This window comes from Rhodoferax sp. PAMC 29310 (assembly GCF_017948265.1).
GTDB lineage: Bacteria > Pseudomonadota > Gammaproteobacteria > Burkholderiales > Burkholderiaceae_C > Rhodoferax.
In genome coordinates this window covers 1,090,282-1,320,967 of the sequence record NZ_CP072852.1, presented here as the reverse complement: position 1 = coordinate 1,320,967, position 230,686 = coordinate 1,090,282, and the positions used below count along the sequence as shown (strand labels likewise).

The window sequence follows — 230,686 nt, the reverse complement described above, 5'->3', positions numbered from 1 at the left end:
TCATTCACCAGAAACAGGGGCTAGCGCTTGCAAAAGCGCTAGCCCCTTTTCCATTGACAAAAGAATTTATGAACGAGTTGAACACCGTTGTTGACAGCGCCAAGGTCGCCTTTTCCCAGGCCGTGACACCGGCCGATTTGGAAAATGCAAAGGCCTTGTTTCTTGGCAAGACCGGCCGTATCACTGAGCTAATGAAGGGGATGGCAGCCCTGCCGGTTGACGAGAAAAAATCGCGCGGAGCTGCCATCAACATCGCCAAGCAGGCTATCGAAGCTGCTTTGACTCAGCGGCGCCAAGCTCTGGCAGAGGCGGAGTTGCAAGCGCAGCTTCAGGCTGAGGCATTGGATGTTTCTCTGCCTGGCCGTCAACGTGGGTCGGGTGGCCTCCATCCCGTTTCGCTTACTTTGGAGCGCATTGAGGCGATCTTTGGTTCAATGGGATTCGATGTCGCTCAAGGGCCAGAGATTGAGTCTGACTGGTTCAACTTCACTGCGTTAAATACGCCTGAGGACCACCCCGCTCGATCCATGCACGATACGTTTTACGTTGAAGGCGGATCAGCTGCCGCCCCAAATCTGCTGCGCACGCACACCAGTCCAATGCAGATTCGTCACGCTGTTCAGCACGTCAAACATTACCGCTCACTCGCTGGTGAGACGGGCGGTTCAGACGAATTGTTTTCTGGCGCTATGCCAGAGATTCGGGTTATCGCACCTGGTCGCACCTACCGAGTCGACAGCGACGCCACGCATTCCCCCATGTTTCACCAGTGTGAGGGTCTATGGGTTGGCGAAAATGTCAGCTTCAAAGACTTGAAGTTTGTGTTCACGGATTTTTGCCGAACCTTCTTTGAGTCAGATGACTTGGTTTTGCGTTTTCGCCCCAGTTTCTTCCCCTTTACTGAGCCGAGCGCGGAGATCGATATTCAGTTTCCTAGCGGTCCATTGGCCGGTCGGTGGTTGGAGGTTGCTGGCTCAGGGCAAGTACACCCTAATGTCATTCGGAACATGGGCTTGGATCCTGAGCGATATATTGGCTTTGCGTTTGGAATGGGGCCAGATCGATTGACCATGTTGCGCTACGGAGTGAATGACCTGCGCTTATTTTTCGACGGCGACGTTCGATTTTTGTCGCAATTTCAGTAATTTGATTCTTGAGGCCCGCCATCCGGGGCCTCAACCTTTTAGAAGGCTATGCATAGCAGTCCCTGTTGCTGTGTGGCCAATTTTCCGAATTGATAGAAGAATATGCAATTTCCTGAATCCTGGCTCCGTGAATTCTGCAACCCGCTACTTTCAACCCAGCAGTTGGCTGATACCCTGACTATGGCAGGGTTAGAGGTCGAGGAGCTCAAGCCTGTCGCACCTCCTTTTTCGAACATCGTAGTTGGAGAAATCAAGGAGACAATTCAGCACCCAAATGCCGATAGATTGCGCGTGTGCAAAGTCGACGTAGGTCAAGCTGAGTTGCTTGACATCGTTTGCGGTGCGCCCAACGCCCGCGTTGGCATCAAGGTTCCCTGTGCAATGGTTGGCGCAGAGCTACCGCCGGGGGATGATGGAAAACCGTTCCTGATCAAGCTTGGCAACCTGCGCGGCGTTGAAAGTCAGGGCATGCTGTGCTCGGCGCGGGAATTGAAGCTTTCTGATGATCAAGGTGGCTTGCTAGAGCTAGACGTCAGCGCGCCTCCAGGGCTGGACATTCGAGTTCACTTGAACCTTGACGACACGCTGTTCACACTAAAACTCACACCAAATTTGGCCCACTGTCTGAGCGTATTTGGCGTTGCTCGTGAAGTGGCTGCGTTGACTGGGGCACCACTGAACAGCCCAAGTTTTCCAGCTGTCGCCGCCAATCTCGATGAGTCGCTGGCAGTCAAAATTACCGCGCCAGACCTGTGCGGACGATTCTCCGGGCGTATTGTGCGTAAAGTGAATCCAAAGGCATCCACTCCGCAGTGGATGGTCGATAAATTGGCGCGATGCGGCCAACGCAGTGTGACTGCATTGGTTGATATTTCAAATTACGTCATGTTCGAGTTGGGTCGACCCTCCCATATTTTTGATCTGGACAAAATACATGGTGGGTTGGATATTCGTTGGGGACGGGACGGTGAGCAACTGAAGCTCCTGAACGGAACCACCGTCATCGTTGACAACAAAGTTGGCGTCATTGCTGACGAGATTCAAGTGGAATCCCTCGCAGGCATCATGGGTGGCGATGCGACCTCCGTAACTGACGACACACAAAACGTCTATGTTGAGGCTGCATTTTGGTGGCCGAAGGCGATTGCCGGACGCTCGCGTCGATTTAACTTCTCGACTGATGCAGGACATCGATTTGAGCGAGGCGTGGACCCTAGCAATACTGTTGAGCATATTGAGCGACTGACACAGTTGATCATTGATATTTGTGGTACCCCGGATATCGCGTGCGGGCCAATTGATGACGTACAGATCGAAATGCTCCCCGCTAAGGCGGTCACACTTCGGGTTGCGCGCGCCAGCAAGATCATTGGTATGCCACTGACTCAAACTCAGTGCACTGATGCGCTCGAACGTCTTGGCCTGCCTGTAACTCAGGGAGAAGGTGTGTTGACCGTTGAGCCACCTCCCTATCGTTTTGATCTCCAAATTGAAGAAGACTTGATCGAGGAGGTGGTGCGTATGGTGGGCTACAACAGCTTGCCCAATACGCCCCCGTTGGCCCCAATTACTGCCAAGATTCGTCCCGAATCTGAGCGTAGTTCCTTCGCATTGCGCCGAGAATTGGCGTCATTGGGCTACCAAGAGACCATCAACTTTAGCTTTGTCGAAGAACGATGGGAGCATGAGCTGGCGGGAAATCAAAAACCCATCAAGCTTCTCAATCCCATTGCCAGTCAGATGAGCGTGATGCGTTCGTCTTTGATCGGATCATTGCTTCATGTTTTGAAGTTCAATCTTGATCGCAAGGCGCAACGGGTGCGTGTATTTGAATTGGGTAGAGTATTTTTACGCGATGCAGCCGTGAAGAATTCCGATACTACTGTTGAGGGGTTTGACCAACCAATGCGAGTCGCTGGAATGGTGTGTGGAAAGGCAGAGACCTTGCAGTGGGGCCTTAAAGAGCGTGCAGTAGATTTTTTTGATGTCAAGGGTGACATTGAGGCCATGTTGTCACCTGCAAAAGCGACATTTGAGGCGGCGGAGCATCCAGCCATGCACCCAGGTAGATGTGCCCGTGTGCTGCTTGATGGCGCCGCTGTCGGGTTCGTTGGCGAGATTCACCCTCGTTGGCGCCTAGCCTACGATTTGTCTGTGGCGCCGGTTATGTTTGAGCTCGATTTGGAGCCAATATTGCAGCGAGCGGTCCCTGTATTCAAGCCAGTGGCGCGCCATCAGGCGGTTGAACGTGACATTTCCATTCTCGTTGCTGAAGGTGTAACCCACTCCGACGTGATGGCCGCAATTTGGTCTGCACCCACTGCCGGGTTGTTGCGCGACGCTAATTTGTTTGACATTTATCGGCCAAAGCCAGCACAGGAAGCTGCGGAGTCAGCACCGAGGAGCACGGAAAAGAGTCTGGCGGTACGACTCACACTCAATAGTGGGGACGCTACACTCGCCGAGGGGCAAATTGAAGGCGCTGTTGATGCAGTGGTAAGTTTCTTGGTTGCCAAAGCGGCTGCACGCCAGCGCGTGTAGTAGTTCGCAAGGTCTCTTTAGAAAGGTGAGGAACTGATGGATATGTCCGTAGAAAGTCTGGAGACACCTGCATTGACGAAGGCGCAATTGTCGGACCTTTTGTTTGAGCAGATTGGTTTGAACAAGCGAGAGTCAAAGGACATGATTGATGCTTTTTTTGATTTGATCTCGGGCAGTCTGGTGGATGGCAATGACGTCAAAATTTCCGGCTTTGGAAATTTTCAAATTCGCACAAAGGCACCACGTCCAGGGCGAAACCCCAGAACTGGGGAGGCCATCCCGATTAAAGCCCGACGCGTGGTGACGTTTCACGCCAGTCACAAGCTGAAAGAGCAAATACAGGAAGAGTGTAGACCTCTGTCGATCCTCCAGCCTCCAACTTCGTCTTTTTGAAACTAGGTCTTTCCAATGTCTTTACAGGCAGCAGCGATCTAGAGTAACCTGTAAAATTCCAGCGTACGCCATTGATTTAAATGGAGAAATCCCTCCCCCCAATCCCCGTTAAGCGCTATTTCACTATAGGTGAAGTTGGTGATCTTTGTGGCGTCAAACCTCATGTCCTGCGGTATTGGGAGCAGGAATTTACGCAACTACGCCCCATGAAACGACGGGGAAATCGTCGTTACTATCAACACCATGAAGTACTGATGATCCGCCGGATTCGAGATTTGCTCTACGATCAAGGGTTTACGATCAGCGGCGCTCGCAATAAAATGCAGGAGATCCTTCAGTCTGAGCGAAATCACAAGCCTGCCTTTCCAAATTTGCTTGAAGGCGTTGAGGTTACAGAGGGGTCCGATTCAGATTTCCTGTCACTGGAGGCGGGTGACGCCAAAGCGCCCCTTGATGGACTTGATGATCGATGGCAGATGATAGAGCGTGAGCTTTTTGAAATTCGCAATCTCCTCTTGCATCCGTCATGAAAACGAGCTCCTGCCGGGTTATAATTATTGAGTGTTTCGGTGTGTGGCGCAGCCTGGTAGCGCACTTGCATGGGGTGCAAGGGGTCGAAGGTTCGAATCCTTTCACACCGACCATATGAATCAAGGACTTAGAGTAGAAATGCTCTAAGTCCTTTCTTCTTTCTGGGCTCTAGCGGTACGGTCCGCGGTACGGTTTGGCATACCTTACCGTACCGCCACGTTAAGTCACATGGTGGTGACCCTCACTTCCTCCCGCGTCTTGCCCCGGTATTTGTCCAGCTCGATACCCTTGAGCTCTGGCACTTTGGCATAGCTGACGCTGCCTTGCTTCCAGAACCGCGTCACCGACACACCACCTCCCGATTCCTTGGGGTGTTGCGCAAGCGCCACCAATGCCTCACGGGCCTTGGCCACCACGTCATCAGCCAGATCAGCGGCCAGCTTGGCGGCAGAGAAGGCGGTTGCAGCCGCAACCCAGTCCGCATCCTCCCGCTGCACCGTGTCTGCATCCGTCAATGGCGGCGGTGTATCCGTATCTAGATAAATCTGAAACTGATCCCAGCCATCCCGAATACGCTGCACCGCATGGTCAATGGGGGCGACTGGCCTGAGCAGGCCTTGTGTGCCATCAAACACATAGAGATGTGCCAGTGTTGCGCCGGACACCATCATTTGATGTTGTATCTGCGCCGCGTAATGGTCAGGCACGTAGCCGGCCTTGACTTCACGCCACAGCGCGGAGTCTTGTCCCCGGTACGGACACTTGATCTCGACGATCAGGTCTCCCTCCAGGGTCATGCCATCCAGGCTAGCCGAATACAGACCATCCTGTAGCACCAGCGGCTGCATGATGTTGCCCGTCTCGGCCTCATAGGCCAATCGAGCCGCAGGCTCCAGGTCGGTGCCACGCTGCATGGCGACATTGGTCGAGTTTTGAGCCCGGCCTGTCTTGAGTAGCCAAAGTTGGTACGGAGTGCACCATGGGCTGACGCCCAAAACGGCAGCGGTTTCGCTGGCATTGCGCATGGTGCGCCGGTAATCCAGCCAGGCTTGGCTGCCTTGGGTCAGTTGAATGATCTTCATGCGACTCTCCTTTTTTCCAATGAACGAACGACGCGGCTGAACTCAGCGCTGGGCAAGTCCTTGAGCGCTGCAACGCCAAAGTGCTCCAGCAGGCGATTCAGGTCCGTGCCAGTCTCGATCACGAGTTTGTGAATGTTGGCCTGTTGGGGGCCTGAGATAGTCGCCCCTGCGCGCTTGACATCCGCGCGGATGACCGGTGCCGGATCATTGGCTGCATCGGCTACTGGTTGCGGCAGGTCTTCGCCGGCATAGATGTACAAGCCCAGGCCATGCAGTGCGATGGCCTTGACCAGGCAGCGCTGCAGGCTGGAATTGATCTCGAACGAATTGGGTGCCAGCAAGGGCCGGTTGCGCCCATCCAGGCAGGGGTGAATTTGGCTCAGCGTGACGCCTTGCACCGTCACGGCCACTTCAACGAACACGCCAGCGTCTGTCACCAGATAGGGCAGCCCGTCAAAGCGACGCACTTCCCAGGTGGCCGTGGGATCGGCCAGGCGCAGCTGTGCCACGGCAAATGGCCAGCTGAGGTAACTGAAGCCACCTTTCTTCTCGACATGTGCCGAGACGTTGATGGCATTGAGAGTGGCAAAGTAATTGCCCGTGTTGGTGCTCATGATGATCTCCAGTCAGATAAGGGGAAACAAAGAGCGCCAGCCAGGAATTCATGGCTGGCGCAGGGTGGGGCCAGATAAGGCATGCCCGCTGTGCCTGCGACGTTGTCAGTTTTTTGCCCACACAATGTCGCCAACTAGGCTTGTTCTTAGGTAAACGCAGCGCCCCGCATGGCCATGCGGCGTGCTGATTCGGGTTAAGCCAAGGCAGTTACCGCCTTGGCTTGTGGGTTGGGCTCGGTGGATTGAGTCGGCAGCAGAAAGTCAGCTGCCTTTTGTGCCAGTGAGGCCGCCGTAAAGATCAAACGCTTGTCACTGCGCAGGGCAGTGAGCCAGCTGGCGATGTAACTCGCATGCTGTAACTCACCCGGTAGCCCGCAATGGCTGCTCAGGAACGCAGAACCCATCTCGGCCACCAGCTCCTCAAAGGCATAGGCTTCGATGTGCTGACGCCCAGATAGAAGGCGATTGCAACGAGTCGGGTGACCCGTCCAATGGCTGAGCTCATGCAAGGCCGTCGCGTAATAGCTGCTGGCCTGTGAGAACTGAGTGGGGAGTGGCAACTGAATCACGTCGTCGCCCGGACGGTAAAACGCGCGGTCACCCCCGTGGCGGATGACTGCCCCTGATTGCGCCATTAGCGTTTCAGCGGCGTCAATGGGGCTCCCGTCCTCTGGTGGTGCCGGTGTGGCAGTCAGTGCCTCAGGCAGACCATCGACCTGAGCGGCGTTGAATACGGTGAAGCTGCGCAGCAGCGGGATCACCTTGCGGGCAGGGGTGTCGTTGGCAGCGCGTGGGGTGCCATCGCACTCCAGCATCTTGAAGAACACGATAGGACTGCCCGTCTCGCCACGGCGGACACAGGCACCGAGAGCGCGGGCTTGTTGAAAGGTCAGCCAGCGATTCAGGGCATAGCCCTGAGTCATGGCCTGCACATTGAGTAGCAGCGTGTTGATGCCACGGTACTGGCGCCCGGTGCTCAGATTGGCAGGCAGCAGGCTCCCCTGCACCCGGTTCCAGGGGCAAACCCACGGTGGTGTGCCCGCTTCGAGGGCCGCAATGATGGCGTCCGTGACGGACTGATAAAGGTCGATAGTCGATTTCATGACAAAGCTCCAGACGTAAAAAAGCCCCTGATGGACAAGCCAGGCAGGGGCGGTGAGTTGAATGACGAAGAATTGAAGGGGCAGGGTGGTTAAACCACTGAGGCAGAAACCCAGCCCCAGCCCCGGTCAACTGAGGGTTGACGGGTCAAATCGGACGGGTGTGTGCCTTTGCGCTTGAAGACCAAGCCAGAACCCTGGACAGGGTGGCACGGCCGTAGCGGGCCAGCCCCAGGGCCACTTGCTCGCCAGAGATGCCAATGGCGTCCGCCAACGTCGAGGCGGCCTGAACGGCCACATCGAGTTTTTGGTTGGACAGAAACAGCGTTACCGCAGGGTGGATGACATGCTGACTGAGCGCCAGCGCCACGATGAGGGCCAGCAGCCACAGCAGAAAGGACAGAAACAGTCCCAGGGCGGCATATTCAATCAGCCAGACGCAGGCAGCAGCCACGGCAAAGCCGGCGGCGAAGTCACCGCTGAGAGCGGCGATGGTGCGAATGAGGGTGTTGCGACGTGATGTGGACATGGGGAACTCCAATAGATGGGGGGAGTGAGACAAGGGCTGCCAAGCAGCTAATCGGTGCGCACAGGGCAGGTGCTCATACCCTGAGCCTGATGAGGCCTGGGTAGTACAGATCGCCCTTAATGTGCCCAAAAGCACGCTTCGCCAGGCTGGTGCCCACGGAAGTGAGCAGGCCTGCAAAGGTGGCGGCCATGACGCCAGAGAAGGTGCCGAAGTGAACAACCAGCACGATCAGGGTGACGGCCACGTCGAGAACGACGTCGTAGTTCAGCCAGCGCAGCATGGTGCGCCGAGGCAGCTTGATGAAGATGAAGACAAGACCGAGGAAGATGGCAAAGCCGGTGATAAACATGAGGGAGCTCCTGAGTGACGGATCAAGGTGAATCCACAAAGCTCAAGCAGGACGACGACCTCGGTCGTCGTGGCTGTTGGGCTTCACGGGTTGGTGTCTTCAAGAACTGAAGACGAACACGGTGACCGACGCAGGCGCTGTACTCAGCGGCTGCCTGGAGTTGGAAGTCTAGGGTCCCCTATTGGTGAATGGGAGAGCCGAAACCCAAGCGGGGGTGGCTTTATTTGACCCGGGGACAGGGGACCCACGGGACCGTGTGGGGTGGGTATTGCGGGAAAGTGAAATTTTTTGCAGCAGAAAAATCGGGGCGGACTTTGTTGCGCGCCGCCGTGGTCAAGGCCAAAAGGGACAAATTACAAATAAAGACTCTATTTGAAAAATGTCCCCTCTGGCTCACGTCAAGGTGGAGGCAGGGCTGGCCGTGCGGCCCGATATGGCGTGTCTGGGGCTGCCTGAGTGCCTGCTATGCATCGTAACCGGACATACAGGGCAAGACTGCGTATGGCTCTTGACGACCAGAAGCAGGTGCGCCCAGGTGGCAGCTTTCGGGCGGTAGAAAAATTTTCACCGTCGAGGTTCCATAAAGCTGTCGCTCATTCGGCGGCATCCCATCCGTATTGCTGACGCTGGCCACGGAAAAGTTTGAGACAGGTCTGCAGCGTTACCGGTCATAGCGCTCAAGTCTGCGAATGACTCTTGATGTTAAGGGTTGTAGGATGCCCGCCCGCAGTGGCGCGCCAATAGCGTGACGAGTCCACTGAAGGGTGGGCGTCGTACAAGCCTCGAGGGAGGAAACCGCGGGCCTGTGCGACAGGCCCCTATTTGATAACGCGGCTATGGCGATTTGACTGGGTGTGCGTGCTAGGCAAGTGCCCGGGGGTATGACGGGCAGGCCTGTAGCACACCAGCATTCATGCAAAGCCCGTACAAACACCGCTCTTTTGGGCGGTGCCGCAGTGCGCAAGCGCCGCCCAAACCAGACCTACCCAAACCGATCCCACCCGACCTACTGCGAAGCAAAGTCAGTTCAAGGCTGCGCCAGCAAGTAGTGCGCAACTTCATGCAACACCTCGCACCAACGGTGGGGCACGAATGGACTGCCCCCGCACAATGACTTCAATGAGGGTCATCTGCCCCTGACAGTGTTTGCAAACGAAGTTCGCTCGGATCAGATCCGCCGGTATGTCCGCAACATTAGCGTTGGCTTCTGCTGCCACCATCACCGCGGTCGCGGGCGCGGCATTCAACAACTCACGCGCAAGCGCAATCTTCTCTTTGCGAGCGTTGTTGGCCAGAATTCCGAAGTGACGGATGCGGTGAAACCCGCCGGGCAGCACGTGCAGCAAGAAGCGGCGTATGAACTCTTCAACGCTCAGTGTCATCGTCTTGTGACGTGGCTTGTCTTGGTCGCCCTTGTCCCGATAGTCTTTCCAGCGAAAGCTCACGCCACGCTCATCCAGGCAGACCAGGCGAGAATTGGCGATGGCCACCCGGTGCGTATAGCGAGACAGATACGCCAACACCGCCTGCGGGCCAGCAAACGGCCGCTTGGCATAGACCACCCACTTACATTTGCCCATTGGTGCCAGCCACTTGGCAAAGGCCTTGGGGTCGGCCAGTGCGCAGCTCTCTGCAAAGAACTGCAGCTTGCCCGCACGGTAGGCCTCTTGCAGCGCCTCCAGGAAGCGCCGACGAAACAGGCTTGAGAGAACCCGCACCGGCAGGAAGAACCCCGGCTTGCAGGCAACCCAACGCTTGCCGTCTGGCGAGAGCCCGCCGCCGGGAACAATGCCATGCACATGAGGATGGTGCGTGAGCGCCGACCCCCAGGTGTGCAACACCAGCGTCACGCCCACCTGTGCGCCAAGGTGCTTGGGGTCCGCTGCAATCGTTGTGAGGACTTCAGCGGCAATCTCAAACAGCAGGCCATAAATCACAGCCTTGTTGTAATAGGCGATGTCGCTGATGGGTGCAGGCAAAGTAAATACAACGTGGTAGTAGTCCACCGGCAGGAGATCAGCCTCTCTAGCCTCCAACCAGCGTTTGGCTGCGCTGGCCTGGCACTTGGGGCAATGCCGATTTCTGCAGGAGTTGTAGGCCACCTCAATGTGCCCGCAGTCGGAACAGCCAAGCACGTGCCCTCCCAGCGCCGCGGTGCGGCACTGCTCGATGGCGGACATGACCTTGAGCTGACCCAGGCTCAGGTGAGAGGCTTGGGCTACGCGAAAGGCCGGCCCGTGCAGGCGAAAGATGTCCGCAACCTCCAGGGCGCTGTGACCCATGGTAGGGGCCTTACGAGGGTCGCAGGGTTTCCAATGGACTGATCACTTCGCGCAGGATTTCGGTGGCCACCTGCGTATACAGTGCCGTGGTGTCCAGGCGCTTGTGTCCCAGCAGCACCTGAATCACCCGGATGTCCTCCTTTTGTTCCAGCAGATGCGTCGCAAAGGCGTGGCGAAGGCTGTGCATGGAGACGCGCTTGTCAATTTTGGCGACAGCGGCGGCTTCGTGCACGGCACGGTTGAGCTGGCGGGTGCTCAGCGCTTCAAGCGGGTCCAGGCCCGGAAACAGCCAGCCACCATCGAGCATCTTGCCTTGGGCGTGTGCCACACGCCACCAAACGCGCAGGCGCTCCAGCAGTATTGGGGAAAGCATGGCATAGCGGTCTTTGCGACCTTTGCCCTGCTGCACGCGCAGCGTCATGCGTTGGCTGTCAATGTCGCCGACCTTGAGTGCTACCACTTCACCGACACGCAGACCCGTACCGTAGGCCACTGAGAGTGCCGTCTGGTGCTTGATGTGGCCCACCGCCGCAATCAACCTGGCCACCTCTTCTTTGCTCAAAACCACCGGCAGCTTGTGGGGAATGCGTACGGACTGCATCTTGGCCATCGCGTCCTTGCGATCGAGCGTGACGTCGAAGAGGAACGTCAATCCGGTGATTGTTGCGTTGAGCGTGATGGGCGAGGTTCCAGCGTCCACCATGGGCAGTTGAAAGCGGCGCAGGTCTTCAATGCTGGCGGTGTGAGGGGACTTCCCCAGGAATTCGCCGAACCGACTGACCGCACGGATATAGGCCGATTGGGTCTTGGGCGCGAGTTGACGCATGCGCATGTCCTCAAGCATGCGTTGGCGCAATGGGGAGACGGTTTGATTCAATGAATCCATGGCGATGCTCCTGTTGTGAACGAGGCCAATTGCCTCAATTCATAACATAGGCGCATCCACCACGCCCCGCCAACTACAACGCTACATCGAAGGGTACCGCGCGAGCGGTTTCGTCCTGCGACCAGAAGCGGTCGGTGGGCAAGCGGTAAAGCTGTCATTCAACGACCCAATTCAGCCGCCGCCGTAGGCGGTCGGCTGGAATGATGGGTTAGGCGTCACCCCGCCCATGGCAGCCTTTAGATGGTAGGGCCACGGGCATCTTGTCTACTTTGATGCACCAGCCGCTGTGGCCGGTTATTGAATGGGCGCACGCCGCTCTTTGCCTTGATTACGAAGTCTAATAGGTCAAGTTTTCTCATCCAAAAAAGCCCGCACAAGGCAGACTTTGGGATTCGGTTTATAACCGATCAACGCTGCACATTGCGGCGAACGGAGCCGGTATACAGCTGGCGGGGGCGGCCGATTTTGTACTCGGGGTCGCTGATCATTTCGTTCAGCTGGGCGATCCAGCCGACTGTGCGGGCCAAGGTGAAGATACCCGTGAACATGTTCACCGGAATACCGATGGCGCTCAGCACAACGCCGGAATAGAAGTCCACGTTGGGGTAAAGCTTGCGGCTGACGAAGTATTCGTCTTCCAGCGCGATTCTTTCGAGCTCTTTGGCCAGCTTAAACAGCGGGTCGTTTTCTAGTCCGAGTTCCTTCAGGACTTCATCGCAAGTTTTTTGCATGAGCTTGGCGCGCGGGTCGTAGTTCTTGTACACGCGGTGACCAAAGCCCATGAGCTTGACGCCACTGTTCTTGTCCTTGACCTTCTCCATGAACTCGCCGACTTTGGCCACTCCACCGCTGTCTTGAATTTCTCCGAGCATTTTCAGGCAAGCTTCGTTGGCCCCGCCGTGGGCAGGGCCCCACAGGCAGGCCACGCCCGCAGCAATGGCCGCGAAGGGGTTGGTGCCGGACGAGCCGCACAGGCGCACAGTCGATGTCGAGGCGTTTTGCTCGTGGTCTGCATGCAGTGTGAAGATGCGGTCCATGGCGCGCTCGAGCACGGGGTTGACCACATATTCTTCGCACGGGGTGCCAAACATCATGCGCAGGAAATTACCCGCATAGCTCAAGTTGTTCTGTGGGTACATGTAGGGCTGGCCAAGGCCGTACTTGTAAGCCATAGCCACCAGGGTGGGCATCTTGGCGATCAGGCGGATCGCGGCGATGTGGCGATGCTCTGGGTTGTTGATGTCGGTGCTGTCGTGGTAGAAGGCCGAGAGTGCGCCGACAAGACCTGTCAACACGGCCATGGGGTGCGCGTCCCGGCGAAAGCCCCGCAGGAAGAACTGCATTTGCTCATTGACCATGGTGTGCTGGTTGATCAGCTTGTGGAAGTCCTTGCTTTGCTGGCCTACGGGCAATTCGCCGTTAAGCAGCAAATAGCAGGTGTCCAGGAAGTCGGCCTTGTCGGCCAGTTGTTCGATGGGGTAGCCGCGGTAAAGCAATTCGCCCTTGTCGCCGTCGATGAAGGTGATACCCGATTGACAAGAGGCGGTAGACAGGTAACCCGGGTCGTAGGTGAACATGCCGCTGTCCGCGTACAGCTTGCGGACGTCGATGACGTCCGGGCCGATGTTTCCCGAGTAGACGGGCATGTCGATGCTCGGGCTGCCGTTGGAGAATGACAGGGTGGCTTTGTTATCGGCGAGTTTCATGGGTTTCCTTAAAATTACAGGGTTGTGATCCAACGCTGCTCGTGCGCTCAACGTGTCTGGGACTTCTCGCCCCTCATCGGTGCTGATCTCGGGCTACAACTCCTTGCGGAGCGAAAGCAAGTCCATGAGATCCTTTTTTGATAGGTCTATCAGCACGTAATTGCCCGAGGACTGGCCAACCGTCAAGCTTTCTGCATGACGGTTGAAAAAGCTCTCACCAAAATTTTTTTCGAGTGGCCCGCGTCTGCTGCGCAGCGTTCGATCAACGGGGAGAGTCGGACTGCACCGGCCAGCGGCGCGTCTTCAAGGGTCGCGGTGCATATCAGGAACTGATTGTGAACTCTCCCCCAATGGTCAACGGCAATGAAGAGCCCTTCTTTTTTTGCACCAGCGCAACCCCGTTTTTCACCGCGACGATCTCCGCTGCGATCGACACGGCGATCTCGGTCGGTGTATTTCCGCCAAGGTCTAGCCCCACCGGGCCGTGCAGGCGCCCGATCTCTGCCGGCGACAGGTCGAACATCGCCAGCCGCTGCTTACGCGCCGCCGTGTTGCCGCGCGAACCGAGCGCGCCGATGTAGAAGGCCGGCGACTTGAGCGCCTCCAAGAGCACCATGTCGTCCAACTTGGGGTCGTGCGTCAACGCGACCACCGCACTGTGCGGGTCCAGCGCCAGCTGCAACACAAGGTCGTCTGGCATCTCCTTGCTGAAGGTGGTGCCACTAACGTCCCAAGTGAGGTGATATTCCTCGCGAGGGTCGCAGCAGATCACCTCGAAGTCCAGCGCCAATGCCATTTGTGCCAGCACCTGCGACAGCTGACCGGCACCAACGATCAGCAACCGCCAGCGCGGGCCGAACAGTGCGCGCAGCCGGGTACCGTCGAACTCGAACTTCTCACCTCGCGCAGCGGTTTCCACCTTCACCTCGCCGGTGTCGAGATCCAGCGTGCGCGCCACCAAACAATGCCTCGCTGTGAGGCTCAGAATGTCATCGATCCAGTTGGCAGAGAGCAGGGGCTCCTGTACCAAGCGTAAGTTGCCGCCGCAGGGAAGACCGAAGCGTGAGGCCTCTTCCTTGGAGACGCCGTAGGTGATCAGCGACGGCCTTGTGACCCGCTCGCCGGTGCGAACACGTTCAATCAGGTCGTCCTCGACGCAGCCACCCGAAACTGAACCTACCACCTGGCCGTCGCTGCGCAGACACAGCAGGGCTCCGGGTGGACGCGGCGCAGAGCCCCAGGTTTCGATAACGGTGACAAGCCACACGCGGTGACCGTCGCGAAACCAATCGCGTGCTTTGTACAGCACCTGCAAATCCAAACTATCCATTGCTCTTCCTTTTTAATGGAGCCGATACTGGGCAGGCTCGAGTTTCGGTCTATGAGTTGCGCTTCCTGACAAAGCCGAGCCCTTCGGTTCGAGCCGGTCGCCCAACCCGTTCGCCGGTGACGGTGCTGCTGACCAGTTTCTTGGAGTTGTCGACAGGCAGAGAGCGCTGACGAGAGGGGCAGGAAAAACAAACCCTCAGGCTGTCGCAACCTCTGGGCTCTTCTTGCGCGACGACCACATCTGCCCGCCGATCATCAGGAGCGTTAGCGCGAAGAAGCTGAGTGCCACCTTGCTGTCGAGGAAGCCTTGGTAGCTGCCTTCGTTAAGTATCAGGTCCGTACGGAACGAGTTTTCCAAAGTGCTGCCTAGCACCAGGCCCAGCACCACCGGCGCCACCGGGATGCTCAGTCGCTTCAGCACGTAGCCGATCAGGCCCATGACTGCCATCAGGTAGACGTCGAACATCGAATTGCGGATGGCGTAAGAACCCAGCACACACATCACGATGATGACCACCGCCATCAGGTGCGTTGGCACGCTCATTACCTTTACGAACCACCGGATACCCCAAATCTGCACTACGAGCGTGACGATATAAGAGATGGCGATAGCAATGTAGATGGCATAGATCGCCGGCAGGTCTGTCTGGAACAGTGCCGGACCTGGGGCGAGCCCATGCAAAATCATGCCACCCAAGATGACGGCTGTGGCCGGATCACCGGGAATGCCCAGGCTCAGCAGCGGTATCATTGTCCCGCCAGTGACGGCATTGTTGGCGCTCTCGGGCGCCAACACACCAGACAGCTCACCCTTACCGTATCCCTCAGGCTTGGGGTCAAAGCGGCGTGCGTGGTCGTAGGCCAGAAAAGCCGCGATCGGCCCACCGGTACCGGGGATCGCGCCGATTGCAGTGCCAATGGCACTGCAACGCAGCATCAGGCCGAAGCGCGACTTCAGCTGCCGCCAAGAGGGCAAGCTGGCACGCACGTCCGTTCCAACAGACTTTGCTTCTAACCGGCCATAGTCGAGGAACGTGGAAATCACCTGTGGCACGGCGAACAGACCGATCATTCCCACCAGCAGGTTCACTCCCTGTTGCAGGTCCACTATGCCGAAGGTCAGGCGTGCGACGCCGTCAATCGGGTCAAGTCCGATGATCACCAGCATCAGCCCGAGTACGCCCCCGACCAGGCCTCGCGCCATTGATCGTTCTCCCAATCCACAAATTGTCGACAATCCAAACAGAACCAACGCGAAGATCTCAGCCGGCCCGAACTTGATGGCCATGCCGGCCACCTTCTCCAGCAGTAGCATCATCACCAACAGGCTGAAAATGCCGCCAAAGACCGACGCGATAACTGCACCGCCCAGCGCGACGCTGGCCTCGCCCTTCAGCGCCATAGGATAGCCATCAAAGACGGTGGCTGCAGCCGAAGGTGTGCCCGGAATGCCGAGCAGGATGGCCGAAACCGACCCGCCGGTCATTCCACCGATGTAGACGCCCATTAGCAGTGCAATCGCCGGTGTGGCAGCCATGCCGAAGGTGAAAGGCAATAGCAGAGCCAGGGCCATCGAGAAGGTCAGTCCCGGGATGGCACCAAAAATCACACCAACTACGCTGCCGACAGCCACAGCCAGGAGCGCGTGCCAGGTCAGCGCCATCTGTAATCCACTTAACATTGCGTCCATTTACGGTCCCCTATTTAAATCAACCACCACAATGAACCACGCGGCAACGGAACGCGCAGAACTACGACGAAAACGAGCCAGCACACCAGCGTCGTGCCGCCGCTCATCAGCGCAATGAAGGTCCATCGACGAATGCGCAGCAGCCCTGCCAAGGTCAGCGCCAGCACGATGGGTGTCGACACCAGGAACCCGGTTTTTTCCATGAGGAAGGCATATAACATCAGCAAACCGAAGGTGCCCAGCACGATGCGTAGTTCACGTTTCAGCGGCGATGCTTTGGTAGCTGCTTCAGCTTTGGGGGGGGCGACCTCGCGGCGGCGACCGAAACCCGACACCGTGATCGCCAGCCCTAGAAGCAGGAGCGCATAGCCGAGCACGATGGGAAAGGCCCGGGGGCCGGGCTCTCCCGGGGTATTTGAGGCAGGGATGTAAAAGTAAGCAAGCCACAGCCAGCCCAGTGAGAGCGCGCTCAGCAGCGGCCCCAGAAAACGATCTGAACGCATGACCGCTCCTGCTATTTTTTCAGACCGAGCTGGGTCATCAACGTAGCGATCTCTGCGTCATCGCTGGCAATCACTTTGCCAAATTCAGTAGCCGAAAGATAGCCGGGTTCGAACCCGAACTTGGCACTCTGTGTCTTGAAGTCCGCGCTGACGACGACGGCCTCTATCGCACTCTGCAGACGTGCAATGACGTCCTTTGGCGTGCCAGCAGGCACGCTGATGCCACGCCACATTACCACGTTGACATCATAGCCCTGCTCCTTCGCAGTCGGCACATTGGGTACCAATGGCACGCGCGAGTTCGAGGTCACAGCAACGATATGAATCTTGTCGGCCATCGCCGTGAACTGAGATGGCCATTGCAGCGCTGCGTCGACGCGCCCGCCTAACAATTCCACAGGCGCACTGCCCGTACCGTAGGGGACGTAGATCACTTCGATGCCCATCTTCTGGAACAGCGCGGCGGATGCCAGGTGAGTGAAAGAACCACGGCCAGAAATTCCAACCTTGAGCTTCTGCTTCTTGCCTGCAGCGGCAACGTCGGCAAGCGTCTTCCAACCCGAATCACCGCGCACAGCAAGAGCCGGTACCTCCATGCCGACCTGCGCCACCGGATCGAAGCTGCGATAGTCAAACGGTATGTTGCCCGTATGGAACGCGGTATTGATTGAGTTCGAGTTCCAGACAATGTTGTAGCCGCTGGGTGGCGTGGCTTTGACGAAAGAGTATCCTGCGGCTCCACCGCCACCAGTGCGACTGACCGCTGCAACAGGTACATTCAACTGCTTGGACATACCATCCGCCAAGACCTGCGCAATGGTCGCGCTTGAACCACCGAAGAGTACCGTCATCTCCACCGCTTGTTTCGGAAAGTCAGTCGCCGATATTGCACTGTAAGGCGCAAGAGAAAGTGCTGCGATGGCAGCGAGATGCAAGCTACGAACGTGCAGCCTGGACATAATTTTTTCGATCATACTGTCTCCTGTTTGTTTTAATGAATATCGGCGCGAAGCGTCTGGTAGCTGACAAAAGCATCTTACATTTGCGCCGAAAGATATTTAAACAGTTACCAGTCTGCTAGCACAATCAAAGTCGCTCCGAACCTTTGTGGTGTGCAAGTACTTAGCGGGATTGTCCAATTCGGCAAGGAGCCCGGACCGTCGATTGCCGGCGCTCAGGATATGCGCACCACCCCGTTTTGGATGCGCTTAGCCTGCTTCGCGCACCGAGCGGCGGTAGGCCGTCGGTGCAACGCCAAAGCGTTGATTGAAGCGTCGAGTGAAGTAGGCCTCATCGGCGAAGCCGACACGGTGTGCAATGGCGCTGACGCGCTCAGCCGTGTGCGCTAACAGTTCCCGAGCGCGCTCCATGCGGCGCCCCGTAAGCCAGTCGACAAATGCCAGCCCAGTATGTTTTTTGAGCAACTGAGATAAATAGTTCGGCGAAAGGTAAGCAGCCTCAGCGACCTCAGTCAGATCTATATGTCGGTGCAGGTTCTCATCGATAAACTTGAGAACGCGGCGTAGCGCATCAGTGTGACCCTGCAAATAAACGCGTTGTTCGGCCAACGACTTCAGCTGTGGCGCGAACTTCTCTGTGGTCATGCCAATTAGCTCAAGCAGCGTGCCTCGCGCACGCTCCAAAGTGCCCAGCGTTCGGTGGCCGTGCGCGTTTTTCAGCCGTTCCAGCAAAGCTTCTACGTACGCGAACTCAGCGGCATCAAAAACGAAGTCAAACCAGCCCTGGTAAATAAAGGGTGTGAGCTCTGGGTAAATGCTTATTGACGCCTCCTCCATCTCAAGTGGTGACAACGCAAAATCGGACCTCAGGAATTTACTGGAGAAATTGATCAACTGATAGCGGGTACCGGGCTCAACCATTGCTACGTGGACTCGATAGGGCAATACAAAGATCAACGAGCGCGGCAGCGATTCGCAGCGCCTCCCACCCAATAGGTGGGGAGCTGCCCCAGCTTGGTTGGCGAAGATTTGGAAGTACTCATGCCGATGCGGCTTGGTAACGGGTGCGCGCACCGACTGGTCACGAATTTCGAAGTCCAAACGGTCTGATCGTTCGACCATGGAATAAGTGTGGATCGCTACTGGCGCGTGCGTGTCGACCTCTGTGGGTGGCTGTCCTTGGTCAGGGATGGCGGCAGGTCTAGTTCTCATGGGTTGTTGAGTGTAAATAGAGTTTGCGCGGGCAACAATTTTTTTCCATTATGCGCTTCACAAAGCTGGTTATTTGCCGTGCAAAAGCATGCAATTGGACGATTCAAAGATTAACTTGCATTTGTCCAAGAACCGCTGCCCCTTCGCTTGCGAAAACAAGTAAGTACGCGTTCAATGCAGCCTATCGAGTTCGCATACTAGGACCACACGGTGCAGGAAGTCCTCGATCACAACCCAATCATCAAACTCTGGAGACACGATGAACACAACCACAGACGCAGCCTTCTTGGGTCAGCGAAGCTACAACATTCCCGAAACGATGAAAGCTTGGGTGCTCGGCGACCCAAACCAGCTCACCTTTGTTGACAAGCCGGTGCCAATGCCCGGTGCAGCCGAGGTCTTGGTGCGTATCGATGCTATCGCCGTTTGTGCGACCGACCTTGAGATCATCCGTCATGGCCCACCGGCACAGATCCAGGGCGGCCTGCCCTTCAACAAGAACTTCACCCCCGGGCACGAATACATGGGCACTGTGGTGAAGCTTGGTCAAGGCGTCGACGAGTACAAAGTGGGTGATCGCGTCACCGTCGAAGTGCACGCCGGCTGCGGTCGCTGCGAGCGCTGCAGAGAGGGTATGTACACCTCTTGCCTGAACTACGGCAAGAACTACGGTGATGTCAATAAGGGCCACCGCGCCAATGGCTTCACAACCGATGGCGGCTTCACGCAGTACGCCATCAACAACATCAACACACTGGCTCACGTGCCAGATGATATGAGTGATGAAGAGGCAACACTGATCGTGACCGCTGGCACTGCCATGTATGGGCTAGACTCGATTGGCGGGCTGGTTGCAGGGCAGTCGGTGGTGGTCATGGGCCCCGGCCCGATCGGCCTGATGGGCGTAGGCGTTGCGAAGGCGCTAGGTGCCAGCGAAGTGATCCTGACCGGCACACGCGACAACCGTCTGGAGATGGGACGTAAGCTCGGTGCCGACTTCACAATCAACGTGACGAAGGAAGACTCCGTCGCCAAGGTACGCGAATACACCAATGGCGGCGCGCACTACGTGCTCGAGTGCTCAGGCGCACCGAACGCCGTCAACGATGCGGCCAACATGTTGCGGCGCGGTGGACGCATCTGCCTGGCCGCCTTCCCTGGCGAGCCAGTGCCGATTGATGTAGCCGCGCTGGTGAGAAACAATATCTCCCTGTTCGGCATCCGCGGCGAAGGCAAGAGCGCCACACACCGCGCCGCTGCACTTATGGCACAGAAGCGTTTCCCAGCCAAGCTGATCCATACCCATACCTTCCCACTGGAAGAGGTGCCTGAGGCTTTGCGCCATGCACGCGAGCGTATCGGCGACGCGATCAAGGTGGTGGTGAAAATCGGCCACCCCGAAGGCTGCTAAGGAGAAGTCGACCGTGCTGACATTCGACCACTACCTCACACCGAAGTCTCTTGACGAGGCCTTCGACGTGCTTCAGCGCATGCCGGCCGCGCGATTGCTGGCTGGCGCTACCGATCTGCTGCCCTGGGCCCGCGAGGGCCGGGCTGGAGACGTGCACTTGCCAGCGGTGGTCGACCTCAGCCGCATTGCTGCGCTGGGCGGCATTTCGCAGGAAGGCGCACGCATTCGTATCGGCGCGACCACGCCGATTTCAGCGCTGCAACGTCATCCGCTGCTGATGCAACAAGCGCCGGTGCTTGGCGCTTGCGCGCTCTGGTTCGCCGATGATCAAATTCGTGAACAAGCCACCGTTGGCGGCAACCTTGTGAACGCATCGCCGGCGGGTGACACCCAGCCGGCGCTGCTCGCACTCAACACCCACGTTACTTTGGTGCGTCGGGAGGGTGACCGTTTAATCGAGCGCTCCGTACCGCTATCCGAGTTCATTCTCGGACCAAGCCGCACCATGTTGCAGCCTGGAGAAATATTGCTACGGTTGGAATTCGATGCATTACCCAACCATGGTGTTGCTTTTGAGAAAGTGGGCCATCGTCGCTCACTGGCCATCTCCACCGTCTGCCTTGCCACGTTGGTCCACCTTGATGCAAGCAAACGCATTGACGATCTGCGCATTGCTATTGGTGCGGTGGGACCTGTACCCGAACGATTAACCGATATTGAAGACCTTTTAACAGGGGTTACACCCACCTCGGCAGCACTGCGGGAAGCATCTGTCCGCGTGGCCGATCGAGTCCGCTCGCGGAGCCGTCAGAGTTACAGGCGCGAAGTGCTGAGCAATTTCGTCGAACGTTCGCTCGCTGCTGCCATTGCACACGCCGGGCTTGACTTGCCCCGTATACCTAAGGAGAGCCAAAATGTCTGATACCTTGCTTGATGGCGGCACCCTGGCAGAAGGCTGCCACCCGACCACAGAGATCAACGCGACCGTCAACGGGCGTAAAGTGCAGCGCAGGGTACCCAACCACTACCGGGTCATTGACTTTGTGCGCGAGGAGCTCAAGCTCACCGGCAACAAGGAAGGTTGTGGCGCGGGAGAATGCGGGACGTGCTCCATGTTTGTCGACGGAAAGCTGATCAAAAGCTGCCTCGCTCCGGTCCAGAAGATCAACGGCTGCTCTGTTGAGACCATTGATGACCTGGATCGAGACGCCGGCATGTCGTTGCTACAGCAGGCCTTCCACAAGTGCGGCGCAAGTCAGTGCGGGTACTGCATTCCGGGCATGGTGATGGCCGCAACCTCCACCTTGCGCCGCAACCCGGGAGCTAGCCGGGACGAGATCAAAGAGGGTCTGGGTGGCAATATTTGCCGCTGTACTGGCTACCAAAAAATCCTTGATGCGGTTGAGCTGGCACGCGACATACAAAGCGGTGCGGTTCCGGCCAGCGCGCTAGAGGAAGACGCCGAGGCCCACAGCTTCATCGGCCAGCGCACACGGCGCCTGGACGCACCGGCCAAGGTCACCGGCGCGATCAAGTACGCCGCTGATATGTTCATGCCCAACATGCTGCACATGCAGGTTGTGCGAAGTCCGCATCCCCATGCACGCATCGTGCGCATCGACGCCGAAACCGCACGTGCGATTCCGGGCGTCGAGTGCATATTGACCTGCGACGATGTTCCCGGCGTTGACAACTTCGGCGTCTTTATTGAGGACCAGCCGACACTGGCGCGTGGCGTAGTGCGCTACGTTGGCGAGGCGGTAGTGGCGGTTGCGGCTGAGACGCTGGACATCGCGCGTGCTGCTGTGGCCGCGATCCACGTGGAATACGAGAAACTGCCCAGTTTGTTCGACCCGCACACGGCAATGCATGACGGCGCTGTGCAGTTACATGGGTTTGCGCAGAACAATATCTGCAAGCACACGCGCATCCGCAAGGGCGATGTGGACGCCGCTCTGGCGAGTGCCGATGTGATCGTCGAGCAGACTTATGACACCCAGTCAGTAGAGCATGCCTATCTAGAGCCCGAGGCCGGACTGGCATACGTAGAGGCTGATGGTTGCGTGACGGTGCAGTCGCCCAGCCAAAATATCACCCACCATCGCCACATGCTGGCGCGCATTCTGGGCAGACCCATCAATAAGGTGCGCATGATCATGAGCACCGTGGGCGGGGGATTCGGTGGAAAGGAGGACATGATTTACCAAGGCATGTTGGCGTTGGCTGCTATCAAAACAAGGCGTCCGGTGCGGTATGTGTTTACCCGCGAGGAAAGCATCAAGGTCAGTGCCAAGCGGCACCCGTTCAATATCAGGTACACCATGGGTCTGAAGCGCGACGGCCGAATTGTCGCCACGAAGATGGTCATGGTCGCTGATGGTGGCGCCTATGCACTTTCGACGCCCGGCGTAATGAACAAGTCGGCGATCCTTGGCCCCGGCCCCTACGACATTGCCAATGTTTGGGTCGACTCGATTGGCGTATATACCAACAACACGCCGAGTGGCGCATTCCGGGCCTTCGGCGCTTTCCAGTCAGAGTTTGCCACCGAGTGCCACCTTGACCTTTGCGCGCAGCGTCTGGGCATGGATCCGGTGGCGCTGCGCCGCATCAACTTGATGCGTGATGGCGCCACGACCCATACGCGCCAGCAGCTGGATCGTGTACTCGCTGTCGAATGCCTCGAGGCAGCGATTAAGGCTGCAGGCTGGGATGCTGGCGTGCCCTACCGCCAAGGCCAGGGTAAGCCTCAGCGCAACGACTTTAACTACGAAGGCTCTCGCCAGTCATACCTGATCGGTGGCCAAACCCAGCCACTCGTACCAAGAGCCTCGTCAAAGTCAGACGTGCACCCGGTAAAGATAAGCATCAATTAAGGAAATATGACATGAAACATAGAGGAAGAGGCGTGGCTTGCGGTTGGTACGGTATCGCGCGCACTGCTGCAATGGATCGGGCAGCGGTGTGGGTCGAACTCGACGACGGTGGGACAGTCAAAATCGCAACGGGCGTGACTGAGATCGGCGAAGGCGTGCTCACGGGCCTGTGCCAAATTGCAGCGCAGGAAATGGGCGTGCGGCCTGAGGACATCGTCCTCGGGGATAACGACACCGCCCGCGTTCCCGAGGCTGCACATGCAGGCGCCACACGCATGACCTACATGATCGGCAATGCGGTGGCATTGGGCTGCCGGGAGGCTTTTGGGCGATTCCGCACAGCCATGGGTGCGTACTGGGGTGTCAGCGCTGAAAGCGTGCGCGCCTTCGCTGGTCAGGTCTGGGCAGAGGGCTCAGCCAGCAAGCGAATGAGCATGGAGCACGCGGTGCACGTGTTGAAGAAAGAACGCGGTATTGTGATTGTTGGCAGCGGCCTGTTTACCTCCGCCCATACGGCACTGAATCCAGAAAACGGCGAGGCGACACCTTGGCAAAGCTACGTCTTTGGTGCGCAAGTGGCCGAGGTAGAGGTCGATGACGACACAGGCGAGGTACAGGTGCTTGGCGTCTGGGCCGCACACGATGTGGGCCGAGTGGTCAACCCGCAGCAGGTCGAGGGTCAAATCGAAGGCTCAGTAGTAATGGCCGTCGGCCATGCGCTGATGGAGGAGTACGTTCAACACAACGGCACCACCACCACCCCCGGTTTCGCCAAATACATCCTACCCACTGCGTTGGATATTCCCCACGTTACATCAGTGCTGCTGACGGAGCCTGACCCAAAGACGCCGCTGGGCGTCAAAGGAATCGGTGAGCCAGCGATTACGCCGACTGCGGCCGCGATCATCAACGCCATATACGACGCCGTCGGTGTGCGTATGACCCGGCTGCCGGCTACTCCTGAACGCGTTATGGAAGCGCTGGTTGATCGGCGATCAGCTAAGCAGCCCGATGAGGTGCCAGTGGCTGAAGCCATCAGCTGAATACGAGTCGGCCTTAATTTGAAATGAAAGATCAACAACAATGAGTCAAAGTATCGATCACCGCACTACGATGTTGCGCGGTCCAGACGGGCAAAAAGCGCGTGCCGATGCCATCGCACATGCTGGCAGTCTGCAGCAAGCGCTGACCGCTGGCGTGCTGCCGCAGCTACTCAACCTCACTTTGTCCGAGGCGTTGGTTCTGGGTTTACTCAAGCAGGGCATCAGCAAGTACCTGGCGATCTTTGGCCACGGTTCGACAGACCTCGGCGAGGTGCTTCGTGTTTACACCGAAGCCGGCGTGACACAGGTATACAACTTCCGCAACGAGGTCGAGATGGCACATGCTGGAACCGCGTTGTCCTGGGCTTGGGGAGAACCTTGTGCAGTGGTTACGTCGATTGGACCAGGTGCTCTGCAGGCCATGGCCGGATCGCTTGCTGCAGCGTGCAATGGCGTAGGTCTTTATCATATCTATGGTGACGAGACGACCTGGGGCGAAGGCTACAACATGCAGCAGATTCCCAAACAGCAGCAGCAGTTGTATGGCCAAATGACTGCGCTGATGGGACAGTCCTACGTACTGCACACGCCGGAGGCTCTGCGCGATGCCCTGAGACGTGGCACGCAGTGCGTACACCACCCTGTAAAGCCAGGGCCGTTTTATTTGCTGTTGCCCATCAACACCCAGCCGCAAGTCATCCACGACCTGCACCTGGATGCGTTGCCTGAGGCGCTTCAAGCCCCGCGTACAGCGGTCGCCGATGCGGGCACGCTACAGCAGGCTGCGCAGGCACTGCGCCGCCATGCGCGCGTTGTCATCAAGGTCGGCGGAGGTGGTCGCGCCTTCGCAGGGCCACTGCGTGAACTAGCCGAGCGCTGCGGCGCCGCCGTGGTGGTCTCACCCGGCTCGACGGGTGTTTTGCCAGACGCTCACCCGCACTACATGCACGTCGGGGGCAGCAAAGGTTCGATCAGTGGCAACCATGCGATGACAAATGCCACGCTGCTTTTGGCAGTTGGCACGCGTGCGGTATGCCAAAGCGACTGCTCGGGTGTTGGCTATCCGCTGGTCGAACAGGTTATCAACATCAACGCGGATCTTTCCGATCTAACGCATTACAACCGCACGCTTGCGCTACAAGGGGACATCGGCGCGGTCGTCGCGCAACTGCTGTCCGCATTGGACGCGGTACCGGACGAACAGGCGCAGGCACGCGCGGTATGGTTGGATGGCTGTAGCGCCAGCAAGGCTGCGTGGAAGGGCTTCCTGCGCGAGCGCCAGGCCGTGTCGCCGATGTTCGACCAGGTCTGGCAGCGTCCTGTGCTGACACAGCCTGCCGCAATCAAGCTCGTGTGTGACTTCGCCAAGGAGGTCGGTGCCATCAAGTTCTTCGATGCCGGCGACGTGCAGGCCAATGGATTCCAGACCGTTGAGGACGACGCGCCCGGCCAGACCTACACCGAGTCGGGTGCCTCGTACATGGGCTTCGCGACTTGTGCGGTGACCGCCGCGGGCATGGCGGACACGAAGCAGTACCCGATTGCATTCACCGGCGACGGCTCCTTCATGATGAACCCACAGGCGCTGATCAGCGCTGTAGAGCACGGAGCGCGCGGCACCATCGTGGTCTTCGACAACCGGCGCATGGCGGCTATATCAAGCCTGCAGCACGCGCAGTATGGCCACGATTTCAGGACCAATGACGGCATCGCCGTAGATTATGTGCAACTGGCATCCAGTGTGGCGGGGGTGTTGGCCCTGTGGGGCGGCGAAGACACTGCCAGCCTGCGCGACGCGCTGGCGCGTGCCCATGCGCATGACGGACTGGCGCTGGTTCATGTGCCGGTTTATGCTGGCGAGCGCCCCGAGGGCGGCTTGGGAGCTTACGGCTCGTGGAACGTCGGCAACTGGTGCGGCGACGTGCAACAACGCTACCTTTCTTCTCTTATCTGAAGAACTAAATCGAACGGAATTTCTATGAAGCGCAACGATTTTGGCTTGTACAGCGGCTACGGCCTTTTCATCAATGGCCAGTGGCGAGGTGCCAGTGGTGGCGAGGTACGCGAGGTCATCGACCCGACCAACGAGGAGATCATTGGTTACATACCGGTTGCTACACGCACCGACCTTGATGCGGCGGTGGATGCCGCCGACGCTGCCTTCCGCGTTTGGCGCCACACCTCACCCTGGGAGCGTTCGAAACTGTTGCACCGCACTGCATCGCTGATGCGTGAGCGCGCTGAAGACAATGCGCGTCTGATGTCGTCCGAGACAGGCAAGCCGCTGGCACAGGCACGCGGCGAAATCAACGACGCCGCCGACCAGTTCGATTGGTACGCAGGCGAGACTCAGCGCATTTACGGGCAGACCTTTCAAGCGCGCATGTCCGAGGTTCGCATGCAGGTTCGATTTGAGCCAGTGGGCGTAGTGGCAGCCTTCTCAGCTTGGAATTTTCCGGCTTTGCTGCCATCCCGAAAAATCGCTGCGGCTCTGGGCGCTGGCTGCACTGTAGTTGTCAAGCCTGCGAGCGAGGCCGCTGGCAGCTGCATGGCAGTGGTGCAGGCTTTGCACGACGCTGGCTTGCCACCGGGCACCGTCAACCTCGTCACCGGCGACTCAGGCTTCATCTCTGAGGTATTAGTCGGCTCGCCGAAGGTAGCAAAAATCACGTTGACTGGCTCCACCTCCGTGGGTCGTAAGATGCTGCATCTAGCCGCTGAAGGCATCAAGCGCGTGTCGATGGAACTTGGGGGTCACGCGCCAGTGCTGGTGTTTGAAGATGCCGACGTTGAGGAAGCGGCTGAGCAATGTGCGCGCTTCAAGTACCGAAATTGCGGTCAGGTCTGTGCGTCGCCGTCGCGATTTTTCGTGCACGAGAGCGTGTATGCGAGCTTCGTTGAACGCTTTGGCGCAGTTGCTCGTTCGCTCAAGGTGGGGCCGGGCCTGGCGGCGGATACAGACGTGGGACCCTTGGCCAACCGCCGTGGCCTGGTGCACGCACAGTCGTTGATTGCCGACGCGCTCGACCATGGCGCACGCTTGGTGGCTGGCGGCGCCCGCCCTGAAGGACTTGGAAATAAGGGCTACTACCTCGCACCCACAGCGCTGGCAGACGTGCCGCAGACAGCGCGCATCATGCAGGACGAGCCCTTCGGGCCAGTGGCACCGATTGCGAAATTCGCCAACTTTGACGAGGCCATCGCACTTGCTAACGCGACACCTTATGGGTTGGCGTCGTACCTGTTCACGCGTTCGCTGAAGACCGCTACGCTCGCCAGCGAGGCCATCGAAGCCGGCATGGTTGGTATCAACGAACTGGCCATCGCCAGTGCAGAGATGCCTTTCGGTGGTGTGAAGGACAGCGGCATGGGTCGAGAAGGTGGTGCACTTGGGGTGCGCGACTATCTGGAGGCCAAATACATAAAGACACGGCTGTAGGTTCGCAGGCGCGTTATTCAGTTCAACATCGGCAATCGACTCTATACACAACTCGGTTGCTCCAGTAGTTTCAATTAGGAGTCCTTATGGTAGATATTCCCGCCCACGGCATTGCACGCGGTCTCACCAACTACGGCGATCGCGCTTTTGCACTCTACCTGCGGCGCAGCTTCATCAAGTCGATGGGATATTCGACTGAACTTCTCGAACGCCCGGTGGTTGGCATCGCCTCCAGCGGTTCAGGATTCAACAACTGCCACCGCGCCATGCCCGAGCTGGTCGAGGCGGTCAAACGTGGCGTGCTTGCCGCCGGAGGGCTGCCGATCGAGTTTCCGACCATATCTTTGGGCGAGGTCTTCCTCAGCCCGACCAGTATGATGTTCCGTAACCTGATGAGTATGGACGTCGAAGAGATGGTCCGTGCGCAGCCGATGGACGCGGTGGTGCTAATCGGGGGTTGCGATAAGACCGTACCGGCGCAACTGATGGGAGCTGCCGCCGCTAACGTGCCGGCAATCCAACTCGTCACCGGGCCGATGATGACCGGCCGCCACGAGGGCGAACGCTTGGGCGCGTGCACCGACTGTCGGCGTTTTTGGGGAAGCTATCGTGCAGGCAAGATAGAACGCAAGACGATTGACGTCGTCGAAGGCCGGTTAGCCACCACGGCAGGGACGTGCGCGGTGATGGGTACCGCGAGTACCATGGCCTGCATCGCTGAGACTTTGGGAATGTCCCTGCCAGGCACGGCCGCCATCCCAGCGGTTCACGCGGATCGTCTGCGCGCGGCCGAGGCCAGCGGCGCGCAAGCGGTGCGGTTGATCCACAACCCAATTCGGCCGAGCCAAATCATTACGCCGAAATCGGTGCACAACGCACTGCGCGTGTTGTTGGCGCTGGGCGGCAGTACCAACGCGCTCATTCACCTGACGGCAGTGGCTGGACGGCTGGGCATTCCAGTCTCGCTTCATGATTTGAACGAACTGAGTGACACCACGCCGGTGCTAGTCGACTTAAAGCCGACCGGCGACAACTACATGGAAGACTTTTATGCCGCCGGCGGCATGAGCGCGTTGCTGCGGGAGTTGAAGCCGCTGCTGCACTTGGACACGATTTCGGTCACCGGGGAAACTTTGGGAGATCGTCTCGCCGCGGAGGAAGGCGCCTGGGCCGACCACCGCGTGGTGCGTAAGTTTTCGGAGCCTATCGAACCGGTGGGCGGCTTGGTGGCACTTTTTGGCTCGCTTGCACCAGGTGGCGCGATCCTCAAACGGTCGGCGGCCGACAAGACCTTGTTCGAGAAAGAGGCACGCGCAGTTGTCTTCAGCTCGCTACAAGATCTATCTGAGCGCGTCGACGATCCGGATCTTGACATCCAGGCAGACGACATCATGGTGTTGCAAAACGCTGGTCCGACTAGCGGCAGCGGCATGCCTGAGGCGGGCTACCTGCCGATTCCAAAGAAGCTGGCAGTGGCCGGTGTCAAGGACATGGTGCGCATTTCCGATGCGCGGATGAGCGGCACGGCGTTTGGCACGATCGTTTTGCACGTGACCCCTGAGGCCGCGGTAGGTGGTCCGTTGGCGCTGGTGCGTACTGGCGACCGTATCCGCTTGTCTGTGAAGGAGCGCCGCGTCGACCTTTTGGTCGATAAAGCCGAACTGGCGCGTCGGCGTGCCGATTTGCCTGCTCGGCCCGCACTGGCGCAGCGCGGCTACGCCAAGCTTTACCAGGACCATGTGATGCAGGCCGATGCTGGATGTGACTTTGATTTCCTGCGGGCAGCAGAGCAACCCTAGTGCCTGAACTGTAGGACTTTTACAGCTTTTCGCCTCGCTTGGTAGTGTTGGCAGGCCGCGCGACCCCTCGCGTATATCTAAGGTGGCTACCGAGAGCCACGAGAGGAAATCAAGATGAGAGTAAGTGACATCCTTCGATCGAAAGACCGGATCCCTTTGACCGTACATCCTGGCACCTTGCTCTCGCAATGTGTGATCACCATGGCTGACGAGGACCTGGGGTCATTGGTCGTGATGGATGGCCGCACGGTGGTTGGTCTGCTTACCTTCCGCGAGGTGATCTTCGTGCTGGCGCAGCGTCAAAAGGAGTTGCGCAGCGGGCCGACGCCACCTGTCGCCGAGCTCAAGGTGCGGGAGGTAATGAACTCGACGCCGATCTGCACCGCGCCCGAAGTCGAACTGCACAATCTCCGTGCGCTGATGATCAGTAAACACCAACGCTACATGCCCGTGCTTGACAGAGGCGAGCTGATCGGTGTGCTGTCATTTCACGATGTCGCTCGTGCCGTATTTGCAGAGCAGGATCAAGAGAATCGCATGTTGAAAAGCTACATCGGCGATTGGCCTCTCTTTCACACCCAACCTTAGCTTATTAGTTAATAACTGCAACGATGATTTCGAAAGCTTCAGGTGTGAATCAGAATCTGGTAAATGTTTAAGTCGTTGCAAGTCTTGGTTGATGCGCACTGTTCCTGCTATGGATTTCGCACTTAAGGCCAATCATTGATTTTTAGCGACCTATTTCTGATTCCCATACATTTTTGAAACATTTTTCCCTTCTTCATACTGTTTCAAACTCCTGCCTTGAGGTTTTTTTCATGATTTCTGTCCAACCGATCGACAATGCTACCAAAGGCGTTTCGGCCCCAATACCTCAACGTATTGGCGTGCCTAAAGAAATATTTCCAGGCGAAAAGCGCGTTGCCACGGTCCCTGATGCAGTGACCAAGCTGGTCAAACTCGGCTTTGCCGTAGTCGTGGAACAAGGCGCGGGCGACCTTGCTGACCTGTCGGACGACGCCTATGTGCAAGCCGGTGCAACGATTGTGCCCAACGCTGCGGCGCTGTGGAACGACAGCGACATCATCTTCAAGGTGCGCGCACCCACGCCAGACGAAGTGGCGCTGATGCACGAAGGCCAGACCCTGATTGGCTTTTTGTGGCCTGCCCAAAACCCCGATTTGATGCAGAAGTTTGCGGCCAAAAAGGTCACGGCGCTATCCATTGACGCACTGCCACGCACGCTCAGCCGCGCCCAGAAGATGGATGCACTGACCTCTATGGCCGGTGTCAGCGGTTACCGCGCCGTGGTCGAGGCGGCCAACGCTTTTGGCCGCTTCTTCAACGGCCAGATCACGGCCGCGGGCAAAGTGCCCCCCGCCAAGGTCTTCATCGCCGGCGCCGGCGTAGCCGGTTTGGCCGCGATTGGCGCTGCCGCCAGCTTGGGCGCCATCGTGCGCGCCAACGACACCCGCGCTGAAGTGGCCGACCAAGTCGTTTCGTTGGGCGGTGAATTCGTCAAAGTGGACTATGAAGAAGAAGGCTCGGGCGGCGGCGGCTACGCGAAGGTAATGAGCGAGGGCTTTCAGAGAGCCCAGCGCGAGATGTACGCCAAGCAGGCCCGTGAGGTGGACATCATCATCACCACCGCGCTCATCCCCGGCAAACCCGCGCCCAAGCTGATCACCGCCGAGATGGTTCGAAGCATGAAGCCCGGCAGCGTGATCGTAGACATGGCCGCCGAGCAGGGCGGCAACTGCGAATTGACCGAGCCCGGCAAGTCCGTGGTCACGCACGGTGTGACCATCGTCGGCTTCACGGACTTAGCCTCGCGCATGGCATGCCAGTCGTCCACGCTCTACGGCACCAATCTGTTCCGCCTGACGGAAGAGCTTTGCAAGACCAAGGATGGCGTCATTAACGTCAACATGGAAGACGACGCTATTCGAGGCCTCACTGTGGTTAAAAATGGTGAGATCACTTGGCCCGCGCCGCCGCTGGTCGCCGCGCCCAAACTGGCCGTAAAGCCGGCCACTGTGGTCAATGCAAAGAAAGGCCACAGTCACGGCGAATCCTCAGAGCCGATGCCCACTGGCAAGTTGGCCATTGTGGCTGGGACCACAGCCGTGTTGTTCGCGATGATTGGTGCTTACGCGCCAGCGGCGTTCTTGTCGCACTTTACGGTGTTTATATTGGCCTGCTTCGTGGGCTACATGGTGGTCTGGAACGTCAAGCCCGCGCTGCATACGCCACTCATGAGCGTGACCAATGCGATCAGCTCCATCATCGCAATCGGCGCATTGGTACAAATCTCGCCCATCGCCAATGCTGCCCAACGGCCCGACACGTTGATTATCGCGCTGGCCGCGGTGGCGCTCGTGCTGACTGCCATCAATATGTTTGGCGGCTTTGCCGTCACCCAGCGCATGCTGGCGATGTTCCGCAAATAAGAAGGAGACACTTTCATGTCCGCAAGCCTTTCAACGGTCTCCTACATCGGAGCTACCATTCTTTTTATCCTCAGCCTGGGCGGCCTGTCCAATCAGGAATCAGCCCGGCGTGGCAACTTGTTTGGCATGCTTGGCATGGCGCTCGCTGTCGCCGCCACCGTGTTTGGCCCACAAGTTACTGCCGCTGGCGTCCCTTGGATCGTCGGTGCCATGCTGCTGGGCGGTGCCATTGGCCTGTATGCCGCGCGCACTGTGCAAATGACGCAAATGCCCGAGCTCGTGGCGCTGATGCACAGCATGGTCGGTATGGCTGCCGTGTTGGTGGGCTACGCCACCTATGTGGATCCTGAAGCTTCCAAAAGCCTCGAGGGCGCGGAGCACGCGATCCATGCGATTGAAATTTACATAGGCATCTTTATTGGTGCGGTCACGTTCTCGGGCTCTGTGGCTGCTTTTGGCAAGCTGTCGGGCCGTATCGGTGGTAGCCCACTCTTGCTGCCCGGCCGTCACTGGCTGAATCTGGTTGGCCTTCTTGCAGTGATTTATTTTGGCAGGATGTTCTTGCAGGCGCCCACAATTGATGAAGGCATGCTCCCGTTATTCATCATGAGCGCCATCGCGCTGCTCTTCGGCATTCATATGGTGATGGCCATTGGCGGCGCAGACATGCCGGTGGTGGTGTCCATGCTCAACAGCTATTCGGGTTGGGCCGCGGCAGCCACCGGGTTCATGCTGGGCAACGACTTGCTGATCGTAACCGGCGCGCTGGTGGGATCCAGTGGCGCAATCCTGTCTTACATTATGTGCAACGCCATGAACCGCAGCTTCATCAGTGTGATTGCCGGAGGCTTTGGCACCGTAGCCGCTGCCCCCAAAGCGTCGGACGGTGCGTCAACCGAGCCTGCCGGCGAGGTCAACCCCATCCTTGCCACGGAGACAGCCGAGCTGCTGCGCGAGGCCAAGAACGTGATCATCGTACCCGGCTACGGTATGGCAGTGGCGCAAGCGCAGCACACAGTGTTCGAGATCACCAAGCACCTGCGCGAGAAAGGAGTGAATGTGCGTTTTGGCATTCATCCTGTGGCCGGGCGAATGCCTGGTCACATGAATGTACTGCTGGCCGAGGCACGGGTGCCTTATGACATCGTGTTTGAGATGGACGAACTCAACGACGACTTCGCCGGCACCGATGTGGCCATGATCATCGGTGCGAACGACATCGTGAACCCGGCAGCGCAGGATGACCCTACCAGTCCGATCGCCGGTATGCCGGTGCTTGAGGTCTGGAAGGCGCGGACCTCCATCGTGATGAAGCGCAGCATGGCTTCGGGCTACGCTGGTGTCGATAACCCGCTGTTCTACAAAGATAACAACCGCATGCTCTTCGGCGACGCCAAGAAGATGCTTGATGAAGTATTGGTCGCATTGCGCGGCTGAAGCGACGATCCTGCCGAGTTCGCGCAGCCAGGAATTGAGGCAAATAGCGCCTCGATTTTTACAGCATCCAAAATTTAATTACTCAACTGGAGAAAATCTGATGTCATTTACACCTATCAACGTTGGCTGCCTCGGCATGGGCTGGTGGTCCGATGTTCTGGCCGATGCTATGAAGCGCTCGGACAAATTTGTCATTCGATCGTGCTACACGCGTTCGGAAGACAAACGCGCGGCGTTTGCCACGAAGTACGGCTGCGCTGAAGCGAGCACCTACGAAGAGATGCTGGCTGACAAATCGATTGACGCCATCATCAACACCACGCCTAACAACGTGCACCTGGAAACCACACGTCAGGCCGCTGAAGCCGGCAAGCATGTATTTCTTGACAAGCCGATTGCCAATACCCTGGCAGAAGGACGCGCTATCACCGAGGCCTGTCGCAAGGCCGGCGTCGTTCTAGCCCTGGGCTACCAGCGCCGGCGAGAGAGCCAGTTCCGCTGGATCAAGCAGCAAATCGACGCCGGGGTGTTTGGCAAACTGGTCAACGCAGAAGCCAACATCAGCCGTGACCGTTTGGGTAAGATCGACCTGACTTCTTGGCGCTATCAAGCTGAAGGCATGCCGGGCGGCGTGATGCTGCAAATTGGCGTCCACTATGTCGATGTGCTCGAATACCTGATGGGTCCGATCGTGGCAGTCAGTGGACAGGCGGCACAACTGGTGCTACCGGGTGACAACCCCGATGTGGCGTCGCTGTTGCTGCAGCATGAGAGCGGGGCGCTCTCGACCGTCAATGCAAGTTATGCTTCTGCAACCGAAAATTATGTGATGAACATATATGGCAAGGAAGCCAGCGCCTATTTCGACCTGCATAGCGGCCTGCGTTTCATTAAACGCGGCACAGAAAAAGTAGAGGCAATCCCCTTCACTAAAAACGATACCTTCGTAGACGAACTCGATGAGTTCGCAGCGGCTGTCCGAGGGCAAGGAACTCCTGAAACAGGGGGCGAATATGCCACCCGTTCCCTCGGTGTGATTCGCGCAGGCATTATTTCAGCCCGGGAAGGTCGTCGGGTGCAACTCGCGGAAGTGCTCGCCGACCCCAACGCTTAGTTTTCCACTCCGCGCCTCGTGTTTGAAATAGATGAGTTCAACGATGACTTTCCCGATACGGATGTGAATATCGTGATCGGTGCCAATGACATCGTAAACTCGGCGGCGCAGGATGACCCTACCTGCCCGATCGCCGGCATGCCAGTGCTGGAAGTTTGGAAGGCACGAACATCCATTGTGATGAAGCGCAGCATGGCTTCGGGCTACGCTGGTGTCGATAATCCGATGCTCTACAAAGATAACAACCGCATGCTCTTCGGCGATGCCAATAAGATGCTTGATGAGGTGTTGGTCGCGTTGAAGACATAGAAATCTAAGGAGAATTGATGTACTACATGATTTACGTTAGCCAAGCAAAAAAGCCGATGAATACAGCGGAGCTCGATCAGTTGCTGTCACAGAGCCGAAAATGGAATACCGCGATGGGCCTTACAGGCCTATTGATCTACAGATACTCAACCGACAGCGACACCGGGCACTTCATCCAGATGCTTGAAGGTGACGAAAGCGAAGTGCGCTCACTGTTTGACAAAATTAAGCGCGACAAGCGCCATCACACCGTCCTGACCTTTGGCTCTGGCGAAATAGAAAGCCGAATGTTCAGCGAGTGGTCAATGGGCTTCAAGAATGTCGATGACGCGCTTTTTTCCGAGTTACCCGGGTACGCACGCATCGGTGAAGCATCCTTCGACCCGGCAGCATTTCAGCAATCAAACACAGCTGCTCTGGATCTGTTGAAGTTCTTCCACGACGCGCACTGAACCGTGCGCAGCATAGTTCGATCGGCCGTCACGATGAGACACACTGTTGATGCGATAGAAGAGTGCCATCAAGAGGGCGCGGTGGGTTCAGGCACCAGGAAGCAAAGCTACATTTTCTTGAATAACCGGTGCACATCTGACCGCCATATGCTGTGTATGAGCACATGACCGCTTCCGTCACAGCATCACCTCCGCCGGCCGCTACCCTGTTGGCCGCAGGACTGGGGTTGCGCTTAGGCGGCATGCCCAAGTCCGCTTTACTGATTGACGGACAGAGCCTGTTCGAACGGCTCGCGCAGGCCCTACGGCAGGCCGGCATCGACAACATCAGTGTCGTGATCGGCCCGTATGCAGAAACCCTGGTGCCGCTAGCCCGTCGCAGCGGAGTGCGGGTGGTGCACCGCCGTGTGCCCGATGCCCAGCTCGTGCAGTCGCAGCGGCTGGCAGTGCAAGACCACATACAGCACCAGTTCGGTCGCGACCTGATGCTGCTTGTGGCCGACCTGCCCCTGCTGACGGGCGAACATGTTGTGCACTTGCTCGAGGCATGGCGGGAGCGTCCCGCCCGGATACACGCACAGGTGCCGATGGTCCATGGTGTGCGAGGTCATCCAGTCTGCCTATCCTGGCCAGCTGTCCAGGCGGTGGCCCAGCCGTTTTTGGGTGGCGTGCGAGAGTGGCTTATCGGAGCTGGTGAGGCAACGCAGGTGTTAGACACAGTGCATGAGGCGTACATTACGGACCTGGACACAGCCGCCGATCTTGACTCGGTACGCCATCGCTTGCATCCACTGCCAGTGACGTGGCCGTCAGAACTGCGCCAGACAGCCGCGCCTGCTCAGCCTCTGGCCTGAAGCGCTGACACCATGGCCTTCTTATGAATAAGCGGCTTGAATTACCGCCTTCGCATCAAGAAGCGCCCGTACAAGTTGCGGAGGCTTGATGGACTTCACCCGCTTTCGTAGACAAATTTCAGCTTCCAGTTCGAAGCTGCTCGAATGCCAGCGGGCTCAGTTGGTCTAGGTGACTGTGCCTGCGGACTCGATTGTAAAAACCCTCTATGTAATCAAACACGTCGGACTTGGCTTCCTGTCGGGAAGCATAGATACGCCACTTGATTCGTTCCTTCTTCAAGCTGCTGAAGAAGGACTCTGCAACTGCATTGTCCCAACAGTTTCCCCGGCGACTCATGCTGGGCACCAACTGGTTGTCTTTGCACCAGCGGTTGAAATCATCACTACCAAACTGGCTGCCCTGGTCCGAATGAATCATCACCGGGGTCTTCGGGCGCCTGCGCCACACGGCCATCATCAGCGCGTCCAGCACCAGCTCGGTGGCCATGGTGGAATTCATGGACCAGCCCACGACGGAGCGTGAGTACAGGTCAATCACAACGGTCAAATACAGCCAGCCCTCGTGGGTGCGTATATAAGTGATGTCAGTGACCCAAACCTGGTCGAGCTGGGCGACTGTGAATTCCCGTTGCAACCGATTGGGTGCGGTGGTGGCTGGCATCCCAATCCTGTAGCGTGGACGCTTATAGCCACGCACAGAGCGCAGTTGAGCTTGACGCATCAGGCGTGCCACACGTTTCTCGCCACATGCAATACCGGCCTCACGCAGGTCACAGTGAACGCGTGGGCTGCCGTAGATACCCAGACTGTCCTCAAAGGACTGTTTGATGTTTAGCAATAGGGATTCATCGGCCAGGCTGCGCGATGACTTTGGCCTAGTCTGCCGGGCGTAGTAGCCGCTGCGCTGAATCCGAAGCATCCGGCACATGCTGCTCACGCGAAACTGGCTTTGATGCGCTGCCATGAATGCGTACTTCACCCGGACAGTTTGGCAAAGTACGTTGCGGCCTTTTTTAGGATGTCACGCTCCTCGTTGGCCTTTTTGAGTTCAGCCTTGAGGCGGGACACCTCTGCCTTGAGCGAAGCGTTTTCACCACTACCAACGCCTTGCTGCTGTTGAGCAAGGCGCACCCAAAGGTAGAGGCTTTTGTCCGACATGTCAAGGCGCTTGGCCACATCCACTACCCCGCGACCGCGCTGGGTCACTTGCTTGACTGCCTCAGCTTTGAATTCCGCTGGGTATCTGACTCTCTTCATGACTAACTCTCCAGTTCAATTTCGACCTTAACAGGTGTCTATTAAAGCGGGTGAAGTCCAAAGACCTGCCTCGACGCAAGCAGATTCCCATTGACGCGGGTGAAGTCCAGCTCTTGGCTTCTACATAGGAAAATAGGTCATGTCTTCCTATTCCATTCTCTTCGTTTGCATGGGCAATATCTGTCGCAGTCCAACCGCTCACGGCGTCTTTCGTCAGATGGTGACGGATCAAGGTCTCGCCCAGTGGGTAAATATCGATTCAGCCGGCACCCACAACTACCACCCCGGCAGCCCAGCTGATGCTCGGTCTCAGCACCATGCCCTCAAGCGTGGGTATGACCTGTCAGACCTGAGGGCTCGCCAAATCACCGACAGTGACTTCGAGACCTACGACTTGATATTGGCGATGGACTGGGACAACCTGGCGCTGATTCAGGCTGCCTGCCCCGATGCCCACCAGGGCAAGGTCAGACGTCTGACCGAGTTTTGCCAGCGTCAAGACAGCCCGGTCGTTCCGGACCCTTACTACTGTGGAGATCAAGGCTTTGAGCAGGTTCTGGACTTGGTGGAGGACGCCTGTGAAGGACTGATCAAGCACGTCAAAGGGCACGCCAAGTGACAGGGGTGATCCGAAACGTCACACTGGCCCTGACAGCTTTTATTGCGTTTTCTCAGCCGAGTCCTGTCCTGGCCTGGGGCGTTCAAGGGCACAAGGTGGTCGCCAATCTGGCGCAAGCCCAGTTGAGTGCCCCGGCCCGACGCGAAGTTGATCGCTTGTTGGCGCTGGAACCGGGCGAAACACTGGCGTCGATCTCGACCTGGGCCGATGAGCACCGTAACCCAACCACCGCAGGCTGGCATTACATCAACTTCCCCCGGGACACCTGTACCTTCGACAAAGAACGGGATTGCCCAGGTGGTCAGTGCGTTGTCGGCGCGATTGAGAAGCAGGTGGCTGTGTTGCGCTCCAATGCGCCAGATGAGCGCCGACTGGCCGCCCTGAAGTACCTGGTGCATCTGGTGGCCGATGTTCACCAACCGCTTCATGGTGGCTACCGCGATGACAAGGGCGGCAACACCTATCAGGTTCAAGCATTCGGACGAGGGTCAAACCTGCACGCTTTATGGGACAGTGGGTTGATCAAAAGCATGGATGAGGACGTTGACACCCTGGCTGCTCGGCTGCAGCGAACGCCTGCCTCCAAGAGCGTAAGCGACCTGAACCTGGTCCACGCCGCAGAAGAGTCTTGCCGGATTGTTGGTGAGCCAGGTTTCTACCCGGAACGCAAGGTGCCCGCGGTCTACGTGGACCGCTACCTGCCAACCCTGGATCAACGCTTGAAAACGGCGGGGTCTAGATTAGCCGGTTTGCTCAATCAGGCACTGGATTAGCGGCAGAATACAGGGCGTGGGATGGGGTTGAAATAGATCGTTACTCTGCGTCAAAAGTCACGCTTTGACCCGGCCCTGCGTGCTAATCTGCTCTCGGCATCTCAACCAACCCATCTCTACCGAGAACACTTCTATGATCAAGTCTGTTTCACTCGCCCTTGGTACCGTACTTGCCATCAGCGCGATGTTTTCTCAGGTCGCTGCCGCAGCAACGCCGGCCGCATCAGAGTGTTCGGCTAAAGCCGTCAGCAAGGCGGGTAAACCGCTTGCCGGTGCCGCCAAGAACGCATTCATGAAAAAGTGTGAAGCTGACAGCGGTGGCGCGGCAGCTCCATCGGGTTGCGCCGACAAGGCCATCAGCAAGGCCGGGAAGCCTTTGGCTGGCGCTGCCAAGACCGGATTCCTGAAGAAGTGCGAAGCAGATGTGCTGGCGGGAAAGTAGCTTGGAACTCATAGTCAAGTTGCTCAGAGACGCTAATTCCGAGTCTTCACTCGACTCAATATGACCGTGATCTTTAGTTCTGGGACAGCCGCAGGCTGAACTTGGAGTCGGCACTGCTGGTCAGTATCAACTGTGAGGTGGCACGGGTACTGGCAACGTAAAAGAGTTGAGCCTCTGTCTGCTCATCCTCGCCCTCGGTGGGCAGCTGGCCAATGCCGGGCAGGGCGACGTTGGGAAACTCTAGGCCCTTGCTCAGGTGCATCGTCAAGACCTTGATCCAGTCCGCTGCCGGGTTGAAACTGCCCGATTTTCGGCGCACCTGGTGGGGCAGCCGCTTTCGCTCAAGCGCGTCCTGTGGACCGTACCCCTCCCTTGTCCATTCATAGTCACTCTCAGGGTCCTTGATCAATGCCCACTCATACCCATCAGGCTCACTCACACTGAGCATGTAGTTTTTTTCGAAGATCGGACCTACACGATCTGGCAAGGTCTCAAGTGTCCAAGCCTGGGCAGCTTGGTTGCCGCAATATGCAACTTGCCCTGTTTGATCGATCTCATTCGCCAAAAATTCTTCGCCAACACAGTGGTAGCAGATCCACTTTTCATCATCATGATATTCAGACATCAATTGCTTCCAGATTTTTAGCTCAATGTGTTTTCATCTTGGAAAGTTGGGCGTTGGCAGCCCTCACCTGGCACGTTCTCGGGGTACTGCGGTACATCACCACAGCTGCCAGCTGTCACCGTCACTGACCATGCCGGGATTGGAGCAATTCAACGAAGTTCCCTAGCTCCCTGCCGCACGGTCTTTTATGGGCAAGTCGTGTCGAGTTCTTGACCGTCGCAAGTCAAGTTTCATCTTCAGTGACCTGTCGGCCGTAAGTCATCCAGAAACTCCGAAGCCGGTTCGGTCGCAGTCACCAGCAACTGATCGCGTGCTCGGGTACAGGCGACGTACAGCAGGTGCCTTTCTGTGTCGTACACTTCTTGCAAGTCGGCATCGTCACCGACGGTCTCAATGCGCTCCTGTAGAGGGATGACCTCATCGTCACAAGCCATCACGACAACCGCACGAAATTCCAGCCCTTTGGCCAGGTGCATGGTGATGATGGATACGTGACCGCTGACGGATTCGACGTACTCATCAAGCACCTTGAACGGAAGGCCAGAGGCTGAAACTGCAGCTTGCGCCCGAGGGAACAGGGCTTCTGAGCGAACAAACACGCCGAATTCTTCCGGCAGGATGCCGGCATTGGATTGTGCTGTCAGCCATGCGCCTACAACTTCAATCTCGTCACTTTCGGTCTTTCCGACCTGAATCCTCGGAGGAGCGCCATTGAAGACTGACACCGTGTCACTGCGAGTCTCGATGTTGCCATCCACATCCACAGCCTGATCCCCCAACAATCGGTCAGCCTGCTGCCTGATTTGGTGGGATGTCCGGTAGTTGATGCGCAACGTGCGCGACCTGCCGCGAATGTCGACACCCAAGGACTTCCAGGAAAACGGTTGCTGAAAAATGCGTTGACCCAGGTCCCCGGCAAAAAACAACGCGTCGGGGCGGGACGCGCCTAGCGCAGCCAAAAACCGAAGGTGTGCTACGCTGAGATCCTGTGCCTCGTCCACGACGGCAAAGTCGAAGGGAGGGTGTTTGCTGTTCGAAACCACTGCGGCTAGGCAGGTGAACATGCCCGCGTGCGTGATCAACTTCTGCATAGCCAAGGCGCTGCGCACTTGCTCGAAAATGGACCATAAAACCGCCCGCTGGGGTTCCGGTAACCGGGTTTTTCTGCCCAAGCGTGTGACATCGCGGTATTCATCCCAGCTCGTCAACTGCCAGGCGTCCACAATATGTTCCCATTCAGTCATCAGAAAATGCAGGCTGAATTTGTGGTCGCCAACAGTGCTGGATGCGGCGCTAAGCATCATTCGGACGGCGTCTCGGCTTGCGAGCGTGATCGGGCCAAACTGGGCTTTGTACAGACGCAGAGCTATGGATTTGAGGGACGCTACATCGATGCGCTCTGCTAGGCGAGGCTCGCTGCCGAGCAGTCGCTTCAGCTTGGTGTGCAGGGCGCTGGCCAACGTGTCCGAAAAAGTGGTGAGCAACACCCTTGCGTCCGGGTTGCTGCGTGCCAGGTGTGCAGCGCGGTGCAGCGCGACAATGGTTTTTCCAGTGCCAGCTGAGCCCGACACACGGGCCGGACCCGTGTAATCCCGCTCCACCCATTGGCGCTGCTCTGGGTGCAAAAAGACCGTCCACTTGTCCCAAGGAAAGCTCAGAGCGGTCTCTAACTCGGCCACGTTGCTCATTACACGGAAACGGCGTTGCGCATCAGGATGGTCGAACGGATTGACTGTCGCCACGGCCGTTGCAGGCACACGCGGTTTGCCGCCGGTAGCCAGCTCCAAAAGTGCCTCTGCTGCCTCAGCCGGTAGGTGGTCGGCTAGAGCAAGTAATGTGTCCTCAGTGGCTGCTTTGACGTCGTCTAGCCATTCCGGGGGGACGCCGTAACCCAACAATTCTGGGTCCGCTCTATTGGCAAACAGCAGTTTGGGAGGGGGGCGCGGCCTGGGTGCTAGGGGCAATTCTGACTGCACGTAAACCGGAACGACCACGTGTTGCACCGTCTCCCGCACTTCGACCAACTGCGCAGCGCCAGTGATAGGGTGGGTTTCCAGCTTACGCCGGGCTGCCCAGTCGTAAGCTCGATCGTGGTGATCCACATAACACAGCAACAAACTGACTTGCGTTTTGTGAAGAACGATGCGGATGTCGCTACCCGCGCGCGCTGACCAGAAGTGCTTGTCTTTTGACTGCTCGATCCGGTGCAAGCTCATACTAGGGTGAGCGGGGTTCAGTTGCAGGTCAAACGCGGTGGTTTTGACCGCTTTTTGTTCGTCGCCGGTCAGGCGTGCCAGGCTGTCGGTGAAGGTATCGGCGATGCGAAATTCCATCATTTATTTCTCACAGTTTGGACCAAGGTGCGTATACCGCCAACCACCCCAGACCGGGCCTTCATAGTGAAAAGATCAAAATCATTTTTGATCCTTAAGCTGTCATATATGAAGTCAGTCGGAATATTGACTTTAGATACGATCCGATCCGGCGAGATGGGTGCTCTAGCCTTGATTCCCATGGCCGAGTCGTAGGTCATCGCGAGCAAGTCAGATTCATGGAGCTTGAGTGCAAAAACAATTCCACCTTGTTGGCTGTCTAAGGCCAATGCGGCTTTTTTCTGGACTGGTTGTAGTTCGGAAAGTCTTTTAGACAGCCAGCAGAGATCAACGGTTTTCGGTCGGGATCGTTCGATTTGGTCAGGGTGGCTGTTCATTGACCGCAGGTAGTTGAATTCAACCTGCATCTGCGACATGTGTTCACCGCGAATTGAATCGTCTGTGACGTATCGGCTTAGGTCGACCAGGGCACGTCTAACACTGCGGAGTTTTTCTCCCCCTGCGAATTCACGCGTCGCATATAGCAATGCTCGAGTACTGATCTCCGTCAGGAAGGTTGGGCTTGACTCTGAATCTGCGAAGTCGCTTTCCGAAAATGACGCCAGGACAGCAAAGCCTCCTGTATCACCTCCGCTCCAATTCATGACGTTGAATACATCCACAATCGATCTCAGGTCTTCTTTGGTGAAATTGTTCCGGTCGTAGCTCAGCCCTTGGCGTTCAATGGCATTTCCGTTTTCGCATGATGTCCCATGAAAGACAATCCATGGGTCTTCTTCAAACTTGTCAGAAAAAAGGCGGCCTAGCGCGACGCGATTGAGATCGAACTCCTCAGTGGTGACCGGCCTTCCAGTCATACCTTGAATACCTTCATCACCTCATCCCCCAAGTGATTGATGACCTTCACCGCAATCCGCCCCGACTTCGGTTTGTCGAAGGGTCGCGAGGTGTCGCTGTTCAGTGTGTCCCAAGCTTCCTTGTCGATTTCGGTTTTGAGCGTGGTCTTGAGGGCGCTATAGGGGTCGTTGGCACCCAAAAAGTAGGCGTGGCGCACGAAGAAGCTCTCTTCGTTGTAGTCGGTGTCGATGAACCAGCAGGCGATGCCGTCAGCGCCGTGGCTGATGACCTCGCCGGTTTGGGGTTTGAACACGTCCACGCCGTTGACTTTGATCATCAATTTGGCACCCGCTGCGACGGTGTAGGTCTCTTTGCCGGCCGTCACCACTTTGAGGCTCTTGCCGTCCAGGCTGAGGATGTCGATGTCTGGCTCACCAAAGATGACGAACAGGTTGCCTTTGCCGGTGTTCTTGAGGTCTTCGGCCATGTGCAGGTCGGCATTCATGCGGGCCTTGAGCACGGGGATTCTGCCCAGCTTTGAAAATTCGGTGGCATGGGCTTCGTAGTTGAAGGCGCAGGCAATCAGCACGTCAAAGTCTGCATCGCCACACTCGCGAGCAGCCTCGACTAGGTCACTTCGCTGTACCGTGCCGAACTCTGGGCCGATGAAAATTCCTGCGCGCTTTTCGATGTCACCTTCCATGTAGCGGCCCTCGGCACAAACTGCGCCTTCGCCTGGCCAAGGGGTGATCGAGATGAAGGTGATGCGGTCTGCCTTGTGGGCCTGCTGCACGCCAGCGGTTTTAAGGTTGTCCAGAATCAACTGCGGAAAAGACTGACGAGCGTGGTTTTCGGCTTTTGGCTCGTTAAGGGTGTCAATCAGCTCGTCGTTCTCATCCACGCCCAACATTCGGTGCGGGCTGAGCGATTCCACCGTGAAGGGGCCTGCCACGCGTACGGCCTTGTTGTTGCCATACGGTTTGTCGTACAGGTACTCATACTCGGCTTTGGCGGCGATCGATGCATCAATCTCCTTTTGCCGGGCAATCCGGGCCTGCCACCAATCGGCGTGCAGTTTGACTTGGTCTTCAGGCCAGGCGTCAACCGGACGCTCTGGCAGTGTCGTCAGCGTGTATGCCCGCTTTAAGTTGTGATTGATTGCATGAAGGTTATCTGCAATCTTGCCTGGATTTGCATCTCGCTTGAGACCCTGTTCGGCTTTGAGCGCATGGAAAATAGTCTGCGTGCTTTTGTCCCAAGCCTCTTCCGAGGCACGGGGGATCTCCCACTCCTGCCAAGCAACCTTGCGGGCGGCGTTGAGCTTGTCGCGCAGAGGCTCAAGGGTGGCTTGCCAGTTGTCCCAGATGACGTCGATCTCGGCGTTGTTCGCGATGGATTTCAGTGTGATGTGCGGTACGCGCTCATAGACAAAGCCGTGGCGGATGTTGCCCTGCACCGGCTGCGTGCTGGGTGCGGTGCGGGTAACCTCTGCTTCCTTGGTTTTCCCCTCTCGCGAGTCAGCCAGCAGGTAAAACGGATAGCGGGCGCCCATGATGCGAGCGCGAGCCAACGCCAACGCTACCCGCGAGGTATCGACTGTGATCCAGCGACGACCCCATTGTTCGGCGACGGTGGCGGTTGTCCCACTCCCGCAGGTTGGATCGAGTACGAGGTCGCCGGGATCAGTGGCCATCAGGATGCAGCGCTGTACCAATTTTTGCGCAGACTGTACAACGTAGGTTTTGTTTTCAGTAAAGCTTCCTGTTGCCATGTCATCCCAAACGTTTCCAATAGGAAAGACTGGGAAATCAACTAGCCGCCGGACGTAACGAAGCGCCTTTCCACCTTGGGTAACGCGTGCCGCGAGAATTAGGCGATTCATTCCTTCCGTGTTGGTTTTCCAACCACCATTGCCTGGTAAATACGATTTATTTCTGAACGTGATCGCTTCGCGTGTGGTCGTTCCACCGGACTGTGATGTCAAATTGTCTGAGGTCACCAAGTGCCAACCCTGATCAGAATAGTCACGCGCGAAGTCTTCGTCATTGGTTAGTGGCCTTACTTCAGCACCGTCGATAGACTGGATGCGGTTATAAAGCGCCGCGCCTGTTTTTCCCGCTTCCTTTTCCATAAGCGGTTGACGGTACTTTAATGAATCCGAGTTCTTGGCAAACCACAATAAGAAGTCGCAAGTGCCGGCTAGATGTTGAGACGTGGCACTAGTCGTTTTAACGACGGTAATCTGTGAAACAAGGTTTGCTTCGCCAAACACCTCATCCAGTACCGCCCGCACTCGGTGTACGTTTTCATCACCAATTTGCACAAAAATAGATCCTGATTCCGTCAACAAGTCCCGTGCCACTGTCAGCCGATCGCGCAGATAAGTCAGGTACGAGTGGATGCCATCGCGCCAAGTGTCTCGAAACGCTTTGACCTGCTCGGGCTCGCGGGTGATGTGGTCTGCCTTGCCATCTTTCACATCACGACTGGTGGTACTCCACTGAAAATTGCTATTAAATTTGATGCCGTAGGGCGGGTCAAAGTAGATGCACTGCACCTTGCCACGCAGGCCCTCGCGCTCGGCCAGGCTGGCCATGACCTGCAAGCTGTCGCCCAGGATCATGCGGTTGGTCCAGTTCTGGTCGTGCTGGTAGAACTCAGTCTTGTCTGCACCTTTCGGGATGCCGTTGAAGTCTGAAAACAGGTCTGCCGTGGTCTGCCCGGCGTCGTTCTCGCGTTCTTTGGTGGTGCGCAGCAGGTCGTCAATCAGCACCTTGGGATGAACTTTTTCCTGGATATAGAGAGGCGGCGCATTGACCACCAGGTCGCTCCAGTCTTGCTCGTCCTTGCCTCGCCAGACCAATTGCGGGTCGAGGTCGGTGTTGCGCGGATAACGAATCTGTTTGGGTGCGGTTTGCTCACGTGATGCAATGGATTGTTGTTCGACAGACGGGATATTTTTGCGCTTGGCGTCGTCGTGGGTGAGGGTTTCGACCGACTTGGTGATGGTTTTGGTGGCCATGTTTACGTGTTCCCTGCGGCTGCCTTGCTGGCGGCCGTCTCAATGAATTGGTTGAATTGCGCGTCGATCTTGGCTTTGAAATCGGCCTCGATCTGAAAGACCTCAGTGAATTCGGCAAAGGCCCAGCGGCCATAGCTGCCCAAGTGGTTGACGCCAGGCACCCAGTAGGTGTCCATGGTGGACTTCTTCTCTATCGCGTCTTCGCCCCGGTAGCCTTTGATCTCTACGATCAGGTGCAATGGGTCCGCAGCACCATGGCCGTCATCGATCTGCACGATGAAGTCGGGCAGGTACTTGCGCAGAGTTGACCCAAAACGGTAGGGTACTTCCAGGCCCAAGTTGTGATTTTTGACGTAGGCCAGCACCTGGGAGTGAGATTCCGCGACACGGCAGAATTCGGCCTCCCAGTCGCTGTCCAAGATCACCCAATTCAGGTGGCAGTGCTTAGAGCTCGCCTCCCAGCGGTCGGTCTTGGAGGTGTTAAACCGCACATTGCTCGTGGAGCCTGTGGGGTTATAGGCATCTAGCAAGGCTTTGATAGGGCGATCGCCTAAGAACTGCCTTGTGATCGCTGCAGTGATTTTGTTGCAAGCCATGTCAGCCAGTTCCTGGTACATCAACAACGCGGGGTAGGTGTCGCCTTTGCAGACCAGATATTTCGGGTTGCCGTCATCATCGACTGCGTCCAGCCATTCTTTGACGATGCGTTTGAGTTGACCAAACAGGTGCAACTTGGGTGCTTCGCCGGGATCACGCCACTTGGTGTAAAGCAGCCGTTGGGTGAGCTGAAACAGCAGTGTGCTTGGGCGCATGTCACCCAAGAACTTGAGGCTCATGTCGGCACCTTCGCCAATGATCCCGAAGTTGCTGGTAATGGACGGGCCAACCAGTGCGGGACTGAGGGTGAGTATGGACTCGTCGTTGAAGCTGGCCTGAAGCCGTTCTTCAGGCAACTCAACACGGTAGCCCTCGATACGAGGGAATTGAATCTCCAAGGCGTCACGGTCTGGACGCATGGCCTTGACCTGCACCGTCTCACGTGGGGGCTGGGGTGGGCTAATGACTGGTTTGGCGGTGAAGTTGAAAGGAATGCCAAACACATCGGCGTATTCAACGTTGAACAAGCCTTGTTCATTGAGTTCATAGGATTGGCGCCGAAGAGCGCGGCCAATAACCTGTTCGCACAATAACTGGGTGCCAAAAGCGCGTATGCCCAGCACATGGGTAACGGTATTGGCATCCCAGCCCTCGGTGAGCATTGAAACTGACACAACGCAGCGGATGCCTCCACCTAACTGACCCGCCTTGCCGACGGTGTTCATTACTTCTCGCAGCAGTTCTTGGTCGGTGATGTTGTCGCCAGAACGGGCATCGCCACTGCGCTCGACAATCTCGCGGCGGAACCGCTCGATCTCGTCCGCTGCCATGTTGCGAAAGCTGTCGTCGAGGGCGTCCCCGGCTTCCAATTGTTCGCTGTCAATCAATAGAGTGTTGGGGCGAGGCAGCGGGTTGCCGGTAGAGTCGTCAAAGTTGCGGAACAGCGTTAGCCGGCCGTTCTCCAACGTGGTGGTGTCGTCGTCGTTTTTGCGGTGGAAGCCGGAGACAAAGTCGTACACCAGCTTGGAGATGGCAGTGTTCTGACAGACAACGATGAAGCAGGGCGGCACCTTGATGCCGGAGTCATCCCAGAGTTTGTATGTTTGCTCATAGTGGCCATACAAGGCAAGCAGAGCAGTTTGCAGGCGCAGGGGGAGCTTGAGTGGGTCGAGCTCGCCACCCGTGCCTCGGCCCTTCTTGGGCATGTCCTTGCGAATGTGCTCCCACAGATTGCGAAACACCGGCAATTCTTCGCCGGGGATGTTCTCGGCCACTGGTACGCGGGGTAGCTTGACGATGCCGCATTCGATGGCATCCATCAGAGAGAAATCGCTCATGGTCCAGGGGAACAGCGTGCCTTCGGCGTAGCCAGAGCCGCTCAAAAAGAACGGGGTTGCAGACAAATCCATGACACGGGTCACACCCAGCTTGCGGTTGACGGCTTCCAGGCCCGAAATCCACAGACGGGCAGCTTCGTTGTTCTTGTCGGCTTCCTTCTTTTCGTCGCCCTTAAGGGTTTCGTCATCTTCGGGCGTGGGCTTTTCTCGATAGCAGTGGTGGGCCTCGTCGTTGATGACCATGATGTTTTTGAGGCCCATTAGGTCGGGCATGACCCGTTGGAGCATCTGGCCTTCTGTTTCCTGTGTCAGAGGCGCGTCACCCGTGCGGCCCTGAAGCAACTGACGGCCACCCTTGGACAACTCAATGCGCTCTCGCATCTTGAAGGCGTGGTAGTTCGTTATGACGATCTTGGCGCGGCTCATGTCGTCCAGCATGTCGCTGGGCAGCAGCTCGCGGTCTTTGTAGTAGCTGTTGGGGTCGTTGGGCTGCAGGACGCGCAGGCGGTCTTTGATGGTGAGGCCTGGTGCGCAGATCAGGAAGCCACGGGTGAAATTCTTGCTGGTGGGACGGCGCACCGCGTTGATGGTTTGCCAGGCGATCAGCATAGCCATTACAGTGGTCTTTCCCGCACCAGTGGCCAATTTGAGTGCTAGACGCATCAATTCGGGGTTGGCGTCTTTGTTGGCGCTGGCCAAGTGGTCCAGCAGCAACTTGCCTGCCTTGGATTGTGGGGCGACCTCAGTCAACCAAATGGCGGTTTCGGCCGCCTCAACTTGGCAAAAAAATGGGCGTACACCACTGAAATCGTGGTGTCGCCAGTGTTGCAACAGGCGTGCAGTTTCGGGCGTCACCTGCCACTGGCTGGTGTTGGGCAGGCTGCGCCAGGTGTCTACTGCTTGACGTACTTGGTTGATGATGGAGGTGATGTCGTACTGCTGAGCCCCAGTGGACAAGCTCTTGCCCTCATCAAACACCATCTCGTCTTGTTGGGCCGCCTTTTTGCGCTTTTTGGGCTTGGGGATTGGGGTGATGAACTCGGCACGTCTGCGGGTCTGCAGAACTTGCTGGGTGGGCTGCCCGTCAGTGTCTAACTCCCAGTGCCGCTGCGGGCAATCGTAGGGGGAGTTGAGGATGGGGTGGTCGAAAAATGGGTTGGACATGTTGGTCTGACAGCGTTTAAGGGGCTGCCATTGCAGTTAACTGTCCATGGTGCACATGGGCGTCGGGCACGGCTGTCTGCGCGTGCAACGGCTTAAGTTGCAGCTCTGGTGCTATCTCTTGCATCGTCTCTCCCTGAGTCGCATTTACGGTTGTTTTGAGATGATTCTATGGTGCTGCTGAACAGCGCCGTTTGCAGGGCAATTTGGGATAGATTCTCGTAAAATCGGGGGTATGCCAAACGCACCGATTTCACAGTCATTGACTGCCAAACAAAGTCGTTTTGTTGACGAATACATGGTCGACATGAACGGCGCGGCGGCCGCTGAGCGGGCAGGCTACTCCAAGAAGACAAGCCGGGCCATTGCCTGCGAATTATTGACAAAACCTGACATTCAAGCCGAATTGCAGGCCCGAGGCGCTGCATTGGCGCAAGAACTGGGTGTTCAACGAGCTGACGTGGTGCGGGGATTGTTGGATGCTTTTGAAATCGCTCGGACTGACCGGCAGCCTGGCGCCATGGTGTCGTCCATGGCCGCGATTGCGAAGCTGCTGGGCTTGTATGCGGTGGAGACCAAACGGATTGAGCTGACAGGAGGACAGGTTGCTGCGCAGGTGAACTTTTCGAAAATGAGTGATGCGGAGCTGCTGGCCCTGATTGCGCAGGGCGCAGCAGCTTCGTAGGCCGGAGTGAGGCAGAGTTGGTGTTGGCGGTCGATAGCGCTCACTGAACTCCCCAAATAGTTGATGAGCGCCAGCCTTCAGAAGGCGCTGCAGGCGTGCCAAGCTGCTGACGCTGCCAGGCTATCCATTCAGAGGACGACGTCTTGAATGGCCTTGTGGAGGCGGTGGACCAGGCGCGAAAGCAGGGTAACTCCATGGCCATGATCCGGGGGGGGGCGAGGTGGCGAAGTTGATGGGGTTTTATGCGCCCGGGCAGGTCAGGGTCGACTTGAACGTCCAGGAGCATGTGGAAATGGGACGCCTGGAGCGGCTCTCTGATGCAGAACTATTGCGGTCATTGATGCTGGGAGGGCAGAGGCCCGGTGACACGGACTGGGAAGCCTAGAATGCCGCTCAGCGCCCCGGATACAGCAACTGGGTCGGACACCCTGCTTAAGCAGGAACTCGCCCGGCGCTGACCCGATGCCCGGTATTCGAACGTAAAAGGGGACATTTTTCTAATAGAAAATCTATTTGTAATTTGTCCCTTTTGAACCAACCTTTGCACGTCCTTCTTGGCGGCGGCCGGCGTGGACCATAGGTCGTTGTGGTTGGCTGAAAGCCAACCTGGCACCAACGGCATGACCAAACCAGCACCCCGCCACGCCTGCTCCAAGCGGTTTCCGTATATCAACTCGTCCCAGGTGAGCAGGGCATCCACCTCAAGATCGAGCGGGATGTTAGAAAGAAGTACAACCAGTTTGGGCTCAATGCAGTGAATCAGACGCAGGCGGTCGATGGCCTGTAGGCTTTCTGCTTCCCGTATTTGCATCAAAATGGCTTGCACGCGTTGATCAATATGGCAGTCGACGTCTACCCCTTCCGGGTTGGATTTGAGTTGGTAGGCCTTTGGTTGGGATATCCAATAGTCAGAGAGCTTCAGTGGTACTGCAGCATCGTAGAACATGGCTCTGGCCAAGTCCTGCACCGCTTGCGTAGGTGGCTCATTTCTACCGATGACAAGCACCGAATCAAAGTGTTTATACATGTCAACACCGCGTAGAGCACCGAAGTGCGCAAGGGCGGAGTGTGGCGGTGCTGTCACCAATGACGGCGTGTTTCTACTGGGGTTTCCAGTCACGGCCGCAGGACCCACAACCAACAAACTTTGATGATTGGCGCTGAGTTCATCAATCAATTTCTGAATTTCACTCAGCCTCAGCGTTGCGTCCGCTTGGCTCTGGGGGGTAGTGTGATTGGCGGGGGTGATCGAACGTTTAGAGCATTTGGACGATCGGCATTGAATGACATATGCCTTGCGCTTGGCCCGAAATTCCTTAAACCTTGCACCGGGGAAAAACACCTCTGTGATTTCACGTGAAGCGGTTGCATCCAGCAGATAAATATGCTGCGATTGTTGATTGCTTGAGTTCGATTTAAATCGGGTGATGTCGTTGCGATGATGCACCGTGATCACGCCTGTGGCCGCATCAAAAGCAATAGACTGAAGCACGAGCTTGGCGGCGCATGCCTGTTTCAGGTGTTCAAAGAATTTTGCTATGGGTTCAAAGTTTGGCGCAGATTGAAGGATCTCCAGCACTTGATGGTCAGATTGGGTTGGTTGCGGTCGTGGTGCTGACGTGCGAAGTGCTGCGACTGCAGCGAGCAAGCCGCCATTGCGTTTGCTAGTTGTGGTGATCAGTGGGTGCAGTGGGTGGTTCCCCTGTAAAACACGGGCAACTTCGGCACAGAGATTGCGGGCCTCTTCTGGCAACGACGGATGTCGCAGCAAGGAGATGTTGAACTCGATTTTCTGCAGGCAAACCATGGCAAATGCCTCGTCGATCACGACCAAATCTGGCACACGGGCATCCAGCATGCCGCGGTCCAATGGCAGGTACGCGTGGGTGTAAATGAACACGCGTCCGAATTCAAACTGTTTGATATAGGGGCAGCTGGCGTAGGCGCTGCAACGTGCACCATCGCTGTTCGAGCAGAGCCGTGTGTAAACCGACCGGCCTCCCTTGCTAATTTGAGCTGCAACCTCGTGGCGGCTGCAGAGCGGATTGCCGTCGGGTGCCACATGGTTTCGGCCTCCAATGACCCGCACGGTTCGTTTTGGGGCGGCCTTCAGAATTAAGTCCTTCCACTCCAGGGCTAATGCGTGGGTGGGGACATAAATCTCAATGCGCCAGTCTTTTTGGGTATGGGCAATTCGTTGAGCGAATTGAGAGGTTTTCCCCATGCCTGAGGGGGAGCGAATTACAGTGACCTCCATGGTCAAAACACCTCATCTAGGATCGCATCAATGCTGGCTTGGATCATGGCGATTTCCTGATAACCTTCATGAGCGTCGGGCGTGAGACCGACTAACCTGCGTGATTTACGGCGCTGACCCACAGCATCACCATACTTGTTTAGGGCGGTGTTGATGGCAGACATGATGTGATCTCGGCTGCTTCTGGCCTCTACATCGCCTCTGCTATGGTTGGATGAGTCAGCTTTGATTACACGCAGCTGAATAGACAAGAACAGGGCTTCTGCGTCAGTGTCCTGTGTGCCATGTGCTGCCACGTAACTGGCCGCAGCTCGAACAATAGGATCGTGGAAGCCGTCACCGCCAGGGTGATCGCCGATTTGACTCAGGTAATACTCAAAACCACCGTCGCCACTGCGGTTGAATGAGTCGCTGTTTACTGTACTTCCAGTTTGTGACACAGCCACAGGTGGCGGCAGTTTCAGGTCAACGCTGCCGAGTGATTTGCTTATCAACCCTGAGCGGGTTGGAAACGGGTCGGACATGCCAGTGAAAATTGGTGCCGCAATATAGTGCGGTTGCACGTGTTGGAACAGCGCAGGATCAATCAGCTTGATGTTGGCCGCATGGTTGACGTGCTTCGCCCATGACTTTAAGTCAGCGTCTGGTACAGGTCTTTTCAACCAAAACCAGAAGTGTGCCGACACCTTGGTCCTGTCGAAAACACCTGAACTGGATGACAGCTGCCAGTGGTAGCTGGCGTCGTGGAATTCCGCCGGGAGCAGTTGGATGACGTACTCGCATATTTTTCCGATGCTGGCATGGTCAAGCGTCCAGCCGGTAGGAAGTTGCAATTTGTCAACATCAATTTCAACGTAATGCCTGCCTTGAATTGGGGTCATGAAATTGCCTTTGAAGGCTGACCCGTCGCCGCTGCCAGTTCGAGTGACGTCGGTGCCAATCAAGCTTTCTGACACTGGCGCACCACGAACGATCAATGCCTGTGGCCACTTTTCAGCAGTGGTGAGAACCAACGACAAGTCTTCGATGCAGCTAACCCCAATTGGCCTTAGCACAGCGTAGAAATATCCTGCGTCAAACTGTTTTGATGTCACCTCCGCGTCGGGCGATGCTTTGTTGAACTGCTTGGTGGCCAGTTTGCCTGGCCCGACCCAAAGTAGGGTGACCGTGTCTACAGCCTCAGGAGCGGCTGGTGCGATTTTTGACTGCTTGGTCCTCATTTGGTGCCGCCTTTTAGAGGGGTATTGGTGGCCCAGCGACATTGGCTGTACGCAGCGATAACTTTTTCACTGCTTGGCATGTTGCAGCCCGGCTCGCAGAACATGAGCGCAAACTGGCCGGAGAGCCAACGAACGCTGACAAGGTGTAGTCCCTGCTGTTGACCAGAGGCGATTTGAGCCCGCACGGCCGGTGAGAGCTGCTCGATTTGCATTATTTCTGGTCGATCTGAGACCAGGGCATTCGCCAGGATGTCAGCGTACGTGGAGTAGTGGATGGCGTTGGGCTTGGTGTTAGGCTTGGTCATGTCAGGCCTTCATTGGCAAGCTGACCGTGACGGCCTCACGGGTGTCAACCCATGCTTCAATTTCTGACTGCAACCAGCCCACCGAGTTGGCTGACAGCTGGCGGCGACGGGGAAACCGTTCGTCTCGCTCCATGCGCCAGACTGTGACCCGACTCAGCCCCGAAACGAGATGAACTGTGGGCCAGCGGAGATAGATGTTTTGCATAGCGGTGTTCCTTGTTGAATAACTGACACCGCTATAGTCCCAAAAAGGGGTGATTTACATGAGGAAAACTCCCGAAATTTCAGGTGCGAGTTTTCCTTTTTTGGTTGGCCAGATAACGCCTTCTGACTGTGCTGGAGTCGAATCCATTAGGCGGGTCCAATAGCGTCGCGATGACGCTGTTGACGATGGCGAAATTGGGTTGTGCCGGGGTCTTTGTCGAAAGCGCGATTGACGCTTGAGCTAATGCATCCATTGCAAAATGGAGTCCGGCCTGGGAGCCGCTTTTTTGGCGGTGACCCTCTATCGAAATACTGAGGAGTGCGGCCTCTTCTTCAATGTCACTGGCAAAACACCGCAATAGTTCAGTCAGGCGGCGAGTGGGCTGCTGAGGTAGGGCGCTCTGCCATGAATTTTTGCGTTTAAAAATGTATCCAATCGGGTTGCCTGCCTGCAGTCTCTCTTCTAGGTAGGTGCAGGAGTCGGGTCCGATGGCCGAGGGTGAATGATCTTGGATTTGTTGGGCCAGTTTGAGCGCTGCCTTGTTGAGGGCGAGCATTGACTTTTTGGCGTCACCTGGATCAGCTGCGCCCATGTTTTTTGTTTTTTTTTGGGCGGCATTCAGTCTGGGTTGGCATAGCCAGCAGGCGTCCATAAGGAATTGGCGGATTGTCTCTTGGGCTTGGGGGCCTCCGACCTTGTCGTGTATCGGCCCATACGCCTTTGTCAATTTCCCGGTGAAGTCTTTGTCCGCTAGTAGGGCGATTAGACGTGGTAGATTGCCTCTCACGACAATGTCTTGGTGGTCAATGTCAGTCAGGTCGGTGTCCTCTGTGATCTCCAGATTTTGAATGAACTGGCGCCAGGTGGAAAGCCACAAAAGAAGCGACTCATCGTTGTTCTTTGTTCTCTTTGTCATTGCGTGTTTTTGTTGTGGCGGATTGTTGATGGTGTTCACCTTTCGACACTACTTGTAAGTTGCTCCAATTTTTGCCCCCACAACTCAAATGCCGCCTTGCGCTCTACAAGGTATTCCTGCCGTTGGTAGACCGCCACGATTCCTTGTTGTATGTGATTGAGGCAGCGCTCGATGACGTGCGGGGCGACTCCCAGGTCGCCCATGCGCGACGCCATGGTGCGCCGTAAATCGTGAGGTGACCATTCACCGCCGGACAGCATCAGAACACCGGTACTCTGTGTGCGGCCCCTGAGTGGTACGTTGCGAATTCGGTCATGGACCGCCTTGCTGATGGTTTTCCCCGACATGGGCGCATCAGGCCTTTCTCCTGCGGGGGTGAGTCTCACTCTCGTTGCTGCCAACAGATATGAGTTTGACCTGTACTCGCTCAGTGATGTGAGTTGCTCAATGGCAAAGGCTGACAGTTGGATCAGGTGGGCTCGGCCATTTTTTGAGTGCTCGGCAGGGATGTGCCAGACTTTTTTGGTCAAATCAATGTCCGCCCATCGGGCTTGAGTAATCTCGCCGACCCGAGCTCCCGTGGCCAATATAAGGCGCAGTGCCGCGAGCATCTTGGGATGAAGTCCAGACCGATTGAGCTTGCCGTTGAGTTCTTGGATTTCGGAGTCGTTTAGGTTTCGCTCTACCGGCGTTTCTTTTCCGCCTGCTTGCTTTTTGGAAATCCCCAATGTCGGATCGGTATCGACGATGCCACGCCCCAGCCCATGACGGAACATTTGCCTCAGCAGTGAGAGCACCATGTTGGCCTTGCGCCGGACACCACGGTCCAGAAGACCGTCAATCACCCGGATGATGTGGGGTAGTCGGACATCACGGGCACGCATGGTGCCGATGGTTTGCTTGACATCGAGCACATAGGCCGCGCGAGCAAAATCGCCTCCGTCCTTGTGATGGGCGCTGAGGTACACGCGCGCCCAATCCTCAAAGAGGCCGTCAACGGTCTTTTCTAACCGCTGTGCCGCCAGTGCGGCTTCAGTGGCTGCCTTGGCCTCAGTAGCTTGATCAACGGGGTCTATGCCTTTTCCAACCAACTCTCGGGCGGTGTTGCGATTGCGGCGGGCATCGGCTAGCGATGTCTCGGGGTAGCTGCCGCAGTTGTAGCGACGTTCTTTGCCATCTATTTGAAATCGATAATAGAAATTGACAGTGCCCCCCTTGGCCGAAGGCAGGATTCGAACCCATAACCCCCCACCATCTCCAACCAGCTGCTCCCGGTCGGATGGCTTGAAAGCGCGTAGCGTCTTGTCGGTGAGCTTGTTTTCGGCCATGTCTATATCCAATTAATGCATTCATTGGCGGTACGGTTTGCGGTACGGTCTGACGGCTACAAGCCCGGAATTTCAATGAAATTTGGTGAAACACAAAAATGGCATATTATTTATTAATAACAACGGCTTATGGTATTTTCTCGAAAATTAGTGAATTGGTCTGAATAGCTTGATTCCTTGCATGGGGTGCAAGGGGTAGAAGGTTCGAATCCTTTCACACCGACCATATGAATCAAGGACTTAGAGTAGAAATGCTCTAAGTCCTTTCTTCTTTGTGCCTTCGAAATTGCCCATTGTCCCAACCGTTGTCCCAACTGCGTGAAAAGCTGGGAACCGGGGTAGTGGTTGCTGAATAACCCGCTGCCCAACCATTTTGGCCGGCTGACCCGGTGGGCGAGCAGGGCGTTTCGGTGACATTGACGCGTACTGACTTGTTCAACAGTCGGAAGGGCAGCAGACAACGCGCATTTTGCGAAACAGATTTACCTATCCAGCAACTTGTGCCGCAAACGCTGCTGGAGGCCAATACAGCGACCTAACCGATTAATAGAGCGCAAATTTGGCGAAGTTTTATGCTGGCGAACGGGCAAAAGCGAAGGGGCCGACAGGCCCCTTTGCTTTTGCCTAAGAACGTGTTTGCGATCTCCTGAGTATCAGCGCCAGAAAGGCCAAATGCACAAACTGCAAGCTGGTGTTGATGTGTCGCCCACAGTTCTTCCACAGCCGTCGGTTCTTCTCCAGCCAAGCAAAGCTTCGTTCCACCACCCAGCGCTTGGGAATGACTGCGAATGTTTGCAGTTCGCTGCGTTTGGCAACTTGCACCGTCACATGCTCACCCAGTGCTTCTCGCACGCCTTGCGCAAACGGCTTGCCCGTGTAGCCGCTGTCAGTCAACACACTCTGAACCCGACCCAGGCCCGCCTTGCACCGCCCTATCGCCTGTAGTGCCCTCTTGCGATCCGTCACTTCGGCCGTGGTGACCTGCACTGCGTGCGGCAAGCCCTGCGTATCCACTGCAATGTGGCGCTTGATGCCAGTGGCACAGAAGACCGCCCGCGCATCAGCATGCAAAAGAAAACGTTGGCAGACCTGCGCCAGATGTTTGGCTGGGCGCTGGAGCGTGACTACCTGCTGGCCGAGCCATGCGAAAAGCCTCTTCTGTCGTTCAGGGTCAATTCCAAACCGCGTAAATGTCGCAGCAGCAATGGTCTGTGCATCTTGGCGCGCACGAATGGGCCAAATACACATACGGGCACCCGCTAGAGAATCCGCTTCAGTTTTTGGGCAGCGCCCGCCGTGGTGCGCAAAGCGGTGCTCTGGCCAAACTCGGTGTTGAATTTGTCTTGGTGGTGGGCAACTATTTGACGCCACGGAGTCATTCGGACAGCAACACTGGCAGCAGCCAGGCGCTAGGACCAGTGCTGACCGCATTCTCTCTTTTAAACATTTTTAACAAAATCAATCTAGGCCGTGTTCGGAAAGTTTGATGTGCTGATGTTGGGCCACTTCAGGGAAAAGCGTCGCATGACCGTGCACGCTTTTTGAGCGCTGTGTCAGTGATGTAATCAGCCGTTTTGGCCAGCCCAATGACTCAAGAATGGCATAGTTTCACCGATGCGCAGTGGGAGCGAATTGCTCTGCGGCTACCGCCTTGCAAGGGTCGCCCCGGCGGGGTACATAGGACGTTTTTCAATGCCCTGCTGTGGATGGCCCGTACGGGCGCCGCCTGGCGTGACCTTCCCGAGCGGCTAGGCAAATGGAATGTGGTTTACCAGCGTTACGCCTACTGGTGCGACAAGGGGCATTTCGAACGCCTTCTCCAAGAGGTGCAGCAACCCGGCCTGGAGGAGATGATGGTGGACTCGACTTGCTGCAAGGCGCATCAGGCCTCGGCAGGTGCTCGAAAAACAAGCGGCCCTCAGGCTATTGGCATCACGCGCGGCGGGCTCAACAACAAAATCCACGCCGTCTGCGACGCCCTGGGCAACCCGCTGCGCTTTGTACTGACCCCGGGCCAGCGCTATGATTCCAAGTCGGTGCCCGAATTGCTCGATGGGTTGGCGGCCAAGGCTCTTCTGGCTGACAAGGCCTACGACTCGGACAAAATTGTCCAGATCGCCCAGGCGCAAGGCATGCAGGTCATCATCCCTTCCAAGGCCAACCGCAAAAATCCGCGTGTCCTGGACAAGCACCGCTACAAGGCGCGCTACTTGGTTGAAAACCTATTCCAGCGCATGAAGATCTTTCGCCGTGTGGCCACGCGCTTTGACAAGCTCGACATCCGATTTCTGGGCTTTGTACACATCGCCGGCGTCATGAAGTGGCTCCACTGACTTTCCGAACACCGCCTAGAAATTTATATTAAAAATTTTCATAGGCTGTAAATTGAATACAATGATTATGTTGAAAAAGGTGATTTTTAAGCTTAAAGCATAAGAAGTAAGCGTTTCGTAAGCGTGATTTCAAGCATGCGTGGATAGTCGGAAACACTGGAGAAATCCTGGATTGAATCCCGAAATCGGGAAAGGCTCGCTGAGTATTGGTCTGGCCGTCAACCACTGAAGACGTCCACACCGCTACCAACTTTGGGGCGGATCTTTAGGAGTTAATCATGAGCATGAAAATTACAAAGCTGGTTTTGGTGATTGGCGCGATGGCGATGGCGGGGGGGGCGATGGCTGCCGGATCCGATTCGATGGGCACTGCAGCAGTAAACGCTACAGTTCTTGCGCCTATTGTTATTACAAAAAATGTCGATCTGAACTTCGGAACATTTGCGCCGGACAAAGAAACTGCTGGCACCGTCGTCATTGCAGCCACTAACGGAGCTCGCTCAGTTAGTGGTGGTGTGTTCGTACCCAGTACCGCAACTGCAGCGGCAGGGGCGGCTGCTTCATTTGGTATCGCAGGTGATGCAGGCGCAACGTTTTCGATTGCCTTGCCTACCAGCGATATCACTCTGACGAACTTAACTGGCGCAGGCGGTGAAACAATGTCCGTTGCTGCCACTTCACTAACAGCTGCTGTTGGTGGTGCTTCAGTGGCGATAACATCTGGTGCTGGTACGAGTGCATTGATTTCTGGTGCCGCAACACTTACAGTGGGTGGAACTTTGACGGTAGGGTTAAATCAAGTACCTGGCGTTTACACAAATGCTGCTGGTTTACCTGTAACGGTTGCCTACAACTAGTCAATATGTATGTCGCATCGCTTGTTGGCTATCGCTTTCACTGTACTGATTGAGGTTCTATTCACTCCATCGGTAGTGGCAGCTAGCTCTACAGCCGGTATAAATGCGATAGTCATCGCTCCAGTTCAAGTCTCCGCCGACACCAGCACACAACTGCTTGTCAGTTCGACCACCGGGGTGCTCATACTGAGCATCCCGGGTGGTGGCGGGTCAGCGGCATCGACGATGACGCTGACCGCCAGCGGTGCGGTCGCCTCGGGCAGCCCTACGACATTTACCGCGAGTGACATCGCTGGTCTGGCCGCTCTGATCACCCAGATGACCACCTCGGGCGGCACGCTGACTACCAGCGGCACCTTGAGTGGCACCGGGGTGCAGATTGTGGTGATCCAGGCAGCCACAGGCAGCAGTGACGGCGGCACCGTGACGGCCACCGTGACTTACAACTGAGGCATCATGTTTCACAAGTTTCATCCCGCAAAAATAGTTGTCGTCTTGGCTTCTGTTTGGACTGCGCTGGCCTTGCCTGCGCTGGCAGCCGTGACGGTGACTAAAACGGCAGATTTATCCTTTGGCAAGCTGGTGCCAGGCGCTACCAGTGGAACGGTCACCATCAGCCCGATCGGTGTGCGCACAGCCAGCAGCAGCGTGACGCTGTTTAATCAAGCCTCCACACAACAAGCTGCCGTTTTTGCAGTTTCCGGAGGTCCGCTAAATACAACTTGCGAACTGACCGTACCGACCTCTTTCACGTCACTGACTGCTAGCAGCGCTCCGATGGAGCTCTCTAGTTTTTCTGCCAGCAATGTGAGTAATACCGCGATTTCGCTGACGAATTCTGTCGGTTCCATCACGCTGGATGGCTTGGGCGCCTACACCGTCAAAGTGGGCGCAACCCTGACCGTGGGCGCCAGCGAGCCTGCCGGTGCTTACACCGGCAATATTTCGGTCACGGTGACCTGCCCCTAATAGGCCAACCATCTCTCTTACCAGTCGCACTTTGATGAAAAAACTTCTTTCAAGCACCACCTTGGCACTCGTGCTGCTGCTGGGCGGCCAGGCCGCCTGGGCCGACCTGATGCTCTACCCGACCCGCGTCGAGCTGGAAAACAAGCAGCGCGCCGCACAGGTGGAACTGATCAATCGTGGCAGCAAGCCCGAGACTTACCGCATCAGCATCGTGAACCGGCGCATGACCGAGACCGGCGAGATTGTCGAGGCCAAGGAGGTGTTGCCCGGCGAGCAGTTTGCAGACAAGTTGCTGACCTACTCCCCGCGCCAGGTCACGCTGCAGCCCGGCCTGGGCCAGACCGTGCGCATTTCGGCGCGCAAACCGGCCGAACTGGCCACGGGGGAATACCGCTCACACCTGCAGTTTGACCGCGTGGCCGACACCGATGGCCAGAGCAGTCTGGAAGCCGTGGCCAAGCCCGAAGAAGGCCAGATTGCCATCGTGCTGCAGGCGCTGGTGGGGGCCAGTATTCCGGTCATCGTGCGCCACGGCGACACGGCAGCCACCGCCACGCTGGATGGCCTGAAGATCGAACCCGGCACCGACAAGAACAAGACACCGATGCTGGTGTTTGCCATTCACCGCGACGGCAACCGTTCGGTGTATGGCGACTTGGTGGCCGAGTTTGCGGTGGCCGGTGCCAAGCCGGTGGAGGTGGCACGTGTAGCCGGTGTGGCGGTGTATGTGCCCAACCTGCTGCGCCAGGCGCGCATGCCCTTGATGCTGCCCGAAGGCACGGTCTTGAAGGACGGCACCCTGACGCTGCGCTTCAGCACCCGGCCCGATGCGGGCAGCAAACTGCTTGCGCAGGCCACGCTGGCGCTGCCTTGAACGGGGCGATTTCTTTGTCATGGCGAACAAAGTCAAGTAACCCATGACTTCCAACTGCATGGATTGCCGCGCTGCGCTCGCAATGACAAGCAAATTCAATGACTTGATAGAAGCCGCGCGATGAAAATATGGGTAGCTCTGCTGGCGGCGTTCTCCTTGTGCGGGGCGGCCCTGGCGGCCACGCCGCAAGAGCCGCCAACCAAGGCTGCGGCCAGCGCTGCTCCAACCTTCTCCAACGCCAATGTGCTGCTGCTTGAGCTGTACCTGGACCAGTCCACGCTGGCCGATAGTTTTTATGCCTACGAGCGCGGCAACGATGTGCTGCTGCCGCTGGGCGAGCTGACGCGCCTGCTGACGCTGGGCATCACCGTGGACGCCAGCAGCCGCGTTGCCAGTGGCTTTATCTTGACGGAAGACCGTGGTTTTCGGCTCGACCTAGGCGCAGGCACCATCACCCTCAAAGATGGCACCGTGCCCTTTAATGCGCAGCAGGTGCAGTGGATTGACGAGGACCTGTATGTGTCCAGCAAGCTGCTGGCGCGCTGGTTGCCGCTGGACTTCAAACTGAGTCTGCCCACGTTGACGCTTGAAGTTCTGCCGCGCGAAAAGCTGCCTTTGCAGGCCCGCCTGGAGCGCGAGCGCTTGGCCAAGGGCCTGGGCAAACGTGGTGGCGCGGCGGGTGAGCGTGGTTTTGCCGTGGCACCCAACGACTATGCGCTGGTGAGCATGCCGGTGGTCGACCAGACCCTGGGTATCAACGCCAGCAGAAGCAACGGGCAGGGCAGCAGCAGCGTGGCCTATTCGGCTTTTGTCACTGGCGACCTGTTGGGCACCGAGATGTCGGCCTACATCAGCAGCACCAACACCAAGACAACCCCTGTTGTGCGCATGACCTTGAGCCGCCACGACCCTGGCGGCGGGTTGTTGGGGCCACTGCAGGCGCACTCGGTCATGGCGGGCAATATTGGCCTGCCTGCCCTGGACAACACCTTGCGCGGTGGCGGTGGGGATGGCCTGCTGGTGAGCAACCGGGCACTGTCCCAGCCCAGCAGCTTTGGCCTGCACACGCTGCGCGGCGACTTGCAGCCGGGCTGGGATGTGACGCTGTATTTCAACGACGCGCTGATTGGCTTCCAGCAGTCGCGCGCCGATGGCCTGTATGAGTTTGCCGACCAAGCGCTGGTGTTTGGCGAGAACGAGTTCCGCCTGGTCTTTAGCGGCCCGCTGGGCCAGACGCGGGTGGAGCGACAGGTGTTTTTGCTGGATCAGACCCTGACCAAACCCGGTGAGTTTTATTACTCTGCAGGCGGCAGCCGTGGCATCGACGGCGCCACCCGGCACACGCTGCAGTTTGATTTGGGCCTGGCCGACAAGCTGGCCATGGTGGGCGGCCTGGTGAGCTTGCCCACGCCGGGCGGTGTGACCAATGCTGACACGCCGCTGGCACAGTACCAGAACCTGGGCTTACGCACCTCTTTGGGCGGTGCGCTGCTGACCGCTGACCTGGTGCATGCTGGCAACGGCGGCAACTTGACCAACCTGGGCCTGCGGACCAGACTGCGCAAGATGGCAGTCAATCTGACGCACACGGTGCTCAACGACTTTGTCAGCGACTTCTTTGCGCCCAGCGCCGACCCGCTCAAGACCCGCGATAAATTGCGCCTGAGCGGCAGCGTGCCAGTGGGCGAGAAAACACGTCTGCCCGTGGGGTTGGATGTGTCGCGCGACGTGACACTGGCCGGTCTGGTGAGCCAGGACGTGGCGGCGCGGCTCTCAGCCAACGTGTTCAGCACCAGCTTCACCAACAGCATGAACTGGCATTCAGACGCCTACAGCCAGACCGCAGCGGGCGCCTTGCAGGTCAGCACCCGGGTGGCTGGTTTTGGCGTGAGCGGGCAACTGGCCTACCTGGTCAAGCCCGAAAGCCAGTTGTCGAGCCTGGCGCTGAGTGGTAATAAGGAAATTGGCGTCAACCAGCGGCTGACCGTGGACCTGCTGCGTGCTTTTGACTCTGGGGTTACCAGCGTCGGTGGCGGCTGGACGCGCAATTACGGCAGTTTTGGTCTGTCCGTAAGCGGGCGCATGTCCTCTACTGGTGAGCGGGCGGTGGGGCTGCAGTTGTTCATGTCGCTGGGTCGCGACCCACGCGGCAACCGCGTGGTGGCTGATTGGCAGCCTATGGCTGGCAGCGGTGCGGTGTCGGCGCGCGCGTTTTTAGATGCCAACCAGAACGGTGTTTTTGAAACGGGCGAGGAAGCCATCGAGAACGCGGGTTTTGTGTTCAACAGCGGCAGCCGCCCGGCGGCACGTACCGGAGCCGACGGCCAGGCGTACCTGAGCCGGCTAACGCCGCACCAGTACACCGACATCGAGCTTGATGCGTCGACGCTGGAAGACCCGCAGTGGGTGCCATTGGTGCCGGGCATGCGCATCTTGCCGCGTCCGGGCAAGACACAGGTGCTGGACTTCCCGGTGGTGATGACCGGCGAAGTGGACGGCGTGGTCTACCTGCTGGACAAGGAAAAGAAGCGCGGCATTGGCGCGGCTGACGTGGAGCTGGTCGATGCCAGCGGCAACGTGGTCGCGCGCGTCACCAGTTCGTCAGACGGGTATTACATCGTGCAGGCAGTGCGGCCGGGGCGTTATCAGGCGCGTATTGCACCGGCGCAGTTGGCCAAACTGGGCCTGTTGAGTGACAAAGAAATTGCGCTGGAGATCAAGGCCGACGGCAGTTTTGTCAATGGTCTGGACTTTACTGTGCGGCGCAAGACGGCCAACTGATGGCACCGTGGACTTGCTTCGTGCGTGTGCCGTTGGACGGTGATTTCATCAGCGGACGAGACCTGGAAATAAAACTGTTGCGCTGAGAATCAGTCTGGATGACTACCGGTTGAGTAGTCGATGAAATGATGATTGTAATAAATTTATCATAAATACTGAAGTTGTAGAATTATTGCTTTGAAATTAATGTTCATGGCTTTTAAAGAATTTGACTACATCTCGCCAGTCAAAATATTGGCGGTGGATGATGACCTCAGTCTTCTCAAGCTTTATGAGGTCGTTATCGGAAATTGGCCTATGGCACCAGTGGTCACTGTCGCTGAAAATGGCGCGACGGCTTTGCTTTACCTGGATCGTGACCATCCCGATATGCTGCTATTGGACCTGCATCTCGCTGATGTAGATGGGTTAAAAATGGTGCACGAACTACGTGCCAATGTAGAGTTTCAATCCATGCTGATTATCGTTGTGAGCGGCATGTCAGCTCTCGATATCGAAAAACAAGGTGGCCTACCACCTGATGTACTTTATATGCGTAAGCCGGTGCAATTTGGAGAGCTTCAGGCGCTGGCATTGGAGCTGGAAATTGCCAAGAAAGCAAGGTCGCATCTAGCGTCAATCGCCCCTGTTTTCGTGGATGCCGGTTAATTTAAGTCATACCCGGTTCTCTTTTTTTTTGGTGGGTTACCGATTAGTTCGCCTCAGCCATCGGTCAAGTCTGATCCCACAGTTGTTGGTTGGAATCATCAACCTTGCACTGGCGCGCGCGCCGTCATCCCAAACGTTTCACCAGTCGGCTGCCCAGCGGTGCAGCGGGCCACTTCAATGCCTTCGTAAGTGTAAGTGTCGAGACGTACTTGACCTTTGCGTCTCCTGCTATCTGAAAAAAGTGTTGTGTTGCATCAACGCCGATACCTTGATGATTGATGAAAATCATCAATAAGTTGTTAAAAATTATATTAATGATTTAAAATTAAAAAAAGCATCTACGATTTAACAATGTCAAGTCGATGAGCGCTACAACGAAAATTAAAAAAATCTTTTGTACTTCCCGTGAGGCAGCCGTGTTGCTGGGTATCTCGGTCGGAACAGTGCAAGCATGGGTGGACAACGGGTTCCTGTCGGCCTGGAAGACCGCAGGCGGACATCGCAGAATATCCCGTGAGTCCGTACTAAAACTATTGTCGACAGAAACATCATCGACAGAGATTGGCTACCCGCGCGTCATCAACCAGTGCTTAACAGAAAGCGCCGTTGACGTTGGACTAGTGCAGAGCGCTGTGATGGAGCGCACACGGTCCGAACTTGTGCATCTTGGCCAAAATGTTTCTTTGGATGATGGGTTGCAAATATTGGAAATATTCAAATGCAATCCGATGTACGACAAGATGATGGTGGTCGTTGTAGGGGCAAATAATTGAACCTCCTGGGACTGATCGCACCGTGAGCCTGCGTCTAAATTCTGCGCTGCTGGAAAAGCTGGCTGAGGGCCTCATTTTCTTGAATAAGAAGGGTGTCGTGACCGACTTCAACCGGGCTGCGCAGCCCTGGTTAAAACATTTCATGACGCGTGAGAAAGAACTGAGCGCGATGATTGATGACGTCACGCTCGGGGTGGTACGGGCGCCGGTCAATATTGCTTCAATGTACCCATCGTCGCCGCACAGCGCTGATTTTCATCTTTGTCAAAACGGGGTAGATGGTTTTTCAATTTTTATCACGGCGCAAGTGACTGCACCTGCGGTCCAAACGATTCAGGAAGAAAGTTTTAACTCATTGCTTAGCGAAGATTTTCGGCATGAGTTGAGTGATTTTCGACAGCTCCTTGAGCAAACATCACCCCGTAGCACCGCTGATATTGAACAGTTAAACAAGCAATCCTTGCGTTTGAGTCGCCTGCTAATCAGCATGGAGAACCTGTGCGAATTGCATCAGACAGACGCTTTTCATGTCGAAGAGCGGGTGAGCTTGCAAAATATTATTCAAGAGGCGATAGCGGAACTTCCCTCACGGCGCAGCGACTACAGCATCAATCCTGAGCTCAGTGGCGAGGCCGGAAAGCAGGGTATGGTGTTTGGTCATGCACGCTGGTTAAAAGTTGCGATCGAAGGGATTTTGGAAGGCATTGGCGCAAGCGCTCCACCGCATTGTCGAGTTGAAATTCGTGTGCGCCAAAACTGTGGTTTCGTGGTCATGACGGGGGCGTTCAGTAGTTTTTTCAGTCACCGGTCCGCCGTGGCGATGATTGCCGACCACCCTGGCCCGACCCTGACAACCGACGCCGACCTTAATCAGTCCATTTGCCGTCGCATCGTTGCACTTCACGGCGGGCAACTCAAAATTGTTCCGCTGGATCCAGCGCAGTCCGATGTGATGCTGCGTGGTATCGAATCCTTCACATTGATATTACCCACCGGAGCCCCCTCGCAGGGCCGTGGCCTGAATGACTGTGCCAACTGCCTCTATTCCAAGCAAGCCGAGTTGTACGCGCAGGATCTGGCGTATCTCATGCCACGAAAACCGGCTGGGACCAAGATTTCAAAAGAAGAACTGGATTGTCTCGCCCACATTTCAACCCGCAGTTTTTCTGTCAAAAAAATACCCACTATCTTGCGATGAAAAAAATTCTCATAGTTGACGATAACGCCGGAATGCGACGACTTCTCAATATTACGTTGAGTAACGACTACGAAACTCTGGAGGCGAGCGACGGCCTGGACGCCATTGCCATGGCACAACTGCATAAACCAGATGCGGTCTTGCTCGACATCATGATGCCCGGTGAATGCGATGGGTTGAAGGTTCTTGAGGCCATCAAAAAAAACCCATTGCTCAAGCAAACCTTGGTCATCATGGTGACCGCACGCGGGCAGGCAGCAGATTGTCTCAAGGGGCAAGATCGGGGTGCCGACGCCTACTTTGTCAAACCGTTCAGTCCCCTCAAAGTGGTGCGCTGGCTCAGTGAGAAACTCGCATGAAAACCAAAAAAAATTTAGATTTGGTGGCGCGTGAGCAGAGCCGGGAAACGCAACTGCAGTTAGATCAATACGGTGGCGACTATATTGAACTCCTGAGCCGTTACTCGCGGCTGGAGCAACAACATGAAAGCCTCAAGGCAACCCATGCCAAACTGGCTGAAGCTGCAGATATATTGGGTCGATTGAACCCCTCACCCGACACGCTGTGCCTGATTGCCGATCAAAATGGTCTCATTCAGTTCACCAGCAGCAACGCCAATTCAATACTAGGCCTGCGCAAAAACAACATCACTCGTCTGCAGCAACTGGTCACGCCTTTTCATCTGCCGCATCTGGACATCTTGCTAAGCAGTTTGGGTGATGAAAGCAGCAACAAATGGTCTGACCAGAGCGAGTTTTTTTTGCATTCAAAAGATGAGACGGGCGAAGACCAATTGTTCATCACGGTCATTTTCCCCCTGGTGCTTGACAACGCACCCTACACCTGCTGGGTCCTGCGCGACGTCTCCGTTACTGCCCTGAAAACAGATAACTCAGGGCGATTGCACCATCTTCACCACAGTTTGCATCAGGGGTCACTGGTGACTAACTCGCACGGCACCATACTGGGGATGAACCTCGCATTTTCACGCGTCACCGGTTACGGTAACCTAGAGCTCACAGGACAAAACACTGATCAGTTGCTGACTTTCCGTGGTGATGAAATCATTTCGGACGAAATATGGGACGAAGTCAAAAGGAATGAACGCTGGCAAGGCCCCGTCACCAATTACACCCAAAGTGGACGTCCACTGCAGCAGTGGCTAACCGTGACGACGATTAAAGACAATAGCAATCGGACAAGCGCATATATTTTGAGCTTTGCCGACCTGTCCATGCACATGGGTGCAGAAAGAACCATCCTTGACACCGCCAATTACGACGGTTTGACGGGCCTGCCCACCATGAGTGTGTTCAATGAAAAGGTCAACCAGAAAATAAGCCATGCCTGGGAAGGGGGGCCACGCTTGACCTTACTGGCCATCGAGCTCGATTGCATGGGGTTGATTGACAATGAACCTGATCGTGACCGGTCAGATGCAGTCATGGAAACAGCAGCTGCTCGACTGCTGGAGGTCATACGCGGCTGTGACTTGTTGGCACGGTCGGGACCCTACAGCTTTGTGGCCTTGATGGTCGGACCCAAAAACGAGGCTGATGTGGGACCGATTACCCAGCGGATGATCAAAACGCTGACACGCGACATTCCTGTGCATCAGGAGAAACTTGTCATTGCTGCAAGTATTGGCTGTGCCTCGTTTCCGGTTGATGGTGTTGAAGTGTCGACCTTGTTGGAGCACGCTCATGTCGCCATGCTGCATGCGTACAAGGATGGCGGCAACCGCATTCGGGCTTACAACCAACAAATGCCCACAACCACCACACAATTTAGCCAAGCCGTGCAAGCCGATTTTCAGAAGGCACTTGCGCAGAACCGATTGTTCCTGGTCTATCAACCTCAAATTGCCAGCGGTGCACAGTTCAAGATATTCGCCTGTGAAGCGCAACTGCGCTGCCATCAACCGACGGGTGATGTTGATTGGAACGACTACACAGCCCATACTGGCCCGCGCGCGACGGGCCTGGAATCAACCGTCTGGATGATAAAAGAGGCCAGTAAACAGCTGAAAATCTGGGATGCCCAAGGACTACCAGGCATGAACCTTGTACTCAACCTCACCGCTGCACAAATCACGAGCACGGCCATTGCCGACGCGGTAGCAGACATGCCCACTGACACTGGCATTGACCCTTGTAGGCTGGAACTCACGCTCACCGAAGCGCAAAGTGCGTTGATTACCGACAAGGCGTTGGCACGCTTGCTATTGCTTAAGAAAATGGGTGTGAAAATTGTTGTCCGCGACTTTGGAAGCGGCTATGCGAGCTTGAAAACGCTTAAAAGCCGTCCCTTTGACCGCCTCAAGTTTGAACAACGCTTTACCCGCGAAGTACAGCCTCAACTACAGAGAGAGGTGGCCGACGCTACGTTTTGGCTACAAGCGATGGGCGTGACGATGACGCTTGAAAATCCTGAAGCCAGCGGCCCGGTGCGTGCGTCATTGTTGCGCCTTAACAAGCACAACGGACACAAGACAGAAGGCTACCTTAAAGGTCAGTCGATGCTCCCCAGTGTGCTGACGGGTTGGGCGCGAAGCCAGGTTCCAAAATACGCTGTACCTAAAAATCATGGATGAGACCGTGTGCCAAGGTGGGCTATCACCTAGTTGGAAAAATAGTCATCTTCTGAAATATGGCCGATATGCCGCGCTAGTCCTTGTTTGGGGGGCTGTCTTGGGTTGGATGTTGGCGTTCAGTGTGTATTTCGAGGCGCAGCTGCAGGCGACTGAGCAGACCCGCCTCAGCAGCGAGTTGCATGAGCTTAAAGATCGGATCGCCTTACATCAATTGACAAGTTTTCCATTGTCAGATTATTCAAGCTTGTCAACCAGCATTCTGGCTCAGGAGACTAAGAATTTCTCACGCTACTGGCTGTTGCAGCCTGCTGCCTTGGCCGGTTTTTTCTTGCTGATAGGAATTGCTTTTTCGTTAATCATTCTGCGATGGTGCACGGCAATGACCAAGCGTGAAAAACTGGTACATGACCTGCAAGGGAGGGAGGCAAGTCTGGCTCTCGCACTGGAAGATGGGGTCCGGGAGGTAGCGCTTGCCAAAGCAGCAGAAGATGCCATTCAGGCGCGTTTGGACAAGTGGGAAATCGCTGTCTCAGGCTCTGGCGCCGGTATTTGGAACTGGAACATCGAAACCAACAAACTAGTTCTTTCAGACAGCATCTTCTTCATGCTGGGATACCCGGCGCTTAGCGCGATGGTGGAAGTGGATGCCAGTGAATTTTTTCTGAACTGGATTTATCCAGAAGACCGTGGCATGGCACTGAAGGAATGGTCCCGCGCTACGAAAATAACGGAATCAGTGCATCAAATTGAACTCCGCCTGTGTTGTCAGGATGGTAGTTATTTGTGGGTCTCCATCCGTGGCTCTCCGATACCTTCTGCCGGTGAACACCCGTTCAGAGCCGCGGGCTCCATCACCGATATTTCAGAGCAACACTTTGCCAAAGAGCAGGTGGAGGACCGCAATGCGCAATTGAACACCATGTTTACCTTAAGCCCTGATGGCTATGTTGTTTTTGACCATGACGGTTATGTCAAGTACCACAACCCTGCGTTTTTGAGTGTCACGGATTGGTCGGATTCAGACCTGATCGGACTCGACGAGGCTGCATTTATCACCGCGCTCAACCGTCTCTGTATCGAGGGTAGAAATTTGGAAAGTCTGGCGGATTACGGGCAGAGCGGGTGGTCGTCCGATAAAAGTGTCTTGATTGATATTGCAAGCAGCCCACCCAAGGTGATTGAATTGCGCCTGAGAGTAAACTTGAGCGCTACCGTTTCCAAAATCCTCTATCTGCGTGATGTGACACACGAGACGATTTTGGAGAGCATTAAAACCAATTTTCTCGCCATCGCTGCGCATGAATTGCGTTCACCCATGGCGGGCATTATGGGGTTCTCGGAACTCTTGCTTGCCCGTGATTTGAACAAACAAGACACGCGTGAGTTTTTGACGATTATTCATGGTAATTCGGTCAGAATGGCCAATATTTTGGACGACTTGCTCGACCTGGCGCGCATCGAGTCGGGCCGCAGCCTCAAAACAACGTTTAAAGCACTTGATCTGTCAGAGGTGGTGAATCTTGCTATTGGCAGTTTCGCGCTTCCCGCCGACAGGCGCTCGCCTGTGGTTAATTTTTACGGCAACGTCACCCGCATCTGGAGCGACGCGGACAAGACCCATCAGGTGTTGTTAAACCTGCTGTCAAACGCGTACAAATACTCACCCGTCGGGAGTGACATTGAAGTGACGTTTGCCGAACAACGCACGGATGCTTCAGGTGCACTTGTCGGTGTCACCATTCGTGATCATGGTGTTGGCATGAGTCCTGCCAGCGTTCAACGAGTCTGCGAACGTTTTTTTCGGGCCAACAAATCCGGGGACGTTCCGGGGAGCGGTTTGGGCATGAGCATTGTTAAAGAAATCATGACCCTGCTCGAAGGGAAGCTGCACATAGAAAGCACGCTGGGCGTTGGCACGGTTGTGACAGTTCTGTTCCCTGTGCCTTCCCAATACACACGCTCTTAACCTTTGAGAAAACCAACGGATATATTTCCTACAGAAAAGCCAATCATCTTTGCCATGGGTTTATCGATGTCGAGTCGACTCTGGGTTCCGGCCTTGTTGATGGACAGCTATGAAGTCAAATTGACCCATGATGTCGGGCAACTATTACGTGATCTGAACACGGCAGAAAAACTGCCCAGCCTGATCTTGTTGGATTGCCAAATGCCACTTGTTGTTCACGAAGAAATATTCAGTCAAATCAAACGTAATTCTGAAATATGGCGTATCCCGGTTGTGCTCGTTGGTTCACCAATAAACGATGATGATGAACTACGTGGATTCGAGCAGGGCGCTGCCGATTTCATTACGCTACCTTGTAGCCCAGACATTTTCAAGGCAAAAATTCGGGCACGACTCACGCAAAATGTTAATAGCAATATTGTTTGTTTGATTAACGAACAATTAGAGTTAGTCGTTGCCAGGCAAACTGTCGAAATTGGGACGGTTCAAGACGCAAGCATCAGGTAATCCCCCCTTTTTCCACTGACGTCAGAAGTAGAAGGGTTATGCAGCCTTGGCCAAGTGCTGCTTCGGGGTCAATCCACCCAAGGCCATGTGCGGGCGGTCGTGATTGTAGGACCAGGTCCATTGCGTAGCGTGCTCCTGAACCTCGTCAATCGTTGACCAGTGATTCTGTGAAAGCCACTCGTAGCGAACCGTCCGGTTGAATCTCTCTACATAGGCATTTTGCTGGGGATTGCCGGGCTGGATGTAGTCCAACCGGATGCCCATGCCTTTGGCCCAGTCTTGGATCAGTTTGCTGATGTACTCCGGGCCGTTGTCACTGCGAATCGCTTGTGGCTTGCCACGCCAGGCAATGATTTGATTCAAAGCCCGGATGACACGCTCAGAGGGCAGTGAGAAGTCCACTTCAATACCCAGCGCTTCCCGGTTGAAGTCATCAATGACATTGAACAAGCGAAAGCTTCGCCCATCCTCCAACTGGTCGTGCATGAAGTCCATTGACCAGACTTCGTTCATGGCCTGCGGTACCGCCAGCGGTTCAGGCTTGTCGCGCACCAGTCGCCGCCTGGGTTTGATTCTCAAGTTGAGTTCGAGCTCGCGGTAGATCCGGTAAACCCGTTTGTGATTCCAATTGAACGTCTTCACATTGCGCAAGTACAGGAAGCACAAGCCAAAACCCCAGTTGCGGTGGTTTTCGGTCAAGCGAAGCAGCCAATTGGCGATCGCCTCATTCTCAGCGTTTTACATGGATTCATATCGGTAGCAGGATTCGCTGACCCGAAAGGCTTCGCAGGCAAGCCGGATGGCAACACCCTTTTGTTGAACCGCGTTTTTGGCCATCTCACGTCTTTGAAATGGCCTCACCACTTTTTTGCGAGTGCCTCGGCCACGATGTCGGCCTTGAGTTGGGCTTCGACATACAGTTTCTTCAGACGCCGGTTCTCTTCTTCAAGCTCTTTCATGCGGGTCATCATGGAGGTGTCCATGCCGCCGTACTTGGCTCGCCATTTGTAAAACGTGGCGGAGCTGATGCTCAGGTCGCGGCACAACTCCGGCACCGGCAATCCAGATTCAACGCGCTTGAGCGCCTCCATGATCTGGCTGTCCGTAAATCTTGATCTCTTCATGCAGAACTTCTTTCTAAGAAAATTCTACTTCTGACGCCGTTGGTTTATCGGGGGGATTACCTGGTCATGACAGCGCTCGCTAAAACACGAGATTCCGAAACTGGCAACCATATTTGTAGAACGCAGCATTACGTGCTCGCGTTGAGCATGGCGCTGCAAACGCATCCTCGGTTTAGTCATTTCCTGACTAACCGAAACATCGAGATCTTGTTCAAATCTGCGCCATTGCATGATATCGGAAAAGTGGGAATTCCCGACAGAATACTGCTCAAGCCCGGGAGTTTCGATGCTAGTGAAATGGAGATCATGAAGACCCACACAACTCTAGGTCGAGATGCAATTCAATACGCAGAACGACTGCTAGAGCATGGATTGGATTTTTTAACTATCGCCAAACAAATTGCCTACTCACACCACGAGAAATGGGATGGTTCAGGCTACCCTCAGGGTCTGGTTGGTGATGAAATTCCTATACCCGCTCTGCTGATGGCCGTAGCTGACGTGTACGATACGATCATTAGTCGACGCGTTTACAAGCCTGGCATGCCTCACCTAAGAGCGGTCGACATCATCATGACGAAAGGTCACCACTTTGATCCAGATATCGTCGATGCTTTTTTATCGATACTTGATGAATTCAAGGCGATCTCTCGCCAATTTCCCGACGCTGATGGTGCCATGCAAGAACAAGTCGACAGTGCGGCGCTATCCATGGAGGCGGTCGATGACTAACTCAGAGTTACGTTTTGGTAAAGATGCGCACCCAATACTTCGAGAACTGCAATCCCGAATAGACGCAATCCCCAAGGAGTCTCTTAACTTTGTCGCCGCCATGATTGCTGATGGCGTGATCACTACCCCACCGTTGTCAGATCTTATATTCGGAATGATTTACATCCGAAATGGAATTTCGATCGAACCTATTCATCAAGCGCTGAGCACCGTAGTGGCTTTGCGCAATCAACACAGCCCTGCACAGGCTAAGTTGCGGGATGAAAAACTGGCTTTTGTTTTGCCTGTGGTGCGCGAACAGCGGCAGATGGCGCACTTCAATTCGTGGTCGAACTGCAAACCTTGCTGGATGCCGCCAAATGATCAGCTAGGTCGTTAACCTTGCCCGTGTCGAGAAATAATGGAAATGAGTTCCACCTCAAGTTCCTGGGTCAACGCGAGCAGCCTCTGGTAGACAGGGTGCCAGTCAGCTTGGGTCATTTGAGTCAGACCATTTTCTGCCTGTTCGAATTCAGCTGCCACATTCATTGCCGCTACCACATAGCAACTGCCTTTCATTTTGTGCACCAGATTGGTCAGTTGACTGACGTTAAACGTCTCTGTATGTTGGTGCATGGCTTGGCGCCACGGCACCAATTGAGTTAAAAACGGTATGCTCACCGCCGCCAGGATATCAATTTCTCCTGTTGTTCGATTAAACAGCGGTAAGTCAATTTGACTGCTCATCTCAAGCGGGCAGGAATTGCTGTTTAAGTAGTTGCATGTGGGCGTCAAAAAATCCCTTCAAACGCTCCATGTTCAGCGGCTTTGGATAAAAAAGCACATTGTCAGGCAGTCCACCGCGCTGTTCTATTTCTTCTTCGCTCATGCTTGATATCACGACGATTGATATGGACTGGTACTCCGCGCGGTTGGCGACTCTTTGAATGAGACTAAAACCGTCAAAGGGTGTCATTTTCAAGTCGGTGATCAAAATGTGAGGTCGATTTCGTTCAAGATTGAGCACCGCATCTAGACCATCCTCCGTCACGACAAATTTGATCGATGGGTAAAGCTTGGACAAGGACGCGGTGATAGAGGTTGACACGACAGCATCATCTTCAGCGATAAGAACGGCCAGCTCGGATACGTTTGCATGGCTGGGTCTTGACCCCTGTTCCAGGTTACCTGCATTCATGTCCGATGCAGCCAACCTCTGCATGGCTTTGGGCCCCATTTTTTCGTCAAGTTGGTCCAGTGAACTTTGCAATATTCGCCGATGACCCCCGACAGTTTTGACTGCGATGAGTTGCCCAGAGTCCACCAATTTCTGGATTGATGTCCTTGACAAACCCATCTTTTTTGAGGCCTCGCCAATTCCAATTTGAGTTTTCACCACAAATAATTCCTTTATGCAACGAGGTAAATATTTTTTTCGTTATTTTTATCATAATTTAAACGAATAGGTTGATTTTTTCAAGGGCTTAATTTTAAAACAGTTGTGTCCCAATGTTTGCACATCAGGACTGTCGGCGCAGGCGCTTATTGAATATTGACCCACCTGACAGCCGCTCACGGAGCTCGGGTAACAACGGCTTCGGTTGTTGCCAGCAATTGCGGGTTGGTCAGCACGTTGAAGAACACCACCGCTGCCAGTCGTAACTTATATGGCCGCAGTCAGGCAATCGTTCATGCTTGGCTACGATGGTGTCTGGGCAACCGCATTGAGAGCCAGTGTCAGTGTCTCGAAGTAGGCTGTGAGTTTGGTCGGCATCTCTTTGCGCAGATAGGTCGGCTGGGCCGCCTTTTTAGGCTCGCGCACCCATTTACACATCCTGTGAGCGATAGGCCCATTTTCTCTGCAACCTCACGCAGCGACTTCGCGTCGCGTGAATACATCCGCTTTATTTCTCCCAGCATTTCCATGGGGATCAGCTTTTTTGCTCCGATCTACAAATAAGGCAGCGCCAGTAAAACACCTGGGTCAGTTTTTGGTCAACGTCAACACACTGCATGTACGCATGTCTTGTGTCGTCCGGCTACCAATCAGCTGGCGAATTCGGCCGCGAAGTAGTCAGCCTAAAAAATGTGTGTTTTTGGCTTCTGGCACTTTATAAAGTACAAAATACGGAAAATGACCAATGTAAAAAATGATTTAATTGATTAACGTCATTTCATCTAATTTTAATTAGAATAAACGGTTAATTTTGCAAAAAAAGTGTTTTTTGATTTTTGCAGTAGGCCAGCGCATATCAAATTGATCAGAATTCGTAAGAAAAAGGAACTCGTATGAACGGACACGCAACAATGAATCGGTGTTTTCGGGTGGTTTGGAACGCAGCCACTGCGGCCTGGCAGGCGGTGGCAGAAACCGCGTCATCAGGTGGTAAAACCAAGTCCAGCAGTCGCCTGCAACGTCGCAGTGCTGCCTTTATCGGCGCGGCTGCGCTTGCTGCGGCGGTGCCCGCAAGTTGGGCGCAAAGTTTGCCCACCGGGGGGAATATTATTGGAGGCAGTGGCAACATTGCCACCAGTGGCACCACCATGACCATCACCCAAAACACCGCGAAACTAGCCGCAGACTGGCAAAGTTTCAACATTGGCAAGGGCAATACGGTCAACTTCGTGCAGCCCAGTGCCAGCGCCGTCGCGCTGAATCGGGTGCTGGGAACTGACGTCTCGGTGATTCAGGGCGCCATCAACGCCAATGGCCAAGTCTTCCTTCTCAACCCCAACGGCGTGCTGTTCACGCCCACGGCCCAGGTCAATGTGGGTGGCATCGTGGCCTCCACCCTGAACATGAGTACGGCCGATTTCATGGCCGGCAACTATAAGCTTAGTGGTTCAAGCAGCAACGCCGTGGTCAACCAGGGCAACATTACTGCCGTTGGCAATGGCAGCACGGGTGGCAGTATTGCGTTGATTGCGGCCAAAATCAGCAACGACGGCACGCTCAGCGCCACTGGCGGCAGCGTGCAATTGGCTGCTGCCAGCGACGTGACATTGGACCTGGGCGGCCCGGTCAAACTGGTGGTCAACAAAGGTGCACTCGATGCGCAGGTAGCGAACGGCGGCGCCATTGACGCCGACGGCGGTACCGTTTATCTGACCGCGCGTGCGGTTGATGCGCTGACCAGCGCGGTCATCAACAACACCGGCGTGATCCGTGCGCACACATTGGCTACGGGCGAGAAGGGTGAAATCCGCCTAATAGCAGACATGACCACCGGCACATTGAATGTGGGCGGCACGCTCGATGCCAGCGCGCCTAACGGAAAAGATGGGGGATTTATTGAGACCTCAGCCAGCCTCGTTAATATTGGCAGCGATGTGCACGTAACGACACTGGCTACCGCCGGCAAAACTGGCACTTGGCTGATTGATCCGGATATTCTGCAAATCGTCGCCGCTGGCGGTGCTGGCATTCCTGGCGCAGGGGGCGGCACGTCGCAGATCAGCACAGCGACCCTGAACACCGCGCTGCAATCGTCCAACGTAAACCTTCAGGCCAATCAGTACATTGATCTGAAAAGCCAATTGACCTACGATGGTGCGCGCGCGGCAGTTTTGGGTCTCTATGCGCCCCTGGTCGGCTTGGGCGCCGATATTTCTTCCACCAACGCGGCGCTCGGATTGACTTTCGGCGGCCCGTACGCGGGCACCAATTACACAGGGAACGCTAATTTGTACGGCGGCGCCCGCACCCTTGCCACCCATGGCGGTGACGTGGTTTTTAATGGCAATTTGGGCGGTAGCCAGAATTTGACTGTCAACACCCGGGGTGCCAGTGCCTCGGGCAAGATCACCCACAACGCGCTTGTGAATGGCGGATTTTCGACGCTGACGGGAGACAACGCCAATCCAATCCACAACTATGTCGCCTTGGCGGACACAAGCGGTGGCGTCGTGACGCTGGAAAAGGCCCTGAACGTCAGTGGCAGCATCGACATTTCCGCTAAACAGTTTGTCAACAACGCAGGGGCCTCCGCGCTCCAGGCTGGCGCCGGCAAAGTCTGGCGCGTGTGGAGCACCAATGCCACACCTTATGACAACACCGCTGGCGACACCATCGGTGCGCTGGCCTACAGCTTCAAGCAGTACGGCGCCAGCTATGGCGCCAGCACACCGGCCGAAGCGGGTAATGCTTACCTGCTGTCTGTGTCGCCCACGGTCACGCTGCAAATTGCCACCCCGGTGAGCAAGACCTACAACGGCAACGCCTTGGCGACCCTGGTGCCCGGCGATTTCGCCGTGCAGGCTGGAGCGGTGGGCGGTGACAGCGTGTCGCTCGTCAACGCGAACCTGCCGACCACGGGGGCTTACAACAGCCAGAATGTTGATGCAACAACGGTCACGGCGACCGTTAGCAGCAGTGCCATCGGTGCGACCAAAGTTATCGACTCCTCGGTGGTCAAGGTCTACGGCTATCAGGTTGCCAGTACGGCAACTGGCGCTGGCCAGATCAACCCGGCAACGGCCTCGCTGAGCGCGGTAAAAGTCTACAACGGCAGTGCGAGCCTTGCCGGCAGTCAAATCACGGTGTCGGGTGTCAACGGCGAAACGCTTTCCTGGTCCGGTAGTGGAACCGCAACGGCGTCTTCAGCAGTTGTCGCAGACAACAGCACCAATTACCTGACTTCTATCGGGGTTTTGACCCTTGCCGACGGAACGTTGGGGACGCCGGGCCTGGCCGGCAACTATGTGCTGCCGTCTTTGTTGTCCCGTGGCATCTACAACACCGTGGCCATCAATCCGGCCAACCTGACCGTGCTGGGTGTCAGCGGTAGCAGGTACTACAACGGCAATTCAACTTTTTATGCCGGCCTTGAACTTCGTCTGGGCTCAGGTGTTGTTGTGGGTGACATCGTGACGCTCAACGGCTATGCCAATGTTGTAAGCAAGGATGTTGGCACCTACGCCCAGTGGGCGTCCACGAACCTCTATCTGGCCGACCGGAATGCAGCGAATTACACGCTGAGCGGCGGATTGATTTCAGCTGTCATCATGCCAGCACCCCTTGGCATTAGCCTGACCGGCATTTACAGCGGCAGCACCACCCTGCTTCCGACCGCTTTCAGCACCTATGGCCTGGTCAACGGCGAGACGATCACGGGCCTGAACGCCGTGCTCAACAACGCCAACGTCAGTGCCAATGGTAGCAATTACGTGACGTCCGCTGTGGCGACCGTCGGAACCGCCAGCCTGACAAATTACAAGATTACCCAGGCGTATAACCTGGCCGTGGATGGCAGCGGCAACGCGACTATTGGGACGACCAACGTTGCCACGATCACGCCGAAGGCCATCACGGCAACTGGCGTGAGCGCCGCCGACAAGGTGTACAACGCCACGACGGCGGCCAGCATCGACACCAGCGCTGCGGTGCTGAGTACCGAAGCGGTGGGCGCTGGCAACAGCACGGACAAAAAATCCTACACGGGTGACGCGGTGACACTGGTCACGACGGCGGCTGCCGCCACCTTTGCCGACAAGAACGTGGGCAGGGACAAGGCGGTTACCGTCACTGGCTACACGCTCAGCGGCGTCGGCGCCGGCAACTACAGCATCAGCGATGCCAGCAGCGCCACGGCGGACATCACACCGAAGGCCATCACGGCCTCGGGCGTGACTGGAACGACCAAGGTCTACGACGCCACGACGGCGGCCACCCTCAACCTCAGCGCTGTGGTGCTAAAGATTAAAGAGGCGGCAGGCAGCGGCATGTCCAGCGACAACAAGGCCTACACGGGTGACATGGTGGCGCTGGTCACGACAGGTGCCACTGGCACCTTTGCCGACAAGAATGCGGGCACCGGCAAGGCGTTCACCATCACCGGCTACACGCTCAGCGGTTCCGACGCCGGCAACTACACCATCAGCGATGCCAGCGCGGCAAGCGGCAGTATCACCGCCAAGGCCATCACGGCCTCGGGCGTGAGTGCTTCCACCAAGGTCTATGACGCCACGAAAACGGCCAGCATCGACACCAGCGCTGCGGCACTCACCACCGAAGCGGTGGGCAGCGGCACGACCAGCGACAACAAGGCCTACAGCAGTGACACCGTCACCCTGGTCAAGACCGACGCGACAGCGACCTTTGATACCAAGAACGTGGGCACCGGCAAAGCGGTGGCGGTGGTCGGCTTCAAGCTCAGCGGCGCGGATGCGCTCAACTACAGCATCAGCGACGCCAGCAGCGCCACGGCCAACATCACACAGAAGGCCATCACGGCCTCGGGCGTGAGTGCTTCCACCAAGGTCTATGACGCCACGAAAACGGCCAGCATCGACACCAGCGCTGCGGCGCTCACCACCGAAGCGGTGGGCAGCGGCACGACCAGCGACAACAAGGCCTACAGCAGTGACACCGTCACCCTGGTCAAGACCGACGCGACAGCGACCTTTGATACCAAGAACGTGGGCACCGGCAAAGCGGTGGCGGTGGTCGGCTTCAAGCTCAGCGGCGCGGATGCGCTCAACTACAGCATCAGCGACGCCAGCAGCGCCACGGCCAACATCACACCGAAGGCCATCACGGCCTCGGGCGTGAGTGCTTCCACCAAGGTCTATGACGCCACGAAAACGGCCAGCATCGACACCAGCGCTGCGGCACTCACCACCGAAGCGGTGGGCAGCGGCACGACCAGCGACAACAAGGCCTACAGCAGTGACACCGTCACCCTGGTCAAGACCGACGCGACAGCGACCTTTGATACCAAGAACGTGGGCACCGGCAAAGCGGTGGCGGTGGTCGGCTTCAAGCTCAGCGGCGCGGATGCGCTCAACTACAGCATCAGCGACGCCAGCAGCGCCACGGCCAACATCACACAGAAGGCCATCACGGCCTCGGGCGTGAGTGCTTCCACCAAGGTCTATGACGCCACGAAAACGGCCAGCATCGACACCAGCGCTGCGGCGCTCACCACCGAAGCGGTGGGCAGCGGCACGACCAGCGACAACAAGGCCTACAGCAGTGACACCGTCACCCTGGTCAAGACCGACGCGACAGCGACCTTTGATACCAAGAACGTGGGCACCGGCAAAGCGGTGGCGGTGGTCGGCTTCAAGCTCAGCGGCGCGGATGCGCTCAACTACAGCATCAGCGACGCCAGCAGCGCCACGGCCAACATCACACCGAAGGCCATCACGGCCTCGGGCGTGAGTGCTTCCACCAAGGTCTATGACGCCACGAAAACGGCCAGCATCGACACCAGCGCTGCGGCACTCACCACCGAAGCGGTGGGCAGCGGCACGACCAGCGACAACAAGGCCTACAGCAGTGACACCGTCACCCTGGTCAAGACCGACGCGACAGCGACCTTTGATACCAAGAACGTGGGCACCGGCAAAGCGGTGGCGGTGGTCGGCTTCAAGCTCAGCGGCGCGGATGCGCTCAACTACAGCATCAGCGACGCCAGCAGCGCCACGGCCAACATCACACCGAAGGCCATCACGGCCTCGGGCGTGAGTGCTTCCACCAAGGTCTATGACGCCACGAAAACGGCCAGCATCGACACCAGCGCTGCGGCACTCACCACCGAAGCGGTGGGCAGCGGCACGACCAGCGACAACAAGGCCTACAGCAGTGACACCGTCACCCTGGTCAAGACCGACGCGACAGCGACCTTTGATACCAAGAACGTGGGCACCGGCAAAGCGGTGGCGGTGGTCGGCTTCAAGCTCAGCGGCGCGGATGCGCTCAACTACAGCATCAGCGACGCCAGCAGCGCCACGGCCAACATCACACAGAAGGCCATCACGGCCTCGGGCGTGAGTGCTTCCACCAAGGTCTATGACGCCACGAAAACGGCCAGCATCGACACCAGCGCTGCGGCGCTCACCACCGAAGCGGTGGGCAGCGGCACGACCAGCGACAACAAGGCCTACAGCAGTGACACCGTCACCCTGGTCAAGACCGACGCGACAGCGACCTTTGATACCAAGAACGTGGGCACCGGCAAAGCGGTGGCGGTGGTCGGCTTCAAGCTCAGCGGCGCGGATGCGCTCAACTACAGCATCAGCGACGCCAGCAGCGCCACGGCCAACATCACACCGAAGGCCATCACGGCCTCGGGCGTGAGTGCTTCCACCAAGGTCTATGACGCCACGAAAACGGCCAGCATCGACACCAGCGCTGCGGCACTCACCACCGAAGCGGTGGGCAGCGGCACGACCAGCGACAACAAGGCCTACAGCAGTGACACCGTCACCCTGGTCAAGACCGACGCGACAGCGACCTTTGATACCAAGAACGTGGGCACCGGCAAAGCGGTGGCGGTGGTCGGCTTCAAGCTCAGCGGCGCGGATGCGCTCAACTACAGCATCAGCGACGCCAGCAGCGCCACGGCCAACATCACACCGAAGGCCATCACGGCCTCGGGCGTGAGTGCTTCCACCAAGGTCTATGACGCCACGAAAACGGCCAGCATCGACACCAGCGCTGCGGCGCTCACCACCGAAGCGGTGGGCAGCGGCACGACCAGCGACAACAAGGCCTACAGCAGTGACACCGTCACCCTGGTCAAGACCGACGCGACAGCGACCTTTGATACCAAGAACGTGGGCACCGGCAAAGCGGTGGCGGTGGTCGGCTTCAAGCTCAGCGGCGCGGATGCGCTCAACTACAGCATCAGCGACGCCAGCAGCGCCACGGCCAACATCACACCGAAGGCCATCACGGCCTCGGGCGTGAGTGCTTCCACCAAGGTCTATGACGCCACGAAAACGGCCAGCATCGACACCAGCGCTGCGGCGCTCACCACCGAAGCGGTGGGCAGCGGCACGACCAGCGACAACAAGGCCTACAGCAGTGACACCGTCACCCTGGTCAAGACCGACGCGACAGCGACCTTTGATACCAAGAACGTGGGCACCGGCAAAGCGGTGGCGGTGGTCGGCTTCAAGCTCAGCGGCGCGGATGCGCTCAACTACAGCATCAGCGACGCCAGCAGCGCCACGGCCAACATCACACCGAAGGCCATCACGGCCTCGGGCGTGAGTGCTTCCACCAAGGTCTATGACGCCACGAAAACGGCCAGCATCGACACCAGCGCTGCGGCGCTCACCACCGAAGCGGTGGGCAGCGGCACGACCAGCGACAACAAGGCCTACAGCAGTGACACCGTCACCCTGGTCAAGACCGACGCGACAGCGACCTTTGATACCAAGAACGTGGGCACCGGCAAAGCGGTGGCGGTGGTCGGCTTCAAGCTCAGCGGCGCGGATGCGCTCAACTACAGCATCAGCGACGCCAGCAGCGCCACGGCCAACATCACACCGAAGGCCATCACGGCCTCGGGCGTGAGTGCTTCCACCAAGGTCTATGACGCCACGAAAACGGCCAGCATCGACACCAGCGCTGCGGCGCTCACCACCGAAGCGGTGGGCAGCGGCACGACCAGCGACAACAAGGCCTACAGCAGTGACACCGTCACCCTGGTCAAGACCGACGCGACAGCGACCTTTGATACCAAGAACGTGGGCACCGGCAAAGCGGTGGCGGTGGTCGGCTTCAAGCTCAGCGGCGCGGATGCGCTCAACTACAGCATCAGCGACGCCAGCAGCGCCACGGCCAACATCACACCGAAGGCCATCACGGCCTCGGGCGTGAGTGCTTCCACCAAGGTCTATGACGCCACGAAAACGGCCAGCATCGACACCAGCGCTGCGGCACTCACCACCGAAGCGGTGGGCAGCGGCACGACCAGCGACAACAAGGCCTACAGCAGTGACACCGTCACCCTGGTCAAGACCGACGCGACAGCGACCTTTGATACCAAGAACGTGGGCACCGGCAAAGCGGTGGCGGTGGTCGGCTTCAAGCTCAGCGGCGCGGATGCGCTCAACTACAGCATCAGCGACGCCAGCAGCGCCACGGCCAACATCACACAGAAGGCCATCACGGCAAGCGGAATAGCGGCACAGAACAAGGTGTACAACGCGACCCAGGTGGCCACGCTCGTCACCGCCAATGGCGTGTTGAGCACTGAAACTGTCGGCGCGGGCACCAGTGCTGACAACAAGGCCTACACGGGCGACGATGTGTCACTGGCGTATGGCACGGCAGCGGGCACCTTCAGCAGCAAGGATGTGGGAACTGGCAAGAGCGTTGCAGTCTCCGGCCTGGGCCTCAGCGGCACGGCTGCCGGTAACTACACCATCAGCGACGCCAGCAGCGCCACGGCGGACATCACACAGAAGGCCATCACGGCCAGCGGGATAGCGGCACAGAACAAGGTGTACGACGCCACCCAGGTGGCCACGCTCGACACCGCCAATGGCGTGCTGGGCACCGAAACTGCTGGCACGGGCACCAGTACTGACAACAAGGCCTACATGGGCGACGATGTGTCGCTGGCGTATGGCACGGCAGCGGGCACCTTCAGCAGCAAGGATGTGAGGACGGACAAGAGCGTTGCAATCTCGGGCTTGAGCCTGAGCGGCACGGCCGCCGGTAACTACACCATCAGCGACGCCAGCAGCGCCACGGCCAACATCACGGCAGCACCGCTGACGATCACGGCGTTAACCAACACCAAGACCTACAGTGGCAACACCAGTGCGGAGGCAATGCCCACTGTCAGTGGCCTGAAGGGCTCTGACACGGTGACAGGTCTGGCCGAGACGTACGACACGCAAAATGCCGGCACGGGCAAGACCATGACAGTGTCGGCGTACACCGTCAACGATGGCAACTCTGGCGGCAACTACACTGTGACAGCTGTTACAGACACCACCGGCGTCATCAATAAAGCGGGGCTGGGTGTAGATGTCAACGGCAGGTACAACGGCACGACTGGCTTCACCACAAGCAACGCCACCATCGTTACCAATGGCTTGGTGGGTGGTGAGACGCTCACCTCTGTGACCGTGCAAGACGCCAACGTCTTTAACAACGGCAGCAACGTCATCACGGCGTTCACAGGTGGCACGGCCAGCTTGGGCAACTACCAGATCAGCGCCAGCACCGACACAACAAGCAGTGGTGTGAGCATCAGCACGACGCACAATAACGCCACCATCGCCCGCGCTCCGCTGGGTGTAACCGTTACGGGCGCGTACAACGGCACGACGAAACTGGAGGCTGCTGATGGCGCAACCATCACCGGCTACGGCCTGTTGGGCCAGGATACGGGTGTGAGCTTGGAAACGGCGACGCTGGATTCGAAGAACGTGGCCAATGCGACCAAGGTGCTTGCCCTTACGGGTAGTGGCACCTTCGACCAGCGCAACTATGTGCTTGACGGATCGATCAACACAACGGGTGGCACAGGCACGGCCGGCACAGCGTTTGATGGCTCGCGAGCGACCAATACGGCCACCCTGGCCAGGGCGGCGCTGGGCGTGGATGTCAGCGGCACATACAACGGCACCACGGGCTTCACCACAAGCAACGCCACCCTCACTGCCAACGGTCTGTTGGGTAGCGACACGCTCACGGGCGTGATGGTGCGTGATGCCAACGTCTTCAGCAACGGCAGCAACGTCATCACGGCGTTCACAGGTGGCACGGCCAGCTTGGGAAACTACCAGATCAGCGCAAGCACCGACACGACCAGCAGTGGTGCGAGCATCAGTACGACGCACAACAACGCCAGCATCGGCCGTGCGCCGCTGGGTGTCACCGTAGCCGGCACGTACAACGGCACGGACGTGATGTCCGCTGCTGCTGGTGCGACCATCACCGGGTACGGCCTGGTGGGCCAGGACGCCAACGCGAAACTGAGTACGGCGACTCTGGACTCGAAAAACGTGGCCGACGCGACCAAGGTGCTTGCCCTCACGGGTAGTGGCACCTTCGACCAGCGCAACTACGTGCTCGATGGCTCGATGAACGCAACGGGTGGCACGGCCACGGCCGGTGTGGCGCTCGACGGCACGGGTGCGACCAACACGGCAAACATCGCCCGGATGGCGATGACGATTGCGGCTGACGACAAGGTCAAGGTCGTCGGCGATGTCGATCCGGCATTGACCTACCATTTCGCCCGAGGTAGCTTGGTCAACAATGATTCATTAGGGGGGGGGCTGACTCGAAACTCCGGTGAAGAACTGGGTCAATATGCGATCAATGCGATGGCGCCGACCAATCCAAACTACGAAGTCAGGCTTGTCAATGGTGTCTTGACCATTGCCCCGGTGCCGATTCCGCCATCAAGCCCGATCATCGTGCCGGCCTTCGTCGACAACGGCGTTGAAGTGCTGGCCAGCCAGTCACCAACCAGCCTTGGTGGCCTGAACTACGTGCTGACCGATGGTTCGTCGGCAGGTAGCGAGGGTGGCAAGCGCAAGTCCACCAGCGAACTCAATATCAACAACTTCACGGTGCCGAGCTCCACAGGCCCGCTCGACGTGTTCGTCGTTGACACCGGCATCAATCTTGATCCCGTTGCCAAGCTGCTCAGCCTGACAAACTAATAGGACTACCTCATGAAAATCTGCAAACTGAATCACTTCGTCGCGCTGGCCCTGCTGGGTTGGGTTGCGCAGGCTTCGGCCCAGGGCAGCACCGGACTGCAAGGGGCGACACCGCCGCAGCCGCCGCCCACCGATGCTTCCGTCGTGCCCAAGATCCCACCAGCACCATCCGTGGCCCAGCCGCTTGGCGGCGCCAGCGTCGAACTACAGTCGGTACGGGTTGCCGGCAACACAGCCTTGTCCACCGAGGCGCTTCTGGGCGCACTGGGTGACGTCAAGGGTCAACGCTTTGACATGGCTGGGCTGAATGCGCTGGTCGCCAAGCTCGAAGCCCTGTATCGGAGCGAGGGCTATTCGTTCACCCAGGTCTACCTGCCAGCACAGGACATGAAGGACGGCGTGCTGCAGGTCACGGTGCTCGAAGGCCGTTACGGCGTCATCAGAACAGCCGGTAAGGACAACTTGCCTGAAGGTGCGCAGCCTTTCCTGAACTATGGTTTCAAGCAGGGCGATCTGATCCGGAACAAGGCACTGGAGCGCACCTTGCTCATCCTTGACGATCAGCCCGGCTTGAAGATCCACCCAGTCATCAAACCGGGCGCCGCGCAGGGTGAGGCGGACCTGACGGTGAACGTTGAGCGCGTGTCCTCCACCAGTGGCGAAGTTGGCTTTGATAACACCGGCGCCCGCAGCACCGGTGCCTACCGCCTGCATGGCTTGCTGGACATCAACAGCCCATTCCGCTACGGCGACAAGATTTCGCTCAACGGCATGCTCACCAATGAGCAGATGTGGCTGGGCTCGATCGACTACTCGGTGCCGATAGGCGCTTCAGGCCTGCGCGGCCAGATCGGCCACGCCCACACCAGCTACCAGCTTGGTGGGCAGTTTTCGGTGCTGGATGCTGTGGGTATCGCCAATGTGACGACTGCCAAGCTGAGTTATCCGCTGGTGCGTTCGCAGGCTACCAACGTGCTGTTGTCGCTGGGCTTTCAGCACAAGGACTTGCAGGATGACTACCGCGCGGCAGGTGTCGTACGCAACAAGAGCAGCAACGGGGTTCCCGTCAGCTTGCAGTTTGACAAGCGCGACGCCCTGTTGGGCGGCGGCGTGACCTACGGTTCGTTGAACTGGCTTGCTGGCAAGCTGACGCTGGATGAAGCGTTAACTGTGCACGATCTCGCTCAGACCCTGGGCAGTTTCAACAAGATCAACATCGACGTGGCACGTATCCAGAATGTCGCAGGAAATCTGAGCTTCTATGCTCGTTACTCCGGCCAGTGGGCGAGCAAAAATCTGGATTCATCCGAAAAATTCAATCTGGGTGGTTACTACGGCGTACGCGCTTACCCGCTCGGTGAAGGGGTGGGTGACAAGGGCTGGTTCACGCAATTGGAAATGCGCTACATCATGGGTGCGGTGACGCCCTTCCTTTTCTATGACTCGGGCCAGTCGAATGCCAATGCCCAGCCTTGGGGTGCCAACGCCAACGCGACCCGAACGGTCTCGGGGCCAGGTATCGGCGTGCGCTCATTCTACGGTGCCTGGAGCCTGGATGCGACCCTGGCTTGGCGCGGCAAGGGTGGTCCGTCTACATCGGATGGCGAGGATCGCAACCCGCGCCTTTACTTCATGTTGGGTCGTCGGTTTTGATTGATTCTTAGAAAAATCACCGTATCACCCTGCGCCCTCGGTGTTTGCCGGGTGGCATTGGGTCGATTTCATGCTGTCAGCAGGATCCCCGGACCTTCGATAAAACTAGCGGATTTGGTGGATGATTTTAGGCGCGGTAAGTAGCCCAGGTGTCCTTGTGGCCGCAGCTTACGATGCTCAAATCAAAAAAAAGTTTTTAAAATATGAAAACAATAGTAAAGACCTTTACTTTGTATAGAATGATTCAAAACATGAAAATCATTTTTTTCAGCATTTTGAATAGGTAGCTAATGAAATCGACACCATCCAGTTCATCTATGCGGAGACTTTTTTCCCTAATTGGATTGCAAAAGACGCGCGTGCAAAACAGCATCAAGTACTCATCAGTTTTGCGGCGTATCAAGATACCACTAGTTATGGCGGGAATCGCCCTGACTTCATTTGGCACCCTGGCCAACAACTTGGGCGAAAACAGCGTCTGGCAATTCGGTAGCACGCAAGACAAGGTGAATAAGGCCACCGCACTGGATCAGATCGAAAAGAAAAGGGCGGGTTATTACGACGCCATCCGGCCTGTCTACAACTACACCACCTACATCAACAAGCAGGTCAACTGTTCGGTGTCGGCGATTAACTCGGCCAATACCGGCAGCACCACGGCCAGCGCCAGCAATTCATCGCCGTCGGTCACGAATGCCGGCTCGACAGGCGCCAGCACAGGGGCCAATAGTGCCAGTAACAACTTGCCAGATGGCGCCGCCGGCGGTGTTCTCAATTCCGGTGCGGGCTACGCGCCCGCCAGCAGCCTGGCCAACAGCCAGAGCAACACCGGTAGCCTGGCATCAAGTGTGACTGGCTCCAACACCAGTGCCACTACCGGTGCCGTAACCGCTGGCGCAGGCACCAGCAGCCAGACGCTCAATTCACAACAAAGTAACTCCGGCACGCTCAGTGCCAGCGTGGCCGGCAGCACTGCCTGTTCTGGTTCGCTTAACTGATTTTCATCATGTACAAGAAATTTATTGGACTATCGGTTATAGCCAGCTTGACCGCTTGCGGTGTCTTGCCGACCGAGCGTCTGGCGCCGGACGAAGAAGCGGTGGTTGTAGGCGCGGCTGTGCGTCGCAATTTTACGCCGCTGGAGCCGGCCTTCACCTGTCTGGCCGACAACCTGCGCCAGCAGCGCCGCCCGGCGATTGGCATCGCCGTGGGTGATGTCAAGGACTACACCGGAAAATACAATCAGAACGAAGGCAATGCCATCACCCAGGGCGGCGCCTTGATGGCTTATTCGGCCCTGGGCAAGCTCGGTGATGTGGTGCAATTGCATGAACGCTTCGACACCCGCATCGGCGAACTTGAGTTGGCTTACACCGACCGCAGGCAGCTGGGTGACGGCCAGCCCCATGCGGTCGAGTCTGGTAAACCGCCGGTGGCCTGGGTGCCGTATTTTGGTGGCTCCATCCTGGGCTCGCAGTACTACGTCATTGGCGGCATCACTGAGGTCAATTACGACATCCAGTCGGGTGGCGCTGACGTCTCGGTCTCCAACGTCGGAGGCAAGCGGCGCACCTACACCATGAACATCGGGGTCGACTTGCGTCTGGTTGACACGCGCACGCTGTTGGTGGTCAAAACGGTCAGCCTGCAAAAGCAAATCAAGGGCGAGGAAGTGGGTGTTGGTGTGTACCGCTTTTTTGGCAGCGAACTGCTCGACCTGACCGTGGGCGCCAAGCGCCAGGAGCCGCTGCAACTGGGCGTGCGCACCACCATCGAGCAAGGTATTCTTGAATTGGTTGCGGCCGTTGGCAAGGTGGACGTCAAGCCTTGTCTTGAGCTGGCAGCCGATCAGCGCAAGGCGACGGTTCAGGCCAAGGTCGTCGTGCCGGTCCAGGCCCCAGCGGCGCCGGTGGCTTTGGCTGCCGCGCCGGTGGTCAGTGCCAGCAAGGTACTTGCGGCTGGCACGCCCCTGCTTGACGCCACCAGCACCCAAAGCGGGCAAGTTCCGCAAAACGCGGGTGCCTCGCAGCAAGACGCTGGCTACGACATCGAATTCGATGTGGCCAGCGCCGCCATCTCGCCGCGTGTCATGTCGCTCATTGACAAGATCGTCAGCGACGCCGCTTTGGGCAAGCGTGTGAGCTACAAGCTGCTGAGTCGTGACAGCGAAGTTTATCCACCGATGCAACGCGATGAACTCATCAACCAGCGCCTGCACACCGTGTCCGATCTGCTGGTGGCGCGCGGCGTGCAGGCTGCGCGCATCAGTGTCACCTGGCGGCCTGAGCCGACCGACGGCAAGATATTCCGCTACGAAAACGGCCTGCAATTGCTGGCGCGCATCAGTCTTTGGCAATAACTTTTCCTCTCCTTTTCCCTTTACAACCTTCTCACCTGTCAACTCACTGGAACCATCGTCATGAACTTATCGTCAAAATCCAAAAAATTTGGCCAGTCACCTGTGGCTGCCGCGTGTGTGTCACTCGTCATGGGCATGGCTTCGACAAGTGCGCTGGCGCAGGTCGCGTCGTTCGGCATTAACTTCCCGACCGCGACTGCGACCACCATCAAGTTGGGTAACGGCACCTATGGTTTGAACCAGGACTTCACAGGGGTCAGCGGCATGTCGGGCACCACCATCCCGGTGCAGTCGGTGCAGACGCTGTACAGCACTACGATGCGCACCTTGACTGCCAATGTGAATATGACGACAGGTGCCGGCGGCATTTTGAACACCCAAAGTGGCGGTGGCAAAGTCACGGCCAATGTCAGCAACAACAGCATCTCTGCCAGCGGCACCGGCAACCAGTTGACGCTGGCCAGTGGCGGCACGGCGGCCACCATCGACCTGGGCCTGATGGCCACCAACAAATCCATCGGAGCGCTCGCGGTGCAGTTCCTCGGTAGCCAGAATTCTGGCGGTGGCCAGGTCAATGTGCAGGCCAATGTCAGTGGCTCCACCGTGGGTGCCCTGTTTACAAAAATGGCTGCCGCACCCATTGCTGTCAACAGCAATGAGATTGCAGCCTCGGCCACGCTCAATGAAGCCACCACCGTGGTGGCTGGTGCCGTGCCGCTGGGTTTTGCCAACAGCAGGGGCGGCTCCAGCACCATCGGCTTCACCGGAACCACTGTCACGGGTGGTGGCAGCGTGTCGGGCGACTCGACAGCCACGCTCAGCATCAACACGCTGCAAGGCACGGTCAATGGCGGCATCAGCGCCGGCAGCGCTGCTGGCTCTTATGCCGCGCTGACCGATAACACCATTGCGCTCAAGTCTCAGGAGACGGGCAACTATGTTGACCATTACGACATTGTAGGGAATGGGTATGTGCCGATCATGGCCAGCCCCGATCTGTCCTCGCCGCTCACGCTCAACAACAACACGCAGTCGGCCGCTTTCACCGGCAACAAGGCCACCAATCTGCTGCAGGCTGATGCCAGCAGCAACGCTTTCAGCGGCAGTGCCAGCGTGACCAATGCGCAAGCCAACGTTGAAACCCTTGGCTACCTGGCGGCTAATACTGGCCCGACCGCCTTGATCTCCAACAGCCAGATCATCGCCGACCTGACCTACGTCGGTGTCCCGAATATTGGAACGACGTCCTCCACGGACCTGACCAGCAGCCTGTCGGTCAGCGGCACGGCGCTGGCACCGCAGTCCATCTCGGCGCAGTCCATTGGTAACGCCGCCGGCAGCTTAAGCAGCGCCGGCCTGCTCACCAGCTCGGGCAATGCCATTGAATTCAACAGCAGCAACGTCAACCTGACCGGCAGCAGGTCAGCCACCGGTGTCAATGTGGGCGCTGTTTTGCAAACCGCAGGCGCCGACATCATCGTCAACAGCGCCCAGGTCAACCAGCGCCCCAACACCACTTCGGGCAGCGGCGTCAGCTCGCTGGTGTCGGGCTCCGGCATCACGGCAGCGATGGATGTCCTGACCGCCACCGGCAGCGTCGCGGTCAACCATGACGCTCTCACCTCGGGTGCCACCGGCAACCTGGCCGGCAACCTGATCAATGCCAAGGCCAACAACGTCAACGCCTCCATGGCGGTGGTGGGTACGCAGCAAAACACCAACGCCGCTGTGTTGGCGCAAAACATCTCCTCCAGCATCGGCGCTGGTGTGGGTGATGCGGCTGTTACCACCAATTACACGGTGGCGGAACGCGCTGTTACGACAGCGGTGCTGGGCAGCATCACCGTCAACAACGGCGCCATCGGCGCAGTGGCCCAGGGCAATCTGGCGGCCAACAACCTGCTGGTCGCGGCCGGCGGCACGTTGACGGCGCAAATTTCGGGCGGTGCCGTTAGCAATAGCGTCAGCGGCGGTGGCGCCACGGCCAACGCCGGTTTGGTGGCCGTCAACGTGCAGGGCAATACCGCCTCTGCCGCCGAGGCCAGCGTGAGCGGTAGCAGCATATTCATTGCGGGCGTCGACCAGGCAGGTGATAACCAGGGCAATCTGGTGCCGCTCGGTGCGGCCACGCTGTCGGCATCTTCCAACCGCATCAGCGCACTGGCGCAGGGCAACAATGGCGGCACCAACATCGGCGTCACAGTCGGCAACGCCATCGCATTGACTGCGGCTGCAGCCAACAGCCAGAACAACAACAGCACCTCGCCTGTGACGGCGACGGTCGAAAGCTCCGGTGTCGTGGTCCGTGGCCTGAGCAGCGACGGCACCACCATTGTCAGCAACAGCAACACGCTGGTGGCCGATGCCACAGGCAATCTGGGCGTCAATGCCATCAGCATCAGCGGCGGTAGCACGGTCGACGGCAGCGTTGGTGTTAACACCTCCGACCTGCAAAGCCTGCAGGGCAACGGGGCAGCCATCAAGGCAGCCATCACGGCGGGGGCCGGCGCTTCGGGCATCGGTGTGCAGCTGGGTGTAGCCTCTTTAAATTCCTCTTCGAATTCCTTCGGCTATTCGACTACAGAGAATGCCTCAGGTACGAACCCCTACACGTCCAGCGCTGTCAGCGCAACCACTGGCAACTTCACAGACATGCTGGGTCGTGACATCACCACCGTCACCGGTGCCACGCTGGCTGTCAACAGCAGCACGGTCGCGGCTAACGCCACCGCCAACCAAGTCAACAACAGCGCCAGCTTGTCCGGCACCACGATCGGCAGCATCGCCCCGGTGGCCAGTGTCATCGGCAATACGCAGAACAACTCTGGCGCCGTGGGCAGCAGCGTCACCAGCACCGATGTCGGTGTGCGTCTGGTCGACCAAAGCAACACCGTCACGTCGGCACCCACCTACACCAACAGCGCGACGACGACGAATAGCTTTGATTCGGATCCGACTCCGGGCGTGAACTGGAGTGACGTTAACCTCAGCAACGCCAGCGCAGTGGCGGCCAACAGTGTCAGCGGCAGCGCTGCCGGCAGCATCACGGCCATCGACACCACCACCGCCTCGGTCAGCAGCAGCACCCTGGCTGCGGCCAGCAGCGGCAATGTGGCCGGCAACCTGCTGCGCCTCAATGGCACCGATGTGACGCTGCCAAGCGGCGCCGCGCTGGCCGTGGCCAACACGCAGACCAACAATGCCCTAGGTGTGTTGATCTCATCGGTCTCCGGTGCAAATGTCGGCGTTTTGGTCGGGGATGCCTCGGCTGGCGTGACCGGCACTGGCATCAGCACCCTGATCGGGACCGTCAGCGCCACAGTGCTGCCAACTCAGAACCATCCACCTTCTACGTACGGTATCTTCAACGGTTCCGGCAGCGCCACCATCAGCACACCGGTCGTCGGCTCCATGGCAGCCACCGGCATCAACGCACTGACCGCGACCGTGGACAACAGCGTGCTGTCGGCCACCAGCATTGCCAACAGCGCGGACAACCGCATCATTGTCGGCGCCACCGCGCTGGCAGCGGCGGGCGCGGCGCACAATGCGCTGATCACCAACTCACAAAGCAACGCTGCGCTTTTTAGCGCGAATCTGAGCACGGTCAATCTGGGCGTGGTGCTGGCCAATGTCACCGCGGATCAGACCACCACGGGCAATGGCAGCGCAACGACCAGGGTCACGAGTACGAACACGAATGTTGGTAGCTCGATCTCGACGGTTAATGGTGCTGTCGCCAGCACCACACTGAGTGCTTCCGGCAGCGCCACGGCGCTGGGCATCAGCGGCTCCACCGTGTCGGTGCAGGGCAGCGCGCTCACGGCCACGGCCAAAGGTAATACGGTCAGCAACGTGATCGACCTGGGCAGCACGGTGGCTACGGCCTTCGGCGTCCAGATCAACAACGTCACCAATGGCGTTGGTCAGACGAACATCGGCAGCGGCTTGGCCACCCTCGGGGATGTGCGCTTGGGCACGGTCCTCGACGACGTGGCCGCCACCTCCACCTCGACATCCACCGCCAATGCCACGGTCAGCGGCTCCGCTACCGATGTCACACAATCCAGCGTGACCAACGCCACGGCCACTACCTCCGGCAGCGCCACCGCCGTGGCGACAAGCACCGGCCTGCGCAACAGCACCAGCACGGTGTCGGGTAACAGCCTGACGGCCATCGGTTTTGGCAACGAGGCGATCAACGTCGTCAGCGGCAGTGGCACTGTGATTGGCGCGGTCAGCAACCAAGCCGCCGCCAATGTGATCAGCAGCCAAATCAACACCGGTTACTTGACTGCGAGTGTGGGCCTGTCAGGCGTGGTAGCAGCCCCCATCCAGCTCGGCACCGTGGTCGGTGCGGTGACTTCGATTGGCAGCGCCCTTGTCACCAGCACCGCTTCAGGCAGCGCGTCAGCGCTGGCAACAGACCCGGGCACCAACGGCGAGAGCACCCTGGCCAACTTTGCATCGACCGCCGTGGCCATAGCCACAGCCACGGTAAATGACACCGGCATCAGCGGCCTGACCGCTGCCACCGATGGCAACCGGATCGAGGCCGCCAACACCGGCAACAGCGCCGTCAATGCCATTCGTCTGGCGTCAACGGCGATCACCGGCAGCACTGGGGCAGAAACCCTGGCCAACCGCAATTCGCAAGTGAATAACGGCGGCCTCAGCGCCAGCGTTGCCAATGTCGGTTTGGGTGTGTTGTTGACTTCGGTCGATGCCACCGGTACGGCCAATGGCTCGTCCAGCGCCACGGCAGTGGCCACGGCGACGGACAGCAATACGTCGGCCTGGGCGTCGGGTAGCAGCACTTACACCACCAACAGCGCCAGCGCCAGCGCCTCGGGCGACGCCACAACAGTCGCCTCGGGCTCGGCCACGGCGATGGGCATCGAAGCGAGCAATGCTTCTGTGGCCAGCAACGTGCTGCGTGCCGCCAACACTGGCAACAGCGCGACCACCGTGACCAGTCTGTCGGCCTCCAGCCTGACGGGTGTCGTGGGTTCTACCACCGTCAGCGGCGTGAGTTCGCAGACCAACGTCGCGTCGGCTGCCTCCTACGGGACGCTTATCGCGACGCTGGGCGGTTCGGGTGGGGTGGTGACGGTCGGCGTCAGCGGCGGGGCGGTGACAGCGACGTTCAACGCGTCGGGCAGTGCAAAGGCGACGAGTACCGGCAGCACAACGGCATACAACTGGTATGACGCTGATGCAGGGGCCCCCGTAGTTAACGCGTCCGCGTCTAATGCGACACCCACCTTGCTCACCACGGCCACAGCCACAGCCAACGCCACGGCCACGGCCACCGGCATGAGCGGCTCCACGTTCAATGTGCTGTCGAACCAGCTGTCGGCCACCAACGTGGGCAACAGCGCTTACACCTCGGCGGTGCTGGACGGCACGGTGCTGGGCACGACCTTGGCACCGGTCTCGGCAATGCAGTCGAACACCCAAACCAACGGCCTCTATGGCTATGGCACTGGCATTGCCACGGCCAGCAACATCATGCTCGGCGTGCTGCAGGCTGACGTGTCGGCCAACGCCAGCGGCAGTGCCAGCTACACCAGCTCGACCGGCTCAAACACCGCAAACGCCACGGCATTCGCCTACGGCATTGTGAACTCGACCCTGAGTGTGGGCGGCACCCAGGCCGCACCACAAACGGTGACGGCGCAAAGTATCGGCAATCTGGCAAGCACCTTGATTGCGGTGACCCAGAGCACGGGTGCAGGGCCTAGCGGCAGCGCGACTTTGGCGGTGACCAACGTGCAAGACAACTACGCTTCGCAGTTGGCCACCGTGGGCGGTGTTTCTGGTGCTGTGACGGTGGGTGTCAAGGTCGGTGATGTGACGGCCACTGCCGACGCAAATGCGACCCAAACTTACTTAACGGGCATCACAAACTGGCCCATTGGTTACGCTGAAACAGCTCGGGCAAACGCGGTTGGTATCAGCGGCAGCAGTGTCGCGGTGCAGTTCAATCAACTCGCCGCACTGAGCTATGGCAACAGCGCCAGCAACAGCGTGGCCTCAAGCACCAGCACCCTACTGGGTGGCAGCTTGGTTGCGGTGCCGACCTTCTCGCTTGGCAACACGCAAACCAATCTGAGCCCTACGGATTCGATCGTGGCGGATGTCGACATCGGTGTGGTGGTTGGTGACGTCATGAACAATGCGAACGGATGGCTTTGGAGTTATGGCAACTCGGTGGCAATCAACGCGGCGCAGCTCAACGTCAGCAACAACCAGTCGCTGGCCACCAGCATGGGCAACGTGGCGGACAACCGCGCGGTGGTGTCGGCCGGTGTCGCCGGGTCAACTGCGCTGCCGTTCAGCAGCCTGGTCGCCAGCGGGCAGGCCAGCACCGGCGCGCAGACCGCGCTGGTCGATTTGCTGCGTGTCGGTGTGTTCACGGGTCAATCGAATGACGACGGCATCCGCAATTCTTCCTTGACCGTCGCTGGCAACCAGGTGCAGACCGCTACCTATGGCAATCAGGCCAGCAACGTCAACGAGGTGCTGGCGTCTAACACGGCCAACATCGGCGCCGTGGCCACTCGCAATACGCAGGACAATGTTGGTATTTTGGGATCGAACACGATCAGCAACACCACCGTCGGTGTCGGCATTGAGCGCGCCTCTTCGACCGCGCTGTACAACACACCGACCACGGTGCAGTCCAATACGTTGGCGGCGCTGAGCTATGGCAACAGTGCGACCAACAGCACCGTTGTGTCGGGTGGCACGACCCTGACGGCGATCTCGGTCGCTACGGCTTTCGAGACCAGCAACACCCAGACCAATGCGGCGTCAATGGTCTCGTTGGCCGATACCATTCAGGTTGGCGTGGTGGTGGGGGGGGGGGGGTATGGCGGAACCGGCATCAATAACTCACCGGTCGTCGTCAAGGACAATGCGGTGTCGGTGCTGTCCTACGCCAACCAGGCCAGCAATGCCCTGAGCTTGAGCGCGGGCAACGTGATCGATGGCAACAGCCCCCTGGCACAGGTCAGCAACAGCCAAACTAACCGGAGCGCGGGCACCGCAGCGTCAACCTTGCAAAAGGTCGATGTCGGTGTGTTGGTGAATGCTTATTCTGCTAATGCCAACAACTCTGCCGTGACCGTTGATGGCAACCGCCTGACGGCTGCCAGTTACCTGAACACCGCCAGCAATACCCTGAGCCTGGCGGCACAGGTGCTCGCTGTGCCGGCCACCGTCACCAGCACGCAATCCAATGACGCAAGCGGTTTGGGGAAAATCAGCGGCGTCAACGTGGGTGTCTTGCCTGAAGCTGGTGCTGCCTTCAACCCGCAAATTCTCAACAACGTGACCAGCACGGTCAGCAACAACGCGCTGAACGCACAGGCCGGTGGCAACACCGCGCAGAACGTGCTCAACGCCACGGCGTCGGCCACCATTGCCAACGCGGGCCCAAGCTTCCAGGTGCTGAACGCGCAGAGCAACAACGGGGTGATGACGGCCTTGCTGGAGAACGTCCATGTCGGCAACTGGGGAGACAGCAATAGCCAATACGGCTACTACAACGGCTACAACTACACGATGAACTTGCCTACCACCATGACGGTGAGCATGAACACCGCCGTGGCCAGCGCCTATGGCAATACCGCCAGCAACGCCTTGAACATGAACGCTCTGACCGGTTCGTCCAACAGCGCCTCGACCGGCCTGTCCAACAGCCAGAGCAACACGGCCAGCCTGAGTGCCACGGTCAGTGGTGTGCTGATGGGGGTCGGTTCGGGTCAGGGCACGGGTACGGTCTCGGTGTCTGGCAACAGCATTGTGGCCAGCACCGTTGGCAACGCCGCCAGCAACCGCGTCGGTATCGTTCGTTAATGCTGACTTGCCCGGGCCGCCTGGCCCGGGCTTTTCTGTGTTTGCAACAACAAGGAAAGTACGAGATTCAGATGAGCAAGATGCGTTTGCACAAAGAACTTCTGGCCGCCGCTGTGGCAGCCTTTTTAATGGGGGGCTGTGCTGGCGGCTCGGCCGACCTGACCGGTGCCGACTTCTCGCGCAGTGTGCTGACGCGGGCGAACATGGACAGTGCCATTTTGCGCAACGCAAGCCTGGTCGGCGTCGACCTGCGCGGCGCCAATCTGACCAGTGCCATTCTGATCGGTACTGATTTAACAGGTGCACGGCTCGACGGTGCCAACCTCAGCGGTAGCCAACTTGGCGGTGCCACCTGGACTGACGGCCACGTCTGTGCCATTAACTCTGTGGGTTTCTGCCTGTGAGCAAAACCATGCAAAAACCCCGTCCCTACCGCATTCTGTGGGCCAATGTGTATTGCCTGCTGGACACCTCCAGCGGCGCCTCGATGGCGGTGCGCGAAATGCTGCGCCAGTTGTGCCTGCGTGGCTACGAGATCGCCATCTGTGGCGCTACTATTTACGACAACGAACGCGGACGCCAGCGCATTGCCGAGCAATGGGATGTGGTCGAGGCCAATCGCGGCACGGTGATCAGCGTCAAGGACGAGCCGCTGGTGCACTACCTTCAGGTCACGGCCAGCAGCCAGCGCGACGCCATGACCTCGTATGAAGAAAATCAGTGGCTGCTGTTCTACACCGCCACCATGGACAAGCTCAAGCCCGACCTGGTGTTTTATTACGGCGGCCAGGCGCTCGACATGATGGTGGCCGACGAGGCGCGCCAACGCGGTATTCCGGTGGCGGCCTACGTGGCCAACCCGAACTACCGCGGCCACCGCTGGCACCGCGACGTGGACCTGATGCTCACCGACAGCGCCGCCACGGCACAGTTGTATGCCGAGCGCGAGGCCTACGAGGTGACGCCAGTGGGTGCTTTTATTGACCCGAAACCAGTGGTGGCTGCCACCCACGCGCGCGAGCGTTTGCTGTTCATTAACCCGTCGATGGAAAAAGGCGCCGCCATTGTGGTGCGGCTGGCCTTGATGCTGGAACAGCGCCGCCCCGACATCGTGTTTGAGGTGGTCGAGTCGCGCGGCAATTGGCAGCAGATCGTGCAGCAGGTGACGCAGGCGCTGGGCGCGCCACGTGACGCGCTGCCAAATGTGGTGGTGACACCCAACACCGACGATGTCCGGCCTATTTTTGGGCGGGCACGGGTGCTGCTGGCGCCCAGCCTGTGGTGGGAGAGCGCCGGACGCGTGATTGCCGAAGCCATGCTCAACGGCATTCCGGCCATCGTGCCCAACCGCGGTGGCCCGCTCGAGTTGATGGATGATGCCGGCTTCAAGATCGACTTTCCGCCAGCGTGTCTGGAGGCCCCTTATACCCAGCTGCCGGGTGATGCGTTGATGACGCAGGTGGCCGATGTGCTGGTGCGCTTTTACGAGGACGAGGCTTTTTACCAGGACTATGTGCAACGCGCGCTGCGCGTGGGCCAGCAGCGCCATGGGCTGGCCGTCAGCACGGCGCGCCTCGAGCGTGCGCTGGCACCGTGGCTGGCGCTGGGTGCGGCCCGGCCCGGTGCCTTGCCCGCCCCTGGTGGTGTGGTCAACCCATTGCCCGGCGCGCCGGTCGCGCCGCTGGTGTCGGTGATTTTTCCGGTCGGCAACCGCGAGGCTTTCCTGCGCGAGGCGATCGACTCGGTGTTGGCGCAGACTCTGACGAATTTTGAGTTGCTGATCATTGCCGACGGCGTGCCGGTACCGGTGTTGGCTATTCTGCAGAGCTACACCGACGCGCGCATCCGTTTGCTGCGCCTGCCGGTCAACCTGGGCATCAGCGGTGCCCGCAATACCGGCCTGGCGGCAGCACGCGCGCCGTATATCGCGCTGATGGACTCGGACGACGTGGCCTTGCCACAGCGGCTGGCCATTCAGCACGCTTTCCTGCAGGCGAACCCCGAGGTCACGGTGTGTTCGTCCAACGCCATCAAGCTGTTGGCCGATGGCACGCGCATCCCGATGCGTTGCCCGCTGACCGACGGCCAGATCAAGTCTCGTCTGTTGCTGGTGGATGCGTCCATTCTGAGCCCCACGGCCATGTACCGCGCCGATTTTGTGCGCCAGCACAAGCTGCGCTACGACCCCAACTTTCCGCCCGATGACGATCATCGTTTTTATGTCGACATGCTGCGCGCGGGTGCCGTTTTTCAGGGTTTGCCAGAGGAGTTGCTGCTGTACCGCCGGCACGAATCGAACTACACCAATGACATGAGTGGTGCCGACGCCATCAAGACGCGTGTGCGCGAGTTGCTGATGCCGGTGTTTTTTCCGAAGTTGCGTGGTGACGAAGTTAGGGCGTTGCTGGACGGTATGCGTGAGCAGCTGCCGACCGATGCCAAAGCACTGGAGAAGTGTTTGGCAGCGATTGACAAGGCCTTGAAAGAGCGTCGTAGCTTTGTGCAGGAAGACAGACTGGAACTGGCCGGCATCCTGGGGGCTGTGTGTGCGCGTGTGCTAGTGGCACAAGCGCTGGACCCTGCTGACACGCAGCAAACTGCTTGAGTGATTGCGCTGATGCGCTTGTGAGGTTTCATGCTTGATTTGATCTTTAGCGTTCGACCGGATGCGGGTAGGGTACGCTGTTTTCGGCTGCCGGTGTTGCTGTGCCTCGCCGCCTTGGCCGGGTTGACTGGCGCTGCCGAGCTGCCCACTGTTGATCCTGCGGCCCGCATGCAAGAAGAGTTGCGCCGCGGCGAGCAGGTGGCACCGCCGCTTGCGCCCGCGCCCGAGCGTGGCCCGATCGAGCCGCTGCTGGCTCCGGAGGCGCCCACCTTGGTTGGTAAGGTGCTGCTCAACGAGATTGTTTTTTCGGCCAGCGAGCTGCTCGACGCGGCTGAGTTGCGCGCCCTGGCCGAACCCTACCTCGGGCACGAAGTGGACAGCCAGGAGCTGAACGGCTTGTTGCGTGCCATCCAGTCACTGTATCTGAGCAAGGGCATCGAGACGGCGGTGCCGGTGTTGCCGCAGCAAGACTTGCGCAGCGGGACGATGCGGGTGCTGCTGGTGGAAGGCCGGCTCGGTACGGTCCAGTTCGAGGGCGCCCTGGGCGCTGATCGGACCTGGCTCGGGCGATGGTTCGACTTGCCGAGTGGCGCGGTCATTCGTGCCGACGAGCTTGAGCGCCGGTTAGGCCTATTCAACGCTGCGAGTGATTTCCAGGCGCAGGCCAAGTTTGTGCCAGGTGACGCTTTTGGCCGCAGTGATCTGCAAATTACCCTGCCTGACGCCCGTGTTTCGCAGTTTTGGAGTTCGCTCGATGTCACCGACCTCGGCGCCGGCAGCACCGACTCTGCGAGCCTGATCGCCGGCTATCGCCTGTACCCGGTCAGCGGCTATGGCGGGCGCTTTGATGTCATGGCCATCGCCAGCGGGACCGCGCGCACGCTGAGTGTGGCGGCCGGTTTGCCGCTGGGCCAACAGGGCTGGCGCCTCGGGTTGAGCGCGTCCGATTCACGCTCGACGAGCACCGTGGCATCGACGACTTCGGCGCCCGACCTGTCGATTGATGGAGCCTCTGGCTCGCTCGGGCTGGAGCTTGGCAAATTCGTCCCCTTGAGCGGGACGCAACTACTGCATCTGTCGGGCACAGTGATGCAGATGACGTCCAAATCCAGCCTTGGCGGCGTGATTCTGACTGATCGTGTTGTTGATCGCCTGACGCTGGCAGCATCGACCGAGTGGCAAGCGGGTGTGCAGGGTGTTTTTCAGGGGGCGTCGCTGCGAAGCGCTCTCACGCAGGGTCAAGCGCCGGGCGGCGACTACCGCTTTGTTGAACTGAGCGGCATGGCCGCGTTTGGTTCAGGCCAGGCCAGCGCGCCGGTGCTTCGGGTCAGCGGGCAGACGCGTTTTGCCACCCAGGAGGTTCCCGATGCCATCGACTACTGGCTGGTTGGCGGCAGCAATTCGGTGCGCGGTTTCGATTCTGGCGCGGCCCACGGCGAGCGCGGCTATGTGCTGCAGTTGGGGCTTTACCAGCCGCTCGTGCTGGCGGGTTTCGAGGCGGCCCAGGGCTATTTGTTGGCAGACCACGCGAGCGCAGTGCGCGACGGTGTCGAGACCCGCATCGCCTCGGTGGGCCTGGGTTTTCAACTTCAGTTGAACCGCCTGTTGGCCCTGGATACGGCGCTGACGCAGCAGGTAGCCGGTTTCCAGGGAGCCCGCACGCGCCTGGCGCTGCGTTTGAGCGCGAACTGGTAGCGGTTCGCCACCTGCTTGGGCAAACGTCTGACTTCATTTACTTTAAATAACTCCGGAAATTTATGAAAAAACCTACCGTGCCACAGACTTCCGTGACCGAACCCGAATTCACCGTTTTGCATCGCGAGGCGCACCGGCTGTTGCGCCTGAACCGCGCCAAACCCGACATGCGCTGGATTGGGCAAGCGATCTCGGTGGCGCTGGCCGCCGGCGAGTTGCCCGCCGCTGCCACCGTGTTTCCGTGTGTGATGACCCGCGCGCCCTTGGGCGGTGCCCGCCTGGTGGCGATCACCGGGCTGGAACATGGCCACAACTTGTTTGTCGACGAGCAAGGGCATTGGAGCGGTGACTACCTGCCAGCGGTGTTGCGCACCTGGCCTTTTCGCCTGCTCGAGCAGCCGCAAGAACAGGGCGTGCATTTGATTGCCGTTCACAAGCCGGCGCTCAATGTGGGCGAGGGCGACCCGTTGTTTGATGAAGACGGTCAGGAAATGCCCTGGCTGCAGAGTATTTTGCGCGAGCTCACGGCGCTCGACGCCGCCACCGCCAGCACCGCCGCCGCCGTGGCCGCGCTGGACGAGGCGGGTCTGCTGCAGGCGCAATCCTTGCAGGCCATGCTGCCCGACGGCCGCCAGCTGGAATTGACCGGCTTTCTCAGCGTTGATGAGACGAAACTCAACACGCTGGAGCCAGCCAAGGCTGGCGAGTTGCACGCTTGCGGCGCCCTGTCGCTGGCCTACCTGCAGCTCTTGTCGCTGCGGAAATTCCGCTCGCTGATGGATCGCGCCGCAGCCCAATCACCAGCCCTGGCGGCCTGAACACCAACAACTCAATTTGCGTCTGCGCCGCCCTGGCGTAGCAGCCCAACCGAATGCCCACCATGACCCTCTACACCTTCAAGTTCCCTTCCTCCGCCAAAGCGGCACGCCTGACACGCAGGCGTCTGGTGGTGCGTGTTCGGTCTGTGGCGCTGGCAGCGGCCGTGGCTTTGGGGGCCGTGAGTCCGGCGTTGTTGGCGCAGACCGTGATTACACCTCTGGTCGGGCCGGGCCAGACCGCCACCTTGGTGAGCACGCAGGGCAATCAGACGGTGGTGAGCACCCAGAGCCTGCGTGACGGCAACGCCTTCAGCACCTATTCGGCGTTTCAGGTGGGGCAGGGTGATGTGGTTAAGCTGGCCGTGCCGCAGGGCGCCAACTGGTGGGTCAATATTGTTCGCGATGCCCGTGTGCGCGTGGATGGCCGGCTGGAAAGCCGTCTGAGCAACGGCGCTATCGGCGGCAACATTCTGTTTGTCGATAGCCATGGCTTCACGGTAGGGCCAAGTGGCCAGGTCGATGTGGGGCGCTTGAGCTTTGCCGCACCGTCGACCACGTTTGTCAATGGCTTGCTGGCTGGTGGCGGCACGCTGTCAGGGGCTGCTGTCATTGGTTTGTTAGGGGGAGCTTTCGAACGCTCGGCCACGGGTGGCGTCGACATTCAGGGGCGTGTGACGGCCAAGGACGGTGTCAGCATCATGGCCGGCCAGGGCGGACCTGGTGGGCTGGGAGTCACCTTGTCGGGTCAAGTGGTGGTGCAAGGACGTGTGGCTGGCTCGGCCGTGAACCTGGGCGATCTCAAATCGCTGGCGCCGCTGGAGGACCGCGACGGCGTGATCGACATCACGACCCCCGGCTCAATCAAGCTGGATGGCGTGTTGATCTCCGACAGCAGCTTGTGGCGCCATGCGGGCGCCGTGCGCGTGGTGGCGGGCACCGATATCGCCGTGGGCGCCAACGCCCAGGTCTCGGCTTCGGGTGCGGCGGGTTCGGGTGAGGCGGGCGGTCAGGTGACGCTGTATGCGCATGGCAGCGCCAGCAATGCGGTCGGTGCCACTTTGGCGGCGCGCGGGGATGGATTTGGCGCTGGTGGCTTCATCGAATTGTCGGCCGCCCAAACGGTCCAGATTGGTGGCTTGACGCTGGATGCCAGCAGCGACAAAGGCCAGGCCGGTTTGGCCTACATCGACCCTGAAGACCTGGTGGTTTCTGGCAGCCTCTATACCAATGGTGCCGCCCTGTCGCTGGATGCCACCAAGACCCTGACGGTCAATACGGCTGTGACACTGAACACGCGCCACGTGACCTCCGATGGCGCATCAGCCAGTGGTGTCTCTGCTGCCGCCACGGCGATTGCCAACGATCCACTCACTCCGTCAATGGGCAACAGCGGCAACATCACGCTCACCGCGCCTTCGATCACGGTGGCCACAGGCGCGGTGCTGGACGCCTCGGTGGTCAACACCGGTGGCACGACCTTCGCGGCGGGCGACATCAGCCTGATCGCCAAACAAAGCAGCAACTGGGCGACGTTTGTCAGCCTGTCCGATGCCAACGCCTCGATTACGGTGGCGGGTACTTTGAAGGGGCGCGACATTAATCTGTTGTCGTCGATCGAGTCCAAGGCAGTGTTTGGTGGCGCTGCTGGCAGCTTGCAGCAAGGGATTGTCGATATCGGCTTGTCTTTGGCGGGTTCGCCTGCGGCGCTGACACTGGCCTATGTGCAGGCCACCGGCAATGCCAGGGTGACGCTGACGGACACCGCCGACGTGCTGGCCAGCCGCGACTTGAGCATCACGGCCAAGGCCGACCGCTGGGCCGGGGCCGAGCAGGCTGTCGAAGGCTCGGCCAAGGCGAACCTGGGGGCTGGGTTTGCACGGGTCAAGGGCACGACCGCTGTGGATGTGCAGTCGGGCGCCAACTTGTCTGCTGACCACGACATGAGTTTGTTGGCGGCGTCAAAAACCAAGGTGCTGATGAACAGCACGGCCGTTGGCTCAACCGACGCAGCCACAGGCGCTGCGAATGTGGCCTCCATCATTTTTGCGGGTTCACTTTCGGATGTGACCACCACCGTGACGGTGGGCAGTGGTGCGGTGCTGAGCAGCGGCAACGACCTCAAACTGGAGTCCTACCACTCCGGGCAGTACAGCACCGCGGCCGAGGTTAAGGTCTATGGCAGTGGTACGGCCGGTGTGGTGGGTGCCCTGTCGCTGCAAAAGTCAGACACGCGCGCCACATTGGATGGTCAGGCCACCGCACAGGGCGAAGCCCGCCTGACGGCGATGAACTTTGTGTCAAAAAGCGCGGTCTCGGCCAAATCTCAAAACACCAGCGAAAATCCGCCACTTATCGCATTGCCAGCTACGCTGGAAACCAGCGACGCCGAAGCCCAAAAAGGTTTGATGGACGGTTTCATGAAGATGGCAGGGGCAGTGGCCACCGCGCAGGAAGCCTCGACCGGCAACACGTCTTCTGCAAGCACGCCCAAGCTGCGCATGGCCGGGGCTTTGGCCTGGGCTGAATCGGACCACACCACGCGTGCGACCCTGGGCGCGGGTGCCAGTTTGGTCGCCACCGGCAACGCCATCATTGATGCGCAAACCTTGGCGGGCGCCGTGCAAGGCACGGCCATGGCCGAGGCTACTTCCAAGGTGTCAGGCGCCGATGCGTCGGCCACCTCCTTGAGCGTGGCCTTCAATTACAACAAGAACAACTTTGACACCCAAGCCCGGGTCGGTAGCGTTGCCACGTTGAAAGGTTTGCATGTGGCGGTGAGCGCCAACACGGACATGCCCGAGTTCTACACCGAGGGTCTGCCCTTCGCGTGGGACGACCCGTTCAAGGTCTACACCAATCTGGTGGGGGGCGTGAACCCGTTTTTTGAGGGCTTCAACACCCGTGTGGCAGCCAAGTCGGCGGCGCAGAATCTGGCGGCGTCGGGGGCGGTCAGCCTGTCGTTCAACACGAACAACACCGTCGCCTGGGTGGACACCGGTGCGCGTCTGAGCACCACAACCTTGAGCGATGCCAGTTGGAGTTACCACACCAAAGAGGTGTATTTCGACTCTGACATTGAGCCTTTGCTCATTGGCGCCAAGCCGTATCGCCTTGACAAGACAATCCGTGTCATCAATGAGTTCGCCAGCGAAACCCGTGAAGTACTGAATGCCAACGGAACAGGCACGGGCGTGAAGCTCGACGAGATTGACATCGGGCACAACTCGGCAGCGTCCTTGCTGGTCAAAGCCCAAAACCACGCGCAGACCTTGCATGCTGCGGGTGGTGCGGCCCCGGAGAGCAGTGCCAGTGGCACCGCTGTGGGCGGAACTTTCAGCATGGTGGAGCGGAAAAATACGGCTGTTTCTGGCATTGCAGATCAAGCGGTGGTGAATGCCCGCTCCCTGTCAGTGCAGGCCATAAACAAGGACTGGTTGCTGTCGGTGGCAGCTACCGCCGGCGCAGGCGAAGGTGTGGCGGCCAACGCCATGATGTCCTACGACAAACTCACTGAAACCGCGCTGGCCTCGATCAGCCGCGAAGCGCAGGTTACGGTTGCAAAAGACATTGAAGTCAAAGCCGCGTTGACCCTGTGGACTTATGGCATCAGCGGCGCGGTCACCAAAAGTTCAAATTCGGGCGTGGGCATCGGCCTGGCGATGAATGAGATCACCGGCAACACAAAAGCCTACATCGGTGACAACGACAGCGATGCCGGCGGTGCGGATACTGCTGAAGGTGCGGTTGGTTTTGTCCAGTCGGCGCAACTGGCTGTGCTGGCTACTACCACGGGCCAGATCGGCGCGGTGGGTGTGGCCGGTGCCATGGCGGGGGGGACGCCCAAACCGGGTTTGGCCGACAAGGCAGGCACAAAATCTGCCGGTGCACAGTCGCAGCTCGACGGCAGCGATGCCAGCATGGCGCCAGCGGCAGAGGCCGGTGCGCCTGCCGAAGGCAGCGGCACCGGCCAGGCTGCGGCCGCCGCACCCGCAGCGAGCAAACCACCCAGTTTCTCCATCGCCGGGGCTGGTGCCATCGTCACCAACTACAGCAACCTTGACACCACGGCACTGATCGACAGGGCTGTGATCAGCGCGATCGGCTCCGGCACCAACACGGTAGCCGTGCGGGCCCTGTCGGACGTCACCCAGGTGAGCGCGGCCGGTGGCGGTGCGCTGTCGATGTCCAAGAGCCCGGCCACCACCTTCACTGCTGCGGTGGCGGGTGCGGTCGCGATCCAGGACTCGGACGACGACACCACGGCACGCATTGTGGGTAGCACCATCAGCGACCTGGCGGACCAGGCCGGCGGCCTGGTGGTACAGGCGCTCAAATCGGGCGAGCGCACCGCCGTGGCCACCGGTATTTCGGCCAACTTGTCCAAAGGCAGCACCACCAGCGTGTCAGTGGTGGGCGCGGCTTCGGTCACCACCACGACGGATGACACCGTGGCCTCGATGGAAGGCACGACTGTCTCGGGAAACATCGCCGGGCCTACCGCCTTGGGCGTGCAGGTGGTGGCCTATGACCGCAGCCGCATTGGCGCCGGGGGCGGGGCCTTGTCGGTGAGCACGGGCAAGGGTTCGGCCGGCGTGGGCGCGGCGATCTCAATCGTCAATGCCAATGGCAGCACGCAGGCGCAGGTGTCGGGCGGCTCGATCAGACAGGTCCATGACTTGGCCGTGCTGGCCTTGTCGTCGCAAAAAGTGGTGGGTGTGGGCGCGGTGGCGGGCTTGCAGACCAGCAGCGATTCGACCTCGGCTGGTCAGTTGATGGGTTCGTTTGTCTTCAACCACGTCGGCAACACGCTCAGCGCCGGTGTCAAAGACGACGCCGAGGTCAACCTCACGGGCGACCTGGCGGTGCAGGCCGGTGGTGCCCCCACCGGTGCCAGCCTGGACGCCTTGTTGGGTGCGGTGCGCGCCTCAGGCATGATCGACTATGAAATGACTTCGGCCAGCAATGGCTACACCAGCGAGTTCAAGAACGCCGTGGGCGGCGAGAGCGTGGTGGGCGTGGCCGGCACGCTGAGCGTGACGCTGGGCGGCAACGCGTCAAGCCTGGGGCTGTCTTATGTGCAAAACGACATCCAGACCACCTACGGCGCCGAGCTCAATGGCCGCATCACCACCGCAGGCGCGGTCAGCGTGCAGGCGCTCAGCCGCGCCGACATCGTGGGTGTCTCGGCCGGCGTCGGCGCCACCAAGGGCAAGTTTTCGGGCATGGGTTCGGCTGCGGTCAACCTGATTGGCCAACGCACCCAGGCCCTGGTGACGGGCGGCACGGTGACTGCAGCCAGCCTGGCAGTGAAATCGGACACCACAGGCAATACTTTTGGCCTGGCCGGCAACCTGAGTTTTGCCGTGGGCGGCGGCAATGGCAAAGCCATGGGCGCGGCCGTGGCCTACACCCAGACCGGCACCAAAACCTACACCGTGGGCACTGACACGTTCAGCACCCGCGCGGCCGGCAACGCCGCCACGATCAACAACACCAAGGTCAACGTGGGTGCGGGCACGGTGCAGGTGCAGGCCAGCAATACCAGCGACCTGATGTCGGTGGCCGCTTCGGGTGCTGCCGCCGACGGTAATGTCGGCTTTGCCGGCACGGTCACCGTGAATGAAACCGGTGACGTGACTGAGGCGCGCATCAGTGCCTCAACCGTCACAGCGGGCGCGGTGCAGGTTCAGGCCGGTGAAGGTGCGGGTGCCAACAGCGCTAGCATCCGTTCGCTGGCCGGGGGTGTCTCGGCGTCCAAAGGCTATTCAGGGGCACTGGCCCTGGGCTTCAACACGATCAACAGCACGCGCTCGGCCCAGATTCTTTCCTCCACGCTCCACGTGGGCAGCGCCGTGTCGGTGCTGGCCGATTCCGATGCCAGCATCCAGACGCTGTCGGTCACCCTGGCCGGCGGCAAAGACTATGCGTTGGCGGGTTCGTCGAGCACCAACGTGCTCAACGGAACCACTTTGGCCAACGTGGAATACAGCACCATCGACGGTGCTGCATCGTCGCTGACGGTTCACGCTTCGCAGGCGGGATCGATTCAGTCCCTGGCCGGTGCCGTGGCGGCAGGGGGTACGGGCGCCATTGGTGGCGCGGTGGCGGTCAACCTCATGGGCCAGGGCAGCGCCGACTTCAAGGTCACGGCGCGCCTGAAAGACTCGGTGTTGGCGGCGCCGGTGGCCGTGTCGCTGGATGCCCTGCTTGACGGGTCCATTGGATCGGTTGCGGCATCCGGCAGCGGCGCCGGAACGACAGCGATCAATGGCAGTGTCACCAGCAACGTGATCGAGGCCAATGTGCTGGCCGAGGTTGTGGGTGGAAGCCAAAGCACCAGCGGCGGTGCTTTCAAAGTGCACGCCGACAATGACGCCGCCATTGCCTCCCTGGCGGGCACCATCAGTGGTGCCGGCACGACAGCGGTTGGGGCAGCGGTTTCGGTCAACGAGATCGGCGGCAGCGTGACCGCCCGGGTTCAGAACTTCACGATGCGCGCGACCGGAGCGGTCGAGGTGGACGCTACGTCTTCCGGTTCTATCGGCTCGATAGCGGCAGGTGTGTCGGGTGCGGGTACGACCGCTCTGGCTGGTTCCAACACTACCAACGCCATCACCTCGACGGTGCTGGCGCAGATGGACAGCGTCACGCAGGCGGTGGCTTCGGCCTCGCTGCGGTTGCAGGCGAAAGACAGCTCGATCATCCAGTCGTTCGCGGGCAGCGTGGCCGGTGGCGGTACGGCGGCCGGCGGCGCCGCTTTTGCGCTCAATTTCCTGGGTCGCACGGCGCTCAATGCCGACAGCAGCAAAATTGTCAAGGCCGAGGTGCTCAACAGCACGATCAATTCGGGCGGCGCGGTGCTGGTCAAGGCCTTGTCGACTTCGCTCATTGAATCGATGGGCGTGGCCGTGGGCGCCAGCGGCAATGTCGCTGTCACGGGTTCGAACACGACCAATCTGCTGGAAGACGAGATCACGGCCTCCTGGTCGGGTGGTTCGCTCAGCGGAACAGCCACGTCGCTGACGGTGCAAGCCGACGATGCGGCCACCGTGCGCACGCTGGCGGGTAATTTCTCGGCCAGTGGTGCCGCTGCGGTGGGTGCGGCGATTGCCGTCAACCAGATCGGCAGCGCGGTGCAGGCGAGTTTGTCGGGCATGACCTTGAGCGCGGCACCCACGGTGGTCGTCGACGCCGACCTGCGCGGCGAGATCAAGTCGGTGGCCGCCTCGGGTGCGGCCTCGGGGAGTGTTTCGGTCAACGGCAGCTTCACGACCAACGAAATCACTGCCAGTGTCAAGGCACAGGCGCTGGGCCTGACCCAGAGCACCAGCGGTGGTGCGTTCACGGTAAGCGCCGATAACGACGCCGACATCTTCTCGCTCGCGGGAACTATCAGCGCTGGCGGTACGGCAGCAGTGGGCGTGGCGGTGTCGGTCAACGACATCGGCGGTGATGTGACTGCGCGCCTGGCTAACAGCACGCTGCGCGCAACCGGCGCTGTGAATGTACTGGCCACCACCTCGGGCACGATCGAGTCGATCGCGGCCGGCATGGCCGGCGGCGGCACAGTCGGCGCCGCAGGCTCCAACACCACCAACAGCATCACCTCGACGGTGCTGGCGCAGATGGACAGCGTGACGCAGGCGGCGGCTTCGGGCTCTCTCCTGGTGCAGGCGAAAGACAGCTCGACCATCCAGTCGTTCGCGGGCAGCGTGGCCGGTGGCGGCACGGCGGCCGGTGGCGCCGCCTTTGCGCTGAACTTTCTGGGCCGCACGGCGCTCAATGCCGACAGCAGCAAAGTGGTCAAGGCCGAGGTTCTCAACAGCGCGATCAATTCTGGCGGGGCGGTGCAGGTCAAGGCTTTGTCGACTTCGCTCATTGAATCGATGGGCGTGGCCGTGGGCGCCAGCGGCAATGTCGCTGTCACGGGTTCGAACACGACCAATCTGCTGGAAGACGAGATCACGGCCTCCTGGTCGGGTGGTTCGCTTAGCGGCACAGCCACGTCGCTGACGGTGCAAGCCGACGATGCGGCCACCGTGCGCACGCTGGCGGGTAATTTCTCGGCCAGTGGTGCCGCTGCGGTGGGTGCGGCGATTGCCGTCAACCAGATCGGCAGTGCGGTGCTGGCGAACCTGTCGGGCATGACCCTGCACGCGGCGCCCACGGTGGTGGTCGACGCCGACCTGCGCGGCGAGATCAAGTCGGTGGCCGCCTCGGGTTCGGTCTCGGCAGGCGCTTCGGTCAACGGCAGCTTCACGACCAATTCGGTCAGCGCCAGTGTCAAGGCCCAGGTGCTGAACCTGACCCAGGTCACCAACGGTGGCGCGTTCACGGTGAGCGCCGACAACGACGCCGACATCTTCTCGCTCGCGGGCACCATCAGCGGTGGCGGTGCGGCAGCGGTGGGTGTGGCGGTGTCGGTTAACGACATCGGTGGCGATGTGACAGCGCGCCTGGCTGACAGCGCGCTGCAAGCGACCGGCGCAGTCAATGTGAAGGCCACCACATCCGGCAGTATCGAGTCGATCGCGGCCGGCATGGCTGTCGGCGGTACGGTGACGCTGGCGGGCTCGTTCACGACCAACGGCATCACCTCGACGGTGCTGGCGCAAATGGCGGGCGTCGACCTGGTGGTCAACGCCGCCACTTTGACGGTGGAGGCACGCGACACCTCTACCATCAAGTCCTTCGCCGGCACGGTGACCGGTGGCGGAACGGCGGGCGGCGGGGCCGCACTGGCGCTGAACTTCCTGGGTCGCACGGCGCTTGATGCCGACAGCAGCAAAGTTGTCAAGGCCGAAGTGCAGGGCAGCGTCGTGCGCTCTGGCGGGATGGTCGCAGTGAACGCGTACTCGACCTCGACTATCAAGTCGATCGGTGTTGCCGCCGGTGTCGGTGGCGCGTCCGCCATCAACGGCTCCAACGCCACCAACCTGCTCGAAGATGAGGTCACGGCATCGTGGGTGGGGTCAGAACTGATCGCCAGTAACACGCTGAGTGTCAGTGCCCGACAGGCCGCAGAGATTGATTCGCTGGCTGGCAACTTGTCGGGCAGTGGTGGCGTGGCCGTGGGCGCAGCGCTGGCGGTCAACCGCATCGGCACCCAAACCAGGGCCAGCCTGGTGGGTGTGAGCAATGCGAACTTTAACAACGGCATTGGCCATTGGACCCAAAACGCCGACGACCTGCTGTTGTCGGCTGAAAGTGACAACCAGATCAACACGGTTGCTGTGGGCATGAGTGCCGGTTCTGTCGGGGTGCAGGGCTCGGTGGCGGTCAGTTTGATCGCATCCCAGACCCACGCAACGCTGGGTGCCGACGGCTTTGTCACCAAGGTGATCGCCGCCGACTCGGTCGCGGTCACGGCCAACAGCCGCGACCGCATCAAGGCGCTCTCCGGTGCGGTCGGCCTGGGGATGGCCGGGGTGGGCGCCGCCGGTGGCGTGCTGACCAACATCATCTCAAGTTTCACCACGGCCGGCATCACCGGTTCTAACTCACACGTCAACGCCCTGGCCAACGGCGCCGGCCTGACCGTGAGGGCCGACGGCCTGGCCAGCGCGCCCGACCTGATGAACATCACCGAGCTCTCGGACGCGGTGCTTGCCGGGGCCAGCTTTGCCACGCGCATCGTCAAGGGTCTGGCCGTGCAGGCCACCTCGATCGAGCAGATCGGTTCGCTCACCGCGGTGGCGGGCGGCGGTGCGGCGGGTGCGGCCGGTGCGGCCGTCAACGTGGATAAGATCGGCGGCAGCACCCGGGCCTATATCGACAGCGCGTTCATTGGATGGTTGGGCGGCGCCAATGCAGCGCAAACGACCGATGTCATGGCCGCCAACCACGCCATGGTGGCCAGTTCAGCCACCGCACTGGCTGTTGGTGGGGTGGGCGTGTCAGGTGCGGTGGGTACGGCGCTGATTGACCGTACCACCCTCGCCGAGGTGCGTGATTCTGCCTATGTCAAAGCGGCTGGGGCGGTGGTGGTCAAGGCGCGCTCAAGCAATTCAGTTGCGCAAATTGTGATCGGCGCCGCCGGTGGTGCCGTTGCCGGCGTGGCCGGCAGCGGCGGTGTGGCGCTGGTTGAGGGCGAGACGGTTGCGCGTGTCGACAGTTCGACGATCGAGGCCGGCAGCGTCAGTGTGCTGGCCGATGGCGCCAATCGCATCAATCTGATTGCGGGCTCGGCTGGTGTCAGCGCCGCGTTGGGTGTTGGCCTGAGCTTTACCACCAATGTGTCGGGATCGGTTGTGCGTGCCCTGTTGACGGACAGCCTGATTCGTGCCGATGGTGCGGTGCTGGTGCATGCGGATAACACCACCGAGGAACTGGCGGTGGCGGCAACGGTGGGTGGTGGTGGCATTGCGGGTGTGGCGATCGGCGCGGCAGTGACCGTGCTGCAGGGTCAGACCGAAGCGAATCTGGGCGGCACTTCACGCGTGGAGCGGCGCACCCGCGCCACCGGTGCGGTGGCGTCATTGAACAATGCTGGCGTGACCGTGGTGCTTGATGGCGTCGATGGCATCATCACGGCCAACGAGCAGGGCGCCACGCGTTTTGTGCTGATGTCGCCGGCAACGCCGGCCACTAGTACCGAACAGGCTATTCCGGCTGCGCAGGCATCCTTGGGTAGCCGCGCGCTGATGAAGGTGTCCGACGGCACGCGCACGGTCACAGCCACGCTCAATGCAGATGGCAGCTACACCGCCAATCTCACAAGCCTGGGCGACGGTCAGCTGACCGCCTTGATTTACACCGCCACGACCAGTGGTGTGCCAGATGCCGGTTCGCCGTCGAGTCGCTTGCTGTTTACCAAGGCGGCCGGGGTGGGCTCGCTCTCGGTGGCAGCCAACGAGCACATCAGCATCAACCACAACGCCGGCGGTGTCGGTGTGGCGGGTGTGACGGGCGTGGGGTCGGCGGCCAACGTGGTCATTGGCCGCAGCAGCGTGCTGGCCAACGCCTCGGGCAGTGCGCTCACGGTGGGGGGTGAGTTGTCGGTGCTGGCGGCGCGTGAGGCCAATGTGCAAATGATCACCGCCACGGCGGGCGGTGGCGGCACGGTCGGTGTCAGTGGTGCCGTGGGCGTCTTGCTGTTTGGCAGTGCGCCCGACAGCAATGCCACCAGCGAACTCAACAACGGCAGCGGCAGTTCGGTGGCCCGGGTGTCTTCCGCCACAAAGGCCAACAAGGCCGAAGGGACTGGTTCGGCACTGACGTCGACGGAACAGGGTAACCTCAATTCAGGCACCAGCTACGACACGCAGGCTGCCTTTACGGGGGCATCGGGTCTGCATTCAACTTCGGCAACCGTGGCGGCAAGCAGCATCCTGGCTGGCTCCGTGCGCGTTAGCAGTACCGACAGCACCGAAGTCAACAACAGCGCAGGCGCCATTGCGCGCGGTGGTGCAGCCGGCGTCAGCGCCGGCGTGGCCGTGACCATTCTGGGCGGCGCCAATAACGCCAGTGTGAGCGCTGCCAGCCTCGACAGCCAGGGTGCCATCAGCGTTGATTCTGGTACGCGCGCCCCGGCGGCCGGCGGCGCCAGTGTGCAAAGCCGCGCCATTGCTGGTGCGGGCGGTTTTGTCGGTGTTGGCGCTGCGGTGTCGGTTGCGCGCAACCAGACGGCCAATTCGGCGGCCTTGAGCGGCGGGGTGCGCGCCGATGGTGCGGTCACTGTGCGGGCGCTGGATCAGGCGTCGATGTCAAGTGAGGCCTACGGTGCCACGGTGGGTGCGCTCAGTGTCGGCGTCGTGGTGGCGACGGCTGATCAAAGTGGCAGCGTGATCACGCAAGTCGCCGGTTCGGTTGCGGGGCAAGGCGTGAGCTTGAGCGCCGAACGGCAGTCCAGCGTGACGGCCATGGCGGTGGGTGGCTCGGGTGGTGTGGTGGCTGGCAGCGGCGCCGGCGCCACGGCCAGCGACAGCGGCACGGTGCAGGTCAATCTGGCCAGCGCTCTGGTGCTGGATGCGGGTGATGCTGCCCTGGCCATTTCAGCCAAGGCCAGTCCGCAAGCCAGCAGCGACGCGATTGGCGTGGCGGTCGGTTTGGGCGGTGCGGTGGGGATCTCGGTCGCGGAGTCGAGCGTGGCCTCCGCCGTCTCGGTCAACAGCCTGGGCGCGCTGACCTTGCGTGGCAACTCGGTGACGGTCAGGGCCGTGCTCGGCGCGGGCGATTCCCTGGTTGACAGTTTTTCCAGCGCCGGCGCGGGCGGTCTTTTGATTGGCGCCACCGGTGCCTCGGCAAGTTCGAGCAACCGCGGTAGCGCCAGCGTGAACCTGGCGCAGGCGACCGCGCTGCGGGCAACGGGTGACGCCAGCTTCACGGCCACCGATGTTATGGTGGTGAAGTCCAACGCGGTGGGGATTGCCGCAGGACTTGTGGGTGTGGGTGTGGCGCTGTCCTCGTCCGAGAGCAACTCCACGGTGGGCGCCAAGGTCTCGAACCTGGTCGGCAGTGTCGGTGGCAGTCTGCAGGTGGGTGCCAGCGGCAACGAGTCGATCGACAGTGATGCCACTGCCGGCGCGGGTGGCCTGGTGGCGGGTTCCGGTGCCGAGTCGACGCTGACCCACAGCCAGAGTGTCAACGCCGAATTGGGTGGTGACTTGCTGGTGGCTGGCATGACCACGGTTGGCGCCAGCCGAGCCGTCCGCTATGACAGCCACAGCATTGCAGTGAACGCCTCGGCGATCGGTGCTTCCGGCGCGGTGGCCCGCGCCACACTGAACGGTTCGGCCAGTGCCGCGCTGCTCAACGCCACCCAGCTCGTCAGCAACAGCCTGCGTGTGCTGGCCACCAATGACCTGGCCCGTACCGATCTGGGGCGCCAGAGTGCAGAAGGCGGCGGCGGTGGCGTGATCAGCGGTGCTGGTGCCGATGTGAGAACGGTCCTGAGCGGCAGCGCCAACGCGAGCCTGGGCAACAATGTGACCGTGACCGTGGAAAAGCTGCTGGAACTGCGCGCCTACAACGAGATACACGGTTCGGCCCTGGGTCGCATGGACGTGGGCGGTGTGATTCCGATCGCCCTGGTCGAGACCCGCATCACCAGCAACGCCAACGCCGATGCCAGCATCGGTACCAACAGCACGATCGCCAGTTATGGTGAGGCGCACGTTGACGCGCTGTCTTACATCGACCTCGAAGCCAACACGATTTCCAAGACTTATGGCCTGGCGGCCGCGGCACAAGGCAACGCCTATGCCACGGCCAACGTCAACAACCGGGTCAACCTGGGTGCTGGCACGTCGGTGCGCAGTTCCGAAGACCTGTCGCTGCTGGCCGGCCAGGACCGTGATTTCAACCGCAACAAGAGTTTTGTGACGGCGCGCGCCGACCTGTTCAACCACGCCGTGGTCCCGGTGTCGATCAACCCCACCGCCGATGCCACGCTGAACCTGAACAATGCCGTGACTGTGGATGCCACGGCCGTGCGCTCGGGCGGCACCATTCGCGTCGGCGCGGTCGAGGGCAGTCTGGTGGTCAGCGGCACCGGCAATGTCAGCGACTGGACGCGCGACCTGGGCGAGATGATGGGGATCAGCAGCACCTACGGCCGATCGATCAAAAGCCTCAGCAACACCGCCGTGCTCAAGGGCGCGTTCGAGGCTGGTTTTGGCAACAAACAAAGGCTGGTGATCGACATCAATGGCAAGGTGGTGGAGAGCGTGGGCGATGTGCGCTACAGCATCACCAACGAGGACCTCTCGGCTTCGGCGAGCGCCTATGTGGCCCGCCTGTACGATCAGCTCGCGCGCTACGGCGATGTGCCCGAGGTCAAGGCCTTTGTGCAAGCCGAGCTCAGCTTTTATTTTGCCAACCTGATCAAGGAAGGTCTGGCCGAAGTGTTGCCGAACGGCCTGATTGTTCCGCTCGAGGGCGTTGCGGCCAACTTCCTGAACATCAAGGACCTGCGCGCCGGAAGCGGCAACATCGAGCTGTTTGGCAACAACGTGAGCGGCACGGCCTCGCTGACGGCGCGGGCCGATTCGGAAATCTACATCGAGAATAAGAGCCCCCTGAACCTGCGGGTTTTCAACATGACGGTGGACGCCAATGGCGGCTTTGCCAAATACAACGGCACTTATCTCACCAGCAATGCCGACATTGGCACGCTCAACACCAGTGTTAAGACCACCGGCCTGAACGTCGATAGCATCGACACGCGCGGTGGTGGTACGGCGCAGAAACTGCCAAGCCTGACGGTGAAAAACACCTATGTGCCGCTGGGCGTGTCGGCTACGGCCGTGGTCATGACGGCGCCTGACGGCAGCTCGGCCGACTTGCGCGAAGACCAGTTGCGGGCGCCGGAACTGCGCGTCAATGGCACGCTGTACAACAAGCTCGGCACGGTGAACCTGGCCAACACGGAAGGCAGCATCTCGGTCTACGCTGAAAACCCGGCCTACACGCCGCGCCTCGATGGCAAGGAAATCACGGTCACGGCCGGCAAGAATTTTGTGCTCTCTTCGCCCACCATCAGCCAGTCGGTCGGCGGCTCCCCCGAGTCGCTCTATGCCGTGGCGTACAGCGATGACCAGCAAAGGATTCTGGACAACCTGGGCATCACCGCCTGCGGCTCCGCGCGCCCTGGTGTTGCGGGATCGACCTACAACGCCAACTGCGTTGTCAATGGTGCCGGCGGGGTTTATGCCAGCGGCGCGATCTTCATCGGGGCGCGTTACCTCAACATCAACGGCACCGTGCAATCTGGACAACCCGATTACAACGTGGTGCTCAGCAGCGCCACGGTCGGACCCGCCATCAACGCCTGGCAGACTCTGTGGAATGCCAACCGAGGACGTTACCTGTCCCGGGGCACGTCGTCCTTGATCCAGGTCACCGGCCCACGGCCAACTGACAGCGAGGCCGAGATCAACAAGCAGTTTGCCAACGGCACGCTCACCGCGTCCCAGCGCACCACCGCCCTCAACGCGATGGCGGCACGGAGACTGCAGCCGATCGTCTTCTTTGATGCCGAGACGAAGCGTCTGAAGGTGGCGGCTACCAACGTGACCGGGGGGCTGGTGGAATTGATAGGTACCATCATCAACACCGGTGGCGGTGTGGTGCGTGCGCTCGATGGCTACGCCCACATCAATATTGATAATCAGACTAGTTATGGCTTGGACCTGCTGGGTCTGAGCACGGGCGGCGAAGCTGGCGTGGTGCGCATCACCGACATGGGCAAGCCGGTTCGCAACAGTGCTAACGTGATCATCGATTACCAGACCACCACCTACCAGCACGACGCCGACGGCGTGATTCGCGGTACCGTCACCGCCGGACGCGGCATTGGCGACACGAAGATCGGCACCGCGACCGTGTCATCGCTGGCGCCATCGGGCAGCCTCAAGGCCCAGTTCAGCTACAACCCCGCTACCAACAGCATCTACTCCTGGTCGGCGGGTTACGAATACACGACCGAAAAGCACTACTACTATCAGAATTCGTCCTACCTTGGTTTTATCAGTGGCGGCACTGTCAGCTGGAATAACGTCGATACCTATGTCAAGACCGCCAATGCGATGGTCGAAGATGTGTTTGTCAGCACCAAGGTGCCGGTGGGCGGGAGCACTTTCTCGTTGCAAAGTAAGCGTTTCCTTACTGAAGCCGAAGTGGAAACCTACTACCGTTCCTGGAAGAAGTGCGGCTTTTTGTGCATCAAGAAAACCTACTATGTCGACCGGCGCACCGAGGTCGGCTACAAGGATGTCTTCACACAGCATGTAGCGGCCGATCACCCGATCAGCATCCAGTTGGTCGGCTATAACAGTGGCCTTCTCGATGTGAAGAGCGTCGGCGGCATTCGCCTCGGTGGCGACATCACCAATGCCAGCGGCACGGTGTCGCTGACATCGACGGCGGGGTCGATCTCCCAACTCAACAGCGGTGCCGTGGTCAATGGCCAGGGCCTGAGCTTCGTTGCGAAAACAGGCATCGGCTCCCAGTCAGACCCAATCAACCTGATCACGGGCGCAGGCTCTTTCACGGCCGTTTCAACCAGTGGCGACATCGCTGTCCACGGCAACAGTGGTGCCTTGCGCGTCAACCGGGTGTCGACCACCGGCAACGTCTGGCTCGACGGCGACGGCTCGATTTTTGGCCTCGATCCCAGTGCCGTGCATGTCTCGGGCAACCGCATTTACCTGTCGGCTCCGACCGGTGGCATCGGTGAATTCAATGCCGATGGCACAGTCAAGTCAACGCTGAACATTCAGACGGCGGATTCGACCAATGGCGGTCTGAGCGCTTATGCCCGCAACGGCATTGCGATCAAGCAGCCCACCGGGAATCTCTGGGTCAATCAAGTCGCTTCGGGCGGTGATGTCTACCTGCAGTCGGGCGGCGACCTGATTGACAACAACCGCAACGAGACGCGCGACGAGCGCACCGAGGCGCAGTTGCTGTCCTTGTGGGACCAGGCCGCGCTGCAAGGTAATTCTGCCGAGCTCAGCCGTCAGCAGACGCTGACCACCACCCGCGCCCAATACCAGCGCTACTGGAGTCTGCGTGGGGTCAGTTCGGTGGTCACGAATGGTTCGGGCAATGTCACGAGCTATGTCGCGCCGGTGATCGACCCGCTCACCTACCAATACCATTTCAGCACCGAGGAGCGTGCAAGTTACCTGAGCAAGGGAATTACCGAGGCGCAGGTGGTGGCGATCGAGACTGCGCGCACTGCCGAGGTGCTGCAATTGCATGTGCAGTTCGCCACGACGGTGTACCAGACCGGCAATGACCAGATCATTGCGGCCGTGAACGCCGCCAACGCGCTGGTCGGCAAGGCCGAGGTCGGTGCTTTGGCGGTGTGGTCGGACACGGAATTGAAGAGTCCGCTGCCCGCGGCGGTGTTTTCCAAGAGCAGCACCGATACCCAGACGCGCATCGAGGAGCCCAATGTGGTGGGCAACCGTGTGGTGCTGCGCCCGGGTGGCAAAGTCGGGCGTGACGATGGTTCGCAGAGCATTCCCCTGCTGCAGGCGCAGCGGCTGAGCGCGGGCTTGCCGGCCGCGTTGACCGACGCTGAGCGGCTGGTGATCATGTCGGCCGAGAGCGCCGACATGACGCTCAACCGCGCGAACTGGACCTTGAGTGTGCTGAAGAAGGACAACTTCAACGTTCTGTCGAACCGGCTCAACGTGGTGTCCAACGGCTTCATTTACCTCGGGGCTGATGCCACGGCCGCCTATCCCAATGGCGGCACGGCGAACCTGGAGAAGGTTATCGGTACCGGCGAGGTGCGTATCCAAGTGATGGGCTCGATCCTGAACGTGGCTGACGCAGGCGTCTCCGTGATCCAGGGCCAGAAGGCTGTGCTGGAGGCAGCGCAGGGTTCGATTGGCACCGCACTTAAACCGATACAGATCACGCTGAGAAATGATCTGACCGGCACGCTGGTGGCACGTGGCAGTGAAGGCATCTGGATTCACGAGATCGGCGACATGCGTGCCGCCGACATTTTCACGCCGGCGCTGGCTTCGCTGTCGGCCACCGGCGCCATCATCGATGCGCGCCCGGTGATCAATTACCCCAACAGCGGTGACCGGACGGTGCGCGCGATCGAGGCCAACGCGCTCACGCTCACGGCCCAAAGCGGGGCCATCGGCTCGGACAGCAACCCGCTGGTGGTTAAGGTCGGCTCCGGCGGGGTCAACGCCACCACGCCCCGCGGCTATTCGATTTACCTGAACGCTGCGCTGGGCGCCAGCATGACGCTGAAGATGGTTGATTCCGGGCTCGACCTGCGCGCCCTGTCGGCCACCGGCAACCTGTACAACCTGGATGCCGTCAACGCACTCGGCAGCATTTATGCCACCGCCAGCGGTGACATCAGCAACGTCAATTACACGGCTGGCAGCACGATCGTGATCGGGGCCGGCGGGGCCGTCACCGGCAGCCAGGTGGATGCTACCGGTACGGTGAACGTCTCGGCCGGCGAAGGCGTGACTTTGAACAGCCTGTCGTCCAAGTGGAGTGCTTCGGTCACGGCGGGTGGCGCGTCTAGTGTGAAATCGGCGATTGCGGGGGCTGATCTCAGCCTGGTCAGCACTGCTGGGGGCTTCAGCGGGACGGCCTGGATGGCCGGCGGAAGTTTGCTGGCCAGGGCCGGTGGCGGCGCTGGCGACGTCTCGGTGATCTCGGTAGCGGCGACCAAGGGCAGCGTGGATATTTATGGCGAGGGGCGCTTGGTTTTGGATGTGGCATCCGCCCTGGGCAATGTCCGTCTGCAAGCCGGACGTGACATGGCCCTGTTGAACGTGGCCAGCAGAAATGGCACGCTGTGGTTGGGTGCCGGTGGTGCCTTGTCCTTGTTGTCGGGTTCGGCCAAGGGCGACGTGTTGCTGGCTGCTGGCGCGGGCGTACAGGCCTTGTCCTTGTCCAGCGCTGCGGGTCTGATCGATGTGGCGGCCAGCGCTGGCAATGTCAGCGTCCAGGCCGCCAGTGCCAAGAGCGGCCTGTCGTTTGAGGCGGTGCTGGGTAATCTGAACCTTGGCGCCTTGAAGACCGCCAGCGGTGACCTGAGCTTGAGCTCCGGGGCGGCGCTCCAGTTAACGAGTGCTTCGCTGCCGGGCAATATTGTCGCGACGGCCGGCACCTCGGCTGATTTCGGCACACTGAGCTCGAGCACCGGCCGGATTGCCCTGACCGCCAACACCGGTGACTTGCTGGTCGGTAAATCGACAGCACGAACCACCTTTTTTGCGGACGCCAAGCTGGGCGACCTGACGCTGGATTCGTTCAAGGCGGCATCGGCCAACTTGCACGCTGGCGGCAGTTTGCTGGCGACGGGCTCGGGCGCGACCACGGGTGACATCGTGATCGCCAGCGGCGGCGACGCGGTGCTGGCGTCCCTGACGTCGACAGCGGGCAAGGTGCAGGCGGATGCACTCGGGGCGCTGACGGTGGCTTCGGTGCGGGCCGTCAAGATCGTCGATCTGTCCGCCGGTAGCAGCCTCACGGCGACCACGCTGGTCAGCAGCAGCGCCAACGTTGATGTGGGCGCCGCAAGTGGAACGCTCCAGCTTGGCATTGTCAGCGCCAAAACCGGCTTGGTTGCCAACGCCGTGCTGGGTGATGCGACGCTGGGCTCGTTCACTGCGGCCTCGGCGAATCTGCACGCCGGGGGCAGTTTGCAGACCACGGGCACGGGGACGACCAGCGGCAACATGGCGATCACCAGCGGTGGCGACGCCGTGTTGGCGAGCTTGCGCAGTTCCGCGGCGGATATCAATGTGGCATCGGCGGGTGGATCGGTTGTCGTCAAGAGCGCCAACGCGAAAACCGCCTTCGCAGCCACCAGTGGCGGCGATCTGGCGGTCATCAGTTATACCGTCAGCGCTGGTGGGGCCGTGTTGCAATCCGGTGGAGCGACCACGCTGGGCACCGGTGTGGCCAAAGGCAACATCAATGTCACCAGCGTCGGCAACGCCGCACTGGGTAGCTTGAGCACATCGAACGGGAAGATTGAAGCCACTTCCTCCGGCGCCGGCTTGACCTTCGCCAAGCTTAGTGCCTACAACGCAATCAAACTGAGGGCGGCGCAGGCCTGGTCATCCGGCAATGCCATCAGCGGGACATCCCTAGTCGTGAGCAACGGCGCGATTGACCTGTTGGCTTACTCTGGCAGCATGCTCATCAGCACGCTGTCAGCCACGGCAAACAGTACGCTCGAAACCAAGGCTGGCGCCATCAATGTGGGGCGTATTTTGCGTTTGACGCCCGCACAATTGTTGGTCAGCGTCAGCGGCGGCAGCAAGACTTTGCCGCGCTATTACTGAGGCCTTGCGACCGGCCTAATTTTTTGCAACCTGTTTAACTTTGTTGATAACCATGCTTGATTCTTCTTTCAAATCTCGTGTCGTCAGTCCGGTCATGGCTTTGGCTCTGACAGGACTGTTAATAGGCAATGCCGGCGCTGCGTCGGGTGTGCCTGCAACCGCCGCAGCAGGGAGCACGCCGTTCGCCGTGACGGTCAATGGTGTGGTACTGCCGCCGCAACGCGGTGAATTTCTGCTGCAGCAGGAATTGGCGCGTGGCGCATCGGATACACCGCAGTTGCAGGCGGTGTTGCGAGAGGCCTTGATTGACCAAGCCTTGATGGCCGAGGGCGCCATCAAGGCTGGCCTCGACAAGCAGGCGTCGGTTGTGACGCAAATCGATTTGGCTCGGCAAAGTGTTCTAGTGCAAGCCTGGCAGCAGCAGGTGCTGCAGAAGATAAAGATTTCGGATGCCGACCTGAAGCAGGAGTATGAACAACAGGTCCAGGCGCTCGGACTTGAGCAGGTGCGCCTGCGTCACATGCTGTTGTCAGATGAAAAGCTGGCGCAGCAGGTTCAGGTGAAGCTCAAGGCGGGTGCCGACTTCGATGCGCTCGCCAAACAGTATTCTGGTGATGCGGGCACCAGGGAGCAGGGTGGTCTGAGTAGCTGGTTGCCTGAAGGTCGGCTGGAGCCCGCCATTGCCACGGTAGTTCATGATCTGAAGGCCGGTCAGTTGGCGCGCGCGCCGGTCAAGACTGACGCCGGTTGGCAAATTATCAAGCTGGAAGAGCGCCGTCCGTTTGTCGCACCGGCGATGGACCAGGTTGAGCCACAACTTCGACAGGCCATTGCGCGGCGCATTTTGCAGCTTCGGCTCAAAGCTTTGCGCGACAGCGCAAAGCTTGAAATTGGCGGGTGAAACGCGAGTTGATCTTAATGACTGATGTTACGCAGTGGCCCTGAACAACTGAAGCTGAGTATAGGCAGTGCGAGAGGCGTTGATGAGAAGCTTGCGGCAAAGTGCGAAGGGATTGAGCTTGTTGGGTGAGTGTGATCAACTAAATCGATGGACAAATGATCACGTTTCGTGAAGGTCGTTAAGGCAAGGATTTCAAACAAAATGGCGTCGGTATTGCTACTAACGCCGTTTTGCTTTCGAGCGCCGACTGATTGAATCAGAAGGGCACGTCAGAGCCCTTCCATGGCTGCTGGACGTTGAGATTACGTTTGGCTCCAGGATATCGAACTGGCAGTTGATGGTCGCAAGCAATTCAAGCATCAAGCCTAGAATTTCACGCAGTCAGCGTCTACGCGTGAGCTATCGATCCATTTAGTGACGCAATGGGTCAGTTGGCTTGGTAAGCTGCAAGATACCCCGGCGGCCCCGAACATCTTTGTCGAGCAGGTCGATGCTTTTGCCCGTTACATGCGGGAAGAACAAGGCTTGTCGCCGGTAACAATTGCAACTCGCTGCGAACGTCTGAGTTGGTTTTTTTCAAGCCTGTCGCCAACCCGTGATACCTTGCGTGCGATTACGGTATTTGATATCGATGCCTTTATCGAGTCAAAAGGCAAGGGCGGGTGGAAGCGGACATCAATGGCCGCCTTGGCCAGTTCCCTGCGCAGCTTCTTTGAGTTCGCCGAAGCGCGAGGCTGGTGTTCTTGCGGCATCACCGCTGTCATCCAGTCTCCCAGGATATACATGCGCGCAGGGATACCGCAAGGACCTGGATGGGAGGACGTGCAGCGCCTGCTTGTTAGTACCAGCGGTGATAGCCCTGCCGATATCCGTGATCATGCCATTCTGACGTTATTTGCTCTCTACGGAGTGCGTCGAGGTGAGGTTGCAGCACTGCAATTAGATGATCTGGATTGGCAAGAAGAGCTGATCCATGTCACCCGACCAAAGCAACGTGTTAGACGAGGGTGTCCCGAATTTTGTGTAAACGGCGGTTAAGTTAGACGCGCGGCATGCGCTCGTCAAACTGAATGGTAAAGCGGTTCAGAGCAGCCTTCCAATCCCGAATCGGCATCGTCCATTTCTGGCTGATGTTGTTCAGTGCCAGATAGAACAGCTTGAACACTGCGTCCTCAGTTGGGAACGAGCCGCGGGTCTTGGTTATTTTGCGCAGGCTCATGTTCACGGACTCAATGGCGTTGGTCGTGTAAATCACTTTTCGGATGTCTGGCGGGTATTCAAAGAACGGTATCAAGCGTGTCCAGTTGCGCCGCCAGGAGCGCCCAATCGGAGCGAAGGAATCGTCCCATTTGACCTCGAATGCCGTGAGTTGTCGCTCAGCTTCGGATTCAGTGGGCGCAGCGTAAATCAGCCGCAAATCCGCGGCGACTTCCTTGCGCTGTTTCCACCCCACGAAGTTCAGGCTGTGACGCACCATGTGAACAATGCAAAGCTGCACCGTCGCCTTGGGGAAGACTGCCTCAATGGCGTCAGGGAAACCTTTGAGCCCATCTACGCAGGCGATAAAGATGTCAGCCACGCCCCGGTTCTTCAGTTCAGTCACCACCTGCAGCCAGAACTTGGCCCCTTCGGTTTGGGCCATCCACAGGCCCAGTACCTCTTTGAGGCCGTCCAGGTTGACGCCAATGGCCAAGTACAGGGCCTTGACCCGCACAGTACCGTTGTCGCGCACCTTGACGTGAATGCAGTCCATGTAGACGATGGGGTACAGCGCCTCCAAGGGGCGCGACTGCCAGGCTTTGACCTCGTCCATGACGGCGTCGGTCACGGATGAAATCAGGGTAGGAGACACTTCGGCGCCGTACATCTCCTGCAGATGGCCTTGAATCTCGCGTACCGTCATGCCTCGGGCATACAGCGACAGTATCTTGTCGTCAAAGCCGCTCCAGCGGGTCTGGTGTTTGCCAATCAGTTGGGGCTCGAAGGTGCCGGCGCGGTCACGGGGGATTTCTATGGGTAGCTGGCCAAAATCGCCTTTGAGCGTTTTCTTGCTGCACCCGTTGCGGGTGTTGCCCGCTTCATTGGCAACCAACTGGTTCTTGCCGTGACCCAGGTGGCCGGTCAATTCGGCTTGCAAAGCTCGCTCGACCAAGGCTTTGGTGAGCTGCGTCAAGAGGCCATTCTGGCCAATCAGGTCTTCGGGCTTTTTGTAGTCGGCCAACAGGGCGTCAATCAGCTCGGCGGGTAAGGGTTTCATCTCTACGGTCATCTCGGCTCCATGCAAGACAGCAGTTTCCTGCCAAATAACCGTTTACACAAAACTTCTTACACCCTCTGTTGGACAGCGCTATCCGTTGCTTCCCGCGGTTGGAGATGCGATTTTGCGTTACCTGCATAATGTGCGGCCTCGCTGCAGCCATAGGGCGCTCTTTCTGACCCTCGATGCGCCCATTCGACCATTGTCAGCAAAGAGCATCACGGCGCTTGCACACGTACACCTGAATCGCATCGGTCTGACACTGTCACCAGGCGGTGCGCATTGCCTGCGCCACGCCTGTGCCAGTCATCTTCTGGCTTCGGGATTTTCGTTAAAGAAAATTGGCCCTGATGACCACCCAAATTCCCCCACTTTTGGCCACGGTAATCCCCCCGATAAACCATCAGTTCTGAAGGTTATGTCATGGACAATGGTTCGAAAATTCAGTGTTCAGTGGTTGAGGAATAGGAGAGATATATGCCTCCAGCCATACCCACTGACCGTCCAAACCGTACCCGTGGTGCGCTTCTAGGTTTAGCTTGCGGTGATGCAGTTGGAACCACCGTGGAATTCAAGCCACGCGGTTCGTTCACTCCCATGACCGATATGGTCGGTGGTGGCATTTTCCGACTGGTTGCTGGTCAATGGACTGACGATACAAGCCAAGCGTTGTGCTTGGCATCGAGCCTGATCGACAACGGGTTCGATCCGCTTGACCAGATGAAGCGATATGTTCGCTGGCATGAGGATGGCTATATGTCGAGCAATGGCAGATGCTTTGACATTGGAAACACCACCTACGAGGCGCTGAAGACCTTCAAGCGCACTGGTAACGCTCTTGCTGGATCGACTGATCCGGAAAGCGCCGGAAACGGCTCCATCATGCGTTTAGCACCTGTTCCCATTCGCTACTTGGACACGCCGTGCTTGCCATCAGCGCGATGTTCTATCAGGTCGCTACCGCCGCAACGCCTGCCGCATCTGAGTGTTCGGCAAAAGCCGTCAGCAAGGCGGGAAAACCGCTTGCTGGTGCTGCCAAGAACGCATTCATGAAAAAATGCGAAGCCGACAGCGGTGGCGCGGCCGTTCCATCCGGCTGCGCCGACAAGGCCATCAGCAAGGCCGGGAAGCCTTTGGCTGGCGCCGCCAAGACCGCATTCCTGAAGAAGTGTGAAGCAGACGCCGTAGCAGGCAAGTAAAATCGATCTGAGGTGTAATTGCCGCCAGCCAAGGCGGCTCCGAAGCAAGTTCGGGACCGCCGTTTTTTATTGCACCCCACCCGACATGCCCTGTAAATTGCGTGGGGAAGGGCGATGGGAACTCAATCTGATTGAGCTAGTTCATGAAACGTACCCCCTTGGCGGCCCTGCGATGGGTTGTTGTTGTCGCCGCCTTTACGGAAGACTCAAACTTCAAGCTACCAGCCCCTGGTCAGCTCCGTATCAGCGCCAACATTCTGCTCGCGGATCCCGGAAACAGGAGATGGCATTGCAGCTTCAGGGGGACTGGGGCACGGTACTTAGAACGGTAGTCTGTCGTTTCGCACCGTCGTCAAAATTGAGTTCTCATTCTCCCCGCAGCAGGGCAAGCTCTTTTTCAGCAATGTCGATGCGTACCCCCCCCTTTGCAACCAGAATTTTGGCTAATTGGTCCACTTCTTTACCCACAGCGCCTGCCATCATGGCAATGTTGTGAGAGTGCAATGTCATGTGTCCCTTCTGTATGCCGGTAGTCGCCAACGCTTTCATGGCAGAGAAGTTTTGAGCCAATCCGACCGCTGCAATGACTTGAGCCAACTCGCTGGCGGAGGCTATATTGAGAATTTTTAGAGCAGCCCGCGCCATTGGATGAAGCTTGGTCGCCCCTCCCACCAGGCCAACAGCCATCGGCATTTCAATGACACCGGCCAAATCTCCTTCTGGCGTGACCTCCCAACTAGTCAGGCTGGAATAGCGGCCGTTGCGGGATGCATAGGCATGTGCACCGGCTTCTACGGCTCGTGTGTCGTTGCCGGTGGCCAAGACGACGGCGCTTACGCCGTTCATGATGCCTTTGTTATGCGTGGCAGCACGATAGGGGTCGGATTCCGCAAAGTGATAGGCCATGATCATGCCGTCGCGTACAGCCTCTCCACCGATGTCCTCTGTTCGCCAAATGCAACGAGCCCGGGCCAGACGGCGATCCGCCAAATTCGAAAGAATGCGCAGATAGGTTTTTCCACCTGTCCATTGGGCGATAGACGGGGCCAGCTTTTCCGCCATGGTGTTCACCGCATTCGCACCCATCGCATCTCTCGTATCCACGATGAGGTGAGTGATCACCATAGGTCCAGACTTGGTCTCAATCACCCGCACTTCTAAATCTCGAAAACCGCCACCGAGCTTGATGAGCAGCGGATCACAGGCATCGCAGATGGCCCTGATTTCTTCCTTCTTTTCTAGAATGCACAACCGTGCATGAGTCGGATCGGTGACATTTACCAACTGAATCTGCGCAATCATTTCTGCGCCGGACATGGAGGTGATGAAACCACCGTTGTCATAGGCTTGGCGAGCGGCATTGCAAACAGCGGCGACAACTGATGATTCCTCCGTTGCCATGGGTACGAGCACATCCTTGCCGTCAATCCTCATGTTGGTTGCGATGCCCACCGGAATCGTCATCGTCCCTACAAAGTTTTCGATCATGTGATTGCCAACTTCCTGCGACAAATTGCCGCAGTTGGCCAAAAGATCACTGTCGGTTGCGTCGAGCTGCATGATCTTGGAAAGCAGCGCAATTCGCTCGGATACAGAGTGCTTATGAAAGCCAGAAATTCGGCTAGAGCTGAGTGTTTGAGTCATGGTGTTTCCTGCAGGTCAATAACTTAATTTGGGAAGGGGTCAGTGCTTGCCCAAATAGGCTTCGCGTACTGATGGATCGTTTTGAATCTCTTTCGCGGTTCCGCTGGATGTAATCAGCCCGTTTTTAAGCACATAGGCTCGGTCAGACACTTTGAGTGCTTGATTAGCCATTTGCTCCACCAGCAGAATGGTCATGCCTTCGTCTCGAACGCGTTTAATGACTTCAAAGATCTCTTTCACAATCAGTGGCGCCAAGCCCAGTGAAGGCTCGTCCAGAAGCAAAAGCTTGGGCCGCGACATGAGGGCCCTGGAAATGGCCAGCATCTGTTGCTCACCACCACTTAAAGTACCTGCTTGCTGGCTCTTTCTCTCGCGTAAACGAGGAAAGATGTTGTATTGAGTTTCAAGGTCTTGCTTCAATTGAGGATCTCTCGAATTGCGCAAAAAGGCCCCAAGCAATAGGTTGTCTTCCACGGACTGATCTGCGAAAACTTGGCGACCTTCAGGAGATTGAGAAATGCCAGCGCCAACCCTCTTATGTGCAGGCATGCCGGTAATGTTTTCTCCGCACCAATCAATGGAGCCACCTGCAGCGGGCTCCAGACCCGAGATGGCCTTCATCAGCGTCGTTTTTCCGGCTCCGTTGCCTCCGATGATGGACACCACCTCGCCTGCTTCAACAGTAAGACTGATCCCGCGCAGCGCGTTGATGGCACCGTAGTTCACAATCAAATTGGATATATTCAACATCGTGGTCATGCAGTTACCAGATCAGCGTCTGCTCCATCGAGTTCATCGTCTTCCCCTAGGTACGCTTTGATGACGGCAGGGTTGCGCTGTACCTCTTTTGGCGTACCTTCCGCAATTTTCTCGCCGTGATCAAGAACAACAACGTGATCTGACACCGCCATAACCAGGTCCATGTGATGTTCGATCAGCATCACTGTGATCCCCTTCGCAGAGATTTTTCCAATCAATACGACGAGATCTTGTGTCTCTTGCGGATTAAGACCTGCCGCTGGTTCATCGAGTAAAAGCAGTTTTGGATGAGTCGCCAGCGCTCGGGCAATTTCCAGGCGACGCTGAAGCCCATAGGGGAGGCTTCCTGCCGGCTCATTGGCTCTGTCAAACAACCCGACAAAGTCCAAGAGAGAGACGGCTTCGTTCCTCGCGTCGCGCTCTTCCTTCTGACATGCTGGGGTGTTGAACAGGCTGCGCCAGAATCCACAAGGCAGATGGGGGTGCAACCCCACCAATACATTTTCTGAGGCACTCATATGGGGGAACAATCGAAGGTTCTGGAAAGTTCGACCAATTCCCAGCTTGCACACGTCGCTGGAGCGCATCGTGGCGACATCTTCACCAAAAATCTCAACGCTCCCTCGATCCGGTCGAACAACGCCTGAAAGAATGTTGAGCAGCGTCGTTTTACCGGCGCCATTTGGACCAATCAATGAGTGAACATGGCCAGGACGCAAGACCATGTCAACGTTGTTGGTGGGAATGACACCGCCGTAGGACTTGTAAAGCCCCTTAGCATGCAAAATTATTTCATTGGCATTTTTGGCTGATGCATATTTGCATTGCCATTCGGTCGGCGCTAGGGCAGGTTTCTCCGTATTTGATTTGCTGGGTGCGATTTTCCTGCGCAAAGATTGCAGCGCTCCTGCAAGCCCTTGTGGCATCGCGTACAGGGCGAACAGCAACAAAGCCCCATAGGTAAAGTGTTGAAGCTCCGGCCATCTTGCAAGGAAGGCGTCCAACAGAGTCAGGGCGATGGCGCCCAATGCCGGCCCCCATATCGACGGGCCACCAAAAAGAACAATCAGCAACAAAAATATGGAAAGCCTGAAGGTGATGAAATCCGAGTTGATGTACTGGTTTTGCTGAGCAACCAGTGCCCCGGCGACACCGCAAGTCACGGCGCTGATCACAAATGCCAGAACTTTGAAGCGGTAAACATTGACGCCAACACTTTCAGCAGCCACTTCGGCAGCTTGAACGGCCTGAAATGCGCGTCCGTATTTGCCGTTTAACAAATTGGCAATCAAAAAATGGGTGACAAATGCCAGGGCAAGGATGAGCCATGCCCACTCGCGAATGTTGAGCATCTGCCCGGAAATCGTTGGGGGCAATACACCGTATATCCCTGCCTGACCGCCAAATGGCTCCTGCCATTCCGTGACGACTTTTTCGACAACGATGCCAAAACCAATGGTGACCATGGCAAGCGACGGCCCTTTGACCCGCAACGAGGGAATTGCAATCAAGACACCAAAAGCCGATGCAACGAAGGCCGATGCCAACAGGGCTAACCAGGGGTTCCAACCCGCCTGCGCCGTAAGCAGTGCTGCGGTATAGGCGCCAGCGGCAAATAGCCCGGCGTGCCCCAGTGATTTTTGACCACTCCACCCAACAAGCACATTCAATCCTGCGGCAGCGATGTAGTACATGCCGGCCGTGAAAATAATCTTCAGGTAAAACTCGTTGGTCATCAATGCGGGTATGGCGACCGCAGCGGCAATCGCCAGAACGGAAAGAATAAGTTTCTTGGTCATCGCGCTCACACCTTTTCGAAGGTTTTGCGGCCGAACAGACCCTCGGGCTTGACCATGAGCACGAGAATAATCAATAGGAACAAGGTGATCTCCCGCATTTCTGCGCGCCAAAGTCCGACAAGTGCTTCGATACACCCGAGCAGGATTCCGCCCGCAATGCAGCCTCTAGGACTTGAAAGCCCACCAACGATGGCCGCTGAAAATGCTTTTAGGGCGATGGTCAGGCCCATAAATACGGAAGCCGTTGTAATGGGTGCGATCAAGAGGCCAGCCAACCCTGCCAGTCCGGAGGACATGACGAACGAGAGAATCACGATGGCTGTCACGTTGATTCCCATGAGTGAAGCAGCCTGTTGATTGGCGGCTACCGCACGCACCGCCTTGCCAATTTTTGTCTTCCTAAGGACATAGTCCAGTCCAAACATGACCGTGAGGGTCGATGCTATGACCAGTATTTCTTGAGGGCGGACACCGGCACCGGCAATTCGCAGGACCCCATCCCCCAGAGGCGAGGGAACCGCAATGGAGCTGCTACCCCAGATGGCCATAGCAGAATTTTGCAAAATAATACCGAATCCAATGGTGCTCATCACCCACGCCATGCCGCCCGAGCCAAAGAATGGCCGGATCGCTGTGTAGTAGAGAAGAACGCCAAGCAGTCCGACGATTGTTACCGTGATAACAAGTGCCCCCAGGTAGCTCCCCACGGTTACATCTGCTTGTTCAAGAATCGCTGTGAAGGGTTTTCCCGCAATTAATTGCAATGCGCCCACCGCGACAAACGCCCCGGCCACAAGAAACTCACCCTGTCCAAAATTTAAGGTCTTTGTGGTCGTGTGCGTAATACTGAAACCGAGCGCTACGAGGGCGTATATCCCCCCCAACGCAAGGCCACTGAGCAATGCTTGGAGGAGTACCATTATTTTTTCAGATCAGCTGCGGAAATCGACTTTGTCACAGAGTCAGTGAAAGCCGTGACCTTGCCGTCTTTCCACTTTCCAAGGTGAAAGTCTTCAACACCGAGAGCTTCGTGGTCGGTTTTGGAGAACGGATTTTTGTAAAGCTTGATCACACCTTGAACTTCGGGCATGCCGGACTCCAGGGTAGCTGCCACCTTGGCCCCATCAGTTGTTCCCGCTGTCTTGATCGCAGCCGCTGCGAGCATCACGGAGTCGTATGCCTGAGCAGCGGACACGAATGTCACCATGCTTGGATAGCGCTCACGAACGCGAACCGCAAGTGCAGCTGAACGCGCATTGCTGTCTTCCGCCGTCGAGGTTGCAAAAACGAGGTGTTCGGAAAGTTTTTTCCCTGCTGTGTTCACCAGAACGGAACTCATATTTCCCCACGTTCCAATCGCCGTCGGCATGTAGTTGATCTTCTCCATGCTGCGAAGGGTCTGCGCATTGCCGTCCGCCAGGCCATAGATCAGGACCGTGTCCGCACCTGCATCGCGAATTTTGGCCAGTTGTGAAGTCATGTCTGTGTCCTTCGGCCCAAACTTTTCAACAGCTACTGGTGAGAGTCCGTGCAAGGTCAGCACTTCTGTCGCATCTTTGACCCCCTGGGTGCCAAAACCGGTGGAGTCAGCGATGAATGCAATTTTTTTATTTTTACTAGACTTCACTGCGTAAGCCAGCAAAAGTGAAACCTGTTCACGATCGACCATCGAGACACGGAAGATATAGTTTTGAGGCTCAGCTTGGTAGCGCTTGGTAATGTCGGTTGCTGTCGCGACCGGAACAATGACGGGGACCTTTTTTTGTTGCGGCATGTGCAGCCAAGCTAGAGCATTGCCCGAATTTGTCGGCCCAACGACCACGGCCACTTTCTCGTTGTCGATCAACTCAGTCATGTTTTGAATTGATTTTGGGGGAGCGCCTGTGTCATCGCGCACGACCGGCACCACTTTTTTGCCCAGTAGTCCGCCTGTTTTGTTGATGTCTTCGATGGCCAGTTCAAAACCATAACGAGCGGCCATACCCAGTTCGGCCGCAGCAGTGCCAGATTGATCGGCGTTAAAGCCGAATTTGATGTCCTGTCCAATGGCCGCGCCCACACTCATCGCACAAATGGCAGTGGTTGCGAGTAGCTTCAAAACCCGATGGGTTGGTCCCTTGTGTGCCATGAGTAGGTCTCCTAATATTGATTGATAGAGGCCACACTGTAGACAAACTGTGCCAGTAAAGAAAGGTACAGTTGAATGGGACAGTTTGATTGAGTGGTAAAAATTGTCCGAGTGGTGTCATAGTCGCCACTGAGTCCCATTTTTGGAAGATTAGCCCGTATGAAACGCTCCACAACGCTTGCTCAGGATCTGGCCGATTCGATGAAGCGACAGATTAGTGAGGGTGGCTATGCACAGGGTGAGAAGCTGCCGTCGTTGCGAACGCTGGCCGATTTGTATGGTTATTCGAAAAATACGATCGTGGCTGCATTCGAAATGCTGGTCAGCGTGGGACTAATTGAGCCGCGCAGAGGGTCTGGCTACTTCGTGTCAGTCCGTTCCGTGCAAAAACCGTTGGACGAGGAGCCGAGGTCGCTGGAGAGGGCAATGAACATCGTCTGGATGATGCGGGAGCAATTCAAAACCGTTCAAGACGCTCATCCTTTGGGCGATGGGTTCCCGCCAATTGAGTGGCTTTCTGACCTTCGGCTGGACAAATACCATCACAAGGTGGTGCGCAGCGGAATGGGGACAGTTTTTCGATATGGAAACCGGTTTGGGTACCAACCATTGCGTGAGCATTTGGTTCGTCGGCTGGCGTCTTTTGGAATTGGGGCGACGCCCAACCAAATACTGATGACCCAAGGGGCTAACAGTGCGATGGATCTCGTGATTCGTTACTTTGTCCCGCCTGGATCTACCGTACTTGTTGATGATCCCGGGTACTACTTGCTGTTTGGAAAACTGAAGCTCGCTGATGCCAAGATCATTGGTGTCCCGCGCCTTCCTGATGGACCCGACCTGGATGCCCTGGAGAAGCTTATTGCCCTACATAAACCCCGACTCTTTTTTACTCAATCGACGGGCCATAACCCGACGGGCACGGATCTGGCCGCTTGGAAGGCGTTCCGAGTATTGAAGCTTGCGCAAGAGCATGACCTTCTGATTGTGGAAAACGATGCCTTGGCTGATTTCAAACCACTAGCGGCGCCGAGACTCAGTGCATTGGATCAGCTGGAGCGGACCATTTACATCGGCTCATTTTCCAAATCCTTTTCAGCATCTCTGCGGGTAGGATTTATTGCCTGCAGCGCAGACCTGGCAAGTGAACTTGCCGATCTAAAAACGTTGATTTCCGCTAATTCATCTGAATACTGCGAGCGGACTGTCGATGTGATCCTCAAGGAAGGCCACTATGACAAGCACATGGTTCGCTTGAGGAGTCGGGTTACGGAGGCGACAGAGAGGGCATACAAAGCCCTGGCATCCATAGGTGCCACGATATTTGGGAACTCAAATCAGTCGCTTTACTTGTGGGCATCGTTTCCGGGAATCACGGACACCCATAGACTTGCCCAAGATCTACAGAAGAAGCGGATTTTGATTGCGCCGGGAAGGTTGTTTCGGGTGGACTCGGATCCGGCTTGCGAGTGGTCAAGATTCAACACGGGCGCGTTGGCTGATCCAGTGGTGTTCAACGCGCTGGAATCTGCTCTTATTGGAAGCATTCAGAACATTTGAGAACCGGCATTTTCTTTCGACGGCAAAGGATATTTTTCCGGCGGCAGATGCTTAGACAAGCCGCTACCGGCAACTCGCCAGTCAAACATCCACTAGACCAATCTGCCTCCACGAAACCCGGGGCGGTTCAGCGTGCCGTTTGAAAATATCCTGGCGCGCTTGAAGCGCTTGCCTTCTTCGCTGACCACCGCGCAGTCAAGTTTGCCCCGAGATACATCGATACCAAAGTAAAACATGTGAAACCTCCAAGGTTAAAGCGCCACGCCCTTCGGGCCGATCTACCTTGTCAATGCAGTCTCATCGCAACATGCGCGGTCTTTGCTACCGTCCGATCTCTGTATGGCGCGAGGGTGAGGCGGGGCGCCACATCTACATCCAAGGCTCGCGGCCTTACGTGATGTCCGTGCTGACCCCGCCTCGTGTGACGATAGCAAGTCGCCACAGCAACAAGATACAAGGTGGTGTCCAGTGCCCAAACCTGGTTGGCACGCACGATGGGCACGTTGCGCAACAGGTACGGATAGATCTTCTTACCTGGGGTGGCTCTGCTGGTGCCGGGCTGAGGCGCCAGTGCCTCAATACCCATGCGACGCATGAGCGTGCTGATGTGGCGTCGCCCAGCGTGACCACCCTCACGCGCCAGTTGATCGCGCAGCATGCGCGCACCCATGAAGGGGTGCAGCAGATGCAGCTCGTCGATGCGCCTCATCAGTTCCAAATCGGCCTCACTGACGGGTCTGGGCAGGTAGTACACCGATCCTCAGCTGACTCTTGGCCCAGGAGTCTGGGCGGCAGAAGGGATTGTCCCGATGCTGATTTTTGAAGTGTGAGATTCAATAGGGGCATGAGTGCAAGCTACATCCCCTATCACCCAGAACAGCAACAACTCTTGCCCCGCGCCTTGCAAGACTGGCTACCCCAAGGCCATCTGGTCTACTTCATCAACGACACCGTCGACAGCCTGAACTTGAGTGGGTTTCATCTTCGCTACGAAGCAGGGGGCCCGCGCAATCAGCCGTTTCACCCGGCCATGATGGTCAAGGTTTTGGTCTATGCATACGCTACCGGCGTATTCAGTTCACGCAAGATCGCCAGAAAGCTGTTTGAGGACGTGGCCTTTCGCGTGCTCGGCGCTGACAACTTCCCCGCCCACCGCACGATACGGGCTTTTCGCGCCCTGCACTTGAGCGAGTTCACTGACCTGTTTGTCCAAGTCGTACTCCTGGCGCGCGAAATGGGCTTGGTCAAACTGGGCACCATCGCCGTGGATGGCACCAAGATCAAGGCCAATGCCAGCCGCCACAAGGCGATGAGCTATGGGCGCATGCAAACCACAGAGATCGACCTCAACGCCCAAATTGCAGTCTTGCTGCAAAAGGCGGCCAACACCGATGAGGCCGAGAAGAACGAACCCGACCTTGACATCCCCGCTGAGCTTGAACGCCGGCAAACTCGGCTGGCAGCCATTGTTGCAGCCAAAGCCCGCCTTGAAGAGCGCCGGCGTCAAAGCGACACCCAGCGTGGGCGCAGCCCCAGCGACGAACGCCAACCCAAAGACAAAGACGGCAAGCCCAAGGGTGGCAAACCATATCAGCGTGACTTTGGTGTGCCTGCGGCCAAAGCCCAGGAAAGCTTTACCGACCCCGAATCACGCATCATGAAGCGTGCCGGTGGTGGCTTTGATTACAGCTATAACGCCCAAACCGCAGTCGATGAGAGCGCGCACATCATCGCGGCCGCCGAAGTGGTCAACACCAGCTCGGATGTGCAGCAATTGCCCATGGTGTTGGCGGCCGTCAAGACGCACACGGGAGTACAAGCGCAGCAGGTGCTGGCCGATGCGGGCTACCGCAGTGAGGCGGTGATGGCAGAGTTGGCAAAAACGCAGCCACAGACCGAATTGGTGATCGCGTTGGGGCGCGAGGGCAAAGTATTGGCCAAGCCCCGCGATGCCAAGCGCTACCCGCACTCGGTAGCGATGGCGGCCAAGTTCGACACCGAACAAGGCAAGCTTGACTACCGCAAGCGCAAGTGGATTGCAGAGCCGCCCAACGGCTGGATTAAAAACGTTCTGGGGTTTCGCCAGTTCAGCATGCGGGGGTTAGAAAAGGTGAAAGCCGAGTTCAAGCTCGTTTGTCTGGCGCTCAATCTTCGCCGAATGGGGGCGATGCAGGCGAGTTGAGTGAGAAAGCGCACCAAAACCACAAACGGGGCGATCCTGAGCCTGCTTGAACCGGGCTTGGCCGATAAAGACGATGGCGTTGACGAACATGTTCACCATCGGCCAGACCGCATTGAGCGGCCTATGAACCAATTCGCCCTCGTTTAAAGCCTTCTGCCGCCCAGACTCCTAGTCTTCCAGGCGTAGTAGCCGCTGCGCTGAATCCGAAGCACCCGGCACATGCTGCTCACGCGAAACTGGCTTTGATGCGCTGCCATGAATGCGTACTTCACCCGGACAGTTTGGCAAAGTACGTTGCGGCCTTTTTTAGGATGTCACGCTCCTCGTTGGCCCTTTTGAGTTCAGCCTTGAGGCGCGACACTTCTGCCTTGAGGGATGCGTTTTCGCCATTGCCAACACCTTGCTGCTGTTGAGCAAGGCGCACCCAAAGGTAAAGGCTCTTGTCCGACATGCCAAGGCGCTTGGCCACATCCACTACCCCATGACCGCGCTCGGTCACCTGCTTGACTGCCTCAGCTTTGAATTCCGCTGGGTATCTGACTCTCTTCATGACTAACTCTCCAGTTCAATTTCGACCTTAACAGGTGTCTATTGAAGCGGGTGAAGTCCAAACGGTCCGCGCAGCCTATTGTGGTTGGACTGGGTCACCCATTGCGGGTGACCTCCGCGCCGCCTATGTCGACGCTGCGGCAACTGGTACTCGCGCAAATTCAGAGGATTGGATTCCCACTCGAAAGAGTTCTCACATTTGGAGCCAAGGTTGGCAGTGCGACGGTTTCGTAGTATCAGCGTAGAGTGGGCATATAAGTAGGCTGCACATCCCCGGTTTGGCAGTTACGGAGCCGCTATCCTGACCTACCGAAAGTACCTCAGCAGCAAACCCGGAACTGGCAGCAGCACTACGGCGATTGCCGGTAATCCCCTCATTTCCCACTGACGACAGCAGTGGAAGGTTTATGCAGCCCTGGCGAAGTGCTGCTTCAGGCCTCCGCCGCGTGAGCCCTACTTCAATGCTTCTTCAAACTCAGCCAACTCCTCGCCAACAGCTGTGAATTTTTTCATCTTGGCGCGGTTGTCGGCCCAATTGAGCATGGCTCCTTCCAAGTTCTCTTTGAAGTGAGCGAGCGCTGAATCTTTGACTGCTTGGGTGGCTGTGCTTGACCAGAGGTCGATCAGGTCAGAAAGGCCATTGTCGAAATCCTCGAACGTTTCAAGGAGGATCCATTGGCCGGTTTTATCAAACATGTTTTCTTTCGGTAGTTGAGTTGTTTTGGTGGGGTGGTCCGAGTCAATCGTCACCAGGAATTACTGCACTGGCGACGGCGCCGACAGCCTTGGCTGTGACTTTAACCCCGGTTGCGACCACCGTGACTGCTGCATCTGCGACTGCAATGACTGCACAGGCTTGCAGAAAAAGTGCGACACAGGTGACGGCGGCAAATCTCAAGCCTGTCTTCAGTGTGGCGTCTGGTGTGGGTAGGGTAACAGATAGGCTTTTCATGCGAATCAACGTTCAAAACTAGATTGACGAAGCAAATGCAGAACTGACGCACCCAAGTCTGGTCGGGGGTGCCGTAGCAGCGAATGACTCAGTTGGATTCTTGTGGGACATCAACCTGAATGCGGATCTCAAACGGCTACGTCTTCGCGGTGTGTACACAATCATCCCAAGGCAGGACATCACAGCCACAGTGTGGGACTTGATTGACAGAGGCGATTGGGGCGGCGGCGGCTTTCAGCGCTCTGGCTTTTGGAGCACTTGGAGCTGCATCGGAGCCCATCATGGCCGCGTCTACATTGGGCATCCAGCGCAGAAATGGTGTGAGATCAGACACATCGACGATGTACCAAAGTTTTTTGGTGGCGTCCCATCGTGCACCAAGCGCCTTGACCGCATCCTTTTCCGCGAATGGGGTTACTAGATTGATTCTCATTCGTTGAATTATCTGGCCTGAAAGGAGGGGGTTCGATGAAGGATAAATGTCTCAAGCCAGAAAAAAAGCCCCTGCAATTTCTCGCAAGGGCTTTTTATAATTTTGGCTCCTCGACCTGGGCTCGAACCAGGGACCTACGGATTAACAGTCCGGCGCTCTACCAACTGAGCTATCGAGGAATATATATTTTCCGACTATCCATCGCTTAAGTGTCGAAACAAAAATAACTCAGTGATTTCACTAAGTTTTCATGCTGATAGTTGCACATTGGCAACCACTTAAGTGGCTCCTCGACCTGGGCTCGAACCAGGGACCTACGGATTAACAGTCCGGCGCTCTACCAACTGAGCTATCGAGGAATAAGCCTCAAATTATAGCGTTGTTTTTTGGGCCGAATTTGACGGCAAGGCAAATTTGAAGAGCTTTTACGAATCAATCATTGCTGAGTCACTGACTTTTCGAGCCGGATAATCTACACCATGACAATTGGTGAAAATTCGCGATACCCACGACTCCTGTCAATTGCAGGCTCTGACAGTGGGGGTGGAGCGGGCATCCAGGCTGACCTTAAAACGTTTGCAGCCTTGGGTTGCTACGGAATGACGGCCATCACAGCCATCACGGCACAAAACACCTGCGGCGTCAGTACTGTGTCCGCTGTCTCTGCGGGTATGTTGCAAGATCAAATGAATGCGGTCTTGGGCGATATGGGGGTTGATGCGGTGAAAATTGGCATGCTCCCTTCCATTGATCACATACAAGTGATTGCGGAGGCAATTGATCGTTTTGGCGTTCAGGGGATCGTCTTGGATCCTGTCATGGCGTCAACCAGCGGGACGCCGTTGATGGAGGGGCGGGCTGTTGCTGCGCTTTCCAAAACGTTGTTTCATCGAGTGGATTTGATTACACCCAACCTGGATGAAGCGGGCACTTTTCTGGGGTGTCGCGTTGTGAATCGAATAGATATGGAGCGTGCTGCCACCGCCTTGATACAACGGGGTGCGCGGGCTGTTCTGCTGAAAGGAGGCCACTTGTTGGGCGACGAAGTGGCGGATGTGCTTGTGACAGGTGACGGGCGAGTCACCTGGATGCAAGGCGCCCGGATTGCCACCCGAAACAGTCACGGGACGGGTTGCACCTTGTCATCTGCCATTGCTGCCCATTTGGCTCGAGGGTCCAATCTGGAGCACGCTGTGCGGCAGGGCAGGGAATTCGTTCGCAGCGCGTTGTTGGCAGGTGCTGCTGCACGGATCGGGCAGGGCAAGGGGCCACTCAATCATGGGTTCGCTCCAATGCCGATGCTCGTCTTCAATCCGAAAGTCTAACTCTGAGCCATACGGCCTGTTCTTAATGCCGCCATGAGCTCCGCCGCCGCCATTTCCGGGGACGCGGCGGCAATCAGTGCCCGAACTACGCCTACTGAGCCCACTTGGCAGTCCAAAACGTTAGACAAATTAGAGTGGTCTATTCCGCCAATGGCAACCAATGAATAGTGACGTAGAAGTTTTGCGTACTGCTGTAGGCGCCCGATTCCTTGCGGTGCAGTTTGCATTTTCTTGAGAGTGGTGGGAAACACCGCGCCCATGGCGATATAGCTGGGGCTGAACTGATCGGCGCGCAGCATTTCTGCATAACCATGGGTGCTGATACCCAGGCGCAAGCCGGCGGCGCGAATGGCGTCTACGTTGGCGCCATCGAGGTCTTCTTGCCCCAGGTGCACGCCGTAGGCGCCAGCGCGAATGGCGGCTTGCCAATGGTCATTGATGAATAGCAGAGCTTGTGTGCCTTGGACGCCTCGAACCGCTGCATTGATCTCCCGTTCAATGTCGGCCTGAATGTCTGACTTGAAGCGCAATTGCAGGGTAGTCACACCACTTTGCGCCATGCGAGCGACCCATTGGGCAGTTGGCAGCACGGCGTAGAGACCAAGATCGCGCGGGCAGGGAGGAAACCCATTGAGTCGTGGCTGTGGTTGGATGTCAAAGTCAATCGGATCGCTCGGCCAATGGTCCGGGTCAAACCGACCGAGCCGCTCCGACTGACGATGCCAGGCCGTTGCGATGCAATGTGCATCGGTTTCGATGAACCCCAGTATCCGGGCGGCCTGAAAACTGGCTTGATATGCCGCATTGCCCGCCGGAGGGCTTTTGCCAACAATGTGTGCGTGGTCCACTGCCAGTGCGCTGTGGGCAGCGACGATGGCTTGTATGGCTGAGACGTTGTCGAAAGTGGTGCTCATAGGTAGGGCTACTCAAGCGTGGTGCCAAAAGGGCGTGCCGATCACGGGGGTGCTGGGTTGCGCCGATGCTTGTTCGGCCATGGTGCCACTCAGATAGGCATCCCGCCCTGCCTGTGTCGCCGCGGAAAAAGCCCCCGCCATGGCGACCGGGTCCAGCGCCAGTGCGACAGCGGTATTGAGCAAGACACCATCAAAACCCCACTCCATAACTTGGCAAGCATGGGATGGTCGCCCTAGTCCGGCGTCCACAATCATGGGGACTTGAATGCGACTGCGCAGTGTTTGCAGCGCAAACGGGTTGATCGGCCCTTTGCCGGTGCCAATGGGCGCCGCCCACGGCATGATGGCCTGGCAACCCGCGTCCACCAAGCGCTGGCAAAGCACCAAATCATCAGTGCAATAGGGCAGCACTTTGAAACCGTCCTTGATCAGTCGGCTGGCTGTGTCGACCAGGTTGAGCGTGTCGGGTTGGAGTGTGTAATCGTCCCCAATGAGTTCGAGTTTGATCCAATCTGTCCCGAACACCTCACGGGCCATGTGCGCTGTGGTGATGGCCTCCTGTGCACTGTGACAACCGGCGGTGTTGGGCAGCACTGGCACGCCCAATTGGTCCAGCATCTCCCAAAAGCGGTTGCCACCTTGTTGCTCCCCCGAGGTTTGACGTCGCAGGGAGGCTGTCAACATGGCCGGTTGTGCTTTGAGCACGGCGTCGAGCAATACCTTCGGGGACGGGTAGCGTGAGGTGCCGAGCAGCAAGCGACTGCTGAAGGTCTCTCCGTAAAGAACAAACGGGTCTTCAAAGTGGCTTGAACTGAGGTTTTGTGCCATGGCTGTGTATCCGTTATCCACCGGTGACCGGCGCAATGATGTCGATGCGGTCATTGGCCTGTAGGCGCCAGTGGTGGTATTGCGACTGGGGCACAAACTGAAGATTGACGGCCGCCGCAAAGGGCGGCTGAGCCTGGATGCAGGCCACCGCGTCTGCCAGGGTCGCGGGTTCAGACAATTCATGCGGCAACTGATTAATCGATATCTTCATAGGCACTTAATAAGTGGTTTGGACGGAAAGAGACAGGCGCGTAGACAGGGGCGAAGAGTCGTTGCGTATCAACTCGATCACCACATCCATGACCGCCGGAGCGATCAGGTAGCCGTGGCGGTACAAGCCGTTGATCTGCAACACTCGATCGGCGCTGCGTCGAATGACGGGCAAGTTGTCAGGCAAGGTGGGGCGGCACTGGCTGACCAGATCCAGAATGCGGGCCTCGCCAAAACGCGGGTCTACCGAGTAGGCGGCGCTGAGCAGTTCCAGCGCCGAGCGCACGGTCATCGGAGAGGTGTCGTTGGATTCAATTTCTGTTGCCCCGAGCAAAAATATGCCATTTTCTTTCGGTGCAATGTAGATGGGATAACGGGGGTGAATCAGGCGGGTGGGGCGTCTGAGCTGGACTTCTTTGGCTTCCACCGTGATGATTTCACCGCGCACCCCGCGCAGCGCTGTCCATTGCGGCTGCGCCCCCAACCCACGGCAGTCCAGCACCCAGTCCGGCTGGCCAGGCTGGCCCGGATTAAACTCTTCGACCAACCGTGGGCTGTGCCAGTTGAGTCTGACGTTGAGGCGCTGGAGTTGCTCCAACATGGCCGCCAGCAGTTGATGGTTATCGAGCTGACCCTCTCCCGGCAGGTAAATTCCTTGCGAGAATCGACCGTCCAGAGACGGCTCAAGTTGGGTGACCCCTTGTGCGTTCAGCGTTTGCATCGCTGGAAGGGACGGGATCAATTTTTGTGTGATCGCCATTTGGCGCTTGAATCGCTCTGCATCTGCACTGTCCTGTTGATGCCATAGCACCAGGGTGCCTTCTTGCTGAAAGTAAACCGGCTGTCTCAGCTGGGCGATCAACGTTGGCCAACGAGTCAAGGCATAGATGCCCATTTGAACCACATTGGGCTCAGTCACCGCAGATTCCGCCAGCGGGGCAAGCATCGCGGCGGCAGCGCGTGCTGCCGATTTCTCTGCTTGCGGGCCGCCGGCGTCGAACAAATCAATTGTGTGGCCCTCTCGCGCAAGTTGACAGGCCAGTAGTCGACCCATCAGGCCAGCGCCCAGAATGACGAACTTCATGGCGTGCAGCAGCGGTTAGGCGTGCCCTGATCACCATGGGTTTGTAGGAAATGAGAGTTCTGAAAACTCGGTTGTGCCATCAATTGCTCCACGCAAAAAGTTGGCAGGTGAGCCCTATCAGGATGAGGTCATGCATTGCCAGAGAATGTGGCAACCCCCATGAAACCGGACATGCTTCCCTGCGCGAGGATTACCTCAATCAGGTTCAAAGGGACTTTCTCAGTCGTTCTGCCGTGATGGCAGGGCAACACCCCTAGCGAATGTGCTTTTCAGAGCACCGGTGAATTCTACTTAATCGAACACGGGCGATTCGACGCCCAATACTTTGTGCAGCTTGGGACTGGTGGTGGTGTACAGCAAAAAGACTTTCTTCTCGGGCACGATGATGGGCATGGCGCCAAAAGCCGCCAAAGCACACTCATGAAAGCCGCACAGAATCAGCTTCTTCTTGCCGGGATACACATTGATGTCTCCCACCGCAAAGATGCCGGGAACACTGGTTGAAAATTTCTCGGTGTCCACTTTGAGTTGCTTGCGTTCAATGTCCAGGCCCCAGTCGGCAATCGGCCCGAGTTTTGGGCTCAGGCCAAAAAAGACCAGCAGCATATCCAATGGCACAACCCGGGTCACGGCGTCAACCCCGGTGACTTTCGCCCCAGTAAGGCGTCCGTCTGCTTCTTCGTAACCTGTGACCTGGCCGACCATGAATTGCATCTCTTGAGCCTCACACAGCGCCCGCATCTTGGCGATGTTGGCCGGTGCCGCCTGAAAGGCGTCTCGGCGGTGAATCAGGATGACGCTTTCGGCTTTGTGCGGCGTGTCTTTGACGAATTCCAACGCCCAGTCCAGCGCCGAGTCACCGCCGCCCACAATCACCAGGTTTTTCCCGGCAAAGTCTTCAGGATTTTTGACGTTGTAAAAGACTTGTGTATTTTCAAAGGCGGGCAGGCCCTCCACCTTCAAGGTGCGAGGCTGAAAGGCGCCTACACCAGCGGCAATGAAGATGGTTTTGGTTAGAAACCGGACGCCTATGGATGTTTCAACGAAGAAACGCCCATCGTCCTGCTTTTGAACCGTGGAGACTCCCTGGCTGAAGTGGAACGTGGCTCCGAAGGGCTCAATTTGCTTGAGCAGTCTGTCAGTCAACTCTCTGCCAGTGCATACGGGCACAGCAGGAATGTCGTAAATCGGCTTGTCGGGGTACAACTCAATACATTGGCCGCCCGCATAGGCCAGCGAGTCGATGACATGGACTTTGACTTCCAGCAGGCCCAACTCGAACACCTGGAACAAACCCACGGGACCGGCGCCGATGATGACGGCGTCAGTTTCAATGGGGCCGTCGTGCGCGAGCGTGGTGTCAATCACCTCGGGTGACAGTTGGGCATCCATGCGAGGGGCAGTACTCAGCGCTCAAGCTGGGGCAACTTGCCCGTTTTGTCTTTCCACTCTTCAGCGGTGTCCAGCGGCGCCTTGCGCTTGGTGATGCTCTTCCAGGTGGGCAAGAGGGCCAACTCAGCATTGAGTTTGGTCATGTGCTGCTGGTCGGCGGGCACATCTTCTTCCGCATAAATGGCGTTCACGGGGCACTCGGGAATGCACACGGCGCAGTCAATGCACTCGTCGGGGTCGATGGTCAGGAAGTTAGGGCCTTCGCGGAAGCAGTCCACGGGGCAGACATCGACGCAGTCGGTGTACTTGCATTTGATACAGGCTTCGGTGACGGTATGAGTCATTTTATTTTTTGGCGTATGGGGGAAACCCTCTATTTTATTGGGTTTCCTGATCCATGGGGTTCAGATTGGCCTTCACAGGCGGCGGGGTACCTTGCGATTGATCAGTTGATCAAGACAGCGCCGGCGGTTTTGTGCGATGCGGTGTCGACCAGAATCAACGATCCCAGCACCCGTGAGCGGCTGTAGGGAACGGTGGCAATGGCTTCCTGCAAGGTCAACTCCACGTGGCCGATGGCGTTCGCATCCAACTGCGAGGCGTCTTCTTCGGCCAATGTGTTGACGTCGAGCTTGTGCACGATGCGCTTGATTTTGGCTTTGATCCAGCGGTGGCCGTGCAGGGCCCAGTACACGCGGCCGGCAACCAATGGCTCATCGTCCATCCAGGCCACCGTGGCTTTCAGTTCGCGATGGGGGCTGAAGATGCCGGGGGCCGTATCAAACTCGTCGGCATCAGCCGCTTTAGGCTCCACTGCCAGCAACCAGTCGCCGCGCGACACGTCGACTTCGCGGTCCAGCACCACACCCGCGCTGTGTCCGGCAATCACGTCGCCAGGCTTGCGGGTATGGCCCAGCACTTGGGCAATGACAGCCGTTTGGCCACTGGGCAGCACGGAGATGGTTTGGCCCACGCGTGCCACGCCGGTGGCCACACGGCCCCAGAACACACGCCGACCCTGCGAGGTGTCGCTGGATGACGAGAATTTTTCGACCCACTGCACCGGGAAGGCGAAGGGCGTTTCCGTCTCGGCCGGCGTCGCGGGCAATTGCTCCAAAATATCCAGCAAGCTGGCGCCCTGGTAGCCACACCAGCCTTCGGCGGGCTCGACCACGTTGTGGCCTTTCAGCGCCGAAATCGGAACAATGGCGGTCACCGGGATGTTGGCGGCTTTGGCAAACGCCTCCAGCGCATGGCTGATGTTGTCAAACGCCACGGCGGCCTGGCCCAGCGTTTCCGGCTTGGAGGCGTCTTCCAACGCATCCAGCTTGTTGACGGCGAACACGATGGAAGGCACACGCAGCATGTTGACCAGCAAAGAGTGGCGGCGCGTTTGCGGCAGCAACTCCAGCGCATTGGTTTGCCACTTCAGTTTGGTGGCGTCCACCAGCACCACAGCCGCGTCGGCGCTGGAGGCGGCCGTGACCATGTTGCGGGTGTATTGCTCGTGGCCGGGCGCGTCGCCAATGATGAACTTGCGCTCAGCCGTGTTGAAGTAGCGGTAGGCCACGTCAATGGTGATGCCTTGCTCGCGCTCAGCGCTCAAGCCGTCGGTGAATTGGGCCAAATCGACCTCACCGGTCTTGGAGACGTTGGCCAGTTGGTCTTGCAAGACCGCGCGGCTGTCCACCAGCAGGCGGCCAATCAGCGTGCTCTTGCCGTCATCGACGGAGCCGCAGGTGATGAATTTGAGTGCAGATTGAGTGTCTTTTGGTGCTGTAGAGCTAGCTACTGTTGCGGGAGCAGCTATCGAAGTAGTAGCGTTCATTAGAAGTATCCGTCTTTCTTGCGCTTCTCCATCGAAGCCTCTGAGGTTTTGTCGTCCATGCGGGTGGCACCGCGTTCGCTGACCTCCACCCCCAGTGTTTCAATCACGATGTCGTCGGCGTTGGCCGCCACGCTGGCCACCGGGCAAGTGCAAGTGATATCGCCCACAGTGCGGAAGCGCACATCGCGTGACTCCACGGTTTCGCCTTCTTTGGCGGGCGTCAGTTCGGTGATGGGCACCAGCAGGCCTTTGCGCTCCACCACGTCGCGCTTGTGGGTGTAGTAGAGCGACGGCAGCTCAATTTTTTCGCGGGCAATGTACTGCCACACGTCCAGCTCGGTCCAGTTGCTGATCGGGAACACGCGGAAGTGCTCGCCGGGCTGCAACCGGGTGTTGAACAGCGTCCACAACTCCGGGCGCTGCGCTTTGGGCTGCCACTGGCCGAACCTGTCGCGGTGGGAGAAGATGCGCTCCTTGGCGCGGGCCTTTTCCTCGTCACGGCGGGCGCCACCGATCAAGGCGTCAAAACGGAACTCGTCAATCGACTCCAGCAGCGTGACCGACTGGTGCACATTGCGGGACTCGCCGGGGTGAGCCAGGCGAACGGTGCCGCGGGCCATGGAGTCTTCCACGCTGCGCACAATCAGTTCGGCGCCCAGCTCTTTGGCGCGGGAGTCGCGGAAATCGGTCACTTCATGGAAGTTGTGGCCGGTGTCGATCATCAGCAAGGGGTAGGGGATGTTGCCAATGCCAAACGCTTTTTCAGCGCACTTCAACATCACCAACGAATCTTTGCCACCCGAGAAAAGCAGAGTAGGGCGCTCAAAAGCGGCCGCCACTTCACGCAGGATGAAGATTGTTTCCTCTTCCAGGGCGTCCAGGTGGGCGTTGCTCAAATGGTCGGGGCGGTGGTCGTGGGACATGGCTTGTAATTGTTCTGATCCGGTTCGGGCGTTCATGCTGGCGCTTTCTCTAGGGAGCTGGTTTGGTTCACGTGCAATCCGCACTCTTTGGCCGATTCGTTTTCCCACCACCAGCGGCCGGCGCGAAAGTCTTCGCCCATGCTGATGGCGCGGGTGCAGGGCGCACAGCCAATGCTGGGGAAGAATTGATCGTGCAGCGGGTTGTAGTCGATGTTATGCAGGGAGATGAAGTGCCAGACATCGCCCCAGGTCCAGTTGGCCAGGGGGTTGATCTTGACCCGGGTGGCGTCGCTGATGTCGATCAGCGACACGTCAGCACGCGCGCCCGATTGTTCCCGGCGCAACCCGGTGATCCAGGCGGCTTTGCCATCCAGCGCACGGGCCAGTGGCTCCATTTTTCGGATACCGCAGCAGGCCTTGCGCAACTCGATGCTCTTGTACATCGGCTCCTTGCCCTCGCGGCCCACAAACTGCACCACCGATTCGTTCACGGGTGTGAACACCTCGACTGGCGCACGGGACGTGGCTTTGAGGCGCTCCAGCAAAGCAATGGTTTCGGGGTGCAACATGCCGGTTTCCAGCACGAAGATGCCAATGTTCAGCCGCAATGTGTTGATCAGGTGGCTGACCACCACGTCTTCCGCGCCCAGGCTGGAGGCTTGGCTGACGCTGGCGACACCGCCATCGGTCAATGACGCGTAGTCCAGCGCGGCTTGTTGCAGCACGGCAATGGTTTCGGCCAGCTTGGCGTCGAAGTCGTTGGACGCCCGGGCATTCAGATCAATCGCGCTCATATACCTGCTCCTGCGTCAAGAAAATAGGGTTTGTTTTTGACGTCGCCCTGGTAAAAGGCGCTGTAGCGGTCAAACTGGCGCTGGGCGACCTCGGGGTTCTGGTCTTCACGCAGCACGGCCACGTCGAAGCCACTGCGCTGCATTTGCACCAGTTGGTCAACCAGAACGTCGCCCGTGGCGCGAATTTCGCCCTTGAAACCGAGGCGACGGCGCAACAAAACGGCCTGGCTGAATGCGCGGCCGTCGCTGAACTTGGGAAAGCTCAGGTCCACCCGGGTGACGCCTTCCAGGCTGAGGTCGCGGGGGTCAACTTCATTGCTGACTTCGATGCCAAACTGGCCGTCTTCGGGCGCAGAGTGTTGGGTAGATGCTATTAATTTCATAGTTTCTATTCTCTCAAGCCAATTCAAGTTCAGCCGTATGGCGGGCGCCGTTGGCCGCTACCTTGAATGGATCAGGGCCGACGCGACGCAGCGCATCAATGAAGGTCTCGCCTGACTGGCGAACTTCGCGGTAGGTGAGCAAGACGGCTTCAATCACGTCTGGCACCTCGTTGGCACCGAATGAAGGGCCGACGACTTTACCCGGTGTGGACGGGCCGCTCAAAGTGGAGCCATCCGAGCCGCCCAGGGAGACCTGGTACCACTCCTTACCGTCCTTGTCGACGCCCAGAATGCCGATGTGGCCGCTGTGGTGATGGCCGCAGGAGTTGATGCATCCGCTGATGTGCAGATCAATTTCACCCAGATCGTGCAACTCGTCCATGTCCTGGTAGCGCTCGGTGATCGCTTCCGCGATCGGGATCGAACGGGCGTTGGCCAAGGCGCAGAAATCTCCGCCGGGGCAGGCAATCATGTCGGTGAGCAGGCGAATGTTGGAGCGGGCGAAACCCGCCTGGCGGGCGGCAGCCCACATTTCCGGCAACTGCTCAACAGCAACCCACGGCAGAACCAGGTTTTGGTCGTGCGTCACGCGAACCTCGCCCACACTGAAGCGGTCCACCAAACTGGCGGCAATGTCGAGCTGGTCGGCGGTGGCATCGCCGGGTGCCTGGCCCAAACGTTTGAAGGACAGGGTGACGGCGCGCAAGTTGGGGTTCTTGTGCGCAGCCACGTTTTGCTTCAACCAGCGAGCGTATTCAACCGCTTCTTCAGCCGAGTGCGACGGTGCTGCGTTATTGATAGCTCCTTGCGTAACACCAGCAAGGGCTGGAGGCACAAATGATGCTGAAACGCGGTCAAATTCAGCCTGAGTCAAGGTGTGAAGGGCGCCGTCGAGTTCCACAATTTCGCGGTACTCGGTCTCGACCTCGTCGATGAAGCGCTGGCCTTCGGCCTTGACCAGTATCTTGATGCGGGCCTTGTACTTGTTGTCGCGGCGACCCCAACGGTTGTAGACGCGCACCACGGCTTCCAGGTAGTTCAGAATTTCTTGCCAGGGAAGAAACTCTCGGATGGTTGAGGCGATGACGGGCGTGCGGCCCATGCCGCCTCCAACCATGACTTTAAAGCCTACCTCGCCCGCTTCGTTGTGCAGCACGTGCAGGCCCACGTCGTGCCACTGTGTGGCCGCGCGGTCTTCCCGCGCGCCGGAGACGGCGACCTTGAACTTGCGCGGCAGAAAGGCGTATTCGGGGTGCAAAGTGCTCCATTGGCGCAGCAATTCGCAGAAAGGGCGGGGGTCAATGATTTCGTCCACCGCAATGCCAGCCCGCTCGTCGCTGGTGACATTACGGATGCAGTTGCCACTGGTCTGGATGCCGTGCATATCCACAGACGCCAGCAAATCCATCACGTCAGCGCTTTTTTCCAATGGGATCCAGTTGAACTGAACGTTTTGGCGGGTGGTGAAGTGACCGTAACCCACGGGCATGTTCACGGTGCCAAAGGCGCCTTGCGTGGTGCTGGCAGTCCGGTACACCTCGGCGCTAGGCTGATCGTAATCACGCGCAATGGTGGCCAGCACGCGCAACTGGGCGCTGGTCAGCTCGCCATACGGCACGGCTACGCGGAGCATGGGCGCGTAGCGCTGGACATACCAGCCGTTTTGCAGGCGCAGCGGCAGAAACTCGTCATTGCTTAATGTGCCGTCCAGAAAACGGCCCAATTGGTCGCGGTACTGTTCTGCACGGTTGCGAACAAACTGGCGGTCGAAGTCGGTGTATTTGTACATGGTCAATCTCTCTTTAGGCACGCCGTGGTTAGGGGCGGGCGATTCTCAATAGTTACAGGGCAATCAGTTTCAAACCGGCATAGGCCAGCAAAACGGACAACAGGGAGCGGATGGCGCGCTCGGGAATTCGGGTCATCAAATGCGAGCCAATCCAGATGCCGGGGATAGACCCCACCAGCAGTTTTGCCAGCAACGGCCAATCGACAGAACCCATTGAAGCGTGTCCAAAGCCGGCCACCAAGGTCAGCGGCACGGCATAAGCGATGTCCGCTGCGACGATGCGTGGCAGTGGCAGCAGGGGGTACAAAATCATCAGCACGGTGACGCCAATAGCGCCAGCACCCACAGAAGTCAGGGTCACCATGGTGCCAATCAGGGCGCCAAACAAAATGGGGAGCGTCCAGTGCAAAGGCTTGGCGGCTTTCTCTTCTTGTCCGGTGGCAATGGTTGTTGGGGTTTTTTTCCCACGAATCGCCTTGTACAGGGTTGCGGCCGCGGTGAGCAGCAGCGCAAAACCCAGTGTTGTGGTCATCAGGCCCTGCGCCTGGGCGCTGGCGGGGCCCACACGGTTCAACACATACAAGGTGACCAAGGCGGCAGGAATACTGCCAGCGCTCAAATGCGCCACCACCCGCCAGTCAATGATGCGGGCCCGGGCCAGTTTGACGGTGCCACCCAGTTTGGTGAACGCCGCAAACAGCAAGTCAGTGCCGACCGCCAGATAAGGCTTGACCCCGAAGAAGAAGATCAGGATGGGCGTCATCAATGAGCCGCCGCCGACACCGGTTAGGCCGACAACAAAGCCGACAAAAAAACCAGCAAAAATGAACGCTAAATCATGCATAGGAGGTCACTGTAGCCATGCTTCCTTATATTGCAAACTACATTATTGTGGTTTCTATATGCTTTATTTGAATAAAGAGGGGCCGCGACGGTGTTTATTGCATTTTGGGTTTGCTACCGCGCAACTCTTGCATGCGTTCATCAAAGTAGGTGCCGACGGTGTAGCGCTCTGACAAGACCACATCCCGGCGAGGATGCAAAAACAGCGGCAATGAAATCCGCGGCTTGAAGCGACCCTCGCCTGTTGGGTTGAGCACGCGGTGCACGGTGGACGGGTAGTAGTGGCCAGAGGCCTCTTCCAACATGTCGCCAATATTGACGATCAGCAAACCAAAGTCACAAGGCACATCGTGCCAGACGTCATCCTTGCCCAAGACTTGCAAGCCCGGTTCGGTGGCCGCCGGCAGGATGGTGAGCAGGTTGATGTCTCCGTGCGCTGCCGCGCGAACGGCACCTGGCTCTTCCTGGCCAGACAGGGGCGGGTAGTGCAGCACCCGCAGCAATGTGTGGTCACTGCCTTCCAGCATGTCAGGCAAGGGCACGGCGTACCGGGCCTTGACGTCGGCCGGTGAGTGTGCCTCGACCCATTTCAGCAGGGTTACGGCCAGTTCACTGCCTTCTTTGTAATAGCGCTGGGCGGCATCGGACACCTCTGTCGGGTAGCGGCCCCAAGGGTAGATGTGAAAAAACTCTTTCAAATCGCGCTGGGTGTGGTTTTTGGCCGTCTCCGAAATGCTCGGTGAGAAGTAGCCGTCAAACTTGACCGGGTCTTGCGCGTAGTTGTTTTTGGCGTCCGATCTGAAAAAATCCAGCCATTCGGCGTAGATGCCTTCAACCAGCGACTGGCTCAGTGGGTGATTGCGCAGCACACCAAAACCGGTCTCATGAAGGCTTTGACAAAAGTCGGCGGCTGCAGTGGGGCTTTGAAAATCAACAACGGGCAGATGCATGGCGTGTCCTTGAGGTCGTGTCCGGGCTTAGGCGTTCAGCCAGTCGCGCATCAGGGTGGTTTCGATGAGGGTGTTGCAGGCCTCGGCGTCGACGTGCAAACAGGCATGGGCGTCGGGAATATCGTCACTCCAGCCCGCCTGGGGGTAATCGATATCGTGACGGCGCATCATGGTTTGGCCCTGAGCCAGGCCTTCAGTGGCGACGCGAATGCGGCCACTCTTGACACCAAACAACTCGGGGTTGGTCAGGTACACAAAGGCCAGCACGTCATGACCGAAACAGCCATTGACTGCCGCCACATGCGGGTGCAGATTGCTGTAAAAGTCGACATAGAAGCTGACGGCGTGGTGCAGTACATCAGTAGCCACATGGTGGTGGTGATCCGCAATGCGTTTGAACATGCTCAGCGGCAGGATCACCTGATGCGTCACATCCAGCCCCACCATGGTCAGTTTCCAGCCGGCCGTGAATACCTGGTCTGCCGCGTGCGGGTCGTTCCAGATGTTGGCTTCTGCGACAGGCGAGACATTGCCGGCCTCCGAAATGGTGCCACCCATGATGATGACTTCCTTGAGCAGCGTGGGCAGTTCAGGCGCTAGTTTGAGAGCGGTGCTGAGGTTGCCCAGCGGGCCCACGGCCACCAGCGTAATCTCGCCTGGGTGCGCCCGGGCCATGTCCACGATAAATTGGGCGGAGGAGCGAGGGTCCAACTGGTTGGCCATGCCCTCGCGTGAAGGAAGGTTGCCCAAGCCGTCGCGCCCGTGAATAAAGTCTGGCGGTGCCTCGCCGGGCTTGCACCAGGGCAACTTGACGCCCTTGGTCACAGGAATCGCCCGTTTGGCGATTTCCGTGAGGTACAGCGCGTTGGTTGCCGCTTGGTCTACGGAGACGTTGCCGAAGGTGGTTGTAATACCCACGACCTCGATTTCAGGATGGGCCAGAGCGAAATACAAGGCCATGGCGTCGTCCACGCCGGGATCGGTGTCAAAAATGACCTTGCGTGGGCTTGAGGTGTTGGTGTTCATGGGGGGTGTCTCCAATTCGAGTGGACGGTACTTATTTCAGGCCGCAGAAGGCGCGCAAAGCGTCAAGCTCGGAAGGCGTCGGCTCGTTGGCTTGAGACGCCAAAAAAGCAGTTATATCGGTCGCATTGGGGATGCTGGACTGGGCACCCAGTTGTGTGCAAGCCAGTGCCCCGGCGGCGCTGGCTTGGCGAAGGGCCTGAGCCATCTCGGCGCCCTGCGCCAGTGCAGCGACCAAGCCGCCGCAAAAGGTGTCACCGGCCGCCGTGGTGTCTACCGGCGTCACTTTGAACGCTGGCTGCACCATAAACTGGCCCTGACTGCGCGCACAGCAGCCGTGGTGGCCGAGGGTGACCACGACGGTGGGCGTTGATATGCTCTCCAGGCAGTCGGCAATACTGCCGTTGTGCGCAGACACGGTCGCCAGTTCGCCTTCATTGACCACCAGCACGTCAACCAAGTCGAGCAATTGGACGGGCAATGCTTGAGCGGGCGCTGCATTCAGAACCACGGTTACCCCTTGGTCTTTCGCGGCTTGGGCATAGGCTGTCACTGCGGCCAGAGGCGTCTCCAGCTGCAGCAGCAAATGGGTGAAGCCGGCTAGCGAGGGCAAATCACTGGCTTGAAGGTGTTCATTGGCGCCCGGCGCCACGGTGATGGCGTTTTCGGCATCATCGGACACACAGATGAAAGCGGTGCCGGTTGGGTGTTGGGGTACCCGAACCAGGTGCAGTTGAACGTTGGCAGCCGTCAGCGATGCCTCAATCGGCGTGGCAAAGGCGTCATCCCCCAGGGCCAGCAGCATATGGGTGGGCACGCCACCCGCTCGGGCGCAGGCAACAGCCTGGTTGGCCCCCTTGCCGCCAGGGAAGGTCTTGAAATCACGGCCCAGAACGGTTTCGCCCGGACTGGGAATATGGTGGGCCCGAACCACAAAGTCCAGGTTGGCAGAGCCGGCGACCAGTATCATCAAATCTCTTTTCAGGCTTCAAAAAAGGAACGATTGTGCCGCTTATTTTTGTTGCTGTGGTGGGGGGCGCCAACATGGATATCGTGGCACGAACCCACGGGGAGGCGATCACGGGCGACTCCACGCCCGGGCAGATTCACTGTTCACCGGGTGGCGTGGCACGCAATTTGGCCGAGAACCTGGCCCGCCTGGGTCGTCACGCCTGTTTGATCAGCGCGGTGGGCGAGGACCAGTTTGGCCAATCACTGCGTATGGCGACGCAAGCGGCTGGCGTGGACATCTCAGGGGTTCAGGTGTTGCCCACCATGCGCACGGCCACCTACTTGTCAGTACATGGCGCTGACGGGGATATGAGCTTGGCCGTGAATGACATGGCCATTCTGGAGTTCTTCACGCCCGAGTTTTTGCAGTCGCAATCCGCGACCATTGGCGCGGCATCGGCACTCGTGCTGGATTGCAATCTACCAGCCCCCACGTTGGCCTGGTTGATGACCCAAGCGGCTAATGTGCCGGTTTTCGTCGACGGTGTATCGGCGCAAAAGTGTCAGCGTTTGCGGGGTCTGCTAGAAGGCATCCATACGCTTAAGGTCAATCAGCTGGAAGCCCAGGCACTCAGCGGCTTGCCCACCCAATCCCTCAAGGGCGCCCAGGCGGCCGCATTGGCTTTGCATCAACAGGGTGTGCGCAGGGTGGTGGTGAGCATGGGCGCACATGGCGTTTGCTGGTGTGACGACGCTGGTGTAGTAGGGGCTTGCGCCGCGAGGCCAATGAGCGTGGTTAACAGCTCAGGGGCAGGCGACGCCTTGTTGGCAGGACTGGTTCATGCCCATTTGGCGGAGCAGCCCATGCTGGAAGCTGTAACATTTGCCATGGCCTGTGCTGAGTTGACGCTGGGCACCACTTTTGCGAATCATCCCGACTTGTCTGTCAGCGCCGTTCAGGGCTGGCAGGCAAGCAAATCCTGTCAATCCGAGAGCACATCTTCATGAATATTCCCCAGTTCTTAGACATTGCCGCTGAAGTGCAGCAGGCCTTGCGCGACAACAAGCCTGTCGTCGCGCTGGAGTCCACCATTATTTCTCATGGCATGCCGTACCCGCAAAACGTGGCGACCGCCTTGCAGGTCGAGGCCGAGGTGCGTGCCCATGGGGCGGTGCCAGCGACCATCGCGATCATCGACGGACGCCTCAAAGCGGGCTTGTCCGCGCAGGAAATTGAAGCGCTGGGCCAGCGGGGCCGTGACGCCATCAAGGTCAGTCGCAGAGACATTCCATTTGTGATCGCCGCCAAACAGATGGGCGCGACCACAGTGGCGTCTACGATGATTGTGGCGGCCATGGCGGGAATCAAAATTTTTGCCACCGGAGGTATTGGCGGGGTGCACCGCAATGCCCAACAAAGTTTCGATATATCTGCCGATTTGCAAGAACTGTCCCAGACACCGGTTGCCGTGGTGTGCGCCGGTGCCAAGTCCATTTTGGATCTTCGCCTGACGCTGGAGTACCTGGAAACCCATGGTGTACCGGTGGTGGGCTACCAGTCAGACACCTTGCCGGCATTTTTCACGCGGGAAAGCGAATTTCCGGTTGACTATCGACTTGACACTCCACTGAGCATTGCCCGAGTGCTTCATGCCAAGTGGGCGATGGGCTTGAAGGGCGGGATGGTGATTGCCAACCCCATCCCCGACTCGTTCGCCATGCCCAGAGCTTTGATTGACGGTGCGATTCAACAGGCGCTGGGCGAGGCGACGGCTCAGGGCATTGGAGGCAAGGAGTCGACCCCATTCTTGTTGGCCCGGGTGTGTGAGTTGACCGGTGGCGACAGCTTGGCTGCCAACATTCAATTGGTATTGAACAACGCGAGACTGGCTGCGGCGGTAGGCATTGAGTTGAATGGCGTCACCGCCAAGGAATTTATCTAGGGGAAAGCCCCTGTTTCGCAGCTGTCTTGGAGCGAAGTAACCTTGCGCCCTTGTGTCATACTTTTACGCTCAAACCCATTAACTTAAAGAGAATCGGGAGAAATCATGAATTTCACGAAAACAACGCGGTTGACCTTGTTGGCAACCGCATTGGTCGCTAGTTTTCAAGCCATTGCAGCGCCTGCCGTCGTTTTTGACATGGGCGGCAAATTTGACAAGTCGTTCAACGAAGCCGCCTACCGTGGCATGGAGCAGTGGAAAAAGGAAACTGGTGGCAATTACCTCGATTTCGAAATTTCCAATGAATCCCAGCGTGAGCAAGCCATTCGCCGAATGGCAGAACGAGGCGCCAGCCCCATCATCGGTATTGGTTTTGGTCAGGCGTCCAGCATTGAAAAAGTTGCCAAAGAGTTTCCCAAACTGAACTTTGCCATCATCGACATGGTGGTTGACCTGCCAAACGTTCAGTCCGTGGTCTTTAAAGAGCAGGAAGGCAGTTTTCTGGTCGGCTTGATGGCAGCACAAGCCAGCAAGACCGGTAAAGTGGGCTTCGTGGGCGGCATGGACATTCCCCTGATTCGCAAATTTCAGTGTGGTTACGAGCAAGGTGCCAAATACGGAAATCCAAAAATTGAAGTGTTTGGGAACATGACCGGTACTACTGGTGCAGCATGGAACGATCCAGCCCGTGGCGGTGAACTTGCAAAAGCCCAGTTTGCAAAAGGTGCTGACGTGGTTTTTGCAGCGGCTGGCGGCACCGGCATGGGTGTGTACCAAGCAGCGAAAGACAGCGGCAAGTTGGCCATTGGTGTGGACAGCAATCAAAACCATCTGCAGCCCGGAACGATGCTGACTTCGATGCTCAAGCGCGTTGATGTGGCGGTGTACAACGTGGCCAAGAGCCACAAGGCTGGTCTGTCTGTGTTGGGGCTGAAAGAGGGCGGCGTGGACTATGCCATGGATGACAACAACGCCAAACTGGTCACTGCCGATATGAAAAAACGCGTGGAAGCTGCGAAAGCCGACATCGTGAGCGGCAAAATCAAGGTCGCCGACTACATGGCAGATAACGCCTGTAAGTACTAAGTCGAACAGTGCGCGCAAGGGCCTAAAAATGCCCTTTCGCACATTATTCGCAACACCTGAAACCCGCGGCGCTATTGGCCCCGTGGGTTTTTTGTTTCATTTTGCGCGCTAAAGGAGCGAATTTTGAGTCCACATCCCAGCGTGACACACGGTGAGGCTGATCTGGCGGTGCGAATGACCGGTGTCAGCAAGCGGTTCGGTGCCGTCGCGGCCAATGACAACGTCACTTTGACGGTGGCGCCAGGTACCGTTCATGGCCTGGTGGGGGAGAACGGCGCCGGAAAAAGCACCCTGATGTCCATTCTCTATGGCTTCTATCAGGCTGACAGCGGCAACATAGAGGTGTTTGGCAAGTCCGCAACCATTCGCAACGCTGACGAAGCGATCGCCTTGGGTATTGGCATGGTTCATCAGCACTTTATGTTGGTCGACACCCTGAGTGCGTTGGAGAATGTCATGTTGGGCGCAGAGCCGCATTGGCTGCTGGGCCGGGCTGACGCCGCCGTGCGCACCAAATTGAACGAGCTAATGGAGGCAACCGGCCTGCAGGTTGCATTGGATGCTCTGGTGAGCGACCTGTCAGTTGGGGATCGGCAGCGGCTTGAAATTTTGAAGGCCTTGTACCGTGGCGCCAAAGTTCTGATCCTCGATGAACCGACTGCTGTTCTGACGCCTCAGGAAACGGGACACTTGTTCGAGGTTTTGAAGTTGCTTCGGGAGCAAGGCACCACGATTCTTCTCATCACACACAAGCTAAAGGAGGTCATGCGTTTGTGTGATCGGGTCACGGTCATGCGTGCTGGCCGGGTGGTTCAGGAACTGGATATCAGTCATGCCTCCATTGAGGGTTTGGCCGAGGCCATGGTGGGGCGCAAGGTCAACATTGGGCGCCTTGAGGCTGAAAAAACGGACGCGGGCGAAGTGTTGCTGCAGGCCAGCCACCTGAAGGTCAAGGATGCGATGCGCGTTGTTCGTTTGAACGATGTCAGTTTGACGCTGCGCGCTGGCGAAATCGTTGGGGTGGCCGGCGTGTCTGGCAATGGCCAGAGTGAATTGATTGACGTACTGAGCGGATTGCTTCAACCCGATACGGGCCATATGACATTGGTCGGACAGGAGTTTCAACCCCAAAAGTGGCTTGATCCGCACAAGGCGCGAGAGCTGGGGTTGGCCCATGTGCCGGAAGATCGCCACGCCCGCGCATTGGTCATGGATTTTGTGGCCTGGGAGTCCGCCGTGCTCGGGTACGACGGTTTGCCAGAGTACGCCAGCGCAGGCTGGATGAACCATGGCCGAATGCGGCAGGCAACCGCTCAGATGATGGAACGATTTGATGTTCGCCCTCAGGATCCGGAGTTATTGAGCAGCAAGTTCTCAGGCGGCAATCAACAAAAATTGGTGTTGGCGCGTGAGTTGGGACAAGCGCCCAAAGTCCTGCTGGTGGGGCAGCCGACCCGCGGCGTCGATATTGGTGCGATTGAGTTTATTTACAGCCAGTTGCGCGCCATGCGTGACGCCGGCTGTGCGGTGCTGGTGGTGTCGAGTGAACTCGACGAAATTTTGGCTTTGTCAGACAGGGTAATTGTCATGAATCAGGGGCGTATTACGGGAGAGTTGGCCATCGAGGACTGCACAGAAGCAGGCCTGGGTCTGCTCATGACGGGAGACGGCGAATGAGTGCGCCCAGCGCCTTGCCCCGCTGGGCCGATCTGATTTTGTTACCCGCCGTGTGTCTTTTGGTGGCCTTGATGGCCGCCGCGGGCGTCGTGGCTCTCGTGGGTCAGGACCCCGTTGAGGTGATCACGGTGCTGATTCACGGTGCGTTTGGCACACCCCGTGGCTTGAGCTACACCCTGTATTACGCCACGACCTTCATTTTTACCGGGCTCGCGGTGGCGGTGGCCTTTCATGGGGGCTTGTTCAATATTGGAGGCGAAGGCCAGGCTATTTTGGGTGGTTTGGGCACCGGCCTGGTCGCACTTTGGTTCTCTGCCTTTCTGCCTGCATGGATCATGTTGCCGCTCATGCTGGTGTCAGGCGCCCTGTTCGGGATGGCGTGGGCAGCTGTCCCGGCTTACCTGCAAGCCTACCGCGGCAGCCATGTGGTGATCACGACCATCATGTTTAACTTTATTGCCAGCAGTTTGCTGGTTTACCTTCTGGTCAATCATTTGCGCCCGCCAGGTGTCATGTCGGTCGAGAGCGCGCCATTTTCCGAGTCAGCCAAATTGCCCAGCATGCAGCACGCGCTGGCTTGGCTGGGCGTGGAGTGGCCTGCATCACCCCTCAACATCAGTTTGTTTCTGGCGTTATTGGCGGCTTTTGGTGTGTATCTGTTCTTGTGGCGAACGAGAGCGGGCTACCACCTGAGATCAGTGGGATCCAGCCCCAGCGCCGCCGAATACGCCGGCGTGCGATCCAAGCGTCAAGTCGTCATTGCGATGTCAATTTCTGGCGCGCTAGCGGGCTTGGTCGGCATGAATGAAATTGCCGGGGTCAACGGCAAGTTGCTGTTGGAGTTTGTGAGCGGCGCGGGCTTCACCGGCATTGCAGTGGCTCTAATGGGGCGCAACCATCCTCTGGGCATCATTTTTGCCAGTGTTTTGTTCGGCGCACTGTTTCAAGGCGGCGCTGAGGTTGCTTTTGAAGTCCGCGGCTTCAGCCGTGACATGGTAGTGATGCTGCAAGGCTTCATTGTTCTTTTTTCGGGGGCCATGGTGTATGTCATTGCGCCATGGGTCGCACGGGCTCTTGGGTTTTTCAGCGGTCTGTTGCCGCACCCTAAAGCAGTAGCTCAATCGGGAGATCACCATGGATGAGGCGTTGTTGGGGGCCATGCTTGCCTCGACCTTGAGGGTGTCTACCCCCCTGATTTTCTGCGCATTGGCTGGACTGTTGTCCGAGCGCTCGGGTGTGGTTGACATTGGCCTGGAGGGCAAGATGCTGTTCGCTGCATTTGCCGCAGGTGCCAGTGGGGCGATCTACGGCTCCATGACGATTGCTCTGCTGGCCGCGATGGGCGTTGGCATTGCTCTGTCCTGGATGCATGGCCTGGCCTGTGTCAGCCATCGAGGCGACCAGGTCGTGTCCGGCGTGGCGATCAACATCATTGCTGCGGGTTTGACCGTGGTGTTGGGAGTAGCTTGGTTTTCACAAGGCGGTCAAACACCACCGGTCTCGGACGCCGTGCGGATTCAGCCCCTATTCCCCGAATTCGCACAGTCAGTGCGCAGCTTGCCCTGGGTGGGGATGATTCTGGGGGAGGGCCTGTTGAGTCACAACGGCATGGTCTACCTGGCACTGATTTTGGTGCCCGTCACTTGGTGGATCTTGTTTAGAACGCGCTTTGGTCTTCGTTTGCGGGCGGTGGGTGAGAATCCGCAAATGGTAGATGCCGCGGGCGTTTCCGTGACGCGACTGCGCTATATGGCCCTGACCATGAATGGCATGCTGTGCGGTTTGGCGGGAAGCTATCTTGTTCTCGCGCAAAGTGCCTCTTTTTCCCAGAATATGACGGCCGGTCGAGGCTTCATGGCGTTGGCAGCCCTTATTTTTGGTCGTTGGCACCCCGTCAATGCCTTGTGGGCTTGCTTGCTGTTCGGTTTTCTGGACGCCGCCGCCATTCGCCTTCAGGGCGTTCACTTGCCGGGCGTGGGAGAGGTGCCAGTTCAGGCGATTCAGGCCCTACCATATGTATTGACGGTAGTCTTGCTCGCCGGCTTTATTGGTAAGGCTGTTGCACCGCAAGCGCTGGGTCGACCGTACTTGAAAGAGCGGTGATGGCTAAACTGGCCGACGCACGGCATGCGATGTTTGCCGACAGGAGTATTTACCGATGATGTTTGGTCAAGGGTTTGAGCCATGAAAAAAGTGACGCTGGTCATTGACCCGTGCAAGGAAGATCGTTTCTACCTTCGCGCTCGATTGGCCCTGGCTGGGCGGACACAGATGTATGAGGCAGACACCGCGCTGCATGGCTTGGACTTGGTCCGGCAAAACTACTTTGATTTGGTGATCGTCAACCTGGAGGTCCCGGACATGGTGGGCTGGGAGCTGGTGCGCCAATTGGTGGCTTTGGAGCCTGATATTGGTCCTGTGGTTGTGACCTGCGCCAATAGTTTGGCCGACTTGTCTGAACTGGCTGAGGCAGCGGGTTGCCGTGATGTTCTCGAGAAACCATTTGATCCGTTTCAGGTTCAAAAAGTGCTATTGAAAATATAGCGGCTTGCTGGGGAAGCTAGAGGAAATAGCTGATTTCTCTTGTCTTTTAGGTCGCTTCTTGCTTCGCCGCCCTTCGGGCATTGAATGACTGAGCGAGATTGAACTCAGTAGGAAGTGGCTCGCCGCTCCATTGTGCGGCCAGCAATTCTGCGCATAGGACAGAAAAACTTAGTCCCCTGGACCCCATGCCAGCACAAACCCACAAACTCGTTTCCTGCGCGTCCCCCAACGCGCCAACCACCGGTAAACGATCGACCGTGACGCACCGGGTGTTGATCCAATCACGGACGTGCTGGCCCTCGAACTGTGATTTGAGGTGATTCGCCAGTACTGGGCTCAGTATTTGGAGTCGCTCAAAATTTGAATAGTGATTCTGCTCAAGCGCCAAGGGCGGTTGACTTTCAGGCTGGTAACTTGACCCGACAAACCAGGTCAACCCCTCAGCAGTTGGTATTTGCGGAATGACGCAGCCCGAGCCGTTGATGGGTGTGGCTGGGAACACCGCGTTCTGAGTGTCCGCATGGCGTCCGATGCTCAGTTGCCCACGAACACCATGCACTGCCGGGAGCTGTTCCAGGTGCAGCGGGTCGCGCGGAAAATCTTTCTGTACTTGCTGCAGCAGTGAAAACGCGGCGATTGCATTGGCAAACACCACCCGGTCGACACTGGCCAAAGGTTGGCCCGGTGCATTGTGGAGAACCCATTGCTCATTCATCCGGGTGAGGGTGCTCACTTGGGCGTTGGGTTGGAACGTAATATTTGGAGTCGAAAGCCAGGCACGTACCAATTGGGCTGGTTTGATCCAGGCGGAGTGGGCGTGCCAGATCGCCGGACCGCCAGCCTGTGTCTCGCTTTTGGCCGACGCTGAAGCCGAGTCATTGAGCGGAGCTGGCGCAATGGCGAGTGACCATGCAGCCCCTTCTGGCGACCAATGCTCTGGCAGGTTATGGCTACCATCAAAGCGAAACTCAGTAGACCCGCTCAAGGCCCAATCCTGACCATCAACCAGGAGGCGCGCGGCCTCGCCCAGCGTCAATCGCACGCCAGCGCGAGTCAGGCGAGACAGTTTACAGTCGTCGGCCGAGTCATGAGGCGCCACTAAGCCAACTGGAAGCCCTGACGCGCCCGATGCTGGTGCTGAGGCTGCATCGAGCACGGTCACCCGCCAACCACGCCTGGCCAATGAGGCTGCGACGCTCGCGCCGGCCATTCCAGCCCCAATGACAGCACAAGTGCTGGGGTGTGTGGCCTCTGCGGGCTGAGCGTTTCGGGTGTTTTTCAGTGTCCAGCGAGGGGAAAATACCGCGCACTGCTGCTCAATTGCATCGTTTGCCTCAAACACAAAACCACATTGCGTCAGGATGGTTAGCAAGCTGTGATGAGGTTGGCTGACCCATAGGCGGGTGCCCCGGCGACAGCAGCGCGCCAGTGACTTGCTTGTCCATGTGTCCCATAGGTCGGTGTTGCCTGATTCACCGCTGCCCAGGTACACCGTGTCTGCATAAAAATGTTGCTGGCGAAGCAGCTCAGAGGTGGGGCCAATGCAAAGGGTCAACAGCACTTGACCGTCGTCAAGACTGATTCGGTGAAACCCGGGAAGAAGCCCAAACCAATGGGGCGTCAACTCATCCAATAGCGCAGCCCAATTCGGGTTGTGAGCCTGCCGGGAAAGCAAGTTGGCTAGAGGGGGGGCGACCGGGGCCAAGGCGACATAGTGAAGAAGGCGAGGGCGACTGGGGTCGTCTTGCCACGCTTGCCAGGCTGCCAAAAAGGCATGCCCGGAATCAAATTGCGTATCAAGGATTCGCCAGGCGGGGGCGTTCGCCCACGCGAGAGGGAGCTCGCGGGCCGAAGAGGTCAGGGGTGGTGCCTGAGCATCCATGGCCCGTTTAATCAGGCGCTGGGCGGAACGTAGCCTTGGGCGGCATCGGCGCCGTCACCGAAGAAATGGTTTTCCATTTGACGCGCCAAGTATTGGCGGGCACGGGCATCTGCCAGATTCAGTCGGTTTTCGTTGACCAGCATGGTTTGGTGCTTCAACCAAGCTGCCCAAGCTTCTTTGCTGACGCTTTCCCAAATGCGCTTGCCGAGGTCCCCTGGGTAGGGTGCGAAGTCCAAGCCTTCTGCTTCTTTGCCGAGTTTGATGCAATTCAGTGTGCGAGCCATTTGTAACCTTTGCCTAATTCAAATAAGAGGCGAACTTTAGCAAGATTTAGATTGCCATATGGCCCGCGGGGGGACGAGAGCACGCTATTTTGGGGAACTGAGGCCACTAAATTGCATCAAAACCCCTCTAGATACGGTTGAATGTGCAAACCAGCCATCGTAACAACGCTGGCCCAAGTATGATCAAAGCTATGGCAAAAGCAGACACTAAAACGAAAATGTTGGCCGACGGCCTTCGTTACAAATCAAAAGTATCCGGTTCTCCCTTCACGGCGGCAACGTCGTTTGGGGCTGCAACGATGTCGTGTTTTCTGTGTGGCAAGCATCGCGCTCGCTCACAGATGATCTCGAAAAAGATACTGGGTAAGTCTCAAGCAGTTTGTGCACCTTCGTGCAAGGCGCTTGACGAAGCCATAGGCTGATCAGATGACGTTCAGTTTGATGGGAGACCGGCTGGATCCGATTCCACGCCGGATTTTTGTCCTTCTGTGCACGATCAGTGTCGGCTTGTTGGCCTATGGCCTGTATCTGCAGCATGTCGTCGGGCTCGCCCCGTGCCCGATGTGCATCGTGCAGCGCTATGCTCTTCTTTTCGTAGCAATCATCGCTGGTCTGGCGGGCGCGAGTGGCAAAAAAGGCATTCATATGGGTGCCTCATTTTTACTCATACTCACGGCAGGTTTTGGAGCATTTGTGGCAGCTCGACAAAGCTGGTTGCAGTGGTATCCACCAGAGGTGGCAACCTGTGGCCGTGATTTCTACGGAATGATTGAAAGCTTTCCGTTGCAGCGCGCAATTCCCATGATCTTCAAGGGCGGCGGTGATTGCAGCGTGGTGGACTGGACCTTCCTGGGCGGCTCGATCGCCAATTGGTCTTTCCTGTGCTTCGCCGGCATTGCCGTCGTTTCACTGGTCCTTGTGGTGCGAATGATCAAGCGCCATTAAGTAACTCGCCTCGAATAAGGGGCAGGTTGTCACTTTTTCCGACTGTGGGATTGATGGGCACGCTTTCTTGGAAAGCGTGCCCATTTTTCCTTAGAGGGGCAAGGTGTCCAAGGTATCATAGGTCTTCTTCAGCCAATGCTTGACGCGCTGGCGTTCCAGCAAGCCGAGTGAATCGGGGTCGGTGCGGTTATTGAGCGCCGCCCAGAAGCTGGCATTTTGACGGTCAATCTTGCGCATGCTGGCCTCATGCAATTGAGCCAGCGTGACCACCCTGGCGCCAAGGGTCAGCGCCTTGATCAAGGCAGCCGACTCCTCCAGCATGGAGAAATCGGACCCACGACCTTCATTTTTCACCACAAAGTAATTGGGACCAGACTCAAACGTATTGATCAGTCGGCCCAGCAGTTCCACCGAGTCTTTGCCCACGTCGGCCACATGCCAGAAGTTGACGGCGACGCACATCTCGGCCATCACCGCAAACAGGTCCGAGTCCTTGATCCAGCGTGTCAACGGCATGCCGGTTTGGGCGGCCAGATCAACAATGACGTTTTGTTCCTGCCCTTTTTCAGTGGCTTCCTCAAAGGCGCTGGCGATGACGTCCAGGCCCTCAAAGGTGTCGACGATGACCGGCGAGGCGAAGTCACCATAAAAGCGGGTGAACGACTGGTGCGACCGGTCCGTGTCAAAGCCGATGAAGGGGCGGTTGTTGTCGATGAAATACTGCGCGAGTACCCGTGAAACGACCGACTTTCCAACGCCGCCTTTTTCGCCGCCAATGAAGTTGAGAGTGTTCATGATTGCCCTTGTTGAATGGATGAATTGATTCGGGCCCATCTGATTGCGCTGTTGCGCAATGGACAGGGTTTGAGTTCAATGATACGGCCACCCAAGGTGGGGAGTGCCGCGTCCATCGGCTTTATTTGGGAGAGCAATCACCTGAGGAAAAGGGCGCGCCGTACCCGCCGCCTCCGGGTGTGGCTATTTCGAAAACGTCTCCGGGCTGCATCTCGGCCTGACCGATGTGACCCAACTCCTCGACGTTGCCATTTGAACGCAGCACCCGATTGGTACCAATCTGACCCGGCGCGCCCTCTTCCAACCCAAAGGCGCCATGGACCCGCCCGTTTGACAAGATGCTGGCCGTCATCGGTTCCAGGAAGCGCACGCGGCGCACACCGCCGTCACCGCCATGCCACTGGCCTGCACCGCCTGATCCTTCCCGGATTTCATAGCTGTCCAGTCGAACCGGAAACCGGAATTCCAGTATTTCAGGATCGGTGAGGCGGGAGTTGGTCATGTGTGTTTGCACGACGCTGGTGCCGTTGAAGCCTCCCAACCGTTCGCCCTCTGCGTTGGTGGTCGCGCCAGCGCCGGAACCCCCGGAAATCGTTTCGTAGTACTGGTAGTTGGCGTTGCCAAAGGTGAAGTTGTTCATGGTGCACTGGCTGGCGGCCATGACACCGAGTGCCCCATACAAGGCATTGGTGATGCAACTGGATGTTTCCACATTACCCGCCACCACCGAGGCCGGCGGGTTCGGGTTCAGCATGGAGCCTTCCGGGATGATGACTTGAAGCGGTTTGAGGCAACCTGCATTGAGCGGAATATCGTCGTCCACCAAGGTGCGAAAGACATACAGTACGGCAGCCATGCACACGGCTGTGGGCGCATTGAAGTTGTTGACCTGTTGCGCCGAGGTGCCAGTGAAGTCAATCACTGCGCTGCGCTCAATGGCATTTACCCGAATCGCCACCTTGATCTGCGCCCCATTGTCCAAGGGCAGGGTGAATGCACCGTCTTTCAGGCGGGTAATGACTCGTCGCACCGACTCTTCGGCATTGGCCTGCACATGGCTCATATAGGCTTGCACCACGTCCAAGCCGTAGTGCGTCACCATCTTGCCCAGCTCTTGCACGCCTTTTTCATTGGCTGCGATCTGGGCTTTGAGGTCAGCCATATTTTGCTGTGTATTGCGGGAGGGGTAGGTGCCGCTGCTCAGCAGCGCCACCATTTCCGCTTCGCGCAGGACGCCCTGGTCCAGCAGTTTGAAGTTATTGATCTGTACCCCTTCTTCCTCAATGCGGGTGGAGAAGGGCGGCATAGAGCCGGGTGTGGTGCCTCCGACATCGGCATGGTGACCTCGGGAGCCGACGTAGAAGGTGGGTTTCCCGTCCAGATAGACCGGGGTGATGACCGTGATGTCGGGCAAATGGGTGCCGCCGTGGTACGGGTCGTTCAGCACGTAGACGTCGCCGGGTTTCATGGTGGTGGCGTTCTCACGCACCACGGTCTTGATACTTTCTCCCATGGAGCCCAGATGCACCGGCATGTGGGGTGCATTGGCAATCAGGTTGCCTGCGGCGTCGAACAAGGCGCAGCTGAAATCCAGTCGCTCTTTGATATTGACCGAGTAGGCGGTGTTTTGCAGTTGCAAGCCCATCTGTTCGGCAATGTTCATGAACAGGTTGTTGAACACCTCAAGCAATACCGGGTCGACCGTTGTACCGACCGCAAAGGTGACCACCCGTTTTTCGGTACGCACCAGATTCAAATGGTCAAATTCGGTGAGCGTGGCCTGCCAGCCCGGTTCAACCACGGTGGTTGCGTTCTTTTCAGCAATGATGGCAGGGCCTGGAATCACGTCGCCGGGGCGAAGGTCTTCACGCACCACCAACGTGGCCTGCACCCATTGACCGCCGGTGTACATGCGCACGGATTCCCGCACAAGTTGGGCTTTCTTCAGGTCGCGAGCCGGGTTCATGGCATGGCGCGGCTCTTGGGGCGCATCGCCTGCGATGGCTGCTTCTACGGACACGGCTTCTACCGTCAAGCCCTTGCCCTGCATCAGGAAGGCAAACCGCTGCCGATAGGCAGCTTCAAAGCGGCTCACGATCAGCGCAGTCGCCGATTCGGTATCGCTGGCCTCGGTAGGGTAGGCCACCACCAGCGCGGCGTCGCTGCCGTCATAGCGCACGTGCACCCGCCGCTGTGTGGCCATGCTGCCCTGGTTGACCTGCTGGCCCCTCAGCTCATCTTCGGCGTGGGCCGCAAGGGTGTCCAGCGTGGCGCTGATCTCGGCCAAGGCAGTTGGCACGAGTTTGACCTCGACGGCCTGCTCACGGATCACGGTCTGGTCCGCCAGCCCCATGCCATACGCACTCAATACGCCAGCCAAGGGGTGAACAAAGACGCGGCTCATGCCCAACGCATCGGCCACCAAACAAGCGTGCTGTCCACCTGCGCCGCCAAAGCATTGCAAGGTGTAGTTGGTAACGTCATAGCCGCGCGCGACCGAAATCTTTTTGATCGCGTTAGCCATCTGCTGCACCGCGATGTTGATGAATCCTTCGGCCACTTCTTCGGGTGTGCGCTGGGTTTGCTGGGCCAGTTCGCCAAATTGGTGTTGAACCGCCTCCAAACTGAGCGCCTCATCGGCGTTGGGACCAAACACCTTGGGAAAGTAGCGAGGCTGAATCTTGCCCATCATCACGTTGGCGTCTGTCACCGCCAATGAGCCGCCACGGCGGTAACTGGCCGGGCCCGGGTTGGCGCCCGCGCTCTCTGGCCCGACCCGAAAGCGGGCGCCATCAAAGGCGAGTAGTGACCCGCCGCCCGCCGCGACCGTGTGAATGCTCATCATGGGAGCACGCATGCGCACGCCGGCCACTTGGGTTTCAAACTCGCGCTCGAATTCGCCCGCATAGTGCGACACGTCGGTGGAGGTACCACCCATGTCAAATCCGATGATCTTTTCAATGCCCGCAATGGCGGCGGTGCGGGCCATGCCGACAATTCCGCCGGCGGGGCCGCTCAAAATCGCGTCCTTGCCCTGGAACACGCGGGCATCGGTTAAACCGCCTGAGGACTGCATGAAGAACAGCTTGACGCCCGGCATTTCGCCGGCGACCTGCGCCACATAGCGACGCAGGATGGGGGACAGGTAGGCGTCGACCACCGTCGTGTCGCCCCGGCTGACAAATTTCATCATTGGGCTGGTTTCATGCGAGGTACTGATTTGCGTGAATCCGATTTCCTCTGCCAGACGTTTGGCAGCCACCTCATGGGCGGTGTAACGGTAGCCATGCATAAAAACAATGGAAATGCTTCTGAGCCCAATTCGATACTGCGCAAATAGCTCCTCTTTTAATAGCGATTCGTTCAGGGGTTCGATCACATCACCGTGCGCACCCACGCGCTCTTGCGCTTCCACCACAGCGGAGTAAAGCAGCTCGGGCAGTTGAATGTTGCGGTCAAAAATACGCGGGCGATTTTGGTAGGCAATGCGCAGGGCGTCACGAAATCCCCGTGTCGTCACCAGCAGCGTCGGCTCGCCCTTGCGTTCCAGCAAGGCGTTGGTTGCGACCGTGGTCCCCATCTTTACGCAGGCCACTCGGTCTGGCGTCACCGGCTCGCCGTTTTTAAGTCCAAGTAAATGGCGAATACCGGCCACCGCTGCGTCTTTGTATTGCTCCGGGTTTTCGCTCAGAAGCTTGTGGGTGACCAGCGTGCCATCGGGGCGTTTACCAACGACGTCGGTGAACGTGCCGCCCCGGTCAATCCAGAACTGCCAGAGTTTGCTGTCGAGGGCGTGTGTGTCTGTCGTATTTGGCATGGTATTTTTCGATGTTTGGAAAGACGTAAGCGTCTGTGGAGGGGAGTGGGGGCGTGCACCGCCACCTGGTCACGTTCTCGGCGGCCATCGTTGCTCATCTCAGTCTGGGCTCCGCGATGCGGGCGGGCGGTTGTCAGGGGGGCGCGTGCGGGTGCATCAACTCATGTTTCTGGGTAGCCAGAGCACCAGGTCTGGCACAAAGTACGTCAGCAAAACCATCACCAACATAACCAGGAAAAATGGCATTGCCACCCAACCCAGGTACGCCAATTGGCGCTTGGTCAACCCTTGCAGAACAAACAGGTTGAACCCGACCGGCGGCGTGATTTGCGCCATTTCGACGACCAGCACGATGAAGACACCGAACCAGATCAAGTCAAACCCAGCCTTTTCGACCGTGGGCAACAAGACTGACATAGTGAGCACTACCATGGAGATGCCGTCCAGGAAGCAGCCCAGCACAATGAAGAAGCCCACCAACAACACAATCAACATGAGGGGTGACAAGTTCAAGGAGCCCACATATTCCGCCAAGTGGCGCGGCAGCCCGATGAAGCCCATGGCCAGTGTCAGAAACGCAGCGCCAGCCAGAATGAGACCAATCATGCAGTACACGCGGCAGGCGGCCTGCAGCCCTGACTTGAAGGTCTCCCAGGTCAAGGTGCGTTCAATCAGGGACAGCAACAAGGCGCCACCTACGCCCAGCGCTGCCGCTTCGGTGGCGGTCGCAATGCCGGAATAGATTGAACCCAGCACCAAGGCAATCAGCGACACCACCGGAATCAGGTGCCGTGAGGCATAGAGTTTTTGTCCGAATGTGGTGGGTGCGTCCGGTGGCGGGATTTTGTCTTTGTTCAGCAGCGACCAGATCACGATATAGCCACTGAAAAGACAGGCTAAAACGATGCCCGGAATCACCCCGGCGATGAACAGCTTAGCAATGGAGACGTTAGCTGCCACCCCATACACAATCATGATGATGGAGGGGGGAATCAACAGCCCCAAGGTGCTGGCGCCGGCCAGCGTACCAATGGCCAGACTGTCGGGGTAGCCGCGTTTCTTGAGTTCCGGCAAGGCTATCTTCCCGATGGTGGCGCAGGTGGCCGCTGACGAACCAGAGACCGCTGCAAAAATGGCGCTACCGACCACGTTCACATGCAGCAGACGACCGGGCAGGTGGTTCAACCAGGGTGCCAAGCCTTTGAACAGGCCGTCAGACAGCTTGCTGCGAAACAAAATCTCGCCCATCCACAAAAACAAGGGTAGGGCGGTGAGCGTCCAACTGGACGTGGTTCCCCAAATGGTGAGCGACATGGCGTCCCCCACAGGGCGTTGGGTGAACAGCTCCATCGCGATGATGGCCACCCCCAACAAGGACAGTCCAATCCACAGCCCGGAGCCTAAAACAATAAAGAGCGTCAATATCAACGCGCCAGCAATCCAAATATCCATATCGGTCTTTCAGTGTGGGCAGTGGTCTATTCGGCGCGTGCGGCTTCGCCGTCTTGCGCTTCAAAGAAGGGGCGACCCCGGAGGTGGCAGATGAAGGCGTCGGCAAACGCCACCACAAAGCCCAGGCTGCCCAGAACCATCAAAATCTGTGGAATCCAAAGCGGACTTGCATCTGCGGCGGGGGAGACGTCATGAAAGGAGTAGGAAATCCAGGTCATGCGAACGGCATACCAGGCGAAATACGCGCTCAAAAAAGTACCGGCGCCAAGGCACCAGTATTCCAGAATTGATTTGGCCCGTGGTGGCAGCTTTTGCAGCACCATGCTCACCCGGATATGGTCCCCGTGGCGCAGCGTGCCTGGCAGTGCCAAAAACAAGGCGCCAGCGATGGCATACCCGGCATACGCGTCCAAGCCGGGAATGTCCCAGACAAACTCTCGAGCGGCAATGCCCAGCAAGATGACGCCAAAGGCCGACACCATGGACAGGCAGGCACCGAACATCAGCACTTTGTAAATATTGTTGGCGAGTTTATTCATGGAGAGCTTGTGTTGGGGTGGGGGCTGCTCCAGCCCTGTCAGGCTGGCGCAGTGGAGTTGCAGCGTGGCCCTGAATTGGCCCGCTACATCTGATGGCTTACATTTTTTTGTAAGCGTCGATGATCGCCTTACCGTCGGCACCGGCTGCTTTAATCCAGTCTTCGATCATAGTTTCACCGATCTTGTTCAGGCCGAGGCGCACCGTCTCACTTGGCGGAGCGGTGGTCATGCCATTTTTAGCAAGGTCTTTGATGTAAGTGGCATCCTTGTTGCTGCTGGCAGCCCAACCCCTTGCCTCGGCAGCTTTGCCAGCGGCAACCACGGCGTCTTGGGTTGCCTTGTCAAGCGCGTCAAACGCCTTTTTGTTGACTACGGTCGCATTGCGGGGCAACCAGGCATTCACCACGTAGAAGTATTTGGTTTGCTCATACAGCTTGCTGTCCATGCCACTGGCGCTGGAGGTCAAGAAGTTTTCTGCGGCCCCTGTGGCCAAGGCCTGCCCCAGTTCAGCCAGTTGAATCGTCACCGGTTGGGCTTTCACCAGTTGTGCAATTTTGGTGGTTGCGGGGTTGTAGGCACGCATCTTCGTGCCCTTGAAGTCCTCCATGGTGGTGATGGGCTTGACCGAGTACAGCGACTGACCGGGCCATGGCACGGAGAACAAAAGCTTCATGCCCTGCTCGGCCAGCAGTTTTTCAGTGGCAGGCCTGGCGGCGGTGTAGAGCTTTTGAGCCGCGTCATAGCCGGTAGCCAGGAAGGGAATGGAGTCAATGCCGAACAAGGGGTTTTCGTTGGCATAGGCCGATAGAATGAACTCGCCCGCTTGGGTTTGGCCGGTTTGGACCGCGCGTTTGATTTCGGGCATTTTGTACAGCGATGCGCCGGCGTGCACGGTGATCTTCAGTTTGCCGCCGGTGGCTTTGGCCACATCGTCTGCAAATTGCTGCACGTTCTCGGTCTGGAAGGTGTTGGTCGCATAGCCAGTGGGCAAATCCCAAGTGGCTTGTGCGTGAGCCAATGGTGCGGCCAGGGTGGCCGCACAGGCGAGAGTCATGGACAGTTTTTTCATAGGAGCTCCGGGTTGTTCGCGCTCAAAACGAGGCGAGTTGTTGATTCAAAAGATCGGTGATCAGCATCGCCCCAGGGGCATGGGTGATGCAGAACTCAGGACGGGCCTGAACCAGTGCGGCCTGTGGCGTCACGCCGCAGGCCCAGAACACGGGCAGTTCTCCAGCCTCAATGTCCACGGCGTCGCCGTAATCTGGTTTTTGGAGATCGGCAATACCGATCAGGGACGGGTCACCAATGTGCACCGGTGCCCCGTGCACATTGGGGAAGCGGGAAGTGACCTGCACCGCCCGAATGGCATCTTTGGCCAGCATTGGACGCATCGACACCACCATGGGGCCGTGGAACACGCCCGCCGCCTGGGTTTGAAGGTTGGTGCGATACATTGCGACGTTTTTGCCCTGGTCAATATGGCGCAGGCGCAGGCCAGCTTCCAGGAGCGCGAATTCGAACGAGAACGAGCAACCCAGCACAAAGCTCACCAAGTCATCGCGCCACAGAGCGCTGATGTCGCCGATTTCACTCACCATCTCGCCATGCCGCCAGACGCGGTACAACGGCACATCGGTGCGAATATCAATGTCGTGGCCCAGTGTGGGCAACTGCGGTTGGCCCGGCTCGGAAACGGCCAGCACCGGGCAGGGCTTGGGGTTGCGCTGGCAAAAACGCAAGAAGTCACCCGCCTGCGCCTCCGGAAGAATCACCAGGTTGCCCTGAACGTGATCGCTGGCCAGCCCGCTGGTGTGGGACTGCCAGGCGCCCTGGCGAATGAGCTTTCGCACATGGCGGGCGTTGCGCATGCCTTGGGCGCCAAAAACAGTGGTTGCGGATGTCGATGTGGCCTGCACGGATTTCCTTGTTCAGCATGTCATTGTCATGACGATGCCTCATTGTGCGAGCCGTTTACCTGTTCGGCAAACTCAAAAAATACTGGGTTCACCATCGATTTTTTCGATTATTAGGGTTTACCCTTCATTGATTTTTTTGGTGCATGGTATGCACCTTCAGCGAACATCAGGGCCGACTGAACCACCGTTTCCAGCAAGTTACTGGTCGGGTCCGCCCGGTAGCTGGCGTGGATGGGTAGAGACTGCACTGCCACGTCACACGGCAGGATTCTCAGACTGGCAAAGCCTGACAAACGCTCCACGGCGGCTACCGGCAATAAGGCCACACCAAAGCCCCCCTGCACCAACTGAACCATGGCCGAGATTGAAGAGATGGCATGCACCTTTTTGGGTTGGAGGCGATGCTGGCGAAACAGGTCCAGCAAGGTGAGGTTGGGCTGCGAACCTTTTTGAAAGGTCAACAACTCCAGGTCGGCGAGGTCCTCAAGCCGGTATTTTTTCTTCGCGTGGCGCTCGGGGTGGCCCACAAACGCCATATCCATGGGCGTGAGGGCCTGATTGCGCACCCCATCGGCCGAGGAGGGCAGTACCGCAAAGGCCAGGTCCACTGTGCCGCGCTGAATCTGGTCGTTGAGAATCGGCGTGGTTTCCACCGTTAACTCGAGCTCCAGGCAGGGCTGCTCCAGTCGAAGCTGCTCCAGCCAGGGAATCAGCCAAGAATGCAGTACCGACTCAATGGCACCGATGCGCAAGGAAATAGCGGCTGATTCGCCCGAGCCCATTTCCGCTTTCGCGTCGCGTTGCAGCTCCAGCAGTTTGTTGGCGTGCATCAAAAACCGGGCGCCTGCCGCAGTGAGTTTGAATTGTTTGTCGCTGCGGTCCAGCAGCAGCACGCCCAGTTCTTCTTCCAGCTTGGCGATGCGGCTGGACATGGCCGACTGGGTCAGAAACAGTTTTTCCGCCGCACGCGAGATGCTTTTCAGCGACGCAACCCAGTAAAAGGCCTCGACAAAACGAAGGTTCATGGCCGGGCCTGCGCCGCTCAGCTCAGCTTTTTGACCAGAACCTGGCTCTTGCGGTCCCAGTTGTACTTGCGCTTGCGAGCTTCTGGCAGCCAGTCGGGGTCGACCTGTACAAAGCCGCGCTTTCGGAACCAGTGCGTGGTGCGGGTGGTCAGCACAAAAATGCTGTCTAGCTTGTCGGCGCGGGCGCGTTGCTCAATGCGCTTCAACACACGCTCACCGTCGCCTTGGCCTTGCACCTGGGTTGACACCGTCAGCGCTGCCATTTCGGCAGTTTTGGCCTCTGGGTAGGCGTACAGGGCAGCGCAGGCAAAGATCACGCCGTCGTGCTCGATCACCGTATAAAGCCCAATGTCGCGCTCAATCTCGGTGCGGCTGCGTTTGACCAGCGTGCCGTCCTTCTCCAACGGCTCAATCAGTTGCAGGATGCCGCCCACATCGTCCACCGTGGCTTCGCGCAGGCTCTCTAGCTTCTCGTCGACCACCATGGTGCCAATGCCATCGTGCACATACACCTCCAGCAAGATGGAGCCATCAATAGCGAACGGAATGATGTGGCTGCGCTCCACGCCGCCTTTGCAAGCCTTCACGCAGTGCTGCAAGTAAAACGCCGTGTCGGTGGGCTGGTTGGCAGCCGGCAACTCGGACAGCAAACGCTCAGCGACCCCCAGAGACATTTCGGTGTCAATGGGGTTCTCGTCACTTTCAGGCTGGCCGGGCTCGACCCGAATGCCAGGCACCTCGGTCACAAAAATCAATTTGTCAGCCTGCAGCGCGGTGGCCACAGAGGTGGCCACTTCTTCCATGGCCAAATTGAACGCCTCGCCAGTGGGCGAGAAGCCAAACGGCGACAGCAGCACCATGGCGCCCACGTCCAACGTGCGGGTGATGCCTGCAGTATCTACTTTGCGAACCACGCCAGAGTGCTGGAAGTCGATGCCGTCCACGATGCCTACCGGCCGCGCGGTCAAAAAATTGCCAGAAATGACCCGAATCGTCGCGCCCGCCATGGGCGTGTTGGGTAGGCCCTGACTAAAGGCGGCTTCAATCTCGTAGCGCAACTGGCCGGCGGCTTCCTGGGCGCAGTCCAGCGCCACGCCGTCGGTGATGCGCATGCCGTGTGAGTAGCGCGGCGTGTGGCCTTTGGCCGCCAGTTGCTCATTCACCTGCGGGCGAAAACCGTGCACCAACACCACCTTGACGCCCATGCTCTGAATCAGCGCCAAGTCTTGCGCCAAATGGGGCAGTTTGCCCGCCTCAATGGCCTCACCTGCAATGCCCACCACAAAGGTCTGGTTGCGAAATTTGTGGATGTAAGGCGCCACGGAGCGGAACCAAGGCACAAAGGTGAAGTTGAAAACAGAGGACATGCAGGTGCGGTGCGGGTTAGGGGGACGTTGACTGGGATAATCCTCGATTCTCTACGAAGTTAATGCCTTGACAGTACAGCCCTTCCAAATCGACTTCCCCGAATCCTTGCCGGTGTCGGCCAAACGCGACGAGATCATGGCCGCCATGCAGGCGCACCAGGTCATCATCGTGTGCGGGGAGACCGGCTCCGGTAAAACCACCCAGTTGCCCAAGATCGCGCTGGCCATGGGGCGCGGCAAGTGCAATGCCCCGCCCGGGCAGGGCAAACTCATTGGCCACACGCAGCCGCGTCGCATTGCGGCCAGTAGCGTGGCCAAGCGCATTGCCGAGGAGCTGAAAACCCCGCTGGGCGACGTGGTGGGTTTCAAGGTGCGGTTTCAGGACCGGTTGAGCCGCGACAGTTCGGTCAAGCTGATGACGGACGGTATTTTGCTGGCAGAGACGCAAACCGACCCGCTGCTCAAGGCCTACGACACCATCATCATTGACGAGGCCCATGAGCGCAGCCTGAACATTGACTTTCTGCTGGGCTACCTGCGCCAAATTCTGCCGCGCCGCCCGGACCTGAAGGTTGTGGTCACCTCGGCCACCATTGATGCCCAGCGTTTTGCCGACCACTTTGCCTCCCGCCAGGGGCCAGCGCCCATCATCATGGTGTCGGGGCGCATGTTTCCGGTGGAGCAGCGTTATCGCCCGTTTGAAGAATCGCGCGACTACGACCTTAATGCCGCCATTGCCGACGGCGTGGACGAACTTTGGCGCGACGTGCACAACAGCGGCGACATTCTGGTGTTTTTGCCGGGTGAGCGCGAGATTCGCGAAGCCGCCGACCATCTGCGCAAGCACCTGAGCCATCAGCCCCTGTTCCGCAACGCCGAGGTGCTGCCTTTGTTTGCCCGCCTGAGCCAGGCCGAGCAAGACCGAATTTTTGACGGCCACACAGGGCGACGCATTGTGCTGGCCACCAACGTGGCCGAGACCTCGCTCACCGTGCCAGGCATTCGATACGTCATTGACGTAGGCACAGCGCGCATGAAGCGCTACAGTTTCAGGAGCAAGGTGGAGCAGTTGCTGGTGGAGCCCATCAGTCAGTCGTCTGCCAACCAGCGTTCGGGACGCTGCGGCCGGGTGGCCAACGGCATTTGTATTCGCCTGTACGACCAGAAAGACTTTGACGGGCGCCCGCGCTTTACCGACCCCGAGATTCTTCGCAGTTCGCTGGCTGGCGTGATTTTGCGGATGAAGTCGCTCCACATGGGCTTGGTGGAAGACTTCCCCTTCATTGAGAAACCATCCGGCCGCGCCATTGCCGACGGCTACCAACTGCTGGCCGAACTCGGTGCCGTGGACGATGCCAATGAGCTGACCGCTATGGGGCACGAGTTGTCCAAACTGCCGCTGGACCCGCGCGTGGGCCGCATGATTCTGGAAGCCCGCAGCCGCGGCGCACTGGACGAGGTGCTGGTGATTGCCTCGGCACTCTCCGTGCAAGACGTGCGCGACCGGCCCATGGAGGCGCAGCAGCAGGCTGACCAGGCCCATGTCAAGTTTGACGACGAGAAAAGCGAGTTTTCCGGCTACCTGCGCTTGTGGAAATGGATTAACGACGGCAAGGGCGGCACGGGCCAGCACAAGCTGTCTAACCGCCAGTACGAGCAGTTGCTGCGTCAAAACTTTGTCAACATTCGCCGGGTGCGCGAGTGGCGCGATATTCATTCGCAGTTGCACACCGTGGTGGCCGAGCACAATTGGCGGCTCAACACGCTGCCCGCCAGTTATGACGACCTGCACCTGTCCATGTTGTCCGGCTTGCTGGGCAATGTTGGTTTCAAGCTGGAGGGCGATGGCCCGCAAGGCGAATACCTGGGCGCACGTGGCATCAAGTTTTTTGCCCATCCGGGTGCGCATTTGGTCAAGAAGCCAGGCAAATGGATTGTGGCCGCCGAGCTGGTGGAAACCACGCGCCTGTTTGGCCGGGGCATTGCCAACATTGATCCGCAGTGGCTGGAAAAAGTCGGCGCCCACCTGCTGAAGAAGCAGCTGCTGGACCCGCACTGGGAGAAAAAGTCGGCAGAGGTCGTGGCGCTGGAGCGGGCCACGCTGTACGGCATCGTGGTTTACAGCGGTCGGCGCACCAACTATGGCCGGGTCGACATGCCCGGTGCGCGCGAGATTTTCATCCGCGAAGCGCTGGTGGGCGAGCAGTGGGAAACCAAGCTGCCTTTCTTGGCCGCCAACCACAAGCTCATTCGCCAAGTAGAAGACTTGGAGCACAAGGCACGCCGCCAAGACGTGTTGGTGGACGACGAGCTGATTTACGCCTTTTACGACCAGCAACTGCCGGCCGACGTGTGCAGCGGCTACAGCTTTGAGAACTGGTACCGCGAGGCCATCAAGCCAAACCCGGCGCTGCTGCAGCTGACGCGCGAAGAGCTGATGCGCCACGAGGCCGCTGGCATCACCATCCAATCCTTCCCCAAAACCATTCGCCTGGGTGGGGTGGATTGCGCTGCTACCTACCTGCACGAGCCCGGTGACTCCAAAGACGGCCTGACCGTGACTGTGCCGCTGTTTGTGTTGAACCAGGTGAACGAAGAGCGCTGCGAATGGCTGGTGCCCGGCATGCTCAAAGACAAGGTGCAGGCGTTGATCAAGACTCTGCACCAACGGCCCCGTTCGCGCCTCGTGCCCCTGCCAGACACCGCCACCAAAATGGCCGAGACGCTGAACGCGCCCGAGGTGTTTGGCCACGGCTCGCTGCTGGACGCGGTGCTCAAGCTGGTGCGCCTGGCCACCTCGATCGACATTGTTCGCGCCGACATCAAGGCCGACATGCTCAGCCCGCACTTCTTCATGAACTTTAGGGTGGTCGATGAGCATGGCCGCCAACTGGGCACAGGTCGCAATCTGGGCGCGCTGAAGGCAGAGTTGGGTGCCAAGGCCCGCGGCGCCTTCCAGGTGCTGGCTGGGTTGAAGATGGCCAAAGATGCTGCGGCCTTGCCTGTTTTTAGGGAAAATCAGCCTGTAGTCCGCGTCCACAGTGCGAAAGAAGCTATTAAAAGCGTAGTGAAACCTGCTGCGCCGGCTGGCCAGCGTCACACCGCCTGGACCTTTGGTGAGCTGCCAGAGTTGCTGGAAATTCAAAAAAGCGGCCAAACCCTGATTGGTTACCCGGCCCTGATTGACGGTGGCGACGCCGTCACGGTGGAAGTGTTTGACGAACCCGAGGTGGCGGCCACCAAACACCGGGCTGGCTTGCGCCGCCTGTTTTCACTGCAAATCAAGGATGCGCTGAAGTACCTTGAGAAAAACATCCCCGACCTTCAAAAGATGGCAGTGACCTTCATGACCGTGGGCAAGAATGCCGATGGCTCAGGCGGCGGCACGATTGAAGAGTTGCGTGAGCAAATCATCGCAGTCGCCTTGGACCGCGCCTTTCTGCTGGACCCGTTGCCGATCAATGAGTTTGACTTCAAACGCCGGGTAGACGAGGGCAGGGGACGGATGACCCTGATTGCGACCGAAGTGGCCCGCCTAGCCTCCACGATTCTGGCGGAATACGCAACGGCGGCCCGCAAGATCAAAGACACCAAAAACGCACCCGATGCCACGGGCGACGCGGCCCAGCAACTGGCCCGCCTCATGCCCAAACGATTTTTGCTCCAGTCCCCGTGGGGGTCGCTGCAGCACTTTTCCCGCTACCTCAAAGCCATCACCGCGCGGCTGGAAAAATACCGCGCCGACCCGGCACGCGATGCAGCGCGCTTGGCTGAGCTGCGCCCGCTTGAGCAGCGCTACTGGCGTTTGGTGGCCGAGCGCAAAGGCGTCATGGACGACCGCGCCCAAGAGTTCCGCTGGTTGCTGGAAGAGTTGCGCGTCAGCTTCTTCGCCCAGGAGCTGCGCACCCCGCAGCCGGTGAGCGTGAAACGGCTGGAAAAGGCCTGGGTTCAGTTGGGGTAGGAGTTGCTCCCCGGCGAGCAAATAACCTTGCTCTTTTAATGAAATTCGATAAAAATAATTAAATTGCTAAATTATCCAAATCAATTCATATCAAGGAAGATGTGAACCCAACTAAAACGTCAATTATGGCCTGCTTCTCAGGCTTGTTTAAGCCCTCGCTAGCATGAAAAAAGACTCTGCGCAGCCTTCGACAAGTCAAGTCGAATTGACGCTCCTGAACAGGCGTAATGAACAGTTGCTCGCTACCTTGGAGATGAGTGATAGCGGCGTCATTCACGCCGAAGCCAAGGGCGCCGTCACTTACGTGAATCGCACTCTGCTGCAGATGCTCGGCATTGATCCAGACTGGAAATGCCCGCTTACCCTGACCTCAATCGAAAGCCACTTGTGCGCCATGCTTGACGCGGACGAGCCCACTCGCAGACCGATTGATGCCATTCTGGACGAAATGCGTTTTGGCGTGATTGGGCAGATGCGGGGTCTCACCAATGTCATCAAACTGGCCTCACCCAAACCGGCGGTACTCCAGATCAACGCCAGGGTGACTTCAGACGGAGACCTGGTGCTCCATTTTCGAGACATCACCGTTGAATTCGAAGTCGACCGCATGAAAAGTGAGTTTCTCGCGACTGCGGCCCATGAGTTGCGGACACCCCTGTCCAGCATTCTTGGCTTCACTGAGCTGATGATCGACCGGGTCATGGCGCCTGAAAAACAACGTAATCTCCTGCAAACGGTGCATAGGCAGGGGCTTTTGCTTGCCGAATTGATCAATGAGTTGCTGGACCTTTCCAGAATCGAGGCTCGACAGGGAAAAGATTTTCACCGGCAGCAATGCAGGGTGGACAGTATCGTCAGGCAAACCATCAGCGGCTTGCTGATCAAGGGAGACAAGCGACAAGTCTCGGTTAAGTTTGACCATGAAAAACAGCGAATTCTTGTGGACCCCGACAAGACTTCTCAGGCTTTGCTGAACGTGCTCTCGAATGCTTTCAAGTACTCGCCTCAGGGTGGTGCCATCGAACTCGACACCCTGGTCAGGGATCTGGGTGCCGTGCAAGAAGTGGGTATTCGCGTCACGGATCATGGCCTCGGGTTGACGCCAGAAGACGCGGCAAGAGTTTTCAATCGTTTTTTTCGAGTCGATCCCTCTGGCAAAATTCCTGGAACTGGATTGGGAATGAGCCTGGTCAAAGAAATTACTGAATTGCAGGATGGCCATGTGGAGATCGAAAGCCAGCTAGGGCAGGGAACTTCAGTCACCCTTTGGTTTCCAACGGCGTCAGACTTTCTTTTGTCCCAACCGTTTCCCCTTGAGCAAGACTGACCACCCGCATTTTGCGATGTAAATTTGAAATGGAACGATGAGAAAAATTGCAGCAAATGATGCATTGATGACCACCCGAGAGGCCGGTGCAACTCTTGGCGTCGCCGTGCGAACAGTTCAACTTTGGGTCGAATCTGGCGTGCTGCCTGCTTGGCGCACGGCGGGTGGCCACCGCAGAATCGCACGAAGTGCGGTTGAAAAATTGATGTCAGAGCGGGCCTTGGTGCTCGCGCCCGAGCAATCCGCCGGTAGTGAAACCAGCGCAAAGATCCGGCCAACAAAAATCCTGGTTGTGGAGGATGACCCCTCGTTGTTGGAACTGTTCTCGATGGTTATCGACGGTTGGAATTTCCCTGTGGAGCTTATATTGGCCGTCAATGGCTTTGAGGGCCTACTGTGTATCGGCAAAAGACAGCCGGATGTCGTCATTACTGACTTGAGCATGCCAGGCATGGATGGGTTTGAAATGCTTCGTGCACTTAAAAAACCGGGCTCAGGATTTGCTGCCCTCAAGCTGATCGTGGTTTCGGCTTTGGGACTGAGCGACATCAAGGAGCGGGGCGGCTTGCCTGAAGATGTCATCTTTTTTCAAAAGCCGGTAGATTTTCCAAAACTGGAGCAACTGGTCAAGGCTATGCATGTCCAAAGGGCTGGCAAGGGACTAGACAAGCTGTAGTGGCCTCTGGCGGCCATGTGACGAATAATGGGCCCTAACGCGGCGCAAGCGGTATCCAAAGACGGGCAGTGGTGCCCTGTCCCGCCTCACTCTCTAGTTCAATCCGGCCATGGTGCAGGTCAACCAGCTCTTTCACTATGCTAAGCCCCAAGCCTGTACCGGGAACTTTGCCGGAAGCATCGACCCTGTAAAAGCGTTCAAACGCGCGGACCAGTTGTGAAGGGGTCATTCCGATGCCTCGGTCCATGATCTCGATGACAGCGAACTCACGCGTCTCATGCACATCCAACGTTGCGGTCAATGTCACCTCCCCACCACTTGGGGAGTACTTGAATGCGTTGCTCAACAAGTTGCTCACGGCCTGTTTCATTTTTTCGGGATCGACCATGACCAAAGCATGGGGAACCTCACCAACGATGACTTGGCTGTCAGTGTCACGGCGCATGAGTCCCTTGACGGTGGTGTCCAGAATCACATTTAGCGGATGGGCAGTTATCTGGAATTCAAGTCCACGTTCACTTTCGATGCGGGCCAGGTCGAGCAGCTCATTGATCATTTTCACCATCAATTTGGATTGCCGGTGAATGATCCCAAGCATGTCTGCGCGGCGCTCGTCAGAAAACTTTCGTTCAATGAGAAGTTCTATGAATCCCAGGACGCTCACCATGGGGGTGCGAAGTTCGTGCGCCGCCGCCGCCAGAAACTCACTTTTCATTCGATCAACGGCGTCTTCATGAGTGATGTCCCTGAAATAGAACACCCATCCACCGTCCTTTGTACGAGCAGATTTGACATGAATCACCGCGACCCTGGGTCTTGCCAATTCAATGCGAATTCCTGCGACCTCATCTTGGGTCGACGCGATCAAGCGCGACTGCGGGTGGCTGACGCCATCGTCTGACTGTCTGAGCAGGGCGCTCACCCGGGAGTCAAATGCGTCGATATCCAGATCGAAGGCCTCTGCCTCGCCAATATCCAACATTTTGCGCAACGCGGAGTTGGTGTGACGGAGCATGGAGTCTGCTCCGAAATAGGCGGTGCCGTTGTCACTCAACTCCATGATGGCGGTCATTTGCATCGTGCGATCATTCAAACGCTCTGCCATGCGTTCGGCGTCCTTCGCAGCCATGCGGGTCGTATCAGCCAGAAGCAAGGTGTCACTGACGTTGTCATGATTGGCGAAGTCATTAAGCGTCAGACCCAACTGTTGCTTTTCATGCCGTGTTTGAATCACCGGACTTACCAGTAACAGCAAGGATCCATCCTCGCCACTTTCCGCGCTGCCTCGCAAGGTCAGGGGCGTTGAGCCTAGTCCCTTCAACATGATCAACTGACCTGTGTGTGCATGCCATTCTTTGCTGTTTTTCAGGTTGGTCGAAAGGCTGACCTGAAAAAAATCTGAAAAATCAGATCCAGCTTCAAGGGCCGGACAGGCCTTGTGAAGGGATGGCCCAACTGACAGAACGTGCAAGTTCCGATCGAGTTCCAAGTAAAAAGGAAATGCACGGACGAACGCACTGCCACTCAGCGATGGAGGCGTCAAACTGATTGCCTTGTCGGTTGTCTCGCCGGTATCAAACTGCGACATGGCGAACCAAGAAGATATCTTCGTCGTTCACATTTGTCTTGGCAAAGGTCTGACTGACTTCAATCTTTTGATTAAACCGTTTTCCCAATCCTTTAAGCAGGCCGATGACCATGGGCGCCAGCCCATCACGTGTTGATCGGTAAAAGAGGTGGTACTCATCGTGGGAGATGTCCTCCACGCGGAATTGGGGGATGGACAGGTGTGTAAAAATAGTCCTTACCCGATCATGCATCTTATTCAGGTTGTCCAGAAATTCGCGCAGGTTGCTGCCACTTGAGGACAGGATGGACTCATAGCCTTCTGCCGCCGTGTAAGTAATCCAGTACTCACCAAAGGCCTCCAAAACTGTTTCTGCGGGTAAGCCCATACGAACACTAACCGCGTTGACGAGATCGAAGGTTAATTTGTCATCGTAACTTTTTGTGGCGACAAAGCCGTCTGAGGAGACACCGGCATGCGCACAGACGCCGCGCCACCCGGGCTCTCCCTTTAGCGAAACGACCAACTGTTCAACCGCTCTGTTTACCAATCCGTACATATAAATTTCCTCAATTTTTCATTGGAATTCATGGACTTCTCCCGCTCCTGCGACGCTTCTCTCGCCCGTAACTCGAACTGCATTTGCCAACGGTGTCCACACACTGACCGTGGTCCCCTTGCCAGACTCGCTTGCGAGTTCGACACGGCCTTTGTGCAGACCAACGACCTCTTTGACCATACTCAAGCCCAGGCCGGTGCCCGGAATGTGCCCTGAGGCATCCGCACGGTAAAAGCGATCAAACGCCCTGTTGATCTGTTCTGGGGTCATACCGATTCCGTGATCGCGAATGTCGATCACCGCGTAGTGAACTGAATCAGCTTGATCCAGCCTGGCATTCAATGTCACGTCGCCCCCGCCGGGTGAATATTTGAACGCATTGCTTAATAGGTTGTTCATCACTAATTGCATTTTTTCGGGATCGATCAGCACAGCGACCTTGGGCACCACGCCAACAAGCACCTGACGATCGGTGTCTGTTCGCATGAGGCCTTTGACACTGTTTGATACCAGCTCCTCCAGAGAATGTGCAGCGATTTCCAGGTCAAGTCCGAGACGGGATTCAATACGCGAAAGATCGAGCAACTCGTTAAGCATCTTTATCAAAAAACCAGATTGACGGTGAATCGTCTCTAGCATGTCCGCACGGCGCTCTTCGGTAAATTGACGCTTGAGAAGTAGTTCGGTGAAGCCAAAGATGCTGACCATGGGGGTCCGAAGTTCATGCGCGGCCGCCGCAAGAAACTCGCTCTTTATCCGATCAACTTCGTCCTCATGGGTGATATCACGAAAATACAGGATCGTCTCATCTTGACCACCCGTATTGCGACGCGACTCTGCCATCAACACACGCATTTGCGGGCGTATCAACTGAAGGCGTGCCCGCCATGGCATGCCATCTTCGGCGTCTAGCTGGATGCATGGCAAGATCTGGGCGTCATCGCACAGCAAGGTCATTGCCACTAAAAAGTCATCCAGTGTCGGAAGAGCCGACTCAGTCACCCAGCTCAACCCCGTCATTCGTTCAAAGGCAGGGTTGGCAAAGACCATTTTTTCATTGGAGTCAAACACCACAAAACCATCGGGACTCAGGCTGAAGATGGCATCAAGCTGGGCTCGCCGCTCGGCAATCGCCGCGACAGCCTGCACCCGGGCAGTCACATCCGAAACAATACCGATGAAATTCGTCAGGACGCCACCGCTCGAGAGGACGGGGGACAGCGAGATTTCGGTAACTCTCTGTTTTCCGTCGGCCAGGTCTGTGAACAAGGTGACATTGGCATTGCGTTGCTCAGCCACAGCGCGGGTCAACTCTCGGCGACCGGCTGCATCCGACGACATTCCAATCCGATCAGCCAAGCTTGTTCCCAGCACTTTGTACGCCGGCTCTCCCTCTAGCGACTGAAACGCCTCATTGACATACACGATCGGTTGGTGAGAAAGCGCCCCATTGGTAATGAACACCGCGTTGTGGCTGCAGTCAAGCGCACGCTCATACAACTCGGTAAATCCCTGAGATGCTCGTTCGTCGGTGACGTCGCGAAAAATGCACACATAGCACAGTGCGTTGTCTCTCTCAACCCTTCCCAGTGAAACCTCGACTGGAAATAAGGTGCCATCCGCGCGACTGCCAAATAAATCGTGGCGCACAACACGACTAGCGCCGGCGTAACCACCTGCGGAGTCGTCAAACATTTTCTGCAGGGCGGGCAACCCGAGGCCAGGGATGCAAGCATCAAACGACAGTGCTATCAGTGCGTCTTCAGCGCGTCCGAAAAAGCTGATGGCCGCTTGATTCACTGTGACGATGACACCTTTTGCATCCAGACCCACGATGGCCTCGGCGGCTGTATTCAGGATGGCCCCCATTCGGCCAATCTGCTCGGCTGCGCTATGGCTTGCCTGGTTTAGCGCCAATGCGAGCTGATTCACCTCGAAACAGCAGCCATCGGTCGTGATTTGGGCTCCCATATTTGAGGGCGTCTTCTCTGCAAAGACGGATAAATCTCGAAGGGGGCGAATAGCCCTGGAAACGATCAGATGCAGACCCAGCAAGACGCCTCCGATTAAAAGAATGGTGTCAAGAAGGATCTGGCTTGTTAAGAGATTCATCTCCTCATTTCGTTCCTGCAAGCTGAACTGAATCCGAACCCATGCCTTGGGAAACGTTGCGCCGGCATCTACCCCTGACCACGTCTCGTAAAAGGTGTCCTTGATGCCACTTGGCAGCGCCTTGACCCCGGTGTGGGGCAAGTCCATGCGTTCGTCGCCTGCAAATTGGGATTCGATCTGGTTGCCCGTTCGGGACAACTGCATCAACATGCCACCATCGGCCCGGAAAATTGCGACGTTTTGAATGCTTGGTAGCCATGCGACACCGCGTAAATTGGTTTCGATGACCGCCATGTCGTTGACGATCAGGGCAGTGGCGTTGGCTGTCGCCACCAATTCTGCGACCGAGTCGGCCCAACTTTTTGCCCTCTTCAAGGTTTCGGTCTCCAACTGGTGGTGTAAGACGGTGCTATAGGCGGTGGCAGCCAGGACCAAAACGACAAAGGCACTGAATAGAAGAATGGTGTTCAGGCTGTAAACACGACGCCATTTCCGATTCAATCGTGCAAGAAGTTTCATCACAAGCCTAGTCTGCGATGACATATTTTTCTATGCCAAGTGCCTCGAGCGGCGCATAGTCGACGTCGTAGTCCGCCCTAACCGGATTAGGTATCTGGATATTCCTCATGACAGATTTCGTCTCGGGATTGGCCGCCAGCGACAACAAGGTCTCGATAATTTTGTTGCGAACGGCCACAGGCACTCGAGGATGAGCTGCGACAGGGTGGGGCGACAACGCCGGTGTTGTGTAGACCACGCGCAGATCATTTTGAACGTCTGGCGGCTCCATCTCCAAAGTAGTCTTGATCACCCCGGCTGCAGCGGACTCGCCGATAAGAACCTGACGCACGGCATTGCGATGCGTGCCGTCATACTGAGCTTTGAACGAAATCTGGTAGTGACGGTCCAACACCGAGCGCACATACAGACTGGCCCCGAATGCATTGGGTGCCGGAAATGAGATCGTCTGGTGCTCCAGTTGCGCGACGTTTCCGACTGGCCCGTCACGTTTTACAACCAGCACGCCCTCCAAGCCACGAGCGTCACGCACGAGCGCTTTGTATCTCTTTGAGCGACTGGCCATAACCATGTGGTAGGGATTCAGGTACACGATATCGGCACGGCCCTCGTTGAACTCGGCTTCAAATTCGGCAATCGTCCGGTACACGACAAGCTCACACGGGATGCCTGCCAAACCCAGCGCGGCGACGACCGGCGACCAGTACCGCGACATTTCAACCGGCGTCAACTGCGGCACAACGGACAGCCGTCATTTCTTTACCGGAAGCGCTGTTTGTGCTCGGGCCGTAAGCAGCGGGGACCACGCGACCAAGCCTATCCCAAGGCCGGCACCAACTTCCTTGATCACCTGGCGACGACGGGAGTCAGGTGCGCCAGAGTCGCTCATGGCTGTGCCACTAAACGGTCTACAGTGTCCAGCAACTCTATCGGACTGAAGGGTTTGACCAGGTAAGCGTCGCAACCAGCGGATTTGCCACGATCAAGGTCGGTGCGCTGTCCCCTCGCCGTTAGCAGAATGACTTTGGTGTTTGCTTTGAGGTAAGGGTCCCCCTTGATTTTTTCGCAGACCTGATAACCATCTATGGCACCAGGCATCATCACGTCCAACAAAATGATGGCGGGGCGAAGACTTTGTGCAAGGCGCCAAGCTTCGTCGCCGTTTTCCGCTTCATGCAACTCGTAGTCTTCACACTCCATGGTCATCAGAATGAGTTTTCTGATATCGGGTTGATCATCGACGATCAGGGCTTTGAGGCGCATTATTTTTCCTTTTTTCGACGTGACATCAGCAATGCAAGATCTGTTGCGTAACGCTGGGTCTGCGCCGCATCAAGTTTGGCTTGGCCTCGCAAGGGCGCGCCGATTGGGAATTCGATCATGACTTTGACTTCGTCATCATCCACTGTTGAAACGCGCATGCGGCCCCCGTGCAACTCCACAATGCGCTGCACGAGCGGCAGTCCCAGCCGCCCATTTGAAGGGGATGTATTTCTTTTTGAAGTCTTTTCGAAGGGTTCTCGAATTTCGATGCCACGAGTTTCAGCGGTAAGCTCCGCCTGGTTGCGTAAAGTGATGAGGACGTGCTCGCCAGTCATCATGTAGTTGATTTTCACGGCTATGAATTGCTGGCGATTTAAGTCTCGCTGGGAGTGCGTCAGTGCGTTGTCAATGCACTCATGAAGTGCACGGCGTATCAGTTGCGCGCTGCCGTAAATGGCGGGCAAGGTCTGATTCGGTTCTGCCACTTCGAATCGAATCTTCATGCTGGTGGCGCGCGGTTCCAGTTCTTTGCAGATGGTTTGAACCATGTGTGCCAATTCAACGCGCTCATTGGCGACGATGACTTCGTCGCCGAAAATAGCGACCAAATCGCTCAATCTGTGCAAGCGTTCTTTAAGGGCGTTTGCGGCATCTTCCAATCGTTCACTTTGTGGCGTTTGGGGCAAATCCCCCAGCGTGTCCGAGAGCCTCTTGAAAGGTGACTGTAGTTCCTGACGGAGCAGGTCGATGATGTCACTCAAGCTCATTCGCTTGGGTCCACTGGCCTCCACATCGGAGGCGGTCGGGGTCGCAATGAATGATATTTCACGCCCACCAATGCCGGCGGGGCCGGGCATGAACTGACCTCTGAGACGGTGGCCGTTGGCCCACTCTAATTCGAGGGCATGGGGTAGTTTCACTTTACCAGTCAGAAAATCACGGATCGATGATGCGATGGAAGGCCTGCCATTCATTTCTTGCACCGGATTACCGGGATGTTGCCTGGCGGCCACATTGGCATACGTTACTTTTCCGTTCAGTGCAAGGGTGATAACGGGCCAAGGCACCGCATCAAAGAGTGCATCTACTGAGGGCTGGTGGTAGGGTTTTTCCATTTGATTTTTAGATTTCTTTAAAATCTATCATATTTATCAAATTAAGCAACAGATATTTCGCTGGCAATTGGCCCATCTAAAAAGATTTAGCCCGCGGGTGACCGCGACCTGATTGGATCCCGAGCTTATGCATGACCTGTTGTCGAAATTAAGGTCACATCGGTGCCTCCCCCGTCAAAAAATTGCTTGCAGCCTTAGTTTAAATATGATAAATTTGATAAATATTTTAAAAAAAATAAGTCGAATATCTAAATGTGCAGCCGAAAGAACTCGTCAACGGTCAGCCGTCGCGTGAAGCCGGCAGTAACTATGCACAATCGCATGCGTATGAGGTTTGGCCCTAGTGGCCTCACCATGAAGGAGACAAAAAAATGACCGTCCCGTCAACCATACGGCCAATTCTCATTGTGGATGACCACAGTGATATTCGGCGCTTGCTTCAGGTCACGCTTGATGACCGCTACAGCATCGTCGAGGCTGAAGACGGCGCCAGCGCATTGGAGGCGGTGCGACACCATCAGCCCAGATTGGTTTTGCTTGACGTGATGATGCCCGGCGCCATCGATGGATTGGACGTGCTGTCGGAGATCAAAGCGAATCCAACGACCAGCGGTACCCTCGTGGCCATACTCAGCGCCCGAGGTCAAATCGCTGATCAGGAAGAGGCTCAAAAGCGCGGCGCTGATGCCTATTTCATCAAGCCTTTTAGCCCCGCGGAGATTATGGCTTGGGTCAGCAACAAGCTGAAATGAGCCAAGACGCCATGTGAATACTGCAGTTAAGGACACCACCGTTGACCGCAGCACTTTTTAATTGAATGCCACCGGAAATAAGCAATGGAAATCTTTCAAGCAGCCAAGCCCACCGTTTTGATTCTCGAGAACTCTGATAAAAGCCTGCTCCGCATAGGCGAACTCCTCAGTTCGCGCTACACCGTCAAGGCTGTGTCGGGGGGGCGTAGCGTGCAACAGGTGTGCAGCGACGAACAGCCAGACCTTGTTTTGATCGACACGATCCGCCCAGGTAATCAGGGGTTTGAAGTTTGTCTCCAACTCAAACAGGCAGATCACACACGCCAAATCCCCGTTATCTTCTTGACACGGGAGGCGGACGCGGATCAACAACAATTGATGTTCGACTTGGGTGCGGTTGACTATATTCCGCGGCCCATCCATCCTGGCACCATGTTGGCCCGCATCAGAGCGCATCTGGCTGATTCCGTTGTGCGACGCGATCATCGCGCTCATACCGATATCATGAATCATGAGGCACTCCGGCACAGCAGACAACTGGCTGCACTGCAGGAGGTCACTTTGTTGGCACTTGCCTCGCTGGCTGAAATTCGGGACTCGGAAACCGGCAACCATCTGAAGCGAACACAGCACTACATCTTTGCGCTGGGGCAGTATCTTCGTAGCAATCCCAGATTCACTCGCTATTTAACCGCGGAACGCCTGGACATCATCTTTAAGTGCGCTCCGCTTCATGACATTGGCAAGGTCGGCATCCCGGACAAAATTCTTCTCAAGCCTGGCCGCTACGAGGAGGCCGAGTATGAGGTGATGAAAGCGCACCCCAAGCTTGGTCACGACGCAATCGTAAAAGCCCAGTCGCTCGTTGGAGACCAGAGCGAGTTCTTGCAGATCGCCAAGGAGATCGTCTATTCACACCACGAAAAATGGGACGGTTCTGGCTACCCCCAAGGACTGAAAGGCGATGACATTCCTATTCCCGCCCGACTGATGGCGATTGCGGACGTTTACGACGCACTCATTAGCAAGCGGGTCTACAAGGACGGGATGTCGCACCAAGATGCCACACAAATCATCCTAGCTGGACGGGGGTCTCATTTCGACCCTGACTTAGTGGATGCATTCGTCGCGTTAGGCGGCGTTTTTCAGGGCATTGCATCACGATTCGCCGATACGGAAGAGGAGTTACTCGAAAAACTGAAACAGTCTGAATTGGCTCAATGAGAACGGCTGATCAGGAAAATGACGCGCCTTGCAATGGGGTGCGACCTGCCAGCGTTCATCAATAGGGTGCGCCCGGTCCTAGGAAAAAATTTCTAGGACCGGGCGCAACTGCCTGCTTGCGATAACCGCAATAGAAATCGCAAGATATCTTTACGGGACATCAAAAATATGTCCCGGTCTAGAAACTCTTTTGTCAGTGCAATGGCTGCATTGAGCCTGGTCACACATCAAAAAATTTCATGGACTTCTCAAATTACAAAAACATGCTTGTAGACGACTTGGTCGCCATGCGCTGCATCATCTCCGGTTTGCTGCGTGAAAGTGGTTTTAGCCGCATCTCGGAAGCTGCAGATGGGGCAGAAGCGTTGCGCAAGCTCGAAGTTGGAGACTGCCAACTTATTGTGAGTGACTGGAACATGCCCAACATGACGGGTTTGGAGTTGCTCAAAGCAGTACGCAACTCGCCCGAGCTCAAACACCTCCCTTTCTTGCTGGTTACCGCCGAAGCACGCAAAGACAAAATCATCGAAGCCGCCAAAGCCGGAGCCGACGGCTACATCGTGAAGCCTTTAACAAGTGCCATGTTGGGCAAAAAAATAGAGGTTATTCTGAAGCGAAAGGCGGAGATATGACCACAATACGGACCGCCGATCGGCGTCCCCCCTGCACGCCCTTGAGCGACTGGGCCCGCGCAATTGGCTGCGATAAGGGTGAAAAATGAGCTGACGGAACGCCAGTCTGCTGATGATGCGACACATCAAAACGACGTAGAAGAACTTCTACCCCACATGGCTTCTGACAGCCACCCCGCATCGCAAATCTCGTGGTTTCGTGCATGTTGATAATAGCTACCAAGCTCAAATTCCACCTACTTGGTCAATTCTTTCGCCGCCAACAGCGTATGTCGCTAGCTATCGATTTTTAAGGATCCGATAAACGCCCATGCAATTGGGCTTTCCGCGTTGCTGGTTTTTGCGTCATCAAGCAGGCCATTTTCTGGCGCGTTGGCAAAGCGGATAAATATGGGCTGGAGCAGAAGGGCAGCAATGCGGGCGGAAGCGGTCATTGGCGATTTGAAAGTGGATGACTCTCAAAGACACGAAGGAGTCTTTCGTTTAGCTTTCAGGAAATGCGCGCGCAGCCCACAAGTGCTGCCTATCCGTCTCAGACGACCAAAAGCCAACTCGGCGTCACGTGCTTTATCTGCGTTCTTCGTTGAGCTGGGTGCGCCAATTTGGGTTGCATCCACCATGGTGCCGGTATTGACCTTGGAGCCTTTGCGTTGCAAAACAGGACCTACTTGGGCGAACAAGGCCTCACCGAGGTGGTTGTCATGCAGGAGTTTGCGGAACTTCAACATCGTGGTGGCGTCAGGAACGCTTTCTCGCCCAAGGTCAATGCCGACAAAGCGGCGAAGGCTTGCGCTGTCGTAAAAGGGATCCTCGCAATATAGGTCCGCCAGATTGAACCAGTGCTGGATGATGTGGTTGCGCAGCATGCGCTCAAGCCCAGTAGGCGGTCGCCCGTCTCCTGCCTTGGGATAGTCGGGTTCGATGACGGCGCATAACGAAACCCAAGGAACGATGGCCTGTATCGTCTTCAAGAACTCGTCGCGCCGTGTGGGCTTGCGGTAGCGCTCAAAGGTTTGGTCGGCGGCCATGGCAAGGGTCTGTTACTTCACGACCCATACTTTACCCACGACCTGTGTGATCGAGGGACTTATTCAGCGTTGCCCTAAGACGCATGCATTACACCCCCTGCAACACACAGCCCGCTGCTGCGGGGACACCAGCGTCAATTACATGTTTGATTTCGAACTCGCCCTGCGCTGAAGCAACGCACTTGCAGTGACTTAAGGCGTGAGCCAATCCCAGGTGTCCGCCCCCAGCCTGGCACGGCGATGGCCGCCCCGTGCGAGTTCAAGCCAGTCGATGTCATGCACCTCGGCACTCAAGACCGCCAGGTGGTGTCTGGACGGTGCAGCGGTAGGCGTCGCTGCAGACAGTGCTGACCCAGGTGCATATGGCGACAGATAGTCGTCAGCGGCTGCCGATTGACTGACGCGCGCCCAAACGGCATCCACTACCGGACCCGCAGCGTGTGTTGTGATGGACACCCGCATCCGAAGCTGCCAGTTCAAGCGTTTGCTCCAAAAGACCAGCACGGCTTGCGGCTGACCTGACAGATGGGATATCTTTGCGCTACGGCCATCGGTGTAAAAGCGAAGATGGGCTGTGTTGGCATCGGCCTCGCGCAGCACCACTGTGCGTGCATCGGGCAGCCCATCCTCGGCGGTGGTGGCCAGTACAGGAGTACGCCAAGCGTGGAGCCGATCTTGGGTGGCGCGACCCAGCTCCATCCAGATGCGATGGCGAATTTCTGAAGGTGTTTGGCCGCTGTTTTCCATACTTCAACGTAAGACGTCGGGTCGCAAATACGGCATGGCAAGTTGCTGCACATTCACTCGCGCCCTGAGCCGCGCCGCCAGCAGAAACAAGCCTCCCAGCTTGCGATGCAAGAACAGGGCTTCGATAGGTGGAATATGCCAAAAGTCCCGGTCCAGACCTAGCGCCAACCCGGCCTCACGCAGGCGCGGGGCCATGTCGGTACAGTCAAAGTCAAAAGCACCGTCAAACCGGAGAGGTTCGAGCGCGATCTCAAACAGGTCAAGCACGGCCATTTGGTGCTTGGCCTGGGTTCTGCCATCGAAGTAACCAATGGCCAGACCGGCTTGCGCCATGGCGTCGCGCTCGCCCGCCAAGGTTGCGCGCATCAGCTGTTTGTAAGCCTGTCCGAAGGCCGGCGTGAAACTGCGGGTGGCGCCAAAGTCCAGCAAGATCAGCTGCTGGCTCTGAGGGTCGTAGCGGTAGTTGGCAAAGTTAGGATCGGTTTGCATGAGTCCAAACTCAAACAACTCGCGGAACATGAGACCCACCAGCAGGCTCAGCAGTCGGTCACGCTCGGCTTGCGGTGCGTCCGCCATGGATTCCACGGGCACCCCCGCTACAAAAGACATGGCCAACACATTTTTGGTCGTCAAGTCGGCGTGCAATACGGGCACAACAAACTCTGGGACGTCGGCCAGCAACTGGGCAAAGCGCTGCAGGTGCATGCCCTCCGCTTCGTAGTCGGCCTCCTCGCGCAGTTGGCGTTTGGCCAGCAGCTGCAGCGGCGCTATGTCCAATGTTTTAGGCAGCAGACCCGATAAGCGCAGCAGTGAGGCCACATTGTTCACATCGCTGCTGATGCTTTTACGCACACCCGGGTACTGAATTTTTATGGCCAGGTCGCGTCCGTCTGGGGTGGTTGCGCGGTGAACTTGGCCTATGGAGGCAGCCGCGATGGGCGTGAAAGAAAAAGACGCAAAGCGCTGCTGCCAATGGGCACCCCAATTGGCAGTTAGCACAGCTCGCAGCTGGCGCTCTGGCATGGCGTGCGCATCCGAGCGCAAGCGTGCCAAAACAGCAGCTATCTCGGGCGGCAACAAATCGCCTGCATCCATCGAGATCAGTTGTCCCAGCTTCATCGCAGCGCCGCGCATTTGGGAGAGCTGTTGTGTGATCTTGTGCGCATTTGCCGGAGTGAGCAGCAGATCACTGAGTTTCGGGCGCTTACCCTGGGCAAGCTGTTGCGCACCTGCTACCAGCATATTGCCAGCCACACCAGTGGCCATAGTGCCCAAGCGCATCAAGCGCCCTAAGCGGCTGCTGGGCACCGCTGAGCTATTGTTGTTGGTGGTGAGTTTTTTAGAGGGCATAGTGCCAAGAACCGGTGAAAGGGAGTGTCAATCCTTGCTGACCTTGATTCTCTCAGGGGCACCAGCGTGCACGTAACATGGGGCTTAATTGGCCCTACACCCCGGATATATTGACTGACATGACTGCTTTGAACGTACTGGGCGGCCCGCTAACGGCGTGCTCCTTTTCCCCATTAACCGGCTACTTTCGCGATGGCTGCTGCAATACCGATGGGAACGACCACGGCACGCACGTCGTATGCGCCAAAGTCACCGCAGAGTTTTTGGACTATTCGCTGGCGCGAGGGAACGACCTGATCACGCCCAGACCCGAATCCCGTTTTGCTGGGCTCAAGCCGGGTGACCGCTGGTGCCTGTGCGCACTGCGCTGGAAGGAGGCTTTGTCAGCTGGAGTAGCTCCACCCGTATGGCTGGAGGCAACGCATGCCAAAGCCCTGGAATTGGTGACTCTGGAAGAACTCCGGTTGCACGCTATTTAGTCTTTTCAGCCATCGTTACATGACACCGCTCCATCCCAAAAAACTCTTGCTCACCAAATGGACCGCTGTGCGTCCGGTCGCTAAAAACAAGCACTTTCTGGTGTCCCGGGTGATAGAGCCCGAACCACCGCTAGTGAAGATTGAATGGGTTGAACTAGAGGCCGTTTTCTCAAAGACGGTGACGCGCATCCATTGGCGCGAGCTGCAAGACGAAACGCTTTGGCGCCGGGGTTGGTAAAACTACCCATAGCGCCTTCAACACCATGCGACAGCGTAAATCTTTAGGCGGAGCTGACTTAGGCTGCGCGCATCCAGCGCTGTAAAGTGGGACGTATGTGCAAAAAGCCCCGGTACACCATCTCCAAGAGCGGGGTAACTCCGGGCAGGCGTCCGAACCGGCCCAACCAACGCCACCCTGGCATGGTCAACCATAAAGCGACAAAAGCTTCTGCACCACTGAGCAGGCTGCCGTCTTTTTGGCGCACGTGAAAGCGGGCCATGTACCTGGCCTGATCGTCCGGATTGAGGTTGGCCGTGGCCTCACTCACGTCCAACCAAGCTACGGTCTCCAGCGGGGTGAGCGACTGGTACAGCCCGATCTCGCGCCGGCACAGAGGGCAGGCTCCGTCAAACATCACGGTAAGCGCGTCGCACGCAGCAGGCGGCGGAGTTAGTGGCGTATCGTTCAGGGCGGGTGGGGTGTTTCGGGCGGCGGTCATGATGAACGGCTTCAGGCATGCCAGAACATACTGGAGCGCTGTTTGTAACGCATCACCACAACCCGCGCTGGCGCCGTGGAATAGGGTGCGTCACGCCCGGCTGCAACTTTTTTGCTTCGGAGCATGGGGTCCCCTCGTTTTCAGTGCAATAAGTGACGGTTCGAAAACTCAGCACTGACGTGTGGGTGGTGTTGGAAGATCGTTGATTTAATTGGATTTTCTGTTCACTTTCGAAACGTGTATCGTGGCCCCCCACTATTGGCGTTCACGATGCAGGGTTGGCAGACGACGTTTTTGGGGATGCGCGAGCTGCCCCGTGATATCAGCGACTTCGAGATGAAGGCATTTTTCACCGTCGACGGTGCCGAGCGTGAGGCAATCAATGCGCGCCGGGGTGATGCCCACAAGCCGGGCCTGCCGATCCATGCATGAGTGGGCGTTTGCTAGGAGTCTGGGCGACAGAAGTATTTTGATAAGCGCGATTTTGACTATTTATGGCGCAAAGTTGTCTGGGTTGTCGAGGCCACGTCCATGAACACCTGCGTCGGTGGTGAGGTGATGGCTGTTGCGCCCCGTCCAGCGCGACAGGGGTGTGTTTTTCGTGCGTTTTTTCCGCAGCAGGCCTGCATGGCATCACCTACAGCAACCTCGGCGACATGCTCGCCGACAGCAACGGTAGGGGCAACTTCACGCCGGACACGATCGGCGGCGCGGCCCAAAACGTTGTCGGCAGCGGTTCGGCACTGTTGGTCATACCGAACACTGTCCCCGAACCCGCCATGCTCGCCTTGATGATCGCTGGACTTTGCGCACTCAGCCATGTCACCTACCTCCGTAGGCGCTACCTGTGCTGACCAAGTCCGCTCCGCCCCAACGCCCTGCTGTCTCGGCACCCGGCTATCAGTGGTCAGCACTCAGTCTGGAACGGGCTTCCGTTTTGCGGGCGGAAGCAGTCATTGAGGTTTTTCCCATGGCAGTCTTGTGAAGACACGCTCCTGACATAGTGAGGTGTGTTCGTGTTCGCTCATCGGTCATCTCATCAAGGCAAATCTGTGGCTTCAAGCGCATGTTTCATGTCTGCGGTTCGTCTGCTACTGATCAACATCAGCAGGCCCGGTCACTTTCGCTTTTGCATGATGGCCAAGATAACGACGCCGACAATCACCGCCAGTAAGAACTGCCCCAGTAGCCTCCGTATCCGCTCATCCAGCCGCCACCCCAACCCATCCTGTTGCCGTATCCCATGATCTGCCAGTCACCGAATCAGCGGCTGCTCCAGTAGCGGCTCAGTTTCTCTCGCTGATTCTTCGTCAGCACGGTGTCGATCTTCTTGCGTGCGTCGAGTTGCAACTCGAACATCGACTTCTGTGTCTCAGCCATCGTCTGGAACGACTTGCGCGCTGCGGCTTCGTCTACAGGGCCGGGGCCGAACATGCCTTGCATCTGGTAGCCCTGTCCGTGCATCGTGCCCATGAGCGGCCACATCGCCTTGTAGGCCTGCGCATTGATGCTGGCGATGCTTTTCTGCTGCTCCGCGGTGAGATCAAGGCCGGCGTAAGCCTCGTTGGAGTAGCCGAACATCATGTTGGGGCCCATCCCCTGCCCCATGCCGTACATCATCCCTTGCTCCATGCGATAGCCACTGCCGTACCCGTCCATCGACGCGGCCCCCTCAAAGCCTTGAGGCTGTGCAACTGCCACACCGACCAACGCCACGGTGGCCGCAACGCCTGCGAGAACATTTTTCATCTTCATCTTTAACTCCTTGGTTGAATATCGAGACTCTTCGGATGGCTACGCCCAAGCAAACTGACGGGACGTGCACCCTAGGATGAAGACTAGGCCACGACACTGCGGCAGTCTGTGCGGCAGCCCTCATCCACCCTGCCAACGACGATTTAGTAGCTCACGTCAGGCCCCAACGTTCGCCAACGTACAGACTTGGCAGTGCGAGGCAGGCAGCGTTGAGCTTGACACTGTTTTCCTCGCACACATCAGTTCAAGCGTTGACCTGCACGCCTGCAGAGCGGCGCGCCCAAAGAGTCACGATCGGTTCGCGCTGCGAACCCGATGCATTGGCTCTTCACCTGATTTCAACACTCAGGAGTGAACCTCGCGCCATGTGCGGCATGGTGAGTTGGACCTTGCTTGGGCAATCGGTCACGTTCTGGATTGGAGTGGCCTTGTTGGGCATTGCATTGGCGGCAACTTTTGAGTTGGCATCGCAACTAATGTGTGTGAAGGACGGAGCACCAAATTTTGGACAGTTCGAAGAAATCTTCAGATTGCCAGCGGTGAACGTTTCAGCACTTTTTTCGACAATGGGCAAATGACCATCGCCATGATCAGTTTCTGGTTGTCCCTCGAAAGGGCAACCCGGAAGCTGCCGGTCGTGATTGACTCCTAACGCTACGTACTTGACTTATGCGAGCGTCGACCGGTTGAATCCAAGGCCTTTTCGAGTCGCTCCACTGCGGATGCTGCTTGAACACTTCAAAAACCAATCTGGTGGCCCGACACAGGCCGAAAAAGGGATCGCATCGGCGAGACAGAAAGCCTTTCGGCTGGCGTTCCGCCTTGACAGCACTTAACTACAACTCAAACTCACCGCCTGCAACGGCGCACCAGTTTTCGGGTCGGACACGACCAGATTGATTTGGCGCGGGTGCTCAGCTTGTGCGGCAATGGATGAGAAGTTCAAGGTTTGCGCGCCCTGGTAGGTGCCGACTGAGGTGTGCTGGCGCACCACGAAGTCGTGTTTTAGGAACTCGCCCGAGTTTTCGCCGGCTTTGACGCGGGAGCTGTGGCCATGCTCTGTCACCGACCAGTAGGCGCTCCAGCTCTCCACGCCGCTGGCAGGCGTTACCATCGCCTTGAAGCTGTCGGCGCCCTGGGTGCGCTGCATCACGATGTTGGCCTTGGCGGGCATGGTGCTGTCCAGTACGCGGGTGTAGTCGCGCCAGTCTTGCCCGTTGCGCACGAACTGCGGCGTGTAAATGTTGCGCAAGTGATTGATGCTGGCAATTTCGCGCTGGCGCGTGGTGTTTGCTCGCGTGGCAAACCGGTCCACCCAGCCGATGTAGTCCCAGTACCCCACATGAAAGGCCTGCGCCACCACGGGCTGACCTTTCAGGGTGGAGAGCCATTGGTCAGCGGGCGGGCAGGAGCTGCAGCCTTCTGATGTGTACAGCTCCAGCACCGGTGTGATTTTGTCGCCGGACTTCACCTCACAGGTGGGGCTGGCGGCGAGGGCGGTCAAGGGCAGGGAGATTGCCAGGGCAAAGAGTGAAGAGGGGCGTTTGGAAAAGGACATGGGGCTCTCACATCAGTGGTCAATGCTGGTTGGTCGCCGGCTGCGCCAAGTTCTTACATGACGATTCCAGCCTTGATTTTTATATAATAAGTGCTCCTTACCCTCTATTTACTTGCGTGAGCCGCTATCTATTTAGAAGCAAAAAAGGTGCATTAAAGGGCACTGAGAGAACTTTGGTTTATTGCATGTGATCAAATCATTTCATGATGAATCAACTCCCAAAAATGATGAGGGGCGTGCAGCTGACAGGCCATGGTGGTCTGGACAAGCTGGTGCTGCGCCAGGACATACCGGTGCCTGTGCCGGGCCCCCGTGATGTGCTGATCAGGGTTGGCGCCGCCGGCGTGAACAACACCGACCTCAATACCCGCGTGGGCTGGTATTCCAAGTCCAACGCCAGTAGCAGCGATGCGGGTTGGACCGGCACTGCCATTCCTTTCCCTCTCATCCAGGGGGCCGATGTGTGCGGCGAAGTCGTGGCCATTGGCACTGAGGTTGACCCGAAACTGCTACATCAACGGGTGCTGGTGGAGCCTTGCTTGATGGAAGTGGCTGGCAAGGTGCTGGATGAGCCTCAGTACTTCGGCTCTGACTGCGACGGCGGATTCGCTGAGTACGCGGTGGTTGCAGCGCGCCACGCCCATCCGGTCAACACTTCGCTCAGCGACGTGGAGTTGGCCTCTTTTCCTTGCTCTTACTCCACGGCGGAGAACCTGCTGACCCGGGCCAACGTTGGCGCCAACGACCTGGTGTTGGTGACGGGCGCGTCAGGGGGAGTGGGTTCGGCCGCAGTCCAATTGGCCAAAGCCCGGGGAGCCCGGGTGATTGCCGTCACGTCGGCCACAAAGGCAAAACGAATCCTGGCGCTTGGGGCAGAGCAAACGCTGGAGCGACAGGCGAATTTGGTGCAGGCGCTCGGCAAAAACAGCGTTGATGTGGTCATTGATTTGGTGGCGGGCGCCCAGTGGCCGAGTTTGCTGGAAGTGCTCAAGCCGTTTGGCCGCTATGCCGCTTCAGGCGCGATTGGCGGCCCGATGGTGGAGCTGGATGTGAGAACGCTGTACCTCAAGGATTTGAGCTTGTTGGGTTGCACCGTGTTGCATCCCACAGTTTTCTCCAACCTGATCCGAAGAATTGAAGCGGGAGAGGTCGCGCCACTGGTTGCCAAGACCTATGCGCTGGCGAAAATTCAGGACGCGCAACAGGACTTTGGCGCTAAAGAACACGTTGGCAAGTTGGTGATTGACGTCTCGGGACAGAATGGCGATCGTTAAAACCCTGCTCCCCGCCCCCGGCCGAAGAGTCAGGCGGCCTATGTCACTTACTGGAATCCCGATGATCGACACCCTGGAGCGCAACCGGCGCAATGTGATGGCTTTTTACGAGCTCATGTTCAACGACTGCCGTCCCGCCGAGGCGATTGAGCGGTACGCGGGTGCTGAGTACAAACAGCACAACCCGCATGTGGCCGATGGCAAGCAAGCGTTTGTTGACTACTTTGAGCGCATGGCGCGTGAGTACTCGGGCAAAAAGGTGCATGTCAAACGGTCTGTGGCGGAAGGCAACTTGGTGGTGTTGCACTGCCACCAAGTGTGGCCAACCGACGCCAACAAGGACTGGGCGGGCATTGACATCTTTCGCCTGGACGATGACGGCAAAATTGTGGAGCACTGGGATGTGTTGCAGGTGGTGCCTGCTCAGTCGGCTCACGGCAATGGCATGTTCTAAAGGGGCTGGCATTCGCACCACCTTGATTGCCAGCCAAGATGTTGGTTCAGAATGCGCTGCCAGACCAGTCCGTTCGAAGCCAGGTGACCCCGATAACAAGGCCTGTGTTGAGAGCATTCGAAATTTGAAGAAAGTTGCCCTCTATGCAAACCATTGATCAACAAGAAGTCGCCCGTCACACCGCCTATGGCTCGCTGATTGAATCGCTCGCCCAAGGACTGCTGGAGCCCATTGAGTCGCCCCCGCGCGGGCACTTCAACCCCAACCATGACGCCAGTTCGGTGCTGGTGATGTCGGCCTGGAAGCCGCGCGGGGTGATGGGCGTGAAGATTGTGGCCATCTGGCCCGAGAACAACGCCAAGGGCAAACCGGCCGTGTCTGGCACTTATGTGCTGTTGTCCTGTGAAGACGGCACCACGCTGGCGGTGATGGATGGCACGGAGTTAACGCTGCGGCGCACGGCCGCCGTGGCGGCGCTGGGTGCCAAAAAGCTCGCCCGCCCCACCAGCCAACGCTTGGCGGTGTTGGGAACCGGCGCGCTATCGACCCACTTGGCCCTGGCGCACCACAGCGTGTTTTCCTTGACCGAGACCGTGATTTGGGGCCGCCATCTGGACAAGGCGCAAGCCGTGGTAGCTGAACTGGCCAAGCAAGGCGTGGCCGCCGTGGCCTCTACCGATTTGCAGGCCACTCTGGCAGCGACCGATATCGCCGTTGCTGCCACCACCGCGACCACCCCGTTTATTAGCAGCGACTGGGTGCAGCCCGGCACGCACCTGGGTTTGGTGGGCGCCTTCACGGCTGATATGTCAGAGGCAGAGCCGCAGTTGATGACAAAAGCCCGGATTTTTGTGGACACGAGAGAGGGCGTGATGCAAAAAGGCGGTGAGGTGTTGCAGGCCCTTCGTGCGGGGCTGATCACCGAGTCTGACATTTGCGGGGAGTTGAAAGACTTGTTGGCCCCTTCAACGCCCGCCACTGGGGGCTTGTCGGACCAGGAGATCACCATTTTTAAAACAGTCGGCTTTGCTTCCCAAGACTTGGTGGCCGCTGAACATGTGATGCGCTCACGGGCTCAGGTGACAGGCTGAGGCGTTTTTATATGCCAAATAGACCGCTAGCGCAGGCAGAACTTGGGCAGGCCACTCTCAAATCAATAGCGGTTTAGAGTTTGGCGAGTCGCTCTAGTGCGGCGTTCAAAGTGTCGTCTTTCTTGGCGAAGCAAAAACGAACGACGCGTTGGTCAAAGCCATTGCCATAGAAGGCGGACAAGGGAATCGCCGCCACGCCGACTTCAGCGGTCAGCCACTGGCAAAACGCCGATTCGTCCAGATCGCTGACGTCTGAAATATCGACACACTGAAAGTAAGTGCCTTCGCTGGGCAGCAGCTTGAATTTGGTATTTTTCAGGCCGTCGCGAAAGAGGTCGCGCTTGCGTTGGTAAAACGCGGGCAGGTCCAAGTAGGGCGCCGGGTTGGCCATGTAGCTGGTCAAACCGTGCTGCACCGGGGTATTGACCGTGAACACATTGAACTGATGCACCTTGCGAAACTCGGCCATGAGGGGGGCGGGCGCGGCCACATAACCTACTTTCCAGCCCGTGACGTGGTAAGTCTTGCCAAAGCTGGAGACGATGAAAGCCCGCGCGGCCAAGCCGGGAAAGCGCGCCGCACTTTGGTGCAACTGGCCATCAAAGACCATGTGTTCATAGACCTCGTCGCTGATCAGAAATACATTGGTGGGGGCCAGCAATTCCTGCAAGCTCAGCATGTCTTGTTCTGACCAAACCGTGCCGCTCGGGTTGTGGGGCGAGTTGATGATGATGGCGCGGGTCTTCGGGGTCAGAGCCGCTGAGATCTTGTCAAAGTCCGGCCGGAAGGTGCCGGGGGTCAACGGTACACGCACGGCCACGCCGCCGGCCAACTCAATATTGGGTACGTAGCTGTCGTAACAGGGCTCCAGCACGATGACCTCGTCGCCGGAATGCACGGTGGCCAGAATCGCTGTGATGATGGCTTGGGTGGCGCCGGCTGTGATGGTAATTTCGCTCGCAGCGCTGTAGGAATGGCCGTAGAGTGCTTCCAATTTGCTAGCAATCGCCGCACGCAGTGGCGCGATGCCTGGCATGGGCGGGTATTGGTTAAGCCCTTTGATCATGGCGGCGCTGACTGCCGTGACCAAGGTGGGGTCGCAATCAAAGTCAGGGAAACCTTGGCCCAGGTTGACTGCGTTTTTTTCGGCGGCCAAATTGGACATGACGGTGAAGATGGTCGTGCCGACATTGGGCAGGCGGCTGGTCAGGGTGGGAGTCAACATGCTCTTTACAGTTCGTAGTCGTCAACATGGCCTGACATCGCGCGGGCCACCAAATCACGGCTGAGGCGGTCACCCAGCAGTTCTGAAAATTTATACACAAAGTTGCGCAGGTAGGCCCCTTTTTTGAAGGCGACCCGGGCCACGTTCTGGCCAAATAGTTGGCCGGCTGGCCGAATCACCAAGTCGCTCTTGTCACCGTCAGCCAACACGTCTTTGACAGCCATTTCTGCGGCAATGCCCACACCCAGGCCCAGCCGCACATAAGTCTTGATCACGTCCGAGTCAATGGCTTCCAGAGCGATGCGCGGCTCCAGCTTGCGGGTGGCAAAGGCGTGGTCGATCTTGGTGCGCCCGGTGAAGGACGGGTGGTAGGTGATCAGCGGCTCAAGGGCAATGTCTTCCAGCGTGATATTTTCCTTGGCACACAGGGGGTGGCCCACGGGCAGCACCAGTACGTGTTGCCATTCATAACAGGGCAGGGTGACCAGCTCGCTGTAACCGGCTAATGACTCGGTAGCCACGCCAATCTCGGCAACTTCGTCAATCAGCATTTGGGCGACTTGAGAGGGTGAGCCTTGGTGCAGGCTGACGTTCACTTTGGGATAGGCCTGGCGCAACTTGGCCACGGGTTCGGGTAAAACGTATCGTGCCTGGGTGTGCGTGGTGGCGATTGACAGCGTGCCGCTGTCTTCGGCGCTGTACTGCTCGCCAATGCGCTTGAGGTTGCCCACTTCTCGCATGATCAGTTCAATGCTTTTCAGCACATGCTGCCCCGGCTCGGTGACGCGTTTGAGCCGTTTTCCGTGCCGTGCAAATATCTCAATGCCCAGTTCTTCTTCCAGCTCAATGATGGCTTTGGAGACGCCAGGCTGGGAGGTGTGCAGGGATTTGGCCGCTTCAGTGAGGTTCAGATTGCGGCGAACGGCCTCCTGAACAAAGCGAAATTGGTGAAGGTTCATATCGAATTTAAGCTAATGACGTCATTTATTATGCGTCATTGGCTATTTAGAGCTATGACTGAGGTGATTGCCTCAGTTCAACGCAATATGGGCCAGCAGTTCAACCACCCGAGGGTCTTCGCCCACCGCGGGTCGCAATTCAAAGTTGACGTGAGGAAAACGCTGCTTCAACTCAATCATCAACACCGGCAAGTCTTCACGCGCATGCCGTCCGACGCCCAAAAAAAGAGGCAGCACAGAGATGGTTTTCGTTCCCAGTGCCACCAGTTCAGCCGCGCTGGTCGCGATGTCAGGTTGCGTCAGCTCCAGATAGGCGCATCGCACTTGGCACGATGGGGTCGTTTGGCGCATATGTGTTGCGACCGCTTCAATCGGCAGGCGCCAAAGTGGGTCGCGGGAACCGTGTGCAAAGAGAATGGTGGCGCGGGTCATCGGATCGCTCATTGAATCGTCTTTCGTTTAATGTTTCTGTTAGCGACGGAGCACCAGCCATCCAAACGCCGTGAGGGACAGGACTGAGTAAATCATGCCCGGTAGCGCTGCCGTGAGCCACGGCTGCCAGTTTTGCAGGTTACCAATGTAGCCAAAGACGTTGTTCAGCAAAAAGAAGCTGATGCCGGCCATGACCCCGCCAAACACATAGGTGGCAATGCCGCCAGAGCGGAAGTGAAGATAGGCAAATGGCAGTGCCAGCACCACCATCACCAGGCAACTCAAGGGGTAAAAAACTTTTTTCCAGAACTCGATTTCATAGCGCTGTGCACTTTGGGCATTCGCTTGCAGGTGCTGAATGTATTGAAAAAGGTCAATGGTGCTCATGCGCTCAGGCTTGAGAAGGGCGGCAGTCACCATCTCCCGGCTGATGTTGTTGGGCCATAGCTGTGTGGCCGTCTCGGTGCGTTCTATCCGGGCTGTGTCGGTGTTTCTCGCTGGAAAGCTTGTGCGGTTGACTTCATTCAGGGTCCAGGCGTCGTCGCCCTCGACATGAGCTGAGCCGGCTTGGGTCAATGAACTTAAATAGCCTCGTGAGTCAAACTCGAAAATTCGCACATTGCGCAGGCTGCCGTCTGACTCCAGGCCGCCTACATTGACCGCGTATTGAGCGTTGGCTTGGCGCTCCCTCAACCAGGCGCCAGTTTGGCCGACGCTGATGCTTCCTTGAAACCGAGCTTTCAATAGTTGGCCGGTCCGGTCAGCGACAGGGGAAAGATAGTCTCCCACGGCAAATGTCAGCACCACAAAGCCCAGTCCCAGCACTAGCAGGGTTCGCAGGGCTCGCCATGGACCGAGGCCGCTGGTTCTCAAAATGGTGAATTCAGAGCTTTGAGCGAAGCGCGCCATGACAAAGATGGTGCCAATCAGCACCGCAATCGGCATCAATTCGTACAAGTGGCTGGGCAGCAACAGGGCGACAAAGGCCACAGCATGGACCAGGCGGTAACCCGCGTCCGCATGTCGGGCCAGTGATTGAATCTCTTCGACAAAGTCGAAAAAAATGAAGAGCGCAAGGAAGCCAATGGCCACGAAGGCCACAGAGGTCAGCACTTCGCCGTAAATCAGACGTCGAATGGTTTTCATGATGCGGTGCCGTCCTGATTGGATGCCCGTTGTTTGGACAGCAGGCGGCGCCAGTTCCAGTTGTTGTGCGCTTTGACAAGCCACAGAATGGCCAGCGTGAATGTGCCCCCGTGCAAAGTCAGCATGAGGGGGATGAGATCGTACCTGCCAGACGAAATCCAACTCTGGCCCAGACCGAGCAAGTTGTAGTAAAGGACAAAGGCAAACATTGCAAATACCAGGTTGGCGCTGCGGCCCACTCGGGGGTTGCCGCCTGAGATGGCAACGCCAATCACCAGAAAATTGATGGCTGCCAGGATCAATCCAAACCGCCATGACAACTCCGCTTGATTCAGCAGGGTGGGGTTCGTCAGCAATTGAGCGGTGGGACGAGTGTTGATAGGCAGGGGACCGTTGCCATCGAATACATCGACGCCGACTTTGGTGCCATATTCCTCAAACTCGCTGACCTTCAAGGATTGCGCGCCGACTTCGTTTTCAAGCCGCTGGCCGTTGCTCAGCATCAGGAATCGATCGTTTCCAACGGTTTCAACGCGACCACGGCGGGCGGAGGTGGTGGTTTGCTTGCCGTCTTCCGTGGTGGCAATGAAAACATTGCTGCCTGCCTGCGGGTTCAAGGGGTCTTTTTCGACAAAAAACACACGCTTGCCCCCAGCGGACTCCTGAAACTGCCCTGGCTCAATGCGTTCCAGATCCCCTCGGCGCTCGTACTGGACTTTCATGTCGTCAATGCGCTGGTTGGACCAAGGCAGCACCAGCAATGCCAGCGCCGCAATCGCCGCCAACACCGGCCAGGCAAACCGGAACATCGGGCCGAGCAAGCCCGTCAAACCCTGGCCGCTGGAGAACCAGATCACCATTTCACTGTCCCGGTACATGCGTGACAGCGCTGACATGATGGAAATGAAAAGACTCATGGTCAAAATCGTTGGCATATAGGCCAACACGGTGTATCCCATGACCAGCATGACATCCGACGGATTAAAGCTGCCGCGGGAGGCTTGGCCCAAGGTGCGGATGAGGGTCATGGTCATGACCACGGTCGCCAGAACGATCAGCGTCGCGCCAAAACTGCGGGCCAGCTCCTTGCGTATCGAGGAATGGAATAACATTGGTTGGGCAATCTGCGGGGCAGGACCGGTTCCAAGTTGGAGTTGGTCTTGTCCTAAACTAAATGGGAATCCTGAATTATGAACTTTGAAATCAAATCACTGAGCGTGGCATCTGCGGCACTTCTGAAAGCCGATGGCTTGATTGTCCTTCTATCTGATAGCTACAAGTCATCCAAAGATGAACTTCTCTCAGTTGTTGATCATGCGTTGAAAGCTGGTGATTTTGAGACCAAGGCGGGGAAATCTCTTTCCCTCTACCGAGCTGCAGGGTTTAGTGCGTCCAGGGTGGTTTTTGCGGGAGTCGGTGAGGGTTCGACGAAGGACGTGCGCCAAGCCATGGCGTCCGCCATGGGGCACTTTAAAGGCACCAAGGCCAAACAACTCGTGGTCTGTTTCGCCGATACCCCGACGGACCAGGCATTGAAGAGCGTGGTAACGGGCGCGGCTGAAGCCAGCTATGTGTACACCACCACCAAGTCCAAGCCGGAAGGCCGAGAGCTTCAACGCGTGCTGGTTGGTGTGCCAAAACTGGGCAAGCTGAAGAGTGTGCTGGACAGTCAGGCGGCGACGGTAGCCGGTGTGGAGTTCGCCAAAGAATGGGCCAACCGGCCCGCCAATTACGCTACGCCGACACTGTTGGCGGACGCTGCCCGTTCACTTGTCAAGTTCCCGAAGATCAAGTGCCAGGTGCTGGGGCCCAAAGAGGTGGAAAAGCTAAAAATGGGTGCCTTCATGGCGGTTGCACAGGGGTCAGAGCAACCCCTGCAGTTCATTGTCCTGCGCTACGAAGGGGCCGCCAAGTCGCAAGCCCCAACCGTGCTGGTGGGCAAAGGCATTACCTTTGACTGTGGTGGTGTGTCCATCAAACCGGCCGCAGAGATGGATGAAATGAAGTACGACATGTGTGGCGCGGCCAGCGTGTTGGGTGTTTTTAGGGCTTTGGGCGAGCTGAGCCCGGCCATCAACGTGATTGGACTGATTCCTGCATGTGAAAACCTGGTCAACGGCCGGGCGGTCAAGCCGGGCGATGTGGTGACTAGCATGAGCGGGCAAACAATCGAGATTTTGAACACGGATGCGGAGGGGCGGTTGGTTCTGTGTGACGCATTGACCTACGCTGAGCGCTTCAAGCCTCGTGCAGTCATTGACATTGCCACTTTGACGGGCGCCTGCGTCGTCGCCCTTGGGGCGGTTCGAAGCGGACTGTTTTCGAACGATGAGGGACTGGTTGCTGGCTTGTCAGAAGCCGGGGCCAACTCATCAGATCCGTGCTGGAGGATGCCGCTTGACGACGAATACGCAGAAGGCCTCAAGACAAATTTTGCGGATGTCGCCAATGTCGCTGGCCGTGCGGGTGGTGCCGTGACGGCCGCCAAGTTTCTGCAGCGCTTTACGGCGAAATTCCCCTGGGCTCATTTGGACATCGCTGGCACGGCTTGGAAAAGTGGCGCGGCCAAGGGCGCAACGGGCCGTCCGGTGCCACTGTTGATGGCCTACCTGACCGGCACAGGCAAATAAGAACATGGTTTCCCTTGACTGAAGTTGCTTTTCATTTCAATGCGCCAGACCCGGTGGCCTATGCCTGCCGTTTGTTGCGCAAGGCGGTCGGCGCAGGTGCGAAAGTGATCGTGACCGGTGCACCAGCCACCTTGAAACAACTGGATGGCGCACTCTGGGCGGTCTCGCCGACGGATTTTGTGCCCCATTGCCTGATGCGCGGTGACCCACGAGTGATTGCGGCTTCCCCCGTCATTTTGACCACGCGGGTCGACTCGGCGCCACATCGCGAGGTGCTTCTCAATTTGGGAGGGGCGATTCCTCAAGGCTTTGATACGTTTCAGCGGGTGATTGAAGTCGTCAGTCTTGATGAGGATGATCGTCTTGCCGCCAGGGCGCGGTGGGTTGAATACACACGGCTTGGCTACACATTGCGACGGCATGATCTGGTTTTGCAGGAGGGCGCTTGATGCGCACGCCTCCTCGTCACCTGCCCAGGTTTTTACCCACACTGACTGAGGTTGTCCGACCGTCGGACTTGCAAGGGGGTGTCCCGTCATTGCCGCCAGATTCAGATACTCTTGTTCAAACCCTGCAGGTGCAGGTGGATGCACTTGTCAAGGCGCGAGTCGCGCAGGAATTTGAGAGCCTGATTCGTGCGGTTATAGCCGAGCAAGCCATTTCCTTGTCGAGTGAATTGCAGATTCAGCTGCGCGAAGAAGTACGGAAGCTTGTGATTGAGGCCTTGTCTGCACATACTGATTCAAATAAGTTCAAATCATGACCCATTAGCGGCGCGGCTCGGTGTCTTCCCTATGTCTTTGCGGCAGAAATTACGTTATCGTATCGGGTGTGTAATTATTCATATTCACATTTAGTGTCCTCTTGATTTTCTAACTTGGAGTTTTTATGCATTTCAAAGTGAAAAGTACTTTGACAGTATTGGCTGCAGCCACTCTGCTGGTGGCTTGTGGTAAGAAGGAAGAGGCTGCTGCCCCTGCCGCCCCTGCGGCTGCACCTGTGGCCGTTGAGGCACCTAGCGCCGTTGTCAAAATTGGTCACGTCGCCCCAACCAGTGGCGCGATTGCCCATTTGGGTAAAGACAATGAAAACGGCGCCCGCTTGGCAATCGAAGAGTTGAACGCTGCTGGCGTCATGATTGACGGCCAAAAGGTCACGCTCGAATTGATGGCTGAAGACGACGCTGCTGATCCTAAGCAGGGCACGGCTGTTGCTCAAAAGCTGGTTGATGCGAAGGTCGCTGGTGTTGTGGGTCACCTGAATTCCGGTACCACCATTCCTGCTTCGAAGATTTACTTTGATGCAGGCATTCCTCAGGTCTCGCCTTCTGCGACAAATCCAAAGTACACACGTCAGGGCTTCAAAACAGCCTTCCGTATGGTGGCTGATGACACCCAGCTGGGCGGCACTTTGGGCCGTTACGCTGTGAATACATTGAAAGGCCAATCCATCGCCGTGATCGATGACCGTACTGCGTACGGCCAAGGCGTTGCTGAAGAGTTCAGCAAAGCTGTCGAAGCAGCCGGTGGAAAATTGGTTGCGAAGGAATTCACAACTGACAAAGCCACTGACTTCAATTCGATTTTGACCTCCATCAAAGGCAAAAAGCCTGATGTCATCTTCTTCGGCGGTATGGACGCAGTTGCTGGCCCCATGTTGAAGCAAATGAAGGCTCTTGGCATCAAAGCCAAGTTCATGGGTGGTGACGGCATTTGCTCAACAGAGCTGGTCAAACTCGGCGGTGATGCCATTGCGGACGACATGGTCTACTGCGCGGAAGCTGGCGGCGTTGAAGGCGAAGACAAGGTTGGAATGGATACATTCAAGACCAAGTTCAAGGCCAAGTACGGTTCTGACGTTCAAGTCTATGCCCCCTATGTTTACGATGCTGTGAACATCATGGTTGCCGCCATGGTGAAGGCTGGTTCCTCTGATCCAGTCAAGTACCTGCCTGTTTTGGCTGCTACGGCCGATTACAAAGGCGTGACTGGCCCAGTGACGTTTGATGAGAAGGGTGACATCAAGAATGGCGCGCTGACTCTGAAAACCGTTCGTGGTGGTCAGTTGACTACTCTGGCCGTGATTCGCTAATCAGCCAGCTGAGATGCCAGTCTTGGACTGGCACAAAGGAGCATCCCAAAAGGTGCTCCTTTTTTTCGTCAGTAAAAAGCAAGTGCAAATCCACGCGCGGCCAAGTTGAGTTTTTTGCGACTTAATTGTCGATGACTCAAAAATCCTCGTTTGGCTCGGTTAAACTAATGCTTGCTGGAACGGTGGATGAGCGGTTTAAGTCACACGCCTGGAAAGCGTGCGAGGGGTCAAACCCTCCGCGGGTTCGAATCCCGCCTGTTCCGCCAGTAAAAAGAAAACCCTGCATCAAGTGATTGATGCAGGGTTTTGCTTTTTCCGGGGTTTATTTGTTGGTTTGGATCATTTTCATGGCTGATGCCACAAGGGCGGAGACTTCGCTCATGTTGCTGGGCACGATCAGTGTCGTTGTCGCGTCTTCAGCGACCTTTGCATAGGCGTCAACGGCTTTCTCTGCCACCTTCAACTGAACGGCTTCAGCACCGCCTGGCTGGCGAATGGCTGCAGCGATGCGTTCAATGGCCCCAGCCGTGGCCTCTGCCACTGCAGTGATAGATTGCGCTTCACCCTGTGCTTTGTTGATCACGGCTTGCTTTTCGCCCTCAGAGCGAGCAATGAAGGCTTCGCGTTCACCAGTGGCAATATTGATCTGTTCTTGACGACGACCCTCTGACGCCGCAATCAAGGCGCGTTTTCCGCGCTCAGCGGTGATTTGCTGCTGCATGGCATGCAAGATCTCTTTCGGGGGGGTCAGGTCTTTGATCTCATACCGCAACACCTTCACGCCCCAATTCAGTGCCGCCTCATCGACAGCTTGCACCACCTGGGCGTTGATGATGTCGCGCTCCTCGAAGGTTTTGTCCAGTTCCAGCTTGCCAACAATTGACCGAAGCGAGGTTTGGGCCAATTGAGATATGGCCATGATGTAGTTGCTAGAGCCGTAGCTGGCCCGCATGGCATCGGTGACTTGAAAATACAAGATACCGTCGACCTGGAGTTGTGTGTTGTCTTTGGTGATGCAAATCTGACTCGCAATATCCAGGGGCACTTCTTTTAAAAGGTGCTTGTATGCGACTTTGTCGACAAAGGGAATCAGGAAGTTCAAACCGGGTAGCAATGTTCCCGTGTATTTGCCCAATCGCTCCACCACCCAGGCGTGTTGCTGAGGAACTACCTTGACCGATTGGGTGATAAAGATGACTGCGATGACGAGCAGTATTATTGCTATTTCCATTGATTACTCCATTTTTTACTATTGCTTCAAGCTTACGAACGTTTGACTATCAAGCGGCTGCCAACCACTTCGACAATACGATGGCGACCAACTGTGAGTGGCGCAGCATCCTCCGCTGCTGCCACGGTCCAATTTGCTCCTCTGTACTTCACAGTACTTGTACCATCTGGCCCCCATGCCTCGATTTGAATGGTTTCGCCAATATCCAAGTTTCCATTCTGACTGGTTCCCACAGACGCATCAGCAGGCTTCGACCGTCGATAGAGTCGCCACGCAATGACAGAACCGCTGCTAAAGATGGCCGCAACAACGAGCTGAAAAGTCATTGTGACGCCCGCATGGGCCGCCAATGCTGCAGCGATGAAACCCAAAGACAGCATCAGCAGGTAAAACGTACCCGTGAGCAATTCAGCGGCAACAATGATGCCGGCGAGCACCCACCAGACCGTTGACTCTGCCATGTCAGCTCCTTGTCTTGTATTGAAAAGGCCATTTTGTGTCAAAAAACACCGAGCTCAACAGTGATTCGGCGATAAGTCCTTACACTTCGCGCCTGTTTAGTATCATTTCCATTTGAGTCGTTGGAGTTCAACATGAAGTTTCGCTTTCCCATAGTCATCATCGACGAAGATTTCCGTTCTGAGAATACGTCGGGACTGGGTATTCGGGCATTGGCACAAGCGATCGAGTCGGAAGGTTTTGAGATTCTTGGGGTGACCAGTTATGGTGATCTCAGCCAATTCGCGCAACAACAAAGTCGTGCCAGTGCTTTCATTCTGTCCATTGACGATGAAGAATTTTCGTCACCTGGCCCAGACCTTGACCCCGTGGTGGTGAATCTGCGTCACTTCATTGAAGAGGTGCGCCGCAGGAACCTGGATGTGCCAATCTACATTTATGGCGAGACAAAAACATCCCGCCATTTGCCGAACGATATTCTGCGCGAGTTGCATGGTTTCATCCATATGTTTGAAGACACGCCGGAATTTGTGGCGCGGCACATCATCCGGGAAGCAAAGAGTTATCTTGAAGGCGTTCAGCCTCCGTTTTTTAAAGCGTTGTTGGACTATGCCGAGGACGGCTCGTATTCGTGGCATTGCCCAGGGCATTCCGGTGGCGTCGCCTTTCTAAAAAGTCCTGTCGGGCAGATGTACCACCAGTTCTATGGTGAAAACATGTTGCGTGCCGATGTCTGCAACGCGGTAGAAGAGTTGGGTCAATTGTTGGACCATGATGGCGCCATCGGGCAAAGCGAGAGGAACGCGGCGCGTATTTTCAATGCGGACCATTGCTTTTTTGTCACCAATGGAACCAGTACCAGCAACAAGATGGTGTGGCATCACACCGTTGCGCCGAACGACGTCGTGGTGGTGGACAGAAACTGCCATGTTTCAAACTTGCATGCGATCATCATGACAGGGGCCATCCCTGTATTTTTGAAGCCAACCCGGAATCATTTCGGCATCATTGGGCCTATTCCTAAAAGCGAGTTTGAACCAGCCGCCATCAAGGCGAAAATCAAGGCCAACCCCCTGGTCGCGCAGCATTTGCCTGATGTTGATGTCAATAAAATAAAGCCCCGGGTGTTGACATTGACACAGTCCACTTACGACGGCGTCCTGTACAACACGGAGACCGTCAAGAACATGCTGGACGGCTATGTTGACAACCTTCACTTCGACGAAGCTTGGTTGCCCCATGCTGCCTTTCACCCCATCTACGGTACGTACCACGCGATGGGTAAGAACCGAGTACGGCCGAAACACGCTGTGGTGTATTCCACGCAGTCGATTCACAAGTTGTTGGCGGGTATCAGCCAGGCCAGCCATGTATTGGTTCAGGACTCACAGACGGTTAAGCTGGACAAGCACCTTTTCAACGAGGCTTACCTGATGCACACCAGCACCAGCCCACAGTACAGCATTATTGCCAGCTGTGATGTAGCTGCCGCCATGATGGAGCCACCTGGCGGTACCGCGTTGGTGGAGGAGAGCATCGCGGAGGCACTGGACTTCCGACGGGCCATGCGAAAAATTGATAGCGAATACGGCGACGACTGGTGGTTCAAGGTTTGGGGGCCGGACAAGCTGGTGGAAGAGGGCATTGGCCGTGCAGACGACTGGATCATCAAGGGTGAGTCCGCCAAGGCCAAAGCGGGTGTCAACTGGCATGGTTTTGGAAAGATGGCAACCGGCTTCAACATGCTGGACCCGATCAAGTCAACCATCGTGACACCTGGCATGGATTTGAAAGGCAAGTTCGCCAAGACGGGTATTCCAGCCAGTATCGTGACCAAGTTTTTAGCCGAACATGGCGTGGTGGTTGAGAAAACAGGCCTCTACAGCTTCTTCATCATGTTCACTATCGGTATTACAAAAGGCCGCTGGAACAGCATGTTGACTGCACTGCAGCAGTTCAAGGATGACTATGCCAAAAACCAACCCATGTGGCGGATACTGCCAGAGTTTTGCCAGAAGTCACCCAAGTACGAAAAAATGGGCTTGCGTGATTTGTGCCAACACATTCATCAGCTCTATGCCAAGTACGACATTGCGCGTTTGACAACTGACATGTATCTGAGTGATTTGACGCCAGCCATGAAGCCTAGCGACGCTTATGCGCACATCGCTTTGCGCAAGACCGAGCGAGTGGCCATTGATGACCTGGAAGGGCGGATCACCGTTGGACTGGTGACACCCTACCCGCCGGGTATTCCCTTGTTGATCCCGGGTGAGGTGTTTAACAAGAAAATTGTGGATTACCTCAAGTTTGCACGCGAGTTCAATGGCCAGTGCCCTGGGTTCGAGACTGACATTCACGGGCTCGTAGAGGAACTCGGCGAAGATGGCAAAAAGCACTATTTCGCTGACTGTGTTCGCACTTAAAGGCGAACTGGGCGGTCTGACTTAAACAGGAACAGCGTCCTTGGTTCAGGACGCTGTTCGAGGATTACTGGGTTCCAAAAATGCGGTCGCCTGCATCACCCAGGCCGGGCAAGATGTAACCGTGATCGCTCAGCTGCCGATCAATGGCTGCCGTGTAGATGGCCACATCAGGATGGAGCTTGTGCATCGTGGCAATGCCCTCGGGGCAGGTGAGCAAGCAGAGAAACTTGATGGACTTGGGCTTGAGCTGCTTCAAGCGAGTGATCGCTGCAGCGGCTGAGTTGCCCGTGGCCAGCATGGGGTCAACCACCACAATGTCCCGCTCTTCCATGTCCTTTGGCATCTTGAAGTAGTACTCCACGGCCTGCAGGGTTTTAGGGTCACGGTAGAGTCCAATGTGGCCGACGCGGGCGCCGGGTACCACAGACAAAACGCCGTCCAGAATGCCATTGCCTGCGCGAAGAATTGAAACAAAAACCAATTTTTTACCGTCAATCATCTTGGCGGTCATGGTTTCAAGCGGTGTGTCAATCACAACGTCCTGCATGGCCATATCGCGGGTGACCTCGTAGGCCATCAACATACTCAACTCGTTCAACAAGCGGCGAAAACTGTTGGTGCTCGCTTCTTTTTTTCGCATCAAGGTCAACTTGTGCTGAACCAACGGGTGATCGATCAAGTGAACTTGGGGTGCGTCCGGGGTGCTCATGAGAATTCCTTTTCAAACGGGGGGATGGGCGTGATTATCGTGATCACCGTTTCGACCCTCCAAAAATACCGCCCAGCACCCCACGAATAATTTGGCGACCGACCTCACGACCAATTGAGCTAGCGGCACTCTTAAACAATTGCTCCCCAACGGATGTACGTGTCCCCCGTGAGCCCCCTCCAAGCATGGAGCCGATGCTGTCCAATAATCCGCCTCCAGTTGGCGCGGGTGTCGAGGCTTCCTGCCCCTTTGAATGGCTGACACCACCCGAAGCCTCGGGTGTTCTAAGCCGATCCGCAGCATGTCCTTTGATTTTTTCGTATGCGGATTCGCGATCTAATGCGGTCTCATAAACACCGGCGACGATGGATGTGTCGATCAGAGTTTTTCGTTGGTCTTGGGTGATCGGGCCGATCTGGCTGGCCGGCGGGAGTACATAAACTCGTTCGGTCACACTAGGGCGCCCCTTCTCATCGAGGAAGCTGACCAGTGCCTCTCCCACCGCCAGTTCAGTAATGGCTGTTTCAATGTCCAGTGCCGGGTTCTGGCGCATCGTCTGTGCAGCAGCTTTGACCGCTTTTTGATCTCGTGGTGTGAACGCTCGTAGAGCGTGCTGAACACGATTGCCGAGCTGGGCCAATACCGAGTCCGGAATATCGAGGGGGTTTTGCGTTACGAAATAGACACCCACACCCTTGGACCGCACCAGACGCACCACCAACTCGATGCGCTCAATCAGCACCTTTGGCGCATCGGTGAAGAGCAGGTGGGCTTCGTCAAAGAAGAACACCATCTTTGGCTTGTCTTGGTCGCCTACCTCAGGCAAAGCTTCGAACAGTTCGCTGAGTAGCCACAGGAGAAACGTGCCATAGAGGCGTGGCGAACTCATTAGCTTGTCAGCGGCCAGGACGTTGACCACTCCGCGACCTTGTGCGTCGGTTTGCATGAAGTCGGCGATGTTAAGCATGGGTTCGCCAAAAAACTTCGCACCTCCTTGGCCTTCAATTTGCATCAACCCTCGTTGAATAGCACCAACACTGGCAGCACTGATATTGCCGTACTCCGTGGTGAATTGCGAGGCGTTGTCGCCCACCCACTGGCACATCGCACGCAGGTCCTTCATGTCAAGCAGCAGCAATCCATCATCGTCTGCGATCTTGAATACCAGCTGCAGAACACCTGCCTGCGTTTCGTTTAGGTTGAGCATTCGTGCCAATAGCAAAGGGCCTAAATCACTTACTGTGGCCCGAACCGGATGGCCTTGCTCGCCAAAGACGTCCCACAATGTGGTTGGTGTTGCTCTGAATTCAGGAGCGGCTATCGCCCTTTCTTCAAGGATTTTGGCCAACTTGGATCCTAAAGTCCCTGCCTGGGAGACACCCGTGAGGTCTCCTTTGACATCGGCCATGAACACCGGAACGCCAATATTGGAGAAGCCTTCCGCCAGAGTTTGAAGGGTAATAGTTTTGCCAGTCCCCGTGGCGCCGGTGATGAGTCCATGGCGGTTGGCCTTATCGGGACGCAGGAAGCATTGGGTTTCGCCGCGTTGTGCAATCAGAATGGGATCAGACATGGAACTCTCAAAAAGTACAATCGAGCCAATAGCGTAACGATTTTTTGAAGGATTCCCCGTGGCAGGACATAGTAAATGGGCCAATATTCAGCACCGAAAGGGGCGTCAGGACGAAAAACGGGGCAAAGTATGGACTCGAATCATTCGTGAAATCACCGTCGCGGCGCGGGCCGGTGGTGGTGATTTGGCAACCAATCCGCGATTGAGATTGGCCGTTGATCGTGCCAAAGGCGCCAATATGCCCGCCGACCGCGTGAAATACAACATTGACAAGGCCACAGGAAACCAAGAGGGGGTCAACTATGAGGAAATCCGCTATGAGGGCTATGGCATAGGCGGTGCAGCCATTGTTGTGGACACCATGACTGACAACAAGGTCCGTACGGTGGCTGAAGTTCGCCATGCATTCTCGAAGCATGGTGGCAATATGGGAACCGAGGGGTCGGTGGTGTTTCAGTTTAAGCATTGCGGTCAGTTGATATTTGCGCCCGGAACCAGTGAGGAAAAAATCATGGAGGTTGCACTGGAAGCCGGTGCGGAGGACGTGATTGCCGGCGAGGACGGTTCAATTGAGGTCTTGACGGCCTATCCCGATTTCGAGGTCGTTAGAGATGCGCTGGAGGCGGCTGGCCTGACTCCCGAAGTGGCCGAGGTGACCATGCGGGCGGAGAACCCAATTGAACTCACTGGCGAAGACGCCGCACGCATGCAAAAGTTGCTCGATGTTCTCGAGGAACTGGACGACACCCAGAATATTTTTCACAACGCAGAGATTGACAGCAGCGCACTATGAACATCCTTGTGATTGGCGGCGGTGGCCGCGAACATGCTTTGGCCTGGAAGTTGGCGCAATCTGCCAAGGTTCAGAATATTTACGTCGCGCCAGGCAATGGCGGAACCGAATTGGATGGTCGTTTCACGAACCTTCCGATGACAGACGTCAAAGAGTTGCGGGTTTGGGCCGAAGCAAACAAGATTGCGCTAACCGTGGTGGGCCCCGAGGCTCCTTTGGCAGCCGGTGTTGTGGACGAGTTCCGGAAAAATGGAATGCGCATCTTCGGCCCCACCCAAGCCGCGGCGCAGCTCGAAAGCTCAAAAGCCTTTTCAAAGTCATTCATGAAACGGCACGGAATACCCACTGCCGAGTACGACACCTTCACAGACCCCGCTGCCGCTCATGCCTACATTGACAAGATGGGCGCCCCAATCGTGATCAAGGCGGATGGACTGGCGGCCGGAAAAGGTGTGGTTGTTGCCATGACCTTGGTTGAGGCTCATGACGCGGTTGACTTTATGTTGTTGGACAACACGCTAGGCGTTGCCCACAATGAAGGCGGGGCTCGGGTTGTCATTGAGGAGTTCTTGGTTGGGGAAGAAGCGAGCTTTATTGTCCTGTGCGACGGAAAGAATGTGCTTGCGTTGGCGACCAGTCAGGATCACAAGCGGCTACTGGATGGTGACTTAGGCCCCAACACGGGTGGCATGGGTGCCTACTCGCCTGCGCCAGTCGTGACGCCCGATGTGCATGCCCGTGCCATGCGTGAAATTATCTTGCCAACAATTCGGGGCATGGAAAAAGATGGAATTCCATACACTGGCTTTTTGTATGCCGGATTGATGATCAGTGCTGATGGTCATGTGAAAACACTGGAGTTCAATTGCCGAATGGGCGACCCGGAAACACAGCCCATTCTGATGAGGCTCAAGACCGAGTTGGTCGATGTGATGATGGCGGCGACGGAGCGAGGCCCTCATGGACGTCTGGATTTGATCGAATTGGAATGGGATCGCCGAACGGCCATGGGGGTGGTGATTGCTGCCCACGGTTACCCCATGAATCCTCGAAAAGGTGACGTCATCACAGGGTTGCCAAAGGACACAGATGACTCGGTTGTGTTTCATGCGGGAACGACCCTGAAAGACGATGAGCTGCAAACCTCTGGAGGTCGTGTGTTGTGCGTTACGGTATTGGCTGACAACGTGCGCCAAGCGCAACAGCGTGCCTACGAGGTGGCCCATCGTATCAACTTTAGTGGCGCCCAATATCGGTCGGATATTGGTTATCGCGCAGTCAAAAGCGCAGCAACGTGACCGACGCACAGGCCCTAGGCGTTGGTGAATATCTCCAGCGGCTTCAGAACCGAATCACGACTGCTATCGCTGACGTTGATGGAAGCTCTTTTCTAAGTGATTCATGGGTGAAGACGCCTGAAGAGCCGTTGCAGGGCAGGGGGGTTACCAAGATCCTTGAGGACGGCCAAGTGTTTGAGCGGGCGGGGTGCGGTTTTTCGCATGTTCATGGTGCAAAGCTACCACCTTCTGCCACGCAGCACCGCCCTGAATTGGTGGGCGCCTCGTTTGAGGCCATGGGAGTGTCGCTGGTCTTTCATCCTCGCAACCCCTATGTGCCTACTGTTCACATGAATGTGCGCATGCTGGCCGCCACGGGCGCTGACGGGAAGTCCGTGTGTTGGTTCGGCGGCGGCATGGATTTAACGCCTATTTATGGATTTGATGAGGATTGCGCCCACTTTCATCAAAGTTGTCAAAATGCCCTGACGCCCTTTGGTGCTGATAAATACCCCCGGTTCAAGGCGTGGTGCGATGAATACTTCTATTTGAAGCACCGCTCGGAGCAACGTGGAATTGGGGGCATCTTTTTCGATGACTTCTCTGAACTTGGTTCAGACGACAACCTGCGAATGATGCAGTCTGTGGGTGACTCATTTTTAGAGGCCTACCTGCCCATCGTCGCCCGACGCAAGGACACACCATATACCGAGCGTGAGCGGGATTTCCAGTTGTACCGGCGGGGACGTTACGTGGAGTTCAACTTGGTGTGGGATCGTGGCACCCATTTTGGTCTTCAGTCCGGCGGTCGTACGGAGTCAATTCTTCTGTCCATGCCGCCCTTGGCGAGTTGGTCTTACCAAAACATCCCAGAAATTGGGTCACCTGAGGCAGATTTGTACGCCAAGTATTTGGTGCGCAAGGACTGGATTTGACCGATAGCGCAAGCACTCCGCGGCGAATAGGGGTCTTCGGCGGTGCGTTCGATCCACCCCATATCGCGCATGCAGCGCTGGTCCGTGCGGCGCTAGATGACCTTAGTCTGGACGAACTTCGCCTTGTACCCACGGGGCAGGCGTGGCACAAGGCGCGTCCGCTGACCCAGGCTGAGCATCGCGTTGCGATGTGTCAATTGGCCTTTGGTCATATACCGGCGGTTATGGTGGACACAAGGGAAATACGTCGGTCTGGGCCGAGCTATACCGTGGACACACTGAGGGAGTTGTCTGCCGAATTTCCGAATGCTGAACTCTATTTGATCATTGGTGGAGACCAAGCCCGAGCCCTGTCACGTTGGCACAATTGGCAAGAGATTTTGAGCTTAGCTATAATTTGTGTAGCTGAGCGCGGATATTTGACGGGGGCCAACCCACCGTTTATGGCCCCAATCGGGTCTGAATCGCGTTTCAGGCAGCTGCTTTTGCCAGTCATGCCTGTTAGCGCAACAGAAATTCGTTCCCGAATTGCAGCGCAACACAGTGTTGCCACGCTGGTTTTTGAACCAGTAGCACGTTATATTTACGATCACCACCTTTACCAGACCATTTGATGACTACATCTACCGTTGCCAAAAAAGACATACAGAAACTCCAGCGAGCCATTGTGGATGGTCTGGAAGATGTCAAAGCCCAGGACATTCAGGTGTTCGACACCGAGCATCTTTCTGCTCTCTTTGAGCGAGTCATCATTGCGTCTGGCACGTCGAACCGCCAAACAAAAGCCTTGGCAGGCAGCGTAAGGGATGCCGTGCGAGATGCCGGCTTCCCTAAGCCTCGTATGGAAGGTGAGGCCAACGGCGAATGGATCATTGTTGATTGTGGTCAAGCCGTTGTGCACGTGATGCAGCCCAACTTCCGCCAGTACTACAACCTAGAAGAGTTGTGGGGTGAGAAGCCCGTTCGACTCAAGTTTGGCGCGGTCAAGCCTGCCACTGCCGAGGCAGCTCAACCCGCCAAAGCCGCCAAGCCTGAAAAAGAAGTGAAGGAACCGGGCAGTTTGAGGCGCTCGAATGCGGCCAAGATCGGCGTGCAGGAGGCGTTCCCGTCCAAAGCACAACTCAAGAAGACCATGGATGCGAAAGCAGCAGCCAAGTCTCCCGCTAAAAAGGCGGTGGCCAAAAAGACACCGGCTGTCAAAGTGACCTCCAAAACTGTTGTCGTCAATGCGCCTGTAAAGACAGCGGCTAAGAAGGCGCCCGCCAAAAAAGCAGCTGTCAAGCGCACGACTGTCAAGAAGGTTTCAACTCCGAAGTCCTGATAGGGCGGACGGTGAGGATTTTGATCGTGGCCGTTGGCCAACGCGTTCCTGATTGGGCCCAAACCGCTTGGGATGACTATGCCAAGCGGTTTCCCTTTGAGTTGAAGGTGGAGTTGAAGGCGGTTAAAACCGAGCCTCGCGCCAGCAAGACACTGGATTCACTTTACGCAGCGGAGCGTTCCAGAATTGAGGCGGCAATTCCAAAAGGTTGTCGAATCGTCGCTCTTGATGAGCGAGGCACAACTTTGACCACCATGGCCCTGGCCTCAAAACTACAGAGCTGGCAACTGGAGGGTGACGACGTGGCTCTGGTCATCGGCGGCCCTGACGGCCTTGATCCCGCATTCAAGAGCGCAGCCCATGAGCGAATCCGCTTGTCGGATTTGACCCTGCCGCATGCGATGGTTCGCGTGTTGTTGGTGGAGCAACTCTATCGGGCTTGGTCCATCAATTCAAATCATCCCTATCACAGGGAATAACTGCCGAACATCACTTGGGAACAGCCGCTTAGGCTATTGCGAATTGATGGTAACTTCGAAGCTATGTCCTCATTTATCTATTTGGCCTCCCAAAGCCCCAGGCGTCGACAGTTGTTGGAGCAACTCGGTATCTCCTTTGAGTTGCTTTTGGCTGGCCCAACCGAAGACGCTGAGGCGCTGGAAGCTGAGTTTGATAGTGAGTCACCCATTGACTATGTTCAGCGTGTCACCGAGCTAAAGCTTGATGCCGCACTCCAGCGACAAGCGGACCGAGCCTTGCGAGACGCCCCGGTTTTGTGTTCTGACACGACGGTTGCAATGGGTAGCAAGATTTTCGGCAAACCCGCTGACGCCGGGGATGCCGTTCATATGTTGTCCAAGCTTTCTGGCCAAACTCACCGTGTGTTGACTGCCGTTGCGCTAGGAACTTGCAGTCGCCGTGTTCAAGCCCTAAGCGAATCGTTGGTTACCTTTGCTGAGATGTCTCGTAGCGAGATTGAGTCCTATGTGGCTACTGGGGAGCCTATGGGCAAAGCGGGTGCCTATGCAATCCAAGGCGTGGCCGCAAAGTTTATCGCTCGAATGGAAGGCAGCTACAGCGGCATCGTCGGACTGCCGATGTTTGAGACGGCTCGGTTGTTGCGTTCCTTTGACTTTAAGGTTTAACAGGTGATGCAAGAAGACATACTGATCAATTGGTCTCCGCAAGAAACTCGAGTCGCTGTTGTCGAAAACGGTGCCTTGCAAGAGTTGCACGTCGAAAGGACTCTGGAGCGAGGCTTGGTAGGCAACGTCTATTTGGGCAAGGTAGCTCGAGTTCTCCCTGGGATGCAATCGGCATTCATTGACATTGGACTGGAGCGTGCGGCATTTTTGCATGTGGCCGATGTTTGGCACCGTCAGCCTGATGGAGAGCCGCCGAGCTTGGTCCGCAATACGCAGCCGCAGATCCCCATAGAAAAGCAGGTGTTTGAAGGCCAGGTATTGACCGTGCAAGTGATCAAGGATCCGATTGGCACCAAGGGCGCACGCCTGTCTACACAGATTAGTATTGCCGGAAGGATGCTGGTATTTCTGCCCCAGGATGATCATGTGGGTGTTTCCCAGAAGATTCCTCCCGCGCTGCGGGATGAGTTGCGGTCTAGGCTGCAACTCTTGGCGAGTCCGCAGGGTGGTGGACTGATCCTTCGTACGAATGGAGAGGACGCATCAGATCAAGAACTTTCTGATGACATCACGTACTTGCGCAAGGCTTGGGCCCGGATTAAAGAAGCCTCATTGCGACTGCCTCCAATGTCTCTCTTGCACCAAGACCTAAGCCTGCTGCAGCGAGTTTTGCGGGATTTTGTCAGCAATAAAACGCAGACTATTCGGGTGGACTCTCGCGAGCAGTATGACTCGTTGCGAGCGTTTGGTCTTGAGTTTATGCCAGCTGCCGCCACGAAGCTTCAGCACTACAAGGGGGAGCGCCCCATCTTTGATCTTGATGCGATCGATGACGATATTGCAAAGGCACTTGGTCGGCGAGTTGAGCTGAAGTCGGGCGGCTATCTCATCGTCGATCAAACAGAGGCTTTGACAACCATCGATGTCAACACCGGGGGGTTTGTTGGTGCCAGGAATTTTGACGACACAATCTTCAAGACCAATTTGGAAGCGACACAGGCCATCGCACGACAGTTGAGATTGCGAAATTTGGGCGGCATCATCATTGTTGACTTCATTGACATGGTCCGGACAGATCACCAAGACACCGTCTTGGCTGAATTTCGAAAGCAATTGGGCCGAGACCGAGTCAAGACGAACGCCAGCGGGTTCTCTCAATTGGGTTTGGTTGAGATGACTCGAAAGAGAACGCGTGAATCATTGGCACACATGCTGTGTGAACCCTGCCCAACTTGCGAAGGTAAGGGTATTGTTAAAACCGCACGTAGCGTCACCTATGACATCTTTCGGGAAATTCTGCGAGAGGCCCGACAGTTCAACCCTCGCGAATTTCGCGTTGTGGCTTCACCAAAGGTCATTGAGTTATTTTTAGACGAAGAGAGTGAGCATTTGGCGGGGTTAAGTGAGTTCATTGGCAAGCCGGTGTCGCTTCAAAGCGATAGTGCGATGGGGCCTGAACAGTACGACATCGTGTTGCTTTAATCGATGCGAATTGCCGTTATCAGTCGCCATTTTTCGCGAGCGGGCGGTGGTGCTGAAAGTTATGCTGTTGCCTTGGTTCAGGGGTTGGCGTCGCGCCATGAAGTTCACGTGTTTTCGCAGACGTCCAACCACCCCATTCAAGGGGTTTCGTATCACAAAGTTTTTTCCCTGTTTGAGAAACCGCGCTGGATCAATCAGTTGGTGTTTGCCGTTTTTACTTGGCGGCAAACCCGTCGGGGCTTTGACGCGGTCCATTCGCACGAAAATACTTGGCAAGGCCACGTTCAAACTATCCACGTCAGGCCTGTGCGGCACAACCTGTTTTTCACCTTTAGTGGAGTCCACCGGATATTCCGTTGGGTCAAAGTGGCCTTGAGCCCTAGGTTGATCACCTATCTTGTGCTGGAAGGTTCTCGCTTTAGACTTTGTCCAACGCACCGCATCGTCGCCACGTCTAATCACCTTCGTCAGGAGTGTGAAGAGGCGTATCCCGGCTGTACCGGTAAGATAAAAGTCGTAACTCCTGGTGTGAATATCCCACTTGATTTGCCGGGCCAGGCAGATACGCGGCGCGCACTTGGTTTGCCGCTTGATGGCCGAATGGTTCTTTTTATTGCCAATGACTATGCCAGAAAAGGATTGGATACTTTGCTGGAGGCCCTTCGAGCGATGCCTCCCAGCGTATTTCTGGCAGTAGCTGGCAACCCCAACGCGGCTCGCAAATACCGTCTCCAGGCTCAGGAGTTGGGCATTGAGAATCGAGTGTATTTCCTGGGGTCGCTTGAAGACCTCTCCCCCGCCTATGCCGCGGCGGACTGTCTAGCCCATCCCACCCTGGAAGATAGTTTCGCGATGGTGGTGTTGGAGGCTATGGCCCATGGCCTTCCTGTAGTGGTAAGTGGTCCGAATCAGTGCGGCATCTCCCGTCAATTGACGCATGGGGCAAATGCATTGCTATTGTCTGACCCGAAAAATGAGCAAGAATTAGCCGGGCAAATCGGCGCCATATTGGACAGCCGAGACTTGGCTCAACATTTGCGCCAAGGTGGCATAGCGTTTGCCCAACACCATTCTTGGGAAAGCGCGGTCCTACAATATGAACAGCTTTTTTCTCAGGTGGCGGCAAAATGAATGGCCATCGCGGCCCTCCTGAGTTCGTCCATTTCACTCTCTAATATCCGAATGAGTTCTGATTCACGGCCACGTTGGTTGGTCATTTCGCACGCATTCAACATGGATGGACGGGCGGCCAGTCAAACTATTACAGACAAGCTTCCTCATCTGCAGAGTGCGGGCATCGAAGTCGTCGTATTGAGCGGCGTATCCGGTAGTCATGACACACAAGTTGAACACCATCAACTTTGGCCCTTGGGACCCGCGGGATTTCGGTTTGAGCTCCGGCATGTCTTGCGCAAACGTTTGGGATGTGGCTTTGTGTACCGTTTGTGCATGACGATTGCATCCATATTCTTGCTGCCATGGATGCTGATCGAAAAACTTGTACGCCCCGTCGAAAGCTCTTGGTCTTGGTGGTTGAGTGCCTATCTAAAAGGGCGACACCTGGCACGCAAAAAGCCCTTTGACTTGATTTATTCGACGGGCGGGGCGTTTGCGGCCCATATGGCCGGGTATGCACTGAAGCACGCTACCGGTACCTGTTGGTTGGCTGAAGTGCATGATCCCATGGTCATGCCGGGAAAAATCCCAACGACGGCTCAGGAAAAAATGCAAGCCAAGGTCGAAGGCCAAATCTGCGCCGATGCTGATGTGGCGATCTGGTTTACCAACCAGGCCTTAGCCAGCGCGCGCCAACGCCATCCTCAGCTTGGGAACCGGGGCAAGATGATGCTGCCGGGCATCGACAACCCCTTCCAAACGCTGCCCCCTTACATTCCAGGCAAGAAGTTTGTCATCGGGCATTTCGGATCACTTTCACCAACGCGACACTTGGGCCCCATTGTTGGAGCGCTAGAGACGCTTTTTGGCCAACGTCCCGAATTGATGGATGTGGTCGAGTTGCACGTATACGGCGGACCATTAGACAGTGTGTCCGTAACGCGGCTTTCCCATTCCCATGTTAAACCTTGCTTGCGGCATTTCGGGCGAATTGAAGCCGATCCCCTGACTGGTTGTAGCGGCCGCCAGACGATATTAAATCGGATGCGAACGGTAGACATCTTATTGTTGCTTCACGGCGAAGATCCAATTTGCTCAGAGTACATCCCCTCAAAGCTCTATGAGTACCTTTGGGCGAAAAGGCCGATCCTGGCTGTGGTTCATAACAATCCGCAGATGGCTGCGATCCTTCGAGGGCAGGGGCATGTGGCGATTTGCAGTGAGAGCAATGACCCTCAAGATTTGCAACGATATACAGAACTGGCGACGGCCCTAGGTGAGGCGATTGACAACTGGCGGTTTGGCGCTGTTGTTCAGGATAACCGGGTGAATCCATTCACTACACAGGCTGCGGTCGGTCAACTCCTTGGTTGGGTGGCGCAATTGAAGCCTGGCCACATCTGACTACGGTCAACTTGTTACTCATTGGCGCGCTTTTTTGGACCCAGAATCAGCCCTTTGGCGTTCAACCGTGCTTCACGTTTGAGGCTAGGATGCGTCTAGCGCTCCGGGGGAAGACCAATGTATCAAACGGCAAGGCGCCCCGACGTCTATTTGGAAAATAGGTATGAAGGAAAAAAACCAATTAAATTCAAGAAGTAGCTGGAGTGCTGCTTCAGTGCCCCATAGCGCGACCTTTTTCGTCGGTATTTTTGCTGTGTGTTACCTCGCAGTCCTGCCAATGGCCGGCACCATTGCTTTCCGCAATGTTGCACTGCTCGGCCTTCTTGCTTGTCTGGCGTGGTCGTTTCTGAAGCAACGACCTTCGTTTTACTGGCCCATACCAATTGGGTTGTGGGCTGCGTATCTGTTTGTGTTCCCGCTTATTTCCGACTCGCCGATCATTGCTGCGCAAAGTTTGCTGGGGCAATGGGGCCGGGGTCTAATCGCTATGCTGGCAGGGGCAGGAGTGGCCGCTGTTTTTTGGAAAAAAAATAGAGGTTCAGCTTTCGATCTTGGGCTTGTAACCTCGGTGCCCATACTGATTCACCTTAGTCTCTTCGCATTGAAAGCTTGGGAGACATCGTCTATACCCTGGGGCTATTGGGGGAGAGAAACGCATCACGCGGATCTGGGCTACGCAGCGGGACAGGCTGTTGTGCTTCTCGCGGCAGCCATGGCAGCTGGAAACAAAGCAATTCGACCATGGGCTGCAGCCTTGATTCTGGCTGGTCTTCTAAGTACCGCCTTTGCCAATTCTCGCGCGGGCTTCGCGTTTGTGCTGGGCGGAGGGCTTCTTGTCCTTGCCTGTGTGTACTTGACACGAGCGAGTCATCAACGAAAAAATGTTCTCATTGCTATAGCGACCCTACTGATCGCCGCGGTTTCCATTCTCTTCGTTGCGATTAAAAATGATAGCCGTTGGCAAAATATGGCCGGGCAGCTTGTAGCTGGATTTTCTGGCGACGCCATTCAAATTGAATGTGAAGGTACTTCCTCAATTGAATCGAAAATCATTGCCCAATATGGTTCAGGTGAGAAAGCTCAGAGCGTGATTTCTGCTGTGCAAGGGGGTGACGGCGCGCGAATGGTTTTATTGCGGGCGGGCATTGCACTCGCGATTAAACACCCGTGGGGAAATGATGGATCTAAGCATGCTTACCAAAATTTGCTGAGATCTGAGTGTTCCGATCCAGTCATTTTGATGGCGCACGCTCACAATGGTTGGATCGACACGACGCTGGCGCTTGGGTGGGCCGGTGCCATTCTGTATTTGATAGTTTTAGCCTACTTTTTAACTGTCGGGCTCCGCTATTTTCGAGCGTCAAAAATGCTTAATGAATGGGCGCTCGTGCTGGTTTCACTTGCTGCATTTTGGATAATTCGTGGGTTTACGGATTCGGTGTTTAGAGACCATATGCTGGAGATGCAGGGATTTGTGCTTTCCTATGCTGCTGCCAATTTGTGGCTACGACGTCGGACGTCAATCTCCGCCAGAGAAGAGAAAGAGAGGCTAAATTATCCTCGATGAAAGGCCTCGCTGATCCGTCCTAGATTTTCCGGAATACCGATTATGTTCGGGCTTCAGCGAGCTGAATATGGGTGTGCCCCTCGCTGAAGCACTCCAGAACCTGATGCCGCGCTCTAAATACGACCCAAGATTCGGCGCAAACGGCGGCCAAACCTCGATGAAAAGTCTCCGCCTTCCCGGGGCCAATCCATACCTCGCTCCCATGCTGATTGGTAGATCACCCCGCTGTATAACGTTTTCAGCTGCTCCGTTCCCATGCTTCTTCGAAGATCTTGATCGTATTGCCAAGCGTAGTGGTAAACCTTGAACAATGGTTGGCAGGGCATAAGGGGCACTGCCTTGTAGGCCAAAAGTGCCTCACCATACCAACGTGATTCGATCGGTGCTTGGGCAATGGCGTCCGCTATGCTTATGCCCAGAGGCCGAAGGTAGTTTGTGTCTAGACTTTCCCATACCGCACGGTGCCAAATCAGTGGGAAGGGGCCGAAGCTATAACGCCGGCTTGTCCGTTCAAACAAATTTTGTAACAGGTCAGCTTCCTTGACATAAGCCTTAACGACTCTCGGTTTTTTATGTCGGATGGCGTCCTCTAGTGACTCATGGCCTTCATCGATCACTGTGTAGGGTATTTCTCCTGGCGCCATGAAATCCGCCACACCAAAGGGGCGGATAAATAGGGCGTCTGAGTCCAAGCACAGATAGGCGGTAGAGATACCTAACCGCCAAAACTCTGACTTGATGATCTGCTGAGTTAGGCCCCCCGACATTTTCTGGAGCTCGGTTATTTTGATTCGGGGAGATGCCGCAATAATTGTCTCGTCCGCTACGATCTCGACGCCTAGACCACTCAGGTGTTCCCGAAACAGTGGGAGGTCCGCATTGGGTACAGACACGTAAAAAGGAAGGCCTTCAGTGTTGAATTGCCTGATAGATGAAGCCAGACGTACTACTCTCTTCAGGTCCGTGCAAAAGCTCTTACAAAAAAGAGAAAACTGCTTCACGAGCGGCGGTCTTCGTAGCCAGTCGTCACTTTAAGCGCAAATTGCAGCACGTTTGTAGCCCTAGCAATCATGACTCGCCGAAGAGTGAATGGATCGTCCCCGTTGTGAATCAATCCTCGGTGTGTGGTGGTGGCGCTAGCGTAACCGGCCTCTTTCACGGCCGAGCTGTGGTCTTTTTCGAACTGGCCGAACGGATAGCAGAAGTGTCGAATTTCACAATCCAATAGCCGTTCCAGCTCCTGCTTCGATTTTACAATTTCCATATAAGCTTCGGCTTCGGAAAGTTTCGTCAGGTTCGCATGCGTGCGGGTATGGGAGCCAATCTCCATGCCACTGTTTCTCCAAACCAACCAGTCATCCAAACTCATCAGAGGTTTCTCCTCAACACCAAGGTGACGATCCCAAGAGTTCGTTTGGCCAATCATGTCGCTCACGGCATAACATGTTGCAGTGAACGCCATCTGCCGAAGCACAGGTAGGGCATTCAGAACCGTGTTTTCGTAACCGTCATCAAACGTAATTCCGATCACCTTGCCTTGGATAGTTCCCCTCATATATGGCTCAAGATTGCGCATCGACATACCCTTGTAACCCAAACATCTCAGTAGCCACATCTGACGTGCAAATGAGCCTGGGGAAACCACGAGTCCGCGCAATGGGGTGCCACTCGGTGGTGGCACATCGATTTGGTGGTACATCAGAATCGGAATTCTCATGCTTGGATATGGCGCAGGTTGGCGTAATAGCCGCCAGCGCTCATGAGTTGGGTGTGTGATCCACTTTCAATGATTTGGCCTTTGTCCACCACAAGGATGCGATCTGCATGTTCAATGGTGCTCAGACGATGGGCAATGACCAAGGTTGTTCTGTTTTTCATAAGTACAGCTAGAGCTGATTGAACTTGACGTTCCGATTCACTGTCCAGTGCCGAAGTTGCTTCGTCTAATATCAAGATGGGTGCATCTTTAAGCAAGGCGCGGGCGATTGCGAGCCGCTGCCGCTGGCCTCCTGATAGTTTGGATCCATTTTCGCCCACCATGGTGTCTAACCCGTTCGGGAGTTTTTCAATAAAGTCCCAAGCATTTGCCGCCTGCGCTGCCTTTGTGACCTCAGCTCGGCTGAATGTCCCTAAAGCGCCATATGCAATATTTGCTTCAATGGTGTCATTGAAAAGAACAATGTCCTGGCTGACCAATGCAATGTTTTGCCGCAGACTTTCCAGAGTTAGCTCCACGGTGTTGGTTCCGTCGACAGTGATACGACCGGCGGTTACGGCATAAAAGCGAGGGATTAAGGAACTGATCGTTGTCTTGCCGCCACCCGATGCCCCAACAAGTGCAATGGTCTGGCCTGCCTCGATCTGAAATGAAATTCCGTTCAATGTTTCATGTTCGGCACCTGGGTACTTGAATCTGACGGATTCAAATGAAATATCTCCTTTGGCACGCTGAATTTTCTTTTTCCCTTGATCCTCCTCCTGGGATGTGTCCAACAGAGAAAAAACACTTTCAGCCGCGGCCAATCCGCGCTGAATGGTTGTGCTGACCGTCGTGAGTTGCTTGATAGGCGAAATTAACAGAAGCATCGCTGTAATAAACGATATGAAGCCACCCGGCGACGTGCCAGCCTGCCCGGTTGATTGACTCAATGCAAGATAGGCGATGATCGCGATGGCTACAGACGCTGCGATGTGCGTGATCGGTGTGACCGCCGACGCTGGAATTGCCTCCCGCATTTGAGCTCTGCGGAAAGTTTCTGTGGCATCAAAAAATCGCTGCAATTGGCGGCGCTGCCCGCCGAAAATCTTGACAACCCGCTCTGCTGAGACGGTCTCCTCGACTGTGTGCGAAATAGTCCGCATCGCTTCCAGACTCTTGCGGCTGGCTGCGCGCATTCTTTGAGAGAACGCTTTGACAATAAAAGCAATCACAGGTCCTATCGTCAAGGTAATTAGTGTGAGTTTCCAGTCTAAATAGAGAAGATAGGCGATCAACGCAGTTGCTGTGAGGGACTCCCGCACCACTGATATTAGTGCGCTGGTTGCTGCATCGGTAACGTTGTTTACGTCGTAAACAAGTCGCGAAATTAAATGGCCAGCGGATTGTTCGTCGTAGTGGTGGGTAGGCAGGACAAGCAGTTTTGCAAACATGTCGCGGCGCAGGTCAGTGACTAGTCGGCTGGACACCCACATCATTAAGTACCCCGTGCAATAGACAAAGACACTGCGTACAAAAAACAGCAGAACAATACC

Annotated in this window: 179 protein-coding genes, 4 tRNA genes, 8 pseudogenes and 1 riboswitch (1 of these 192 cut by a window edge); of the genes and pseudogenes, 96 read left to right on the top strand and 95 right to left on the bottom strand. The window is 57.4% G+C overall.

Going from position 1 to position 230,686, the window contains the following annotated elements; all coding sequences use genetic code 11:
• Positions 1–68 precede the first annotated feature (68 nt).
• The 5 genes from pheS (at position 69) to J8G15_RS05975 (ending at position 4,723) form a co-directional block, all read left to right on the top strand.
• Positions 69–1,145: a phenylalanine--tRNA ligase subunit alpha gene (gene pheS, locus J8G15_RS05995; RefSeq protein WP_210546615.1), complete on the top strand. Its 1,077-nt coding sequence runs from the start codon at positions 69–71 to the stop codon at positions 1,143–1,145.
• Positions 1,146–1,247: 102 nt separating this feature from the next.
• Positions 1,248–3,686, top strand: coding sequence for a phenylalanine--tRNA ligase subunit beta (pheT, locus tag J8G15_RS05990; RefSeq protein WP_210546614.1), 2,439 nt, complete (start codon positions 1,248–1,250; stop codon positions 3,684–3,686).
• A 36-nt stretch (positions 3,687–3,722) separates the two neighbouring features.
• On the top strand, positions 3,723–4,079 hold the full coding sequence (locus J8G15_RS05985; protein ID WP_210546613.1) for an integration host factor subunit alpha: 357 nt from the start codon (positions 3,723–3,725) through the stop codon (positions 4,077–4,079).
• Positions 4,080–4,159: 80 nt separating this feature from the next.
• On the top strand, positions 4,160–4,609 hold the full coding sequence (locus tag J8G15_RS05980) for a MerR family transcriptional regulator (protein WP_210546612.1): 450 nt from the start codon (positions 4,160–4,162) through the stop codon (positions 4,607–4,609).
• Between the two features lie 37 nt (positions 4,610–4,646).
• A tRNA-Pro gene (locus tag J8G15_RS05975) sits at positions 4,647–4,723 on the top strand.
• A gap of 111 nt (positions 4,724–4,834) precedes the next feature.
• Here the strand turns inward: J8G15_RS05975 and J8G15_RS05970 are convergent.
• The 13 genes from J8G15_RS05970 to J8G15_RS05910 all read right to left on the bottom strand — a co-directional run bounded on the left by J8G15_RS05970 (position 4,835) and on the right by J8G15_RS05910 (position 18,740).
• Positions 4,835–5,692: a lambda-exonuclease family protein gene (locus J8G15_RS05970; protein WP_210546611.1), complete on the bottom strand. Its 858-nt coding sequence runs from the start codon at positions 5,690–5,692 to the stop codon at positions 4,835–4,837.
• Complete coding sequence (locus tag J8G15_RS05965) at positions 5,689–6,306, bottom strand: DUF1071 domain-containing protein (protein WP_210546610.1); 618 nt, start codon at positions 6,304–6,306, stop codon at positions 5,689–5,691. The genes J8G15_RS05970 and J8G15_RS05965 overlap by 4 nt, the downstream gene beginning before the upstream one ends.
• A 194-nt stretch (positions 6,307–6,500) precedes the next feature.
• Positions 6,501–7,409, bottom strand: a complete 909-nt coding sequence (locus J8G15_RS05960) for an ArdC family protein (protein ID WP_210546609.1) — start codon at positions 7,407–7,409, stop codon at positions 6,501–6,503.
• A gap of 145 nt (positions 7,410–7,554) precedes the next feature.
• A complete protein-coding gene (locus tag J8G15_RS05955) occupies positions 7,555–7,935 on the bottom strand; it encodes a hypothetical protein (RefSeq protein ID WP_210546608.1) in 381 nt (126 codons plus the stop codon).
• Between the two features lie 73 nt (positions 7,936–8,008).
• The gene (locus tag J8G15_RS05950) at positions 8,009–8,284 is read right to left on the bottom strand and encodes a hypothetical protein (protein ID WP_210546607.1); all 276 of its coding nucleotides are present in this window, start codon (positions 8,282–8,284) and stop codon (positions 8,009–8,011) included.
• A 1,058-nt stretch (positions 8,285–9,342) separates the two neighbouring features.
• Positions 9,343–10,566 carry an IS91 family transposase gene (locus tag J8G15_RS05945; RefSeq protein WP_210546606.1) on the bottom strand — a complete coding sequence of 408 codons (1,224 nt, stop codon included), beginning with the start codon at positions 10,564–10,566 and terminating at the stop codon, positions 9,343–9,345.
• A 10-nt stretch (positions 10,567–10,576) separates the two neighbouring features.
• Positions 10,577–11,452: a tyrosine-type recombinase/integrase gene (locus tag J8G15_RS05940; protein ID WP_210546605.1), complete on the bottom strand. Its 876-nt coding sequence runs from the start codon at positions 11,450–11,452 to the stop codon at positions 10,577–10,579.
• 407 nt (positions 11,453–11,859) lie between these two features.
• Entirely contained in the window at positions 11,860–13,158 is a 1,299-nt protein-coding gene (gene gltA / locus J8G15_RS05935; RefSeq protein WP_210546604.1) for a citrate synthase, read from the bottom strand.
• A gap of 322 nt (positions 13,159–13,480) precedes the next feature.
• Positions 13,481–14,488, bottom strand: a complete 1,008-nt coding sequence (locus J8G15_RS05930; protein ID WP_210546603.1) for an XdhC family protein — start codon at positions 14,486–14,488, stop codon at positions 13,481–13,483.
• Positions 14,489–14,683: 195 nt separating this feature from the next.
• Complete coding sequence (locus J8G15_RS05925; protein WP_210546602.1) at positions 14,684–16,177, bottom strand: tripartite tricarboxylate transporter permease; 1,494 nt, start codon at positions 16,175–16,177, stop codon at positions 14,684–14,686.
• 14 nt (positions 16,178–16,191) lie between these two features.
• On the bottom strand, positions 16,192–16,680 hold the full coding sequence (locus tag J8G15_RS05920; protein WP_210546601.1) for a tripartite tricarboxylate transporter TctB family protein: 489 nt from the start codon (positions 16,678–16,680) through the stop codon (positions 16,192–16,194).
• 11 nt (positions 16,681–16,691) lie between these two features.
• Positions 16,692–17,654, bottom strand: coding sequence for a tripartite tricarboxylate transporter substrate binding protein (locus J8G15_RS05915; RefSeq protein WP_210546600.1), 963 nt, complete (start codon positions 17,652–17,654; stop codon positions 16,692–16,694).
• Positions 17,655–17,888: 234 nt separating this feature from the next.
• The gene (locus J8G15_RS05910) at positions 17,889–18,740 is read right to left on the bottom strand and encodes an AraC family transcriptional regulator (protein WP_210546599.1); all 852 of its coding nucleotides are present in this window, start codon (positions 18,738–18,740) and stop codon (positions 17,889–17,891) included.
• Positions 18,741–19,110: 370 nt separating this feature from the next.
• Here J8G15_RS05910 and J8G15_RS05905 point away from each other — a divergent pair, with 370 nt between their 5' ends.
• The 14 genes and pseudogenes from J8G15_RS05905 (at position 19,111) to J8G15_RS05840 (ending at position 36,035) form a co-directional block, all read left to right on the top strand.
• Positions 19,111–20,262, top strand: a complete 1,152-nt coding sequence (locus J8G15_RS05905; RefSeq protein WP_210546598.1) for a zinc-binding dehydrogenase — start codon at positions 19,111–19,113, stop codon at positions 20,260–20,262.
• A gap of 13 nt (positions 20,263–20,275) precedes the next feature.
• Positions 20,276–21,184 carry a xanthine dehydrogenase family protein subunit M gene (locus tag J8G15_RS05900; protein WP_210546597.1) on the top strand — a complete coding sequence of 303 codons (909 nt, stop codon included), beginning with the start codon at positions 20,276–20,278 and terminating at the stop codon, positions 21,182–21,184.
• Complete coding sequence (locus J8G15_RS21835; RefSeq protein ID WP_210546596.1) at positions 21,177–23,138, top strand: molybdopterin cofactor-binding domain-containing protein; 1,962 nt, start codon at positions 21,177–21,179, stop codon at positions 23,136–23,138. Before J8G15_RS05900 ends, J8G15_RS21835 begins: the two co-directional genes overlap by 8 nt.
• 11 nt (positions 23,139–23,149) lie before the next feature.
• Positions 23,150–24,181, top strand: a complete 1,032-nt coding sequence (locus J8G15_RS21830; RefSeq protein WP_210546595.1) for a xanthine dehydrogenase family protein molybdopterin-binding subunit — start codon at positions 23,150–23,152, stop codon at positions 24,179–24,181.
• A gap of 40 nt (positions 24,182–24,221) precedes the next feature.
• Entirely contained in the window at positions 24,222–26,135 is a 1,914-nt protein-coding gene (locus tag J8G15_RS05885; protein WP_240538458.1) for a thiamine pyrophosphate-binding protein, read from the top strand.
• Positions 26,136–26,180: 45 nt separating this feature from the next.
• A complete protein-coding gene (locus J8G15_RS05880) occupies positions 26,181–27,620 on the top strand; it encodes an NAD-dependent succinate-semialdehyde dehydrogenase (RefSeq protein ID WP_370627539.1) in 1,440 nt (479 codons plus the stop codon).
• Between the two features lie 86 nt (positions 27,621–27,706).
• On the top strand, positions 27,707–29,419 hold the full coding sequence (locus tag J8G15_RS05875) for an IlvD/Edd family dehydratase (protein WP_210546593.1): 1,713 nt from the start codon (positions 27,707–27,709) through the stop codon (positions 29,417–29,419).
• A gap of 201 nt (positions 29,420–29,620) precedes the next feature.
• Positions 29,621–30,007, top strand: a complete 387-nt coding sequence (locus tag J8G15_RS05870) for a CBS domain-containing protein (RefSeq protein ID WP_370627501.1) — start codon at positions 29,621–29,623, stop codon at positions 30,005–30,007.
• Between the two features lie 230 nt (positions 30,008–30,237).
• Positions 30,238–31,869: a Re/Si-specific NAD(P)(+) transhydrogenase subunit alpha gene (locus tag J8G15_RS05865; RefSeq protein WP_210546591.1), complete on the top strand. Its 1,632-nt coding sequence runs from the start codon at positions 30,238–30,240 to the stop codon at positions 31,867–31,869.
• 15 nt (positions 31,870–31,884) lie between these two features.
• A complete protein-coding gene (pntB, locus tag J8G15_RS05860; RefSeq protein ID WP_210546590.1) occupies positions 31,885–33,306 on the top strand; it encodes a Re/Si-specific NAD(P)(+) transhydrogenase subunit beta in 1,422 nt (473 codons plus the stop codon).
• Positions 33,278–34,420 carry a Gfo/Idh/MocA family protein gene (locus J8G15_RS05855; protein ID WP_210546589.1) on the top strand — a complete coding sequence of 381 codons (1,143 nt, stop codon included), beginning with the start codon at positions 33,278–33,280 and terminating at the stop codon, positions 34,418–34,420. Before pntB ends, J8G15_RS05855 begins: the two co-directional genes overlap by 29 nt.
• A gap of 15 nt (positions 34,421–34,435) precedes the next feature.
• A pseudogene (locus tag J8G15_RS05850) lies at positions 34,436–34,729 on the top strand (NAD(P)(+) transhydrogenase (Re/Si-specific) subunit beta); the annotation flags it as partial.
• A gap of 17 nt (positions 34,730–34,746) precedes the next feature.
• A complete protein-coding gene (locus tag J8G15_RS05845; protein WP_210546588.1) occupies positions 34,747–35,181 on the top strand; it encodes a BLUF domain-containing protein in 435 nt (144 codons plus the stop codon).
• Positions 35,182–35,345: 164 nt separating this feature from the next.
• Positions 35,346–36,035 carry an NTP transferase domain-containing protein gene (locus J8G15_RS05840; RefSeq protein ID WP_210546587.1) on the top strand — a complete coding sequence of 230 codons (690 nt, stop codon included), beginning with the start codon at positions 35,346–35,348 and terminating at the stop codon, positions 36,033–36,035.
• Positions 36,036–36,153: 118 nt separating this feature from the next.
• Here J8G15_RS05840 and J8G15_RS05835 read toward each other — a convergent pair.
• A protein-coding gene (locus J8G15_RS05835; protein ID WP_210546586.1) for an IS3 family transposase occupies positions 36,154–37,292 on the bottom strand; the annotation gives its coding sequence in 2 pieces (ribosomal slippage) (positions 36,154–37,052 and positions 37,052–37,292; 1,140 coding nt in all).
• A gap of 139 nt (positions 37,293–37,431) precedes the next feature.
• On the opposite strand from J8G15_RS05835, the gene J8G15_RS05830 reads away from it, so the two are divergent.
• The 3 genes from J8G15_RS05830 to J8G15_RS05820 all read left to right on the top strand — a co-directional run bounded on the left by J8G15_RS05830 (position 37,432) and on the right by J8G15_RS05820 (position 39,126).
• Complete coding sequence (locus J8G15_RS05830; RefSeq protein WP_210546585.1) at positions 37,432–37,911, top strand: low molecular weight protein-tyrosine-phosphatase; 480 nt, start codon at positions 37,432–37,434, stop codon at positions 37,909–37,911.
• A 5-nt stretch (positions 37,912–37,916) separates the two neighbouring features.
• On the top strand, positions 37,917–38,684 hold the full coding sequence (locus tag J8G15_RS05825) for a S1/P1 nuclease (RefSeq protein WP_210546584.1): 768 nt from the start codon (positions 37,917–37,919) through the stop codon (positions 38,682–38,684).
• A 133-nt stretch (positions 38,685–38,817) separates the two neighbouring features.
• On the top strand, positions 38,818–39,126 hold the full coding sequence (locus tag J8G15_RS05820) for a hypothetical protein (protein ID WP_210546583.1): 309 nt from the start codon (positions 38,818–38,820) through the stop codon (positions 39,124–39,126).
• Between the two features lie 73 nt (positions 39,127–39,199).
• On the opposite strand, the gene J8G15_RS22030 is transcribed toward J8G15_RS05820, so the two are convergent.
• The 5 genes from J8G15_RS22030 to J8G15_RS05790 all read right to left on the bottom strand — a co-directional run bounded on the left by J8G15_RS22030 (position 39,200) and on the right by J8G15_RS05790 (position 49,041).
• Positions 39,200–39,751 (bottom strand): 3'-5' exonuclease, encoded by a 552-nt coding sequence (locus J8G15_RS22030; protein WP_210546582.1) that lies wholly within the window; start codon positions 39,749–39,751, stop codon positions 39,200–39,202.
• Between the two features lie 236 nt (positions 39,752–39,987).
• Positions 39,988–42,084 (bottom strand): 3'-5' exonuclease, encoded by a 2,097-nt coding sequence (locus tag J8G15_RS05810; protein WP_210547481.1) that lies wholly within the window; start codon positions 42,082–42,084, stop codon positions 39,988–39,990.
• Positions 42,084–42,941 (bottom strand): hypothetical protein, encoded by an 858-nt coding sequence (locus J8G15_RS05805; protein WP_210546581.1) that lies wholly within the window; start codon positions 42,939–42,941, stop codon positions 42,084–42,086. Before J8G15_RS05805 ends, J8G15_RS05810 begins: the two co-directional genes overlap by 1 nt.
• Positions 42,938–45,943 (bottom strand): site-specific DNA-methyltransferase, encoded by a 3,006-nt coding sequence (locus tag J8G15_RS21445; protein WP_240538456.1) that lies wholly within the window; start codon positions 45,941–45,943, stop codon positions 42,938–42,940. The genes J8G15_RS05805 and J8G15_RS21445 overlap by 4 nt, the downstream gene beginning before the upstream one ends.
• A 2-nt stretch (positions 45,944–45,945) precedes the next feature.
• The gene (locus J8G15_RS05790; protein ID WP_210546580.1) at positions 45,946–49,041 is read right to left on the bottom strand and encodes a BPTD_3080 family restriction endonuclease; all 3,096 of its coding nucleotides are present in this window, start codon (positions 49,039–49,041) and stop codon (positions 45,946–45,948) included.
• A 232-nt stretch (positions 49,042–49,273) separates the two neighbouring features.
• Here J8G15_RS05790 and J8G15_RS05785 point away from each other — a divergent pair, with 232 nt between their 5' ends.
• Positions 49,274–49,723, top strand: coding sequence for a terminase small subunit (locus J8G15_RS05785; protein WP_210546579.1), 450 nt, complete (start codon positions 49,274–49,276; stop codon positions 49,721–49,723).
• A gap of 334 nt (positions 49,724–50,057) precedes the next feature.
• Here J8G15_RS05785 and J8G15_RS05780 read toward each other — a convergent pair whose 3' ends face one another.
• From J8G15_RS05780 to J8G15_RS05750, 7 genes and pseudogenes are all read right to left on the bottom strand, one after another.
• Positions 50,058–51,581 (bottom strand): hypothetical protein, encoded by a 1,524-nt coding sequence (locus tag J8G15_RS05780; protein ID WP_210546578.1) that lies wholly within the window; start codon positions 51,579–51,581, stop codon positions 50,058–50,060.
• Positions 51,582–51,982: 401 nt separating this feature from the next.
• The gene (locus J8G15_RS05775) at positions 51,983–53,242 is read right to left on the bottom strand and encodes a hypothetical protein (protein WP_210546577.1); all 1,260 of its coding nucleotides are present in this window, start codon (positions 53,240–53,242) and stop codon (positions 51,983–51,985) included.
• Positions 53,197–53,505 carry a hypothetical protein gene (locus J8G15_RS05770; protein ID WP_210546576.1) on the bottom strand — a complete coding sequence of 103 codons (309 nt, stop codon included), beginning with the start codon at positions 53,503–53,505 and terminating at the stop codon, positions 53,197–53,199. Before J8G15_RS05770 ends, J8G15_RS05775 begins: the two co-directional genes overlap by 46 nt.
• A gap of 1 nt (position 53,506) precedes the next feature.
• Complete coding sequence (locus J8G15_RS05765) at positions 53,507–53,710, bottom strand: AlpA family transcriptional regulator (protein WP_210546575.1); 204 nt, start codon at positions 53,708–53,710, stop codon at positions 53,507–53,509.
• Positions 53,711–53,789: 79 nt separating this feature from the next.
• On the bottom strand, positions 53,790–54,665 hold the full coding sequence (locus tag J8G15_RS05760) for a hypothetical protein (RefSeq protein WP_210546574.1): 876 nt from the start codon (positions 54,663–54,665) through the stop codon (positions 53,790–53,792).
• Entirely contained in the window at positions 54,662–55,954 is a 1,293-nt protein-coding gene (locus J8G15_RS05755) for a site-specific integrase (protein ID WP_210546573.1), read from the bottom strand. Before J8G15_RS05755 ends, J8G15_RS05760 begins: the two co-directional genes overlap by 4 nt.
• A gap of 624 nt (positions 55,955–56,578) precedes the next feature.
• Positions 56,579–56,992, bottom strand: a pseudogene (locus J8G15_RS05750) (IS5 family transposase); the annotation flags it as partial.
• Between the two features lie 27 nt (positions 56,993–57,019).
• Between J8G15_RS05750 and J8G15_RS05745 the strand changes: the two are divergent.
• The 8 genes from J8G15_RS05745 to J8G15_RS05710 all read left to right on the top strand — a co-directional run bounded on the left by J8G15_RS05745 (position 57,020) and on the right by J8G15_RS05710 (position 64,416).
• Entirely contained in the window at positions 57,020–57,217 is a 198-nt protein-coding gene (locus J8G15_RS05745) for a hypothetical protein (protein WP_210546572.1), read from the top strand.
• A gap of 323 nt (positions 57,218–57,540) precedes the next feature.
• Positions 57,541–58,287 (top strand): IS5 family transposase, encoded by a 747-nt coding sequence (locus tag J8G15_RS05740; protein WP_210546571.1) that lies wholly within the window; start codon positions 57,541–57,543, stop codon positions 58,285–58,287.
• Positions 58,288–58,565: 278 nt separating this feature from the next.
• Entirely contained in the window at positions 58,566–59,144 is a 579-nt protein-coding gene (locus J8G15_RS05735; RefSeq protein WP_210546570.1) for a DUF4402 domain-containing protein, read from the top strand.
• 9 nt (positions 59,145–59,153) lie between these two features.
• Complete coding sequence (locus tag J8G15_RS05730; RefSeq protein ID WP_210546569.1) at positions 59,154–59,594, top strand: hypothetical protein; 441 nt, start codon at positions 59,154–59,156, stop codon at positions 59,592–59,594.
• A gap of 6 nt (positions 59,595–59,600) precedes the next feature.
• Positions 59,601–60,113, top strand: coding sequence for a DUF4402 domain-containing protein (locus J8G15_RS05725; RefSeq protein WP_210546568.1), 513 nt, complete (start codon positions 59,601–59,603; stop codon positions 60,111–60,113).
• Positions 60,114–60,147: 34 nt separating this feature from the next.
• Positions 60,148–60,987 carry a molecular chaperone gene (locus tag J8G15_RS05720; protein WP_210546567.1) on the top strand — a complete coding sequence of 280 codons (840 nt, stop codon included), beginning with the start codon at positions 60,148–60,150 and terminating at the stop codon, positions 60,985–60,987.
• Positions 60,988–61,107: 120 nt separating this feature from the next.
• Positions 61,108–63,768 (top strand): collagen binding domain-containing protein, encoded by a 2,661-nt coding sequence (locus J8G15_RS05715; protein WP_210546566.1) that lies wholly within the window; start codon positions 61,108–61,110, stop codon positions 63,766–63,768.
• A 192-nt stretch (positions 63,769–63,960) separates the two neighbouring features.
• Positions 63,961–64,416 (top strand): PleD family two-component system response regulator, encoded by a 456-nt coding sequence (locus tag J8G15_RS05710; protein ID WP_210546565.1) that lies wholly within the window; start codon positions 63,961–63,963, stop codon positions 64,414–64,416.
• Positions 64,417–64,540: 124 nt separating this feature from the next.
• On the opposite strand, the gene J8G15_RS05705 is transcribed toward J8G15_RS05710, so the two are convergent.
• Positions 64,541–64,705 (bottom strand): hypothetical protein, encoded by a 165-nt coding sequence (locus J8G15_RS05705; RefSeq protein WP_210546564.1) that lies wholly within the window; start codon positions 64,703–64,705, stop codon positions 64,541–64,543.
• Positions 64,706–64,778: 73 nt separating this feature from the next.
• Between J8G15_RS05705 and J8G15_RS05700 the strand changes: the two genes are divergently transcribed.
• From J8G15_RS05700 to J8G15_RS05675, 6 genes are read left to right on the top strand one after another with little or no spacing between them, the layout of a single operon-like run.
• Positions 64,779–65,189 carry a helix-turn-helix domain-containing protein gene (locus J8G15_RS05700; protein ID WP_210546563.1) on the top strand — a complete coding sequence of 137 codons (411 nt, stop codon included), beginning with the start codon at positions 64,779–64,781 and terminating at the stop codon, positions 65,187–65,189.
• A 22-nt stretch (positions 65,190–65,211) separates the two neighbouring features.
• Entirely contained in the window at positions 65,212–66,387 is a 1,176-nt protein-coding gene (locus J8G15_RS05695; RefSeq protein WP_210546562.1) for a hypothetical protein, read from the top strand.
• On the top strand, positions 66,384–66,746 hold the full coding sequence (locus tag J8G15_RS05690; protein WP_210546561.1) for a response regulator transcription factor: 363 nt from the start codon (positions 66,384–66,386) through the stop codon (positions 66,744–66,746). The genes J8G15_RS05695 and J8G15_RS05690 overlap by 4 nt, the downstream gene beginning before the upstream one ends.
• Positions 66,743–68,980, top strand: coding sequence for an EAL domain-containing protein (locus tag J8G15_RS05685; protein WP_210546560.1), 2,238 nt, complete (start codon positions 66,743–66,745; stop codon positions 68,978–68,980). Before J8G15_RS05690 ends, J8G15_RS05685 begins: the two co-directional genes overlap by 4 nt.
• Complete coding sequence (locus J8G15_RS05680) at positions 68,973–70,946, top strand: PAS domain-containing sensor histidine kinase (protein ID WP_210546559.1); 1,974 nt, start codon at positions 68,973–68,975, stop codon at positions 70,944–70,946. The genes J8G15_RS05685 and J8G15_RS05680 overlap by 8 nt, the downstream gene beginning before the upstream one ends.
• 3 nt (positions 70,947–70,949) lie before the next feature.
• On the top strand, positions 70,950–71,453 hold the full coding sequence (locus J8G15_RS05675) for a two-component system response regulator (protein WP_210546558.1): 504 nt from the start codon (positions 70,950–70,952) through the stop codon (positions 71,451–71,453).
• A 36-nt stretch (positions 71,454–71,489) separates the two neighbouring features.
• Here J8G15_RS05675 and J8G15_RS05670 read toward each other — a convergent pair.
• Positions 71,490–72,577: pseudogene (locus J8G15_RS05670) on the bottom strand (IS3 family transposase).
• 66 nt (positions 72,578–72,643) lie between these two features.
• Between J8G15_RS05670 and J8G15_RS05665 the strand changes: the two are divergent.
• The gene (locus J8G15_RS05665) at positions 72,644–73,309 is read left to right on the top strand and encodes an HD domain-containing phosphohydrolase (RefSeq protein WP_210546557.1); all 666 of its coding nucleotides are present in this window, start codon (positions 72,644–72,646) and stop codon (positions 73,307–73,309) included.
• Complete coding sequence (locus J8G15_RS05660; protein WP_210546556.1) at positions 73,302–73,688, top strand: hypothetical protein; 387 nt, start codon at positions 73,302–73,304, stop codon at positions 73,686–73,688. The genes J8G15_RS05665 and J8G15_RS05660 overlap by 8 nt, the downstream gene beginning before the upstream one ends.
• Here the strand turns inward: J8G15_RS05660 and J8G15_RS05655 are convergent.
• Entirely contained in the window at positions 73,685–74,035 is a 351-nt protein-coding gene (locus J8G15_RS05655; RefSeq protein ID WP_210546555.1) for a hypothetical protein, read from the bottom strand. The two genes, J8G15_RS05660 and J8G15_RS05655, sit on opposite strands and share 4 nt — an antisense overlap.
• Before the next feature lies 1 nt (position 74,036).
• Positions 74,037–74,684 carry a response regulator gene (locus tag J8G15_RS05650; protein ID WP_210546554.1) on the bottom strand — a complete coding sequence of 216 codons (648 nt, stop codon included), beginning with the start codon at positions 74,682–74,684 and terminating at the stop codon, positions 74,037–74,039.
• An 893-nt stretch (positions 74,685–75,577) separates the two neighbouring features.
• Between J8G15_RS05650 and J8G15_RS05645 the strand changes: the two genes are divergently transcribed.
• The 12 genes from J8G15_RS05645 (at position 75,578) to J8G15_RS05590 (ending at position 124,418) form a co-directional block, all read left to right on the top strand.
• Positions 75,578–85,705 carry a YDG domain-containing protein gene (locus J8G15_RS05645; protein WP_210546553.1) on the top strand — a complete coding sequence of 3,376 codons (10,128 nt, stop codon included), beginning with the start codon at positions 75,578–75,580 and terminating at the stop codon, positions 85,703–85,705.
• Positions 85,706–85,717: 12 nt separating this feature from the next.
• Positions 85,718–87,358: a ShlB/FhaC/HecB family hemolysin secretion/activation protein gene (locus J8G15_RS05640; RefSeq protein ID WP_210546552.1), complete on the top strand. Its 1,641-nt coding sequence runs from the start codon at positions 85,718–85,720 to the stop codon at positions 87,356–87,358.
• 416 nt (positions 87,359–87,774) lie between these two features.
• Positions 87,775–88,356: a hypothetical protein gene (locus tag J8G15_RS05635; protein ID WP_210546551.1), complete on the top strand. Its 582-nt coding sequence runs from the start codon at positions 87,775–87,777 to the stop codon at positions 88,354–88,356.
• An 8-nt stretch (positions 88,357–88,364) separates the two neighbouring features.
• Entirely contained in the window at positions 88,365–89,717 is a 1,353-nt protein-coding gene (locus J8G15_RS05630; protein ID WP_210546550.1) for a CsgG/HfaB family protein, read from the top strand.
• A 60-nt stretch (positions 89,718–89,777) separates the two neighbouring features.
• Positions 89,778–97,580 (top strand): hypothetical protein, encoded by a 7,803-nt coding sequence (locus J8G15_RS05625; protein ID WP_210546549.1) that lies wholly within the window; start codon positions 89,778–89,780, stop codon positions 97,578–97,580.
• Between the two features lie 71 nt (positions 97,581–97,651).
• On the top strand, positions 97,652–97,984 hold the full coding sequence (locus J8G15_RS05620) for a pentapeptide repeat-containing protein (RefSeq protein WP_210546548.1): 333 nt from the start codon (positions 97,652–97,654) through the stop codon (positions 97,982–97,984).
• Between the two features lie 8 nt (positions 97,985–97,992).
• A complete protein-coding gene (locus J8G15_RS05615) occupies positions 97,993–100,185 on the top strand; it encodes a glycosyltransferase (RefSeq protein ID WP_210546547.1) in 2,193 nt (730 codons plus the stop codon).
• A 30-nt stretch (positions 100,186–100,215) separates the two neighbouring features.
• Positions 100,216–101,880, top strand: a complete 1,665-nt coding sequence (locus J8G15_RS05610) for a ShlB/FhaC/HecB family hemolysin secretion/activation protein (RefSeq protein WP_210546546.1) — start codon at positions 100,216–100,218, stop codon at positions 101,878–101,880.
• 62 nt (positions 101,881–101,942) lie between these two features.
• Positions 101,943–102,698, top strand: a complete 756-nt coding sequence (locus tag J8G15_RS05605; RefSeq protein WP_210546545.1) for a SapC family protein — start codon at positions 101,943–101,945, stop codon at positions 102,696–102,698.
• 62 nt (positions 102,699–102,760) lie between these two features.
• Entirely contained in the window at positions 102,761–122,479 is a 19,719-nt protein-coding gene (locus J8G15_RS05600) for a leukotoxin LktA family filamentous adhesin (RefSeq protein ID WP_210546544.1), read from the top strand.
• 52 nt (positions 122,480–122,531) lie between these two features.
• The gene (locus J8G15_RS05595) at positions 122,532–123,380 is read left to right on the top strand and encodes a peptidylprolyl isomerase (RefSeq protein WP_210546543.1); all 849 of its coding nucleotides are present in this window, start codon (positions 122,532–122,534) and stop codon (positions 123,378–123,380) included.
• A 414-nt stretch (positions 123,381–123,794) separates the two neighbouring features.
• Positions 123,795–124,418, top strand: coding sequence for a site-specific integrase (locus J8G15_RS05590; protein WP_210546542.1), 624 nt, complete (start codon positions 123,795–123,797; stop codon positions 124,416–124,418).
• A gap of 1 nt (position 124,419) precedes the next feature.
• Here J8G15_RS05590 and J8G15_RS05585 read toward each other — a convergent pair whose 3' ends face one another.
• Entirely contained in the window at positions 124,420–125,649 is a 1,230-nt protein-coding gene (locus J8G15_RS05585; RefSeq protein ID WP_210544748.1) for an IS256 family transposase, read from the bottom strand.
• 465 nt (positions 125,650–126,114) lie between these two features.
• Here J8G15_RS05585 and J8G15_RS05580 point away from each other — a divergent pair.
• Together J8G15_RS05580 and J8G15_RS22025 are read left to right on the top strand one after the other, a co-directional pair.
• A pseudogene (locus J8G15_RS05580) lies at positions 126,115–126,549 on the top strand (ADP-ribosylglycohydrolase family protein); the annotation flags it as partial.
• A 137-nt stretch (positions 126,550–126,686) separates the two neighbouring features.
• Positions 126,687–126,836 carry a hypothetical protein gene (locus J8G15_RS22025; RefSeq protein ID WP_210546540.1) on the top strand — a complete coding sequence of 50 codons (150 nt, stop codon included), beginning with the start codon at positions 126,687–126,689 and terminating at the stop codon, positions 126,834–126,836.
• A gap of 366 nt (positions 126,837–127,202) precedes the next feature.
• On the opposite strand, the gene J8G15_RS05570 is transcribed toward J8G15_RS22025, so the two are convergent.
• Genes J8G15_RS05570 through J8G15_RS05550 form a run of 5 tightly spaced genes read right to left on the bottom strand, consistent with a single transcriptional unit; the run spans position 127,203 to position 133,166 of the window.
• Positions 127,203–128,480 carry a hydroxymethylglutaryl-CoA reductase, degradative gene (locus J8G15_RS05570; protein ID WP_210546539.1) on the bottom strand — a complete coding sequence of 426 codons (1,278 nt, stop codon included), beginning with the start codon at positions 128,478–128,480 and terminating at the stop codon, positions 127,203–127,205.
• 39 nt (positions 128,481–128,519) lie between these two features.
• The gene (locus J8G15_RS05565) at positions 128,520–129,230 is read right to left on the bottom strand and encodes an ABC transporter ATP-binding protein (protein ID WP_210547480.1); all 711 of its coding nucleotides are present in this window, start codon (positions 129,228–129,230) and stop codon (positions 128,520–128,522) included.
• A 5-nt stretch (positions 129,231–129,235) separates the two neighbouring features.
• Entirely contained in the window at positions 129,236–131,038 is a 1,803-nt protein-coding gene (locus tag J8G15_RS05560) for an ATP-binding cassette domain-containing protein (protein ID WP_210546538.1), read from the bottom strand.
• A gap of 5 nt (positions 131,039–131,043) precedes the next feature.
• Positions 131,044–131,958, bottom strand: a complete 915-nt coding sequence (locus J8G15_RS05555; protein WP_210546537.1) for a branched-chain amino acid ABC transporter permease — start codon at positions 131,956–131,958, stop codon at positions 131,044–131,046.
• On the bottom strand, positions 131,958–133,166 hold the full coding sequence (locus tag J8G15_RS05550) for an ABC transporter substrate-binding protein (RefSeq protein WP_210546536.1): 1,209 nt from the start codon (positions 133,164–133,166) through the stop codon (positions 131,958–131,960). Before J8G15_RS05550 ends, J8G15_RS05555 begins: the two co-directional genes overlap by 1 nt.
• 159 nt (positions 133,167–133,325) lie before the next feature.
• On the opposite strand from J8G15_RS05550, the gene J8G15_RS05545 reads away from it, so the two are divergent.
• On the top strand, positions 133,326–134,726 hold the full coding sequence (locus J8G15_RS05545; RefSeq protein WP_210546535.1) for a PLP-dependent aminotransferase family protein: 1,401 nt from the start codon (positions 133,326–133,328) through the stop codon (positions 134,724–134,726).
• 92 nt (positions 134,727–134,818) lie between these two features.
• Here J8G15_RS05545 and J8G15_RS05540 read toward each other — a convergent pair whose 3' ends face one another.
• Together J8G15_RS05540 and J8G15_RS21435 are read right to left on the bottom strand one after the other, a co-directional pair.
• Positions 134,819–134,962 (bottom strand): ROK family protein, encoded by a 144-nt coding sequence (locus J8G15_RS05540; protein ID WP_210546534.1) that lies wholly within the window; start codon positions 134,960–134,962, stop codon positions 134,819–134,821.
• A gap of 203 nt (positions 134,963–135,165) precedes the next feature.
• A pseudogene (locus J8G15_RS21435) lies at positions 135,166–135,483 on the bottom strand (IS3 family transposase); the annotation flags it as partial.
• An 87-nt stretch (positions 135,484–135,570) separates the two neighbouring features.
• Between J8G15_RS21435 and J8G15_RS05530 the strand changes: the two are divergent.
• Positions 135,571–136,908, top strand: coding sequence for an IS1182 family transposase (locus tag J8G15_RS05530; protein WP_210546532.1), 1,338 nt, complete (start codon positions 135,571–135,573; stop codon positions 136,906–136,908).
• Between the two features lie 268 nt (positions 136,909–137,176).
• Here J8G15_RS05530 and J8G15_RS05525 read toward each other — a convergent pair whose 3' ends face one another.
• The 6 genes from J8G15_RS05525 to J8G15_RS05505 all read right to left on the bottom strand — a co-directional run bounded on the left by J8G15_RS05525 (position 137,177) and on the right by J8G15_RS05505 (position 139,201).
• The gene (locus J8G15_RS05525; protein ID WP_210546531.1) at positions 137,177–137,458 is read right to left on the bottom strand and encodes a transposase; all 282 of its coding nucleotides are present in this window, start codon (positions 137,456–137,458) and stop codon (positions 137,177–137,179) included.
• Positions 137,459–137,910: 452 nt separating this feature from the next.
• Positions 137,911–138,153 carry a hypothetical protein gene (locus J8G15_RS05520; RefSeq protein WP_210546530.1) on the bottom strand — a complete coding sequence of 81 codons (243 nt, stop codon included), beginning with the start codon at positions 138,151–138,153 and terminating at the stop codon, positions 137,911–137,913.
• A gap of 43 nt (positions 138,154–138,196) precedes the next feature.
• Positions 138,197–138,409, bottom strand: a complete 213-nt coding sequence (locus tag J8G15_RS05515; protein WP_210547699.1) for a hypothetical protein — start codon at positions 138,407–138,409, stop codon at positions 138,197–138,199.
• A 136-nt stretch (positions 138,410–138,545) separates the two neighbouring features.
• Positions 138,546–138,842, bottom strand: a complete 297-nt coding sequence (locus J8G15_RS22020) for a DUF5710 domain-containing protein (protein ID WP_370627498.1) — start codon at positions 138,840–138,842, stop codon at positions 138,546–138,548.
• Between the two features lie 103 nt (positions 138,843–138,945).
• Positions 138,946–139,021: transfer RNA gene (locus tag J8G15_RS05510), tRNA-Asn, on the bottom strand.
• Between the two features lie 104 nt (positions 139,022–139,125).
• A tRNA-Asn gene (locus J8G15_RS05505) sits at positions 139,126–139,201 on the bottom strand.
• A 120-nt stretch (positions 139,202–139,321) separates the two neighbouring features.
• On the opposite strand from J8G15_RS05505, the gene thiD reads away from it, so the two are divergent.
• On the top strand, positions 139,322–140,167 hold the full coding sequence (gene thiD / locus J8G15_RS05500) for a bifunctional hydroxymethylpyrimidine kinase/phosphomethylpyrimidine kinase (protein WP_210546529.1): 846 nt from the start codon (positions 139,322–139,324) through the stop codon (positions 140,165–140,167).
• Here the strand turns inward: thiD and J8G15_RS05495 are convergent.
• The 15 genes from J8G15_RS05495 to J8G15_RS05425 all read right to left on the bottom strand — a co-directional run bounded on the left by J8G15_RS05495 (position 140,164) and on the right by J8G15_RS05425 (position 154,098).
• A complete protein-coding gene (locus J8G15_RS05495) occupies positions 140,164–141,081 on the bottom strand; it encodes a thiamine phosphate synthase (RefSeq protein WP_210546528.1) in 918 nt (305 codons plus the stop codon). The genes thiD and J8G15_RS05495 overlap by 4 nt on opposite strands.
• Positions 141,082–141,093: 12 nt before the next feature.
• The gene (locus J8G15_RS05490) at positions 141,094–141,909 is read right to left on the bottom strand and encodes a thiazole synthase (protein WP_210546527.1); all 816 of its coding nucleotides are present in this window, start codon (positions 141,907–141,909) and stop codon (positions 141,094–141,096) included.
• Between the two features lie 13 nt (positions 141,910–141,922).
• Positions 141,923–142,120 carry a sulfur carrier protein ThiS gene (gene thiS / locus J8G15_RS05485; RefSeq protein WP_210546526.1) on the bottom strand — a complete coding sequence of 66 codons (198 nt, stop codon included), beginning with the start codon at positions 142,118–142,120 and terminating at the stop codon, positions 141,923–141,925.
• A gap of 6 nt (positions 142,121–142,126) precedes the next feature.
• Complete coding sequence (locus J8G15_RS05480) at positions 142,127–143,203, bottom strand: FAD-dependent oxidoreductase (RefSeq protein WP_210546525.1); 1,077 nt, start codon at positions 143,201–143,203, stop codon at positions 142,127–142,129.
• Between the two features lie 159 nt (positions 143,204–143,362).
• Positions 143,363–143,468: riboswitch (TPP riboswitch) on the bottom strand.
• 26 nt (positions 143,469–143,494) lie between these two features.
• Complete coding sequence (locus J8G15_RS05475) at positions 143,495–144,595, bottom strand: NAD(P)/FAD-dependent oxidoreductase (RefSeq protein ID WP_210546524.1); 1,101 nt, start codon at positions 144,593–144,595, stop codon at positions 143,495–143,497.
• A 14-nt stretch (positions 144,596–144,609) separates the two neighbouring features.
• On the bottom strand, positions 144,610–144,939 hold the full coding sequence (fdxA, locus tag J8G15_RS05470; RefSeq protein WP_210546523.1) for a ferredoxin FdxA: 330 nt from the start codon (positions 144,937–144,939) through the stop codon (positions 144,610–144,612).
• A gap of 101 nt (positions 144,940–145,040) precedes the next feature.
• Positions 145,041–146,423: a sulfate adenylyltransferase subunit 1 gene (locus J8G15_RS05465; RefSeq protein WP_210546522.1), complete on the bottom strand. Its 1,383-nt coding sequence runs from the start codon at positions 146,421–146,423 to the stop codon at positions 145,041–145,043.
• Positions 146,423–147,382 (bottom strand): sulfate adenylyltransferase subunit CysD, encoded by a 960-nt coding sequence (gene cysD / locus J8G15_RS05460; RefSeq protein WP_210546521.1) that lies wholly within the window; start codon positions 147,380–147,382, stop codon positions 146,423–146,425. The genes J8G15_RS05465 and cysD overlap by 1 nt, the downstream gene beginning before the upstream one ends.
• Positions 147,379–148,140: a phosphoadenylyl-sulfate reductase gene (locus J8G15_RS05455; protein WP_210546520.1), complete on the bottom strand. Its 762-nt coding sequence runs from the start codon at positions 148,138–148,140 to the stop codon at positions 147,379–147,381. The genes cysD and J8G15_RS05455 overlap by 4 nt, the downstream gene beginning before the upstream one ends.
• On the bottom strand, positions 148,137–148,523 hold the full coding sequence (locus J8G15_RS05450) for a DUF934 domain-containing protein (RefSeq protein WP_210546519.1): 387 nt from the start codon (positions 148,521–148,523) through the stop codon (positions 148,137–148,139). Before J8G15_RS05450 ends, J8G15_RS05455 begins: the two co-directional genes overlap by 4 nt.
• A 13-nt stretch (positions 148,524–148,536) precedes the next feature.
• Positions 148,537–150,312 (bottom strand): nitrite/sulfite reductase, encoded by a 1,776-nt coding sequence (locus J8G15_RS05445; RefSeq protein WP_210546518.1) that lies wholly within the window; start codon positions 150,310–150,312, stop codon positions 148,537–148,539.
• A 52-nt stretch (positions 150,313–150,364) separates the two neighbouring features.
• Positions 150,365–151,156: a sulfite exporter TauE/SafE family protein gene (locus tag J8G15_RS05440; RefSeq protein WP_210546517.1), complete on the bottom strand. Its 792-nt coding sequence runs from the start codon at positions 151,154–151,156 to the stop codon at positions 150,365–150,367.
• 94 nt (positions 151,157–151,250) lie between these two features.
• On the bottom strand, positions 151,251–152,105 hold the full coding sequence (locus J8G15_RS05435) for an isopenicillin N synthase family oxygenase (RefSeq protein WP_210546516.1): 855 nt from the start codon (positions 152,103–152,105) through the stop codon (positions 151,251–151,253).
• A gap of 27 nt (positions 152,106–152,132) precedes the next feature.
• Positions 152,133–153,131 carry a nucleoside hydrolase gene (locus tag J8G15_RS05430; RefSeq protein ID WP_210546515.1) on the bottom strand — a complete coding sequence of 333 codons (999 nt, stop codon included), beginning with the start codon at positions 153,129–153,131 and terminating at the stop codon, positions 152,133–152,135.
• Positions 153,132–153,162: 31 nt separating this feature from the next.
• The gene (locus J8G15_RS05425) at positions 153,163–154,098 is read right to left on the bottom strand and encodes a ribokinase (RefSeq protein ID WP_210546514.1); all 936 of its coding nucleotides are present in this window, start codon (positions 154,096–154,098) and stop codon (positions 153,163–153,165) included.
• Positions 154,099–154,133: 35 nt separating this feature from the next.
• Here J8G15_RS05425 and J8G15_RS05420 point away from each other — a divergent pair, with 35 nt between their 5' ends.
• The 7 genes from J8G15_RS05420 (at position 154,134) to J8G15_RS05390 (ending at position 161,329) form a co-directional block, all read left to right on the top strand.
• Positions 154,134–155,087 carry a PfkB family carbohydrate kinase gene (locus tag J8G15_RS05420; RefSeq protein WP_210546513.1) on the top strand — a complete coding sequence of 318 codons (954 nt, stop codon included), beginning with the start codon at positions 154,134–154,136 and terminating at the stop codon, positions 155,085–155,087.
• Between the two features lie 2 nt (positions 155,088–155,089).
• Complete coding sequence (locus J8G15_RS05415) at positions 155,090–156,022, top strand: pseudouridine-5'-phosphate glycosidase (RefSeq protein ID WP_370627538.1); 933 nt, start codon at positions 155,090–155,092, stop codon at positions 156,020–156,022.
• Positions 156,023–156,127: 105 nt separating this feature from the next.
• Positions 156,128–157,108, top strand: a complete 981-nt coding sequence (locus J8G15_RS05410) for a BMP family protein (RefSeq protein WP_210546511.1) — start codon at positions 156,128–156,130, stop codon at positions 157,106–157,108.
• A 123-nt stretch (positions 157,109–157,231) separates the two neighbouring features.
• Positions 157,232–158,785 (top strand): ABC transporter ATP-binding protein, encoded by a 1,554-nt coding sequence (locus J8G15_RS05405; protein WP_370627497.1) that lies wholly within the window; start codon positions 157,232–157,234, stop codon positions 158,783–158,785.
• Positions 158,782–159,927 (top strand): ABC transporter permease, encoded by a 1,146-nt coding sequence (locus tag J8G15_RS05400; RefSeq protein ID WP_210546510.1) that lies wholly within the window; start codon positions 158,782–158,784, stop codon positions 159,925–159,927. Before J8G15_RS05405 ends, J8G15_RS05400 begins: the two co-directional genes overlap by 4 nt.
• Positions 159,920–160,888 (top strand): ABC transporter permease, encoded by a 969-nt coding sequence (locus J8G15_RS05395; RefSeq protein WP_210546509.1) that lies wholly within the window; start codon positions 159,920–159,922, stop codon positions 160,886–160,888. Before J8G15_RS05400 ends, J8G15_RS05395 begins: the two co-directional genes overlap by 8 nt.
• Before the next feature lie 81 nt (positions 160,889–160,969).
• The gene (locus J8G15_RS05390) at positions 160,970–161,329 is read left to right on the top strand and encodes a response regulator (protein WP_210546508.1); all 360 of its coding nucleotides are present in this window, start codon (positions 160,970–160,972) and stop codon (positions 161,327–161,329) included.
• 46 nt (positions 161,330–161,375) lie between these two features.
• On the opposite strand, the gene mnmC is transcribed toward J8G15_RS05390, so the two are convergent.
• Complete coding sequence (gene mnmC / locus J8G15_RS05385; RefSeq protein ID WP_210546507.1) at positions 161,376–163,211, bottom strand: FAD-dependent 5-carboxymethylaminomethyl-2-thiouridine(34) oxidoreductase MnmC; 1,836 nt, start codon at positions 163,209–163,211, stop codon at positions 161,376–161,378.
• A gap of 11 nt (positions 163,212–163,222) precedes the next feature.
• Complete coding sequence (locus J8G15_RS05380) at positions 163,223–163,495, bottom strand: oxidative damage protection protein (protein ID WP_210546506.1); 273 nt, start codon at positions 163,493–163,495, stop codon at positions 163,223–163,225.
• Between the two features lie 191 nt (positions 163,496–163,686).
• Between J8G15_RS05380 and J8G15_RS21430 the strand changes: the two genes are divergently transcribed.
• Together J8G15_RS21430 and J8G15_RS05375 are read left to right on the top strand one after the other, a co-directional pair.
• On the top strand, positions 163,687–163,917 hold the full coding sequence (locus tag J8G15_RS21430; RefSeq protein WP_240538455.1) for a hypothetical protein: 231 nt from the start codon (positions 163,687–163,689) through the stop codon (positions 163,915–163,917).
• A gap of 4 nt (positions 163,918–163,921) precedes the next feature.
• Positions 163,922–164,440, top strand: coding sequence for a disulfide bond formation protein B (locus tag J8G15_RS05375; RefSeq protein WP_240538454.1), 519 nt, complete (start codon positions 163,922–163,924; stop codon positions 164,438–164,440).
• Positions 164,441–164,530: 90 nt separating this feature from the next.
• Here J8G15_RS05375 and J8G15_RS05370 read toward each other — a convergent pair whose 3' ends face one another.
• From J8G15_RS05370 to argA, 8 genes are all read right to left on the bottom strand, one after another.
• Positions 164,531–165,235 carry a mobilization protein gene (locus tag J8G15_RS05370; protein WP_210546505.1) on the bottom strand — a complete coding sequence of 235 codons (705 nt, stop codon included), beginning with the start codon at positions 165,233–165,235 and terminating at the stop codon, positions 164,531–164,533.
• Between the two features lie 121 nt (positions 165,236–165,356).
• Positions 165,357–169,052 (bottom strand): hydantoinase B/oxoprolinase family protein, encoded by a 3,696-nt coding sequence (locus J8G15_RS05365; RefSeq protein ID WP_210546504.1) that lies wholly within the window; start codon positions 169,050–169,052, stop codon positions 165,357–165,359.
• Positions 169,053–169,208: 156 nt separating this feature from the next.
• The gene (locus J8G15_RS05360; RefSeq protein WP_210546503.1) at positions 169,209–170,504 is read right to left on the bottom strand and encodes a TRAP transporter large permease; all 1,296 of its coding nucleotides are present in this window, start codon (positions 170,502–170,504) and stop codon (positions 169,209–169,211) included.
• A 26-nt stretch (positions 170,505–170,530) separates the two neighbouring features.
• Positions 170,531–171,043, bottom strand: coding sequence for a TRAP transporter small permease (locus tag J8G15_RS05355; protein WP_210546502.1), 513 nt, complete (start codon positions 171,041–171,043; stop codon positions 170,531–170,533).
• 97 nt (positions 171,044–171,140) lie between these two features.
• Positions 171,141–172,112 (bottom strand): TRAP transporter substrate-binding protein, encoded by a 972-nt coding sequence (locus tag J8G15_RS05350; RefSeq protein ID WP_210546501.1) that lies wholly within the window; start codon positions 172,110–172,112, stop codon positions 171,141–171,143.
• A gap of 22 nt (positions 172,113–172,134) precedes the next feature.
• Positions 172,135–172,911, bottom strand: coding sequence for a putative hydro-lyase (locus J8G15_RS05345; RefSeq protein ID WP_210547477.1), 777 nt, complete (start codon positions 172,909–172,911; stop codon positions 172,135–172,137).
• Between the two features lie 158 nt (positions 172,912–173,069).
• Positions 173,070–173,984, bottom strand: coding sequence for a LysR family transcriptional regulator (locus tag J8G15_RS05340; protein WP_210546500.1), 915 nt, complete (start codon positions 173,982–173,984; stop codon positions 173,070–173,072).
• A 17-nt stretch (positions 173,985–174,001) separates the two neighbouring features.
• Positions 174,002–175,351, bottom strand: a complete 1,350-nt coding sequence (argA, locus tag J8G15_RS05335; protein WP_210546499.1) for an amino-acid N-acetyltransferase — start codon at positions 175,349–175,351, stop codon at positions 174,002–174,004.
• Positions 175,352–175,487: 136 nt separating this feature from the next.
• Here argA and hrpA point away from each other — a divergent pair, with 136 nt between their 5' ends.
• The 4 genes and pseudogenes from hrpA to J8G15_RS05320 all read left to right on the top strand — a co-directional run bounded on the left by hrpA (position 175,488) and on the right by J8G15_RS05320 (position 181,315).
• Positions 175,488–179,312, top strand: coding sequence for an ATP-dependent RNA helicase HrpA (gene hrpA, locus J8G15_RS05330; protein ID WP_240538540.1), 3,825 nt, complete (start codon positions 175,488–175,490; stop codon positions 179,310–179,312).
• Positions 179,313–179,475: 163 nt separating this feature from the next.
• The gene (locus J8G15_RS05325; RefSeq protein ID WP_210546498.1) at positions 179,476–180,639 is read left to right on the top strand and encodes an ATP-binding protein; all 1,164 of its coding nucleotides are present in this window, start codon (positions 179,476–179,478) and stop codon (positions 180,637–180,639) included.
• 37 nt (positions 180,640–180,676) lie between these two features.
• Positions 180,677–180,796 (top strand): annotated as a pseudogene (locus J8G15_RS21425) (excisionase); the annotation flags it as partial.
• A gap of 48 nt (positions 180,797–180,844) precedes the next feature.
• Positions 180,845–181,315 (top strand): response regulator, encoded by a 471-nt coding sequence (locus tag J8G15_RS05320; protein ID WP_240538539.1) that lies wholly within the window; start codon positions 180,845–180,847, stop codon positions 181,313–181,315.
• A 34-nt stretch (positions 181,316–181,349) separates the two neighbouring features.
• Here J8G15_RS05320 and J8G15_RS05315 read toward each other — a convergent pair whose 3' ends face one another.
• From J8G15_RS05315 to J8G15_RS05290, 7 genes and pseudogenes are all read right to left on the bottom strand, one after another.
• Positions 181,350–182,639: a HAMP domain-containing sensor histidine kinase gene (locus tag J8G15_RS05315; RefSeq protein WP_210546496.1), complete on the bottom strand. Its 1,290-nt coding sequence runs from the start codon at positions 182,637–182,639 to the stop codon at positions 181,350–181,352.
• Between the two features lie 120 nt (positions 182,640–182,759).
• A pseudogene (locus J8G15_RS22015) lies at positions 182,760–182,903 on the bottom strand (hypothetical protein); the annotation flags it as partial.
• Positions 182,890–183,441, bottom strand: coding sequence for a heme NO-binding domain-containing protein (locus J8G15_RS05310; RefSeq protein ID WP_210546495.1), 552 nt, complete (start codon positions 183,439–183,441; stop codon positions 182,890–182,892). The gene J8G15_RS05310 and the pseudogene J8G15_RS22015, both read right to left, overlap by 14 nt.
• Positions 183,442–183,459: 18 nt before the next feature.
• Positions 183,460–186,072: a PAS domain S-box protein gene (locus J8G15_RS05305; RefSeq protein ID WP_210546494.1), complete on the bottom strand. Its 2,613-nt coding sequence runs from the start codon at positions 186,070–186,072 to the stop codon at positions 183,460–183,462.
• A gap of 7 nt (positions 186,073–186,079) precedes the next feature.
• Positions 186,080–186,811 (bottom strand): phosphate/phosphite/phosphonate ABC transporter substrate-binding protein, encoded by a 732-nt coding sequence (locus J8G15_RS05300; protein WP_210546493.1) that lies wholly within the window; start codon positions 186,809–186,811, stop codon positions 186,080–186,082.
• A gap of 146 nt (positions 186,812–186,957) precedes the next feature.
• Positions 186,958–187,335, bottom strand: coding sequence for a response regulator transcription factor (locus tag J8G15_RS05295; protein ID WP_210546492.1), 378 nt, complete (start codon positions 187,333–187,335; stop codon positions 186,958–186,960).
• The gene (locus tag J8G15_RS05290; protein ID WP_210546491.1) at positions 187,335–188,450 is read right to left on the bottom strand and encodes a sensor histidine kinase KdpD; all 1,116 of its coding nucleotides are present in this window, start codon (positions 188,448–188,450) and stop codon (positions 187,335–187,337) included. The genes J8G15_RS05295 and J8G15_RS05290 overlap by 1 nt, the downstream gene beginning before the upstream one ends.
• A gap of 371 nt (positions 188,451–188,821) precedes the next feature.
• On the opposite strand from J8G15_RS05290, the gene J8G15_RS05285 reads away from it, so the two are divergent.
• The 3 genes from J8G15_RS05285 to J8G15_RS05275 all read left to right on the top strand — a co-directional run bounded on the left by J8G15_RS05285 (position 188,822) and on the right by J8G15_RS05275 (position 191,058).
• Positions 188,822–189,202, top strand: a complete 381-nt coding sequence (locus tag J8G15_RS05285) for a response regulator transcription factor (protein WP_210546490.1) — start codon at positions 188,822–188,824, stop codon at positions 189,200–189,202.
• 84 nt (positions 189,203–189,286) lie between these two features.
• The gene (locus tag J8G15_RS05280) at positions 189,287–190,426 is read left to right on the top strand and encodes an HD domain-containing phosphohydrolase (protein ID WP_210546489.1); all 1,140 of its coding nucleotides are present in this window, start codon (positions 189,287–189,289) and stop codon (positions 190,424–190,426) included.
• Between the two features lie 239 nt (positions 190,427–190,665).
• The gene (locus tag J8G15_RS05275; RefSeq protein ID WP_210546488.1) at positions 190,666–191,058 is read left to right on the top strand and encodes a response regulator; all 393 of its coding nucleotides are present in this window, start codon (positions 190,666–190,668) and stop codon (positions 191,056–191,058) included.
• A gap of 275 nt (positions 191,059–191,333) precedes the next feature.
• Here the strand turns inward: J8G15_RS05275 and J8G15_RS05270 are convergent, their stop codons facing one another.
• From J8G15_RS05270 to J8G15_RS05255, 4 genes and pseudogenes are all read right to left on the bottom strand, one after another.
• Positions 191,334–191,492 (bottom strand): hypothetical protein, encoded by a 159-nt coding sequence (locus J8G15_RS05270; protein ID WP_210546487.1) that lies wholly within the window; start codon positions 191,490–191,492, stop codon positions 191,334–191,336.
• Between the two features lie 114 nt (positions 191,493–191,606).
• Positions 191,607–192,086: pseudogene (locus J8G15_RS05265) on the bottom strand (transposase); the annotation flags it as partial.
• A gap of 192 nt (positions 192,087–192,278) precedes the next feature.
• Entirely contained in the window at positions 192,279–192,833 is a 555-nt protein-coding gene (locus J8G15_RS05260; protein WP_210546486.1) for a pyridoxamine 5'-phosphate oxidase family protein, read from the bottom strand.
• 3 nt (positions 192,834–192,836) lie between these two features.
• Positions 192,837–194,183 (bottom strand): AarF/ABC1/UbiB kinase family protein, encoded by a 1,347-nt coding sequence (locus tag J8G15_RS05255; protein WP_210546485.1) that lies wholly within the window; start codon positions 194,181–194,183, stop codon positions 192,837–192,839.
• A 119-nt stretch (positions 194,184–194,302) separates the two neighbouring features.
• Between J8G15_RS05255 and J8G15_RS05250 the strand changes: the two genes are divergently transcribed.
• Together J8G15_RS05250 and J8G15_RS05245 are read left to right on the top strand one after the other, a co-directional pair.
• Entirely contained in the window at positions 194,303–194,662 is a 360-nt protein-coding gene (locus tag J8G15_RS05250) for a DUF2237 family protein (protein ID WP_210546484.1), read from the top strand.
• 19 nt (positions 194,663–194,681) lie between these two features.
• Positions 194,682–194,900 (top strand): TIGR02450 family Trp-rich protein, encoded by a 219-nt coding sequence (locus J8G15_RS05245; protein ID WP_210546483.1) that lies wholly within the window; start codon positions 194,682–194,684, stop codon positions 194,898–194,900.
• A 58-nt stretch (positions 194,901–194,958) separates the two neighbouring features.
• Here the strand turns inward: J8G15_RS05245 and J8G15_RS05240 are convergent, their stop codons facing one another.
• On the bottom strand, positions 194,959–195,381 hold the full coding sequence (locus J8G15_RS05240) for a thiol-disulfide oxidoreductase DCC family protein (protein ID WP_210546482.1): 423 nt from the start codon (positions 195,379–195,381) through the stop codon (positions 194,959–194,961).
• A 258-nt stretch (positions 195,382–195,639) separates the two neighbouring features.
• Between J8G15_RS05240 and J8G15_RS05235 the strand changes: the two genes are divergently transcribed.
• Both J8G15_RS05235 and J8G15_RS22010 read left to right on the top strand, forming a co-directional pair.
• The gene (locus tag J8G15_RS05235) at positions 195,640–195,813 is read left to right on the top strand and encodes a hypothetical protein (RefSeq protein ID WP_210547698.1); all 174 of its coding nucleotides are present in this window, start codon (positions 195,640–195,642) and stop codon (positions 195,811–195,813) included.
• 224 nt (positions 195,814–196,037) lie between these two features.
• On the top strand, positions 196,038–196,235 hold the full coding sequence (locus J8G15_RS22010; protein WP_370627537.1) for a PEP-CTERM sorting domain-containing protein: 198 nt from the start codon (positions 196,038–196,040) through the stop codon (positions 196,233–196,235).
• Between the two features lie 409 nt (positions 196,236–196,644).
• Here J8G15_RS22010 and J8G15_RS05225 read toward each other — a convergent pair whose 3' ends face one another.
• Together J8G15_RS05225 and J8G15_RS05215 are read right to left on the bottom strand one after the other, a co-directional pair.
• Positions 196,645–197,136 carry a Spy/CpxP family protein refolding chaperone gene (locus tag J8G15_RS05225; RefSeq protein WP_210546016.1) on the bottom strand — a complete coding sequence of 164 codons (492 nt, stop codon included), beginning with the start codon at positions 197,134–197,136 and terminating at the stop codon, positions 196,645–196,647.
• A gap of 832 nt (positions 197,137–197,968) precedes the next feature.
• Positions 197,969–198,694, bottom strand: coding sequence for a thioredoxin family protein (locus J8G15_RS05215; RefSeq protein WP_210546480.1), 726 nt, complete (start codon positions 198,692–198,694; stop codon positions 197,969–197,971).
• Positions 198,695–198,897: 203 nt separating this feature from the next.
• Between J8G15_RS05215 and J8G15_RS05210 the strand changes: the two genes are divergently transcribed.
• The 3 genes from J8G15_RS05210 (at position 198,898) to J8G15_RS05200 (ending at position 201,513) form a co-directional block, all read left to right on the top strand.
• A complete protein-coding gene (locus tag J8G15_RS05210; protein ID WP_240538452.1) occupies positions 198,898–199,968 on the top strand; it encodes an alcohol dehydrogenase family protein in 1,071 nt (356 codons plus the stop codon).
• A 61-nt stretch (positions 199,969–200,029) separates the two neighbouring features.
• On the top strand, positions 200,030–200,422 hold the full coding sequence (locus tag J8G15_RS05205) for a nuclear transport factor 2 family protein (RefSeq protein WP_240538451.1): 393 nt from the start codon (positions 200,030–200,032) through the stop codon (positions 200,420–200,422).
• Between the two features lie 143 nt (positions 200,423–200,565).
• Complete coding sequence (locus J8G15_RS05200; RefSeq protein ID WP_210546479.1) at positions 200,566–201,513, top strand: hypothetical protein; 948 nt, start codon at positions 200,566–200,568, stop codon at positions 201,511–201,513.
• Positions 201,514–201,586: 73 nt separating this feature from the next.
• Here J8G15_RS05200 and J8G15_RS05195 read toward each other — a convergent pair whose 3' ends face one another.
• The 5 genes from J8G15_RS05195 to lptF all read right to left on the bottom strand — a co-directional run bounded on the left by J8G15_RS05195 (position 201,587) and on the right by lptF (position 206,387).
• Positions 201,587–202,738, bottom strand: coding sequence for a pyridoxal phosphate-dependent aminotransferase (locus J8G15_RS05195; RefSeq protein ID WP_210546478.1), 1,152 nt, complete (start codon positions 202,736–202,738; stop codon positions 201,587–201,589).
• A 5-nt stretch (positions 202,739–202,743) separates the two neighbouring features.
• On the bottom strand, positions 202,744–203,697 hold the full coding sequence (locus tag J8G15_RS05190) for a CysB family HTH-type transcriptional regulator (RefSeq protein ID WP_210546477.1): 954 nt from the start codon (positions 203,695–203,697) through the stop codon (positions 202,744–202,746).
• A 72-nt stretch (positions 203,698–203,769) separates the two neighbouring features.
• Positions 203,770–204,141 (bottom strand): sirohydrochlorin chelatase, encoded by a 372-nt coding sequence (locus J8G15_RS05185; protein WP_210546476.1) that lies wholly within the window; start codon positions 204,139–204,141, stop codon positions 203,770–203,772.
• A gap of 27 nt (positions 204,142–204,168) precedes the next feature.
• Positions 204,169–205,275 (bottom strand): LPS export ABC transporter permease LptG, encoded by a 1,107-nt coding sequence (gene lptG / locus J8G15_RS05180; RefSeq protein ID WP_210546475.1) that lies wholly within the window; start codon positions 205,273–205,275, stop codon positions 204,169–204,171.
• The gene (gene lptF, locus J8G15_RS05175) at positions 205,272–206,387 is read right to left on the bottom strand and encodes an LPS export ABC transporter permease LptF (RefSeq protein ID WP_210546474.1); all 1,116 of its coding nucleotides are present in this window, start codon (positions 206,385–206,387) and stop codon (positions 205,272–205,274) included. Before lptF ends, lptG begins: the two co-directional genes overlap by 4 nt.
• 78 nt (positions 206,388–206,465) lie before the next feature.
• Between lptF and J8G15_RS05170 the strand changes: the two genes are divergently transcribed.
• The 5 genes from J8G15_RS05170 (at position 206,466) to J8G15_RS05150 (ending at position 210,262) form a co-directional block, all read left to right on the top strand.
• Complete coding sequence (locus tag J8G15_RS05170) at positions 206,466–207,905, top strand: leucyl aminopeptidase (RefSeq protein ID WP_210546473.1); 1,440 nt, start codon at positions 206,466–206,468, stop codon at positions 207,903–207,905.
• A gap of 14 nt (positions 207,906–207,919) precedes the next feature.
• A complete protein-coding gene (locus J8G15_RS05165; RefSeq protein WP_210546472.1) occupies positions 207,920–208,354 on the top strand; it encodes a DNA polymerase III subunit chi in 435 nt (144 codons plus the stop codon).
• Entirely contained in the window at positions 208,351–208,668 is a 318-nt protein-coding gene (locus J8G15_RS05160) for a hypothetical protein (protein ID WP_210546471.1), read from the top strand. The genes J8G15_RS05165 and J8G15_RS05160 overlap by 4 nt, the downstream gene beginning before the upstream one ends.
• A gap of 125 nt (positions 208,669–208,793) precedes the next feature.
• Positions 208,794–209,996 carry a branched-chain amino acid ABC transporter substrate-binding protein gene (locus J8G15_RS05155; RefSeq protein WP_210546470.1) on the top strand — a complete coding sequence of 401 codons (1,203 nt, stop codon included), beginning with the start codon at positions 208,794–208,796 and terminating at the stop codon, positions 209,994–209,996.
• 176 nt (positions 209,997–210,172) lie between these two features.
• Positions 210,173–210,262, top strand: a tRNA-Ser gene (locus tag J8G15_RS05150).
• A 56-nt stretch (positions 210,263–210,318) separates the two neighbouring features.
• Here J8G15_RS05150 and J8G15_RS05145 read toward each other — a convergent pair.
• Positions 210,319–211,227 carry an SPFH domain-containing protein gene (locus J8G15_RS05145; RefSeq protein WP_210546469.1) on the bottom strand — a complete coding sequence of 303 codons (909 nt, stop codon included), beginning with the start codon at positions 211,225–211,227 and terminating at the stop codon, positions 210,319–210,321.
• Positions 211,228–211,259: 32 nt separating this feature from the next.
• Positions 211,260–211,688: an NfeD family protein gene (locus tag J8G15_RS05140; protein ID WP_210546468.1), complete on the bottom strand. Its 429-nt coding sequence runs from the start codon at positions 211,686–211,688 to the stop codon at positions 211,260–211,262.
• A gap of 132 nt (positions 211,689–211,820) precedes the next feature.
• On the opposite strand from J8G15_RS05140, the gene J8G15_RS05135 reads away from it, so the two are divergent.
• A complete protein-coding gene (locus J8G15_RS05135; protein WP_210546467.1) occupies positions 211,821–214,112 on the top strand; it encodes an arginine/lysine/ornithine decarboxylase in 2,292 nt (763 codons plus the stop codon).
• A 64-nt stretch (positions 214,113–214,176) separates the two neighbouring features.
• Here J8G15_RS05135 and upp read toward each other — a convergent pair whose 3' ends face one another.
• Positions 214,177–214,821: a uracil phosphoribosyltransferase gene (gene upp, locus J8G15_RS05130; RefSeq protein WP_210546466.1), complete on the bottom strand. Its 645-nt coding sequence runs from the start codon at positions 214,819–214,821 to the stop codon at positions 214,177–214,179.
• A gap of 43 nt (positions 214,822–214,864) precedes the next feature.
• On the bottom strand, positions 214,865–216,394 hold the full coding sequence (locus J8G15_RS05125; RefSeq protein ID WP_210546465.1) for a helicase HerA-like domain-containing protein: 1,530 nt from the start codon (positions 216,392–216,394) through the stop codon (positions 214,865–214,867).
• 58 nt (positions 216,395–216,452) lie between these two features.
• Here J8G15_RS05125 and J8G15_RS05120 point away from each other — a divergent pair, with 58 nt between their 5' ends.
• The 11 genes from J8G15_RS05120 to J8G15_RS05070 all read left to right on the top strand — a co-directional run bounded on the left by J8G15_RS05120 (position 216,453) and on the right by J8G15_RS05070 (position 227,434).
• Complete coding sequence (locus J8G15_RS05120) at positions 216,453–217,187, top strand: YebC/PmpR family DNA-binding transcriptional regulator (protein ID WP_210546464.1); 735 nt, start codon at positions 216,453–216,455, stop codon at positions 217,185–217,187.
• Positions 217,184–218,485 (top strand): phosphoribosylamine--glycine ligase, encoded by a 1,302-nt coding sequence (gene purD, locus J8G15_RS05115; protein ID WP_210546463.1) that lies wholly within the window; start codon positions 217,184–217,186, stop codon positions 218,483–218,485. Before J8G15_RS05120 ends, purD begins: the two co-directional genes overlap by 4 nt.
• Positions 218,482–219,399 (top strand): oxygen-dependent coproporphyrinogen oxidase, encoded by a 918-nt coding sequence (gene hemF / locus J8G15_RS05110; protein WP_210546462.1) that lies wholly within the window; start codon positions 218,482–218,484, stop codon positions 219,397–219,399. The genes purD and hemF overlap by 4 nt, the downstream gene beginning before the upstream one ends.
• The gene (gene nadD, locus J8G15_RS05105) at positions 219,396–220,013 is read left to right on the top strand and encodes a nicotinate (nicotinamide) nucleotide adenylyltransferase (protein ID WP_210546461.1); all 618 of its coding nucleotides are present in this window, start codon (positions 219,396–219,398) and stop codon (positions 220,011–220,013) included. The genes hemF and nadD overlap by 4 nt, the downstream gene beginning before the upstream one ends.
• Positions 220,013–220,720, top strand: coding sequence for a ribosome silencing factor (gene rsfS, locus J8G15_RS05100; RefSeq protein ID WP_210546460.1), 708 nt, complete (start codon positions 220,013–220,015; stop codon positions 220,718–220,720). Before nadD ends, rsfS begins: the two co-directional genes overlap by 1 nt.
• Positions 220,721–220,731: 11 nt before the next feature.
• The gene (gene rlmH, locus J8G15_RS05095; protein ID WP_210546459.1) at positions 220,732–221,199 is read left to right on the top strand and encodes a 23S rRNA (pseudouridine(1915)-N(3))-methyltransferase RlmH; all 468 of its coding nucleotides are present in this window, start codon (positions 220,732–220,734) and stop codon (positions 221,197–221,199) included.
• A gap of 63 nt (positions 221,200–221,262) precedes the next feature.
• Positions 221,263–221,865 (top strand): nucleoside triphosphate pyrophosphatase, encoded by a 603-nt coding sequence (locus J8G15_RS05090; RefSeq protein WP_210546458.1) that lies wholly within the window; start codon positions 221,263–221,265, stop codon positions 221,863–221,865.
• Positions 221,866–221,871: 6 nt separating this feature from the next.
• Positions 221,872–223,347: a ribonuclease G gene (rng, locus tag J8G15_RS05085; RefSeq protein WP_210546457.1), complete on the top strand. Its 1,476-nt coding sequence runs from the start codon at positions 221,872–221,874 to the stop codon at positions 223,345–223,347.
• Between the two features lie 3 nt (positions 223,348–223,350).
• Positions 223,351–224,478 carry a glycosyltransferase family 4 protein gene (locus J8G15_RS05080; protein WP_210546456.1) on the top strand — a complete coding sequence of 376 codons (1,128 nt, stop codon included), beginning with the start codon at positions 223,351–223,353 and terminating at the stop codon, positions 224,476–224,478.
• Between the two features lie 351 nt (positions 224,479–224,829).
• Positions 224,830–225,867: a hypothetical protein gene (locus J8G15_RS05075; RefSeq protein WP_210546455.1), complete on the top strand. Its 1,038-nt coding sequence runs from the start codon at positions 224,830–224,832 to the stop codon at positions 225,865–225,867.
• Between the two features lie 163 nt (positions 225,868–226,030).
• Entirely contained in the window at positions 226,031–227,434 is a 1,404-nt protein-coding gene (locus tag J8G15_RS05070) for an O-antigen ligase (protein WP_210546454.1), read from the top strand.
• Between the two features lie 113 nt (positions 227,435–227,547).
• Here the strand turns inward: J8G15_RS05070 and J8G15_RS05065 are convergent, their stop codons facing one another.
• The 3 genes in view from J8G15_RS05065 to msbA are tightly spaced (at most 14 nt apart) and all read right to left on the bottom strand, a layout consistent with a single transcriptional unit that may run on beyond the window.
• Positions 227,548–228,435, bottom strand: coding sequence for a DUF6492 family protein (locus tag J8G15_RS05065; RefSeq protein WP_210546453.1), 888 nt, complete (start codon positions 228,433–228,435; stop codon positions 227,548–227,550).
• Entirely contained in the window at positions 228,432–229,133 is a 702-nt protein-coding gene (locus J8G15_RS05060; protein WP_370627496.1) for a polysaccharide deacetylase family protein, read from the bottom strand. The genes J8G15_RS05065 and J8G15_RS05060 overlap by 4 nt, the downstream gene beginning before the upstream one ends.
• Before the next feature lie 14 nt (positions 229,134–229,147).
• Positions 229,148–230,686 carry the 3' portion of a lipid A export permease/ATP-binding protein MsbA gene (gene msbA, locus J8G15_RS05055; RefSeq protein WP_210546451.1) on the bottom strand. 207 nt of this gene lie beyond the right edge of the window, so 1,539 of the gene's 1,746 nt are visible here — the last part of the coding sequence; its start codon lies beyond the right edge, outside the window; its stop codon occupies positions 229,148–229,150.

Bases quoted from the DNA above. Each gene is read 5' to 3' on its own strand.
- J8G15_RS05370 (WP_210546505.1), bottom strand. From the start codon at position 165,235: ATGAACACTCTCAACTTCATTGGCGGCGAAAAAGGCGGCGTTGGAAAG.
- J8G15_RS05135 (WP_210546467.1), top strand. From the start codon at position 211,821: ATGAAGTTTCGCTTTCCCATAGTCATCATCGACGAAGATTTCCGTTCT.
- thiD (WP_210546529.1), top strand. From the start codon at position 139,322: ATGACAATTGGTGAAAATTCGCGATACCCACGACTCCTGTCAATTGCA.
- J8G15_RS05855 (WP_210546589.1), top strand. From the start codon at position 33,278: ATGAAGTATTGGTCGCATTGCGCGGCTGAAGCGACGATCCTGCCGAGT.
- upp (WP_210546466.1), bottom strand. From the start codon at position 214,821: ATGAGCACCCCGGACGCACCCCAAGTTCACTTGATCGATCACCCGTTG.
- J8G15_RS05550 (WP_210546536.1), bottom strand. From the start codon at position 133,166: ATGGCACACAAGGGACCAACCCATCGGGTTTTGAAGCTACTCGCAACC.
- J8G15_RS05960 (WP_210546609.1), bottom strand. From the start codon at position 7,409: ATGAAATCGACTATCGACCTTTATCAGTCCGTCACGGACGCCATCATT.
- J8G15_RS05930 (WP_210546603.1), bottom strand. From the start codon at position 14,488: ATGGATAGTTTGGATTTGCAGGTGCTGTACAAAGCACGCGATTGGTTT.
- J8G15_RS05625 (WP_210546549.1), top strand. From the start codon at position 89,778: ATGAACTTATCGTCAAAATCCAAAAAATTTGGCCAGTCACCTGTGGCT.
- J8G15_RS05600 (WP_210546544.1), top strand. From the start codon at position 102,761: ATGACCCTCTACACCTTCAAGTTCCCTTCCTCCGCCAAAGCGGCACGC.
- J8G15_RS05465 (WP_210546522.1), bottom strand. From the start codon at position 146,423: ATGAACGCTACTACTTCGATAGCTGCTCCCGCAACAGTAGCTAGCTCT.
- J8G15_RS05390 (WP_210546508.1), top strand. From the start codon at position 160,970: ATGAAAAAAGTGACGCTGGTCATTGACCCGTGCAAGGAAGATCGTTTC.
- J8G15_RS05775 (WP_210546577.1), bottom strand. From the start codon at position 53,242: ATGTCGCTGGGCCACCAATACCCCTCTAAAAGGCGGCACCAAATGAGG.
- J8G15_RS05770 (WP_210546576.1), bottom strand. From the start codon at position 53,505: ATGACCAAGCCTAACACCAAGCCCAACGCCATCCACTACTCCACGTAC.
- J8G15_RS05400 (WP_210546510.1), top strand. From the start codon at position 158,782: ATGAGTGCGCCCAGCGCCTTGCCCCGCTGGGCCGATCTGATTTTGTTA.
- J8G15_RS05275 (WP_210546488.1), top strand. From the start codon at position 190,666: ATGGACTTCTCAAATTACAAAAACATGCTTGTAGACGACTTGGTCGCC.
- J8G15_RS05530 (WP_210546532.1), top strand. From the start codon at position 135,571: ATGAGTGCAAGCTACATCCCCTATCACCCAGAACAGCAACAACTCTTG.
- pntB (WP_210546590.1), top strand. From the start codon at position 31,885: ATGTCCGCAAGCCTTTCAACGGTCTCCTACATCGGAGCTACCATTCTT.
- J8G15_RS05555 (WP_210546537.1), bottom strand. From the start codon at position 131,958: ATGGTACTCCTCCAAGCATTGCTCAGTGGCCTTGCGTTGGGGGGGATA.
- J8G15_RS05395 (WP_210546509.1), top strand. From the start codon at position 159,920: ATGGATGAGGCGTTGTTGGGGGCCATGCTTGCCTCGACCTTGAGGGTG.
- J8G15_RS05655 (WP_210546555.1), bottom strand. From the start codon at position 74,035: ATGAGCAGTCAAATTGACTTACCGCTGTTTAATCGAACAACAGGAGAA.
- J8G15_RS05495 (WP_210546528.1), bottom strand. From the start codon at position 141,081: ATGAGCACCACTTTCGACAACGTCTCAGCCATACAAGCCATCGTCGCT.
- J8G15_RS05810 (WP_210547481.1), bottom strand. From the start codon at position 42,084: ATGGAATTTCGCATCGCCGATACCTTCACCGACAGCCTGGCACGCCTG.
- pheT (WP_210546614.1), top strand. From the start codon at position 1,248: ATGCAATTTCCTGAATCCTGGCTCCGTGAATTCTGCAACCCGCTACTT.
- J8G15_RS05255 (WP_210546485.1), bottom strand. From the start codon at position 194,183: ATGCCCTCTAAAAAACTCACCACCAACAACAATAGCTCAGCGGTGCCC.
- J8G15_RS05225 (WP_210546016.1), bottom strand. From the start codon at position 197,136: ATGAAGATGAAAAATGTTCTCGCAGGCGTTGCGGCCACCGTGGCGTTG.
- J8G15_RS05195 (WP_210546478.1), bottom strand. From the start codon at position 202,738: ATGTTGACTCCCACCCTGACCAGCCGCCTGCCCAATGTCGGCACGACC.
- J8G15_RS05565 (WP_210547480.1), bottom strand. From the start codon at position 129,230: ATGTTGAATATATCCAATTTGATTGTGAACTACGGTGCCATCAACGCG.
- J8G15_RS05350 (WP_210546501.1), bottom strand. From the start codon at position 172,112: ATGAAAAAACTGTCCATGACTCTCGCCTGTGCGGCCACCCTGGCCGCA.
- J8G15_RS05070 (WP_210546454.1), top strand. From the start codon at position 226,031: ATGAAGGAAAAAAACCAATTAAATTCAAGAAGTAGCTGGAGTGCTGCT.
- J8G15_RS05215 (WP_210546480.1), bottom strand. From the start codon at position 198,694: ATGTCCTTTTCCAAACGCCCCTCTTCACTCTTTGCCCTGGCAATCTCC.
- lptF (WP_210546474.1), bottom strand. From the start codon at position 206,387: ATGTTATTCCATTCCTCGATACGCAAGGAGCTGGCCCGCAGTTTTGGC.
- mnmC (WP_210546507.1), bottom strand. From the start codon at position 163,211: ATGGATGCTCAGGCACCACCCCTGACCTCTTCGGCCCGCGAGCTCCCT.
- J8G15_RS05730 (WP_210546569.1), top strand. From the start codon at position 59,154: ATGTCGCATCGCTTGTTGGCTATCGCTTTCACTGTACTGATTGAGGTT.
- J8G15_RS05615 (WP_210546547.1), top strand. From the start codon at position 97,993: ATGCAAAAACCCCGTCCCTACCGCATTCTGTGGGCCAATGTGTATTGC.
- rng (WP_210546457.1), top strand. From the start codon at position 221,872: ATGCAAGAAGACATACTGATCAATTGGTCTCCGCAAGAAACTCGAGTC.
- J8G15_RS05540 (WP_210546534.1), bottom strand. From the start codon at position 134,962: ATGTTTTACTTTGGTATCGATGTATCTCGGGGCAAACTTGACTGCGCG.
- J8G15_RS05520 (WP_210546530.1), bottom strand. From the start codon at position 138,153: ATGTTTGATAAAACCGGCCAATGGATCCTCCTTGAAACGTTCGAGGAT.
- pheS (WP_210546615.1), top strand. From the start codon at position 69: ATGAACGAGTTGAACACCGTTGTTGACAGCGCCAAGGTCGCCTTTTCC.
- J8G15_RS05740 (WP_210546571.1), top strand. From the start codon at position 57,541: ATGACTCAAGAATGGCATAGTTTCACCGATGCGCAGTGGGAGCGAATT.
- J8G15_RS05820 (WP_210546583.1), top strand. From the start codon at position 38,818: ATGATCAAGTCTGTTTCACTCGCCCTTGGTACCGTACTTGCCATCAGC.
- J8G15_RS05490 (WP_210546527.1), bottom strand. From the start codon at position 141,909: ATGGCACAAAACCTCAGTTCAAGCCACTTTGAAGACCCGTTTGTTCTT.
- J8G15_RS05295 (WP_210546492.1), bottom strand. From the start codon at position 187,335: ATGCGCCTCAAAGCCCTGATCGTCGATGATCAACCCGATATCAGAAAA.
- J8G15_RS22010 (WP_370627537.1), top strand. From the start codon at position 196,038: ATGCTCGCCGACAGCAACGGTAGGGGCAACTTCACGCCGGACACGATC.
- J8G15_RS05865 (WP_210546591.1), top strand. From the start codon at position 30,238: ATGATTTCTGTCCAACCGATCGACAATGCTACCAAAGGCGTTTCGGCC.
- J8G15_RS21445 (WP_240538456.1), bottom strand. From the start codon at position 45,943: ATGGCCACCAAAACCATCACCAAGTCGGTCGAAACCCTCACCCACGAC.
- J8G15_RS05965 (WP_210546610.1), bottom strand. From the start codon at position 6,306: ATGAGCACCAACACGGGCAATTACTTTGCCACTCTCAATGCCATCAAC.
- hrpA (WP_240538540.1), top strand. From the start codon at position 175,488: ATGGCCGCCATGCAGGCGCACCAGGTCATCATCGTGTGCGGGGAGACC.
- J8G15_RS05475 (WP_210546524.1), bottom strand. From the start codon at position 144,595: ATGGATGCCCAACTGTCACCCGAGGTGATTGACACCACGCTCGCGCAC.
- J8G15_RS05145 (WP_210546469.1), bottom strand. From the start codon at position 211,227: ATGGAAATAGCAATAATACTGCTCGTCATCGCAGTCATCTTTATCACC.
- J8G15_RS05525 (WP_210546531.1), bottom strand. From the start codon at position 137,458: ATGAAGAGAGTCAGATACCCAGCGGAATTCAAAGCTGAGGCAGTCAAG.
- J8G15_RS05980 (WP_210546612.1), top strand. From the start codon at position 4,160: ATGGAGAAATCCCTCCCCCCAATCCCCGTTAAGCGCTATTTCACTATA.
- J8G15_RS05665 (WP_210546557.1), top strand. From the start codon at position 72,644: ATGACAGCGCTCGCTAAAACACGAGATTCCGAAACTGGCAACCATATT.
- J8G15_RS05630 (WP_210546550.1), top strand. From the start codon at position 88,365: ATGTACAAGAAATTTATTGGACTATCGGTTATAGCCAGCTTGACCGCT.
- J8G15_RS05210 (WP_240538452.1), top strand. From the start codon at position 198,898: ATGATGAATCAACTCCCAAAAATGATGAGGGGCGTGCAGCTGACAGGC.
- J8G15_RS05260 (WP_210546486.1), bottom strand. From the start codon at position 192,833: ATGGAAAACAGCGGCCAAACACCTTCAGAAATTCGCCATCGCATCTGG.
- J8G15_RS05610 (WP_210546546.1), top strand. From the start codon at position 100,216: ATGCTTGATTTGATCTTTAGCGTTCGACCGGATGCGGGTAGGGTACGC.
- J8G15_RS05690 (WP_210546561.1), top strand. From the start codon at position 66,384: ATGAAAAAAATTCTCATAGTTGACGATAACGCCGGAATGCGACGACTT.
- J8G15_RS05940 (WP_210546605.1), bottom strand. From the start codon at position 11,452: ATGGATTCATTGAATCAAACCGTCTCCCCATTGCGCCAACGCATGCTT.
- J8G15_RS05455 (WP_210546520.1), bottom strand. From the start codon at position 148,140: ATGAGCGCGATTGATCTGAATGCCCGGGCGTCCAACGACTTCGACGCC.
- J8G15_RS05340 (WP_210546500.1), bottom strand. From the start codon at position 173,984: ATGAACCTTCGTTTTGTCGAGGCCTTTTACTGGGTTGCGTCGCTGAAA.
- J8G15_RS05780 (WP_210546578.1), bottom strand. From the start codon at position 51,581: ATGCTGGATGCCCGTGTGCCAGATTTGGTCGTGATCGACGAGGCATTT.
- J8G15_RS22020 (WP_370627498.1), bottom strand. From the start codon at position 138,842: ATGAGAATCAATCTAGTAACCCCATTCGCGGAAAAGGATGCGGTCAAG.
- J8G15_RS05310 (WP_210546495.1), bottom strand. From the start codon at position 183,441: ATGTACGGATTGGTAAACAGAGCGGTTGAACAGTTGGTCGTTTCGCTA.
- J8G15_RS05430 (WP_210546515.1), bottom strand. From the start codon at position 153,131: ATGAACACCAACACCTCAAGCCCACGCAAGGTCATTTTTGACACCGAT.
- J8G15_RS21830 (WP_210546595.1), top strand. From the start codon at position 23,150: ATGAAACATAGAGGAAGAGGCGTGGCTTGCGGTTGGTACGGTATCGCG.
- J8G15_RS05680 (WP_210546559.1), top strand. From the start codon at position 68,973: ATGGATGAGACCGTGTGCCAAGGTGGGCTATCACCTAGTTGGAAAAAT.
- J8G15_RS05605 (WP_210546545.1), top strand. From the start codon at position 101,943: ATGAAAAAACCTACCGTGCCACAGACTTCCGTGACCGAACCCGAATTC.
- J8G15_RS05270 (WP_210546487.1), bottom strand. From the start codon at position 191,492: ATGACCGCTTCCGCCCGCATTGCTGCCCTTCTGCTCCAGCCCATATTT.
- J8G15_RS05620 (WP_210546548.1), top strand. From the start codon at position 97,652: ATGAGCAAGATGCGTTTGCACAAAGAACTTCTGGCCGCCGCTGTGGCA.
- J8G15_RS05870 (WP_370627501.1), top strand. From the start codon at position 29,621: ATGGCTGACGAGGACCTGGGGTCATTGGTCGTGATGGATGGCCGCACG.
- J8G15_RS05745 (WP_210546572.1), top strand. From the start codon at position 57,020: ATGCAAAAGAAAACGTTGGCAGACCTGCGCCAGATGTTTGGCTGGGCG.
- J8G15_RS05410 (WP_210546511.1), top strand. From the start codon at position 156,128: ATGAATTTCACGAAAACAACGCGGTTGACCTTGTTGGCAACCGCATTG.
- J8G15_RS05440 (WP_210546517.1), bottom strand. From the start codon at position 151,156: ATGCATGATTTAGCGTTCATTTTTGCTGGTTTTTTTGTCGGCTTTGTT.
- J8G15_RS05735 (WP_210546570.1), top strand. From the start codon at position 58,566: ATGAGCATGAAAATTACAAAGCTGGTTTTGGTGATTGGCGCGATGGCG.
- J8G15_RS05515 (WP_210547699.1), bottom strand. From the start codon at position 138,409: ATGAAAAGCCTATCTGTTACCCTACCCACACCAGACGCCACACTGAAG.
- J8G15_RS05380 (WP_210546506.1), bottom strand. From the start codon at position 163,495: ATGGCTCGCACACTGAATTGCATCAAACTCGGCAAAGAAGCAGAAGGC.
- gltA (WP_210546604.1), bottom strand. From the start codon at position 13,158: ATGAAACTCGCCGATAACAAAGCCACCCTGTCATTCTCCAACGGCAGC.
- J8G15_RS05250 (WP_210546484.1), top strand. From the start codon at position 194,303: ATGACTGCTTTGAACGTACTGGGCGGCCCGCTAACGGCGTGCTCCTTT.
- J8G15_RS05875 (WP_210546593.1), top strand. From the start codon at position 27,707: ATGGTAGATATTCCCGCCCACGGCATTGCACGCGGTCTCACCAACTAC.
- J8G15_RS05305 (WP_210546494.1), bottom strand. From the start codon at position 186,072: ATGAAACTTCTTGCACGATTGAATCGGAAATGGCGTCGTGTTTACAGC.
- J8G15_RS05080 (WP_210546456.1), top strand. From the start codon at position 223,351: ATGCGAATTGCCGTTATCAGTCGCCATTTTTCGCGAGCGGGCGGTGGT.
- J8G15_RS05885 (WP_240538458.1), top strand. From the start codon at position 24,222: ATGAGTCAAAGTATCGATCACCGCACTACGATGTTGCGCGGTCCAGAC.
- J8G15_RS05280 (WP_210546489.1), top strand. From the start codon at position 189,287: ATGGAAATCTTTCAAGCAGCCAAGCCCACCGTTTTGATTCTCGAGAAC.
- J8G15_RS05710 (WP_210546565.1), top strand. From the start codon at position 63,961: ATGGCTTTTAAAGAATTTGACTACATCTCGCCAGTCAAAATATTGGCG.
- J8G15_RS05480 (WP_210546525.1), bottom strand. From the start codon at position 143,203: ATGAAGTTCGTCATTCTGGGCGCTGGCCTGATGGGTCGACTACTGGCC.
- J8G15_RS05570 (WP_210546539.1), bottom strand. From the start codon at position 128,480: ATGACTCAAACACTCAGCTCTAGCCGAATTTCTGGCTTTCATAAGCAC.
- J8G15_RS05790 (WP_210546580.1), bottom strand. From the start codon at position 49,041: ATGTCCAACCCATTTTTCGACCACCCCATCCTCAACTCCCCCTACGAT.
- J8G15_RS05720 (WP_210546567.1), top strand. From the start codon at position 60,148: ATGAAAAAACTTCTTTCAAGCACCACCTTGGCACTCGTGCTGCTGCTG.
- J8G15_RS05925 (WP_210546602.1), bottom strand. From the start codon at position 16,177: ATGGACGCAATGTTAAGTGGATTACAGATGGCGCTGACCTGGCACGCG.
- J8G15_RS05785 (WP_210546579.1), top strand. From the start codon at position 49,274: ATGCCAAACGCACCGATTTCACAGTCATTGACTGCCAAACAAAGTCGT.
- J8G15_RS05245 (WP_210546483.1), top strand. From the start codon at position 194,682: ATGACACCGCTCCATCCCAAAAAACTCTTGCTCACCAAATGGACCGCT.
- J8G15_RS05435 (WP_210546516.1), bottom strand. From the start codon at position 152,105: ATGCATCTGCCCGTTGTTGATTTTCAAAGCCCCACTGCAGCCGCCGAC.
- J8G15_RS05090 (WP_210546458.1), top strand. From the start codon at position 221,263: ATGTCCTCATTTATCTATTTGGCCTCCCAAAGCCCCAGGCGTCGACAG.
- J8G15_RS05425 (WP_210546514.1), bottom strand. From the start codon at position 154,098: ATGATACTGGTCGCCGGCTCTGCCAACCTGGACTTTGTGGTTCGGGCC.
- J8G15_RS21430 (WP_240538455.1), top strand. From the start codon at position 163,687: ATGGCAAAAGCAGACACTAAAACGAAAATGTTGGCCGACGGCCTTCGT.
- cysD (WP_210546521.1), bottom strand. From the start codon at position 147,382: ATGAACGCCCGAACCGGATCAGAACAATTACAAGCCATGTCCCACGAC.
- J8G15_RS05660 (WP_210546556.1), top strand. From the start codon at position 73,302: ATGACTAACTCAGAGTTACGTTTTGGTAAAGATGCGCACCCAATACTT.
- J8G15_RS05445 (WP_210546518.1), bottom strand. From the start codon at position 150,312: ATGTACAAATACACCGACTTCGACCGCCAGTTTGTTCGCAACCGTGCA.
- J8G15_RS05970 (WP_210546611.1), bottom strand. From the start codon at position 5,692: ATGAAGATCATTCAACTGACCCAAGGCAGCCAAGCCTGGCTGGATTAC.
- J8G15_RS05755 (WP_210546573.1), bottom strand. From the start codon at position 55,954: ATGGCCGAAAACAAGCTCACCGACAAGACGCTACGCGCTTTCAAGCCA.
- J8G15_RS05155 (WP_210546470.1), top strand. From the start codon at position 208,794: ATGCATTTCAAAGTGAAAAGTACTTTGACAGTATTGGCTGCAGCCACT.
- J8G15_RS05635 (WP_210546551.1), top strand. From the start codon at position 87,775: ATGGCGGGAATCGCCCTGACTTCATTTGGCACCCTGGCCAACAACTTG.
- J8G15_RS05185 (WP_210546476.1), bottom strand. From the start codon at position 204,141: ATGAGCGATCCGATGACCCGCGCCACCATTCTCTTTGCACACGGTTCC.
- J8G15_RS05805 (WP_210546581.1), bottom strand. From the start codon at position 42,941: ATGACTGGAAGGCCGGTCACCACTGAGGAGTTCGATCTCAATCGCGTC.
- J8G15_RS05285 (WP_210546490.1), top strand. From the start codon at position 188,822: ATGACCGTCCCGTCAACCATACGGCCAATTCTCATTGTGGATGACCAC.
- thiS (WP_210546526.1), bottom strand. From the start codon at position 142,120: ATGAAGATATCGATTAATCAGTTGCCGCATGAATTGTCTGAACCCGCG.
- J8G15_RS05830 (WP_210546585.1), top strand. From the start codon at position 37,432: ATGTCTTCCTATTCCATTCTCTTCGTTTGCATGGGCAATATCTGTCGC.
- J8G15_RS05240 (WP_210546482.1), bottom strand. From the start codon at position 195,381: ATGACCGCCGCCCGAAACACCCCACCCGCCCTGAACGATACGCCACTA.
- J8G15_RS05950 (WP_210546607.1), bottom strand. From the start codon at position 8,284: ATGTTTATCACCGGCTTTGCCATCTTCCTCGGTCTTGTCTTCATCTTC.
- J8G15_RS05325 (WP_210546498.1), top strand. From the start codon at position 179,476: ATGAAAAAAGACTCTGCGCAGCCTTCGACAAGTCAAGTCGAATTGACG.
- J8G15_RS05545 (WP_210546535.1), top strand. From the start codon at position 133,326: ATGAAACGCTCCACAACGCTTGCTCAGGATCTGGCCGATTCGATGAAG.
- J8G15_RS22030 (WP_210546582.1), bottom strand. From the start codon at position 39,751: ATGTCTGAATATCATGATGATGAAAAGTGGATCTGCTACCACTGTGTT.
- J8G15_RS05205 (WP_240538451.1), top strand. From the start codon at position 200,030: ATGATCGACACCCTGGAGCGCAACCGGCGCAATGTGATGGCTTTTTAC.
- J8G15_RS05365 (WP_210546504.1), bottom strand. From the start codon at position 169,052: ATGCCAAATACGACAGACACACACGCCCTCGACAGCAAACTCTGGCAG.
- J8G15_RS05920 (WP_210546601.1), bottom strand. From the start codon at position 16,680: ATGCGTTCAGATCGTTTTCTGGGGCCGCTGCTGAGCGCGCTCTCACTG.
- J8G15_RS05190 (WP_210546477.1), bottom strand. From the start codon at position 203,697: ATGAACCTTCACCAATTTCGCTTTGTTCAGGAGGCCGTTCGCCGCAAT.
- J8G15_RS05955 (WP_210546608.1), bottom strand. From the start codon at position 7,935: ATGTCCACATCACGTCGCAACACCCTCATTCGCACCATCGCCGCTCTC.
- J8G15_RS05595 (WP_210546543.1), top strand. From the start codon at position 122,532: ATGCTTGATTCTTCTTTCAAATCTCGTGTCGTCAGTCCGGTCATGGCT.
- J8G15_RS05140 (WP_210546468.1), bottom strand. From the start codon at position 211,688: ATGGCAGAGTCAACGGTCTGGTGGGTGCTCGCCGGCATCATTGTTGCC.
- J8G15_RS05125 (WP_210546465.1), bottom strand. From the start codon at position 216,394: ATGTCTGATCCCATTCTGATTGCACAACGCGGCGAAACCCAATGCTTC.
- argA (WP_210546499.1), bottom strand. From the start codon at position 175,351: ATGTCCTCTGTTTTCAACTTCACCTTTGTGCCTTGGTTCCGCTCCGTG.
- J8G15_RS05560 (WP_210546538.1), bottom strand. From the start codon at position 131,038: ATGACCAAGAAACTTATTCTTTCCGTTCTGGCGATTGCCGCTGCGGTC.
- J8G15_RS05645 (WP_210546553.1), top strand. From the start codon at position 75,578: ATGAACGGACACGCAACAATGAATCGGTGTTTTCGGGTGGTTTGGAAC.
- J8G15_RS05290 (WP_210546491.1), bottom strand. From the start codon at position 188,450: ATGGAAAAACCCTACCACCAGCCCTCAGTAGATGCACTCTTTGATGCG.
- J8G15_RS05315 (WP_210546496.1), bottom strand. From the start codon at position 182,639: ATGTTGAAGGGACTAGGCTCAACGCCCCTGACCTTGCGAGGCAGCGCG.
- J8G15_RS05060 (WP_370627496.1), bottom strand. From the start codon at position 229,133: ATGTACCACCAAATCGATGTGCCACCACCGAGTGGCACCCCATTGCGC.
- J8G15_RS05685 (WP_210546560.1), top strand. From the start codon at position 66,743: ATGAAAACCAAAAAAAATTTAGATTTGGTGGCGCGTGAGCAGAGCCGG.
- J8G15_RS05845 (WP_210546588.1), top strand. From the start codon at position 34,747: ATGTACTACATGATTTACGTTAGCCAAGCAAAAAAGCCGATGAATACA.
- J8G15_RS05765 (WP_210546575.1), bottom strand. From the start codon at position 53,710: ATGCAAAACATCTATCTCCGCTGGCCCACAGTTCATCTCGTTTCGGGG.
- J8G15_RS05725 (WP_210546568.1), top strand. From the start codon at position 59,601: ATGTTTCACAAGTTTCATCCCGCAAAAATAGTTGTCGTCTTGGCTTCT.
- J8G15_RS22025 (WP_210546540.1), top strand. From the start codon at position 126,687: ATGAAAAAATGCGAAGCCGACAGCGGTGGCGCGGCCGTTCCATCCGGC.
- J8G15_RS05985 (WP_210546613.1), top strand. From the start codon at position 3,723: ATGGATATGTCCGTAGAAAGTCTGGAGACACCTGCATTGACGAAGGCG.
- purD (WP_210546463.1), top strand. From the start codon at position 217,184: ATGAACATCCTTGTGATTGGCGGCGGTGGCCGCGAACATGCTTTGGCC.
- J8G15_RS05360 (WP_210546503.1), bottom strand. From the start codon at position 170,504: ATGGATATTTGGATTGCTGGCGCGTTGATATTGACGCTCTTTATTGTT.
- J8G15_RS05075 (WP_210546455.1), top strand. From the start codon at position 224,830: ATGCTGATCGAAAAACTTGTACGCCCCGTCGAAAGCTCTTGGTCTTGG.
- J8G15_RS05200 (WP_210546479.1), top strand. From the start codon at position 200,566: ATGCAAACCATTGATCAACAAGAAGTCGCCCGTCACACCGCCTATGGC.
- fdxA (WP_210546523.1), bottom strand. From the start codon at position 144,939: ATGACTCATACCGTCACCGAAGCCTGTATCAAATGCAAGTACACCGAC.
- lptG (WP_210546475.1), bottom strand. From the start codon at position 205,275: ATGAAAACCATTCGACGTCTGATTTACGGCGAAGTGCTGACCTCTGTG.
- J8G15_RS05840 (WP_210546587.1), top strand. From the start codon at position 35,346: ATGACCGCTTCCGTCACAGCATCACCTCCGCCGGCCGCTACCCTGTTG.
- J8G15_RS05715 (WP_210546566.1), top strand. From the start codon at position 61,108: ATGAAAATATGGGTAGCTCTGCTGGCGGCGTTCTCCTTGTGCGGGGCG.
- J8G15_RS05705 (WP_210546564.1), bottom strand. From the start codon at position 64,705: ATGATTTTCATCAATCATCAAGGTATCGGCGTTGATGCAACACAACAC.
- J8G15_RS05915 (WP_210546600.1), bottom strand. From the start codon at position 17,654: ATGATCGAAAAAATTATGTCCAGGCTGCACGTTCGTAGCTTGCATCTC.
- J8G15_RS05170 (WP_210546473.1), top strand. From the start codon at position 206,466: ATGAACTTTGAAATCAAATCACTGAGCGTGGCATCTGCGGCACTTCTG.
- J8G15_RS05320 (WP_240538539.1), top strand. From the start codon at position 180,845: ATGTCAGAGCGGGCCTTGGTGCTCGCGCCCGAGCAATCCGCCGGTAGT.
- J8G15_RS05905 (WP_210546598.1), top strand. From the start codon at position 19,111: ATGAACACAACCACAGACGCAGCCTTCTTGGGTCAGCGAAGCTACAAC.
- rsfS (WP_210546460.1), top strand. From the start codon at position 220,013: ATGACTACATCTACCGTTGCCAAAAAAGACATACAGAAACTCCAGCGA.
- J8G15_RS05375 (WP_240538454.1), top strand. From the start codon at position 163,922: ATGACGTTCAGTTTGATGGGAGACCGGCTGGATCCGATTCCACGCCGG.
- J8G15_RS05640 (WP_210546552.1), top strand. From the start codon at position 85,718: ATGAAAATCTGCAAACTGAATCACTTCGTCGCGCTGGCCCTGCTGGGT.
- J8G15_RS21835 (WP_210546596.1), top strand. From the start codon at position 21,177: ATGTCTGATACCTTGCTTGATGGCGGCACCCTGGCAGAAGGCTGCCAC.
- J8G15_RS05585 (WP_210544748.1), bottom strand. From the start codon at position 125,649: ATGACCGTAGAGATGAAACCCTTACCCGCCGAGCTGATTGACGCCCTG.
- J8G15_RS05355 (WP_210546502.1), bottom strand. From the start codon at position 171,043: ATGAATAAACTCGCCAACAATATTTACAAAGTGCTGATGTTCGGTGCC.
- J8G15_RS05345 (WP_210547477.1), bottom strand. From the start codon at position 172,911: ATGCGCAACGCCCGCCATGTGCGAAAGCTCATTCGCCAGGGCGCCTGG.
- J8G15_RS05700 (WP_210546563.1), top strand. From the start codon at position 64,779: ATGAGCGCTACAACGAAAATTAAAAAAATCTTTTGTACTTCCCGTGAG.
- J8G15_RS05945 (WP_210546606.1), bottom strand. From the start codon at position 10,566: ATGGGTCACAGCGCCCTGGAGGTTGCGGACATCTTTCGCCTGCACGGG.
- J8G15_RS05450 (WP_210546519.1), bottom strand. From the start codon at position 148,523: ATGAAATTAATAGCATCTACCCAACACTCTGCGCCCGAAGACGGCCAG.